This window comes from Sphingomonas sp. Marseille-Q8236, from assembly GCF_965112005.1.
The window spans coordinates 1,885,517-2,105,131 of the sequence record NZ_CBCOPO010000001.1 but is presented as its reverse complement, the minus strand read 5'-3'; the positions used below and the strand labels follow the sequence as shown (position 1 = coordinate 2,105,131).

Below are 219,615 nucleotides of genomic sequence, written 5' to 3'. Positions count from 1 at the left end.
GGGTATCGACCGGCGCCCCTTCCAGATTGGCGGTGATCCGCCCCTGACCGATCCCCTCGGCGACCGACGAACCCTCGGACTTCAGCTCGCCATGGGCATAATAGTCGTACAGCGCCGCGCCATGCGGGTCGCTGAGTGCGATCGTCACCGATTCGTCATGCGCCTTCAGGCCCAGGCCCACGCCGGCAAGGGTGCCACCCGTCCCCGCCGCGCAGGTGAAGCCGTCGATCCGGCCTTCCATCTGGTTCCAGATTTCCTCGGCGGTCCCGACGATATGCGCGCGGCGATTGGCGATATTGTCGAACTGGTTGGCCCAGATCGCATTGTCCGTCTCTTCCGCGATGCGGCGCGAGGTGTGGACGAAGTGACAGGGGCTCGAATAGGGCGCGGCGGGTACCAGCACCAGTTCGGCCCCCAGCGCGCGCAGCGTATCCATCTTCTCGCGGCTCTGCGTCTCAGGCATCACGATGATGGTGCGATAGCCCTTGGCATTGGCGACCAGCGCCAGGCCGATGCCGGTATTGCCCGCCGTCCCCTCGACAATGGTGCCGCCCGGAAGCAACTGCCCCCGTGCCTCGGCATCCTCGACGATGAACAAGGCGGCGCGATCCTTCACGCTGGCGCCCGGATTGGCAAATTCACACTTGCCGTAAATGTCGCAGCCGGTGGCCTCGCTCGGCCCCTTGAGGCGAACGAGGGGGGTGTTGCCGATCAGGGCCAGTGTGTCGGGGTTCACGTGCATATCCGCTAGATGGCCCCTGCCCCGCGACACGGCAAGCAAAGCCTTGCTTGGGGACCCGCAAGCGCGAGGCATATCGAGGGCGAATGTTGGACATTCGGCATGGCGATGCATGTCGTGCTTGACGCCGGGTTGCTGCATTTGCGAAGTAGTTTCCCGCTATGAAAAGCCTCCTCCCCGTCTTCATCGCCGTACCGCTGCTCGCTTTGGCGGCATGCGACTCCAAGCCCAGCCAGCCCGAGGTCGTCGATACCAATCCCGACCCGATGGCCAACATCCTCGCCAACCGCGCGCCGGTGGAACTGCCCCCCGCGATCAAGGCGGACAAGAGCTTCCGCTGCAAGGACAACAGCCTCGTCTTCGTCACCTTCTTCCAGGGCGACAAGCAGGCCAATGTCCGCCTGAAGGAAGGCGAGACGCCGGTGGTGCTGAAGGCACCCGCAGCCGGCGAACCGCTGACCGCCGAGGGCGGCTGGAAGATGACGGGTGACGAAAAGGCGATCACCCTGACCACGCCGAAAAAGGCGGCGCAGACCTGCCACATCTGATCCTGCCGTCGGTCCGCCGACGATAGGGACTTGATCGAAAGCCGGCCGGCGGAGATACCTCCGTCGGCCTTTTTCGTGGGGTGGCGTCAGGGAGGGCGGAGGAATAGTGGCCGCGATCGCGATCTACAGCCTGAAAGGCGGCGTGGGTAAGACCAGCATGGCCGTCAATCTGGCGTGGTGCGCGGCCATGCTCGCGGCACGACGGACCCTGTTATGGGATCTCGACCCGCAGGCCGCCTCCACCTGGCTGCTCGGCGGGGCCGCATCGGGTGACCGGGCCCAAGCGATCTTCAGTCAGGATGTCGCGGTCGATCGCCTGATCCGCCCCACCGCCATCCCCCGACTATCGATGATCGGAGCGGACGATTCGCTGCGTGGGCTGGACCTGCTGTTTCAAAGGATCGACAAGAGGAAGCGGCTCGGCAAGCTGATCGAGCGCCTGGACGGCTTCGACCGCGTGTTGCTCGACTGCCCGCCGGGGTTGACCGAAACCACCGAACAGATGCTGCGCGCGGTCGACCTGATCGTGGTGCCGGTCGTCCCCTCAGCCCTGGCCACCCGCGCGCTGGAAGTGGTGGATGGGCATGTCCGGGGGCGGGTGCCGTTGATGCCGGTTCATGTCATGGCGGATCGTCGCCGCAGGCTGCACGCTGACGCGCTGGCGGCGCATCCCGACTGGCCCGTCATTCCGATGGCCAGCGCGGTCGAGGCGATGGGCCAGCACCGCGCGCCACTGGGCAGCTTCGCCCCGCGCAGCACCGCCGCCAAGGCCTATGCCCAGTTGTGGCAGGCGATCGAACGGCGTCTGGCGACGCTATGAGCCGTCATGAGGGATCCGGCGCGACCGAGCGGCTGACCCCCCATCTGGTGCTGGGTGCCTATGCCGTCGGAGTGTTCCCGATGGCGGACACCCGCGATACCGAGCATGTCTATTGGGTGGAGCCGCGCAAGCGTGCCATCCTGCCGCTCGACGGCTTTCACCTGTCCCGCTCGCTGCGCAAGACGGTGGCGAACGACCGTTTCCGGGTGACGGCCGATACGGCGTTCGAATCGATCATCCGCCTCTGTGCCGAAAGCGTGCCCGACCGGCCCGAGACCTGGATCAACTACGCCATCGAGCGGGTGTTCATCGATCTGTTCGACATGGGCTTCGCGCATTCGATCGAATGCTGGGACGGGGACGAGCTGGTCGGCGGGCTTTACGGCCTGAGCCTGGGGCGCGCCTTTTTCGGGGAGTCGATGGTCAGCCGCCGAACCGATGCCTCCAAGGTCGCGCTGGTCTGGCTGATCGCGCGGCTGCGCGCCGGGGGATACAGCCTGCTCGATTGCCAGTTCCAGACGCCGCATCTGTCGACCATGGGCGCGGTCGAGATCGGGCGCGACGATTATGTCGCGCTATTGTCCGATGCATTGGCCGGGGTCGTCGCGCCGGGGGCGTCCGCATCGGGCGTGTCGGCGCCGGGCGACTTCGCCGCGCTCGACCGCTTGGGGGCCGCGACGGGGGCGGCCGACGAAACGGTATCGGGCCCGGTCTCCGGCCAGGACATCGTGCAGCTCTTGGCCCAGACGTCATAGACCGGGTGCTGGACGACGTTGAGCGCCGGACGTTCCTTGTAGAGCCATCCCGAAAAGACACGCTGCCAACGCTGATTCGCGCCGCGTATGTCGAGCTGGACGAAGGCGCCGGTCAGCTGCTCGGTTTCCCAGGGCGCGGTCTTTTCGCACGCCCGCAGGCGAACGACGACGTCACCAACCCGAAGTGCCTGGCCGGGTTTCAGCGTCAGGTCGCGGGAGACGCCGTTGCGCTTGTTCAGCAGGCCGATCACCGCGACCCGTTGCGCCATCGGCGTGCCGCCGGTCGGAAGCGCCGCCTGACCGGCGTCGACCGATTCGATTCCCGACCCGCCGGGGCGGTCGGGCAGGATCTGGCTGACCGCCGATTCGTCGGCGGAGGGCGCGCCCTTATGGGTCAGCGACTGATAGCCGAACCAGCCCCCGACACCCAGTGCGGCGGCCAGCACAGCGCCGGCCAGCCAGTCAGCCTTCTTCACCCCTCGGGCGTCCAGGCTTCATAGTCGCCGGTCGCGGCGGCGCGCTGGCCGCCCTTTTCCAGCGCCCCGGATGGGCGATAGGCCATGGCGGTGCCGGTCATGTTGGGCATGGCGGGCTTCTGCCACGCGCGACGCGGAGGAAGCGCACGATCGGGCACGTCCTCGACCTGATGATGCAGCCAGCTGAACCATTCCGCGGGGACTCGGCTGGCATCGTTGGGGCCGTTATAGATCACCCAACGGCGCGGACGACCGGCGGTATCGCTGCCGCCCTCATAATAGACATTGCCGTGCGCATCCTCGCCCACCTGCGCCTTGCCGCGCAGACCGAACCAGGTGCCGATGGTGGCGCCGTTCCACCAGGTGAAGGGATTGAGGTTGATGCCCATGACGCGCCGTGTAGCCCGGCTATCGCCGCCCTTCAACCGCGTTCGCACGCCGAGCATCGGATGGACATGCGGCGGGGCGGTTGGAAATGGCCGGGAAGCGCATCACAAGTCCTCCCCGCCGGGGCAGGGCCATCACAGCCATGGTGAAGTAGCGTGCCGCAAGAGCATATTAGCACGAAGCCCCTCCGCCGGGGTTTGCTCCCTCCCCTGGCCTCCACCGCCACCCCGGCGTCGGCCGGGATAGTATCGAGAATCTCGCAATGGTTTTGCAGGAGAGACAATGAAGCGCACCGCGTCAGCGCGGCCAGGAAACCGAATCGCCTTCCGAAATCCCCAGTTCCGCCGCGCGACCACCGACCAGTTCGAGCACCGCCGCCACCGGCTCCCCCGAAGGGATTTTGCCTTCGCTGAACGGCGGGGTATTCTCCGCGATCCGCGCGATCGTCCCGTCGGCGCGGATGAACAGGATGTCGAGCGACGTCGGCGTATTCTTCATCCAGAATTCCGCCACGCGCGGCCCCCCGCCCTCGGGTGGATAGGGCGCGAACAACATACCGCCATCGGGCTTCAGGTCGGTGCGGTACATCAGCCCCTGCGCCTGCTCGGCCGTGGTCCGCGCCGGTTCGACCAGAAAGACGTGCTTGCCCTGCCCGGTGGTCACGGTGACGGGAATGGTCACCACCTTCTGCCCGGCCTGTGTCGAGGAGGCATCGTCCTTGGAGCAGCCGGCCAGCCCGGTCCCCGCCAGCATCAGGGCGAGCGCCGCCGCATGCCCCGTCCACGTCATCCGCTTCACGCCACGCTTCTTTCGGTCACGGCGACCGCCAGCGGCCCCTTCGGCCCCTCGACGATGCGTGCGAGCAGCGGCTGGCCCGGCTGGACATCGATGATGCCGCCGCGCCGTAGCGTTTCCATATGCACGAATATATCCGCCCCGTCGCGCCCCCTCAGCAAAAAGCCATAGCCTTTCAGGCGATTGAACCATTTGACCGCGACAGATTCGGGCTCTCCCGCTCCGGCCACCAGCGCGACGGGGTCGATCCGGTCGGTCGCACGCGGACGCTTGGCAACCTCGGGAACGGCATGGGTGAGGTCGATCGAGACGACCTGGCGCGCCTGATAGCCTCTGCCGCCACGCACCGCCACAAGTTCGACCCGTGCACCTTCGGGCAGGCTCCGGCGGCCATGCGGCTGCAAGACGGTGAAGTGCACCAGCACGTCGCCGTAAAGCGGATCGTCCGCCACGACGAAGCCGAAACCCCGCGTCACGTCGAACCATTTGACGACCCCCGCCAGCCCTACGGCCGTATCCGCCGTCTCGCCGTCGATGCCGCCCCCGTTGATTGGCGTTTCATCCAGCATCATCGCACCCTTGATACTATTGCTAGCATCATTGTTCGCGCCTGCAATGCAATGCTGTCACATTCACTGGTCCGCAGTGGGACGATCGCGGCGCAATAGTCCCGCCGATGCGCGCGATACGATTGGGATGTAAGGACTAATCATCGTCGATCGTCTCGCCTGGGGCGGCGGAAACGATCCGACGGGACAGGGTCGATCCATGGCCGGCGCGCATCATCGCGGCGAACTGCTTCTCCCGGACCGCCCGGTCCGCCTCGCCATCGCCGTAAGGACCGATTCGCTTGCGCCGGGCAAAGGCCAGCGCCGCATCGCGCGCGGCCTCCGCCATTTGCGGCGCGATCGCCTCATGATCCTCCGTCCCGACACGTGCCGCCTGAAGGGCCTGGCGCACCCGCCGCGCCCCCAACCCCCGCCGCGCGAGCGAGGCCGCCTTCGCCTCCGCATAGGCACGATCGTCGATATAGCCGAGCGCGACCATCCGCGCCGCCAGCTCTCGTGGTGCAGGCGATTCCGTGTCCGACCAGCCACGTTCCCGCAGCTTTCGCGTCAGATAATCGACCAGCTTGCCCTCGGTCGTCGCAAATCGCTCGACATAGCGCAGGGCAAGATGCTCCAGGGATCGGGGATCCAGAGGCTTTGGCGGGCGACGTTCGGCGGACACGCCTTGTTTGTGCCACAGTGACACCGGATTTAGAACGCGGGAAGCCGCTATCCGCGGCGGAAAAGATTCATTCGTCCCCGCCGACTGCGGTGCGGGGGCGCAAAAGCATAAGGAACGAAGGCAAGGCCATGACGATCGAGCACCATCAGGACGACGCGCGCGCCATCATCGCGACGCCGACCGAGGATGCGCGCCCCCGCCGCTTCGCCGACTTCGACACGCTGGGCGAGGCGCTGGACTATGCCGCCTCGGGCTCGCGCGGCCTGAATTTCCATGACGCGCGTGGGGTCCTGAACCGCCCCTATCCCTTTGCCGAACTGCGCGAGGACGCGCTGACCTGCGCTCGTCGCCTGATCGCCAGCGGCGTGAAGCCCGAGGATCGGATCGCACTGGTCGCCGAGACGGGGGCGGAGTTCGCCGCTCTCTTCTTCGGCGTGATCTATGCGGGTGCCTGGCCGGTGCCGTTGCCGCTGCCCACCTCGTTCGGCGGGCGCGACAGCTATATCGAGCAGTTGCGCGTCCAGTTGGCGAGCTGTGACCCCAAGATGCTGATCTTCCCGCCCGAACTGGCGCAGATGGGGGGCGCCGCCGCCGAAGCCGCGGGCGTCGAGGGGATCGACTGGGATAGTTTCGCGCAGCGCGAAGCGCCGGAGGCCATGCTTCCGAAGGCCGATCCCGAGGCGATCGCCTATCTGCAATATTCCAGCGGCTCGACCCGTTTCCCGCATGGCGTGGCGATCACCCACCGCGCGCTGCTGAACAATCTGGCCGCGCACAGCCATGGCATGAAAATCCAGGAGAGCGACCGCTGCGTCTCGTGGCTGCCCTGGTATCATGACATGGGCCTGGTCGGCTGCTTCCTGTCGCCGATCGCCAACCAGGTCTCGACCGACTATCTTAAGACCGAGGATTTCGCGCGCCGCCCGCTCGCCTGGCTCGACATGATCAGCCGCAATCCGGGCACGTCGGTCAGCTATTCGCCGACCTTCGGCTATGACATTTGCGCGCGCCGAATCTCGTCGCAGACCAAGGCGTCGGACCGTTTCGACCTGTCGCGCTGGCGGATCGCGGGCAACGGCGCGGACATGATCCGCCCCGACGTCATGCAGTCTTTCGTCGATGCCTTTGCCGATGCGGGGTTCCAGGCGACGGCATTCCTGCCCTCCTACGGCTTGGCCGAGGCGACGCTGGCCGTGTCGATCATGCCGCCGGGTGAGGGCATTCGCGTCGAACTGGTCGAGGAAACCCAGCTTTCGGGCGGCGCGCGTGGCACCGACCGGCCGCAGCGCTTCCGCGCCATCGTCAATTGCGGCAAGCCTGCGCGCGACATGGTGATCGAAATCCGCGAGGAGGACGGCACCCCCCTGCCCGACGGTGCGATCGGCAAGGTGTGGTGCAAGGGGCCGTCGGTAATGGTCGGCTATTTCCGCGATCAGGAGGCGACCGATGCCTGTCTGGTCGATGGCTGGCTCGATACCGGCGACATGGGCTATATGTCCAAGGGCTATATCTACATCGTCGGTCGCGCCAAGGACATGATCATCGTCAACGGCCGCAACCACTGGCCGCAGGACATCGAATGGGCGGTCGAGCAGCTGCCGGGCTTCAAGGCGGGCGACATCGCCGCCTTCGCGATCACCACGCCGGGCGGTGAGGAAACCCCTGCCGTGCTGGTCCAGTGCCGCAGCTCGGATGACGAGGAACGGCTGCGCCTGCGCGACGAGATTCGCGAGCGCGTGCGCGCGGTGACGGGCATGAACTGCGTGATCGAACTGATCCCGCCGCGCACCCTGCCCCGCACCAGCTCGGGCAAGTTGAGCCGCGCCAAGGCGCGCAACCTGTATCTGGCAGGCGAGATCAAGCCGTACGACGTCGCGGCCTGATTTTCCTATCACGAGGTTTCGGAGGGCTCGGTCGAAAGACCGGGCCCTTTTTCTTTGTCCAGCGCTCCTCCGTCCGTTCAGCCTGAGCGAAGTCGAGGGCCAAGGGCCGCACTCTCCAATCCGCCACCCCGACGAAGACCGGGGCCCAGTCGGGGTGAAGGAAGCGTAAGGTGTGGGGCGCGTCTCAATCCTTCAGCGGATCATGGCCCCAATTCATCAGCGAGTAGCGCCAGGGCGAATGCTCGGCATCCTTGTCCGGGCCACCCTGCTTCAGATGCCGGTGCACATAGCCGACGACCTTCTTCATATGGGCATAATCGTCGTCCGTCAGGTCCGCCTTCTTCTTGTGCTTGATCGCGATGATCTTGCGGCCCGACTCATGACCGACGCTTTCGTCCGATCCGCCTTTTTTCTGGCCGACCTCTTTCGATTCGTCGGTGTCCAGAAACTTCTCCAGTTCGGTGGGGGCCATGTTCACGACCTCCTTGAAATCCGCATAAATCTGCTCGTGATCTTCGGCCATGCGCGGCTCCTTTCGGCGGGGTCAACGCCGCCGGCCGCGTATCGGGCTCACAACATTCCTTCATAGCTTTGTGGCGGCACCGGCAGGGTCGCACGCGCGATTCCGCCCATGACCAGCACGACCGCCAGCGCCGCCATCGTGGCGCGCACGATCGGCCGGTCGCCGCGCCATGGCTTGGCAAGGATCATGCCCAGCGCACAGGCCACCACCGCCCAGAGGTGATAGCGGAAGTCCGACGCCACGCTGATGACCAGGAAGCCCCCCCCCAGCCCCGGCGCCGACCCGAACAGCCCCCCCGCCAGCCCATCGCCCCGCGTCACCGCCAACCCGCCCGCCGCGACGATCATCCAGACGATCGGCCACATGATCGGCAGATCGACGAAACTGGATGCCATATGCTGCCACGCCACCGCCACCTTGCCCGGCTGACCCAGATGATAGCCATTGGGCTCGGCGCCCTCGGGCGGAGCGGCATTGGGCCAGCGGGATGGTACCCAAAGCCGCCATGTGGAATTGACGTGCGCCACCCTCTGCGCGGCATAGGCGAGCGGGTGGTGCAGGATCGCCGGGGCCAGCCGCGCATAAAGCCGACCGGGCGGCATGGTGTCGAACCGATTCAACCGATCGCCGCAGCGCGAGGGCTCGCCCAGCGAATCCCAGAAAAAGGCGCGGACGCACTGCTTCGCGCGCATCTCGGCAACCTCCTGCGACGAGAAGCCCAACCGCGGGTCATAGGGCACCCGCACCGCGATGCCCGCAAGGTCGTAAAGCGCCTGCGATCGCGCGACGCCGCTGGGCGCGGCACCGAGAAGCCGGTGGTTGACGAACGGAGACAGCGCCAATGCAGCCAGCGTCAACCCGGTGACGATCGCGATCCGGCTGCCCCAACGCTCCGCGGTTAGCAATGCGACGAGCGGGGCGGCGGCAAAGATCGCATTGGCCCGGACCAGCGTGGCATAGACGAGGAACAGACTGGCGACCGCCCATCCCCAGCGCGGCACCTTACGCCCGCGCAAGCGCCACCAGCCGATCATGCCCGTCGCCGCCAGCAGGGCGCCGGTCATCTGCGCGTCCTTCAGGATGGCGACCTGCCAGCCCAGCCAAGGCGGCACCAGACCGATCGCCAGCACACCCAGCGCCGCGCGCGGTCGCCGGTCGGCGATCGCCGTCGCGATACCCGCCAGCCCCAGCCACCATCCCGCAAGTTGCAGCACCAGCATCGGGGTCGCGCCCCATCCCAGGAACAGCGACCAGAGCCGCGCCATGATCGGGGGATGCCAGTCGTCATAGTCACCGGTCAGCGCCTGCGCATATTGGCCCACGCTGTCATATTCGACATAGCCGGGCGCGAAGACGATCACGCTGAGCCCGAACAGGATCAGGGCGGCGACGATGATGCGCAGGCGATGGGTATGGGCTCGGGTCATGGCTCGCGCGCGGAATGATGGCGAATGCGCGCGATGCGGCCAAAGCCGATCGTTTCGCAAGCGAATTGCGACCGGGCGGCGGGGATTCGCCTTATCGCGTATCCGTTCCTACGATGCCGCAGGGTGCAACAGAGGGGGAATACCATGACGAGCGTACTGCTGATTATCGACATGCAAAGCGAGATGCAGCGACGGATCGACGCGGGTCGTCCGCATGTGAATCCCGATGCGCCCGCCCGGATCGGCGCGCTTGCGGCCGCTTTCCGAAGGTCCGGGCGCCCCGTCATCCATATCCGGCATGGTGACACCGATCCCGCCTCGCCCTTGCATCCGGACAGTCCCGGCTATCCGGTTATGCCCTGCGCCGCCGAAATGCCCGGCGAGCCGGTGTTCGTGAAGACGAGTTCGTCGGCCTTCGCGACGACGAGGCTGGAGCGGCATCTGCGCGACCATGGCGTGTCGCATATCCACATCGTCGGAGCCGTGGCGGGGTTCTGCGTCAACTCGACCGTCCGGGCGGCGTCCGACCTGGGGTTCGCCGTGACGGTGCTACGCGATGCGGTGATCGGTTTCGACCTGCCATCCGCCGGTCTGGACGCCCAGACCATCTTCGACGTGACCATGGGATTGCTGGCGGCAGACTTCGCGGAGGTCGTGGGGAGTGAAGCGGTCTTGGTGGGATTGGGGTGAAGGCCAAAGGGAAACCGCAAAGAAAAAGGGGCCCGCCGCAGCGAGCCCCTTCCCCAAAACCGGATAGGCAAAATCAGATGTGCAGCGCGCGCCCATAGGCGGCCAGCACCGACTCGTGCATCGATTCCGAGATGGTCGGATGCGCGAACACCGTTTCCATCAACTCGGCCTCGGTCGTCTCCAGCTGGCGGGCGACGACATAGCCCTGGATCATCTCGGTCACTTCCGCGCCGACCATGTGCGCGCCCAGCAGCTCGCCGGTCTTGGCGTCGAACACCGTCTTCACGAAACCCTCGGCCTCGCCCAGCGCGATCGCCTTGCCGTTGCCGATGAAGGGGAATTTGCCGACCTTCACTTCGTAACCGGCTTCCTTGGCCTTCGCTTCGGTCAGGCCGACGCTGGCGACCTGCGGACGCGAATAGGTGCAGCCCGGAATATTGCCCTTGTCCATCGCGTGCGGGTGGATGTCCTTGTTGCCCAGCGCCTGGGCGATGGCCTCGGCGGCGATCACGCCCTCATGGCTCGCCTTGTGCGCCAGCCACGGAGCGCCCGTCACGTCGCCGATCGCCCAGATGCCGTCGACATTGGTGCGGCCATAGCCATCGGTCTTGATGTGACCGCGATCGGTGGTGATGCCCAGCTTTTCCAGACCGATATTCTCGGTGTTGGGCACGATGCCGATGGCGACGATCGCATGGCTGAACTCGGCGGTTTCGACCTTGCCGTCCGGGCCCTTGATCGCGGCCTTCACGCCCAACGCGGTCGCCTCCAGCTTCTCAAGGCCGGTCTTGGTCTTGATGGTCATGCCGAACTTGGTCAGCTGCTTGGTCATGAACTCGCTGACTTCGGCGTCCTCGACCGGCATGATCCGGTCGAGCATCTCGACGATGGTCACTTCCGCGCCCATGTCGTTGTAGAAGCTTGCGAACTCGACCCCGATCGCCCCCGATCCGATGACCAGCAGCTTGGTCGGCATGGCGGGCGGAACCATCGCGTGGCGATAGGTCCAGATGCGCTCGCCATCCGCCTTGGCGAAGGGCAGGTCGCGGGCGCGCGCGCCGGTGGCGACGATGATGTGCTTGGCGGTCAGTTCGGTGGTCTTGTCGCCCTGGACGACCGACAGCTTGCCCTTGGCCGTAATCGTGCCGACGCCCTCATGGACGGCGACCTTGTTCTTCTTCATCAGGCCCTTGACGCCGGCATTCAGCTGGCCCGCCACCTTGCGGCTGCGATCGACCACCTTGTCCAGGCTGAACGAGGGCTTTTCGACCGACAGGCCATATTGCGCGGCATGGGTCATATAGTGATAGACCTCGGCCGAGCGCAGCAGCGCCTTGGTCGGGATGCAGCCCCAGTTGAGGCAGATACCGCCCAGCCGCTCGCGCTCGACGATCGCGACCTTCAGGCCAAGCTGGCTCGCGCGGATCGCCGCGACATAGCCGCCGGGGCCGGAGCCGAGAACGATAAGGTCGTAAGTGTCAGCCACTTTGCTCTTCCTTCTGAACGCGCGCCTTGACGGTGCGCGGGGGTTCGCCCCCCGAGAAATTGGGATTTAGTCTTGCGCGGAGGCCAGCGGCGGAACGCTGCGCGGCTTGCGGTCCTTATCGGTCGCGACGAACACGAAACGGGCCTGCGTTACCTTGGTCGCATCCTCGACGTGGCGGGCGCGGCGCCAAGCCTCGACTTCGATCGTCATCGACGTGTTACCGACGCGGACGAGCGTGGCATAGACCGACACCTCGTCGCCGACGAGCACGGGGGCGTGGAACTTCATCCCCTCCGCCGCGATCGTGACCGCCCGGCCGCCCGAATGGCGCGACGCCACCGAACCCGCCGCCAAGTCCATCTGCCCCATCAGCCAGCCGCCGAAAATGTCGCCATAGGGATTGGCGTCGGACGGCATGGCGGTGACGCGGATGGTGGGGTTCAGATCGGGCAGCGTGCTCATTGTTCGGCGTGTCTCCGTGCCATGCGATCCGCGATTCGCGCGCGGTGAAGTGGGCCGACGCCCATCGCCACCGTTGCGATCGCCGCGCCTACCCCGCACCACCATATCTCGGTGCGGGCCAGCGGATAGGCCCAGGCGGCGGCCCAGGTCATGACGAGCGCCGCCACCAGCCCCAGGCCGATATGGAACAGCTCGATCAGAACCCGCATGGCCACCGCCTCCGGTCGATCAGGCCAGCATCGCCAGCGGACGCTCGACCAGCTCCTTGAACACCTTCATCAGCTCGGCACCGTCGGCCCCGTCGATGGCGCGGTGGTCGAAGCTGCCGGTCGCCGACATGACGGTCGCCACGCCGAGTTGGTCGTCGACGATGTAAGGACGCTTCTCGCCCGCGCCGATCGCCAGGATCATGCCCTGCGGCGGGTTGATGACCGCCTCGAACTGCTTGATGCCGAACATGCCCATGTTCGAGATCGAGGCCGTGCCACCCTGGAATTCATGCGGCTGCAGCTTGTTGTCGCGGGCGCGGGTGGCCAGGTCCTTCATCGTGGTCGAGATGGACGACAGCGAACGCGTATCCGCCTCCGACACGATCGGGGTGATCAGGCCGGCCGGGGTCGACACGGCGACGGAGATGTCGGCGCGCTTGAAGCTGATGAGCTGGTCCGGCGTGAACATGACGTTGCACTTCGGCACCGCCATCAGCGCGACGCCCAGCGCCTTGATGAGCATGTCATTGACCGACAGCTTCACGCCGCGCGATTCGAGACCGGCGTTCAGTTCGCCGCGCAGCTTGAGCAGCGCGTCGAGGCGCACGTCGACCGTCAGATAGATGTGCGGCACCTGCTGCTTCGATTCGGTCAGGCGACGCGCGATCGTCTTGCGCATGTTGGACAGCTTCGACGCTTCGTGCGGGATGTCCGGCACCTGCGCGGGCTTGGGTGCAGGCGCAGGCGTCGAGGCGGTTTCCGTTGGGGTCGAGGTCGACGCAGCGGGAGCGGCCGCCTTGGCCTGACCCGGCTGCGCATTCTCGACGTCCGCCTTCACGATGCGGCCGTTGGGGCCCGAGCCGGTCAGCGCGGACAGGTCGAGGCCCTTTTGCGAAGCGATCCGGCGCGCCAGCGGGCTGGCGATCGCGCGGCCATTTCCGGCCTTGCTGCCCGAATCGGCAGGCTTGCCATGATCCTCGGCCTGTTCGACCGTGCGTTCCACCGGCTTGGCTTCGCTGCCGGTCTTGTTGGGATCGGTGGGGTCGGTCGGCATCGGCTTGGCCGGAGCCGGGGTGTCCGACTTGGTGGGGGCCTGAACCGACGAAGCATCCTCGCCCTCTTCGGCCAGGATCGCGATGACGGTGCCGACCTTCACATTGTCGGAACCCTCGGTGACGAGGATCTTGGCGATCACGCCTTCGTCCACGGCCTCGAACTCCATCGTGGCCTTATCGGTTTCAATCTCGGCCATGATATCGCCGGACTTCACCGTATCCCCTTCCTTCACCAGCCATTTGGCCAGCGTGCCTTCCTCCATGGTCGGCGACAGCGCGGGCATCTTGATCTCGATCGACATGGAGGTCCTCTCGGGGCAAACCAATTCCGTAGCGGCCCGTCTCTTGCGCCCGAATTGCGCTCGGTCAAGTCATGGCCTTCGACGAAATTCTATGTAACGGCATCGGTTGGAGACAAATAGGGGGCCGTCATGCGTATCTATCTGGTCGTGATCGACGATAGTCCGGAGTCCAGAATAGCCCTGCGCTTCGCCGCGAGGCGCGCCGTAAAGACCGGCGGTGGCGTGGAAATCCTCACACTTCTGCCCCCGCAGGAGTTCATCGCCTTTGGCGGCGTGCAGGCCACGATCGAGGATGAGGCGCGTCAACAGGCCGAAGCGCTGCTCGCCAGTGCGGCGGGCACCATTTTGGACGAATCGGGTCTGCGACCCTCGATCACCGTGCGCGACGGCGATGGCCCCAAGGTGATCCGCGAGATCATCGCGGCCAATTCCGACATTGCGGCGCTGGTGCTGGGCGCAGCGGCGAGCGGCGCGCCGGGCAAGCTCGTCAGCCATTTTTCCGGTACCGACGCGGGCGCGCTGCCGGTGCCGGTGATGATCATTCCGGGGTCGCTGACGCCCGAGGCGATCGACCGGTTGAGTTGAGAATTATTCCTCCCCTGCAAGGGGAGGGGAACCAGCGAAGCTGGTGGAGGGGTGTCCCCGCTGATTGTGACCCCCCTCCGTCAGTCCTGCGGACTGCCACCTCCCCTTGCAGGGGAGGAATGCGCGCAGTTACTCCGCCGCCTTGGCCATATCCTCGAACTCGGCCGCCGCCAGGAAGCGCTCGGCATCCAGCGCCGCCATGCAGCCGGTGCCCGCCGCCGTCACCGCCTGGCGATAGACCTTGTCCGCCACGTCGCCGCAGGCGAACACGCCAGGCACGCTCGTCCGGGTCGAACCGGTCTCGACCGCGATATAGCCGTCCGAGTCAAGTTCGAGGTGCCCACGGAACAGCTCGGTCGCCGGATGATGGCCGATCGCGACGAAGCCGCCTTCGACGTCCAGGCGGCTATGCTCGCCCGTGACCGTGTCGAGCAGGTCGAGCGCGACGAGGCCCGCATTGCCGCCGCCGTCGACGAACTCGCGGACTTCCTTGTTCCACAGCACCTTGACGTTGGGATGCGCGAACAACCGCTCCTGCAGGATGCGCTCGGCGCGCAGCGAATCGCGGCGGTGGATCAGCGTCACGTCGTCGCTATGGTTGGTCAGGTACAGCGCCTCCTCGACCGCGGTGTTGCCGCCGCCGATCACCGCGACCTTCTTGCCGCGATAGAAGAAGCCGTCGCAGGTCGCGCAGGCCGACACGCCCTTGCCCTTCATCGCGTCCTCGCTGTCGAGGCCCAGCCACTTGGCCTGCGCGCCGGTGGCGATGACCAGCACCTCGCCCTCATAGACATCGCCGCCATCGCCGATCAGGCGGAACGGGCGGCTGGTCAGGTCGACTTGCGTGATCGTGTCCCACATCATCCGCGCGCCGACATGCTCGGCCTGTTTCTGCATCTGCTCCATCAGCCAGGGGCCCTGGATGACGTCGGCGAAACCGGGATAATTCTCGACGTCCGTCGTGGTCGTCAGCTGCCCGCCGGGCTGGATGCCCTGCACCACGATCGGCTGCATCCCCGCGCGCGCGCCATAAATGGCGGCGGACAGCCCGGCGGGGCCGGAACCAAGGATGAGCATACGGGTGCTGTGGGTGGTCATGTCATATTCCTGTGAAGCGCGATTTGGCCCCTAGATAGTCACACGGGCGACAAAAATGAACTCCTTCTCATGCGGCCAATCGGCGCTTGCTTCGTTCGGCGTAATAAGTGGAGATGTGCCCGATGCGCGATGACGACGATGTGAAGATCACCGAATACACCGCCCCTGCCGGCGGCTGGGGCTCGATGAAAGGCATGGCGAAGGTCCTGCCCAAGGAAGGGCTGGGACCGGAGACGCTCGACACGCTGCGCCGTCAGAACAAACCCGGCGGCGTGATGTGCGTCAGTTGCGCCTGGGGCAAGCCGGCCAAGCCGCATATCGCCGAATTCTGCGAGAACGGCGCCAAGGCGACCGCCTGGGAATTGAGTTCGCTGCGCGTCACGCCGGACTTCTTCGCCAAGCACAGCGTCACCGAATTGGAAGCATGGCCCGACCATGACCTCGAACAGGCGGGCCGCCTGACCCACCCGATGCGCTATGACCGCGCGACCGACAAATATGTCGCGGTCAGCTGGGAGGATGCCTTTGCCGCCATCGGGCGCAAGCTGAAGGCCTGCGATCCGACCAAGGTCGTGCTCTATGCCTCGGGCCGCGCCAGCCTCGAAACCTCGTTCATGTATTCGCTGTTCGCGCGGATGTGGGGGCAGCAGAACCTGCCCGACAGCTCGAACATGTGCCACGAGACGACCTCGGTCGGCCTGAAGTCCGCCATCGGCTCGCCCGTCGCGACGATCCAGATGGAGGATTACGACAAATGCGACGCGATCTTTTCCTTCGGGCAGAATGTCGCGACCAACGCGCCGCGCATGCTCCACAATCTTCAGGCCTGCGCCAAGCGGGGGGTGGAAATCGTCACCTTCAATCCGCTGCGCGAACGCGGCTGGGAGCGGTTCGCCTCGCCGCAGAACCCGGTACAGATGCTGACCGGCAGTTCGACCGACATTTCCAGCCAATATCATCAGGTGAAGGCGGGCGGCGACATCGCCGCACTGACCGGCATCTGCAAGCTGGTGATCGAGGAGGATGACCGGGCCATTGCCAAGGGCACCAAGCGCATCCTCGACCATCACTTCATCGAGCAGCACACCACGCGGTTCGAGAATTTCGCGAATTACTGCCGCAACGCCGCCTGGAGCGAGATCATTCGCGATTCGGGCCTGACCCGTGACGCGATCGAACAGGCCGCGCGCGTCTATATGAAGTCCGAACGCGTCATCGCGGTCTATGGCATGGGCATCACCCAGCACCGCTATGGCATCGACGCGCTGCACATGATCGTCAACCTGCTCCTGCTGCGCGGCAATATCGGGCGCGAGGGGGCTGGGCCGGGCCCGGTGCGCGGGCACAGCAATGTGCAGGGCCAGCGCACCGTCGGCATCACCGAAAAGACCGAACTCGCCCCCGTCGAGCGGCTGAAGGAATTGTTCGAGTTCGAGCCGCCGACCGAGAACGGCTGGGACACGGTCGAGGCGTGCCGCCAGATCATCGCCGGAACCGCGGAAGGCTTCGTCCAGCTCGGCGGCAACTTCCTGCGCGCGACACCCGAGCACGCCAAGATGAAGGCGGCGTGGAGCAAGCTGCCCATCACCGTGCATATCGCGACCAAGCTTAACAAGAGCCATCTGGTGCCGGGCGAAGAAAGCTACATCCTACCCTGCATCGGGCGGCTGGAAACCGACATGCAGAAGGGCGGCCGACAGGCGGTCTCGATGGAGGATTCGTTCAGCCATATCTACGGCTCGGTCGGCAAGGCGACGCCCGCCGCCGACACCCTGTTGTCCGAGCCCGCCATCGTCGCCGGGATCGCCAAGGCGGTGCTTGAACCCAACCCGAACGTGCCATGGGACGAATGGGTCGGTGACTATGGCTTGGTCCGGACCGCGATCGAGAATGTCTATCCCGACAAGTTCGCGAACTTCAACGAACGGTTGTTCGAGCCCGGCGGCTTCTGGAAGGGCAATCCTGCCTCGCATCGCAAATGGGAAACCGAAAGCGGCAAGGCCGAATTCAACGTGCCGCGCGCGATGGACGCGTCGGGCATCACCCCCGCCGAGGGACGGATGCGGTTGATCACTCTGCGCTCCAACGACCAATTCAACACGACCATCTATGGCTATGACGATCGCTTCCGGGGGATCAGCGGCACGCGGATGGTGGCGATGATGAACAAGGCCGACATCGCCAAACTCGGTCTGGCGGACGGCCAGACGATCGCGCTGGAAGGCGATGCCGATGACGGCGAGCATCGCGTGGTCGAGGGGCTGCGGGTGGTCGAATACAACATCCCCGAAGGGTGCATCGGCGGATATTATCCCGAGCTCAACTATCTGATCCCGCTGGAGCATCACGCGCTGGAAAGCCATGTGCCCGCCGGCAAGTCGGTGCCCGTGAAGGTCCGCGTTCCGGCATGAGCATATTGGGAGCTGTACTGGCCGGGGGGCGATCGTCGCGCTTCGGATCGAACAAGGCGGTCGCGTTGCTCGGCGACCGTCCCTTGGTGGCGCATGCCCGCGCCACCCTCGTCCCCTATTGCGCGCGGGTCGTGCAGGTGGGTGGCGAAGATGGCGTGCCCGACATGCCCGAGCCGGGCCTGGGACCGCTGGGCGGAATCGCCGGGGCGCTGGACTATGCCGCCGCCAATGGCTTTCGCTGTGTGCTGACCATAGGATGCGACATGCCGCGCCTGCCGGAGGGGTTGATCGAGGCGATCCTGCGGCGCGAGCCCAGCTATTGCCAGGATGCGCCGGTGTTGGGGCTATGGCCCGCCGCACTGGGCGCGCACCTGATGGCGCATCTCTCGCTGGGGCGGGACCGATCGATACGCGGCTGGACCCGCGCGATCGGGGCCATCCCGATCGCCTCGCCCGAGCCGATCGCCAATGTGAACACCCCTGCCGATCTCGCCGCGCTGTGAGCGTCGATGCCGAGCCGACTCGTCCGCTGACGTTGCTGCGCCTGCCGCCGGAGGGTCCGGTCGGGCCGGTCGCGCGCGAGGTCGCGGTCGAATGCCCGGTCGCGATCGAAATTGACGGGTTCGGCTATGCCGTGATGATGATGACGCCCGCGCGGCTGGAGGATTTCGCCACGGGGTTCCTGCTGACCGAAAGGCTGATCGACGCACCGGGCGACATCCTCGCCATCGAACCCTTCGCCGCCGAAGCCGGATGGATCGTCCGCGTCTCGCTCGCCGGTCATCTGCGCGGCCGGATGCAGGACCGGGTGCGCCACCGGACCAGCGATACGAGTTGCGGGCTATGTGGTCTGTCGGGCCTGGAACAGATTGCGCGCCCCGTCACCCGACGCCCCCCTGCCCCCCAGGTCCGTCCTGCCGCGCTGTTCGCCACGCTGGCGGACGTTCGCACGAATCAGCCGCTCAATGCCCTGACGGGTGCAGTACATGCGGCCATGGCTTGCGACTCGGCAGGACGGGTGCTGGCGGCGGCGGAGGATGTCGGGCGGCACAATGCGCTCGACAAGCTGATCGGGCGGCTGGCGGTCGATCCAGAGTCCGGTGCCGACTTCATCCTCGTCACCTCGCGCATCAGCTATGAGATGGTGGACAAGGCGCTGGTGGCGGGGGTCGGCCTGCTGGTCGGCATTTCCGCCCCGACCAGCCTGGCGATCGATCATGCCCGTGCGCATGGCCTGACCCTGATCGCGCTCGCCCGTGCCGATGCGATGCTGATCGCGCACGATCCCCATCATCTGTTCGGCTGAGGCTTATCCGACGACGAGGCGAGCCGTTTCGGGCCAGATCAGCGGATGCTCGGGCACGACCTCGCACCGGTCGTGCAGAATGCGATCGCGCCCCGCCCGTTTGGCGCGATAGGCCAGCTGGTCGGCGCGCGCGATCAGGCCCTCCAGCGTCTCACCCTCGATATAGCGGACCACGCCACCGCTGACGGTCAGCGCGGGCATACCCCGCTCCGCAAAGGGTTCCAGCGCGGCACGAATCGCCCGGCACAACCGGGTGGCGCGGTTGTTGATCGACTCGGGCGTGCTTTCGCCATCGGGGACGAGCAGCGCGAATTCCTCGCCGCCCATGCGGATGGTCAACACGTCGCGCGTCGCCAGCCCCTCCAGCAAACGGGCAAAGGCCACCAGCACCGCATCGCCGGTCGCATGACCATATCGGTCGTTGATGCTCTTGAAGTGATCCAGGTCGAGCACGACCGCATAAAGGCCACGCCCCTGCCGCGCCGCATCGACCAGCAGGCGCGGGCCGATCCGGTAAAGTCCCCGGCGATTGGTCAGCCCGGTCAGCGGATCGGTCTCCGCATCGAGGATCGTGTCCTCCAGCGCCTTCTGAATGACCAACAGCATCAGGAACAGCCCCGCCGCGACCAGAAGGACCCCGGTCGAAACCTGCGACGCCACCGCATAGAAGGTGCTGGCATAGGCCTTGGCCGAAGCCCCCGACCCCAGCAACACGGCCATGAACGGCTTGATCAGGAAATGCCCGCAGATGACGGCGAATATGCCCATCAACATGGTACGGATCGGCCCCTTCTGTCCGATCTCCCGCACGGCCAGCAACACCACGATGGCAGCGGTGGCAAAGGGCAGCTGAAACAGGAATTCATAGGGCATGGTGCCGCGCATACCGCCCAGGATTGCCAGTCTCAGCGCGATCCCCGCAAGCCAGAGGATCAGGGCGAAGCGCCAGCGCAGACGTCGTCCGGCAAAGGCCTGCACCCCCACCGACATCAGGAGGATACCGCCCAGGAATACCGCATAGCCGATCAGGGAAAAGAGCAGGATATGATCGGTGTATCGGATCAACAGTTCGCAGATCGGGGTCAGGAAGCCCAGGAAATAGCTCGCCATGAACCAGGCCGCCGCACGCTGGCGCGAATAGGACACCGCCACCACGCCATAGGTTATGACGAAGAGCGCTGCCATACAGCTATTGGCTATCAGTGCGTAAACTGCAGCGTTCACGGCGTTGAAACCGAAGCCCCCTCTGAAATCCTAAGAAATTTCTATCCTTCAGAAACGAAGGAGCGGTTAAATTACACCGATTTCCTGACGGTAGGTCGCAGCCGATGCGATGCCCATGCTACACCAACCTGGATCAAGATTCCACGCTGCCGTAAGCGGCATGTCGTGAAGACATGAGAATATTGTCATAAATTCGGGATGCACTGCGGCATGTTGGGACCGTATGTCGGTTTGTCGATCAATTCGCCCGATCTGTCGCAGGCGGTGTCTTACCAAAGCGGTGACGCCATTGCGATTCGCGATCTAAACCGCAGCCCATGGCTGCACCAGGAAGAGCCCCGACTAGGTTATCGACGCACGACCCCCCGTCCACGCGACATGATCCAGCCGGCGATCGCAGCCGCTTGGAAAGCATCGATTTCGATTGGGAAATACACCGGGTGGTAGCGAAGGAGGGACTTGAACCCCCGACACGCGGATTATGATTCCGCTGCTCTAACCAGCTGAGCTACTTCGCCATGCTAGGCGTTCCACCCGGTGGAGGCGCGCCTATAGACAGGGGTTTTCGGGGCGTCAAGCGAACAAATGACGCGAGATCATTTCCCATGGGCCGCCCCGATACCACCATGCACCCAGCCCGATCAGTTCGACCGCGCGGGGACGGAAATCGCGCTCCATCTGCTGGAGCAGCAGCTTGGCCGTGACGGGCGTGACCTTGTTCTGGATGGTGACATGCGCGCGCCAGCCGCCTGCGTCCTGCGGCGTCAACAGCCCTGCAAAAGCCTCGACCAACTCGCGACGTATCGCGACCAGCCCCGGCGATTCGATACGGATCGCCACCCCCCGGCCCAGCGACATCAGGCCCCCCGCCCGCGCCTCGGGCGCACGCAACCCGCGTGTCAGCCCGTTCAACCGATGCTTCAACTCCGCCTCGACCGAGGAGGGCAGATGGTGGAACAAGGTGCAATGCGCGTCGAGGACGTTGCGTTCGGGCGGGAAATGCTGGCGGCGCAGCCCGTCGAACCAGCCCTGATCGGCACGCCCGAACAGGGCGGTAACGATGATCGGGGCGGGCTGGCCGCTCAAATCTCCACCTGACTGCCCAGTTCGACCACGCGGTTGGTCGGCAGGCGGAAGAACTCCATCGCACTCTCGGCGTTACGCAGCATCCAGGAGAAAAGCTTTTCGCGCCACACCGACATGCCCGGCCGCTCAGCGGCGAGCAGCGTCTGGCGCGACAGGAAGAAGCTGGTGTCCATCATCTTAAAACTGCCCCCCGCCATCGCGACCCGCTTCAGCGCGGCGGGCACGTCCGCCTCTTCCATGAAGCCGAACCGCAGGACGAGGCGGTGGAAGCCATGCCCCAGATCGTCCAGCTTGGCGCGGTCGTCCTCGGGCCAATAGGGCTGGCTGATGATCTTGACGGTCAGCAGGATGATCCGCTCGTGCAGCACCTTGTTGTGCTTGAGATTATGGAGCAGCGCGTGGGGAACACCCTCCGGCGAGGAGGTCATGAAGATCGCCGTGCCCGGCACCCGGCTCGCCGCGCCCGCCGCCGAGTCGATGAAGATGTGGATCGGCATCGTCCCCTCACGCAGCCGCTGGATCATCAGCTTTCGCCCGGTCGACCAGGTGGTGAGGAAGGTGAAGATGATGAAGCCGACCAGCAGCGGGAACCATCCCCCGGAGGGCACCTTGGTCAGATTGGCCAGGAAATAGGCACCATCGACCAGGAAGAACAGGCCGAGTAGCGGTACGGCCGCGAAGAGCGGCCATTTCCACAGGCGCGTCAGCGCGACACCCAGCAGGCAGGTGTCAATCAGCATCGCCCCCGTCACCGCGATGCCGTAAGCCGAGGTCAGGTTGGACGACGAGCGGAAGAACAGCACCAGCAGGATCACCATCACCATCAGCATCCAGTTGATGAGTGGGATGTAGATCTGACCGGCGGTGGCGGCGGAGGTATGCTCGATCCGAAGCCGGGGCATGAACCCCAGCTGGATCGCCTGTTGCGTGACGGAGAAGGCGCCGGTGATGACCGCTTGGCTGGCGATGACCGCCGCGGCCGTGGCGAGGAGGACGAGGGGCAGCTGCAACCCTTCGGGGGCCAGCATATAGAAGGGGCTTTCCAGCGCGGCGGCGCCTTCGCGGAACAGCAGCGCGCCCTGCCCCATATAGTTGAGCATCAACGCGGGCAGGACGAAGACCAGCCAGGACAGCCCGATCGGCCGCCGCCCGAAATGCCCCATATCGGCATAGAGCGCCTCGGCCCCGGTCACCGCAAGCACCACCGACCCCAGCGCCAGGAACCCGCGCAACGGATCGATGAAGAAGAACTGGATCGCGTAGTGCGGCGACAGGGCCCAGAGCACGCCCGGCGTCTGGATGAAGCTCATCACGCCCAGCACCGCGATCGATGCGAAATAGACCAGCATGACCGGCCCGAAGAACAGGCCCACCCGCTCGGTCCCCGAGCGCTGGATCTTGAACAGGACGATCAGGATGGTGATCGCGATCGGCAGGACGAAGCCGCCAAAGGCCGGAGCCGCGACCGCCAGACCCTCGACCGCGCCCAGCACGGTGACGGCGGGCGTGATCATGCTGTCGCCGTAGAAAAGCGCCGTGGCGAAGACGCCCAGCAGCACGATCCCGCGCGACCAGCGCCGCGTCTTGGTCTGCCCCGACACCAAGGCGAGCAGCGCCAGGCTGCCCCCCTCGCCCTTATTGTCGGCGCGCATGATGATCGCGACATATTTGACCGACACCACGATCATCATCGACCAGAAGATCAGGCTGATGACGCCCAGGATATGCGCGGCATCGAGCGGCAGCGGGTGGTGCGGATTGGCGAAGGTCTCGCGAAAGGCATAGAGCGGGCTGGTGCCGATGTCGCCGAACACGACGCCGATGGCCCCCAGCGCGAGCCGCGCCATGCCCTGCGGATGATGGGTTTGATGCTCGTCCGGCGCGACCATGGGGTTCGCGGTCGTGGCGGTGCCGGTCGGGGCGACGCTCATCGTGCGATCGTACCGACGATGGAGAGGATCATCGGCAACATCGGTGGCAACCCTTCGATCATCGCGCGCCCCTAGCATGCCCCCGAAAGGGCAGCAACGCGGACCCCCGGCGCTTGTTGCATCGACGCATGATTTCGAATGACCAGCGATGCGGCAATGCAACAGTGGATAGGAGGAACGCTGCGATGGAGCAGCAAAGGCTCGGACCATGGGATCGTTCGGCGCCACGTCACATTCCCCATCCGAAACGGTTCACCTCCCGCCCCCGATCGGCTAGGGCAGGACCATGGTTAGTCGTCCCGCCGTTCAGGCCGCTTCGGAAATCCCGCCCCCCATCGTCACCATCGACGATGTACGCATCGCCCATGCGCGGATTTCGGACCGTATCATTCGGACGCCGACCCTGATCAGCCGGACCCTGTCGCAACTGACGGGCGCGACCGTCTATCTCAAGTTCGAAAATCTTCAGTTCACCGCCGCCTATAAGGAACGCGGCGCGCTCAACACGCTGCTGCAACTCTCCGACGAGGCGCGGGCCAAGGGCGTGATCGCCGCCTCGGCAGGCAATCATGCGCAGGGCCTTGCCTATCATGCCAACCGGCTGGGCATCCCCGCCACCATCGTGATGCCGCGCACCACGCCCATCGTGAAGGTCGTTCAGACCGAGGGGCATGGCGCGACCGTGGTGCTGGAGGGCGACACGTTCGATGCCGCCTATGCCCATGCGCGCGAACTGGAGACACAGCGCGGCTTCACCTTCATCCATCCGTTCGACGATGCGCGCGTGATCGCGGGTCAGGGCACCGTCGCGCTGGAAATGCTGGAGGATGCGCCCGACATCGACACGCTGATCGTGCCGATCGGCGGCGGCGGGCTGATCTCGGGCATGGCGACCGTCGCATCCGCCATGCCCCGCCCGGTCGAGGTGGTCGGCGTGCAGGCCGAGCTCTTCCCCTCGATGTACAACAAGCTGAACGGCACCGACCTGCCCTGCGCGGGCGACACGCTGGCCGAGGGCATCGCGGTCAAGGTGCCTGGGGGGCTGACGTCGCAACTGGTCGCGCAGCTGGTTCGCGAGATCGTGCTGGTCGACGAACGCCATCTGGAAGAAGCCGTCAGCGCGCTGTTGCAGATCGAAAAGACCGTGGTCGAGGGTGCGGGCGCGGCGGGTCTGGCCGCGCTTATGTCCCACCCGGAGCGGTTCCGCGGCAAGACGGTCGGCATCGTTTTGTGCGGCGGCAATATCGACACGCGGCTGCTCGCCAATGTGTTGCTCCGCGATCTGGCCCGCTCGGGTCGCCTCGCCCGGCTGCGCATCCGGTTGCAGGACCAGCCGGGCGCGCTGTTCAACGTCGCGCGGATCTTCGACCGCGAGCGGGTGAACATCATCGAGGTCTACCACCAACGCGTCTTCACCACCCTGCCCGCCAAGGGGCTGATCACCGACATCGAGTGCGAGACGCGCGACGCGCTGCACCTGCACCGGCTGATCGAGGCACTGCGCGCCGGGGGCTATGAGACGACTCAGGTCGAACTGGCCTGAGCCATTTAGTTTTTCGCTGAATCGTCCCGTTTCCGAACGATGCTTCCCCATCGCTTCGGACGGGAAGATCGTTAATAAGGAGGGATCGTCCTCCCCTTGAAGGAACTGCCCGGCGGTGACCGCGCCCTTTCGTTTTCCGCGCTTCTTCGTCACCAGCCCGTCTCCCTGCCCCTATCTGCCGGGGCGTGACGAGCGGAAGGTGTTCACCGAACTGAACGGCGAACATGCGGGCGAGTTGAACGAGGCGTTGAGCCGAATCGGCTTCCGCCGGAGCCAGGGGGTCGCCTATCGCCCCTCCTGCGCGGGCTGCACCGCCTGCATCTCGGTGCGGGTCGTCGCCGATGGCTTCCGTCCCAATGCGAGCCAGCGCAAGCTGCTGCGCCGTCATGCCGATCTGGAGGTCACCGCCTGTCAGCCCTGGGCGACCGCCGAGCAGTTCCAGCTGCTGCGCCGCTATCTGGGCGAGCGGCATCCGGGTGGCGGGATGACCGCGATGGACGAAAGCGACTATGCCGACATGGTCGAACTTTCCCCGGTCCAGTCCGTACTGGTCGAATATCGCGAGCCGACGGGACCGGAGGGGCAGCGTGGCCGACTGGTCGGTGCGTGCCTGACCGATCGGCAGGGCGATGGCCTGTCGATGATCTACAGTTTCTTCGAGACGCAGGATGAGAGCCGCCCTGGCTTGGGCAACTTCATCATCATGGACCATATCCTCCGCGCACGCGCGGGCGGCCTGCCTTATGTCTATCTAGGCTATTGGGTGAAGGGTTCGCCGCGCATGGCGTACAAGACCCGGTATCAACCGCTCGAAGCGCTGGGCCCGCGCGGTTGGGCGACGTTCAACGGCGAACAGCCTGCGCCCGCCGCACCGCCGCCCGTCGAGGCATTGGGTTAGGACTGGACGGGATTTCTCCTCGCTCGGAGGCGCGTCTGCATCAGCGCGGATCTGAGCCGATCGTCAATCAAAGGCCGTCGCCCCGGCTAAGGCGATAGGCAATCGACAGACGGATTGATGCCGCCAAGCGGGGCACCCGGGACGGGATGCCCCGATCGCACCAGCCTATTGCGTCTCGCCGGTCGCGGTTACGGCAGCCCAGGGTTCGCCCGCCACCGCCGCCGCGCCGGTGGCGTCGAGCGCCACGGCGACGCGGACATGGCGGTCCTGCGGGCTAAGTCCCGTGCACGGATCGAAGCCGATCCAGCCCAGATCGGGGACATGTGCCTCGGCCCAGCAATGGGGTTTGCCCTGCTCCGCCCCATTCAGGGCGGCATAGCCCGAGACATAGCGTGCCGGGATGTTCAGCGAACGCGCCGCCACGCAGAAGATATGCGCCAGATCGCACGGCGTCGCGCGCTCTTGTGCAAAAGCGTGCGCTAGGTCGGGGTCCGCCGGTTTCGCTTCGAAATCCACGGCGAAACGGTGCCGCAGCGCATGGTTCAGGGAATGGAGCGCGGCAAGCGGCCCCTCCGCCCCTCGCGTCGCTTCCGCCGCGAAACCCGCAATCGCCGGATCGACAGGCGTCGCCTGGGTCGCGCGGAGGAAAAGCGGCGGCGGCAATGTCTCGGCCGCGCCGTGGATCAGGCCATGCGCATCGCTGGTCAGCACCTCGCCCGCGGCGGTGATCGTCACGACCTCGGGCGCGTCCTCGATATACAGCATGGTGACGGCATTGCCGAACCCGTCATGGCTTCGCCGCAACCGTGCGTCGCAATCGACGTCGATCCGCCAATGCGCGACCGTCTGGTCGTCGTGATTTTCGGGGGTGAGGCGCAACATTTGCACCATCGTCCCCAGCGGCGAGCGGGGACGGCACAGGAGCTGATGCTCGACGGCGATGCGCATCAGACGAACTTGAACTGACGGCCGATGGCGGCGTGCAGTTGCGCATTCTCCTGAATAAAGGCTTCCAGATATTGATGGAGCCCCCCGGCGATCACGTCCCCCGATCGCGTCTTGGTCATTCGGTTTGCACGTACCCTGGCCATACGATCCGCTTCCCCATGCTGCCCCGTTCGCCGGGCAAGTTGCCCGAGCACGTCCACCGTTTCCTCGACCGATGCCGCCAGACTGCGCGGCAATTCGCTGCGCGCGATCAGCAGGTCGATCACATTGGCGGGCTTCAGCCCGTCGGAATAGAGCCAGCGATAGGCGGTGACGGCGGACACGGTCTGGAGGATCGTCGTCCACTGGTCGCGATCGACGACGCCGCCGATCCGCTCGCCTGCCGGCAGCAGGATATGGTATTTCACGTCGAGTAGCCGCGCGGTGTTGTCCGCGCGCTCGACCGCCTGACCCAGCCGGATGAACCAGGTCGTCTGGTTGCGCAGCATCCGGTGGACCGCGCCTTCGAAACCGCGCGTCTCGTTCTTCACCGCCTCGACCAGGCTGAGCACGGCGGTCGGGTCCTCGGCCGCCGGTCGTGCCTCGAAATGCAGCCAGGCGCGATTGATCGCGCTCCACGCCTCGCGGGTCAGCGCGGTGCGGACCGCCCGCGCATTCGTCCGCGCCATGTCGACGCAGCGGACGATCGAGCCGGGATGGCAGCTTTCGACCGTCAGGAACCGGGCGACCTCCCGCCGCCGCATCTCGCGCCCGCCCTCGGCAAAGGCGCTCGCGGTATCGGTGACCGCCAGCGCCGATCCCCAGGCCGCTAGTCCCGCAGAACGCGGCGACAGCACGTCGAGGCGGACGGTCGCCTCGACCAGCCGGGCGATAAAGTCCGCCCGTTCGAAATAACGCCCCAGCCAGTAGAGCGAGGATGCGGTCCGCGAAAGCATCAGCGCACCCCCTGGCTTCGAATCTGCGACTGCTGGCCCTGCACCTGTATCCATTTGTCGGGTTCGGGCGCCAACAGGACGAAGCTGTCCTTGGTGCCGCCGCCCTGGCTGGAGTTGACGACCAGCGACCCCTCGCGAAGCGCGACGCGGGTCAGTCCGCCCGGTGTCACCTCCACGCCGTTGCGCCCGGTCAGGACGAAGGGGCGGAAATCGACATGGCGCGGCGCGACGCCGCTTTCGACCAAGGTCGGTACGGTGGAGAGCGCCAGAGTGGGCTGCGCGATATAGCGGTGCGGCTCCGCGATCAGCGCGGCGCGGAAATGCTCGATCTGCACCTTGGTCGCGGTCGGACCGACCAGCATCCCATAGCCGCCCGATCCATCGACCAGCTTGACCACCAGCTCGCTCAGATGGTCGAGGACATAGGCCAGCGCCTCGGGCTCGCGACACCGCCAGGTCTCGACATTCTTCAGCTTGGGCTCGCCGCCTGAATAATAGCGGACGATGTCGGGCATATAGCTGTAGATCGCCTTGTCGTCGGCGATGCCGTTGCCGGGCGCATTGAGGATGGCGACATTGCCCGCCGCATAAGCCGCGATCAGCCCCGGCACGCCCAGCATCGAATCGGGACGGAAGACCAGCGGGTCGAGGAAATCGTCATCGACCCGGCGATAGATGACATCGACCTTCACCCGCCCCGCGATGGTGCGCATCCAGACGATGTCGTCATCGACGATCAGATCGGCCGCCTCGACCAGTTCGATCCCCATCGAATCGGCCAGGAAGCTGTGTTCGTAATAGGCCGAGTTATAATGGCCGGGCGTCAGTACGACACAGGTCGGCTCGGCGACACCGTGCGGGGCGACCGACTTCATCGTGGCGAGCAGCCGGTCGGGATAGCTGTCCACCGCCGCCACCCGGAACTGCCGGAACAGTTCGGGGCAAAGACGCAGCATCGCCTCACGGTTCTCCAGCATATAGCTGACGCCCGAGGGGGTGCGCGCATTATCCTCCAGCACGAAGAAATCGTCCGGTCCGGTTCGCACCAGATCGATGCCGCAAATATGCGCCCAAACCCCGTGCGGCGGTCGCATGCCCGCGATTTCGGGGCGGAATTGCGGATTGCCGAAGATCAGATCGGGCGGAAGCACCCCGTCGCGCAGAATCTTCCGCTCGCCATAAATATCGTCGAGGAACGCGTTGATCGCCTCGACCCGCTGGACCAGCCCCTCGGATAGGCGCGCCCATTCGTCGGGCAGGAACACGCGCGGGACGATGTCGAACGGGATGATCCGCTCGGCCGCGTCGCTTTCGCCATAGACGGCGAAGGTGATGCCCAGTTGCCGGAAAGTCGCCTCGGCCGCCTGTTGCCGGCGGCGAAGTTCACTATCGGGGGTGTGATCGAGCCAGCGCTGAAGTGCATTGAGTTCCGGGCGCGGCGCGACAGCACCGGAAGCCCCCATGATTTCGTCGAACGCGGCGATTGTCCCCATCCGGTCGTTACGCTCCCCCTAGTGATCGGGTTCCATGCTGCACCGCAGGAGGGGGTGCGCAAGGGGAGATTTCCCGCCCCCCCCCCCCGGCACGGCGGAACACTTACGCTCCCAGTTTCTCCAACATGGACGGGGTCAGCACCTGTGGCAGGACCTGGGGCTCTTTCGCACCCGGCGCATAATAGAGGTAGAGCGGCACCCCGGCCCGGTTATGCCGTTCGATAAAGCGTCCCAGAACCGGATCCCCGTCGGTCCAGTCGCCGACCAGCACCGCCACCTTGTTGCGGTCGAACGCCTCGCGCACCGATACCCGCTCGATCGCGGCGGCCTCGTTCACCTTGCAGCTCAGGCACCAATCGGCGGTGAAATAGGCGAAGACGGGGCGGTTCTGGCGACGCAGGCTGTCCAGCTTGGCCTCGGTAAAGCCGGTGTCGGCCGTCGGTTTGGCGATGGCGGCGGCGGGCTTGACCGTCACCACGATCGCCACCGCCAGCACCAGCGCCGCTGCCGCGGGCCAGCCCGCGCGGTCCTTGCCGCCATGCTGGCGCAACCCCGTCCACCAGAAGCCGAGCGAGGCCAGCAACGCGGCGGCGAGGCCCAGCGTCATGCCGGTCACCCCCGCCTCCTGCCCCAATATCCAGGCGAGCGCGAGCGCGGTCAGGAACATCGGCACCGACAGGATATGGCGCAGCCGCGCCATCCACATGCCCGGCTTGGGAAGCCGCCGCCGCAGCGCAGGGACAAAGCCAATCGCGATGAAGGGCAACGCGATTCCGATCCCCAGCCCCGCGAACACCGCCAGCGCGGCCGCGGCGGGCAGGACCAGCGCCGCGCCCAAGGCGCCTGCCATGAACGGCCCCGAACAGGGCGTAGCGACGAACGCCGCCAGTGCCCCGGTGGCGAACGATCCCATCGCCCCCGATCGCCCCGCAAAGGCGGGCGTGGGCAACTCGAACAGTCCCGCCAGATTGAACGCGATCCCCGCGACCAGCAGCAGCAATATGCCGATCACGCGCGGGTCCTGTAGCTGGAAGGCCCAGCCCGCGCTTTGCCCCCCGGCCCGCAGAGCCAGCAGCACCACGCCCAGCCCGACACAGACCAGCACCACGCCCGCCGTATAGGCCAGCGCCTCGGCCCGCGCATGCCGCTCGTCGCCGCCGCCACGCGCCAGGCTCAGCGCCTTGAGGCTCAGGATCGGGAAGACGCAGGGCATGATGTTGAGTAGCAATCCGCCCAGCACGGCACCCAGAAACGCCAGAGCGACCGCGCCGAACCCGTGATCAGCCCCCGCCCCCTCGCCGCTCGAAGCGATCGCACCCGGTTTGGCGGCAAAGGCGAGGCCCTGCCCCTCCCCGATCGACAGCACGCCCGATACCGGTCCGGGGGTCGGCACGGCGGCGGCGGGGATGACGAGGATCAACCGGTCGCCCTTGCGTTCCATCCCTTGCGCCGCGGCATGGTCGATCACACCGCTGCGGTCGGGGAAGAAATAGGCTTGGTTCACTGCGACCGAGGCGGGCAGCGGCACCGCGATCCGCACCGTCTTGCCCTTGATCTCGATCACGCCGTCGCCACCCAGCGGCTTGGGCAGCGCAGCGCGCCAGCGGTCGAACTCGCCACGCATCGCGGGATCGACCGCGCCCTCGCCGATGGTCAGCCGGGTCGACAGCGTCTGGCTTTCGGGGACGCAGATGGTGTCGGTACAGACCAGATAGTCGAGCTTGACCGTCACAGGCAGCGGCGTGCCCTTTGCCAACCCCGCCGGAACCTTCAGGTCCGCCAGCAGCGTGAAGGGCCGCTCATAGACATAGTTCATCAGCCCGGCGATCTTCAGCCGCCCCGGCACCGGGTAGCGCAATTCGCCCGCGGTCGCGCCCTTGGGCAGGGTCCAGTGCGCCTCGGTCGGCAGGCCCGCATCGCCGCCATTCTTCCAATAGCCGTGCCAGCCCTTTTCGGGCGTCGCGACGATGGCCAGGGTGGTCTGCCCCCCCGCCGCCGGGGTCGCGCTTTCGGCGACGAGGCGCATCGGCAGATGGATCGCCCCCGGCGCGGCCGGCGGGCCGCTCTCCGCGATGCCGGGGGTCATCGCCACCGACATGAAGAGAGCCGTCATCAGGATGTAAAACCAACCGCGCATCGACCTTGCCCTAACCCGCTTTCGCGTTCCATAGCGCCCCCGTCCCCGCTTTGCATCAAGGTTGCCCATGACGTCCCTGACTGCCGCGCTTCTCGCCTCCGGGGCCGCCGTAAAATTGGTGGCGATATGGCTGGACCGGGTGGGCCGGGAATGGACCCACGGAGACGGCCGCGACCGGCTGGGGGGGCGTGGTGGGGAGGGCCGCCTGCGGCGTCGCGGGGGGCGAGGCGACGCCGCGGCCGCCCTTCCCCACCACGCCGCCCAAGCTGATCGTGGCGATCTCGGTGGATCAATTCTCGGCCGACCTGTTCCAGCAATATCGCAACCAATTTACCGGCGGCATGGCGCGCCTGCTGACCGGCGCGGTCTTTCCCTCTGGCTATCAGAGCCATGCCGCGACCGAGACCTGCCCCGGCCACTCGACCATCCTGACCGGCTATCGCCCTGCGCATACCGGCATCATCGCCAACAACTGGGTCGACCAGTCGGTCGGGCGTGTGGACAAGATCGTCTATTGCTCGGAGGACGAACGCGTTCCGGGCAACGATCACAACAACTATACCGTGTCGGACATGCACCTGAAGGTGCCGACGCTGGGCGAGCGGATGAAGACCGCCGATCCCCGCGTCCGCACCGTCTCGGTCGCGGGCAAGGACCGTGCGGCCGTGATGATGGGCGGGCACAAGATGGACGAGATCTGGTGGTGGGACGGCAAGACCTATGTCTCCTATGCCGGTCGCGCCGTGCCGCCCGTCGTGGAGCGCACGCGCAAGGCCGTCGCCGACCTGATCGCCCGGCCGCAGGCGGCCCTGCCGCTGCCCGGTTTCTGCAAGTCGCTCGACCGGCCGATCACGGTCGGCGGCCAGACCCTGGGCACCGGCCGGTTCCAGCGCGCGGCGGGCGATATGAAGGCGTTCCGCGTGTCTCCAGCGGCCGACGCGGCGGTGCTGGCGATGGCGGCGGGCTTCGTCCAGGACATGAAGCTGGGCCAGGGGCCGCAGACCGACATGCTGTCGGTCGGCCTGTCGGCGACCGACTATATCGGCCATGCGCTGGGCACCCAGGGGGCCGAGATGTGCATCCAGATGGAGGAACTCGACCGCTCGCTGGCGGGATTCTTCGACGTGCTCGATGCGAGCGGCGTGGATTATGAAGTGATGCTGACCGCCGACCACGGCGCGCACGACATGACCGAGCGGCAGCAGATTCGCGCCATGCCGATGGAAAGCCATGTCGCGCCCGAGGCCAAGACCAAGGCGATGGCCGCCGTCATCGCGCAAGGTCTGGGCCTGTCCAACACCCCGCCGATCATGATGAGCGCGGAGGGCGACATCTATATCAACCGCGACCTGCCACCCGCCACGCGCGCGAAGGTGCTGGCCGAAGCGAAGCGGCGTTACGAAGCGCTGCCGCAGGTCGCCGCCGCGCTGACCCGCGACGAGATCGCCGCGACGCCCTGGCCCACCACCCCGCCGGAGACCTGGACGCTGAAGGAAAAGGCGCGCTCCTCCTACGATCCGACGCGCTCGGGCGATCTGCTGATCCTGCTCAAGCCGCGCGTCACCACGATCGAGGAGCCCACCCCCGGCTATGTCGAGACTCATGGTTCGCCCTGGGACTACGATCGCCGCGTGCCGATCCTGTTCTGGCGCAAGGGGATGAGCGGGTTCGAACAGCCGCTGTCGGTCGAGACGGTCGATATTGCCCCGACACTGGCGGCGACGATCGGACTGCCGATCCCCGGCGTGGACGGGCGTTGCCTGGACCTCGATCCGGGAGCTGCGGATACGTGTAAGAAGTAAGCTTATTCCTCCCCTGCAAGGGGAGGGGGACCGCCGCGAAGCGGTGGTGGAGTGGTGTCCCCACTGGCTGCGACACCCCTCCGTCAGCCCTCCGGGCTGCCCCCCCCTTACAGGGGGGCAATGTCAAGGGCGCTCGACCCGATATTCAATCGGCTTGAAGCTCCCCCCGTTCGACGCGGGTGCGGAACAGGCGGTGAGCCCGATCACCAGATCCATCTGCGCCACGAAGCGGATATGATCGCCCGGCCCACTCAGCGGCGGCAGCACCTCCAGCTTGCCGGTCGCGCCATCGACCGGCACGTTCATGAAACAGTTGAACGCCACCGGAATCCGGTCGGGGGTCACGCCATAGGGTTCCAGCGCGGCGGCTAGATTGCCGAAACAGCCCCGATGGCGCGGCAGGTCGGGATAGAAATGATCGAACGTATCGACCGAACAGGGCGTCAGCAGGAAATCGTGCATCCCGACCGTGTCGGCCACGATCTCCAGCATCACCCGCGAGCGGTTGGAATAGAGCTTGTGCCCGGTGGTCAGCCGGATCGTCTCGGCATAGTCGAGCGTGCGGCCTGACGAGATCACCTCATCCAGATCATCGGCGTTGAAAGCGAGCAGATCGGCGACCTGTCGCCCGCGCGGGTCGATGACGGTCAGGGTGTCGCCCTTGGCCATGCGAAAGGCGTCGCCACTGCGGGGCGGGATCTCGACGGTTTCGGCGCTCATCGATCGGCCGCCGCTTCGGCACCCGTATAGTGGAAGGGGCAGCGCCAGCCCTCCTCCACCGCGCGACCGCTATATTGCCGGGCCTCGCTCATCTCGCCATGGCGTGCCAGCATCGGGTTGCGCGATCCCGCCAGCGCCTCATCGCGGACCATGATCTTCTCGCGCATCCCCTCATATTTGCCTTGGGCGCGCAATATCTCGAACTGGTCGTGCAGGTTAAAGATCATGGCCGGGCGCGGGAAGCGCCGCGCGGGGCGGCTGGCGTTGGGATGCAGCCCGACGACGAAGAACGCCTCGCCGCCGAAGGACAGCGAGAAATGCGGGTCTTCCGGGTCCGCGCTGACCCGTTCGTCCCAGTCCTGCCCCAGCCAGACATCCTTGTCCGACAACGACTGGATCCGCGCCCAGATCGCGCGCTCGAACGCGGCTTCGTCCAGTTGCTCGGGGCCGGCGAACACCACCGCCAGGCTGCGGAATAGCTGCGGCTCGGCACGATAGCGTTCGGCGAAGCGCCGCAGCCGGTCATGGATGCGCAGATCGTCCCAGGCGCTCGCTATGTCGCGCGCGCCCAATATGTCCAGCGTCCCCCGCGCCATCGCCGCCTTGGCGCCGACACAAGGAAAATCCGCCGCCGCGATATGGGCACGAAGCATCGCGGCCGACTCGGGCTCGCTGGGATCGTGCGGGGGGAATAGACTGCTTCCGGTTTTCGACATGGGATGCCCCAACGCGACGGTTAGGGCAGCGTTCCCGAAAAGCCGTTTTATCTCACATAATTAGCATCGATCAATCGGACCGCTGATCGAGATCACAAAGCGGACTGCGACCCCGTCAGTCGAGATTGGGGCGCAGCCAGCGGGTCGCCTGGGCGACATCGACCCCGCGCCGCGTCGCATAGTCCGCCACCTGGTCCTCGCCGATCCGCGCAACGCCAAAATATTCGGCCTGGGCGTGCCCGAAGTAGAAGCCGCTGACCGCCGCCGTCGGCAGCATCGCGAAGCTGTCGGTCAACTCCAGCCCGACCGCGCTTTCCGCCCCCAGCAGGTCGAACAGCGTCCGCTTGATGCTGTGTTCGGGGCAGGCGGGGTAGCCTGGTGCGGGGCGGATGCCGCGATATTGCTCGCGGATCAGCGCCTCGTTGGTCAGTTGCTCGCCCGCCGCATAGCCCCACAGGTCGGTGCGGACATGCGCATGGAGCCGCTCGGCGAACGCCTCGGCCAGACGGTCGGCCAGCGCCTTGAGCAGGATGTCGTTATAATCGTCATGGCCAGCCCGGAAGCGTTCGATATACGCGTCGATGCCATGGATGCCGACCGCGAAGCCGCCCATCCAGTCGCCCGCCGGGTCGATGAAGTCGGCCAGGCACATATTGGCGCGGCCTTCGCGCTTGGCGATCTGCTGACGCAGGAAGGGGATGCAGGTCTCTTCCCCGTCCGCCGTCAGGATCACGTCATCGCCGTCGCGGCGGCACGGCCAGAGCGCCGCCACGCCGCGGGCGGTCAGCCACTTCTCGGCGATGATCGTGTCGAGCATGGCCTGCGCATCGGCATAGAGGCCGCTGGCGCTTTCGCCGACCACTTCGTCGGTCAGGATCGCGGGGAAATTGCCCGCCAGTTCCCAGGCGCGAAAGAAGGGCGTCCAGTCGATATAGTCGCGCAGGTCCGACAGGTCCCAGTCCTGATAGACATGCACGCCCGGCTGCTTTGGGTCGCCCGCCTTGAGCGCCATGTCCGCGACGAAGCCGCGCGCGCGGGCTTCCTCCAGCGGCAACAGGGCATTGGCTCCCTTCCCCTCGCGCGCCTTGCGGACGGCTTCGTAATCGGCGGCGACCTGCGCGACATAAGGATCGCGCTGGGTATCCGACACGAGCGTCGTCGCCACCCCGACCGCGCGGGATGCGTCGAGGACATGGACCACCGGCCCCGAATAGGCAGGCGCGATGCGCAGCGCGGTATGCACCTTGGACGTGGTCGCGCCGCCGATCAGCAGCGGCATGGACATGCCCGCCCGCTGCATTTCCTCGCCCACCGTCACCATCTCGTCGAGCGAGGGGGTGATGAGGCCCGACAGGCCGATCATGTCGGCGTCATTCTCGTTCGCCGCCGCGATGATCTTCGACCAGGGGACCATGACGCCCAGATCGACCACCTCGAACCCGTTGCACTGGAGCACCACGCCGACGATGTTCTTGCCGATATCGTGGACGTCGCCCTTCACGGTCGCGAGCACGATCCGGCCCTTGCCCTTGGCGCCCGGCTCCTTCGCCGCCTCGATGAAGGGCAGCAGGTGCGCGACTGCCTTCTTCATGACGCGGGCGGACTTCACCACCTGGGGCAGGAACATCTTGCCCGAGCCGAACAGGTCGCCGACGACGTTCATGCCGTCCATCAGCGGGCCTTCGATCACCTCGATCGGCCGTGCGAATTGCTGGCGGCATTCCTCGGTATCGTCGACGACATGCGCGTCGATACCCTTGACCAGCGCATATTCCAGCCGCTTGGTCACCGGCAGGCTGCGCCACTCGGCCGCCTGCTTCTCAGCGACCGCATCGGTGCCGCGATAGCGCTCGGCCAATGCGACCAGCCGCTCGCCTGCCTCGGGATCGCGGTTGAGGACGACATCCTCGCACGCCTGGCGAAGCTCGGGGTCGATCGTGTCGTACACGTCGAGCTGGCCCGCATTGACGATCGCCATGTCCATGCCCGCCGGGATGGCGTGGTAGAGGAACACCGAGTGCATCGCGCGGCGCACCGGCTCGTTGCCGCGGAAAGAGAACGACAGGTTGGACAGGCCGCCCGAGATATGGACGTGCGGGCAGCGCGCCTTGATCTCGCGGCACGCCTCGATGAAGTCGACGCCGTAATTGTTATGCTCTTCGATGCCGGTCGCAACCGCGAAGACATTGGGGTCGAAGATGATGTCTTCGGGCGGGAAGCCGATCGACATCAGCAGGTCATAGGCGCGCGCGCAAATCTCAACTTTGCGGTCCTTGGTGTCGGCCTGGCCGACCTCGTCGAACGCCATGACGACCACCGCCGCGCCATAGGCCATGCAGCGGCGGGCATAATGGAGGAACGCCTCCTCGCCTTCCTTCATGCTGATCGAGTTGACGATCGGCTTGCCTGACACGCACTTCAAACCCGCCTCGATCACGCTCCATTTCGAGCTGTCGATCATGATCGGCACGCGCGCGATATCGGGCTCAGCGGCGATCAGCTTGAGGAAGGTGGTCATGGCGTATTCGGCGTCGAGCAGCCCTTCGTCCATGTTGACGTCGACCACCTGCGCGCCATTCTCGACCTGGCTACGCGCTACCTCCACCGCGCGGGTATAGTCGCCCGCCAGAATCATCTTCTTGAACGCCGCCGATCCGGTGACGTTGGTCCGCTCGCCGACATTGACGAAATTGGTGGAGGTGTTGGTCATGGTGTCTTCTCAAATCCTCCCCGCTCGCGGGGAGGATTGTTCAGGCCGCCATGGTGAACGGCTCCAGCCCGGCGAGGCGGGTGACGACCGGCGGGGTCGGGATGGTGCGGGGCTGCATGCCCTTCACCTTGTCGGCGATTGCCTTGATATGCGCAGGGGTCGAGCCGCAGCAGCCGCCCAGCACATTGACCTGCCCCTCGACCGCCCATTCGCCGACCAGACCGGCGGTGGTGACGGGCGCTTCGTCATAGGCACCCAGTTCGTTGGGCAGCCCGGCATTGGGGTAGATCATGATGAGCGTGTCGCAGATTTCCGACAGCGTCTTGACGTGCGGGCGCAGCTGTTCCGCCCCGAACGAGCAGTTCAGCCCGATGGTCAGCGGCCTGGCATGGCGCACCGCGTGCCAGAAGGCCTCGACCGTATGGCCCGACAGGTTGCGGCCCGACAGGTCGGTCAGCGTCATCGACAGCATGATCGGGATGTCGCGGCCCAGCGCCTCGCCCGCCTCGATCGTCGCCATGATTCCGGCCTTGGCGTTGAGCGTGTCGAACACCGTCTCGATCAGGATGAAGTCCGCCCCACCCTCGACCAGCGCATCGATCTGTTCGCGGTACACGTCCTTGAGGTAATCGAAGTCGATCTCGCGGTAACCCGGATCGTTCACGTCCGGCGACAGCGACAGCGTCTTGTTGGTCGGCCCGATCGCGCCCGCGACGAAGCGGGGGCGGCCGTCCTTCGCGGCGAACTCGTCAGCGACGCGGCGGGCGAGCTTCGCGCTCTCGACATTGATCTCCCGCACCAGATGCTCGGCTCCGTAATCGGCCTGGCTGATCCGGTTGGCGGAGAAGGTGTTGGTCTCGGCAATGTCCGCCCCCGCCTCGAAATAGGCGCGGTGGATGGCCTCCGGCACCTCGGGCTTGGTCAGCGCCAGGATGTCGTTATTGCCCTTCTGGTCGTGGGACAGGCCCAGCGTCCCCGCATAGGCCGCCTCGTCCAGCTTCCAGTTCTGGATCTCGGTGCCGAACGCGCCGTCGGTGATCAGGATGCGCTTGGCGGCTTCGGCGAGGAACGTATCGCGGGTCGTCATGATCTACTCCTGCCCCCGACCAGTGCGGGAGCGTATTGGCATTCCTATAGGGGCAGAGAGGTTACGCCGCCGCTACCGTCTCGGCCTTCTTGCCGCGCACGCCCAGCAAATGGCTGATCGCATAGGCCAGTTCGGCGCGGTTGAGCGTGTAGAAGTGGAAGCCCTTCACCCCGCCCGCATAGAGCCGACGGCACATCTCGGCGGCGATGGTCGCGGCGACCAGCTGGCGCGCGCCGGGATGATCGTCCAGCCCCTCGAACAACCGGTCCATCCAGTCCGGGATGCACGCCCCGCACATGGCGGCGAACTTGCGGGTCTGCGCGACGTTGGACACGGGCAGGATGCCCGGCACGATCTCCGCCGTGATCCCCGCAGCGGCGGCGGCATCGCGGAAACGGAAATAGGCTTCGGGCGAGAAGAAGAATTGCGTGATCGCGCGGTTGGCGCCTGCATCGATCTTGCGCTTCAGATTGTCGATGTCCGCCTTCTGGTCAGCCGAGTCCGGATGACATTCCGGATAGGCCGCAACCGAAATCTCGAACGGGTGCAGCTTCTTCAGGCCCGCGACCAGATCGGCGGCATTCTCATAGCCGCCGGGATGGCTGACGAAGCGCGCGCCCTCGGCGGGAGGATCGCCGCGCAGCGCCACGATGTGCCGCACGCCCGCCGCCCAATATTCCTGCGCGACCTGGTCGATCTCTTCTCGGGTCGCCTCGACACAGGTCAGATGCGCGGCGGCGTCCATCGTCGTCTCGCGCTGGATGCGCGCGACGGTGGCATGGGTCCGCTCGCGGGTCGAGCCGCCCGCGCCGTACGTCACCGACACGAAGCGCGGGTCCAGCGGCTCCAGCGTGCGGATCGCGTCCCACAACTGCGCGTCCATCTTCTCCGTCTTGGGCGGAAAGAATTCGAAGCTGACCGCGATATCGCCGCCCACATCGGCGAACAGCGGTTCCTCATGCGCCAGCGCGGCCTCGGCCCGCGTCAGGATCGTGTTCGTCATGCCGCCTTCACCCTATTCGTCTCGACGGGCCGAAGCCCCTTCTTCACACCCAGCCAGAGCTTGACGGTCAGTTCGCCGCCCTCCAGCGTCTCGGTCCGCGCCAGCGTCAGCCCAGCGGGGCCGAACCAGCTTGCCATCTGTTCGTCGGCGAAACCCAGGCGGCTATGCGCCGCCTTCTGCCGCAATTCCTCGCGATCATGCGGCGCGAAGTCGGCGATCAGCAGCCGCCCGCCCGGCCCCAGCACCCGCGCCGCCTCGGCGATCGCCGCGCCCGGCTGCTGCGCGAAGTGCAGCACATGGTGCAGGATCGCGATATCCGCCGCGCCGTCGCCCATGGGCAGCGCATAGAGGTCCGCCTGCCGCAACTCGGTATTGGCGCGGCCGTGCAGCTTGGCGCGGGCCAGCCGCAGCATCTCCGACGAGCGGTCGATGCCCAGCGCGCTATCCGCGCGGTCGCCGAAGAGTTCGAGCATCCGCCCGGTGCCGGTGCCGATGTCGATCAGCGTGCCGAGATCGCCCTCGCCGATCAGGCCCGCCATCGCCTCCTCGATCTCGCTGTCCGCGACATGGAGCGATCGGATCGCATCCCACTCGCCCGCATGATCCTCGAACCAGGCCGCCGCGCTCGCCGCCCGGTCGGCCCGCACCGCCGCCAGCCGCGCGACATCGGCGACCATCCAGGGATCGGGCGCATCCGCCGTCCAGCGATCGAGCGCCGCCATCATCGGCTCCACCGCCTCGCGGTCACCCAGCGCGACGAAGACCCAGCTGCCCTCCTTGCGCCGCTCGGCCAGTTCGGCATCGACCAGGATCTTCACATGGCGGCTGACGCGCGGCTGGCTCTGCCCCAGCACCTGCGCCAGTTCGCCCACCGACAGCTCCATCGACCGCAGCAGCGCAAGGATGCGCAGCCGCGTCGGATCGCTGAGGGCGCGAAAGATTTCGAGCGCATTGGCCATGGATCACGATATAAAGATATCTTTATATGCGGTCAACGGAGCGAACAGATTTCGGCCGACACGGACCCGAAACGGATAATCTGCGTTGGCACGCCGATCATATGTTTGAAACGGGAGTGTTTGCCATGAAGAAGGCCCTGATCCTCGCCCTGACCGGTGCCGCCGCCTTGTCGCTGGCCGCGTGCAGCGAGAATGCCCAGCAGCAGACCGAGCAGGCCGCCGATGCCATCGGCTCGGACGTGAAAGCGACGACGCAGAACGCCTCGGACGATGTCGAGGCGGCGACCGCACGCGCGCTGAACTCGGCCGAGAATGCCATGGACAAGGCGGGCGACAAGCTGGACCGCGCCGGTGACCGTGCCGCAGCCCATGCCGACCGCGCGGGCGAGAATATCGATCGCGGGCTCGACCATGCGGGCGACAAGATCGAGCGCGGCGCCGACAATGCCCGCCAGGCGACCGGCAACGCGCTGGTTCGCGCGGGCGAGGATGTCCGCCGCTAAAGGGCGTTATCCTCAGGGATTGCAGAAGCGGGTCGGCGATCAGTTCGCCGGCCCGTTTTTCTTTAGGCGGTCTGCGTGGCCTTCGACTTTGCTTAGGCTGAACGGCGTGAGGAGTTTGTGACCCCATATTCCAACGTCCGTACAGCCTGAGCGAAGAAGGCTACGCCTCCTAACCGTTTTCAACCGACCGGGCCCTCCCCCCGCCCCGCCTTCCCCTGCGCCCGCCCCTTCTTGGCATCGACCCGCCGGGTCTGGGACGCGCGGGTGGGTTTGGTCGGCCGCCGCTTCTTGGGAACGATGGTCGCCTCGCGGATCAGGTCGATCAACCGTTCACGCACCTCGCGCCGGTTCATCTCCTGCGAGCGGCTGGCATCGGCGCGCAGGGTCAGCACGCCGTCCTTGCTCAGCCGCTGCCCCGCCAGCACAGCCAGCCGCATCTTCACCGCTTCTGGCAAACTCGGCGAGCCGCCCACGTCGAAGCGCAACAGCACCGCACTGTCGGTAGTGTTGACATGCTGCCCGCCCGGCCCGGAGGCGCGGGTGAAGCTCTCGGTGATCTCGCGCTCGTCGATCGCGATGGCGCGGGTGACGGGGATCAGCGCCATCGCCTGCGCCCCTAGTCCCGGAACGCGCCGAAGCGTTCCGGCGTCGGGGCCTCGGCGGTGATCGGGTCCTTGGCGTCTCCGCGCGGCACCGTCAGGCTGGCGGCGTGCAGCAACATGCCACCCGCTTCGCCCGCTCCATAAACGGGGTCGCCGACCACCGGCGCGCCCAGGCCCGTCGCCGCATGGACGCGAATCTGGTGGGTACGGCCGGTTTCCGGGCGGAACTCGACCAGCGTCCGCCCGCCCTCATGGCGCAATGCGCGCCAGCCGGTCCGCGCCGCCTTGCCCATCGGATCGGCGACCATCCGCCAGCCCTCTTCCATCGTGGACACCTTGGCGAGCGGCAGGTCGATCATCCCCTCGCCCTCGACCACGCCGTTCAGAACCGCCAGATAGCGCTTTTCTACCAGCCCGGCCTCGAACGCCTGCTGAAAACGGGCATGCGCCTTGGGGTTGCGCGACAGGAGCAGGCAGCCGCTGGTGTCGCGGTCGAGCCGGTGCACCGCATGCGGCCAGCGCTTGAACCCGAATTTCAGCGATTCCAGATGGTTTTCGAGGCTGATCGACCCGTTACGGGGCCGATCGACGGGCAGGCCCGCCGGTTTGTCGATCACCAGCGCTTCGCCGTCGATGAATAGAACGCGATCTCCGTGCATCGCGCTCCCTTGCCACCGTGCGCGCCGACATGCCAGAGGCGCGCGTGTCATGCCGAGCGCTCTTGCCGTTTTCCTTCGCCTGTTGGCACTGCTGTCGATCGCGGTGACGCCCGTCATGGCGGCGGCGCAGTCCTGCGACGGCGCGCTGCCCCCGCCAGGCCCGGACGGTCGGGTCGCCGGGCATTTTCCCTATGGCGACGGATCGCCTCAGGACATCGTGCCAGCCCCTGCCGGGTTCGGGCTCAAGCCCTATTGCCGCCTGCACCGCGCGATGATCCCCGATCTGCAACGGCTGCTGGACGCGGCGAAGGCCGATCCGGCGGTCGGCGGCACCTTGCACGGCCTGTCCTGCCATCGCGAGGTCGCCCGCCAGCGCAACGTCTTCTGCCGCGACCGGAGCGTGTCCGCCGCAGAGCGCGCCATTTCGGTCGCACCGGCGGGGTATAGCGAACATGCGACCGGCTATGCGGTCGATTTCGCGGTGCGTCCGGCGCGCGGATGCCCGGATGCGGAGGCGTGCATGGCCGCGTCGCCCGCGGCGCGCTGGCTGATCGCCAATGCCCCGCGCTTCGGGTTCGAGATGAGCTTTCCGGCGGGCAACAGGCAGCGGGTAAAGTGGGAGCCCTGGCACTGGCGCTGGGTCGGGACCAGTCCCGCCGAGCCGAGCGCAGCGCAGGCGCGGGCGGTCTTCGCCAGAGCGCGGGCGCAGTTCCCGGCCGATCCGGGCGTGCGCGATCCGTTGAAGGTCGTGGTGACGGCCCAACCGCCGGTTCCGGTGCCCCCGCCAGCGGCCGCGCCTAGCCCAGCGACGAGGAAGGGCAAATCGCGCCGCCAACGGCCCTGAACAACGGCGTGACAGGATCGCGCTCCCCGCTTAGGATCGATCCTCGCAGCACGAGAGGTGACATCGCATGACACGATGCGCGACGTATCTTCTGATTGCGGTTGCTGTTCTAGTCACGCTTCCTACGCCCGTTCTGGCGCAACATTCGGAGACGGCTTCCGACGCAGCCGTCATCAAGACGCTCCCCTCCCTCTCGATCCTCGAATTCAAGCCGGCATTCCGGTATACCGACCCGGACAGGGGCCCCTTTACCGATCGCAACATCTATTTTGGCACCGAACTCCCCGATATCGACGGAGGCCGCGTCATTGATGCCTGGTCACGAAGCCATCTCCCGGCAACGCTGTATCTGACTAACGGCACCTGCCTGCTCTATTCCATCAACCTCGGAAGTTACGGGCCCGTAAGCGGGCGTTTGGAGCCCAGCGCCTGCGCCGATCGCCCCACCAATGATCGCCAGATCCCGTCCCATCCTGTTCCAGCCGGGCTAAAATTCGTCGGTTCGTCCTGGGGCATGAGCGCCTGGGTTAATGAAAAGGACGGTACGACGGTCGTCACCAAACCCTTTGCAAAGACATTCGCACCGCTTTTCACGGCCGATTTTCCGGTGCTGGCGATGATGGCGATAATTGATCCGCATGGCGTGGGGGCGGGCATAACCCTGATCGGTCCACGGAGGGGCAAGCTCGTCGCGGTGACGGTCGACGTGGCGGTGCGGTAAATGCATCGTGGCCGCCATGCCGATCCGGCACTGGCGCGTACCGGTTGGTCGAGGTTGTGGCCCTTGGCCTTCGACCCGGCTCAGGCAGAACGGAGGAAGGATATAAGAACGGGGGCACCCTTCGGCGCCCCCGTCCCTTGCATTACCCGAACAGCTTGGCGGCCGTCTCGGCGATGCGCTTGCCCTGATAGCGCGCACCGTCCAGATCGACCTGGCTCGGCTGGCGGCTGCCGTCGCCGTCCGCCAGGGTCGAGGCGCCGTACGGCGTGCCGCCATGGACTTCCTTGACGCCCATCTGGCCTTGGAACCCATAATCCAGGCCGACGATGGTCATGCCGTGGTGGATCAGGTTGGTCAGGACCGAGAACAGGGTCGTCTCCTGCCCGCCATGCTGGCTGGCGGTCGAGGTGAAGGCACCGCCGACCTTGCCGACCAGACCGCCCTTCATCCACACGCCGCCGGTCGTGTCCCAGAAGGCCGCCATCTGGCTCGCCATCCGGCCATAGCGCGTGGGGGTGCCGACGATGATCGCATCATAGTTGGTCAGCGCGTCGGGCCCCTCGATCTCGGGATGCGCGGTGTCGGTCTTGAAGTGCGCCGCCGCAACCACCTCGGCAGGCGCGGTCTCGGCGACGCGACGGATGTCCACCTCGGCACCCGCCGAACGCGCGCCTTCGGCGATGGCGTCGGCCATCTGCTCGATGTGACCATAGGACGAATAATAGAGAACCAGAACCTTGGCCATGTGATATACTCCCTTGCAGAAACGTCAGTTATTCGGCGTCGACCAGAACGATCTCGGCATCCTCGATCGCCGTGATCGTCACGGTCCGGCCACCGGTGAGCGCCGCACCGTCGCGTGCCGCGAACGGGACACCGTCGATTTCGATCCGTCCGGTCGCGGGGACGAGATAGGCGTGGCGCCCCTCACCCACCGCATGTTCGACACTCTCCCCGGCGCGCAACGTGGCGCCCAGGACACGGGCATCGGCGCGGATGCGTAGCGCGTCGCCATCCTCTTCGAACCCGCTGGCCAGCGTCACGAACTTCCCCGAGCGTTCGCCCTTGGGGAACGGCTTGGCACCCCAGCTTGGCTGACCACCCCGGCTGCGCGGCTCGATCCAGATCTGGAACAGCGTCGTCGGCTCGGATTCGAGATTATATTCGGCGTGGCGCACGCCCGAACCCGCGCTCATCACCTGCACGTCGCCCGCCGCCGTCCGACCGACATTGCCCATCGAATCCTGATGGGTGATCGCGCCGGTGCGGACATAGGTGATGATCTCCATGTCGGCATGGGGATGCGGCGGGAAGCCGGCGTTCGGCCCAATGACATCGTCGTTCCAGACGCGGATCGCGCCCCAGCCCATGCGGGCCGGATCATAATAGTTGGCGAACGAGAAATGATGCCGTGCATCCAGCCAGCCATGATTGGCATGGCCCAGGCTTTCGAAACTGCGGCGGTCGATTCCCCGAACGGGGTGGGTGATGACTTGCGTGCTCATGGGGTAACTCCCTTGGTTGCGCCCAAGATAGTGACGATCATGATCGCGTAAACGGAAACGCTGGAAACCGATCGTTTCCATGTGCATTGTAACGCAGAACCGGCCGTTTGCCGGTCGTACGGGGGTGCCGAACGGTGCTCCAAAGGGGGGTATCAATGCGTCTGCCGGATCTGGAGGCCTGGGCGATCTTCGCCGCCGTCGTCGAGCATCGCTCGTTCAGCGCCGCGGCCGATGCGATCGGGCTGTCCAAGGCCACCGTGTCCAAGGCGATCACCCGATTGGAGGCGCAGCTCAACCAGTCGCTGTTCCACCGCACCTCGCGCCGCCTGGCGCTGACCGAGGCGGGAAAGCCGCTGGCCGATCACGCCGCGCGCATCTTGGCCGAAGCGCGCGCCGCCGAGGAAGCCGCACGCGACGCCGCCAGCGCGCCCGCCGGTCGCATTCGTCTGGCCGCGCCCATGTCGTTCGGCGTGACCAATATCGCGCCGGTGATTGCCGATTTTCTGGTCAGGCATCCGGGGATCGAGATCGAGCTGAGCCTGTCCGACGCGCGGGTCGACATTGTGGCGGAGGGCTATGACATCGCGCTGCGCATCGCCGACCTGCCCGACAGTTCGCTGCGCGCGCGACGGCTGTGCGGCATTTCGACCCATATCATCGCCTCGCCCGGTTATCTGGCGGAGCATGGCACGCCGACCCATCCCAACGAACTGGGCGAGCATCGGCTGCTCAGCTATTCCAACGTCACCGGCCCCTGGCGTTTCCGCCATCCCGGCGGGGCCGAAGTGTCGGTGCGCCCGCAAGGTCCGCTGACGGCCAATAGCGGCGATGCGCTGGTCCCCGCCGTGCTGGCCGGACTGGGGATCGCGCGGCTGCCCGGCTTCATCATCGGGCCCTATCTGACCGGCGGACAGGCGGTGGAGATTTTGCAGGACTGGACCCCGCCACCCATCGGCCTGCACCTGCTGACCCCGCCCAGCCCCTTGCGCCCCGCACGGGTGGAGGCGCTGATCGCATGGCTGGCCGACAAGGTCCGCGATCCCTGCGTCACCGCGCGCCAGCAGGAGGCGGCCCGATGAACCGGCTTCGTCCCGACGAGGGGGACGCGCGGTTCATCCGCCGCGTCGTCCTGATCCTGTTGATCCTGGGCATCACCGCCGCGCTGTTCCGCGCGGGTGATCTGCTGATCCTGGCCTTCGGATCGATCCTGGGGGCCATCGTCATCCATGCGATCGCGGACCTTTATGCCGACCATCTGCCGATCGGGCCCAAACGGTCGCTGACCCTGTCGGTCGCCACGGTGCTGGCGGTGCTGGGGTTCCTCGCCTGGCTGTTCGGTGTCGCCTTTCGCCAGCAACTCAACACGCTGGTCACGCAATTGCCGAACCTGATCGATCAGTTGGCCGCCTGGGCGTCGCAATCACCGGTCGGGGCCAAGGTGGTGGACGCGGTGCGCGCAGCCTATGCCGGCAGTCGGGTGGCGCAGGATATTGGCGGCATCGTGTCGGGCGCGGGCGAATTCGTCCTCAACTGCCTGTTGCTGCTGGTCGGCGCGCTGTTCTTCGCCGCCGATCCCAAAGTCTATGAGCGCGGTTTCCTGCTCCTCATCCCCCGATCGATGCGGCCGGCGGTGGAGGATGCGCTGTTCGACACCGGCTCCACCTTGCGCCTCTGGCTGCGGGCGCAGTTGATCCAGATGACGACGATGGGCGTGCCGGTCGGCGTCGGGCTGGCGATCGCCGGAGTGCCCTCCGCCGCCGCGCTGGGACTGCTGACGGGTTTGAGCGAATTCGTGCCCTATGTCGGGCCGATCGCCGCGATGCTGCCCGCGCTGGGACTGGCGGCGCAGGCGGGCAATGGCGCGATCGTCGGCACCCTCATCACCTTTGCGGTCGTGCGGCTGATCCAGACCAACGCCATCACGCCCTTCGTCACCAGCCGGGTCGTCGCCATCCCTCCCGCCGTCACCCTGTTCGCCATCATCGGGATCGGCACGATCTTTGGTCTTTTCGGCCTGTTCTTTTCGGCGGCCTTATTGATCGTCGCCTTTACTTTGATTCGCAGCCTGTATCTGCGGGAAGTTCTTGGCGAGGACATTCCCCCGGTGAAACATCAGACGCTGCTCGACCCTTTTGCACAAGTAAAACAAGACAATAATAATCCGGGTTAGGACCGAATTAACCTTTTACGTTCACCCCCACGTTGGTTAATGGTAAGGATATCCGGTCGCCGGGGGAAAAGGGGGGCGGCCATTCGCGAATGGGGACTGTCGATGCGCGTACTGCTGATCGAAGACGAACCGACGACCGCCAAGGCGATCGAGCTGATGCTCGGCAGCGAAGGCTTCAATGTCTACACCACTGATCTAGGTGAAGAAGGCCTCGATCTGGGAAAGTTGTACGACTACGACATCATCCTGCTCGACCTGAACCTGCCGGACATGCATGGCTATGACGTGCTGAAGCGGCTGCGCGTCGCGCGGGTCTCCACCCCGGTGCTGATCCTGTCGGGCATCAACGAGATGGACTCCAAGGTGCGCAGCTTCGGCTTCGGCGCCGACGATTACGTCACCAAGCCCTTCCACCGCGAGGAATTGATCGCGCGCATCCACGCCGTGGTCCGCCGGTCCAAGGGCCATTCGCAATCGATCATCCGCACCGGCAAGCTGGCGGTGAACCTGGACGCCAAGACCGTCGAGGTCGAGAATGCCCGCGTCCACCTGACCGGCAAGGAATATGCGATGCTGGAGCTGTTGTCGCTCCGCAAGGGCACGACGCTGACCAAGGAGATGTTCCTGAACCATCTCTATGGCGGGATGGACGAGCCGGAACTGAAGATCATCGACGTCTTCATCTGCAAGCTGCGCAAGAAGCTCAGCCTGGCCTGCGATGGCGAGAATTATATCGAGACGGTGTGGGGCCGCGGCTATGTCCTGCGCGAGCCGGACGAGATGGGCCAGGGCGAACAGGCCGTCGCCTGACGCTTTCGCATCGGGGGTGGAAGGGGCCGGTTCGCGATGCGGACCGGCCCTTTTTCATGGCCAATCCCCTTGCCCTTCGGGCGCGCTCGGGCCGGACGGATTGCACCAAACCGAATAGCCCCTTGGTCCAAGCGCGGCCGAAGGCCACGCCCTCCCTCTCCCGTCAGGCCGCCACGCGCCGCCGAAGCGCCAACACTAACAGAACCAATCCCCCAGCCATCAACGCCAGACTGGCGGGTTCGGGGACCGTTGCAGGGCTTCCGCCGCTGCTCCCGGTCCCGCCCGAACTGCTCGGGGGGGTGGACGTCCCCGGCGTATAGGTGCCGATATAGGTGCCCAGATGAAATTCGCCATTCTGGACCAGGCTGCCGAACACGGCCGACCCCTCGATATAATTGCCGGTCACGGCCGCCGCCTTGGGCGCGAGGACCGATCCCTTCCACGCCGTCGTCAGTTCCAGGCTGGTCGCGTCGGGGAAATTCCAGATGACCTGCTTGCCCAGTCCGCTGGCGTTGCCGAGAAAATTGTCGTCGAGCCGGATCGCGCTGCCGCTGACATTGACGATCACCGTGTCCGCGCCGTTCGCGTTGAAGGCGATTTCGCCGAAGCGGGACAGGTCGGCGGCGGTCAGGTTGAACACCGCGACGCCGTTGGCCCCCTTCACCGCGTCGAACGTCGCCCGATTGCCGCTGATCGCGACCTGCCCGGTGGCGGATAGCGCGGCATAGCCGTTCGACAGGTCGGTCATGCTGCTCGTCAGCAGCGTCTTCTGCTGGTTCAGGCCGGCGACGAAACCAGGATCACTGATCGCCAGGCCCGATTGCACGATATTCTGATTGATATTGGTGTTCGACAGGGTCCCGCCGACCTTCACGTTCTGAACTCCGCCGTTCAGATTGAAGCCGCTCTGGACATTGCCCCCGATCAGCGCACCGGAGCCGTTGTTGAGATTTTTCGTGCCGCCGATCACATTCCCCACCACGGTCAGACCGGGCAAGGCATAGGTGGATGGGGCGGGCGTCGCGATCTGGTAGTTGGACGAATTGCCGCTGAGATTGCCGCCGACAAAGGTGCGCCCTTCCACCTCCGAACTGGACGTCAGATCGCCCAGCACGATGAGGTTCCACTCCTTCAAGGCGTCGATGCCGACGACCGGCGAGGCGATGGCAAGGGACGGCAAGGCGGCTGCCACGAGTCCCGCGAGCAACAGTCGATATTTCATGCTCGCGGGGATAGCAGGAAAATCCTGCCAATTCTTTACGCAGTCGATCCCAATGTGGGACCCGGTCCCGGCCGGGTCAGCGCCGTTCCCACACCTTCTGCCCACCGATCCATGTTTCCTCGACGCGGGTCGCACGCAGTTCGCTGGGGTTGATGTCCAGCGGATTGCGGTCGACGATGATGAAATCGGCCTGCTGCCCCTGTCCCAGACGTCCGAACAGATCCTCGGCGAACCCGGCATAGGCGCCGTCCATGGTGAAGGCGCGCCATGCCGCCTCGCGCCCGATAATCTCCTGCGGCTGCCACCCGCCATAGGGCTGGCCATCCGGACCCTGTCGGGTGATCGCCGCCGTCCAGCCCGCAAAGGGATCGGGACTCTCGACCGGATAGTCCGATCCGAAGGTCAGCGTGGCACCGTTCTTCAGCATCGTGTTCCAGGCATAGGCCCCCGCCAGCCGCGCCGGGCCCAACCGCGCCTCCGCCATCTGGCGGTCGCTGGTTTCGTGCACCGGCTGCATCGAGGCGATGATGCCATGCTTGCCGAAACGCGGCAGATCGACCGGATCGACGATCTGCGCATGTTCGATCCGCCAGCGCCGATCGCCCTTATAGGTTTCGGCCAGTTCGTCGATCGCATCGAGGACCTGCGCATTGGCCCGATCGCCGATCGCATGGACGGCGATCTGATACTTGTCCATCGCCGCGCGGCTCATCAGGTTGCGGATGACGTCGTCGGTCATGAAGCCGAGCCCCGTCTGCCCCGGCGCGTCGGCATAGGGTTGCTTCAACCATGCCCCCCGCGACCCCAACGCGCCATCGCCGTACAGCTTCACCCCGACCAGCCGCAGCCTGTTGTTATACAGCCAGGGCGTCGGTCCCGTGCCGCCGATCCGCACGGTATCGTCGATCCCGCCGCCATAGCTGAGGATGCGCACACGCAAGTTCCCGGCATCGCCCATCCGGCGATAGGTCATCCATTCGTCCAGCGTCGTGCCCATGTCCGCCGTGGCGGTGATGCCGTGGCTGAGCAACGCGTTCTGCGCCTTGAGGAACGCGGCGTTGCGGTCCTTGGCCAGCGGCTGGGGAATGGCCTTCTGGATCAGGGCCATGGCCGCGTCGACGAACACGCCGGAGGGCTGTCCGCCGACCTTCTCGATCCGGCCACCGGCGGGGGAGACGGTCTTCGCGGTGATCCCGGCCGCCTTCATCGCCGCGCTGTTCGCCCAGAGGGCATGGCCATCGGCGCGCTCCATCACCACCGGGCGGTCGGCGGCGACGGCGTCCAGATCGGCAGCGGTCGGGAAGCGGCCCAGACCCCAGCTTTCCTGATTCCAACCGCCACCCAGGATGAACTTGCGGTCCGGATTGGCCGCCACATAGGCCGCGATCCGGCTGCGCGCCTCGTCCAGCGACTTGGTGGTCGACAGGTCGAGTTCGATCAGCCGAAAGCCCAGTCCCATCACATGCCCGTGCGAATCGACAAAGCCGGGCAACATCACCCGCCCCTTCATGTCCGCGCGCCAGTCGAGCTTTTCCGGGCGCTTGTCCTTGGCGGACAGCAGCCGCACGACCTTGCCGTCCGGGGTCAGCAACAGGCCGGTGAAGCGGACGACCTTGCCATCCTTGTCCAGCGTCAGGCCGGTGACATTGTCGACCAGCGCATCGGCAAAGGCCGCCGCGGGGGTCAGCGTCACCGCCAGCGCGGCGGCGAGGAAGGTCCGGAGCGGACGACGGAAACGAGCCTGTTTTGCCATAAGCGTCCGTTCCTAATCGCTGAACGGCCCGGTTGGAAGGTCGCAACCGCGCAGGGTCGGCGTCGGCGCCATGATCCGGTCCGATCGTTTGACAGCGGCGTCGGGCGGGTGACAGTGGGTCGCGGCGCGCGAGAGCGATGAGGACGACGGGCATGGCATGGTATCACCGGGTTGCGGGCGGGATCGCCCATCGCGTCTGGCGGATCACGCGGCCGCGCACCTTCGGCGTCCGGGCCATTCTGCTCGATCAGGCCCACCGCGTCGCGCTGGTCCGCCATACCTATACCGATCATTGGTATCTGCCCGGCGGCGGGGTGAAGAAGGGCGAAAGCACGCTGGCGGCGATCCGACGCGAATTGCGCGAGGAGATCGCGATCGAGAATGTCCGGATCGCCAATGTCCTGGGCGTCTATCACAGCATGCGCGAGGGCAAGGACGACCATGTCGTCATCTATATCGCCCATGCGGTGACCGATGGCGACACTCCGCTGTGCCCCACCGACATGATCGAGATCGAACAGGCGCGATGGTTCGCGCTGGACGACCTGCCGGACAGCCTGTCCCCCGCGACGCGGCGACGGATCGACGAATATCGCTCGGGCGCATCCGTCGCGGAGAGATGGTAGGCGATCCGGTCAGGATCGGCGCACCACCTCGCGGATCACGAAATGCGAGGCGAGCCGTGTCACGCCCGGCAGGCGTGCCAGCGTCTCGCGGTGGATGCGTTCATAGCTGTCGTCGCGGCGGACTTCGACCTGGATCATATAATCCGCCTCACCGCTCATCAGAAAGCATTCGACGATTTCCGGACAGCGCAGAATCTCCCGCTCGAAGGCCGCCATCGTCTCCTGCCGCTGATCCTTGAGCGTGACATTGACCATCACCGTGGACGGCCGCCCCCGCGCCTCATGGCTCAGGATCGCGCGATAGCCGGTGATCACCCCCGCCTCGCGAAGCTGCGCCACGCGGCGATGCGCGGCACTGGCGGACAGCCCGACCTTGTCACCCAGCGCGGCGCTGGTCAGGTCGGAATCGCGGGCCAGCTGGGCCAGGATGCGGCGGTCTATCGCGTCGGACATATCCATCCCGCTATATGGCATTTCTGTGCAAAGCCATCCTGAATTAGACGGTCTGACGGGACCGCTTTGCACACCTCTCCCACCCGATCGGCGCTATTATCGGGACAACGCCTTTTCAGGAGAGTTCGTCATGCGCGTCGGTGTCCCCAAGGAAATCAAGAACCACGAATATCGCGTCGGCCTGACCCCGCCCTCGGTTGCCGAGCTGGTCGCCGCCGGTCATGAGGTCATCGTCGAGACCAAGGCCGGCAGCGGCATCGACTTCGAGGACCAGGACTATATCGACGCGGGCGCGCGCATCGTCGCCACCGCCGCCGAAGTCTTCGACCAGGCCGAGATGATCGTGAAGGTCAAGGAGCCGCAAGCGGTCGAGGTCGCGATGCTGCGCCCGCACCACGTCCTGTTCACCTATCTCCACCTCGCCGCCGACAAGCCGCAGGCGGAGGGCCTGATGCAGTCGGGCGCGACCTGCATCGCGTACGAAACCGTCACCTCGCCCCGTGGCGGCGTGCCGCTCCTGAAGCCGATGTCGGAAGTCGCTGGCCGCATGGCGGTGCAGGTCGGCGCGCATTATCTGGAAAAGCAGCAGGGCGGCCGCGGCATCCTGCTGGGCGGCGTTCCGGGCGTGGCGCCTGCCAAGGTCGCGATCCTGGGCGGCGGCGTATCGGGCGTGAACGCGGCGCAGATGGCGGTCGGCCTCCGCGCCGATGTCACCATCTATGACATCAACAACGACCGTCTGGCCGAACTGGACATGTTCTTCTCCAGCCAGATCAAGACCGCGTACGCCTCCAAGGCGGCGATCGCGGCGGCGGTGAAGAACGCCCACCTCGTCATCGGCGCGGTGCTGGTTCCGGGTGCTGCGGCCCCCAAACTCGTCACTCGCGACATGCTGAAGACGATGAAGCGCGGTTCGGTGATGGTCGACATCGCGATCGACCAGGGCGGCTGCTTCGAGACCAGCCATGCCACCACCCATCAGGACCCGGTGTTCGAGGTCGACGGCGTGATCCATTATTGCGTCGCCAACATGCCGGGCGCCGTTGCCCGCACCTCGACCTTCGCGCTCAACAACGCGACGCTGCCCTTTGCGGTGAAGCTGGCCAATATGGGTGCCGAGGCCGCGATGAAGGCAGACGCGCATCTGGCGGCGGGGCTGAACGTCTCGGGCGGGAAGATCCGTCACGCTGCGGTCGCCGAAGCGCTCGACCTGCCGTTCGAGGCCTGGGCGGGCTAAGCCCCCACCCGTTCGCACCGAGCGAAGTCGAAGTGCACGCCCGGACCGAGGCCGCCAAGGCTGGTCCCATGGCCTTCGACTTCGCTCGGACTGAGCCGCGGCAAGAGCTTGCGGAACGTAAAGCGAACACCGTCGTTGATCGCCGCGAAAGGAATTTCGCGATGACCGACAACCCCAAGACCGAACCCTTCTCCAACGCCGAGAAGGACCCCGATGACTGGACCACCGGCGACGAGCCGATGACCGGCGCGCAGGCCAGCTATCTCAAGACTTTGTCGGAGGAAGCCGGCGAAGCTTTTGACGATACGCTGAGCAAGGCCGATGCCTCCAAGCGGATCGACGCGCTTCAGTCCAAGACCGGCCGGGGCCAGTAAACCCCTATTGCCCCATCATCCGCATCGCCTCGTCGAGCAGCATCACACGCTGTTCGATGGCGGGGCGATAAGAGGCGTCGGCGGGCGTGCGCTGCAACGCACCCCGCCACAGGATGCGGGCTTTGGCGAAGTCCCCGGCCCGCATCCAGGCCAGCCCTTCGAAGAAGAAGGGCACAGGATCGTTCGGCCCCAGCGTCCGGGCCCGACGGAAGGCGAACCGCGCGGCGGGCGACATCTGAAAGCGGTCATGCGCGAACAGCACGTTGCCCAGCTCGGTCCAATAGGGGACGCTGCGCGGGTTCGCTCCGACCGCGCCGAGCATGATCTTCACCGCCGTCCGGTTGTCGCCGGATCGCGCCAGGGCATCGGCGGCGGTGAACATCGCCGCCTCCCCGCCATAACGGCCCATCAACTGTCCCCGCAGATCGATCAGCGTCTCATTGTCCGACTGCCGATCGGAGGGTGGTACCGGCGCGGCGGCAGGCAGCGTCGGCCTCCCTTGCCACGCATAGCCGACCCCGCCCAGCGCCAGCGCGGCCCCCAGCATCGTCCAGAGAGGACGTGGGAAACGGAGCCACAAGGCCAGCGCCATCGCCGCCGCCGCCAGTCCGAGAAGCGTGAGCCAACCCATCAGCCTCTCCTCCGAAAGCTCGACCGCGCGATCCATGCGCCGACGCCCAACAACAGGATCGGCGTCGCCCACAGCAGCGCCGTCGCGCCCGATAGCGGCGGATCATAGCTGACATAATCGCCATAGCGTTCGATCAACCAGTGGCGGATCGCCTCCGGGCTTTCGCCCCGAGCGATCCGCTGGCGGACCAGCGCACGCATATCGGCGGCCATGTCGGCATCGCTATCCGCGATTGACTGTCCCTGACACACGACGCAGCGTAACTCGCCCATCAATTCGCGCGCCTGCGCCTCGGCCCTGGGGTCGGCAAGCTGCGTATTGCCATAATCGGGCGCGGTCGTTCCCGCCGCCAGCGCAAGGGCAAGCCACAGGCTCATCGCGCGGCCGCCACATCGCGGACGATCTCGTCCACCTGATCGGCTCGGATGTCACCGATATATTGCCGGACGATCCGCCCGCGGCCGTCGATCAGGAACGTTTCCGGCACGCCGGAGGAGCCAAGCGACAATTGCACCCGGCTGCGGGAATCGTCGCCGATCACGGCATAAGGATCGCCGTTGCGGCGCAGGAAGTCGGCGATGGCGGTGCTCTTGTCATGAATGGCTATGGCGTCGATCGCCACGCCCCTCGCCTTCAAGGCCATGAGTTGCGGCGCCTCGGCAATGCACGGGATGCACCAGCTGGCGAAGACATTGAGCAGGCGCGGGCGTCCCTTGCCGAAGTCGCCGCTCGCCAGCCCCGGCTTGCCCGGCACCATCGGGTCGAGGCGAAATTCGGGCAACGGCTTGTCGACCAGCGTCGAGCGGACGGTCGTGTCCGATGGCCGCATCAGCCCGCTCGCCACCACGACGAACAGGATCGCGAACGCCGCCAGCGGCACCCAGATCAACCAGCGCTTCATCCCCACAGCGCCTCGCGCCGCCGCTGCTGCCAGCCTTTGAACCAGCGCCCGAACAGCGCCAGCGCCCCGCCCAGCGCGATCAGCGCGCCGCCCAGCCAGATCAGCGTCACGAACGGTTTCCACCACAGCCGCAACTGCCAGCGCCCGGTCGCCGGATCCTGCTGCCCCAATACGGTGTAAAGCTGGCCGTCCCAATGGGTCGCGATCGCGCTCTCGCTGGTCGTGGTGGGCGGATCGGTGAAGAAGCGCTGCTGCGGCCGGAGCATTTCGGCGGAGCCATCGCGCGTCACGGTCAGCCGCGCCTCCAGCGCGGACCAGTTGGGTCCGATATTCGGATAGATGCGGTTCAACTGCACCCGCCACGGCCCGACGATCGTCGCCTGCCCCGGATAGAGCGCGACCAGCCGCTCGGCGGTGAAAGCGGCATCGCACGCCATACCGACCATGCTGACGCCCAGCCCGACATGCGCGACGACCATGCCCCAGATCGGCAAAGGCGTGCGCCGCCAGTTGCGCCGCGTGATAGGCAGCACGCTGGCGACGATCAGCCCGACGCCGAAGGACAAGCCCAGCAACGGCAACGCCCCCATCCCCCCGGTCAGCGTCAGGACCAGCGCGAAGGTCCCCGCCGCCGCGACCAGGGGCCACAGCATGCGGATCAGCACCGCCTCCGCCTGATCCTGCCGCCAGCGCAAGGCAGGCCCGACCGCCATGACAGCGACCAGCGCCAGCGCGATCGGCCCGGCGGCGGCGTGGAAGAAGGGCGGCCCGACCGACAGCCGCACGCCGAACCCGGCCGCGACCAGCGGATAGAGCGTCCCGATCAGCACGATGCCCAGGATCACCGACAAGAGCAGGTTGTTGACGACCAGCCCGCCTTCGCGGCTGACAAAGGCGAAGCTGCGCCCGGCGCGCACCTGCCCGATCCGCGCCCCGAACAGCGTCAGGGCGCCGCCGATATAAAGGCCCAGCAACCCCAGGATGAACGCCCCGCGCCGGGGATCGACGGCAAAGGCATGGACGCTGGTCAGGATGCCCGAGCGCACCAGGAAGGTGCCAATCATCGACATGGAGAAGGCGACCACCGCCAACATCACCGTCCATGCCCGCAACCCGTCGCGCGCCGCCAACACATTGACCGAGTGAAGGAGCGCGGTCGCCGCCAGCCACGGCATCAGCGAGGCGTTCTCGACCGGATCCCAGAACCACCAGCCGCCCCAGCCCAGTTCGTAATAGGCCCAATAGGACCCCGCGGTGATTCCGATGGTCAGGAGAACCCAGGCGCCCAGCACCCAGGGCCGCATGGCGCGGGCAAAGGCGGGGCCGACCTGTCCCGTAACCAGTGCGCCGACCGCAAAGGAAAAGGCCACCGACAGCCCGACATAGCCCGCGTAGAGCGTCGGCGGGTGAAAGGCCAAGCCGGGGTCCTGCAACAGCGGGTTGAGCCCCTGCCCCTCGACCGCCGCCGGGTTCAACCGCGCAAACGGGTTGGAGGCGAACAGCAGGAAGGCATAGAAGCCGAGCGCGATCGCCCCCTGCGCCGCCAGCGTTGCGGCATGGGTCGCCCGGTCGAGCGTACGCTCCTTCCACGCGACAAGCGCCCCGCCCGCCCCCAGGATCGTCACCCAGAGCAGCATCGAGCCTTCGTGATTGCCCCAGGCGCCCGCGAACTTGTAGATCCAGGGCTTGGCCGAATGGCTGTTCTCGGCGACCAGCTTGACCGACAGATCGGTGTTCAGGAACAGCGCGATTAGCGTCGCCATGGCGATGGCGACCAGCGCACCCTGCACGATGGCCACGGGGCCGATCGCCGCCATCGCCTGCTCCCCCGCCGCATCCTTGCGCCGCAGGCCCAGCACGCCCAGCAAGAGTTGCAACCCCGCCAGCATCGCGGCGAACCAGAGCGCGGCAAGGCCCGCTTCGGCGATCACGGCTTCAGGCTCCGGCTCTCGTGCATGTTGCCCGCCATTTCGGGGGGCATATATTTCTCGTCATGCTTGGCGAGGAGGTTGGTGGCGACGAAGCGGCCGTCTGGCTGGAACTGCCCCTCGGCCACCACGCCCGATTTCTCGCGGAACAGGTCCGGGGTGATCCCGGCAAAGGTCACGGGCGTCGTCGCCTTGCCGTCGGTCACGACGAAGCGCACCGTCACGCCATCGGGCGCGCGATGGACCGACCCCGCCTCGACCATCCCGCCCAGCCGCACCGCCTTGCCCAGCGGCAGGCCATGCCTCTTTGCGTCGGAGGGGGTGTAGAAGAACGCGGCCTGGTCCTTCATCGCCGACATGGCGAGCAGGACGGCCGCGACGATCGCGGCCAGCGCCAGCAGCGCCAGCGTGAGACGTTGGGATTTCGGCGTCATTTCTCGGCGCGCTTCATCGCCAGATAGCTGACCAGCGTCAGCGCGCCTGCGCCCCCCAGCATCACCACATAGGCCGCCACCACGAAACTCATCTGGTTCATGCGCGCGCCATCCGCCGCATCCGCGCCTCGGCCTTGGCCTGCGCCAGCAGGGTGCGCATCCGCATCAACACGATGGCCGCGAACAGGAAGGTGAAACCGGCCAGCGCGATGGGCAGCGGCCAGAGCAGCGACGTGTCGATGCTGGAGCCGGTCAGCCCGATCGACTGGCCTTGATGCAGCGTGTTCCACCACACCACCGAATAGCGGATGACCGGCAACAACGCCGTTCCCGCCAACCCGTAGAGCGCCGGTATCCGCCCGTCCCCGCCCCGATCGGCATCGGCGCGCGCCAATGCGATATAGCCCAGATAGACGAACAGCAGCAGCAGCATCGAGGTCAGCCGCCCGTCCCATTGCCACCATGTCCCCCAGGTCGGCCGCCCCCAGATCGAACCCGTCGCCAGGCACAACCCCGCGAACACCGCCCCCGGCCAGGCGATGGCGCGCGCCGCGACCTGCGCCAGCGGATGCCGCCAGACCAGCAGCGACAGGCTGGCCACCGCGATCCCGCTCCATCCGCCCATGCCCAGCCAGGCGGCGGGGACGTGGATATAAAGGATGCGCACCGTCTCTCCCTGGAGGTAATCGGGCGGCGTCCGGGTCAGCCCGGCCCATAGCGCCACCGCGATCAGCACCATGCCCAGCCCCAGAAAAATTCCGGTCAGCGGACGAGCGATCTTCAGAAAACGCGCAGGGTTGGCAAGGGCATGAAGGGTCGGCACGATGGGCGGACTGTAAGCGGCTTTTTCCAACCCGTCATCCGTTTGCGCACAAGATTCTTGAACATGCGCAACCCGGCGCCATGCGGCTGGTTTACCCAATCGACAAAGGCCTTCAAAGCCGCTCCGTCATCCCGGCAAAGGCCGGGGTCTTCCGGGACAGGTCCAATATGCCGGGAAAGGCCGCAGCGTGAGTTGCGGCGGCGAATGACAATCAGGGGGATTTCACGATGACGACCGCCAAGTTCCGGCCCATGCGGCTTTTCTCCACGCGCCTTTCCTTATGCCTGGCCCTTGGCACCGCCCCCGCCGCCGTCCTCGCCCAGACGCTGTCGGAAACGGGATCGACCATCATCGTCACCGGCCGGGGCCTGAGCGACCAGCCCGGCGACCGCGCGCTGGACGTCGTGACGATCGACCGCGACCGGATCACGCAGAACGCCTCGCAGCGACTGGAGAATGTCCTCGCCGATGTCGCCGGGCTCCAGCAGTTCCGGCGTTCCGACAGCCGCTCCGCGCATCCGACTTCGCAGGGTATTACGCTGCGCGGTCTGGGGGGCAATGCGTCGAGCCGGGCGCTATTGGTGCTGGACGGCGTGCCGCAGGCCGATCCGTTCGGTGGCTGGGTGGTGTTTCCCGCCTATGCCACCGGGCGGGTGGGCCGCATCCGGGTGACGCGCGGCGGCGGCTCCGGCTTCTGGGGCCCCGGCGCGCTGGCGGGCACGATCGAGATGGACAGCGCCACGCCCGATCAACTCGCCCCGCTCGATCTGGCGCTGTCCTATGGCAGTCGCGATTCGGTCGATGCGCAGGGTTCCGCTTCGTTGGTCCGCGACGGCGGATTTCTGACCGTTTCCGGCGCCTATGCACGCGGCGATGGCTTCACCCCCATCGTCGAGGGGCAGCGGGGGCCGGTCGACCGTCCCGCGCCCTATGAGCAATATTCGGGCGCGGCGCGCGGGGTTGTCGGGATTACGTCCTCGACCGAGTTGCAGATGACGCTCGCCGCCTTCCACGATGCGCGCGACCGGGGCACCGACTTTACCGACAATCGATCGGACGGCGCGGATGCCAGCGTCCGGTTGGTCGGGCGCGGCGCCTGGGGCTGGTCGGCGCTCGGCTATGTCCAGACGCGGCAATTCGCCTCGCGCTATGCCAGCGTGAATACCGCGCGGACCGCAGCGACGCTGACGCTCGACCAGTATAATGTCCCCGCCACTGGGCTCGGCGCACGGGTGGAGGTTTCGCCCCCGCTGGGCGAGGCCGTAAAATTGCGGCTGGGCGGCGACATTCGCGATACCAGCGGGCGGACGCAGGAGCTTTACACCTATGTCGCGGGCCTCCCCACCCGGCGGCGGGAGGCGGGCGGTGCGACGCGGACCATGGGACTGTTCGCCGATGGCAGCGTCGAGGCGGGCGCGCTGACCCTCACCGCCGCCGCGCGGGTGGACGATTGGCGCATCCGCGACGGGCGGCTGGACGAGAATGCGCTGGCGACCGGCACGGTGCTGACCGACAGCGATTTTCCGGACCGTTCGGGGCGGGAGTTCACCGGGCGGCTGGGCGTGGCGCTGCGGCCGGTTGAGCCCGTGACGCTGCGCGCGGCGGCCTATCGCGGCTGGCGCCTGCCGACGCTCAACGAACTCTACCGGCCGTTCCGGGCGGGTGCCGACGCCACCGCCGCCAATGCCGCGCTGAACCCCGAGCATGTCGAGGGTATCGAGGGCGGGTTCGACCTGACGCCACTGGCGGGCGTGCGCCTGTCGGCAACCTATTTCCTAAACCGGCTGACCGATGCGATCGCCAATGTGACCATGGGGCGTGGGCCGGGGACGTTTTCGGGTGTCGGCTTCGTCGCCGCGAACGGCGTGTACCGGATGCGGCAGAATCTCGACGCGATCCGGTCGGCAGGCTTCGAGCTGGAGGCCAATGCCCAGGCGGGGCCGGTCAGTGCCCGTGCTTCCTGGTCGCATGTCAATGCCAGGGTCGAGGCATCGGGGCTTGCCGCGCCGCTGGATGGCCTGCGTCCGGCACAGACTCCGCGCGACCAGCTCTCGGCGACGCTGGCGGTCGCGCATCGCGGCGCGGCGCTCACCGGGACGGTGCGGCATGTCGGGCGCCAGTTCGAGGACGACCAGAATGTCCGGTCGCTGGCCCCCGCGACGACGCTGGACGCCTATGCGGCGGTACCGGTCACGCGCGGCTGGCTGATCGAGGCGCGGGCGGAAAACCTGGCCGATGCGCGGGTCGAGGCGGCCTATAGCGGCGCGGGGCTGATCGAGCGGGCGACGCCGCGAACCTTGTGGATCGGGGTTCGGACGCGGTTGTAATCCCTTGGCCTTCGACTTCGCTCAGGCTGAACGGAGGGTGGTACTGAACCCCGTTCGCCCTAAGCGAAGTCGAAGGTCCTTCGCCCCTATCCCCGCTTCTTCACCAGCGCCATCCGCAGGCACCGGCACACCACCTCGTCGCGCTGGTTCCACGCCTCGTGCCGGAACGTCACCAGCCCCGCCCCCGGCCGCGACTTGCTCTCCCGAAGCGCCGTGACCTCGCTCGTCGCGCGCAGCGTGTCGCCCAGGAAGACCGGCGCGGGCATGACCAGTTCGTCATAGCCGAGATTGGCGACCAGCGTCCCCAGCGTCGTCTCCCCCACCGACAGCCCGACCATCAGCGAGAAGGTGAAGGTGCCGTTGACGAGGATCTGCCCGAACTCGCTGGCCCGCGCGGCTTCCGCATCGATGTGCAGCGGTTGTGGATTGTGCGTCATGGTCGAGAAGAGCAGGTTGTCCGTCTCGGTCACGGTGCGGCGGATCGGATGGTCGATCCGGTCGCCGATGGTCCAGTCCTCGAAGAAGCGCCCGCTCATACCGCATCCTCCGCGACGATGCGGACCAGCGCAATGCCCTCCGCCACCTGCCCGCCGGTCCGGGCCTTCAGGTCGGTGACGATGCCGTCGAAGGGCGCGGTCAGGACATGCTCCATCTTCATCGCCTCCAGCGTGACGAGCGGCTGGCCCGCCGTCACCTCCTGTCCATCGGTCACGGCGACCGCGATGATCCGGCCGGGCATGGGCGACAGGATCGCGCCATCCCCCGCCCCGCCCGCCGCCAGCCCATCGGCGCGCCAGCGGGTGAAGGACCAGCTTTGCCCGCCCTCCGAGATCAGCACCTGATCGGTCGGCGCCGGGGGCACATCGACCGCCTCGCTGAAATCGACGGTGATCGGCCGCCCGTCGAGCAGGAAGCGCGCGCTTCGCCGGGGCGCGGCATTGAGGCGGAAGCCGGTCAGTTCGTCCTGCCCGATCAGCGCGGCGGCGGCTTCGGCCAGCGCCTCTTCGGACGGCTCGGGCGGCGGCATCAGCGCCTCGCCCTCGCGCGCGATCAGGCCGGTATCGACCCGGCCGCGCGCGAAATCGACATGGTCGAGCGTCTGAACCAGAAAGCCCGCATTGGTGCGCACCGGCCAGATGACCGCCTCGTCCAGCGCATCGGCCAGCGCCTCGCGCGCCTCCTCGCGGGTGTCGCCATGCGCGATAACCTTGGCGATCATCGGGTCGTACCAGGGGGTGATCTCCGCGCCTTCCTCGACGCCGGTATCGATGCGGATCGCCGGGTCGTCGCCCAGGTCGAACACCTCCAGCGTGCCGATCGCGGGCAGGAAGCCCTTGGCCGGGTCCTCGGCATAGAGGCGGGCTTCGATGGCATGACCCTGGATGGACAGGTCGCCTTGCGCCATCGGCAGGGGCTCCCCCGCCGCGACGCGCAGCTGCCATTCGACCAGATCGACGCCGGTGATCGCCTCGGTGACGGGATGCTCGACCTGGAGCCGGGTGTTCATCTCCATGAACCACACCCGGTCGGCGCGCAGCCCTTCGGAGGCGTCCGCGATGAACTCGATCGTGCCCGCCCCCACATAATCCACCGCCTGCGCGGCGCGGACGGCGGCGGCGCAGACCGCTTGCCGGGTGGCGTCGTCCAGGCCGGGCGCGGGGGCTTCCTCGATCACCTTCTGGTGGCGGCGTTGCAGCGAACAGTCGCGCTCGAACAGATGGACGACCTGTCCGTGGCGGTCGCCGAAGACCTGCACCTCGATATGGCGCGGCGAGAGGATATATTTCTCGATCAGCACCCGGTCGTCGCCGAACGACGATGCCGCCTCGCGACGGCAGGAAGCCAGCGCCTCGGCAAAGGCGGCGGGGTCATCGACCCGGCGCATCCCCTTGCCGCCGCCGCCCGCCACCGCCTTGATGAGCACCGGATAGCCGATCGCGTCGGCCTCGGCGGCGAGGCGGTCGGGGTTCTGGTCCTCCCCCAGATAGCCGGGGGTGACCGGCACCCCGGCGGCGATCATCCGCGCCTTGGCGGCGTCCTTCAGGCCCATGGCACGGATGCTGTCGGGATCGGGGCCGACCCAGACCAGGCCCGCGGCGATCACCTTCTCTGCGAACTCGGCATTTTCGGACAGGAAACCGTAACCGGGATGGATCGCCTCCGCCCCAGTGGCGCGCGCGGCGGCGAGGATGCGGTCGGCGTCCAGATAGCTTTCGCGCGCCGGGGCGGGGCCGATGGCGACGGCTTCATCGGCGAGCCGGACGTGGAGCGCCCGCGCATCCGCTTCGGAGTAAACCGCGATGGTGCGCAGACCCATGCCGCGCGCCGTGCGGATGATGCGGCAAGCGATCTCGCCGCGATTGGCGATGAGGAGGCTGTTCATCATCAGGATTCCAGCTTGAACATGATGGCACCCGGGCGTTCGGCGATGGCGTCGAAGATCACGGTCAGGATGCGATCGAAACGCTCACCGATCGCCTTTCGCGCCGCGGCGGCGTTGGTGATAGACAAGCTGATCGGCGGATCGACGACCGCGACCAGCAGGTCGAACAGCGCATCCAGGCTGCCGCCATACCATGTGACGCCCGATGCCTCGCGGATGCGGGCATGGAAATCGGCCTCGTCCACCAGGGTCGCGCCGTCGATGGTCAGGTCCATCGGCATCACATCCGGAACACCCCGAAGCGGGGCGCCTCCGCGATCGGCGCGTTCAGGCACGCCTCCAGCGCCAGTCCCAGCACATCGCGCGTCTGCGCCGGATCGATGATCCCGTCATCCCACAGCCGCGCGGTTGCGTACCAGGGATTGCCTTCGTCCTCGTAACGCTGGCGGATCGGGGCCTTGAACGCCTCCGCCTCGTCCGGCGTCCAGCTGTCGGCATCGCGGTGGACCGTCGCCAGCACGCTCGCCGCCTGTTCGCCGCCCATCACGCTGATCCGCGCATTGGGCCAGGTGAACAGGAAGCGTGGAGAATAGGCCCGCCCGCACATGCCGTAATTCCCCGCGCCGAAACTACCACCGATCAGCACAGTGATCTTGGGCACCTGCGCCGTCGCCACCGCCGTCACCAGCTTGGCGCCATGTTTGGCGATTCCTTCCGCCTCGTAACGGCCCCCGACCATGAAGCCGGAGATATTCTGGAGGAACAGCAAGGGGATACGCCGCTGGCATGCCAGCTCGATGAAATGCGCGCCCTTCTGCGCACTCTCGGAAAAGAGCACGCCGTTATTCGCCAGGATGGCGACCGGCTTGCCATGGATATGCGCGAAGCCGCAGACCAGGCTCGCGCCGTACAGCGCCTTGAATTCGTGGAAGCGCGATCCGTCGACCAGCCGGGCGATGACCTCATGCACGTCATAGGGCGCCCGCACGTCCTGGGGGATCAGGCCGTACAGCTCCTCGGCCGAATAGAGCGGCGCATCCGGCTCGGCGAGGTTGACCTCCGGCAGCGTCGGCGGCGGCAGCGTCGCGACGATGTCACGGACGATCGACAGGGCATGGTCGTCATCCTGCGCGACATGGTCGACCACGCCCGACTTGCGGCCATGGGTGTCCGCGCCGCCCAGTTCCTCGGCCGAGATGACCTCGCCCGTCGCCGCCTTCACCAGCGGCGGCCCGGCCAGGAAGATCGTCCCCTGCCCGCGCACGATCACGGTCTCGTCCGACATGGCGGGGACATAGGCGCCGCCCGCCGTACAGCTGCCCATGACGCAGGCGATCTGAGGGATGCCCGCCGCCGACATCTGCGCCTGGTTGAAGAAAATGCGGCCGAAATGATCGCGGTCGGGAAAGACCTCGGCCTGGTGCGGCAGGTTCGCGCCGCCGCTGTCGACCAGATAGATGCAGGGCAGCCGGTTCTCGAGCGCAATCTCCTGCGCGCGGAGGTGCTTCTTGACCGTCATCGGGTAATAGGTGCCGCCCTTCACCGTCGCGTCATTGGCGACGATCATCACCTGCAGACCATGGACCCGGCCGATCCCGGCAATCACCCCCGCGCCCGGCACGGCATCGTCATATCGGCCATTGGCGGCAAGCTGACCGATTTCCAGGAAAGGCGAGCCCGCATCGAGCAGCTGTTCCACCCGGTCGCGGGGCAAGAGCTTGCCCCGCGCGACATGGCGTTCGCGAGACACCTCGTTCCCACCCAGCCCGGCGCGTGCAACGTCCTTGCGCAAGCGCTCGGCCAGCGCGCGGTTGTGATCGGCATTGGCGCGGAACGCCGCATCGTCCCGTACGAGGCGCGAGGCGATCACCGCACCCATGGTTCGCTCCCCATGCTCATTGCGCCACCTTTTCGAGCTTGCCGATCAGTTCGCGGCCGATCAGCATCCGGCGGATTTCGTTGGTCCCCGCCCCGATGTCGAGCAGCTTGGCATCGCGCGCGAAGCGTTCGACCGGCCAGTCCTTGGTATAGCCCGCCCCGCCCAGCGCCTGGATCGCCTCCATCGCCACCTTCACGGCATTTTCGCTGGCCAGCAGGATCGCGCCCGCCGCGTCGAACCGCGTCGTCCGTCCGGCATCGCAACTCCGCGCCACCGCATAGACATAGGCCCGCGCGGAATTGAGCGCGACATACATGTCGGCGACCTTGGCCTGGATCAGCTGGAACTCGCCGATCGCGCGGCCGAACTGGCGCCGCTCGCGGACATAGGGCACGACCACGTCGAGGCACGCCTGCATGATGCCCAGCTGAATTCCCGCCAGCACCGCGCGTTCATAGTCGAGCCCGCTCATCAGCACGCCGACGCCGCCATTCACCGGCCCCATCACCTGCGCGTCCGACACGAAACAGTCGTTGAAGACCAGCTCGGCGGTCGGGCTGCCCCGCATGCCCATCTTGTCGATCTTCTGCCCGATCGCGAAGCCCGCCATGTCCTTTTCGATCAGGAAGGCGGTGATCCCCCGGCTGCCCTCGCCCGTCTTGGCATAGACGACCAAAGTGTCGGCATAGGGCGCGTTGGTGATCCAGAATTTGGTGCCGTTCAGCACCCAGCCGCCATCGGCCTTCACGGCCCGCAGCTTCATCGAGACGACGTCCGACCCGGCCGACACTTCCGACATGGCCAGGCTGCCGACATTCTCGCCCGAGATCAGGCCGAGCAAGTATTTCGCCTTCTGCTCTGGACTGCCCCAGCGGCGGATCTGGTTGATGCACAGATTGGAATGCGCGCCATAGGACAGTCCGAGCGATGCCGAGGCGCGCGACACTTCCTCGATCGCGACGACATGCTCCAGATAGCCCAGCCCCAGCCCGCCATCGGCTTCGTCGACGGTGATGCCGTGCAGACCCAGCGCACCCATTTCGGGCCAGATGTCGCGCGGGAACCAGTCCTCCGCGTCCATGCGCGCAGCCAGCGGGGCGATCCGGTCGGTGGCGAAACGGCGGGTCGCCTCACGGATCATGTTCGCACTCTCGCCGAGCGCGAAGTCGAAATCGTCGATCATGTCCTCTCCAAAACGGCTCTTTGAGTCCGTTACCCCGTCTTAAACGGAAATTACCCAAACGCGCAATCTTCGTTCCAAGCCGGACGGCACATGAACGAGCGCGCGGATCGAATACGCGATCCAAACATTTGCAAGCTTATGCAAAAGCCGCCATGCATCAGGAACGAGAGGATTTATTGACCTGATGGCCACCCGCCCCGTTGCCACCGATCCAGGCCAGGATATCACCGCCTGCGATCGGGAACCTATCCATATACCCGGGGCGATACAGCCACATGGCCTGTTGCTGGTCGTAGACGCGGCGACGGGCCATATCGTCGCGGGTGCGGGTGCGATCGAGGAGCGGCTTGCCCCCGAATGGCTGGACCGCCCGCTTGCCGAAATCGTGGGCGATCATGTTGCGAATATGGTTGCCGCGATGCCGATCGGGCCTGGCTCCATGGTCGCCGCCGTTCCCGTCGAGGGACTGGGCGAAGCCTTTTCCGTCACCGCCCACCGCGTCGCGGGCGAGCGCGTCCTGATCGAACTGGAACCCGGCATCGTCGATGCGCCATGGGGACGGGGCAGTCCGCTGGCCTGGCTGGACGCGGCAGCCACCAGTTTCGAGCGGACGGGCGACCTGTCGATGCTGTTCGACCGGGCGGCGACGACGTTCCGACAGTTGACCGGGTTCGACCGGGTGATGATCTATCGCTTTCTGGACGAGGATGCCGGTCACGTCGTCGCGGAGGCGCGCGCACCCGAACTCCATTCCTTCCTGCATCATCATTTCCCCGCATCGGACATTCCGAAACAGGCCCGTGCGCTTTACGTCCGCAACCGCACGCGCAGCATTCCCGATGTCGCCTATGTCCCCGCACCGCTCCGCCCCGCCGGGTTCGAGACGCTGGACCTGAGCGATGTCGCCTTGCGCAGCGTGTCGCCCATCCATCTCCGCTATCTGGCGAATATGGGTGTGGTCGCATCGGCGTCGATCTCGATCGTCAAGGATGGGGTGTTGTGGGGGATGATCGCCTGCCACCACCATAGCCCACGACTCCTGTCCGCCGAGTTGCGCGCCGCCGCCGCCGCGCTCGCCAGCGGGCTGGCGCGTCAGATTCGCGGTCGCGAGGAAGCCGAGCTCTATCGCGAGCGGCTTCGCCTGCGCGCGGCGGAGGACGGCATCTTGCCGCGCATCATCGGACTGGGCGACATCGTCCCCGCCATTCGCCGCCTGATGCCCGACATGATGACCATGCTGGGGGCGACCGGCTTCGCGATCGTCGAAAAGGGCAAGGTCCATGACCATGGCATCTGTCCGCCCGCCCTGGCATCGCTGGACATCGCCCAGACGGTGACCGCCCGCACCGGCGGCGAATTGTTCGTCACCCATGAGCTGTCCGAGGTGATGCCCGACACGGCCCCCCTGGCCGCGAAGGCCAGCGGGCTGCTGGCGCTGCCGCTGGTCGATGGCGGAATCACGCTGCTGTGGTTCCGCGCCGAGCAGGTCGAGGAAGTCGAATGGGCGGGCAACCCGCACAAGTCGGTCGCGCTGACCCCGGAAGCCACGCTGACCCCGCGTGCGTCGTTCGAGAGCTGGCGCGAGACGGTGCGCGGCCGTTCGCGGCGCTGGACGATGGAGGAGGTCGAGTCCGCCCATCGCATCCGCCGCGCCCTGCATGAAGCGTCGCAGAACCATCGGCTGCGCGGACTGAACACCGCGTTGCAACGGACGCTGGACGACAAGGACGCACTCCTGGTGCAGAAGGACGTGCTGATGAAGGAGGTGGACCACCGCGTCCAGAACAGCCTTCAGCTCGTATCCTCCTTCCTCGCGCTCCAGGCCAAGGCGGCGGGCGATCCACGCGTGCGCGAGCAGCTGAACGAGGCGCAGGCCCGGCTGTCGGCCGTCGCGCTGGTCCATCGGCGGCTCTACCGCGACGACCAGATCCAGACGGTCGACCTTGCCCGTTATCTGGAAGATCTGGTCGGCGACATGCGGCAATCCATGGGACGCGACTGGTCGGCGATGATGCGCCTGGATTTGACGCCGGTCCTCATGCCGACCGACCGCGCGATCAACCTCGGCCTGGTCACCACCGAGCTGATCATCAACGCCACCAAATATGCCTATGACGGCGCGCCGGGGCCGGTGACGATCACGCTGGAGCAATATGGCCATCGTCTTCGATTGATCGTCGCGGACGAGGGGCGCGGTAAGGGGGATGACGAGGCCGATGACGGGCACGGCTTTGGCAGCCGGATGATGGCCGCGATGATGCAGCGGCTGTCGGGCACGATCGAATATGACGACAACCGACCGGGCCTTCGCGCCATCGTGATCGCCCCGATCGCGGATTGAGGGGCGATCGCGACACGGCGGGTGGCTCAGGACGGGTGGCGGGGGCTAGGCCGCCCGCCCGTATAATGCGAAGACGGTCGTCGCCGCCGCCACGGCACGGTCGATCCACGGATCGCCCATCGCTGCCGCATCCAGCGCATGGCGGAAATCGCGCCATTCCCCCGGGCCGAAAGTCGATTCGAGATAAGCCTTGGGGAGCCCCTCCCCCACTTGCCGGGCCAGCATCGCGCCGCCCAACCGCGACCCTTCGGTGACGTACAGCGCCCCCCACCGCGCCGCCTCGTCCCCCGGCAGATCGATCGTCATGGGCTCGGGCATGTCCCGCCCCAACACCGCAAGGTCGGCCGCCAGCGCGTCCCGACGCGACCGCCATGGGAAGCCGACCTCATGCGCCGCCAGCCAGTCCTCGACCGCCGGAAGCGCGCGGGCGTGGGCGATCAGGAAAGCCGTATAGCTTTCCCGATCGTCCAGCCGATATCGACCATAGGCGGCATCCACCGCCTCATGCGCGGGGCCGGTTCGCTCGCGCAGGACCAGCGACGCGGTGCCGTTCACTTCAGGCAGGCGACGATCCCCGCAATGACCGCCAGCGTCTCTTCCGGATCGCGCACGCGCACCGTGTCGAGGCCCAGTTCCTTGGCGGGATAGTCGTTGCCACCGGGGAAGATCGCGTCGCCGATGAACATCATCGCATCCAGCGCTATGCCGCTGGCGTCATGCAGCTTCTTGAGACCATAGGCCTTGTCGACGCCCTCGCGGGTGATATCGATCGAGGTCGCGCCGCCCATGTTGATCGACAAGCCCGGCAGGCGTTGCTTGAGGTCGGCCTGGATGACCTTGCGCTTCTCGAACTTGGGGTCCCAATGTTCCTTGGCGTCGATCGGCGCCTGCTGGCCGAGCGCCGAGAAGGTGATCTGGCTGCCGCGATCCTCGATCCGCTCGCCCCAGGTCTGCTCGGGCACAAAGCCGGTTGCCTCCAGCGAGGCGTCGAACGCCTCTAGGATCTTGGCCTTGGTCGCATCGTCGAACAGCTCGGCATAGACCGGGGTCCATTGGCCGTCCTGATAGGTATAGAGCTTGGTGCCGGTCGTTGGCATCAGCCACAGCTTGGTGCGGTCGGCGCGCTCGGGCAGGCGGCTCGCCACCTGCTTGTCGAACTGCGGCCAGTCGCCGCCCGAAATCACCGCGACATGCGCGACGTCGAGCAGGTCGGCGAGCGCCTGCCCCATCGGCTCGCCCAAGGGCTGTTTGCTTTCGGCCAGCGTACCGTCGAGGTCGAACGCAACCAGTTGCTTCATGAAGCGACTCCAATTCGGGGAAAGATGATGGTGTCGATGGCATAGGCTACGCCATCCTCGGCATTGGAACGGGTGTGTACCGAAATCTGTTCCCTGACCGCATCCGGCGCATTCGCCATCACGATCGGCAGGCCCGCGCGGGTCAGCATGGGAAGGTCGTTGGCCTGATCGCCCAGCACCGCCACCTCGTCCAGCGACACGCCGAACGCCTTGGCCAGGGTCGCCACGCCGTCGCCCTTATTGGCCTCAAGCGCGGTCACGTCGAGATAATAGGTCTGCGACTGGGCGATGGTCGCCGCCGACCCGTGCGCCGCGTTGGCCTGTTCATGCAGACCGCGCAGCAACTCGGCATCGTCGCTGACCAGGGTGATCTTGTCGACCTTGTCGATCAGCGCGGAAAAGTCCTGCGTGATGACCGGCTCCTGCGACGAAGCCTTGCGCTCGTGATCGACATGGGTCCCCTCACCGCTGCTGGCATACCAGCGATCGTCGGCGAAGACCCAGATGGCGACGGGGTGGTCCGCCGCCATCGCCAGTACGTCCTTTACGACATCAACCGGCACGCGGAACCGAGCATCAATGCCGCCATCGCGGCGGAACACGGTCCCGCCGTTGAACGCGCCGATCGGTGCATCGATCGCCAGTTCGTCGGCCAGCCATCCCAGCCCCGAACGAGGCCGGGCGCTGATGATGGTGAAGCCGACCCCCGCCGCCTCCAGCCGCTTGACGGCGGCGATGGTGGCGGCGCGCAGCTTCTTGTCGGGGTCGACGAGTGTGCCGTCGACGTCCGACACGACCAGCCGGATCGGCAGGCTCATTGCGGGATTTCGGTATGGCCGCCAAAGCCGAAGCGCATCGCCGACAGCACCTTGTCGCCATAGGTGTGATCGACCCGGCTGCGATAGCGCGCGAAGAGCGAGGCGGTCAGGACGTTGGCCGGGACCTTCTCCTCCATCGCCGCGTCAATCGTCCACTGGCCCTCGCCCGAATCGGCGACATGGCCCGAGAACTGCTCGAGCATCTCGTCCTTCGCCAGCGCGATCGCGGTCAGGTCGAGCAGCCAGGATGAGATCACGCTGCCGCGACGCCAGACCTCGGCGATGTCGGTCAGGTTCAGGTCGAACCGCTCGTCCTCGGGCAGCTTGTCGCTGTTCTTCGACTTCAGAATGTCGAAGCCCTCGGCATAGGCCTGCATCAGGCCGTACTCGATACCGTTGTGGATCATCTTGACGAAGTGACCGGCACCGGCGGGACCCGCATGGATATAGCCCTTCTCGGCGCGCTGATCGACCTTCTCGGCGATGCGGCCCGGCGTGCGGACGATATCGCCCAGCCCCGGCGCCAGCGCGTCGAAGATCGGGTCGAGATGGTCGACCGTTTCCTTGTCGCCGCCGATCATCATGCAATAGCCGCGCTCCAGGCCCCAGACGCCGCCCGAGGTGCCGACATCGACATAATGGATACCCTGTTCGGCCAGCATCTTGGCGCGGCGGATATCGTCCTTGTAGAAGCTGTTGCCGCCGTCGATCACGACGTCGCCGTCCTTGGCCAGCTTGGCGATCTCCGCGATCGTGTCCTCGGTCGGGCCGCCTGCGGGCAGCATCACCCACCAGATCGCCTTATCGGCGAGCTTGGTGGCCATGTCCTCCAGCCCCGTGGCCGCCTCGGCGCCGTCCTTGGCGAGCGTCTGCACCGCCTCGTCGCTGCGATCCCAGGCCACAACCTGATGCCCAGCCTGCATCAGGCGACGCGCGATATTGCCACCCATGCGGCCAAGGCCGACCAGACCGATCTTCATGCGGAACTCCATTATGTTTTTGATGTCGTAGAAAGTGAAAGGCCCCCTTCCCGCCTTGGGAAGGGGGCCTGTCGGATCAGGCCGCTTCGGGCTGCTTCTGCCCGATCGCGCCGAGCAGATCGTCAAAGGCCTTGACGAAGGAGGCGACCCCCTCCGCCACCAGCGTGTCGGTCACGCCGTCCAGATCCAGGCCCAGACGCTCGGCCTCTGCCAAGACATGCCTGGCCTCGTCGATATCGGCGGTCAACGTCTCGGCCACTGTGCCATGGTCGCGGAAGGCGTCCATGGTCTTGGGCGGCATGGTGTTGACCGTGTCCGGCCCGATCAGCGTGTCGATATAGAGCGTGTCGGGGAAGGATGGGTCCTTGGTCCCGGTCGACGCCCAGAGCAGCCGCTGCGGCTGTGCGCCCTTGGCGGCCAGTGCCTGCCAGCGGTCGGACTTCAGGAAATTCAGATACCACTGATACGCCATCTTGGCGTTGGCGATCGCGACCTTGCCGCGCACGGCCTTCAGCGCCTCGGCTTCGGCATCACCCGCCGCGACACGGTCATCGATCTTCTTGTCGATCGCCGAATCGATACGGCTGACGAAGAAGCTGGCGACGCTGGCGATCCGGTCGATCGGCTGACCGGCCTTGACCCGCTCTTCCAGCCCGGCCGCATAGGCCTCGGCCACCTTGATATAGGCGGCCTTCGAGAAGAGCAGCGTGACGTTGACGTTGATCCCCTTGGCGATGGTCGCCGAGATCGCCGGTGCGCCCGCGTCGGTGCCGGGGATCTTGATCATCAGGTTGGGGCGGTCGACCGCGTGCCACAGCTTCTCGGCCTCGGCGATGGTCGCATCGGTGTCGTCAGCGATATAGGGCGACACTTCCAGGCTGACATAGCCATCCTTGGCGTCGAGCCGGTCATAGACGGGCTTCAGCGTTTCCGCCGCCGCCTTGATGTCCTGGATCGCCAGATGCTCGTAGCGGTCGATGGTCGCCGCGCCGGGATTTTCCTTGTCGAACGCCGCCAGCGTGCCGTCATAGGCGTCGCCATGCCCCATCGCCTTTTCAAAGATCGACGGGTTGGAGGTGACGCCGGTCAGCCCGTCCTCGGCGACGAGCTTTTCCAAGCCCTTCGCCTCGAGGAACTTGCGATCGACGAAATCGAGCCAGGGGGCGCAGCCCTTGGCGCCCAGTTCCGACAGCTTGCTCATCACTTGGTCTCCAGCATTTCGCGGGCCACCTTCACGACATTGTCGTGGGTGAAGCCATACTTGTCCTGCAACTTGGCGAGCGGCGCCGAAGCGCCGAAGGTCGACATGGTGATCGTGCGGCCCTCGAACCCGACATAGCGGTCCCAGCCGATCGACCCGGCCTGCTCGACCGCCAGACGCTTGGTCACGCCCTTCGGCAGGACGCTTTCCTTATAGGCCGCATCCTGCAGCTCGAAGCGATACCAGCTCGGCAGCGAGACGACGCGCGCCTTGATGCCATCGGCCTTCAGCGTCTCATAGGCGTCCGTCACCAGCGACAGTTCCGACCCCGTTGCGATCAGGATGATGTCGGGTGTGCCGTCGCAATCCGCAAGGACGTAACCGCCCTTCTTCACGCCCGAAGCGGGCGCATATTTGCCGCGATCGAGGGTGGGGAGCGCCTGGCGCGAGAAGATCAGCGCAGTCGGGTGGCTGGCCGACTCGACGGCGCAGCGCCATGCCTCGGCCACTTCGTTCGCATCGCCGGGACGGATGGTGTCCAGACCGGGGATCGCACGCAGCGTCGCCAGATGCTCGATCGGCTGGTGGGTCGGGCCGTCCTCGCCCACGCCGATCGAGTCGTGCGTGAAGACGAACACCGCGCCGAGTTCCATGATCGCGGCGAGGCGGATCGGCGCGCGCATATAGTCGGAGAAGACCAGGAAGGTCGCGCCATAGGAGCGCAGGTGCGACAGCGCCATGCCGTCGACGATCGCGCCCATCGAATGCTCGCGCACGCCGAAGTGGAAATTGCGCCCCTCATAGCTGCCCGGCTGGAACGAACCGCCGTCCTTGATCAGCGTCTTGGTCGAGGGCGCGAGGTCGGCCGAGCCGCCGATCAGCCACGGCACCTTGGCGGCGATGGCGTTCTGCACCTTGCCGCCCGAGTCGCGGCTGGCAATGCCCTTGGCATCCGCCTCGAACACCGGGATGTCGCTGTCCCAGCCCTCGGGGAGCTTGTCGGCGAGCATCGCGTCGAGTTCGGCGGCGAGGTCGGGATATTCGGCGCGGTAGCGATCGGTCATCGCGACCCATTCGTCGCGCAGCGGCTTGCCGCGCGCTTCGATCGCGCCCTGGAAGGCTTCGCGCACGCCGTCGGGGACCAGGAACTTGGCGTCCTCGGGCCAGCCATAGGCCTTCTTGGTCGCGCGGATCGCATCCTCGCCCAGCGGCTCGCCATGCGCCTTCTCGCTGCCCGCCTTGGGGCTGCCATAGCCGATCACCGACTTCACGACGATGAAGGTCGGCTTGTCCTGGGTCGCCTTGAAGGTGTCGAGCGCGGCGGTCAGCGCACCCACGTCATTGGCGTCGTCGACATGGATGACGTTCCAGCCATAGGCCTCGAACCGCTTGCCCACATCCTCGTTGAACGCGATATCGGTGCCGCCCTCGATCGAAATCTGGTTCGAATCGTAGATCCAGCAGAGGTTGGACAGCTTGAGGTGGCCGGCGGTCGAAGCCGCTTCCGAGGCCACGCCCTCCATCATGTCGCCGTCGCCGCACACGACATAGACGTCATGGTCGAAGATCGGGAAACCCTCGCGGTTGAAATGGGCGGCCAGCCAGCGCTCGGCGATCGCCATGCCGACCGAGTTGCCGCAACCGGCGCCCAGCGGACCGGTCGTCGTCTCGACGCCGGTGGTGTGGCGATATTCGGGGTGGCCCGGCGTCTTCGAGTTGAGCTGGCGGAAACCCTTCAGGTCCTCCAGGCTCAGCGCGGGCTTGCCGGACTTGTTGCCGTCCGCGTCGATCTCCACGATCCCCGCCAGGTGGATCAGCGAGTAGAGCAGCATCGAGGCATGGCCGACCGACAGCACGAAGCGGTCGCGATTGGGCCAATCGGCATGCGCGGGGTCGTAGCGCAGAAATTTCGACCAGATGGTGTGACCGACGGGCGCGAGCGCCATGGGGGTGCCGGGGTGGCCCGAATTGGCCTGCTGCACCGCATCCATCGACAGGGTGCGGATGGTGTCGATGGTCAGTCGCTCGATCGACCCGTCTTCATGCAGATGGGTATCGGCCACGGCGTGGGTGGTGGCGTCGGTCATGGAGTCTGGCCTCATCCTTCATTATGCGATCGAACGCGTCCGCGCTCGCTCTGGTTGCCATGCGCGACCGGCCTTAGCGCGGGTTCCGCCCCCGTTCCAGCCGGGTAACGATCCCGCCATCGGCAATATAGGCCGCGTCGATTTCGCGCAGGAACAGACCATGCCCGACAACGCCTGGTATCGCTACCAGAGAATCCGCCAGGGTCTGTAGCGCGGTGTCGTCCCAGCCATGGCCGTCGACGACGATATTGCCATTGTCGGTGCGATAATCGGGTCGTTCGGCTGTCCGGTCGAAGAAATGGGCCAATCGCGCAACGACATAGCTCTTGGCAAAGGGCAGGATTTCGACCGGCAGCGGGGTACCGCCCAACCGTTGCGCCCGCTTCGAACCATCGGCGATCACGATCATCCGGTCGGCGGCGTCCGCCACCACCTTCTCGCGCAGCATCGCGCCGCCTGCTCCCTTGACCGCGTACAGTTCCGCGTCGATCGCATCCGCACCGTCGATCGCCAGATCGATCCGCGCCACCTCGGCGAAATCGCGCACGCGCATCCCCAGCGATTCGGCCAGCTTCGCGCTGGCGTGCGACGTCGCCACCGTCTCGATCCGCAGCCGACGCTTGGCCAGCGCGGCAATGGCATGCGCTGCCGTCGAGCCCGTTCCCAGGCCCACCAGCATATCGTCGCATACCTCCTGCACCGCAGCGACTGCGGCCAGGCGCTTGTCGGCGTCCCGATCGATCATGTCTTTTTGAGAATGCATCAGAACCCCAAAAGCTCCCGCATCGCCGGATTTGTCGCAGCGCGACAAATTGCGACAATTAAGGCATCCGCAAATAGGCCATCATCCCTTGCCTTTTCGACCCCGCCTCGTGCACTTTGCCACGAGACAGCAACATTTGCCCGGATCGCGCATTGACGTGCGAGCCGGGCTCCCGCTCGGCATTTCAGGCAGGTGGACGATTTGAACTTTCCAGGCTTTCGCGGGCGCCGGGCGCTTGCCGGCACGGCCATGGTCTTGGCGCTGGCGAGCGTGTCGGCATGCGGTGGTGGTGACAAGGGCGGCGCGTCTAAGGGGGGCGCTGGCGGGCAGCAGCAGACGCCGACCATCGGCTATGTGACCGTGCAGCCGACCAACGCGCCGATCGTGACCGAACTGGCCGCGCGGACCACCGCCTTCGAAAGCTCCGACGTCCGCCCGCAGGTGACCGGCGTCATCCGCCGCCGCTTCTTTACCGAGGGCTCGCTCGTCAAGCGGGGCCAGCCGCTCTACGAGATCGATCCCCGCCTCTATCGCGCCTCGGTGAACCAGGCCGCGGCGAACCTGCAAAGCGCGCAGGCCAATGCGGAAGCGACGCGGATACAGGCCGAACGCTATCGCCCGCTGGCGCAGATCGAGGCGATCTCGAAGCAGGATTATACCAACGCCCAGGCATCGGCTCGACAGGCGGCGGCGCAGGTGGCGCAGACCCGTGCCGCGCTGGAGACGGCACGCGTCAATTTGCAATTCACCACCGTCCCCGCCCCGATCAGCGGGCGGATCGGACGCTCGCTGTTCACCGTCGGTGCGCTGGTCAGTTCCAACCAGACCGATCCGCTGGCGCAGATTCAGCGTCTGGACCCGATCTTCGTCGATATTCAGCAGTCGGCGTCCGACCTGCTGTCGCTTCGCCGCAGCCTGGCGGCCCGCGACGGCCTGATCCCCGCCAGCGCGCGTGTCTCGCTGCGGCTCGAGGACGGGACCGATTACGGCCAGATCGGCACGGTCGAGTTCGCCGAAGCCGTGGTCGATCCGCAGACCGGCACGGTAACGCTGCGTGCGCGCTTTCCCAATCCGCAAGGCCTGCTGCTGCCCGGCATGTTCGTCCGCGCGCGCTTCGCGCAGGCGATCGACACCGGCGCCTATCTGGTCCCGCAACAGGCGATTGCCCGCGATCCGAAGGGCAATGCGACGCTGTTCATCGTCGGCCCGAACGACAAGGTCCAGCAGAAGACGGTCCGCGCCGAACGCACCCAGGGTGCGTTCTGGGTGGTCACCGATGGGCTGAAGCCCGGCGACAGGATCGTGACCCAGGGCCTTGCCAATCTGCGCGCAGGGCAGAGCGTGAAGGCGGTCCCCGCCGACAGCCCGCAAAAGGTCCAGCCCCCCTCGCCCGAACAGCTGAAGAAGATGCAGGCCGCCAAGGGCAAGGCGGGCTGACCGAACCATGCTCAGCCGCGTCTTCATCGATCGTCCCATCTTCGCCTGGGTTCTTGCCATCATCGTCATGCTGGCAGGCGTCGGCGCGATCATGGGCCTGCCCATCGCGCAATATCCGGACGTCGCCCCGCCCCAGGTGTCGATCCGCGCCACCTTCCCCGGCGCCTCCGCCCAGACGCTGCAGAATTCGGTCACGCAGGTCATCGAACAGCAGCTGACCGGCATTGACGGGCTGCTTTATTTCCAGTCCTCCTCGTCCAGCCGCGGCTCGGTGACGATCACCGCGACCTTCGCCAAGGGCACCGATCCCGACATCGCGCAGGTGCAGGTCCAGAACCAGGTCCAGCAATCGGTCGCGCGCCTACCGCAACAGGTGCAGCAACAGGGCCTGGTCGTCCGCAAGTCGAACCCCGACTTCCTGTTGATCGCGGGCGTGTATGACGAGACGAACCGGATGACGAACCAGGACGTCTCCGATTATCTCGTCTCCAATCTCCAGGATCCGCTCGGCCGTATCCAGGGCGTGGGCGACACCAATGTCTTCGGCTCGCAATATGCGATGCGCATCTGGCTCAACCCGGAGCGGCTGGCCTCCTATCAGCTGATACCCTCGGACATCGTCACTGCGATCCAGAACCAGAATACCGAAGTCGCGGCGGGTGAGGTCGGCGGCACCCCGTCGCCCACCACGCAGATGCTGAACGCCACCGTGACCTCCATGTCGCGGCTCCAGACGCCCGAGCAGTTTCGCGAGATCATCGTCAAGACGCTGAACAACGGCGCAACGGTCAAGCTGTCCGATGTGGCGCGGATCGAATTGGGCGCGGAAAGCTATGCCGCGGTCAGCCGGATCAATCAGCATCCGGGCGCCGGTATCGCCGTGCTGATGGCGCCGGGCGCCGATGCGCTGAAGACCGCCGAGCTGGTCAAGGCGGAGATCACCCGCGTCGCCAAGACCTTTCCGCCGGGCCTGAAGGTCGCCTATGCCAACGACACCACAGCCTTCATCAAGCTGTCGATCGACGAGGTGGTCAAGACGCTGATCGAGGCGATTATCCTCGTCGTCATCGTGATGTTCGTCTTCCTGCAAAGCTGGCGCGCGACGTTGATCCCGACGATCGCGGTGCCGGTGGTGCTGCTGGGTACCTTCGCCATCTTCTATCTGGCGGGATTTTCGATCAACACCCTGACCCTGTTCGGGCTGGTGCTGGCGATCGGCCTGCTGGTCGATGACGCGATCGTGGTCGTGGAGAATGTCGAGCGACTGCTCGAAGAAAATCCCGACATGACCCCGCGCGAGGCGACGATCGAGTCGATGAAGGAGATCACCGTCGCGCTGATCGCCATCGCGCTCGTCCTGTCGGCGGTGTTCCTGCCGATGGCGTTCTTCGGTGGATCGACCGGCGTCATCTATCGCCAGTTCTCGATCACCATCGTCTCGGCGATGATCCTGTCGGTCGCCGTCGCGATCATCCTGTCGCCCGCCCTGACCGCAAGCCTTTTGAAGCAAAAGGCCAAGGAGGGCGAAGAAGGCGCCTGGCTCGACCGCAAGTTCCCGCGCGTGGCGCATGGGCTTCAGCGCGCGAAGGACGGTTTCAACAGCCGCTTCGACTGGACGGTCGAGAAATACACCTCCGCGGTACGCACCGTGGTTGATCGCAAATGGCTGTTCCTGCTGATCTATGTCGGCGTCGTCGCGCTGCTGGCGATCCTGTTCCTGCGTCTGCCCACCGGCTTCCTGCCGACCGAGGATCAGGGGTCGGCGATCATCCAGTTCCGTCTGCCCGCCGGCGCGACCCAGGGCCGTACCATGGAAGTCCAGCGCCGGGTCGAGCAATATTTCGCCCAGAATGAGGGCAAGAACGTCAAGGTGCTCTTCACCGTCGCGGGCGGCGGCGGTGGCGGCACCAGCGGTCAGAATACCGGCCAGGGCTTCATCAACTTCGTCGACTGGGCCGACCGCAAGGGCAAGGAAAACAACGCCGACGCGATTACCGGCCGTGCCTCCGCCGCGTTCCGGGGGCTTCGCGACGCGCAGGTCTTCGCGTTGGTCCCGCCCGCCATTCGCGGCCTCGGCCAGTCGGACGGCTTCACCATGGAGTTGCAGAACATCTCCGGCATGCCGCTGGAAAAGTTCGAGGCGATCCGCGACCAGCTGCTCGCCAAGGCCAATGCCGACCCGATGCTCGCCTCGGTCCGCCTGACCGAGCTGCCCGACATCGCCACGCTGCGCGTCGACCTCGACCAGCAGAAACTGGCGGCGCTGGGGCTGACCCAGCAACAGGTAAACTCGACCCTGTCGACCGCCTGGGGCGGGCAATATGTCAACGACTTCATCGATCGCGGCCGCGTGAAACGCGTCTTCGTCCAGGGCGATGCGCCCTATCGCGGCGAACCCGAGGACCTGAAACAATGGTTCGTGCGCGGGTCGAGCGGGCAAATGGCCCCCTTCTCGTCCTTCTCGACGATCAACTGGGGCGTGGCGCCCACCACCCTGTCGCGGTTCAACGGCATCCCTTCTTACGAATTTCAGGGGTCAGCCGCGCCGGGTTACAGCTCGGGCGACGCGATGCAGCGGATGACCGAACTGGCTTCGCAGATTCCTGGCACCTCGATCGCCTGGGCGGGCCTGTCCTATCAGGAAAGGCTGTCGGGCGGTCAGGCGCCGATCCTCTATGGCCTGTCGATCCTGGTCGTCTTTCTGTGCCTCGCCGCGCTGTATGAAAGCTGGTCGATCCCGTTCGCGGTGCTGCTGGTCATCCCGCTGGGCCTGATCGGTGCGGTCGCCTTCGTGACGCTGCGCGGGCTGACCAACGACGTCTATCTCCAGATCGGTCTGCTGACGACGATGGGGCTAGCGGCGAAGAACGCGATCCTGATGATCGAATTCGCGGAGCAGGCGGAGAAACAGGGCAAGCGCGTCATCGACGCCGCGCTGGAGGCCGCCAAGATCCGTCTGCGTCCGATCCTGATGACCAGCTTCGCCTTCATCTTCGGCGTGTTGCCGCTCGCCATCTCGACGGGTGCGGGCGCGAACAGCCGTATCGCGATCGGCACCGCCGTGATCGGCGGGATGCTGACCGCGACGGTCCTGGCGATCTTCTACATCCCGCTATTCTTCGTGCTGGTGCGCCGTTCGGTGCGCAACGGTCTGGCGCGGCTGCGCGGCAAGCCGATGAGCGAACATGGTGCGGGCCATAAGCCCGTCGAGCAAAAACCGGGCACGGAGCAGGCCTGATGCGTATCCTGTCCCCCTTCCCCGCCATGCTGCTGGCCGCGAGCGCGCTGTCCGCCTGTTCGATGGCTCCCCGATATGAGCGACCCGCGACACCGGTCCCGCCGTCATGGCCGATCGGCGACGCCTATCTTCGCCAGTCGGAAGCGGCGCTGCCCAGCGTCCGCTATAGCGACGTGTTCCGCGACGCCCGGTTGCAGCAGCTGATCGTTCAGGCGCTGGCCAATAACCGCGACCTGCGCGTGGCGGCGGCGAACATTGCCTCGACCCGCGCGCAATATCGCATCCAACGCGGCAGCCTGTTTCCTCAGATCGATGCGACCGGCCGCTACAGCTATACCGACCGGGGATCGGGCGGGGCGGGCAGCCAGGCCATCGGCAATGGCAGCACGGGGACCGGTACCGGCGGCACCGGAACGGGTACGGGGACAGGCACGGGCGGAACAGGCACGGGCGGTACGGGAACCGGCACCGGTGGCGCCGGTGGCACGATCGTTTCCGGCGCGAATGGCAGCGGCAGCGCCTGGTCGGTCAATCTGGGCACCACTGCCTTCGAACTGGATCTGTTCGGCCGCATCCGCTCGCTGACCGGGGCGGCGCTCGACCGTTATTTCGCGACCGAAGCGGCGGCACGTGCGACCCGGCTGACCCTGGTCGGGGATATTGCCGATGCCTGGCTCAACTATGCGGCGGACCAGAGCCTGCTGACCATCGCGCAGCAGACCGCGGCCAATGCGGAACGCAGCGTCACGCTGACCCGTGCGCGGCTGACCGGCGGGATCGCACCGCGCACCGATCTGCGGCAGGCCGAACAGGTGCTCGCGACCGCGCAGGCCGATCTGGCGCAGCAGAAGACCGCCGTTGCGCAAGACGTGAACGCGCTGCAACTCCTAGTCGGCGCGCCGATCGATGCCGCCCTGCTTCCTCGTTCGATCGAGCAAGCGGCGCCGACGATCGCCACCCTGCCCGCCGGGCTCGACTCGGGCATCCTGTTGCGCCGCCCCGATGTGGTGCAGGCAGAGTATCTGCTGCGCGCCACCAATGGACAGATCGGCGCGGCGCGCGCGGCCTTGTTCCCGCGCATCTCGCTGACCGGATTGGTCGGTTTCGCCAGTACGGCACTGACTTCGCTCTTCTCGGGCGGCAGCTTCAACTATTCGGTCGCACCCGCAGTCAGCTATCCGATCTTCCAGGCCGGAGCGGGCGTCGCGAACGTCCAATATACCGAGGCTCAGCGCGATGCGGCGCTGGCGACCTATGAAAAGGCGATCCAGACCGCTTTTCAGGAGACCGCCGATGCTTTGGCGCGGCAAGGCACGATCGCGGATCAGCTTGGCGCCAATCGCCGCTTCCTATCGGCGGCGGCCGATACCTATCGATTGACCGAGGCGAGCTATCGCGGGGGCATCACACCGTTCCTCAACACGCTGGATGCGCAGCGCTCGCTCTACTCGGCGCAGCGGACGGTGATCGCGACCCAGTTGGTCGAAGCCAGCAACCGCGTGTCGCTCTACCGCGTGCTGGGCGGCGATTCACTCCTGGAAGCGACGCCCGACGGCCCGGTGCCGCTGACGCCCGGCGGATAAAGCGTCCCGCCCCGGCGCGAAGGGCCGGGGCGGGACGAAAGCATCAGCCTTGTTCGGGGCCGCGTGCCGCCCCGATGGCATCCCGACCGAACTGGACGATCAACTCGCCGATCTCGCGCGCCTGCGACATGGACCGGTTTCCCTGTTCGCGCAGAAAGTCGGTCTGAATGCGCATCACGTCCGACAGATCCTTGGCGGAGGCGGCGGCGCGCATGGCGGAAAAAGCCTCGCGCGCATTGGTTTCGGCCTGATCGAGCATCTTGAGCGTCACCACCGAACCGCCCTCGGCCATTTTCTGCCCCGATGCCTTCATCGCCTCGCCAGCGCCCTTCAGGCTGTCGGTGAAGCGCTCCGCGCCCATATCGCCACCGATCGCGCCTGCACCGCCACCATTTCCGAAATCGTCGGCCATTTCATACTCTCCTTGCCCATCGTCCGTTTCGATTGAACCCTTGGGCGCGCCGGGAGTTGCACGGCATCCTGCCGTGACGACGCCGAAGCGGCTAGGTTACATCTGCTCGAAGATCGCGCTCAGGCTCGCGAGCCCCTTATCGGTGAGGCGCAGTCGTCCCTCCACAGTCCGAGCGACCCAGTCCCTCGCCATGAGCAGGCGAACCCACCGGGCCCCGACCAATCCGTCGGGGGCAAAGCCCGTCGCCTCCAAAATGGCCGTCTCGCTCTGCGGCACGTCCGCCGCGAATAGGGCCAACAGGATTTCCCAGGCGGGATCACCGAACAGATCGCCATCGGCCCGCGCCATCGCGCGAACGCCGTGCCGGTGGCGCAGGATCATCGCGGCGCATTCGCGCGGCGTGGGCTCGCGCGGAGGACGGGGCACCGGCACGCCACCCGCTTCGCCGGAAATCGCCTGGATACGGGCCTGAACCTCGGTCATGATGACGGTGAACTGGGTGAAGCTGGCACGATCGTCCTCCGGCCAATGGAGAAGGCGCAGATCAGACGTCATTGCGCATCCTCCGCCAGTTCGCCCGCCATGGCAGGCTCCAGTCCGGGTCCTGTCCGTGGATCGCCAGCCGCCGTTGATGCCGCATCACGCCCAGGGCGAGCACCAGGATCATCGGATAGGCCAGCTTGCCCCCCGCCGCCGCATACATCCACGGCACCAGATCGGCGTCGAATCCGCGCACCCCATGGATTCCGATCGCCAGCAGGTGCAGCGCCGCCAACCAGAGCGGCCAGAACCGGTTGGCCAGCAAGGCGACCGTCATCAACCCGCCCATCAACGACAGGTCGATGACCAGTTCGAACGTCTCGATCGAGCGAAAGCTGGTCGAGGGATCGAAGGGAATGAGCCATGTCGCCACCGAGGCGAAGAACAACATGATCGCGGTCCATCTTTCGGGGCGCCCGCCACGGAGCAGCGCGTAAAGACAGACCGCGCCCTGCAGGATATGAAAAATATAAATATGCGTCACGACGCGCACCGCGAACAGGAAGCGGGGGCGGGCACGTCGCCGAAGCGGTCTTCAGGCCGCAACGCGCAGTGGCGTGGGCGCGACCAGCCCGGTCACTTCGGGCGGCTTGGGACGGGTATCGCCATAATCGTCGGCATCGAACCCGATCGTCTTGCCGACCTTCTCCAGCACGCGGTGGCTCTGCACTGCGGCGCCGCGTGCCTGGCCGATCGCCAGCATCGCCTGGCTCAGCAGTTCGAAGGCGTGCTGCCCCACCACCGCCGACAATTTTGCCTCCGCCCGCGCCTGGGGCAAGGCCACCGCCAGTGCGCCTGCGGTCGCAAAGGCCGCATCGAGATCATTTTCCAGCTTCCACAACAGACGGGTCACCTGGACCGCCGCTTCATGCTCTGCCGTCATCGCTCGCCTTCCCCGTTCGTGATGCCCGCGCGCCGCGAAAACAGGGCGCGGTGGACCATGGTCAACCGGCAAGGTGCGACATCCGACCGATCACGCGGGTCATCACGTCCAATCCGGTCGCCAACATGCCGAAGCCGATGGCGAATGCGATGGCGATCGTGGGAACCCATAACAGCCTTTCGGCCATCGTCATGTCGTTGCGGAGCTGACCTCGCCGCCGGATCGGAAGGGGCAAGCGGGACGATGCGTGGACATGGCCGTCCTGCACCGCCCCACCGACCGTACTCCCATCCGGTGAGATCGGAACTGGCACAGGGTTCGGCTCGGAAAACAGCCCCGAAGAATCGGGTATGATTTTATGCGGGGCATCTTCTTCAATGATTACATTGACTTGGTCACCCGCCTCCGCCTCATATTCGGCCAGGGCCAAGGCCGCCTCGCGGCGATTGCGCGCGCCGAGCAGGCGCACCGCCTCCGCCAGATAGCTGTCGACCGTCGATTTTCCCAAGCCCAGTTCGGTGGCGATTTCCTTGGACCCCTTGAGCGCTTTCACGCCACGCAGGCATTCGCGGTGGCGGCGCGTAAGAAGGGCGAAACGTTCGGGGGTCATCTCGTTTTCCGGCCACGCCGGAGGATCCGTCCAGGCATGAATATGCCCTAGCCGGGACTATGGGGCCACGCCAAGCCGTTCCGTCACCGATCCGGCGCGGAAGGAACCATTAAGAAACAAAGTTAATCGTTTACTTCGATTATTGACGCCTATTAGCCGGGTTTACCGGGCAGCTTGATACCCTCGATCGAATCGAGTGCACGAAGCAGGTCGTCGAACGCCGCATCCTCCTCGACCGGGAAGGAACGGCGAAAGCCCGACCCCAGTACGTCGAGGTCTCGCTGGGTCAAAAGACCGACCGCGACGATTGGATCGGGGCGGCGCGGCACTTTTGGCTGGTCGCGCGTCATCGCCGCCATCCGGCCAGGACGGCGCAAAAGGTCTCTTCAATGGCGGCCCCGCGACCGGGCGCGGGCTTGGAAAACAAGGATAATAACAGGCCGCGCATCGTCCGAACTCCATTCACCATGGCTGAACCCGTCATTCGGCGTGCCTGTTCCACGCATTTTCCACGCTTTCGATCGCCGACCGGGACAGCTTGGCCGCGACACCCCTGTTTCGCGTCGCGACACCCTTCCCCTTGGAGCAAGCCATTGCTAAGGCCGCGCGTGTCAACCGGATCTATCCCCGGCGCGCCTGCCCGCGGCTGAAGCTGCCGTGTCCCCCTGGGCGTGCCCGGCTCGACCAAGAAGGGACGCCCATGACTGCGATAGGCCAGGACAGCCTGAAGACCCGCTCGACGCTCGACGTCGATGGTAAGACCTATGATTATTACAGCCTCGCCAAGGCTTCCGAGCAGCTCGGCGATATCAGCCGCCTGCCCTTCTCGATGAAGGTGCTGCTGGAGAATCTCCTGCGCTTCGAGGACGGCAAGACCGTCACGCGTGAGGATATCCAGGCGATCGTCGACTGGCAGAAGACCCAGCGTTCGGACCGCGAGATCCAGTATCGCCCGGCCCGCGTGCTGATGCAGGACTTCACCGGCGTTCCTTGCGTGGTCGACCTCGCCGCGATGCGCGACGCGATCACCAAGCTCGGCGGCGATGCGGCCAAGATCAATCCGCAGGTTCCCGTCCACCTCGTCATCGACCACTCGGTCATGGTCGACGAGTTCGGCACGCCCAAGGCCTTCGAGGATAACGTCGACCTCGAATATCAGCGCAACATGGAACGCTACGAGTTCCTGAAGTGGGGCTCGAAGGCGCTCGACAATTTCTCGGTCGTTCCGCCGGGCACCGGCATCTGCCACCAGGTGAACCTGGAATATATCGGCCAGGCCATCTGGTCCTCGACCGAGACCGGCGAGCATGCGCAGGGTTCGGCGGCGATCGCCTATCCCGACACGCTGGTCGGCACCGACAGCCACACCACGATGATCAACGGCCTGGGCGTGCTCGGCTGGGGCGTCGGCGGGATCGAGGCGGAAGCCGCGATGCTCGGCCAGCCCGTGTCGATGCTGATCCCCGAAGTCGTCGGCTTCAAGCTGACCGGCAAGCTCCAGGAAGGCATCACCGCCACCGACCTGGTGCTGACCATCACCCAGATGCTGCGCGCCAAGGGCGTGGTCGGCCGCTTCGTCGAGTTCTATGGCCCCGGCCTGTCGTCGATGACGCTCGCCGACCGTGCGACGATCGCCAACATGGCGCCCGAATATGGCGCGACCTGCGGCTTCTTCCCGATCGATGACAAGACGCTCGACTATATGCGCCTCACCGCGCGTTCGGACGAGAATGTCGCGCTGGTCGAGGCTTATGCCAAGGCGAACGGCTTCTGGCGTCATGACGATGCCGCCGACCCCGTCTTCACCGACACGCTGGAACTCGACATGTCGACGGTCGTCCCGTCGCTGGCCGGTCCGAAGCGTCCGCAGGACAAGGTCGTCCTCACCGAAGTCGACGACGTGTTCAACGCCGACCTCGCCAAGGTGTACAAGAAGGAAGCGCCCGCGCGCGTCTCGGTCGACGATCGTGGCCATGACATTGGCGACGGCGACGTCGTGATCGCCGCGATCACCAGCTGCACCAATACCTCGAACCCGAGCGTCCTGGTCGCCGCCGGCCTGGTCGCGCGCAAGGCGAACGCGCTGGGCCTGAAGCCCAAGCCCTGGGTCAAGACCTCGCTCGCCCCCGGTTCGCAGGTCGTGACCGATTATCTCGACAAGGCGGGCCTGACCGCCGATCTCGACGCGATCGGCTTCAACCTGGTCGGCTATGGCTGCACCACCTGCATCGGCAATTCGGGTCCGCTCGCCGAGCCGATCTCGAAGGCGATCAATGGGAATGACATCGTCGCCGCCTCGGTCCTGTCGGGCAACCGCAACTTCGAAGGCCGCGTGTCGCCCGACGTGCGCGCCAACTTCCTCGCCTCGCCGCCGCTCGTGGTGGCCTATGCGCTGAAGGGCACCGTCACGCAGGACATGCGCGAAACGCCGATCGGCCAGGGCAAGGACGGCCAGGACGTCTATCTGAAGGACATCTGGCCCTCGAACGACGAAGTGCGCAGCCTGATGGATGCGAACATCGACGACGAGATGTTCCGTTCGCGCTACGGCAACGTCTATGCGGGCGACGCCAAGTGGTCGGCGATCGAAGTGACCGGCTCGGACACCTATGCCTGGCCCGCCGCTTCGACCTATGTCGCCAACCCGCCCTATTTCGAGGGCATGGAGATGACGCCGAAGCCCGTCACCGACATCATCGAGGCAAAGCCGCTCGCCATCCTGGGCGACTCGATCACCACCGACCACATCAGCCCGGCCGGTTCGATCAAGGCGGACAGCCCGGCAGGCACGTTCCTGCAGGAGCATCAGGTCGCCAAGAAGGACTTCAACTCCTATGGCGCGCGTCGCGGCAACCATGACGTGATGATGCGCGGCACCTTCGCCAATATCCGCATCAAGAACGAGATGGTGCCGGGCGTCGAAGGCGGCATGACCCAGTATGACGGCGAAGTGATGCCGATCTATGACGCCGCGATGCGTCACAAGGCCGACGGCACGCCGCTCGTCATCGTCGCGGGCAAGGAATATGGCACCGGCTCGTCGCGCGACTGGGCGGCGAAGGGCACCAACCTGCTCGGCGTGCGCGCGGTCATCACCGAGAGCTTCGAGCGCATCCACCGCTCGAACCTGGTCGGCATGGGCGTCCTGCCGCTTCAGTTCGCCGAGGGCGTGACCCGCGAGACGCTGAAGCTGGACGGCACCGAGACCTTCACCATCCAGAACGTCGCAGGCCTGCGCCCGCGTCAGGATGTCGAAGTGATCCTGGCCCGCAAGGACGGCTCGACCGAGACCTTCCTGACCAAGTGCCGCATCGATACCGTCAACGAGCTGGAATATTTCCTGAACGGCGGCATCCTGCAGTACGTGCTGCGCAACCTGGCTGCGTAAGCGGCCTGGTGGGGCGGGCTGATGGCCCGCCTCCCCGCAAGAATGGGCCCGCCCGGAGCGATCCGGACGGGCCTTTTTTTCCACTTGGAATGGGTAGCGGAGGTGAATCGGCGGGGCGTTCCGAGAGGCACGCGCACCCGCCCCTCCGCCATCACCTCAAGGTGGCTCCTGCCCCAATCTTTCGCGCGGGATGGATGGGGTCAGTCGGCGACCTTTTGCGCCTCGACGATCTGCGCATCGCTGCCGAGCGTGTAGAGATAGGCTTTCCGCTGCTCGGACCCGGCTTGCAGGCGCTTCAGCGTTCGTTCCTGATCCTTGGTCAGCGCAAAGCGGGTATAGCCCGATCGAACCAGACACCCATCCACTTCGTCCTGAAGCTGGGCCTGCAAGGCATCGACATGCTGGTCCGGGCGGTACAGACGCCGGAGAAGGACTTGCCGTTCGCTCCGGTCGAACACCGACTCACCCCCCACCGCGGGCATGTTGTTCTCGCGTTCGAGCACCTCGAAACCGCGGACATATTTGCGCGCCTCGTCATCCCCGGTCACATCACGCCGCGCAGCCTTGAGCATGCAGGCGCGGCTGCCGCTCTCGAACAATTCGCGGGTGGTGCCGGGCTTGCCCCAGCTATAGCTTTGGGGCGATTTCGCCATGGCCGCCTGGGTGGACAGCAATGCGACGGCAAGGCTCAGCGGAACGATAGCGCGCGACATGATCTCTCCCACATCCTGCAACGGCGGGTTTCGCCGGTTGGATGCCATCGTGTCCGCGTTCGGGCGCGGTTCTCTATAAGGATGGCGGCCGGATCATAACCCGGCCACACGCCCGACCTCAATGCGATCGTTGCGACTTGCGCAGCGCGGTTTCCCGCTCCAGCCGTTCGAGCATCGCCTCGATCGATTCCTCCGCACGGTCCGGGCGCGGCAGGGCGGCCCCCTTTTCAGCCGGATCCGGCTCGCGCATCGGCGAGATGGGCATGGGATTTTCGAGACCGATCGGCGTAACGGGGCGGACCGGTTCGCGCGGGACCGACAGGATCGCGTCGGGATCATAGGCAGAGAGCGGCTGATCAAGGTCGGCGGGCAGCGTCCGCTCGATCATTTCCTCCTCGACCGGCGGAGGCGGCGCACCAAGCTCGGCAGCATGCAGCGGTCGACGCGGCGGCGCGTCGGGATGCCGGTCCGAACGGCGGACCGAGGGCACATAATCCTCATCCTCGTCATGCTCGGCCGGGGCCTTGCGCGCCAATAGGCCACCGGGACCCCAGAGCAGATAAGCAACCGCCCAGGTCACCGCCCCCGCGCCGAATCCGGCGACAAGCGCCAGCAGCAACCGCGCCTTGGTCCCCAACGGCGGCTGCGCGGCGGCGACGATGTCCGCCAGACCAAGCTGCGCCACCAGCATCTCCAGCCGCCAGTTCGGCGCGACCAGCACCAGAAAGGCGACCATAACGCCGAACGCCCCACCGGCCAGGGCGGGGGCGAAGCGATGGGGAGAGGGCTCGGCGGTAAAGGTCATAGGCTGCTCGTCGACGCCCCGTGTAATAGCCGGTGGTAAACAGGTTCGTAACGGCGAATATTCGACGCCCAGTCGCGCTCTTTCTCCACGAAAGCCCGGCCCGCCGCACGCCGGGCATCCCAAATCGACCGGTCGGCCAGCAAGCCCGCCAGCGCATCGGCCAGGGCGGCCGGATCGTCGGGCGGGAACAGCGTCCCCGTCACGCCGTCGCGGATCAATTCACGATGGCCGCCGACATCCGATGCCGCCACGAGTCGCCCCTGCGCCATCGCTTCCAGCGGCTTCAAGGGGGTGACGAGATCGGTCAGCCGCATTTTCTTGCGCGGATAGGCCAGGACATCGACCAACCCGTAATAGCGCTCGACCTCCTGATGCGGCACCCGCCCTACGAAACGGATCGCGTCCGCCACCGGCGAACGCCCGGCTTGCGCGCGCAACGCCGCCTCCATCGGGCCGCCGCCGACCAGCAGCAGTCGCGCGCGGGGCCGCGCTGCCACAAGCCGGGGCATGGCGGCGATCAGATCGTCCAACCCCTCATAATCATAGAAGCTGCCGATGAAACCGATCCCCCCGGCCCCCGCCAAATCCCACTCGACCGCCAGCACCTCGTCGCGCGGCGCGGGCTGGCCGAACAGGGTCAGGTCGACGCCATTGGGCGAGACGATGATCTTGTCCGCGCCGATCCCGCGCTCGATCAGGTCACCACGAAGCCCTTCGCAGATCACCGCCACCGCATCGGCGCGCGCACAGGCCCAGCTTTCCAGCGCACGGGTGACACGGTAGCGCGAACTCCCCTCGACGCCGGTGCCGTTGCCGACCGCCGCATCCTCCCAAAAGGCGCGTATCTCATAGACCAGCGGCAAGCCGCGCCGCCGCGCCACCACCCATCCCGCCAGCGCGTCGAGCACGGGGGAATGGGCATGGAGGATATCCGGGCGAAACGCCTTCACCGCCGAGTCGATGGCCCGAACCTGCGCCGCCAGCCCCGCCCCCTCACCGATCACGCTGCGCCGCATCGCGCCGCAGTCTCGAACCGGCGTGCGATAGAAGGTCAGGCCATCGACCGTCTCCAACCCTCCGGTCCCCGCCCCCTGGCGTGGCCCGGTCACGGCGGCGACCGACAGCCCGGCCGCCGCCTGCGCCTTCAGGATCGCGCGGGTGCGAAAGCTGTACCCGCTTTGCAACGGCAGGCCATGATCGAGAATATGCAGGATACGCATGACGATATGCCTGTCATGCCAGCCCTTAACGCCGCGTCAACCGGCGGCTTATAAGCATCGGCGACGCGTAGGGTTTCTAGCCGGGAAGAAGGGCGATGATCGACAGCTTGGCCCTTGTGCTGACCCATAGCCTGATGCTCATCGCCGCATGGCGATTGCTCGGTCGCCGCGATCTGGATCAGGAGGGGGATGCGGGCCCCGCCCCTGGCAAGCGGCGGCGCCCCGATGCGTGACCTGTTCCTGATCGGTTTCCTGTTCGGGCTGTTCGCCATGGGCCTGCGTCGGCCGTTCCTGATGGTGCTGGTCTATGTCTATATCGACATCGTCTCGCCCCAACGGCTGACCTATTACCTGCTGAATGCCGTGCCCATTTCATTGATTGCCGTCGTCGCGGCGCTGGGCGGATGGATATTGACCGACGACAAGCGCGACAGCCGGTTCACCGCGCGACAGGGGGCCATCCTGTTGCTGCTGATCTATTGCGCGATCACCACCTATTTCGGCGCCGATTTCCCGATCGAGGCCGCGGACAAATGGAGCTGGGTGTGGAAGGCGCTGGCCTTTGCGGTGTTCCTGCCGATGACCCTGCGCACCCGTTTGCGGGTCGAGGCCCTGTTGCTGTTCGTGATCCTGTCGCTGTCCTCGATCGTCATCGTCGGGGGGATCAAGACGCTATTTTCCGGGGGCGGTTATGGCGAACTGAACCTGATGGTGAGCAACAATACCGGCTTTTACGAGGGCAGCATCATCTCGGCGGTCGCGGTGGCGACCATCCCGATCATTTTGTGGTTGATGAGGCACGGCACGATCTTCCCGCCCGACCGGCGGGTGCGGCTGTTCGGCGCGGGGCTGATCTTCGCCTGCCTGCTGATCCCCGTCGGCACGTCGGCGCGGACGGGGTTGCTGTGCATCGCGCTGCTCGCGGTGCTGATGCTGCGCGATGTGAAGCGGCGGCTGCTCTATATCGGTGCATTGGCGGCGGCGGGCGTGGCGGTCATGCCGTTGCTTCCCGCCTCCTATACCGAACGGATGAACACCATCCGCACCTATAAAGGGGACGAATCGGCTTCGACCCGGCTGGCGGTGTGGAAATGGACGCTGGACTATGTCGCCTCCAACCCGTTCGGCGGCGGCTTCGAGGCTTATCTTCAGAACAATCTGCGCTACGACCTTACGACGGTCGAAGGGTCGGCGCATGACAGCAAGGTCGAGCAGAAGGTCACCACCGACCATGCCCGCGCCTACCATTCCAGCTATTTCGAGATGCTCGGAGAGCAGGGCTGGCCCGGCCTGTTCCTGTGGCTGGGCATCAACATCGCCGGGCTGTTGCGGATGGAGGCGTTGCGCCGTCGGTATCGCCGGCCGGACGATCCGCTGCTTTGGGGCGGACATCTCGCCGGCGCGCTTCAACATGCGCATCTGATCTATCTGCTGGGCGGGGCGTTCGTCGGAATCGCCTTCAACCCCTTCCTCTATCAGTTGCTGGCGGCACAAATCGGGCTGGACACCTATCTGGCGCGGCGTACCCGCGAGGGGCGGCAGAAGCCACCGACCGGCCGTCTTCCACCGCGTGGCAAGGCTACCATTTCCGCGCCGTCGGCGTGATCCCGGCCCCTAGGATATTGCCCCGGATCGCCAGCGGCTCGCCAGACCAGTTGCCGACGAAGACCGGTTTGAAGTCCGCACCCGGCGCCAGCCGTGCGCGATTATTCTCGACCACCAGACCCGAGGAGTCGTTCTTCGCCCCCTCCGGCGCGACGGTGATCAGCGTCGAGTGATTGTCCTTGTCGCGGCCGAAGACGAACTCGTTGCCCGCGATCCGCCCTTTCGCGCCGTTGGACAGGTCGATCATATAGTTGGTCGCGTGGCCGTGGCTGTCGTCGAAGCTGCTGTCGAGTATCTCGACATAAGGAGCGCGCGTCTTGACGTAATGGCCGCCCTGCCCCCGCTCGAACCTGCAGGCGGTGACGCGCAGCGACTTGTAGCGCCCCATATAGATGCCATGAGCGCCATTGCCGGTCGGATCATGCCCCAGGCCGGAAAAGGTCGAATGGTCGACCGTCACAGTGCCGTTCGGGTCTTCGGCCGACAGGATCCCCGACTGGCTGTCGAGGAACATCGCGTTGGTAACCGAGAGCGGCCCCCTCTCGATACGGATACCCGCGCCGTTGCCGTCGGCCACCTCGATATGGCTGAAGACGATCCCATCCACCGTGGCCCCCCGCCCCCGCAGGACCAGGACCGCCTTCCCCTCACAGGCGACGCGGGTGAAGATCACCTTGCCCGGTTCCGTCGCGACATAGGCGATACGACCGGCCCCCTGCACTGCACATTCGCGGTAAGTGCCCGGCGCGATGCGAATCGTCCCCTCGCCGTCGCCGATCGCCGCCACCGCCTCCTGCAACGTCGCAAAGCCGCGCCCACCGACGGTGAACGGCGCGGAGGCCCCTTGTGCAAGCGCGACGCCGGAGGTCAGACCGATCAGCAGCAGCGGGAGCAGGCGCATCGACATATCCTGAAATAACAAGCGGGCGCCGCATCCTGCCACGCGTGGGGCAGCGATGCGACGCCCGGTAGTGTCCCGCGGCGGGATGCCCGGATCCTGCCCATCCCTGATGGGTGGGATCGGGTTTACGCCTCCTCGGTCTCTTCCTCGTCGGCCAGTTCGTCTTCCAACGCGGTTAGGATCGCCTGGTTGAAGGCGGGGATGTCGTCCGGCTTGCGGCTGGTGATCAGATTACCGTCGACCACGACTTCCTCGTCCACCACGTCCGCGCCCGCGTTGGACAGGTCGGTACGGATCGAGGGGAAGCTGGTCAGGCGACGGCCGTCGATCACGTCCGCCTCGGCCAGCAGCCAGGGGCCATGGCAGATGGCGGCCACGATCTTGTCGTCTTCCATGAACTCGGTGACGATCTCGACCGCGCGCTCGTTCATCCGCAGCTTGTCGGGGTTGCAGGTGCCGCCGGGGATGACCAGCGCATCATAATCATCGGTATCGACCTCATCGACGGTCAGGTCGGGCGTGGCGGTCTCCGCCTTGTTGATGTCCTGTTCCATGCCCTGGATCGGATCGGACTTGAGCGAGGCGAGCGTCACTTTCGCGCCGGCTTCCTCGAGCGCCTGTTTGGGTTTGAACAGCTCGACGGTTTCGAATCCGTCGGCGGCGAGCATCAGGACGCGTGCCTGGGAAAGATCGGCCATGATGGAAAACTCCTGTCTGGGGGAATGCCTTGGGGGATCGGCTCCATCAGAACCCGTGACCGCATCGGCCGTTCCGGAACGAAGCGACCAGCGACGCATTTGCAAAGACGACCCGAGAGAGAGCGATGGCCACCCGATTAGTCTATTGCGATGACAGCAAGCCCGGCATCACCCGGACCAAGGTTCGCGGCAAATGGGCCTATTGGAGCCCGAAGGGCGAACGCATCACCGATCGCGACGAAATCGACCGGCTGAACCGCATCGGCCTGCCCCCCGCCTATCAGGACGCCTGGTTCTGTCCGCGCGTCAACGGCCATATCCAGGCGGTGGGCTGGGACGAGAAAGGCCGCAAGCAATATCGCTACCACCCCGATTTCCGCGAGGCGCAGGAAGCGGCCAAATATGAACGCTGCGCCGCCTTCGGCCATGCCCTCCCCACGCTCCGCAAGCGCGTGGAGGCGGATTTGAAGAAGCGCGGGCTATGCAAGGAACGCGCGGTCGCCGCCGTCATCCGGCTGCTCGACAACGGTCATATCCGCGTCGGCAACGAAGCCTATGCCGCCACCAACAAGAGTTTCGGCGCGACGACGCTGCGCAAGCGCCATGGCCAGGTGAAGGGCACCACGCTGCGGCTGCGCTATCGCGGCAAGTCGGGCAAGATGCGCGACATGACCCTGACCGATCGGTCGCTCGCCAGCTTCGTCAAGCGTTGCCAGGATCTGGACGAACAGCATTTGTTCGCCTGGGTCGATGAAGACGGAGAGGCCAATCCGGTCACCTCGTCGGATGTGAACGCCTATATCCGCGAGGCGACCGGCTGCGACTTCACCGCCAAGCATTTCCGCACCTGGGCCGCCAGCGTCGCCGCGTTCGAGGCACTGGCGCTGGCCGAAGCGGATCTCAGCCTGAAAGCGATGCTGGAGCCGGTGGTCGAAAAGCTCGGCAACACCCCCGCCATCGCGCGCAAATCCTATGTCCACCCCTCGCTGATCGCGCTGGTGAAGGAGGGGCAGGCTGCGTTCCGCCAGTCGCTCCGCCTGCCACGCGCCTGTGCCGGGCTGTCCCGCGTCGAATGCGGGCTGATCGCGTTTCTCGAGGCCGGAACCCCGGCCAGCAAGGCGGCCTGACCGCCCTTCATTTCAGGAGTCCCCATGGCGACGAGCAATACCTCGCCCAAGGCGCCGATCTTCGACGGCTCACGCATACCCGATCAGGTCGAGGGCATTCTCGACGCGACCTATAACTGGGTACAGGATTATTGGCTGAAGGTGCTGATCGCGATCGGCATCGGCGCGGTCATCGTGCTGGCGCTGCTCTGGGTGCGAAAGCTGGGCGACAAATTGTGCAGCCGCCCCGGTTTCGCCGGTGGCTGGGGCGTGATCCTGGGCCATGCGATCGCGCGGACCAACATGTTCTTCATCGTCACCCTGGCCGCGCAACTCGTCGCGGGCTATTCTGGCGCGCCGGGTGAGGTCGCCAAGACGATCAGCTTCCTGTTCACCGTTGCCAGCGTGTTCCAGGCCGCGATCTGGGCGCGCGAACTGATCCTCGGCACGATCGAGCATCGTACCCAGTCCGAACATTATTCGGGCGAGGCGTTGTTGTCGGCGATGGGGTTGATCCGCCTCCTCGTGACGGTGGTGCTGTTCGCCATCGCGCTGGTCGTGGTGCTCGACAATCTGGGCGTCAACGTCACCGGCCTGGTCGCGGGTCTAGGCGTCGGCGGTATCGCCATCGGTCTGGCCGCGCAGGGCATCTTCGGCGACCTGTTCGCCGCGCTCGCCATCATCTTCGACCGTCCGTTCCGGCGCGGCGACAAGATCAGCTATGACAGCACCAATGGCGTGATCGAGTCGATCGGCCTGAAGTCGACCCGCATCCGCGCCTTCACCGGCGAACTGCGCATCATTTCCAACCGCCAACTGCTCGACAAGGAAATCCAGAATACGACCGTGCGCGACCATGTCCGTCTGTCGTTCATGATCGGCGTCGCCTATGAAACCCCGCCCGAGACGCTGGCACGCATCCCGGCCCTCTTGACCGAGATCGTCGAGGGCGAAGGCGGCAAGGTCGCCCGCGCCGGGTTCGAGAATTTCGGCGCGTCGAGTCTGGACTTCGCATTGCAGTTCGACGTGCCCGGTGACGACTGGGCCACCGCGCACGACCTGCGCAACCGGATGCTCGTCACGCTGATGAAGCGGTTCGCGGCAGAGGGGATTTCCATCCCCTATCCCACCCAGACGACCTACACCGCCGCACCGGACGGGACGCTGGTCATGCCCTATCCGCAGGTCCAGCCGGTCGAGGTGCATCACACTGCCGGGGGCTGATCCCCGGTAGGTTTGGGCTCCGCAGGCGCGGCCGGCGCGGGTTCCACCCCATGCTCGGCCTCGGTCGCATAAGCGGGCTCCGCCTCGACGTCCGGCTCGGCATTCTTGCGGCCCAGCAGGCGCTTGCCCCAGCGGACCACGGCCAGCCCGGCCACGACGATCAGCGCGATGAACTTCTTGCCGAAGCCCAGCATGATGGCGAGCAGGCCCAGCTTCTTGGCCGCCGCCACGCCCGCACCCGCCGCGACCAGCCCCGCCAGGCCATATTCGGCGGTCTTGTCGGTCGAGGCGTCATAGTCGGCATAGGTCTCGCCCCGGTCGAAGCTGGCCGCGCGACCGAATTGCGCCGCCGCCGCACGCACCTCGTCCAGATGCGCCATATCGGACACCATGTTGAGGCTCAGTACCCCGTGCCGCCCGAGCAGCCGCACGTCGTAATTGAGCGAATCCGGCCCCTTGCTGTCGTCGAACTTCAGTTGTCGCGCCCAGACCAGCGAATGGTCCTGCGCATTGTAGGAGGGCGGCTGCGCCCAACCGACGACCTGGACCGTCGGAAAGCCCTGCTTCCGGCGCTCCTCGTTCCGTTCCGCCGCGCCCTCGCGCATATCGGCCAAGACCTTGTCGTAATCCTGCTCGTGCGCGTCCTTGTCGCTGACATAGCCGGTGTCCTCATAGGTCACCACCGCGCCCCAGACATTGTCCGACGCCGTGGTCCCGGTCGGCAGGACGAGACCAAGGACATCGCTGACCGCATCGGCCGGATTGCCCCAAATCTGGGTCAGCACCTTCTTCGCGTCTTCGGCGGGCAGGAAATAATAACGGTCGCCCAGATGCAGCGTCGCCTTGGCCGGGCCGACGACGACATCGCCGGTCTGCTTGTGCAGCCCCTGTTCGAAGGCACGGATCTGCGCCTCTGCATTGTGTGCCGCCGGCGTCGGATCGGCGGCCATGGCCCCGCCCGACCAGCACGCGACCGTCAGCATCAGCGCCACCGCAATGGCGCGTGTTCCCCGCAAATTCATCATTCCCCCTCGCCCGCCCTCCCGTGGCGGACGAGGGAAGATAATCGTCAGATCCCGCCTTCGTCCAGCGACAACAGCGTGGCGTTGCCGCCTGCCGAGGTGGTGTCCACCGACACCGCCCGCTCGGCGCAGAAGCGGTAGAGGTAATGCGGCCCGCCCGCCTTGGGCCCGGTGCCCGACAGGCCTTCGCCCCCGAAAGGCTGGCTGCCCACCACCGCACCGATCATCGAGCGGTTGATATAGAGGTTGCCGACCGCCGCCTCGCTCTCGGCGACCTCGCTGGCGCGGGCGATGCGGCTGTGCAGGCCCATGGTCAGGCCGTAACCCTTGGCATTCACCTTCGCGATCGTCTCGGACAGCGTGCCCGCTTCCCAGGTGGCGACGTGCAGGATCGGGCCGAACCATTCCTGGGTCAGGTCTTCCACCCGGTCCAGCCGGATCAGCGTCGGCGGCACGAACAGGCCGTCGGACGGGGCGTCGAGCGTCTTGATCGTGCGCGCCGTCATGGCCGCGCGATAGGCCATCAGCTTGTCATAGGCCGCGCGGTCGATCACCGGCCCGACATCGGTCGCCGGCTGGCCCGTGGGGCCGAGCACCAGCGTCTCCATCGCGCCCTTGAGCATCTCGATGACATTGTCCGCGACATCCGCCTGCACCAGCAGCAGCCGCAGCGCCGAGCAACGCTGCCCCGCCGAGCGGAAGGACGAGGTGATGACGTCCGCCACCACTTGTTCGGGCAGCGCGGTCGAATCGACGATCATCGCGTTGATGCCGCCGGTCTCGGCGATCAGCGGCACGATCGGGCGGTCGTCATCGGCCACCAGGGTCCGTGCGATCCGCTTGGCGGTGGCGGTCGATCCGGTGAAGGCCACGCCCGCGATCCGGTGATCCTCGGTCAGCGCCTGGCCGACCTCCGGCCCGCCGACCGCCAACAGCAGCGCGTCGCGCGGCACGCCCGCCCGGTAGGCCAGCTCGACCGCGGCTTGCGCGATGGCGGGCGTCTGCGGCGCAGGCTTGGCGACGACGGTGTTGCCGGTGACGAGCGCCGCGACCGTCTGGCCGAGGAAGATCGCCAGCGGGAAGTTCCACGGTGCGACCGTCGCCCAGACGCCGCGCCCTTCCAGGTGCAGCGTGTTGCGCTCGCCCGTCGGCCCGGGCAGCTCGACAGACCCCAGCCGCGCCCGCGCCTGCTGCGCATAGTAACGACAGAAATCGGCGGCCTCGCGAACCTCACCGATCGCGTCGGGGATGGTCTTGAACGCCTCCTGCACCAGGATCGCCATCAGCCGCTCGCGGTCCTGCTCCAGCAGGTCGGCCAGCTTTTCCAGCACGTTCGCACGGGTGTCGAGCGGCGTCGCGTTCCAGGCCGGAAACGCCGCATGCGCGCGCGAGACCAGCGCGGCGACATCGGCGGTGGCGGCGACTGGCGCCACGGCAGGCGCATTCACCGCCTTCTCCGTGGCGTCGAGCGTCGCAATGTCGCTCAGGTCAATGCCGGTCGAGTTGCGATGCCCCGGCGCGAACAGGTCGATGGGCAGCGGGATGCTCGGGTGCCGCGCGCCGCCAACCGCGGCGATCTTGGCGACCGGATCGGCGAGTATCTCCGCCTCGGTCAGCCGCGCATCGGCGAGCTGGTGGACGAAGCTGGAGTTCGCGCCATTCTCCAGCAAGCGGCGAACCAGATAGGCCAGCAGGTCGCGATGCCCGCCGACCGGCGCATAGATGCGGCACTTATGGCCATGTTCGCGCACCAGCCGCTCGTACAGACCGTCGCCCATGCCGTGCAGCCGCTGAAACTCGAAGTCGTGGCTGTTGCCCGCCCATTCCAGGATGGTCGCAACGGTCAGCGCATTGTGGCTGGCAAAGGCCGGGCGGATATTCTCCGCCGCCAGCATGTCCTTGGCGACCGCCAGATAGGACACGTCGGTCGCCGCCTTGCGGGTGAACAGCGGATAGTCGTTCAGCCCCTCGACCTGGGTGCGCTTGATCTCGCTGTCCCAATAGGCGCCCTTGACCAGCCGGACGTTCATGACCCGGTCGAGGCCATTGGCCCAGCCGATGACCGCGCGCGCGCGCTTGCCGTAAGCCTGCACCGCCATGCCGAACCCGTCCCACCCCTTCAGCGCGGGAAGCGCCGCGACGCCGCCGATGATGTCGAGGCTCATCTCCAGCCGCTCGGACTCCTCGGCATCGACAGTGAGGGCAATGCCCTTGTCCGCCGCCTGCCGCGCCAGCTGCGCCAGCATGTCGGTCAGCGTGGGCACGCATTCATAAGCGCGCGGCAGTTCGTAGCGGGGATGGAGCGCCGACAGCTTCACCGACACCGAATGCCCCGCCGCCGGGTCGGAGCCGACCGCGTCGATCGCCTTCACATAGGCCTGGAAATAACGCTCGGCATCCTCATGCGTCCGCGCCGCCTCGCCCAGCATGTCGAAGCTGGCGGTGAAGCCCTTGTTCTCAGGCTTCTTCATGCGGCGCATCGCCTCTTCGATGGTGCGGCCCATCACGAAGATCTCGCCCATCATCCGCATCGCGGCGCCGACCGCCTGGCGCACGAAGGGCTCACCCGCGCGCGACAACAGCCGCTTGAGCGGCCCCGCCTCGCCCTCACCGACCAGCGCGCGGCCGACGACCAGGCCCCAGGTGGCCGAGTTGACCAGCTTCGACGCCGACCGCCCGGTATGCGCGCGCCAGTCGGCTTCGCCCAGCTTGTCGGCAATCAGCAGGTCGGCGGTCTCGGGATCGGGGACGCGCAGGAACGCCTCGGCGAGACTCAGCAGCGCCACGCCCTCCGACGAGTTGAGGCGATATTCCTGGAGGAACTGGTTCACCCAGCCGCGATTCTGCGCGGCACGCAGGTCGGCGAGCAGGCCCGAGGCATGGCCCATGATCCGCTCGCGCATCTCCGGCGTCGCGGCGGCGCGGTCGAGCAGCGGCTTCAGGACATCGGGCTCGGGCGCGCGGTACAGCGATTTCATGGTCTTGCGCGCGTCGGCGGTAACGGCAGAGGTCATAGGTCTTCAGGTCCGGTCGAGCGACTCGGCGCGCGGTAAGGCACTGGCGGGTCGCATGGCTATGCTGTGATGGACCAGCGCTTAGCGGGAAATATGGGGATTGGGTATGGTTTGATACGAGATGAGGCGCGCTTCACGACTGCCATCAGAATTGAAATTTTGACGTCGTTGGCGTATATGCCTCGCAGGCGAGGACATCCGCCTTTCTGTAGAGCCCCGGCTGTTGCAGCGGCCGGGGCTCAAATGCCTTTGGGGCCCAGGTTGCAGCCCGAGCCCCGCCGGGCACCTTACCTGTTGCGAACGTCGATAATCTTCACGACTAAGGTCGCGAAGGCGATGACGACGCCCAGGATCAGGCACAGATCGGCTACGGACATCCGTGGTCCTTTCTGTGAGTGACGGCGGAATTGCCGTCGAGCGATCGCTAACTCGAACGGCCATACAAGATCATGTCTAATCGGCGTTCGATTACATGAGATCTTATTCGCAACCATCCCCGCCCCCGCATCGTTCTCCCGCGAAACCCCTGAAAGGAGAGCCACGATGGCCGACGACAGCCCCCAGGAAATCGCCGCCAAGTTCCTCGACAAGCTGAAGGACAGCCCGTTCGTCATGATCGGCCTGAACGACGGCCAGCATTCCGAACCGATGACGGCGCAGATCGATGACGATCAGCCTAACACGCTGTTCTTCTTCGCCGGCCGCGACAACCGCATCGCGGGTGGTGGTCAGGCGATGGCGCAGTTCGTCGGCAAGGGACATGACTTCTTCGCCTGCCTGGCGGGCCATGTCTCGAAGGACAACGACCCGCAGCAGATCGACAAGCTGTGGAGCAACCAGGTCGAGGCGTGGTTCCCGCAAGGCAAGTCGGACCCGAACCTGACGCTGCTGCGCTTCGACATCAATTCGGCCGAATTGTGGGAAACCGACATCTCGCTGTCGGGCCGGGTGAAGATGCTGTTCGGCGGCACGATCCGTTCGGACGAATCTTCCAGCCACGCGGTGGTCGGTTCGGTCGCGTAATTCGCGATCGCCGGATTGCGAAACGCCCGGAGGCTATGGCTTCCGGGCGTTTTTCTATTTCGCTGTCCCGTTCAGCCTGAGCGAAGTCGAAGGCCACGGGATAGCCTCAGCCAAAAGCGTGTGGCGAGCCGTTTCCCTTGGCCTTCGACTTCGCTCAGGCTGAACGGAGGATAGAACATTGAGTCAGGCGTGGAGATTCAGCCCCTCACCCGTTGGCCTTGATCCATTCCTCGACCACCGGCGCGATGCGGTTGCGCCATTTGGAGCCGTTGAAGATACCGTAATGGCCGACATTCTCGGCCATATGATAGCGCTTCTTGTCATCCGAGAGATGGGTCGCCAGCGTCAACGCCGCGCGCGTCTGGCCCAGGCCGGAAATATCGTCGCGCTCGCCCTCGATCGCCAGGATGCCGATATCGGTGATCGCGCCCGGATCGACGCGCTTGCCATGGTGCAGCATCTCGCCCTTGGGCAGCGCGTGCCGCTGGAACACCAGTTCGACGGTCTGAAGATAGAATTCCGACGTCATGTCGCACACCGCGCGATATTCGTCGTAGAAGCGCTTAGTCGCCTCGGCGCTCTCGTCATCGCCCTGGACCAGATGCTTGAACATCTCCCAGTGCGAGATCATGTGGTTGCCCAGGTTCATCGACATGAACCCGGCCAGCTGTAGGAAGCCCGGATAGACCCGCCGCCCCGCGCCCGGATAGGTCATCGGCACAGTCGCGATCGCATTCTGCTCGAACCAGGCGTGGGGACGCTCGGTCGCAAGCAGGTTGACCGCGGTCGGCGCCTCGCGCGTGTCGACCGGCCCCCCCATCAGGGTCAGCGTGCGCGGGGTACAGGGATGCTTGTCGGCGCTCATCACGCAGGCCGCGACGTAACAGGGCACCGAAGGCTGGCACACCGCCAGCATATGCGTGCCGCCATGCTCGGTGTTGGGGCCGATCTCGGCCAGGAAGTCGATGATATAGTCGACATAATCGTCGAAATCGAACCGCCCCTCGGACAAGGGCACCAGCTTCGCATCGCGCCAGTCGGTGATATAGACTTCGCAGGTCGGCAGCATCCGCTGGACGGTGCCGCGCAGCAGCGTGGCATAATGGCCCGACATCGGGGCCACGATCAGCAGCTTGGGGCTGTCCTCGACGCCTTCGCGGCGAAAGCGCTTGAGCTGGCCGAAGGGCTTGCGTGCCACGATCTCCTCATGGACCACGACCTCGCGCCCGTCGATCTCGGTCTTGGTCAAACCGAAAGCGGGCTTGCCACGCGGGGCGGAGGCATGGGCGAAAACCTCCAACGCCGATCCCATGATCGCGCCGCCGCCAAAATAGGCGAAGGGGTTGGCCGGGTTCTGAAGCAACCCCGCCCCGAAATTGGCCAGCGCGCTTGCCCCCGCCAGCATCGAGCGTTGCATTTCATAGGCGTCGTACAGCATCGTCGCGTCCCTCGTGCTCCACGGACGGGAGCCATGATCGCATCCCGTTTATCACGAAACCCTTTGCGCAAGATGACCATAATATGGCCATCCCGTCATATTGCCCGTGATCGTCTTCACCAACATAACGCATGAATGCGCATGAACGATGCGTCACCCCGTCCCGTCGCCGTTGAGCCCATGCTCTCACGCTGCTAGGTCGGCGCGATCATGGCCAGACCCGCCGCTTCCCCCGAGCCCGTCATTCCGCCCAGCCGCCGGTTGAGCAATCTCAAGATGGTATGGCGGTTTACCCTGCGATACCCAGGCCATATCGCGGCGGCCGCGCTGTCGCTGCTGGTGGCGGCGCTGACGACGCTGTTCATCCCGCGCACCTTTCAGAAGGTGATCGACCACGGCTTTGGCCGGGCCTCCGACGCGGCCAGCATCGCGCCCTATTTTCAGGGGATGCTGGCGGCCGTGCTGGTGCTGGCGATCGCGACGGCGTTCCGATTCTATTTCGTGTCGTGGTTGGGCGAACGGACCGTGGCCGATATCCGAGTCGCGGTGCAGGCCAATCTGCTTCGCCTCGCGCCCCGCTATTACGAGGAAAACCGCCCCTCGGAGATTGCGAGCCGGTTGACCGCCGACACCGCGATCATCGAGCAGGTGGTGGGATCGACCGTCTCGATCGCGCTGCGCAACACGGTGATCGGGATCGGCGGCACCATCTATCTCTTCGCCCTGTCACCCAAGCTGACCCTGTCGCTGCTGGTCGGCATTCCGTTGATCGTCCTGCCGATCATGCTGCTGGGCAAGAAAGTGCGAAGCCATTCGCGCGATAGCCAGGACCGGCTTGCCGATATCGGCGCGATCGCTGTCGAAACCCTGGGCGCGATGAAGATCGTGCAGGCGTTCGGCCAGGAACGTCGCGAAGCCGAACGGTTCGAGCAGGCGGTGGGCAACGGCTTCGCCACCTCCCGGCGTCGATTCCTGCTGCGGGCGATCATGACCGCGATGGCGATCGGCCTGCTCTTCAGCGGCTTTACCCTTTTGCTGTGGGAAGCGGTGGCGGACGTGGCCAGCGGGCGGCTGTCGGGCGGGTCGCTGACCGCCTTCGTCGTGACGGGGATGCTGGTCGCGGGCTCGTTCCAGGCGCTGACCGAGGTCTGGGGTGACATCTTACGCGCGTCGGGCGCGGCGCAGCGTCTGTCCGAACTGCTGGCCGAACAGCCCGAGATCGCGCCGCCCCCCGCCCCGGCCGTGCTGCCAGTGGTACCGATGGGCGCGCTGCGGTTCGAGGATGTCGTCTTCCACTATCCGACCCGGCCCGAAGCCGCGGCACTGGACGGCTTTTCGCTCGACATCCGGCCCGGCGAGACGGTGGCGGTGGTCGGCCCTTCGGGGGCGGGCAAGTCGACGCTGTTCCAGCTGGCGGAACGCTTCTATGACCCGCAGGCGGGACGGATTTCGCTCGACGGCGTGGACCTGCGCGATGCCGATCCGGCGGCGATCCGGGCGCGGATCGCGATGGTGCCGCAGGAGACGGTGATCTTCGGCGCCTCGGCGCGCGACAATCTGCGCTATGGCCGGTGGGAGGCGAGCGACGACGAACTCTGGGCGGCCGCCGAGGCTGCCAATGCCGCCGATTTCCTGCGCGCGCTGCCCCAGGGGCTAGACACGTTTCTCGGCGAAGGTGGCGCACGGCTGTCGGGTGGCCAGCGACAGCGGATCACCATCGCGCGTGCGCTGCTCCGCGATGCCCCGATCCTGTTGCTGGACGAGGCGACGAGCGCGCTGGATGCCGAGAGCGAACAACTGGTGCAGCAGGCGCTCGAACGGCTGATGGCGCACCGGACCACCCTGGTCATCGCACACCGCCTGGCCACCGTGCGGGCGGCGGAGCGCATCGTGGTGATGGATGGCGGACAGATCGTCGAGCAGGGACGTCATGCGGCGCTGATCGCGGCGGGCGGACTTTATGCGCGATTGGCGAGCCTGCAATTCCAAGAGTGATGGAGCCGGTTTAGTACCAGTTTTCCCGCGCCCCTCTTGATCTGTCGAGGGGACGCGGATGGGTCCGTCGGGCTTTTGGCATCGGGTGAAGCATCGCCTTCGACTTCGCTCGGGCTGAACGGAGCAGGAGGCGCGTGTTCTGCATGGCCCTAGATCGGCCTCGCCGTCTTCGTTGACGCGGTGCATAAGGAGAAGGGCGGGGCCGCTTTTCTCCTTATGCCAAACCTGCTTGCGACCGACGGTACACTCCCCTAGGCTCCGACAATACCATTGTAGTACCGGGAGTCAGGAAGATGCAGCGATCCACTCAATGGAAGGCCGGCCTTGCCGCGGCCATCGCGTTGACCAGCGCCTCGCCTTCCGCGATCGCACGGACGACGACGCTGCCCGCCATCTTCCCCGCCCCCGCTGCAATCAGCTTGAGCGACGGCGCGATCACCTTGGGCCGCTCGGCCCTGTTGATCGCCGCGCCGGGCACCGAGCCCGCGACGGTCGCTCTGGTCCGCTCGATCCTTGCCGACGCGGGCGTCACCGAGATCGTCTCCGCCAGCCGCCTGCCCGCCACGTTCGACCGACCGACCATCGTGATCGGCCCCGACACGGCTGCCATCGTCCGCGACGCTCTGGCGCGCAGCAAGGCGGGCACAGACGATCAGGCGGAGGGCTATAGCCTCGCCACGCTCGCCTCGGGCGATGGCGGCCTTATCACCTTGGCGGGTCACGACGCCGATGGCCTGTTCCATGCGGCACAGACGCTGCGCCAATTGGTCGAGCGGCCGCAAATTCCCGCGCTCGTCATCCGCGACCATCCCGCCATGCCGATCCGCGGTACGATCGAGGGTTTCTACGGCAAGCCCTGGTCGATGACCGACCGGACCAAACATCTGGATTTCCTGGGCCGGATGAAGGCCAACACCTATGTCTACAGCCCCAAGGACGATCCCTTTGCGCGGGATAAATGGCGGGAGGCCTATCCCGCCGAAACGCTGAACGCGTTGGGCACGCTCGCCGCGCGCGCCAAGGCCAATCATGTGAATTTCGTCTACGCCATTTCGCCGGGGCCCAGCATCTGTTTCTCCAATCCGGCGGACGAACAGGCGCTGTTGCGCAAATTCGCCGCGCTGCGCGGGATCGGCGTGCACAGCTTCTATGTCGCTTTGGACGACATCGAATATCAAAAGTGGAATTGCGACGCGGACAAGGCCGCCTTCGGCCCTTCGGGCGCAGAGGCGGCAGGCGTCGCGCAGTCGAAGCTGCTGAACGCGGTCCAGGCCGATCTGCTCAAGCAGGATCCGGCCTCACGCCCGCTGATCATGGTGCCGACCGAATATTATGACGCGAAGGAAAGCCCCTATAAGGCGGCTCTCCGCGCGCATCTGGACCCGCGTATCGTCGTGCAATGGACCGGCACCGATGTCGTGCCGCCCGCCAGTTCCATCCCCGATGCCAAGGCCGCGACCAAGGCGTTTGGGCGCAAGACGCTGCTTTGGGACAATTATCCGGTCAACGACTATGCAAGTTCCGCCGGGCGGCTGCTCCTGGCCCCCTATGCCAAGCGCGAGGCGGGGCTGTCGACCGAACTGACCGGCATCCTGTCCAACCCGATGAACCAGGAGGCCCCCAGCCGGGTCGCGGTGACCGGCGTGCTGGCCTTTGGCTGGAACGACAAGGGCTATGACGCCGATCGGACATGGCATTATGCCGCGCGCGATCTGGCGGGGGGCGACGCTCGGGCGACGGCGGCGCTGCTGGAGTTGTTCGATACCCAGCATCTCGCCCCGACCTTCGGCAGCCAGCCCTGGCAGGAGCAGGCGCCCAAGCTGAAGGCTCTGCTCGACCATGTCCGCGAGGCGCTGGCGAATGGCGACGAGGCGGAGCGGCGCGCCGCGCTTGCCGAATTGCACGCTAAGGCCGACGCGCTGAACGACGCCCCCGACACGATCCGCGCGGGCGTCGCCGATCCGGCCTTTGCCGAGCAGGCGGCTCCCTGGCTCGACGCGATGCAGCTTTGGGGCCGCGCGTTGCAGCAGAGTGCGGCCGGACTGGATGCCGCCGACCGGGGCAATCCGGCCGCAAGCCGCTATTTTGCCGATGCCAAGCGGATCGCCGCGCAGGCCGCCGCCGTTCAGAGCATTCCGGGCGCGGTGCGGTTCGACGGACCGATCAAGATCGCCGACGGCGTGCTCGACCGGTTCATCGTGGACGCACCGAGCCTGATCGCGGTTACGGCGAAACCGTAACCGTCCGGCTGGCGCGGCGGCCATCGGGGGTGCGGGTACGGAGATCGACCGCCCCCGGCACCGCCACCGGCCCATCATAGCGCCGCCATGCGGTGGTGCCGCCCATGCGATACTCGATCGGGGTGCCGGGAAACTCGGCATTGGCCTCCAGCCTGCCGCCGACGATCCGCGCACCCGGCGGGGCGAGGCGATAGGTCACGCCCGCCCGGTCGAGCATCCGCATCTGCACGCCCATCCGCCCCGCGAAATCCTGCCATCCGGTCAACAGCTTGTCCCGGTCCACGCGCGCATCGCCGGGCGTATAGCCCGCCCCCGCGACATTGGCGGGCTCCCAGTCCGGCTTGCTCCAGGCGCGTTCCGCCAACGCCAGCAGGCGGGGGAACAGCATATAGTCGACCTGGCTGTCGCGACGGACCGTCTCGCTCCACAATTGCGCCTGAATCCCCGCAATCGCACGGCCGGGCTGTAGCGGGGTCGTGTCGGCGATGGCCTTGGGCTGGGCCAGTATATTGGGAATCAGCGCGGCATTGGCCGCCAGATTGCCCGGCATGAAGCCGAACACCTGGAAGCTGTCCACCCCGCGCGAGGCCCAGTCATAGCCGGTCTCGTTCGGATCGGCGGCATAAGGCATGTCGAAATAGCCCAGATCGGGGATCGACAGCACCGTCTTCCACCCACGATTGGCCTGGCCATGCGCCTCGGCCACGCCGCCGGCGTGCAGGTTGCTCCAGATATTGGTCTGGACGCTGGCGGGCATCTTTCCAGGGTCGGTATGGCCCAGGCCGTCGCTCCACCCAGCGACCGCAATGCCGCGCTTGGCCAGATCGGCGGCGACCCGCTCGATGAAGCGCGCGCCGAGTTGCTGAGGCTGGAGCCCGTCGCGCGCCATGACGACCTTGCAGGCGGGCGACTCCTTCCACGCCCCCGCCGTCTCGTCCGCGCCGATATGATAGGTGGTCAGCGGCACCCCCGCCGCCCTGTGCAGGCCGGCAATGGCGTCGATCACCGTGTCGATGAAGCGATAGGTGCTGTCGATACAGACGTTCAGCGTGTTGTCGTCATAATGCTGCACGCTGGAATAGCGGGTGGCGTCGCCCGGCTCGACCAGACGATAGCGTTCCGCCCCGGCGCGGTCGCCCTTCGCCATCAGCCGCCGATAGCGCACTTCCATCGACCGGATCGCCGCGCGCGAATGGCCCGGCATGTCGAAGGAAGGGATGACGTCGATCTGCCGCGCCTTGGCCGCGCGAAGAATGTCGGAATAGTCGGCGGCGGTCAGATAGCCATTGGTCGGCGCGTCGTGCGCCGGATCGGCCCCAAGCTGGGGTTGCAGGCAGGTCTTCTCCGTAATGTCGTCGCAGCGATAGGCCCCCACCTCGGTCAGTTCGGGTAGCGCGGCGATCTGCAACCGCCACCCCTCGTCATCGCCCAGATGCAGGTGCAGCGTATTGAGCTTGTACGCGGCCATCTGCTCGATCAGCTTCAGGATTTCGGCCTTGCTGTGGAAGTTGCGCGCCAGATCAATGTGAAGCCCGCGAAAGCCGTATCGCGGTGCGTCCTCGACGATCAGCGGGCGAAGCGTCGTCCCCTCCGCCGCCATCTGCTGCGCCAGCGAACGCAAGCCATAGGACGCCCCCGCCGCGTCCGCCGCCGCGATGTCGATCCGCCCATCGCCGATTTTCAGGCGATAGCCCTCGGGTGCGATCCCGGTCTGCTTGCGGATGGTCAGCGGCACCGTGCCCACCGGCAGTCCGGCCACCGCAGGCGCGATGGCGGCGCGGTCGATCCCGCTGGTCGTGATGCGCAGCCCCTTGGACAGATCGACCGGCGCGCCGCCCGGTCGGGTGGCCGATAGCGGCTTTGGCAGGATCGCCACATCGACCGGGGTCGCGCTGCCCCGCTCGGCATAAAGGGCGAAGGCGCGCTCGGGCGTGCGCCAGACGGTCTGGTCGTCGGGCGCGCTTCGGGCCAGCGCGGCTTCGTCGGTCATCGGCGCGACGAAATCCAGGGTCTCGAGCCCCGTCTCGGCGTCGGTGCCGGTCCGGGTGGCCGCGATCACACGCGGAGCAAGACCGGGCACGGCCAGCGTGGCGTTGGGCATCATGTGATTGCGGGAAAAAAACGCCCCCAAGCCCGTCAGCTTCACATGATAGATTTGTCCCGGCATCAGGCGGCGACCGGGCTTGAGCGTCAGGACGTTCAGATCGCCGTTGATCGTCCGGTTGTCGAAGGCATCGCTGTCGATCTTCAGCACCGGATTGACCAGGCTATAGCGAATTTCGACCGGCAGGTTGGGCGCGTCGGCGGGCACGGCGATCGCGATGTCCGCCTCGAAACAGCGCGGAATGCCGGTCGGGCAGGATGCCGGGCGGTTGGTCAGGATGGTGTAGCGATAGCCCAATGTGGCCGCGAGCCGGTCCAGATCGGCCTGCGATCCTGCCGCCGGAACCGCCGCCAGGATCGCGGCCGAAGCCCATAAAATCATCATCCTGCACCCGTCCCGCTACGCATAATGGTCCTATATTGGACCATGATAAGGTCGGTCGCGCAAGCCGAAGACGTTCCATCTCTCCGCAAGGGACGGAATGGACGAGCGGGGGTGACGTCGCCCTTGCCACCCCCTATCTCGGGCACATGAAGAAACCCCAACCGGGTCTGCCGACCCGTGAGCAAATCCTCTCCTTCATCGAACAGTCGGACCAGCCGGCGGGCAAGCGAGAGATCGCGCGCGCCTTCGGTCTGTCGGCGCAGGAGAAGATCGGGTTGAAGGCGCTGCTCAAGGACATGGCCGACGAAGGGCTGATCGACAGCGCTCCCGGCCGCGCCTTCCACAAGATGGGCGGCTTGCCCAAGGTGACGGTGCTGCGCGTCGTCGATGTCGATGACGGCGGCAATGTGTGGGGCCAACCGGAACGCTGGGAAGCGGACGGCGTGCCCATCCCCCGGTTGCGCATTCGCGAACGCAAGCGTGGGCAACTCGGCATCGGCCAGCGGGTGCTGGCGCGCACCGAGGAAGCAGGCGGCGGCTGGATCGCGCATGTCATGAAGACGATCGCGCCTGCCTCCGAACAGGTGCTGGGCGTGCTGCGCGAGGAGGCCGGGCGCTTCTGGTTGACCTCCGTCGACAAGAAGGACCGGCGTGAGATGATGGTGTCGGACACCGGCGGCGCGGAAGCGGGCGACCTGGTGCTGGCCGAGAAGGCGGGCCGCCCGCCGCGCATCACCGCAAAGGTGGTCGAGCGGCTGGGCGATCCCTTCGCCCCGCGCAGCTTCTCTCTGATCGCGATCCACAAGTTCGAGATTCCCGACCGCTTCCAGCCCGAAACGCTGGAGGAGGCCGAGCGGGTCGCGCGCCAGCCGCTGGGCGACGACCGCGAGGACCTGCGCGACCTGCCCATCGTCGCGATCGACCCGGTCGATGCGCGCGACCATGACGATGCGGTCTGGGCCGCGCCCGACGACGATCCCGCCAATCCCGAGGGCTGGCGCGCCATCGTCGCGATCGCGGATGTCAGCTTCTATGTCCGCCCCGGATCGGCGATCGACAAGGATGCGCGGCGGCGGGGCAATTCGGTCTATTTCCCCGACCGGGTCGTGCCGATGCTGCCCGAAATCCTGTCGGCCGATGTCTGTTCGCTAAAGGAAGGCGAGGACCGCGCCGCGCTCGCCTGTCACTTGCAGGTGACGAAGGACGGCAAGCTCAAGGGCTTCCGCTTCACCCGCGCGGTCGTCCGGCTGGCGGCGAACATCGCTTATGAGGACGCGCAGGCCGCGATCGACGGCGAACTGTCGCATCCACTGACCGAGACGGCGCTGCGGCCGCTCTGGGACTGCTGGGCCGCGCTGGCGAAGGCGCGAGATGCGCGCGAGCCGCTCGACCTCGACCTGCCCGAGCGGCGGGTGGTGCTCGACCAGAATGGCCGCATCCTGTCGGTCGCACCACGCGCGCGGCTGGATGCGCACCGGCTGATCGAGGATTACATGATCGGCGCCAACGTCGCCGCCGCCAAGGCACTGGAGGCGAAGAAGGCACCCGTGATGTATCGAGTCCATGAGGTGCCCAGCCGCACCAAGCTGGTCGCGCTGAAGGAGTATCTCGAAACCTTCGACATCCCCTTCGCCATGGGACAGGTGATCCGCCCGGCGACCTTCAACCGCATCATCGACAAGATCGGCGACGCGGACTTCAAGCCGCAGGTGATGGAGCAGATTCTGCGTTCGCAGACCCAGGCCTATTATGCCCCGGTCAATCAGGGGCATTTCGGGCTGTCGCTGGGGTCCTATGCGCATTTCACCTCACCGATCCGGCGCTATGCCGATCTGGTCGTCCACCGCGCGCTGGTCGGCGCGTACAAGCTGGGCGATGGCGGGTTGCTGCCCGAGGGCGAGGAAATGGAGCGGCTGGGCACGTCGATCAGTCAATATGAGCGCCGCGCGATGGAGGCGGAGCGCGAGACGATCGACCGCTATGTCGCGGCCTATCTGTCCGAGCATGTCGGCCAGGTGGTCGAGACGCGGATCACCGGCGTTACCAATTTCGGCTTCTTCGCGACGGTCGACGGCGTGGGCGGGGACGGGCTGATGCCGATCCGCGATCTGGGCGGCGACTATTTCCATTATGACGAGAGTTCGCAGCAACTGCTTGGCGAGAAGAGCCGCGAAATCTACAAGCTGGGCCAGCGTCTGCCGCTGCGCCTGGCCGAGGCGAACCCGGTGTCGGGCGCGCTGCGCTTCGAGCTACCCGACGGCAAGGGCGCCCCCCCCGAACCGCGTCGGGTGCTGAAACGACGCGGGCGGCCCGCGAACATCCGCCACAACGGCAAGCGGCGCTAATATATTCCCCCCTGGAAGGGGAGGTGGCAGGGCGAAGCCCTGACGGAGGGGTGTACCGCTCTCGATAGGGCGACACCCCTCCACTATGCGTCGCATGGTCCCCCTCCCCTTGCAGGGGAGGAAAACGGGGGATCGCTCCCCGCCCCCATGCGTAACCTCCCCCAAAGGAGACACACGCATGGGCAATATGGTGGGCGGCGTCTGGCACGCCGACGGGCTGTTCAAGTCGGACGAGAAAGGCAGCTTCAAGCGCCCCGATTCCGGCTTCCGCGACTGGGTGACAGCGGACGGCGGCCCCGGCCCCGACGGCCAGCCCGGCCACCGGGCCGAGCCGGGGCGCTATCACCTCTATGTCTCTTACGCCTGTCCCTGGGCGCACCGGACGCTGATCCTGCGGGCGCTCAAGGGACTGGAGTCGATGATCGACCTGTCGGTGGTCGACCCGCTGATGCGCGAGAATGGCTGGACCTTCGCGACGACACGGGGCGGGACCGGCGACACGCTGCACGGCGCGGACTATCTTTGGCAACCCTATGCCCGCGCGCGAGAGGGTTACACCGGCAAGGTGACGGTGCCCGTCTTGTGGGACAAGGACCGCGACACGATCGTCAGCAACGAGTCTGCCGAGATCATCCGGATGTTCAACAGCGCCTTCGACGGGCTCGGCGCGCTGGAGGGGGATTATTACCCCGCCGAATGGCGCGACGAGATCGATTCGATCAACGCAGACGTCTATGACGGGGTGAACAACGGCGTCTACAAGTGCGGCTTCGCCAAAAGCCAAGAGGCGTATGACGAGGCCGTCGCCCCGCTATTCGCCGAACTCGACAGGCTGGAGGAGCGACTCACGGGTCGCGAATGGCTGGTCGGCGATCGGATGACCGAGGCGGATATTCGGCTGTTCACCACGCTCGTCCGCTTCGACGCGGTCTATCATGGGCATTTCAAATGCAATGTCCGCCGGGTGCAGGATTATCCGGCGCTGGAAGGGCTGCTGGAACGCATGCTGGCCATCCCCGCGATCGCCGACACCGTGCATCTCGATCACATCAAGACACATTATTATGCCAGCCATCTGGAGCTGAACCCGACTGGCATCATTCCCGCCGGGCCGGACCTGCCTTGGGCGGGGTTGGTCCACGGATAAACCCCGCCCCGGCGGAGGCCGGGGCCCAGATGCAACGCATTCGATGCAATGTGACGGCAGGGCGTGGGAGGCCAATGGGTCAGCGCCTCCGCAATCCTAGTGGAGCTGGACCCCGGCCTCCGCCGGGGTGGTTACGGTTTTGGAGCGAGCTTTTAGTAAGCCCGCCCGATCAGCACCCGCTCTACGCCCGCGCGGCCGGTGAAGATGCAGGGGCCGTCATCGCATCCGGTCTGGCCCATCGGCGCGTTGCGGATGGTCAGCTTCAAGCCCTTCAGCTTCTCGACCACCTGCTCCAGTTCCTCACCGGTCGGCTTGGCCCAGCGGACATCGACCCAACCGGGGTTCTTCTGCCCTTCGGCGAAATGCGCCTCGACGCCCGCCCAATCGTCCACGGGGACGATCTGCGTCTTCAGCCGCTCGGCCGACTGGCGATGGAGTTCGCCCTGAATGTCGGCGAGCAGCGCCTCGATCCCCGACACGAAGTCGCCCCGCGGCTGCACGACCGAGTCGAGCTTGCCGTCCTCGCGGTACAGCCGGTCGCGGCGGATCACCGAGACGTTACCGCCCGCCATGTCACGCCCACCGACCTCGATGATGACCGGTGCGCCCTTCTTGACCCAGCCCCAGCGCTTGTTGGCGGCCTTTTGCGCGCGCGCATCGACCATCGCGCGGATCGGCTCGCCCAACGCGGACTGGCCCACCAGTTCCTTTTGCAGGTCGCGACAATAGCTCAGCAGCGCCTCGTCCTCGGGCTGGTCGCGCACCATCGGCACGATCACCACCTGCCACGGGGCGACCTTGGGCGGTACGCGCATCCCGTCATCGTCGCCGTGGACCATGATCATGCCGCCGATCATCCGGGTCGACACGCCCCAGCTGGTCGTCTGGGCAAAGTCCAGCCCGCCTTCGGCATTCTGGAAACGGATATTCTGCGCCTTGGCGAAATTGTCGCCCAGGAAATGGCTGGTCCCCGCCTGAAGCGCCTTGCCGTCCTGCATCATCGCCTCGATCGAATAGGTTTCGACCGCACCGGGGAAACGCTCATTCTCGGGCTTCTCGCCCGCGATGACGTGCATGGCGAGGCAGTCCTCGGCGAAGCTGCGATAGACTTCCAGCATCTGGATCGTCTCGGCGCGCGCCTCATCGACCGTGGCATGGGCGGTATGCCCCTCCTGCCACAGGAACTCGGCGGTGCGCAGGAACATGCGGGTGCGCATTTCCCAGCGGACGACATTGGCCCACTGGTTGATCAGCACCGGCAGGTCGCGCCACGACTGAACCCAGCGGGCAAAGGCGGTGCCGATCACCGTCTCCGACGTCGGCCGGACGACAAGCGGCTCTTCCAGCTTCGCCTCGGGATCGGGGACCAGCCCGCCCTTGCCGTCCGCGATCAGCCGGTGATGCGTGACGACCGCCATTTCCTTGGCGAAGCCGTCGACATGCTCGGCTTCCTTCTCGAAATAGCTGAGCGGGATGAAGAGCGGGAAATAGCAATTCTCATGCCCCGTCGCCTTGATGCGATCATCGAGCAGCCGCTGGATCCGCTCCCAGATGCCATAGCCCCAGGGGCGGATGACCATGCAGCCCCGGACGCCCGATTCCTCGGCCAGATCGCCCTCGGCGATGACGGACTGATACCAGGCGGAGAAATCCGCGTCGCGGGTGACGGACAGAGCATGCTTCATGCCCGCCCGATAGCGGCAAAGACCCGGTTTCGCCAAGAGGGCGGGCGCATGCGGCCTTTCGTCACGGCACCGCACGAGCTAGGAGCCCCCCAATGTCCGATGACCGCGTGCTCAAAGGCATCGGCCTGCGCCTGATCGCCATCTTCTTCCTGTCGACCATGTCGGCGCTCGTGAAGCTGGCCGAGTCGCGTGGGGCGACCTTGTCCGAAACCATGTTCTTCCGACAGCTTTGCGCGCTGCCGGTCGTTCTCGCCTTCGTCATGGCGGGGCCGGGGCTGGCGTCGCTGCGCACCACCCGGTTGAAGGGGCATGCCAAGCGGGCGATGGTCGGGCTGGTCGGCATGGTCTTCACCTTCGGCGCGGTCATGCTGCTGCCGCTGGCCGAGGCGACGACTTTCCAGTTCACCGTGCCGATCTTCGCCACCTTGCTCGGCGCGCTGGTGCTGGGGGAGAAGACCGGAATCCAACGCTGGAGTGCGGTTCTGGTCGGCTTTATCGGCGTGCTGATCGTGGTACGGCCGGGCGCCAACGACATGTCGCTGTTCGGAGCATTTGTCGGGCTGATGGCGGCGATGTTCGTGGCGATCGTCGCGATCGTGCTGCGTCAGTTGCGCGACGAACCCGCGACCACGACCGTCTTCTACTTCACCATCCTGACCCTGCCTTTCATCGCCCTGCCCTATGCCTTCCACCTGAAGATGCATGATCCGCTGACCTGGGTGGTGCTCGTCTCGATCGGGCTGGCGGGCGGCATGGGGCAGCTGGCGCTGACCGGCGCATCGCGGCTGGCCCCCGTCGCCGCCGTCGTGCCGATGGACTATTCAGGCCTGATCTGGGCGACCGTCTATGGTTGGCTGATCTTCGGGGCCTTGCCCACGGCCGGAACCTGGCTGGGTGCCCCGGTCATCATCGCCAGCGGACTGTTCATCGTCTGGCGCGAGCAGCGGCTGGGCAAGCAGCAGACGATCTCCGCCGCCGCGGAGGATTGACGTTATTCCTCCCCTGCAAGGGGAGGAATTGTTCACCGCACCTCCCACCGCGTCGGCGCATCCTTCTGCCAACCCGCACGGTGGAGCAGCGGGGTATCGTCGTCCCACTCGGCATGGCCGAGGCAGAGATAGGCGGTGAAGCTCCAGTCCTCAGGCACCTCGAAGATCCGCTCCATGGCGGCGGGGTCGAGGATCGAGACCATTCCCATGCCCAGATTGGCCGCCCGCGCCGCCAGCCAGAGCGTGTGGATCGCCATCGCGGTCGACTGGCGCAGCGTCTCGGGCATGGTGCGGCGGCCCAGGCCGTGCCCCTCCGCCGGATCGACATGGGTGAAGACCGCCAGCTGGACCGGCGCGGCGTCCAGGCCCGCCAGTTTCAGTGCGCGATACGCCGCGGCCTGTTCGTCGGCATAATCGGCCGCCGCCTCTTCGTCGCAGCGTCGGAAATCGGCGCGGACGGCGGCGCGCAATGCGGGGTCCTCGACGCGGATCACACGCCAGGGCCGGGCATTGCCGACCGAGGGGGCCAGCGCCATCGTCTCGGCCAGCTGCGCCAGCACCGCCTCGTCGATCGGATCGGTGCGAAAATGGCGGACGTCGCGGCGCCAGCGCAGGATCGTCTCCAGCGTCGTCGCGTCGCTTGTGTCAAAGCGCATGCTCGTCCCTTTTCCGCCCCGGAGCATCCTGCCCCGCTTGCGCGTTGCAGCACCAGGCTTCAATCGATTTATCTGTCATGAAGAAGGAGACCAAACGGCTGTGAGCGAACGGAAATTGATGCTGCTCGGCTGGATCGCGACCGCCACGGCGGTGGCCATGTACCTGTCCTATATCGACCAGATCCAGCTCAACCTGGCGGGCCAGAAGGGTTCGGTGATTCAGCCGCTGGCGACGATGGTGAATTGCGCGCTCTGGGTCGCGTACGGGTTTCTGCGCGAGAAGCGGGATTGGCCGATCGTCTTCGCCAATGCGCCCGGCGTGATCCTAGGCGGGATTTGCCTGTTCACGGCGTTTTGATCAGACAACTACCCTCACCCTTCCCACCCGCTATCGCGGGCGGGCCCAGTGCCGGGTGAACAGCGCCCCGCGCTGTTCAGTCCATGCCGGGGGCATGGACGACCCGTCACTCCTCTCCCATGGGGAGAGGGAGGGAGGCGCGAAGCGCCGGAAGGGTGAGGGCAGCTATGCGATCAGGCCGCCTTGTCCTTCCACACCAGCACGGGCTTGCGCGCGGCGAGCGTCTCGTCGAGGCGTGCGCGCGGCGCGAAGTGCGGCGCGGTCTTGAGCGACGGATCGCCCGCCTTGGCCCGCTCCGCCACCGACGCCAGCGCGCCGATGAACTGATCCAGCGCGGCCTTCGACTCGGTTTCGGTCGGCTCGACCAGCATCGCGCCGTGGACGACCAGCGGGAAATACATGGTCATCGGGTGGAAACCCTCGTCGATCAGCGCCTTGGCGACGTCGATCGTCGAGAAGCCCTCGGCCAGCCCCTCGTCCGAGAAGATGGCTTCGTGCATGCACGGGCCGCTCTTGGCGAAGGGGGCGTCGAGCGTGGTCTCCAGCGAGCGCAGGACATAGTTGGCGTTGAGCACCGCATCCTCGGCGACCTGGCGCAGCCCGTCCGCGCCGTGGCTGAGGATATAGGTCAGCGCGCGGGTAAACATGCCCATCTGGCCGTGGAAGGCGACCATGCGGCCGAAGCTGTCCGCATGATGGTCCTCGGCATTCTCTTCCTCGACCAGGCGGAAGCCCTCGCCCGTCTTCTCGACGAACGGCAGCGGCGCGAACGGCGTCAGCGCCTCCGAGAACACCACCGGCCCCGAACCCGGCCCGCCGCCGCCATGCGGGGTCGAGAAGGTCTTATGCAGGTTGATGTGCATCGCATCGACGCCCAGGTCGCCCGGACGCACGCGCCCGACGATGGCGTTGAAGTTCGCGCCGTCGCAATAGACATAGCCGCCCGCCGCATGGACCGCGTCGGAAATGTCCTTCAGGTCCCGCTCGAACAGGCCGCAGGTGTTCGGGTTGGTGATCATCACGCCCGCCACGTCCGGTCCCAGCCGCGCCTTCAGCGCCGCCGTGTCGACACGCCCGTCCGCGGTCGCGGGGATGTCCTCGACCGAGAAGCCCGCAAAGGCCGCCGTCGCCGGGTTGGTGCCGTGCGCCGATTCGGGGACCAGGATCACCTTGCGATGGCCCTCGCCGCGCTTCTCCAGCGCCGCCTTGATCGCGAGGATACCGCACAGCTCGCCATGCGCGCCCGCCTTGGGGCTCATCGCGACCGAGGTCATGCCGGTCAGCGTGACCAGCCAGTGCGCCAGCTGGTGAATGACCTCCAGCGCGCCCTGCACCGTATCGACGGGTGCCAGCGGATGAACGTCGCTGAAGCCCGGCAGGCGGGCCATCTTCTCGTTCAGGCGCGGATTGTGCTTCATCGTGCACGAACCCAGCGGGAACAGGCCGAGGTCGATCGCGTAATTCTGGCGCGACAGACGGGTGTAATGGCGGACCGTCTCCGGCTCCGACAGGCCCGGCAGGCCGATCGGGGCCTTGCGGGACAGGTCGCCCAGACGCGAACCTGCGACATCGCCCTCGGCGAAATCGACGCCGGTGGTCTTGTCATCGCCGATCTCGAAGATCAGCTTTTCTTCCAGCATCAGCGCGCGGTTGCCGGTGAAGGTCGCCTGCACTTCGCCGTCCTTGGCCTCGGGGCTCGTAGGCTTCCAGCCGCTCTGGTTGATCGTCATGCCAGCACCTCCTCAAGCGCTTGGGCAAGCGTCTCGATATCCTCCGCCGTCACCGTTTCGGTGACTGCCACCACCAGTCCGTTCGCGAGTGCATCCTCGCCCGGATAGAGCCGGCCGAGCGATACGCCCGCCAGCACGCCGCGCTCGGCGAGCGTCCGCACGACCGGACGCGCCTCGCGGCCCAGGTCGATCGTGAACTCGTTGAAGAACACGTCGTTGACCAGCTTGACGCCGGGCACCTTCGCCAAACGATCCGCCGCGCGGCAGGCATTGGCATGGTTGATCCCCGCCATGCGGCGCAGACCCGCCTCGCCCAGCAGCGTCATGTGGATCGAGAAGGCGAGCGCACACAGACCCGAATTGGTGCAGATGTTCGACGTCGCCTTTTCGCGGCGGATATGCTGCTCGCGGGTCGACAGCGTCAGCACGAAGCCGCGCTTGCCGTCCGCGTCCACCGTCTCGCCACAGAAGCGGCCCGGCATCTGGCGGATATACTTATCCTTGCAGCCCATCAGGCCCACGTAAGGCCCACCGAACTGAAGGCCGACGCCCAGCGACTGGCCCTCGCCGACGACGATGTCGGCGTCCATCTCGCCCGGACTGCGGATCGCGCCCAGCGCGACTGGCTCGGTCACGACGGCGATCAGCAGCGCCTTCTTGGCGTGGCAGGCCTCGGCCAGCGGGGTCAGGTCGGCGATGCGGCCGAGAATGTCCGGATACTGGACGACGACACACGAGGTGTCACCGTCGATCGCCGCGATCATCTGGTCGATATCGGTCTCGGCGGTCAGGACGGGCGTGCCGGTCTCCAGCGTGTCGCCGGTATACTTCGCCATGGTCTTGGCGACCGAGACATAATGCGGGTGCAGGCCCGAGGACAGGATCGCCTTCGACTTCTTGGTGATGCGCCGCGCCATGCCGATCGCTTCCCAGCATGCGGTCGAGCCGTCATACATGGAGGCGTTGGCGACATCGGTGCCGAGCAGGCGCGCGACCTGCGTCTGGAACTCGAACAGCATCTGCAACGTGCCCTGCGCGATTTCCGGCTGATAGGGCGTGTAGGCGGTCAGGAACTCGCCGCGCTGGATCAGGTGATCGACGCTGGCGGGGACATGATGGCGATACGCGCCGCAGCCCAGGAAGAAGGGCACGTCGCCCGCCACGATATTCTTGCGCGCGAGCGCGGTCATGTGCCGCTCGACCGCCAGTTCGGAGGCGTGGTTGGGCAGCCCTTCGATGGGGCCGGACAGGCGGGCGGATTCGGGCACGTCGACGAACAGGTCGTCGACCGATCCCGCGCCGATGACCGAGAGCATCTCGGCCCGGTCGGAAGAGGTAAGGGGCAGGTAGCGCATGCGTTCCATTTCTCCGCCCCTCACCCCGAAAACCTCGCGGATCGAGGGGTCATCGCCCTTCCCTTCTTCTCCCCTCCCGCAGGCGGGAGGAGTCGGGGGAGGGCAGTCGGCTTCAACAAGCCTGATGATCGGGGGAGAGCGAGTTCCCTCCCCCAGCCCCTCCCGCCTGCGGAAGGGGAGTAAGAAGGTTAGAGCTTCGCGACGAACGCGGCGTAGGCGGTTTCGTCCATCAGGCCGTCCAGCTCCGACACGTCCGACAGGGTGATCTTGAAGAACCAGCCCTCGCCTTCCGGATCGGTGTTGACCAGCGCAGGCTCGTCGGCCAGCTGGGCATTGCCCTCTATCACGGTGCCGGAGACGGGCGCATAGACGTCCGAGGCGGCCTTGACCGACTCGACCACGGCGGCCTCGTCGCCCTTGGACAGCTCGCGGCCTTCCTCGGGGACGTCGACGAACACGATGTCGCCCAGCGCACCCTGCGCATAATCGGAGATGCCGACCGTGCCGACATCACCGTCGACGTCGATCCACTCATGATCTTCGGTGAAATAGCGGCTCATGGTCACTTGGCTCCTGAACGAACGTAACGATGGGGGACGAACGGCATGGCCGTGACGGTGGCGTCATGGGTCTTGCCGCGCTGAAGAAGTTTGACGGTGGTGCCGGGGGCAGCCAGCTCGGTCGGCACATAGGCCATGGCGATCGGCGCACCCATCGAGGGGGCAAAGCCGCCGCTGGTCACGCGGCCGATGACCGAGCCGTCCTCGGCGACCACCGACGCGCCTTCGCGCACCGGCTGGCGACCCGCGACGGTCAGGCCGACACGCTTGACGGCGGGGCCGTTCTCGCGCTCGGCGAGGATACGCCCGGCCCCAAGGAAATCGGCCGCCTCGCGGCGCTTCTTGGCGAGCGCGAAGCCCAGATCGGCCATCACCGGCGTCGTCTCGGGGTCGAGGTCATGGCCGTAGAGCGGCAGACCCGCCTCCAGACGCAGCGAGTCGCGCGCGCCCAGACCGATCGGCTTCACTTCCGCCTGCTCGCACAGCAGATCGGCGAATGCGGCGGCGTGCTCGGCGGGGATCGAAATCTCGTAACCGTCCTCGCCGGTATAGCCCGAGCGGCTGATCCACAGCGGCACGTCGTTCCACAGGAAGTCGGCGGCGGTCATGAACACCAGCGCCTCGACGCCCGGCACGATCCGCGACAGCGCATCGACCGCCTTGGGCCCCTGGAGCGCCAGCAGCGCCTGCTCGTCGAGCAGGTTCAGCGTCGCATCGTCGGGAATGAAGTCGAGCAGATAGGCGATGTCGTCATACTTCGTCGCGCCGTTGACGACCATGTAGAGTTCGTCCGCGCCATCGAGGGTGCGCTTGGTCACCATCAAGTCGTCGAGAATGCCGCCATCTTCGTTCAGCAGCAGCGAATAGCGATTCTTACGATCGCCAAGGCCGGTGATGTCGCCCGGCAGGACTTTTTCGAGCGCGGTGATGACCGGGGCCAGGCCATTCTCGCCGGTGAAGACCACCTGCCCCATATGGCTGACGTCGAACAGGCCGGCCGACTCGCGGGTCCACAGATGCTCGGCCATGATGCCTTCATACTGGACGGGCATCTCGTATCCGGCGAACGGGACCATCCGGCCGCCGCGCGCACGGTGCCAGGCGTCCAGCGGCAGCGTCTGGATGATCTCCTGACCCTCGGGGGCGTCTTCTACATTCAGGTCGGTTGCGTCGCTCACGGGGCCGGTCTCCGTCAAAAGGGTGTCGGCTAGGGACGCGTGTGTCCTTATCCGATCCGATCCCCCTCTGTCACGGAACCTGAGAGCTTTCGCCGGAATTTCCGGCTTACCCCTTCGGTGGCGCCACGACCGGGGTCGAGGCGCGCTTTCCAGAGTGTCGATGGCGATCGCGCGGTCCCATTTGCCTGAGAGATTCCGGGGTGGTTGCTCCTTCGGCGGCCGGGTCTTGCCATCTGAAAGATGCACCCGGCGCTCTCCCGCGCGCGCCTATGTCGGACATGTCCGACATCGACGCCGCGCCCTCTGCCGGGCGCGTGGGTTCAAGTCAATTGGCGACAGCAAGGAGCATGCGCAAATATTGGGGATGGCGTCGCCAATATTCTTTCCCTGAGAGAAGAGTCGACAGGCCGCAGGCAAGACGCAGGGGGCTTCCACGCACGGTAACCCGCGTGGCAAGCCCCCCCGCCAGGAAGGACCGGATCAGCGCGTCGCGTTGTACCGCAGTTGCGCGTCGGTCAGCTGGAACCCGACCAGCGCCTCGAAGCTGGCGCTCGCCACCGCCTGGCGGACGTCGGGCTGGGTCAGCGGATCGACCGCCGCATCCTCGTCCCCGGCCTTGCGGCGGCGGGTCAGCTTTTCGCGAACCTCGTCGGGCAGCGTCGCCGCCGAACGCGCGACGGTGGCCGAGGCCTCGCCCGCCACCTGTCCGCGCGCCTGGCCCGCGTCGAAATGGACGTTGACGCGGCTGACCCGCTTGGCGACGACGTTCGTCCCGCCGCGGACGATCGCGATATAATAGGGCAAGGTTACGTCGCGCGCCGCGCTCGTGTCGGTGCGCCGCGCTTCGACATTGAAGGTGACGGTGGTCACGATGTCGGTTCCCGCATCGGCGCAATTGCCGCGGACATTGGTCATGCTGGCGACCAGATCGATCGACTTTTCGTCGGTCGCGCCCGGCGTCTTGAACAGCGTGACGTCGCCCGTCCCCGCCGCGACGCCCACCACCGGGCAGGCCGATCGGACGGCGGTGATGCCGCCCGAGGCATCGATCTCTCCGGTACGGGCGCAGCCCCCCAAGACGAGCGCAAGGGCGACGGAAACGAGGAGCGGTGCTTTCACAGGTCGAAACGCCTATTCTATATGCCGAAGCATGATGCCGGTTTGGCCGCCAGCATAGGAACCGGGTTGGACGCGCGCAAGCAATGGCGTAGAGCCGTGCCCATGACCGATGCCCCCAAGCCGCCGCTCGACCTGTTGATCGCCGCCCCGCGCGGATTCTGCGCCGGGGTGGACCGCGCGATCCGCATCGTCGAGCTCGCGCTCGAAAAGCATGGCGCGCCGGTCTATGTCCGGCACGAGATCGTCCACAACAAGTTCGTCGTCGACAGCCTGAAGGCCAAGGGCGCGATCTTCGTCGAGGAACTGGACGAGGTGCCGCCGCACGCGCATGTCGTCTTCTCCGCGCATGGCGTCCCCAAATCCGTGCCCGCCGATGCGGAGAATCGCGGCCTGGACTATCTCGACGCGACCTGCCCGCTGGTGTCCAAGGTCCATCGGCAGGCCGAACGGCTGGTGGAGATGGGGCGCCATATCGTCTTCATCGGCCATGCCGGGCACCCGGAAGTCATCGGCACCTTCGGCCAGGTGCCGCAAGGGTCGATGTCGCTGGTCGAGACGGTCGCCGATGTCGAAGCCTTCGCCCCTGCCGATCCCGACAATCTGGCCTTCCTGACCCAGACCACCCTTTCGGTCGACGACACTGCCGCGACGATCGAGGCGTTGCAGCGCCGCTTCCCGTCGATCCAGGGACCGCGCGGCGAGGATATCTGCTACGCGACCTCGAACCGCCAGGTCGCGGTCAAGGCGATCGCCGCCGAGTGCGACGCGGTGCTGGTGATCGGCGCGCCCAATTCGTCCAACTCGTTGCGACTGGTCGAGGTCGCCGAGCGGGCGGGCAAGCGCGCGCAACTGATCCAGCGTGCCGCCGATCTCGACTGGGCGTTCCTGGATGGGGTCAAGACGTTGGGCCTGACCGCTGGAGCCTCCGCGCCCGAGCTGCTGGTGCGCGAGCTGGTCGATCGCCTCTCCGAACGCTTCACCGTGTCGGAGCGTGAGGAAGAAACGACGCGCGAGACGATCGCGTTCAAGCTGCCCCGCGGGCTGGAAGCGGCCGCCTGATCCATGGCCGTCTATACGCAGGTTTCGGCGGAGGCGCTGTCGGCGTTTCTGGGGCGCTATGACGCTGGCGAACTGATCTCGGCCAAGGGCATCGCCGAAGGGGTCGAGAACAGCAATTATCTGGTCGACACTACGACCGCGCGGTTCATCCTGACGCTGTACGAAAAGCGGGTGGCGGCGGGGGACCTGCCTTTCTTCCTCGCGCTGCTCGACCATCTGGCGGCCAAGGGCCTGCCCGTGCCGCCCGCGATCAAGGACCGCGATGGCGTCGAGATCCAGGAGCTGGCAGGCCGCCCCGCCTGCCTGATCCAGTTTCTGTCCGGCGTGTCGCTGTCGCATCCCAGCCCGGCGCAGGCGCTGGCGGCGGCGGATGCGATGGGCGCGATGCACCGCGCGGCGGCGGACTTCCCGCTGAATCGCCCCAATTCGATGGGCCATGCCAGCTGGCGCCCCTTGTTCGCGCAATGCGGGCGCGATCTCGATCGGATTCAGCCAGGGCTGCACGACGCGATGGGTGAAGCGCTCGATGCGGTGCTCGACGGTTGGGACGCGCAAAGCCTCGACACCTGCGTCATCCATGCTGACCTGTTTCCCGACAATGTGCTGGTGCTGGGCGATCAGGTGACGGGGCTGATCGACTTCTATTTCGCCTGCACCGATTTCCGCGTCTACGACCTTGCCGTCATGCATTCCGCCTGGAGCTTCGATGCGACCGGCGAGACCTATGCACCCGAGATCGGCGCGGCGCTGGTCGAAGGATATGAGCGCCACTTCCCGCTGTCCGACACCGAGCGCGCGGCATTCGCGAAGCTGGCGATGGGCGCGTGCCTCCGCTTCGCGCTGTCGCGCGCCTGGGACTGGCTCAACACCCCCGCCGACGCGCTGGTGACGCGCAAGGACCCCCTGGCCTATTGGCGGCGCTATATCGCCTATCGCGACGGAAAGGCCGGACTGTGACTCCTGTCGAGATCGCCACCGATGGCGCATGCAAGGGCAATCCCGGCCCCGGCGGCTGGGGCGCGCTGATCCGGTCGGGCGCGCATGAGAAGGAATTGTCCGGCGGCGAGGCGCTGACCACCAACAACCGCATGGAATTGATGGCCGCGATCGAGGCGCTGAACGCGCTCAAGCGTCCTTGCGCGGTGACGCTGTCAACGGACAGCCGCTATGTGATGGACGGCCTGACTAAGTGGATCCATGGCTGGAAGCGCAATGGCTGGCGCACGGCGGACAAGAAGCCGGTCAAGAATGCCGAACTCTGGCAGGCTCTCGTCGCGGCCGCGGAGCGCCACCAGATCGAATGGAAATGGGTGAAGGGCCATGCCGGCCACCCGGACAATGAACGCGCCGACAAGCTGGCCAGCGATGCGGCGGAGACGTTTCGGAAATAGCTGCTGAAAAATGCATAAGTTGTCCATAGACCCCCCAATACTTGTCCATGAACCGGCCATAACTTGTCCACGGAATCAGCCAAGCTACTGAAAATGCGTGGTTCTCCATGGACAAGTTCGGTGCGCACGTACTGCACAATCCGAAGTTTCATGTGCGCATAAGCATTTTCAACGGTAGCTGGCTGCGTCGCAACCCATCCGGGAACAAATCCATGGACTTCTACCCACGGGCCATGCCTGTCAGCATTCAACCGGCGGTCGGCTTCTTCCGCGAGATCGTGGACGGTGAAATCACGACGTCGTGGTCCGATCTGACCAGTGCCCTCCTCGAGGATGCGGAAGCGGAAGCGGAATATGGGCCGCGTGATCCTCGCTGGTTCTTCACCGGCATCCAGTTCTGGGATGAAGGCTACCCGGCCACCAATTATCCAGGGGGTAGGCCCTTCCATGTCGGCATCAGCCTGACCCGCGAAGCAGCCGCCAATCCCAGGCTGGCCTACTATCAGCTCGCACACGAAATCATTCACGTCCTGGGTCCATCCGAGACGTTCGCGCCGGCCAACGTGCTGGAGGAAGGCATGGCCTACCGCTTCCAAGACGGGGTCAATGTCGCACGAGGCTTGGGCATGACTAACCCCATCGCCTCCTACGTCGACGCCCGCGCCGCGCTGGACGCCATGCTCGCCATCGAGCCGAACGCGGTGCGCATTATCCGTGCCGTCCATCCCGATGTCCGCGACGTCACCGCAACGGAGCTGGTGCAGCTGATACCTGGATTACCCGCAAACAACGCAAACAGTTTGTGCGGCCCTTTCATCCGCGGTGAATGATCAACACTACGCCGAGTGGCTACGGCCAACATCATCAGGCCTTGTCCGCAAATACGACGTTTCGAAGTTGGAAACCGAATCACCTCTAACGTCGATACGTGCCAGTCGATTCGCATCCTGAAAGTCCTACACGCAGGCTGATCTTCCCTGGCACGGCTTCGCGTTTACCATCTTTGTTCGCGTACATGACTTGTTCCACGCGACCGCCGCCCCTAGCTTCCAATCGTTTTGGACTAGGAACGGTCTAATAGATGGTTGATTGGGCGCCCGGCTTCGACATCTCCGACACTCCGATAAGGAGGGTCGTCGGCCGTTCCGCATCCGTCACCAACGGCTGGCATCGAACCGCAAAGAATCCAAAGGAATTCTGCGCAGCCGAGTCCACCGGTGAACTCGAGTTCCTCATGCTCGCCGAGATGGATCCCGGCGTGACCGCGATCCGCCCCCAGCCGACGACCGTCACTTTCCTGCATAAGAACAAGGTCGCCCATCACGTGCCGGACTTCGCCGTCATGGAGCGCGGCGAAGGCGTGATCTACGAAGCCAAGAGCCAGCGCCAATACGAGCGCCCCGATGTTCTCGAACGCCTGGCGGACGCCGCCGCCGCCGTCGAAGCCAAGGGGTGGCCCTATTTCGTCGTGCTCAAGCAAGACATCACGGCCGATCGACGGTATCACAACGTGCAGGCGGTGTGGCGTCGCTACCGGCGCAATTTCACCGAAGTCCAAAAGCTCGCCGTGCAAGGCGCCGTTCTCCACGGTGAACGCATCATCGCCGATGTCGTCGCCGCACTTTCCGGGGCCGCCGCCCCGACGGTCGAGACCATCCTCTCGCTCGCCGCCAACGGTCACGTCTACATCGACTTCGACGCGCCCGTCGGCATCGGCAGCACGATCCGCCATCCCGATCCAGCGGCCCTGCCGGATCCTCTCATCCCCCGCCGGAAACCGGCCGACGATCTTCGACGGATGGCCGGGGCATGAGTTACATCAACATCGTCGACGGCGCCTTCATCGACTATCGCAACGGTCGCTGGAACTACGAGCGGCGCCAGGACCATCTGCTCGAGTGGCGGCAGGTCCGCACCTTCGAGCATCTGCTGCTCTCCGACCGAGAGATGCAGAAGCTGATCCGCACGGGCGAACTTCGACTGTACAACGGCGACGGCAAGCCGCCAGCCGAGGGTCAGGAATCGCGGATCCACGGACAGCGGCAGCCTAGCGACGTCGATTGGGAGGAGGCCGGTCGACGACTCATCTACGTCCAGGCCATCCACGACGCCAATCTGTTTAGGCCCGGCACCGCGGTCTCGGACTGGAACCGCGAGATCGAGCACGTCTTCGCCACACACGGGAGCGGATGGGTCGAGCTACGGGGCGAATGCAAGGGAGGTCCCGCTCGTCGCCCCAACTACAGAAGCGTACGACGCTGGGTGGCGGATGGCGGACGCAAACCGACCCAGCGCAAGCTGCTGCCCAAGAACCGGTTCAAGGGAAACTATTGCGACCGGCTGCCCAACGCGCTGCGCAAGTTCATCCACGACAGGGTTGAGAAGCACTATCTGCGGCGCCCCGCCATCACGCTGGACATGCTGAAGACCATCATCCACGTCGAATTGAAGACGTTCAACGAGAAGCGTGTCGCCGCTGGAGAAAGCGTGCTCGATCCGCCCGGCGACACCGCCATCCAGTCATCGATCGACAGCGTTCCGAAGGATGAGGTGCTTCGACGCCGGTACGGCGACATGGCCGCATTCCTCGGGTACGGGTCGGCCGAGGCGCAGGAGGATCCCGAGGCGCCGCTCGACCGGGTGGAGCTCGACGCCACGCCGTGCGACCTGTTCGTCGTCGATCCCGACACCGGCCTGCCGATCGGACGCCCGACGCTGGTCGTGGCGATCGACCGCTGCACGCGCATGATGCTCGGCTGGTTCGTCACCTTCGAGAAGCCGAGCGTCCTGGCGCTGATGCAGTGTCTGCGCCACGCGATCCTGTCGAAGGACTATCTCGACGAGATGCGCGAAAAGCATGGCTGGGCGATCGAGAACGAATGCGAGGCCTTCGGCGTACCCCGGGTCCTTCGCGTGGACAGGGGGCGCGAGAACATCGCCGAGCACCTGGCCCGTTTCGCCGTGCGCGCCGGCATCAGCCGCGTCGAGATCACGGCTGGCAAGAAGCCCTGGCTCAAGGGGGCGGTCGAGCGCGTCATCAAGACGATCTCCGAACGCGTCTTCCATCCGACCCAGGGCACCACGTTCCACAACGTGCTCATGCGCATGGGGTACAACCCGCAGACGGATGCCGTCTGCACCCCCGCCGACCTGGACTACGCGCTGCACAAGTTCTTCATCGACGTATATCCGTTCGAGCAGCGTCGAAGCCTGAACAACCGGCAGGCCATCGCGGTCTGGCGCGACAAGACCCGCACCTTTCCCGTCGAGAGCATCGGCTCCATCGAGCAGGTCGCGCATCTCTTCGGCCGCACCGAGTTCGCCAAGCCTGGCCGGCACGGCATCCATTACGAGAACATGCAGTACTTCTCGTCCGAACTGCTCGCCCTGCTGACGAACGCGCAGTTCAAACATGCGCTCGCGGATCAGGGCGGCAAGATCGAATTCCATGTCGATCCCGGCGACCTAAGCCAGATACACGTCCGCCTTCCCCATCTCGGCGGCCAGACCCTCAACGTGCCCGTAGCGCCCAAGTGGACGCGCTATGCGACCGGCTTGTCCATATGGCACCACCGGCGCATCCGGGAATACGCATCCGAGGAGGCCCGAGGAGACGCCGAAGCCCTCCTGCAGGCCAAGTACGATCTCATGAAGATCACGAAGGGCACGGGCCTCGCCAAACGCGGTGGTCTTCGAGCGCGCGGCATGTCGGCCCGGATGGAGGGTCTCATGCGCAGTTCCCGTGCGGGCACCGACGCGAGGACGACTTCCGACGTAATCGCGGACACGCCCGTGTCGACATTCACCACCGCGACGACGATCCCACCGAATGAAGTTTCCCATCCGTCAGCCGCGAACGATCCGATCGTGACGACCAGCGTCCCGCCTGCGTCCGACGACAGCATGCCGCCTTCCGTCGCCGAGACGGACATCGCCATCAACGAGGGGCAGGCGGTGCGCCGTCATGCCCGGAAGGGATATCGTCCGTGATCACGACCGCGACCGCTGAACTGACTTGCCAGCACGAAGATGCCGAGAGCATTCCCTGGTCGCAAGCCCCGGCGTCCGCACGCTTGGAGCAGCTGGGCCGCATCTTCGTGGACCGCGACGTCACGCAGATCGTGTTCGACGTCATCGAGGCGGCGCGCGCCGACCGCCAGATCTACCCCGAAGCCAAGAACGTGGTGATCGTGGGGGAGACGGGGGTTGGAAAATCCGAGATCGCGAAGCGCTATCTCGCCGCCAATCTCGAGCGCGTGGATCCCGAAACCGGCAACATCGTGCGCCCGGTCCTGTACGTCGACGTGCGGGACTCCTCGACGCCGCGGACCCTGGCGCGGGCGATGCTGCGAAGGCTGATGCGTCGCAGCGGTCTGGACAACGACGCCGACTGGGTGGATTCGCCGGACGAGGCGGCGATCGCCGCCAAGCAGGTCGAGGACGAGGACAAGCGTCAGTTCGTCGAGGGTGCCGCGGCCGAACTCACCTATCAGCTCAAGAAGCAGATGGTCGGGCAGAAGGTGGAGGTCGTCATACTGGACGAATTCCACAACACGCTGAAGGACGACGGCGAGGGCACGCTCAACCGCGTCGCCAACTGGACCCGGGACTTCGCGAAGACGAAGGAACGCACCGCCCGGGCGCCCGACGGCACGGTGGCGGAGAACATCGTCATCGTCATGATGGGAACCCACAAGGTCCGCAGCATCGTCGATCCGACCCGGCATCCCGAACTGTGCAGCATCTCGCCGTACCGCGTCGAAATACCGCGCTATCGATACCGCACGATCGACGAGAAGAAGGATTTCCGCCAGTTCCTCGATGATCTCGACACCGTGCTGCCGTTCGATGCCGACAGCAATCTCGGCTCGGCCGTGCTCGCCGACAAGATCCACATCGCCACGTTCGGGCTGCTGCGTCAGGTCGGCCAGATCATCGGCAAGGCCGGCGAACTGGCGATCGCCGACGGATCCGACCACATCCACGAGCACCATCTGCACCGCGCGGTGGTGCTGCTCCCCGGGGTGCTTGAAGCCGCCATGCTCAGCGAGGAGAGCACGAAGGCCGAGAAGGCCCTGGCCACGAACCCGTTCACGCCGCCACTGCTGCCCGACAAGCCGGTCGAGCGCCGGCGTTCGACCTATCGGCCGTCATGAAGCCGACCGCCCTTCCTCTGGTCATCCGCCCGCTCGTGGGCGAGTCCGGTCTGAGCTTCGCATCCCGCCTTGCCGACGCGAACGGAATCGCGCTCGTCACGCTTCTGCGCGACGTGGCCAAAGGCCGGCCGCACGATGCCTGGTCCGACGAGCAATGGGAGCGACTGGCGCTGCGTTCCCTTCTTCCGCTCGAAGCCATGGAGCCGATGCGTGCGCGGCCCGCGGGCGTGCCGAGCGCTCCGGCGACCGTCAGGTTTCTCGAAAAGGCGGTGAACCCACAGTACTTGGTCAAGAGCCGGCTGCGTATCTGTCCGACATGCATCGGTGAAAGGCGCATGCTGAAGGAGGCCTGGCGTCTGGTCCACCACGTCGCATGCTCCGATCACGGCGTGCTGCTGATCGACACCTGCGAATGCGGAAGGACGATCGATACCGCCTCGCGGCATCTCGACCCGTTCCACTGCCTGTGCGGGAAGCCGTTCGCGGACAACGCCGTGACACCCGCATCGGAGCTCGCCGTGAAGGGCGCGCAATGGATGATCCAGGCATTCGGCGCCGGAACGCTGGCCATCCAGCCTCGCCTCTGGCTCGTCAAAGGCGGCCGTCTGGGATTGCCCTTCTCAGTCATGGAGCCTCACGACATCATGGGCGTCATCGACATCATCGGACAGGCGGCGATCACCCCAGCCGAAGATGACGATCGGGTCACGCCGCAGAAGCGGTGGAGCAAGGGCAACCTGAACGGTCGGCGCGATCTGCCGACCTGCGTGCGGCAGGTGGAAGCGGCCATGGAGGTCCTTCACGACTGGCCGCATGCCTATCGTCGGCTGCTTGCCGACGTCGCCGGTCGAAACACCGATGCCGGGCAGCGTCGTCCCCGGGATCTGTTCGCCACGCGCATCGGGCAGTTGATGCTGACGCCCTACCGCGGTCTGGACGGCCAGCCCATCGGCGCGCTGCAGGACGAGGTCGACGCGTTCCTAGAAAGGCGGGGCTACAAGCTGCGGCAGAAGATCCCCACCCGTTCCAGCGCCACGGCCCGGTCCATCCGTGCGACCATGCCCCGTTCCCGCGTGGCACGATCGCTCGGCCTGAAGGACAACAACGCGATCCTGGCCCGGGTGTACGCCGAGACGCTCGCCGCGTTCGATGAGCGCGACGATCTGCCCGATGACGCGATGAAGCTCGGTGCGCTGGTCGTCGACGAGATCCGGCGGCGGCTCGCCACGGCACAGGAGCACATGTCGCCAAGCGCCATGTCCGAGTACCTGAACCACCCCGACATCGCCACATACTCCAACCTCTGGCTCAACGCCGGCCTCATCACCCCCATCGAGCCCGACCGGTCGGTGTCGTCGTTGGTCAAGGGACACGCCTTCCTCAGGTCGGATGTGGTTCGGCTGCGATCGCGCATCGCCGATGCGGCCACGATGGTGAGCGAGGCAGACATTCCCGATGGCTTCGAGCCCTATTCCGCAGCATCCAGAGCCGGGGTCGACGCGGCGTACACGGGATCGCATCTGCTGCTCGACATCCTGTCGGGCGTCGTGCCCAGCGTGCGTACGGTAACCGAACCCCGGCTCACCGACCTCTACCTCCATACCATCATCGCACGTCGGCGGGCTCTCGCCGCCAGAGTGTCCAGGATGATCGACCGCGACCAATACGCCGGCACGTCATACGTCGAGTACGTCCTGGCGATGCTGTGGCCTGCCCGGACCGAGAAGCTGACGATCGACTTCAACCGGCGATTGCGGACCGACAAGGCGATTCGCATCGAGACGAAGACCAACACGACCGAAGGGCGCAGTCGGCCGATGTACTGGTACTCGCTGGTCGATCACATGCTGCGGTCGTTCGATCTCGAGGGTCCGTCGATCTCGGCCGACGTCGACGATCAGCTGCGAGCCGAGGGCGAACGCCGGCGTCAGAAAGATGCCAAGGGGGAGGAAGCCTCTTCCAGCGGCTGAGCCGGGCGGCGGACCCGATCATGGAAGGGGAAAACGGCATGGTCACGCTCCGCAAGCTCATCGATCCCGAGGATCTCGACCGCATCGTGGACAGCGCGGCAGCGGGCGACGTGGTATCGTTCGGCATATCCGAGCTTAGGCAGCGCTGGATGCACGATCTCGAGTGTGACATCTTCCGAAGCAGCGTCGCGCGTCGTCTCGAGGACGTGCTGACGGGCGACGACCGCGGCCACGAGGACGACCTGGCGAGGCTGCTGGAGCATCGGGACTGCCCGCGCGTCGACGTGACGACGGCCCGCCTGATCGAAGCGACGGGACTGCGCGTCGGTGCCGCGCTGGCCATCGCCGTCCTGCGTCTTGGCGACGTCGGCTTCATCGATGCGGCTGGCGAGACGGCGGTGAGGGTGTCCGCCAATCACCCAGCCGGTCATGCATGGTGCCGCACCTTCGTCATGCTCGGGCAGGACGTGAAGTGGCATGCCGGCGCGATGCTGCGGATGCCGCTCGACATGCCCGACAGCGTAATGACCGCCGCCATCGGCCAGCCGCTGCGCACAATCGTGAGCCACCCCATCCTCGATCTCCACCCGCATCGGATCCGTGGCATCGTGGCGGACGCCGGGGGCCGGCGGATCATTCGTTTGACGACGAACCTGGGCGAATTCGCGTCGTTGTCGCCCGATGACATGCTAACTTACGGCCCCCCAGCATCGGGGAAGACCACTTAAGGAACGGCACGCGGCAGGAATAAGCCGCGCCCGGCACTTCGCGTCGGCGATCACATTCCGAGCACCGAGGGGTGCCGCGACCATCAATGATTCCCACATCGACCATCGAGGGTCGGACGATCGCGTCCGGTCGCGATCGGTCGCATCCACCGAAGGAGAGGACCATGAGCACCATCAAGGATGCCCTGCTCGATGCCGAGGACGCGCTTGCCGACGGCGAGCCGAGCGCCGGTCTGCTCGAGCGGGCGGCCGACATGGTCCGTCGCCAGCGCGCCGCGATCCATACGGCGTACGACGATCTGCGCGCCGACGACATGCGGATCCAGCACCGCACGCTGCGCTCCGTCCTCATGCGGTTGCACGGCGTCGCAGACGGCGAAGCGGCGTTCAACGCCCGCCTGAAGCACATCCTGGCGCTCGGCCTCGTCGAGGATCAGCGCGGCGAAGGCGAGCGTCGCCGCACCTACGGACTCATCGACGTCCTGGAGATCGCGCTCTGCCTGCAGCTGCAGCGATCCTACGTCCCGCCGGCGACGGCGGTCCGGTTCGTCGTCGACAATCGCGTGCATCTCGACAAGTTCTGGTCCGAAGGCCCCAAGGGTCGCGCGCCTCGTCTGTACGTCGAGGTCGACGCCTTCGCCGCGATCGGCACGGCAGGGCGGACGGCCGGACGCGGCTCTCGCGGCAACGAGGTGGGCACGATCAGCCTCAGCCGCATGTCGCATCTGGGCGTCGAGGCGGTCCCGCCGTCCTCGCTGATGATCGACACCGCCGATCTGCAGCGACGCGTGCACGACCAGCTCGTGCGTGAGGGCGCACGGGAGGCGGCAGGGTCATGACCAGATGGAAGCGCATCGCCGATATGGACGAGGACGCGCTGACCGAGGCGATCCAGACCATTGCCGACGAGCTCGCGCGGCGCGACCTTGGAGACGGCCGTCTCGCCAAGGTGAGTCATCTCGGCCCCGACAACGACGACCATACCACGCGGATCAGCCTGCATCCGCTGGAGGGCGACATCTCCATCATGTACCGAGGTGCCGCCGCCGACGTGAGAGATCCCCTGCGCGCCATCCGCCGTTTGCACGCCGCCCACCTCGGGTTCGAGGCCATCGTGGCGCGGGCAACCTTTTGGCTGAAGGAGATGGAGCGTCTCGGTCTCGATCCCCAATATCCTCCCGCCTGGGCGGTCTGGGTCCCACCCGGCATCGAGACGCTGATGACGCAAGAGGAACGCGATGCGTTCGCCGCCTGGCGGGCGGGTGCGGACGGCAGGATGCTATGGGAAAAGCGTCAGATCGAGTTCAACGGCCACGGCGGCGAGTTCGCGTTCGGCTCCAGGTACTACGGCGGAGTGGAGGTGTCCTGCGGCCAGGTGCAGATCGACGTCGATCGCCTCCCCGCCACGGTGCGCGAAGCGGCACGCGGGAACCCACCATCCTGGCTGATGGGCGAGGCACCGCACGGCGTGCCGATCGACACGCGCTACCGGATCCATTCAATCGTCAACATCAGCGACACCGTCAGCCAGATCGCCTTTAACACGCCGCGCTGGGAGCGGATTGCGCTCGTGCCGGACGGCGTGGACTTCGTGCTGCCCGGTCCCGCGACGGTGGGTCGCGTTCCCGATTCGACCGATGCCGGCTGGGGGCACGATTGATCCGCGGGACGGCCCCAACACGGCATCGTGGATCAACCATCCCACTACCTCATCCCGGCAGGAGCGTTGCATGCCCAAAATCTCGCACTCGCCTTCACGGCGGGGTGATCCTCCTCGACTGAACCCGAACATGGCCGCCTACATCCGCTCGTCCGACAAGGACGAGGAGCTGCCGACGCGCATCAGGAAGCATCTGGGCCTGGATCTGCGCGGCGACCATCTGACAAAGGGATTCGACACGATCTTCCGGGGGTTCTTCGCCGAGCACGACGGCATCATGCTCGGCGTGTCCCGCGACGTGTACGATCCCATCCACGACTGGGAGTTCAATCTGCACCGCTACTTCGAGAAGATCGTCCTTGGCGAGGTTGAGGTGCCCCCTGCGGATGGGCCGAGGATGATCGATCTGGCCGGCGACGTCCTTCGTTGCGACGGCTTCTGTGTGAACGGCGTCGTCGCCCTCGGGCTGACGCTGGGCCGCGTCGCGCTGGACGTGGGCGAGCGACGTCACGTCATGAAGCTCCACAGGCCGGGAATGTTCACACCCAACCAATGGGAACCGCTGCAGCTCGACCTGGGCGGCGGCGTCGGCGTGGGTCCGACCGGGATCGTGATACGGAAGGTCCTGTCCGAAACGGTGGTGGCGGCGATGCCCGGACGGAGAGCCGACGTGATCATCGAACATCCGGCACTGCATCGCTACGAAATAAAATCCATCTCGACGCGCAAGAAGGGCCATACCGTCACCGTGGCGAAGGTGCCGGATATGGCGCCTCTCCTCGACGATTTGGGCACGGGACGCCGTAAATGATCATTCAGGAGAACAGCATGGAATCGATCCCGTACCCGCTGGTCGATCAGGCATGGGACGCATATCGCAACGATCCCGCAGAAGGCGCCCGGCTCGCGCGACTGGCGCTGGACGCGGATCCTACGCAGGTCGACGCCTTCGTGATCCTCGCCCTGTGCTCACCCTGCGGTCCGGAACGCATCGCACTGCTGCGGGAGGGCGCCAGGCTCGGCGAAGCCGCGCACGTCGCCGAACTGGCGGAACCCGACGACCACAGCTTCTGGGGCGATGTGTTCACGCGCCCGTACATGCGATCCGTCCACAACCTGGCCCTCGAGCTGTGGCGAACGGAAACGAAGGACAACCAATTCGAAGCCGTCCGCCTGGCGAAGCATCTCGTCGCGATCAACCCGTCGGATAATCAGGGCATCCGCTTCCTGCTCATGCACTGGCTGCCGACGCTCGACCGGTGGACCGCCCTGGAGGGGCTGCTGCGTCAGATCGGCGACGATGGACGCACCGAAACCGCCTATACTCGTGCGTTGGCCGCCTATCGACTCCACTGGTCCGACGCCGACGATCTCTTGGATGTCGCCGTCAGGATCAACGGTCACGTCCCCGCCATGATCAAGGGCCGTCGCCCGGCTATGCCCAAAGGCGAACACGTCGCGTATCGCAGCCGGGAAGAGGCAGCCGCGTACGCCCATCACATGCACGACGTCTGGGCGTCGGTCCCTGGTGCGAGAGGGTGGGTCGTACGTGGCATCGACTGAATTGGCGTGGACAAGTTATGGCATGCCTGGCATTTGCATCATGGACAGGTTTTGGCCCCTGCGACGCGAGGTTGGCGAACGCCTGCATCGATGTTCGTGCGAGGAGGAAATGCGGTCGGTGGTGGACAGGTTATGCGGCGGCGCGCAATAGCCCGGCCGTCGCTCGCTTCGATAGCGCGCGGGGACCGGCTTGGGCGCAAAATTGATCGATGTTATGAACCGTGCATGATCCGCGTGGCCGCCAATGTTCAACAACAACGCCGTCATCTCAACGGCGGTGTATGTGCGCGCGCTCGGCTCATGGGATAGCGAAAGGCCATATCCCTTCGCTTGACGCTGAACACCCCGCCCAATCGGCGGGGTTTTTTATGCCGGTTGGGCCTATTCAAAAGGACAACAGGGCTATGTACTTCCGGGACGAAGCCGCGATCGACCGCATCGCGTCAGGCCTGATCGATCGCACCTTGGCGAAGAGCGAGTGGACACATGCGGGTCATTTCGCCGCAGCCCTTTGGCTCTGTCGCCATCGACGCGACCTGATAGAAGCGGACGAAATTCGCTTGCTGATTTCCCGATACAACGATGCCACGAAGACCGCGAACACCGACACGAGCGGTTATCATCACACGATCACCTTGGCATCGATGCGCGGTGCGGCTCACTGCCTTGCCAAGCACCCCGAACACACGCCTCTCCACATCGTGCATTCGGCGCTGATGGCGTCCCACCTTGGCGATTCGAAATGGCTTCTCGAACATTGGAGCCGCGACGTGTTGTTTGGCGTGCCTGCGCGCCGGGCATGGGTCGAACCCGATCTCGCTTCGCTGCCCTTCTAAAATCGCTATTGCTTCCCCCCGATCGGGATGGTGACGCCGTTTCCGATCGGGGACCTGCGATCAGACAAGTGTGCCGACCTCCGCTGCCCGGTGACGGATCGATGGGACGGCCATGGTCAGAACCGCGCCGCCGCATAGCGCGCGGCATCGACACCAGCGGGCACCGGCCCCTCCCCCAGCAGCAATGCCGCCGCCAGTGCCGAGGCGGCGGGCGCGGTCTGGATTCCGAAACCGCCCTGCCCCGCACACCAGAAGAAGCCCGGAATGCGCGCATCGAATCCATATACCGGGGCGCGGTCCGGCGCGAAGCTGCGCAAGCCCGCCCAGCGGCGCTCGACCGCCTCGACGCGCCAGTCGACCACCCGCTCCAGCCGGTCGATCGCGACCGCCACATCCCATTCCTCGGGCGCGATATCGCAAGCGATGCTCGGCGTCTCATCATGCGGGCTGAGCCACAGCCGGCCCCCAGGCTCGGGCTTGAAATAGAAACCGCCCGATATGTCGATGACATGGGGCAGCCCTTCCGGAGCGGGGGGATCGATACGGAGTTGCACCATGGTCCGGCGATAGGGAGTGATGCCGACCGGCGCGGCGCCCGCCATCCGTGCCACTTCGTCGGCCCAGGCTCCGGCGGCATCGACCAACAACGTCGCCCGGACGGGCCCCGCCCGCGTCTCCAGTCGCCATGCCCCTTCGCGCCGTTCGGCGGACAACAACGCGGCGTCGGTCATCAGCACCGCCCCCGCCGCGCGTGCGACCGCCAGATAATCGGCATGCAGCGCGGCGACATCGATATAGGCGCAGCTCGGCTCCCATATCCCCTGCACCCATTGGGGGCGAAGACCGGGGACAAAGGGGGCGGGATCGGCCCGCGACAAATCCACCCCCGTGCCAGCGAAATCGGCAAGAAACCGCTCGATCCGCGTACCGTCCTCGACGCGCCCGACATGCAGCGAACCCAGCGGGTTCAGATACCCGCCGTCGTGCAGATATGGGCCGGAGGCGGTGGTCAGCGGCTGAACCGCCGGGCCGCCATAGGTTTCCGACCAGAAGGCCGCCGAACGCCCCGTCGCGTGACGGCCGGGCATATCCTCCGCCTCGATCAGGACGACCCGCGCGCGCGTACCGATCGCGGCGGCCAGGCTTGCGCCCGCCATGCCTGCGCCGACGATCGCGATGTCATAGGTCATGCGGCAACCTTGCCCAGAAACCGATCGATCGCCGCCAGCGCGCGCAGCCGCACCGGGTCCGCCTCGCGCAGCAATTCATGCGCGGCGTCCGGTCCGAAACGCTCGGCTTGCGCGCCGATCCGCGCGGCGACCTGCTCCGCCACGCGCGGGTCCACCAGGCGGTCGGCCTCGGCGATCAGCATCAGCGTCGGGAGCGTGACGGCATCCAACCGGCGATCGCGGAGCAGCGACCGTGTCGACCGCGACGCCGCCGCTAGCCACCCCCAGCTCGGCGGCCCCAGCGCCAGTTCGGGCGACTGGGCATACCAATAGGCTTCGTCCTCGAACCGCCCGACATCATGGGTCAGGTTGCGCTGGCGGGTGTGGTGCCCCGCCCCTTTCTCGACGCGCCAGATTGCCCGCTCGGCCCGGCCCAGCAGGGTCATTAGGCGGATGATGCCGCCGCCGACCAGTGCCCCGGTCGGCAGGCGCAGCTCCAGCATCGGCGCGACCAGGATCAGGGCTTGGGGGTCCACCGCCCCCTCCACCACACTTCGTAACGCAAGATGCCCGCCCATCGAATGGCCAAGCAGGACATGCGGAAGAGCCGAATCATCCTCCGCCCGCCAAGTCCGCCAGAAGACGCGAAGGTCCTCGACCAGCACCGCAAAATCGCCGCCATGCCCGATATGCCGATCGGCGAGCATTCGCCCCGATCCGCCCTGTCCGCGCCAGTCGAAGGCGGTCACGCTCCACCCGCTCGCGACCAGATGCGCGAAGACCTCCAGATATTTCTCGACCATATCGGCCCGGCCAGTCTGGAACAGCAGTCGCCCGACGGGCCGCTCGGCCGCCCAATCGAAGCGGCGATGATCCCATCCGTCCGGCGCATGCCAGCGCGTCACCCGCGCGGCGGCGGGAAAGGTTCGGCGGAGGGAAAGGCTGTCGGTCATCCGATCCCCGGTTACGGTTTGGAAAGCCCTCCCGTCTAGGGCGTTATGCCATGGAATGGACCATTGTCCGCATCGCCCTGATCGTGGCGCTGATGCTGTTGCTGCTCTCCGCCGGCATCGAGGATGCGCGCACCCGCGAGATCGCGGATCGCAAGAACATCGCCATCGCGCTGCTCGCCCCGCTCTGGTGGTGGGCGAGCGGCATGGCGGTCTGGCCCGACATGCTGTGGCAACTGGGCGTCGCGATCGGCGTGTTCCTGCTGTTTGCGCAGGCATTTCGCATCGGGATGATGGGTGGCGGCGATGTCAAGATGATCGCGGCGATCGCGCTGTGGCTGCCCCTGCCCTCGCTGGTCCGCATGATGCTGATCATGTCGATCGCGGGCGGGGCGATCACTTTGCTCATGTTGGTGGACCATCGCCTACGCCGTGCCGGGGGGCCGGAGGAGGCACGCGCGATCGAGGTGCCGTATGGCGTCGCCATCGCGATCGCCGCGCTGATGATCCTGCGGGAACCGATATTTAACCCATTCCCTCATACTTAACGCCGCATATAGGCTGAGCAACGGGCTCGGCGCCGAGGCCGAAGAAGACAGGATGGACAGTCGCAAAGTCTTACTGCTGGTGGGGGCCCTGCTGATCGCAGGCGTGACCGCCTTATTCGCGCGGACGATCACGTCCGGTAGCAGCGCGCCGCCCGCCGAGGCCGCCGCCGTCGTCGTCGCCCCGCCCGTGCCGCAGAACGAGGTCCTGGTCGCCACCCGCACCCTGCCGGTCGGCACGATCATCGATCCGACCGCGCTGAAGTTCCAGCCCTGGCCCAAGGACATGCTGGCCGGTGCCTATTATGTGAAGGGCCAGGCCGATCTGGCGAAGCTGCAGGGCACGGTGCTACGCTATGCGATCACCGCCGGGCAGCCGCTGACCCAGGGGGCGGTGGTGCGTCCGGGTGACCGTGGCTTCCTAGCCGCCGCGCTGACGCCCGGCATGCGCGCCGTGACGGTGCCCGTCTCCGCCCAGACCGCCGTCGCGGGATTCGTATTTCCCGGCGACCGGATCGACGTCGTCCTGACCCAGGACGTGGCCGGCGGCGGCGATGGCCCGCCGCTGAAGGTGTCGGAAACCATCCTGCGCAACGTCCGCGTGCTGGCGACCGACCAGCGCACTGATTCGCAGGTCGGCGATGACGGCAAGACACCGGTCCACACCTTCACCACCGTCACCGTAGAGGCGACGCCGAAGATCGCCGAGCAATTGGCCGTGGCGCAGACGCTCGGCACCCTTTCCCTGTCGCTGCGTGCACTGGCGGACCGCCCCGACGAGATGGCGGGTGCCATCACCCAGCCACAGGTCGACCGTGCCTCCTATGTCACCGGCGGCGACATATCGCGCTATCAACGGCGGACTGTGCCCGGTCGTCAGTCGAACGGTGGCCCGGATCAGGGGACCACGGCACCGGGCGGCATGGCGCCGAACGTCGCGGCCGCCGGCGTCGGTCAGGTCGCCATGGCGCAAGGACCCGTCGTGCGGGTCTCGCGCGGCAGTTCCACCAGCGTCGCACCCATTGCGGGGAAGAATTGACGATGTCGATGCGATCCACATTCTCGGGCGCGGCGCGGGGGTCGGCCGTCGCGCTGATGCTCGCCCCGTTGCTCCTCGCGCCAGCCCCGGCGAAAGCGGCCGCCGAACCCGGTGATTCGACCGTCGCGCACGACGGATCGGGCGCGTTGGAGATCAATACCGGCCGCGCGCGCCTGATCACCCTGCCCCGTCCGATGACCGATCTGTTCGTCGCCGACGACAGCATCGCAGACGTTCAGGTGCGTTCACCGACCCAGCTCTATATCTTTGGCAAGAAGCCGGGCGAGACGAGCATCTCGGCCACGGGGCGTGGCGGCGCGGTCGTCTATGCGACCACGGTTCGGGTCGGCAACAATCTCGATTCGATCGGCCGGATGCTGCGCCTGGCCATGCCGGAGGCGACGATCACCGCGACGCCGATGAACGGGCTGATCCTGCTGACCGGCACCGTCGCGGCCCCCGACGACGCGGCCGAAGCCGAACGGCTCGTCCAGGCCTATGTCGGCAAGGATACCCGGATCATCAGCCGGCTGAAGACCGCGACGCCGTTGCAGGTGAACCTCCAGGTCCGCATTGCCGAGGTGAACCGCAATTTCGTCAAGTCGATCGGCGTCAACCTGCTGAACCGGGACAGCAATGGCAGCGGCTTCGTGTTCGGGCTCGCCACGGGGCGCCCGGGGGCGGGAACGATCACCGACATCACCAATTCCGCCGGGCAGCCGGCGACGCAATATACGTTCAATCGCGGCAGCGGCTCGGGCTCGGTACTCGGCCTGGGGGGTCGGGTACTGGGGATGGACCTGCTCGGCGCGATCGATCTGGGCGAGACGCTGGGTCAGGTGTCGACGCTCGCCAATCCCAACCTCACCGCCCTGTCGGGGGAAACCGCGACCTTCCTGGCGGGCGGCGAAATCCCGATCCCGCTGGCGACCGGGCTGGGCGCGGTATCGGTCGAATATAAGCAATATGGCGTCAGCCTGTCCTATACGCCGACCGTGCTGGCCGATGGCCGCATCTCGCTGCGCGTCCGGCCCGAAGTGTCGCAGATTTCTTCGGTCGGCGCGGTGACGGTCGGCGGGACCTCGATCCCGGCGCTGACCACGCGGCGCGCCGAAACCACGCTGGAACTGGGTTCGGGCCAGAGCATGATGATCGGCGGGCTGCTGTCCAACTCGCGCGACAACTCGATCGAGAAGACGCCGTGGCTGGGCGACCTGCCGCTGATCGGCTCGCTGTTCCGGTCCAACGCGTTCAAGCGGAGCGAGACCGAGCTGGTGATCATCATCACCCCCTATCTGGTCAAGCCGGTCAACTCTCCGTCGGACATCGCGCTGCCCAATGACGGACAGCGCGCGCCCAATGATGCCGAACGCATCCTGCTGGGCCAGATGGGCGCCACCACGAATCAGCCGCGTCCGGTTCCGACCATGGCCGCCCCCCTGCAGGGCCGCCCGAGCGCAGGAGCCGCCGCAGCCGTGCCGGTCGCTCCGCCGAAACCCGCATCCCCCTCCGCTGTCCGCAAGGGCGCACCCACTCCCGGCTTCTCCGAATGACCGCTCGTCCAAGGATGTCTCGCCCCATGCGTCGCTCCTCGCCAATCCTGATGCCGCTGGGCCTGATGCTGTTGACTGGCGGGTGCATGGGCACCGGCCAGCCCCAGATCGAAAGCCGCCACCAGCCCGTCGTGTCGCAGACCAGCTATGCGCTGGACCTCGCCACATCCGGCGGGCGGCTGGCGGCGGACGAGGATCGGCGGCTGGATGGCTGGGCGCATAATCTGCGGCTGGGCTATGGCGACCGCGTAACGCTCGAGGATCCGGCGGGCGAGGCCCCCGGCGCCTATCGCGAAGTGGCGGACGTCATCGGCCATTATGGCCTGTTGATCGCGCAGCCCTCCGGCATCGCGCGCAGCCCGGTGGCGCCTGCGACCATCCGCGTCGTCGTGACGCGGGCCCAGGCGTCGGTGCCCGGATGCCCCGATGCAAGCAGCGATGCCGCCCCCGCCGACTGGTCCGGGCAGACCGCGTCCAATCATGGCTGTGCGATCAATCGCAATCTGGCGGCGATGGTCGCCAACCCCAATGATCTGGTCCGCGGGGTCGAAGGTCCGGCCACGACCGATCCGGCAATGGGCAGCCGCGCGGTCAACGCTCTGCGCGCCGCCCCACCGACTGGCAATGGCGGTACCTCGCTGCGCAGCGCCAATTCCTCGGGCGGCGGTGGCATGGCTTCGGGCGGCGGGGTGTCGCAATGAACGCCCCCTGGACCCCGCATGTCATGACCCAGCGCGATCCGATCCAGGCCTATGTCTGCGACGACTGGACCGCCGAGGCGGTCCGGCCGATCCTCATCGAACAGGGATGGTCGCCCGACAAGGTGTTGAAGGGCGGACTTCGCGGCGCGATCCAGGCCCTGTCGGTCAGCACCAGCCCGCAAATCCTGCTGGTCGATCTCAGCGACACGCCCGATCCCACCAACGAGATCAACAATCTGGCGGAGGTGTGCGAGCCGGGCACGATCGTGATCGCGGTCGGCCAGGTCAACGACGTTCGCCTCTACCGCATGCTGATGGCCAGCGGGCTTCACGATTATCTGCTCAAGCCGATCAACGCCGACATGCTGCGCGACGCCATCGGCCAGGCCAGGACGATCCTTCACGCCCCGCGCGCGATGGATACGGCCCCCGAAAAGGCACCGTGCAACGTCGCGGTGGTGGGCGTTCGCGGCGGCGTGGGGACATCGACGATCGCGACCTCGCTGGGGTGGCTGATGGCGGAGCGGTTAGATCGGACGACCGCCATTCTCGACCTCGACGTGCATTTCGGCACCGCCGCACTCGCGCTCGATCTGGAGCCGGGACGCGGGCTGGTCGATGCGATCGACAATCCGGGGCGGATCGACGGGCTGTTCCTGGAACGCGCGATGGTCAAGGCGACGTCGAAGCTCGCCATCCTGTCCGCCGAGGCCCCGATCAGCGCGCCGATCGTCAATGACGGTCTCGCCTTTGCGCAATTGCAGGACGAGATGCGGATCAATTTCGAGACGACGATCGTCGATCTGCCCCGCAACCTGCTGATCCAGCAACCCATGCTGGTCACGAGCGCGCAGACCCTGGTGCTGGTGACCGAATTCACCCTGGCCGCCGCGCGCGACACGATCCGCATCCTCTCCTGGCTCAAGACCCATGCGCCGCAGACCCATGTGCTGACCGTCGCCAACCGGGTCATGCCCACCGGCCAGACCGAGATCGCGCAGAGCGATTTCGAAGGGTCGATCGAACGCCCGCTCGACGTGCTGATCCCCTATGACCAGAAGCTGGTGGTGCAGGCCGCCAAGGTCGGCAAGCCGATCGCCGAAATGGGCCGCAATTCGCGCACCATCGCGCCGCTGGTCGAACTGGCGCAGCGCATCTGCGCATCCTCCGAAGGACCGGACCCGTCGGCGTCCGGCAAGCGCGGCCTGCTTGATCGGTTCGACCTGAAGTCGCTGCTCGCCAAGCGGACGCGGACGAACTGACGCCATGAGCATGACGGCGACCCTGATCCTGGCCGTTGGCGTCTTCCTGACGCTGCTCCTGGCGATGGCGGCTTTCTCCACCCCTGGGACGTCACGTGGACAGTCGCGGCGGCTTGCGGGATTGCGGGACCGGGTTGCGCTGGATCTCAACCAGCCGGTTCAGGCCACCGCCGCCGCCTCGTTGCGCGGCATCGCGCTGGCGGGGGACACGCGGATGGACAAGGCGTTCGGTCGCCTGCTGCCTAACCCCGCACAATTGGGCCAAAGGCTGGACCGGACCGGCCGCGACTGGACCGTCGGGCAATATGGCATGGCCAGCGCGGGGCTTGCGCTCGGCATCATGATCCTTCTCATGATGCTGGGCCTGTCGCTGTTCCTTGCGCTGCTGGCCGGATTGGTGCTCGGGCTTTGGCTGCCCCATATGGTGGTCGGTCGGCTGATCACGCGCCGAGTCGGCAAGTTCATCACCCGCTTTCCCGATGCCATCGAATTGCTCGTACGTGGCCTGCGCTCGGGTCTGCCCATCGCCGAGACCATGACGGTCGTCGCGCATGAGATACCCGGCCCGGTGGGCGAGGAATTCCGCGCCGTCGCCGACCGGATGCGCATCGGCCGGACGATGGACGCCGCGCTTCAGGAAACCGCCGACCGGCTGGACATTCCCGAGTTCCAGTTTTTCGTCATCGCCATCGCCATTCAGCGCGAGACCGGTGGCAATCTGGCCGAAACCTTGTCCAACTTGGCCGAAGTGCTGCGCAAGCGGGCGCAGATGAAGCTGAAGATCAAGGCGATGTCGTCCGAGCCCAAGGCGTCGGCCTATATCATCGGCTCGCTGCCCTTTTTCGTGTTCGGGATCATCTGGACGATCAACCAGTCTTATATGGCGCGCTTCTTCACCGATCCGCGACTGATGCTGATCGGTGTGCTGGGTTTCGTCTGGCTGGGGCTGGGCGCCTTCATCATGTCCCGCATGATCAGTTTCGAGATTTGAATGACCGCTTCCGCCAATAGCATCCTGGGATTGGAACCCTCGGCCGCCGCCACCCTGTTATGGGGCGTATGCATCTTCGCCCTGCTCGTCGTCGCCTATCTGCTGATCGGCACGCGCGATCCGATGACGCGGCGGGTGCGGGTGCTCAACGAACGGCGCGAACAGCTCAAGGCCGGGATCGCTGCGCCCGCCAAGCGCCGATCGCAATGGGTCGACCGCGCCGACATTCTGGAACGGATGCGCCTGATCCTCAGCGCGCTGAAGATGCTGCAGGACGAACAGGTCAAGGCGGTCCAGTTGCGTCTGCTCCAGGCGGGCCTGCGGTCGAAGGAACTGGCGGTGGCGGTGATCTTCGGCCGGCTGGCGCTGCCCATCCTGCTGGGCGGCAGCATGGCCTTGTGGGTCTATGGCACCGACAGCTTTTCGGATTGGAGCGGCCTGAGCTGCTATATGCTGGTCGCTGGGACACTGGTCCTGTCCTACAAGGCGCCCGACCTCGCGCTCAAGAACCGGATCGACAAGCGCACCGCCGCGATTCGCAAGGGACTGCCCGACGCACTCGACCTGATGGTGATCTGTGCCGAGGCCGGGTTGACCGTCGACGCCGCCTTTGCCCGCGTCGCCCGCGAATTGCGCCGCGCCTATCCCGAACTGGGCGACGAGTTCCAGCTGACTTCTGTCGAACTGAGCTTTCTGACCGATCGGCGGCAGGCGCTGGAAAACCTGTCGATGCGGGTCAATCTCGACGCATTGCGCAGCGTCGTCACGACCATGATCCAGACTGAGAAATACGGCACCCCGCTCGCCAGCGCGCTGCGCGTCCTGTCGGCGGAGTTCCGCAACGAACGGATGATGCGCGCCGAGGAAAAGGCCGCGCGTCTGCCCGCCATCATGACGGTGCCGTTGATCCTCTTCATCCTGCCGACCCTGTTCGTCGTGATCCTGGGCCCCGCTGCCTGTTCGATCAAGGATACGCTCCTGTCGGGGCAATGACGCCCCCGACCTTGCGCTGCCGGTCCCTGCGCAACCAGCCGCCGCGCAACCAGCATCGCCTCCAGTCGTTGACCGGTCGTAACAGACAGGGATCGATGCGATGTTGTTCACTTCGACCACGCAATTCGCCGTGCTGGGGCTGGTCCTCATCGCCGGATGGCTTTTCGGGCTGGCGAGCCATCCCGGCGGGCGCAAATGGCGGACGCGCTACGCCACGGAGCGTGACGCCCATGCGGCGCAGGTGAAGGATACCGAAACCAAGCTGTCCGCCGCCCAGACCCGGATCGCGGAACTGGAGCGCGAGAATCACCGGCTCGCCAGCGCGCAGCCGGTGGCGGCGGCTCCGGTCGCCACCGCTCCGGTGGTGGATCGGGCAGCACCCGGTTCGAACTATCGCCCGGTGGCGGCAACCGCGACGCGCCCGGCCTATCCGGCTGGCGAGCGGCGCGGCTGGTTCGACTTCGGGAACCGGGTGACGACCCACGGATGAGCCCGCCACGTCGTCTCAAAGCAAGCTGGGGCGGAGCGTAAGAAGGTCGGAACCGCCGTCTGGCAAGCGGTTCCGACCTACTCTCTTACTTTGCCTTCAGCGCCGCCTGCGCCGCCGCCAATCGTGCGATCGGCACGCGGTACGGGCTGGCCGAGACATAATCCAACCCGACCTGCTCGCAAAAGGCGATCGATGCCGGGTCGCCGCCATGCTCGCCGCAGATGCCCAGCTTGATGCCGGGGCGCGTCGCCCGGCCCCGCTCGGCGGCGAGGCTGACCAGTTCGCCGACGCCCTCGACATCCAGGCTGACGAACGGGTCCTTGGCGTAGATGCCCTTCTCGACATAAGCGCTCAGAAAGCGCGCGGCGTCGTCGCGGCTGACCCCCAAAGTCGTCTGGGTCAGGTCGTTGGTGCCGAAGGAGAAGAACTCGCCCACCTCGGCGATCTCGCCCGCCTTCAGCGCGGCGCGCGGCAGTTCGATCATGGTGCCGACCAGATACTCGACCGTCTTGCCCCGCTCGGCAAAGACCGCCTGTGCCGCCTTGTCGACGACCGCCTTCATCAGTTCCAGCTCGCGCCGCGTGGCGACCAGCGGGATCATGACCTCGGGGATGGGGGCCTCACCGGACTTCTCCGCGACGTCCAGCGCCGCCTCGAAGATGGCCCGCGCCTGGATCTCGTAGATCTCCGGATAGGTCACGCCCAGGCGGCAGCCGCGATGGCCGAGCATCGGGTTGAACTCATGCAGTTCGCTCGCCCGGCGCTTCAGCGTGTCCACATCCACGCCCGCCGCGGTCGCAACCTCGGCGAATTCGGCCTCCTGCTGCGGCAGGAATTCGTGCAGCGGCGGGTCGAGCAGGCGCACCGTCACCGGCAGGCCCGCCATCACCTCGAAGATCGCGGTGAAGTCGGCGCGCTGTTCGGGCAGCAGCTTGTCGAGCGCGACGCGGCGGCCCTTTTCGTCCGAGGCCAGGATCATCTGGCGCACCGCCGTGATCCGCGCGGCGTCGAAGAACATATGCTCGGTGCGGCACAAGCCGACGCCCTCCGCGCCGAAATCGCGCGCGGTCTGGCAGTCGAGCGGGGTTTCCGCATTGGCGCGGACCTTCAGGCGGCGAACCTGATCAGCCCATTCCATCAACGTGCCGAAATCGCCCGCCAGCTCGGGCTGGACGGTCGCCACCGCGCCAACCATCACCTCGCCGGTCGAACCGTCGAGCGTCAGGATGTCGCCCTCGCGCACCTCGCGGCTGCCGACGCGCAGCAGCTTGGCCTTGTTGTCGATCGACAGGCTGCCCGCACCCGAGACGCAGGGCCGCCCCATGCCACGCGCCACGACCGCCGCATGGCTGGTCATGCCGCCGCGTGCGGTCAGGATGCCCTTGGCCGCATGCATGCCGTGAATGTCTTCCGGCGAGGTTTCGACGCGGACCAGGATCACCGCCTCGCCCGCCGCCGCCGCGCGCTCGGCGGCATCGGCGTCGAACACCACCTTGCCCGAGGCCGCGCCCGGTGACGCAGGCAGGCCCTTGGTCAGCACGTCGCGCCGGGCATTGGGGTCGAGCGTCGGGTGGAGCAGCTGGTCGAGCGCCGCCGGATCGACCCGCGCGATCGCTTCCTCGCGGGTGATGAGGCCCTCATTCGCCATATCGACCGCGAGCTTCAGCGCGGCCTTGGCGGTACGCTTGCCCGAGCGGGTCTGGAGCATCCAGAGCTTGGCCTGTTCGACCGTGAACTCGATGTCCTGCATGTCGCGGTAATGGTTTTCCAGCCGGTCGAAGACGGCGGCCAGCTCGGCATAGACCTCGGGCATCGCCTCTTCCATCGAGGCGGGCTTGGCCTTCGCCTCCTCGCGTGCGGCCTTGGTCAGATACTGCGGCGTGCGGATGCCCGCGACCACATCCTCGCCCTGCGCGTTGATCAGGAACTCGCCATAATAAGCGCGGTCGCCCTTGGACGGATCGCGCGTGAAGGCCACGCCCGTCGCCGAGGTGTCGCCCATATTGCCGAAGACCATCGCCTGGACGTTGACGGCGGTGCCCCAGTCGGCGGGAATGTCGTTCAGGCGGCGATAGACCTTGGCGCGTTCCGACTGCCACGACCCGAACACCGCGCCGACCGCGCCCCAGAGCTGGTCCTGCACGTCCTGCGGGAAGGGCTTGCCCCATTGCTCCTCGACCAAGCCCTTATAGGTCGTGACCAGCGCCTTCCAGTCGGCGGCCGACATCTCGGTATCGAGGGTGAAGCCGTTATCCTCCTTGGCGATCTCCAGCGCTTCCTCGAACGCGCCGTGATCCAACTCCAGGACGACATCGGCATACATCTGGATGAAGCGGCGATAGCTGTCCCAGGCAAAACGCTCGTCGCCCGCCTTCTTGGCCAGCCCCTCGACCGTCTCGTCGTTGAGGCCGAGGTTCAACACCGTGTCCATCATGCCCGGCATCGACACGCGCGCGCCCGAGCGGACCGAGACGAGCAGCGGGTTTTCGGGGTCGCCGAAGCGCTTTTCGGTCACCGCCTCGATATGGGCGATGCCGTCCGCCACCTCGTCGCGCAGTTCCTGCGGAAACTGCTCGCCATCCTCATAATAGCGGGTGCACATCGCGGTGGAGATGGTGAAGCCCGGCGGCACCGGCAGCCCGATCGAGGCCATCTCGGCCAGGTTCGCGCCCTTGCCGCCAAGCAGGTTCTTGTCCCCCTTACCGCCGTCCGAAACGCCGCCGCCGAAACGGTACACATAGGTCATCGGTTCGATCCTTTACTGGTCGTATCGTCCGACGCCCTGGGGACACAGGCGTCGGCTTTAATAAGGCGATATTGCCGAAGGGGAAGACAGGAACGTATCGCCCCGTCTCCCGATCCGGCTCAGCTCATCCCTCGATCCTCGAGAAGTCCGCCACCGTGTGGACGGCCGCCCGAACGCGGGCGAGCAGCGCGAGGCGCGCAGCACGCTTGGCCGGGTCGGAGTCGTTGACGGTGACATCGTCGAAGAACCGGTCGATCGGCGCGCGAAGCGAGGCGAGCGCGGCCATGGCGGCCTCGAAATCCTCGGCCTGCACCGCGTCCGCCGCCTTGGGCTCGGCAGCGTCGAGCGCGGCGATCAGATCGGCCTCGGCGGGTTCGGGCGTGTAGGTCGGCGCGGTCCAGCCCTGGTCGCCCTCGACGCCTTCCTTCTTCAGAATGTTCGCGGCGCGCTTGTACCCGGCGAGCAGATTGGTGCCGTCGTCGGTGGTGACGAAGGCCTGCAGTGCACGAACGCGGGCGAGCAAGCGGACGAGATCTCGCTCTCCTCCGAACTCGCTTTCGCTACCAGGCAGAACCACCGCATCGATCACATCGTGCCGAACGCCGTTACTGCGCTGCTGAACCTTCAGGCGTTCAATAATGAAATCGTGGAAGTAACCACCTGCGACGACCGTGCCGATGTCGACATTTGAATGGCCCACGGCTTGATAAAACAAATCGTGGTCAGAACAGCGCAGCGAATTATCGAGTATGAGCCCTATCACACCGAGGGCGGCGCGACGCAAAGCAAAGGGGTCCTTAGACCCTGTCGGCCGCTCATCGATCCCAAAGAACGATACAAGTGTATCGAGTTTGTCTGCTAGGCTGACGGCCACCGTCACCGGCGCGGTAGGGACATCATCGCCCTGCCCGACCGGCTTGTAGTGATCGCGAACCGCCTCGGCCACCGCCGGGTCTTCACCCTGAGCAGCGGCGTAATAGCCACCCATGAGGCCCTGCAATTCGGGGAACTCGCCTACCATGCCGGTGACGAGATCGGCCTTGGCCAGTTCCGCCGCGCGACGCGCCAGCGCCGGATCGCAATTCGGGACAATGCCCTCGTTCGCCAGCCATTCGGCCAGCTTGGCCACCCGCTCAACCTTGTCGGCGACGGTGCCGAGCTTTTCGTGGAAGACGATCTTTTCCAGCTTGGGCCGCAGATCGTCGAGCTTGGTCTTCAGGTCCGTCTCGTAGAAGAAGCGCGCGTCGGACAGGCGGGCGGCGAGCACCTTGCCATTGCCCTCGACGATCTTCGCACCGCCGTCGCTCGCCTCAATATTGGCGGTGCAGACGAAGGCATTCGCCAGCTTGCCGTCGCTAGAGCGGCAGACGAAATATTTCTGGTTCACCCGCGCGGTCAGCTGGATGACTTCGGGCGGCACGTCGAGATAGGCTTCGTCGAAGCGGCCGAGCAGCGGCACCGGCCATTCGGTCAGCCCGGCATTCTCGGCGACCAGCCCTTCATCCTCGACCAGTTCCAGCCCGGCCTCGGCGGCCAGCGCCGACGCACGCTCTCGGATGATCGCGGCACGCTCGTCCTGATCGACCAGCACCTTGGCGCCGCGCAGCTGCTCGACATAGGTGTCCGCGCCGGTCAGCACGATCTCGGCGGGCGCGTGGAAGCGGTGACCGCGCGTGACATTGCCGCTGGCGATCCCGGCAATCTCGAACGGCACAACGTCACCGCCGAACAGCGCGACGATGGCGTGAAGCGGGCGGACCCAGCGCATCGACTCGGTCGAGGCGGACTCCGCGCCCCAGCGCATCGACTTCGGCCAGGGGAAGGCGCGGACGATCGCGGGGATCGCCTCGGCCAGTACGTCTGCGGTCGCGCGGCCGGGCTTTTCGGTGATCGCGAAGAGCACGCCGTCACGCTCGGTCAGTTGCTCGCGCGTCAGTCCGGTCTTGCGGAGAAAGCCCTCCAGCGCCTGAGGCGGGGCCGACGCACGCGGGCCCTTCACTTCCTCGGACACCGCCTCGGTCGCGGACGGAAGACCCTTGGCGATCAGCGCCAGGCGGCGCGGGCCCGCATAGGTGACGATCTCACCCGCCGACAGACCGGCCTTGGCGAGTTCGGCAGCGAACAGCTTGGCGAGGTTCTCGCGCGCGCCCGCCTGCATTCGGGCGGGGATTTCTTCGGAGCGGAGTTCGAGCAGAAAATCGGTCATCACGCGGCCCAGCCGTTCTTGTCCATCCAGGCGCCGCACGCGCCCTTCGCCAGATCGCGGACGCGGCCCATATAGGCCTGGCGCTCCGCCACCGAGATCACGCCGCGCGCCTGCAGCAGGTTGAAGGTGTGGCTGGCCTTGATCGCCTGTTCATAGGCGGGGATGGGCAGCTTGGCCTCCAGACAGCGTTCGCACTCGGCCGCCGCCTTCTTGAAGGCGTCGAACAGCGTCTCGGTGTCGGCCACCTCGAAATTCCAGGTCGACATCTGCTTCTCGTTTTCGAGAAACACGTCGCCGTAGCTCACGCCCGCATCGTTGAAGCGCAGGTCGTAGACGTTGTCGACGTCCTGAATGTACATGGCCAGACGCTCGAGCCCATAGGTCAGCTCGCCCGCGACCGGCTTCATGTCGTAACCGCCCATCTGCTGGAAATAGGTGAACTGGGTCACCTCCATCCCGTCGCACCAGACTTCCCAGCCCAGGCCCCAGGCGCCCAGGGTCGGGCTTTCCCAGTCATCCTCAACGAAGCGGATGTCGTGCTTGGCCATGTCCACGCCGATCGCGGCGAGGCTGCCCAGATACAGGTCCTGCAGGTCGGCGGGCGAGGGCTTCAGGATCACCTGATACTGATAATAATGCTGGAGCCGGTTCGGGTTCTCGCCATAGCGGCCATCGGTCGGACGGCGGCAGGGCTGGACGAAGGCGGCGTTCCACGAATCCGGACCCAGCGCGCGCAGCGTGGTCGCGGGGTGAAAGGTGCCCGCCCCCATCTCCATGTCATAGGGTTGCAAGATCACGCATCCGCGCTCGCTCCAATAGTCATGGAGGGTGAGGATCATGCGCTGGAAGGAAAGTGGTCCTTCCGGGGGTCCGTTCCGGGTCAGCATAACGCGGCAGGCTTTGGCTCATGCCCCCTTCGCGGTCAAGGCGAGCCACGGCGCCCGCGATGCCGCCAGTCAGCCAAGCATGATATTTTGTCAGGTCTTGTTGACATAGTCACAACTCGCTGTCACTTTGTCATGGTCACCTGACATTACGTCATGCACGGGTGACAAAGGGAGGTTGCCATGCAAGAGGAGGTGGACATGAAAAATCGCCTCAAGGTGCTGCGCGCCGAACGCAACTGGAGCCAGGCGGAACTCGCCGGGCGGCTGGACGTGTCGCGGCAGGCCGTCAACGCCATCGAGACGGGGAAATACGACCCCTCGCTGCCGCTCGCCTTTCGCATCGGTCGCCTGTTCGACATGCCCATCGAGGAGATTTTCGATGACGAGCATCATGGTGAGTGAGGGTACCGGATGGGGCGAGAGCCGCGAGGCCGCGCGTACGACGCGCCGGAAGCGACGGCGAATGCTGTTGGTCGCCGTGGCGATCCTGCTCGTGGTCGGCCTGCCGTTTCTGGAAGGGTTTATCGACGGGTTGTTCCATCTTCCCCGCGTATCCGCGCCACGGCCCCTGGCCCAGATCACAGGGGCCGTCATCCTGATCCTCGGGGGCATCGTGACGTGGCGCAACTGGCGCGAAACCGACGAAATGCAACGGCGGCTGGCAATCGAGACATGGGCCGTGATCGGATTGGCTAACTTCGTCCTGCACCCGGTGCTGACGATCATCGGCGCGCAGATGCATCAGGCGGATTTCGAAAACTCCAGTTGGGGCATCGCGATCCTGATCGGCCTGGCCTTCTATTTCGTCCGGCGGGTGCGGTCATGAGCCGCCGTCTGACCCGCGCAGTCATTGGGAGCGGCATCGCGCTGTCGCTGCTCGGCTGGGGGGCCGGACAGGTGGGCGAGGTCACGCTCGACACGCTTCGTCCCAACATCCGCGCCGCTACCACCGCCGCCCATAGCGCGCGGATGCCCGCTTTTTCCGTCCATCTTTCTATCGAGGTGCGGCCATGACCGATCTATTCCAACGTGACAGCCGTGGTCCCAGCGAGCGCGCCAATCACCGTCTGGTCGCCATCTCGGGCGCCGTCGGCGGCGTCATGGGCCTGTCCATGGCTCTCGTGGCGATCCTTTCCGCCCCGGCGGGAATGAAGCCCAGCACATTGAACATGTGGACGTCGCCATTGCCGCTCTGGTTCGCGATCCTCATGGCACTGATATGGGGCGTCGTGGTGCCGATCATTTCCTGGCGCTGGCACCGGGTGGTCGATGAGCATGAGAGCCGCGCCTATCGCGACGGCGCGCTGGCGGCCTTCTATGTCGTCGGCCTGGGCGCCCCTGTCTGGTGGTTCCTGTGGCGCGGCGGCGTGCTGCCGCCCCTTCAGGTCGAGTGGGTCTACGGTGCCCTGATGGCCACCTGCGGCATCGTATGGATGTGGCGCAAATACGTCTGATCTTCCGACCCCTTCTCCCATCCGGCCCCTTCCCTTTCCGAAAGCCCGATCCCATGAAGACGATCATGAAAGCCGCCCTCACCTCGCTCGCGCTGATGCTGGCGCTACCCGCCTGCGCGCAGAGCAAGCCCACCCAGGCCCCCAACGACGCCGATCCCGCGCTCTGGGTGGTCAAGGATGCCGACACCACCATCTATCTGTTCGGCACCATCCATGTGCTGAAGCCCGGCCTGAGCTGGTTCGACGAGGCGGTGAAGACCGCCTTCGACAAGTCCGATCAGCTGATGCTGGAGATGGTGCAGCCCGACCCGGCAACGATGCAGCAGATCGTCCTCAAGAACGGCATCGTCGCCACCGGCCCGACCCTGACCGAGCAGTTGCCCGCCGACAAGCGCGGCGCCTATCTGAAGGCGATGACCGATGCGGGCCTGCCGCCCCAGGCGTTCGACCGGATGAAGCCGTGGCTGGCGGGCGTCACCCTGTCGCTCGCGCCGATCCAGAAGCTGGGCTATGATCCCAAGAACGGGCCGGAAGCGGTGCTGGCCGATGCGGCCAAAGCGGCGAACAAGCCGGTTGCGGGACTGGAGACCGCCGAGCAGCAGATCGGCTTTTTCAACGGCCTGTCGCAAAAGGCACAGATCGAGTTCCTGACCTCGACGGTCGAAGATCTGCCCAAGGCGGGTGAGGAAATGGCCGAGATGGTCGACGAATGGGCCAAGGGCGATCCTGATGCGCTGGCGCGTACCATGAACGAAAGCCTGAAGGACTCGCCCGAGGTCGCCAAGACGCTGCTGACCGACCGCAACGCGCGCTGGGCGACGTGGATCAAGGAGCGGATGGCCAAGCCCGGCACCATCTTCATCGCGGTCGGCGCGGGCCATCTGGCCGGCAATGACAGCGTCCAGGCGCAGCTCGCCAAGCAGGGGATCAAGGCGCAGCGCATCGCCTATTGATCCTCTTCATCCCGCGCCGCTTTTCGTTGGGGAGCGGCGCGGATAGCCTCTATTCCTCCGCCGTCAGATCGTCGACCGATGGTTCATAGCCCAGTATGTCGCCCGGCTCACATTCCAGATAGCGGCAGATGGCGGCCAGCGTCGAAAAGCGCACACCCTTTACCTTGCCCGATTTCAGCAACGATAGGTTCGACTCGGTAATTCCGATCGCCTCGGCCAGTTCCTTCGACTTCACCTTGCGCCGCACCAGCATCAGGTCGAGATTGACGGTCACGGGCATCAGACGATCTCAGCCAGATCGCCCCGCGCGCGCAACCCCGCCGCCAACGCCCAAGTCGCCGCCCAAGCCGCCCCGGCGAACAGCAGATGGTTGATCGTCTCGGTAAATTCGATCGAGTAGGAAAACGCGTCGATACTGGTCAGAGCCCCCACATAAACGGCATCCCGCAGCAACTGTGCCGCAGGTTCGGCAATCGCCATGACGACTCCGGCCGCCGTTGCCCTCTGCAACCAGCAAATCCCGTTCCAGTCGCGATGCTCCTCGCGATTGCCGAATCGCCACAACGCCATACCCACTGAGAAGAATAATAGAGCGAAAGGCAAGGCATCGAGCATCTGGATGCCGAACAATCGCCACCACCAGAAGGGGTCCGCCATGGCGGCAGCCATCCGCTCTTCGGCTTCGGGTAAATCCGCCACGATATGCCGCAATTCCGGCGACAACTGGTCGAGAGGCGCGGGTTTCGGGCGGCATCCATCATCGCAATCCAGTGAGAAGGCCAGCCATTGCGGCCCCACCAGCATCGCGGGAAGCGTCGCCGCTCCCAGCCCGGCGACGAAGAAACACAGCGCCGCAAACACCCGCACGGCCCGAGCACGGCTTCGGCTCATGAAATATCTGTCCGACATCACATTCTTTCTGTTTTACAGAAACAGATAATTATCATAAATCAACATGCATAGGGAATCGATGGGGAGCCCTATAACTGATCGAAGGACGTTCTAGATGCGCATCCTGCATGCCGCCGCGCTGTTGATCTGTCTGCCTACCGCCGCCTTCGCGCAGGAAAAACTAGCCTTTACCGGTCTCCATGCTGGGCCGGAGGCTGGGGTTGTCATTCACGGTTTGACCCTGGGCGATGACGATAACGCCATCACCTATAAGACAACGGGGCTTGCCGGGGGCGGTTTTGCAGGGTGGATGCTCCCTGCGAGCAACCGCCTGCGGCTGGGCGGCGAAGTTGCGGTCCATGGCGGTGGCGGAACCGCACGCAGCCAGCAGGTCTTTGCCTATGCCGAACAAAAGGCGACATGGGGGTATAGCCTGACTGCGCGTGCAGGCTATGTCCTGAGCCAGGGCACCATGATTTTCGCCGAGGCTGGCTATGGCGGCTATCGGTTCGACGGCCGGACGTCGTCGAACCTCATCGCCGATGGCTCGCTGAACGAGACGAACGGGCTGGTTGCCGGCATAGGCATCGAGCAGCGACTCAATCGCACGCTCTCCGTCCGCCTGCGGGGGCAGGTGAGCGAGTCGCATGGGCGGATCATGCTGGGCCTGCCCATCCGCTTCTGACAGCAGGTCGGCGGCGAACTTGCCTTTTGGCCGCATCCCGGCTATGCGCCGCCGCTTCCGGTCATGGTCATCCCTGGAGGCGTGGTCGGAAGCCTATATCCATTTTGTTTCGGAGTTACTGGAATGAGCGACACCCTTACGCTCGCCGCCGAGACGCGCGATCAGGTTGGCAAGGGAGCCTCCCGTTCGCTGCGTCGTGAAGGCCGCGTCCCCGCCGTGATCTATGGTCAGAACAAGGCCGCCGCGTCGATCCATCTCGAAGAGAAGGCCCTCGTCAAGGCGCTGATGACCGGCCATTTCTTCACCTCGGTCATCATGGTGGACGGCCAGCGCACGCTGGCGAAGGACGTCGCGTTCCATCCGGTTTCGGACCGCCCGCTGCACGTCGACTTCCTGCGCATCGGTGAGCATGAAACCGTCACCGTCGCCGTTCCGGTCGTCTTCACCGACGAAGAAGAGAGCCGTGGCATCAAGCAGGGCGGTGTCCTGAACATCACCCGTCACGAGATCGAGATCGTCGTCGACGCCGCCGACATCCCCGCCGAGATTACCATCTCGCTCAAGGGTCTGGAAGTCGGCGACTCGATCCACATCTCGGATGTGAAGCTGCCCAAGGGCGCGACTCCGGCGATCGACGACCGCGACTTCGCGATCGCGACCATCGTTCCGCCGACGGTCCCGACCGCAGCGGACGACGCCGATGCGGCCGCCGAAGGTTCGGAACAGGCCTGATCCGGCCTCGCTTTCCCCTTTGGGCAAGCGAACGAAAATCAGGGCAGGTGGCGGTGACGCCCCTGCCCTTTTTCGTGTCTGTCGCAATTCCTCACCGCTCGGCTCGAACGAGAGGGTCGCGGGCTGGCGATGGTGAGCACCCCTTCACTTCCCTTTCCCATGTTCGATGGGGAGCATGAGAAAAGGACCGCCGGACCCGAAGGTCCGACGGCCCCGCTCATCCCCGCTCGGGGAATAGGTCGAAACGGAGGGGAGGTTCCGATCTGGCTTCAGCCCTGACCCTGGCTCAGAAAGCCGGTCAGTTCGGTCTTGGACACGGTCTTGCTCTTGTCCGTATCGGCCTGGGCAAAGGCGGTGCCGACCCACTTCTTGGTAGCGGGGGCATCGGCCTTGGTCGACGGATCGGTCTGCGACTTCAGCGCGACCATCCATTGGGCGAACTCTGCCTTGCTCAACTGGCCGTTCCCATCCTTGTCATAGGTCGGGAACTGGGTGTCCACGACCTGCGCGATCTGACTGCCGGTCGCTTGGACCTGCCCCTGTGCCGGAGTCGCCGCAGCCGGATCGGTAACAGGTTGCGTGGCCTGTGCCGGGTCCGTCGTGGTTGCGGTCGCATCCTGTGCGGGTGCCGGTGAGGTTTGACCTGGCGCCGTCATGGTCTGCGCAAGCACCGGAGCGGACGCCATCATCGCGGCGCCAAGAATAGCATATTTCATCATCTCGTCTCTCCCTTACTCTGGTCGATCGATGATTACGAAGATCGGAAAAGCATCTTCGTCGTTAGAGATACGTTCCCAATCTGCATTTTGCCATATGGGAATGACGTCATCGGATTTGAAGGCTCGGCTCGTCCCTGCTAACGGCACGGCACACCGTGATTCCAAGAGGGAGTGCACGGTAAGCCGTGCCGTTTCCACGACCTGAGGTACCCCGATGATTCCGCGCTATTCCCGTGCCCCCATGACCCGGATCTGGGATCCGCAGACCCGTTTCCGCATCTGGTTCGAGATCGAGGCACATGCCACCGACGCGCTGGCCGAACTGGGCGTGGTGCCCAAGGAAGCCGCCGCACGCATCTGGGAAGCCGACAAGGCGGCGGGCGATTTCGACATCGACCGGATCGATTCGATCGAGGCGGAGACCAAGCACGACGTCATCGCCTTCCTCACCCATGTCGCCGAGCGGACCGGGCCGGAGGCACGCTTCCTGCACCAGGGCATGACCTCGTCCGACGTGCTGGACACCTGCCTGGCGGTGCAACTGGCGCGCGCCTCCGATATCCTGATCGAAGACCTCGACGCGCTGCTCGCGGTCATCGAGCGTCGCGCTTACGAGCATAAGCTGACCCCGACCATCGGCCGGAGCCATGGCATCCATGCCGAGCCGGTCACCTTCGGCCTGAAGCTGGCCCAGGCCTATGCCGAGTTCGACCGCAACCGTGCCCGCCTGGTCGCGGCGCGCGCCGACATCGCCACCTGCGCGATTTCGGGCGCGGTCGGCACCTTCGCGAACATCGACCCGAGCGTCGAAGCGCATGTCGCCGAGAAGATGGGCCTGACCGTCGAGCCCGTCTCGACCCAGGTCATTCCGCGCGATCGCCACGCGATGTTCTTCGCGACGCTGGGCGTCATCGCCAGCTCGATCGAGCGGCTGGCCACCGAAATCCGTCACCTCCAGCGCACCGAGGTTCTGGAAGCCGAGGAATATTTCTCGCCCGGCCAGAAGGGCTCGTCGGCGATGCCGCACAAGCGCAACCCGGTGCTGACCGAGAATTTGACCGGCCTGGCCCGCATGGTGCGCGGCTATGTCACCCCGGCGCTGGAGAATGTCGCGTTGTGGCATGAGCGCGACATCAGCCATAGCTCGGTCGAGCGTTATATCGGCCCCGACGCGACCATCACCCTCGACTTCGCGCTCGCCCGCCTGACCGGCGTGATCGACAAGCTGGTCGTCTATCCGGCGCGGATGGAGAAGAACCTCAACAAGATGGGCGGCCTGGTCCATTCGCAGCGCGTGCTGCTGGCGCTGACCCAGGCGGGGGTGAGCCGCGAGGATAGCTATCGCCTCGTCCAGCGCAACGCGATGAAGGTGTGGGAGTCCGACGGCGAATTGTCGCTGATGGAGCTGCTCAAGGCCGATGCGGACGTCACGGCGGCGCTGTCGCTCGAGGAGATCGAGGCGCGCTTCGACCTCGATTATCACTACAAGAATGTCGACACGATTTTCGCGCGCGTGTTCGGCGAGGCGTAACGGCTTTGGGGGGGGAGGGCGCCATGCCCTCCCCCCTTCGTCATCGCAGAAAGACCCCCGCCCAGGCTGGGGCAACGTTCAGGAGCTTAGGCGACCCAACCCGCCAGCCAGTCGGCCAGCGCCTGCGGCGTCATCGAGCGCGCATCCGCCAGGGCCGTCTCGCGACCCGCATTGACCAGCTTGTTGGTCTTCGGGTCCACGATCAGCACGGCGGGCACTCCCGCCAGCCGCCCCTTGATCCCGTAGGACGCGGGAATATCCATATTCTGGTCGAACCGACCGACATCGACCGTCACCACCTCGAAATGCTTAGCAACGAAGGCGCGGAGTTGCGGCAACTCCATCGTGCCCGCCAGCAAGCGGCAGTCGAGGCACCAGTTCCCACCCAGATCGATCAACACCCGCTTATGCGCCTTGACCGCCCGTGCCCGCGCCGCGGCGATCTCCGCCTTGGCATCGTCGGCATGGTAAGGCAGCGGGAGGGGCTTGGGCAGCGCTTCGAAGCTGGCGACGCCTACGCGGGGAGCGGTTACCGGCGCGGCGGCGGGGAGAGTGGAGGACGCGGCGATCAGGGACAGAGCCAGAAACCTGGGGATCATGCTAGGGTCTTCCTTTTATCAGATATGGCAATGAACCGGGGAAAACCACATTTGGCAAGCAAGCGATCCTGTGGCCCATGCCAAGTTGGCCCATCTTGCCACTCCTGACTACAAATGTAATCAAAGGGTAGAGGATCATGGGGAGATGGTGGCGATGCGGATAATGTTCGTCGCGGCATTGGGGTGTATGATGCTGCTACCCGTCCAGCTTCACGCTCAGGCAGGCGGGGCGAATGACAATCCGGAGATGCGCGCGATGTTCGAGGCTGATCAGACGATCCGAGCCTCGATCAATCCCGCCAAACCGATCGATGTGGCGCTGGTTCGCCGTATGATCGCCGAAGATGCCGCGCGTCGAGCCAAGTCCCAGACGATGCTGCGCGAAGGCCGTTTGAACACCGCCGACGATTATTATCGCGCGGCCTTCATCTTACAGCATGGATCGCAGGCTTCCGACTATCTGCTCGCCCATTCACTTGCCATGGCCGCCGTGGCGCGCGGCAAAGCGGAGGCGAACTGGATCGCCGCGGCAACGCTCGACCGCTATCTGATGAAGATCGGCCAATCGCAAATCTACGGCACGCAATATGGCCGATCGAAGGAAAATGGTGTGTCCATGGACCCATATGATCGCGAAATGGTGCCCGACAGCCTGCGCGCTGCGCTAGGCGTTCCGGTTCAGGCGGAGCAGATGAAAAAGCTCGATTCGATGAAGGCGACCGCCCCCAAACCGTGACCCGCATGCCGGTGTTCGACGCATCCCGCCTGAACGACCCCGGCTTGGCCGCCTGACCAAGTCTTAATTCCCCCATCCTCGGGGATTGGCGTGCGACCGCCCATGAGGCAACTGGGCCGAGGTGATCGTCACCCGGCCCGCGCATCACCCAATTTCATGACAACCGCAAAAAGAGCGCCTTATTCCCCCGCAAAGACGCTCTTCAACTTGGCGAAGAACCCCTGACTTTCGGGACATTCGTCGCCTGTCTCGGTCTCGCGGAAGAGTTCGAGCAGTTCGCGCTGGCGGGTCGACAGCCGCGTCGGCGTCTCGACTTCGATCTGGATGACCAGATCGCCGGTGCCGCGTCCCTGCAACACGGGCATGCCCGCACCCCGCTGGCGGAGTTGCTTGCCCGACTGGATGCCCGCCGGAATCTTGATCTCGTGCGTACGCCCGTCCAGGCCGGGGATCGATAGCGATCCACCCAGCGCCGCCGTCGTGAAGCTGATCGGCGCGCGCGCGAACAGGGTCGTGCCCTCGCGCTCGAAGATGGCGTGGCGCTTCACATGCAGGAAGATGTAGAGGTCGCCTGCGGGAGCTCCCCGCGCGCCCGCCTCGCCTTCGCCGGTCAGGCGGATGCGGGTGCCTTCGTCGACGCCCGCCGGGATGTTAACGGCCAGCGTCTTGGTCTTCTCGACCCGGCCCTCGCCGCGGCAGTCGGGGCACGGATCGGCGATGATCTGCCCTGCGCCCTGGCAGACCGGGCAGGTCCGCTCGACCACGAAAAAGCCCTGCTGCGCACGCACCTTGCCATGGCCGCCGCACTGCTGGCAGGTCTTGGCGCTGGTCCCCGCCTTCGCGCCGGTGCCGTCGCAGGTATCGCACGCCGCCGAGACATCGACGGTGATCTCGGTCGACTTGCCATGGAACGCCTCTTCGAGCGTGATTTCCATGTCGTAGCGAAGGTCCGCACCGCGCCTGGGGCTCTGTCGCCCGCCGCCGCGTCCGCCGCCCATGAACTCGCCGAAGACGCTTTCGAAAATGTCGGAGAAGGCACCGAAATCCTGTGCACCGCCGCCGCCACCCATACCCTGCTGGAACGCGGCATGGCCATAGCGGTCATAGGCCGCTCGCTTCTGGGGGTCCTTCAGGCAGTCATAGGCTTCGCTGATCGCCTTGAACTTGGCCTCGGAGTCCTTGCAGCCCGCATTGCGGTCCGGATGGTACTGCATCGCCAGCTTGCGGTAGCGCGACTTGATCGTCGCATCGTCGGCCGTGCGCTCGCATTCGAGCAGTTCATAATAGTCGATCGTCGTGCTCATGCCCGGTCTCGCCCCGTCCGCCTGTGCGTGGCCCGCCGACCGACCGTGCCGTCAGGCCGGAGCGGACGCCCAAGCGCTTCGCCATTTCATGCCCCGAAAGGCGGTATTCTCAACAGCAACCGAAGGCCCGGCCCGCCGACAGGCGGACCGGGCCGACAGCCTTACTTGGTCTCGTCGACTTCCGAGAATTCGGCGTCGACCACATCGTCCTGCTTGGCCGCACCGGCATCGGCGGAGGGCGAAGCCTCGGCCTGCTGCTGCTTCTCGTAGATCGCCTGGCCCAGCTTCATCGCGACCTGAGCGAGGGCCTGCGCCTTCTCGTTCATGGTGTCGGGGTTGCCACCCTCGACCGCCGTCTTGGTCTCGGCGATGGCCGCCTCGATTTCCGACTTCAGCGACGCGTCGACCTTGTCGCCATTGTCGGCCAGCTGACGCTCGGTGGTGTGGATGAGCGACTCGGCGTTGTTCTTGGCCTCGGCCTCGGCACGACGCTTCTTGTCCTCTTCCGCGAACTTCTCCGCGTCACGGACCATCTGGTCGATGTCGTTGTCCGACAGACCGCCCGACGCCTGGATGCGGATCTGCTGCTCCTTGCCGGTGCCCTTGTCCTTGGCCGAGACATTGACGATGCCGTTGGCGTCGATGTCGAACGTGACCTCGATCTGCGGCACGCCGCGCGGTGCGGGCGGGATGCCGACCAGGTCGAACTGACCCAACAGCTTGTTGTCCTGCGCCATCTCGCGCTCGCCCTGGAAGACCCGGATCGTCACCGCATTCTGGTTGTCGTCGGCGGTCGAATAGACCTGGCTCTTCTTGGTCGGGATCGTCGTGTTGCGGTCGATCATCTTGGTCATGATGCCGCCCAGCGTCTCGATACCCAGCGACAGCGGGGTCACGTCGAGCAGCAGCACGTCCTTGACGTCGCCCTGCAGCACGCCCGCCTGGATCGCCGCGCCCATGGCGACGACTTCGTCGGGGTTCACGCCGGTGTGCGGGTCCTTGCCGAAGAAGTTCTTCACGACCTCACGGACGCGCGGCATGCGGGTCATGCCGCCCACCAGCACGACGTCGGCGATCTCGTCGGCCTTCATGCCCGCATCGGCTAGCGCCTTCTTGCAGGGCTCCAGCGTGCGCTGGATCAGGTCCTCGACCAGACGCTCCAGGTCGGCGCGGGTGATCGTCTTGACCAGATGCTTCGGGCCGTTCTGATCGGCGGTGATGAAGGGCAGGTTGACCTCGGTCGACTGGGCCGAGGACAGCTCGATCTTCGCCTTTTCGGCCGCTTCCTTCAGACGCTGGAGCGCCAGCTTGTCCTTGGTGAGGTCGATGCCCTCTTCCTTCTGGAAGCCCGACGCCAGGAAGTCGACGATCTTGTTGTCGAAGTCCTCGCCGCCCAGGAAGGTGTCGCCATTGGTCGCCTTCACCTCGAACACGCCGTCGCCGATCTCAAGGATCGAGATGTCGAAGGTGCCGCCGCCAAGGTCATAGACCGCGATTGTCTTGCCGTCCTGCTTCTCCAGGCCATAGGCCAGCGCCGCCGCGGTCGGCTCGTTGATGATGCGCAGCACTTCGAGGCCCGCGATCTGGCCGGCGTCCTTGGTCGCCTGGCGCTGCGCGTCGTTGAAGTAAGCGGGAACCGTGATGACCGCCTGGGTCACCGTCTCGCCCAGATAGGATTCGGCGGTTTCCTTCATCTTCTGGAGCGTGAAGGCGCTGATCTGCGACGGGCTGTAATCCTTGCCGCCCGCATTGACCCATGCGTCGCCGTTCGGACCGCGCGCGATCGCGTAGGGAACCAGCTCGGTGTCCTTGCGGGTGACGGGATCGTCATAGCGGCGGCCGATCAGGCGCTTCACCGCGAAGATGGTGTTGTCGGGATTGGTCACCGCCTGACGCTTGGCCGGCTGGCCGATCAGGCGCTCGCCATCCTTGGCGAAGGCGACGATCGACGGCGTGGTACGCGCGCCTTCCGCATTCTCGATCACCTTGGGCTTGCCGCCCTCCATGACAGCGACGCAGCTGTTGGTGGTGCCGAGGTCGATGCCGATCACTTTTGCCATAAGTCTCTAAATGCCCCTCAAGAACATAGTCTGGAAGTCAAATGCCGGGGTTCGCCGGTCCCGAAAGCGGCGACCGAAAACCCCGTTCACGAGGCGGATATAGGTGGGCGTTCCGTTGCCGCAAGATTGGATGGAACCTAGGGTCGTGTCAGGATTTGCCGAAACGGGAGGGTTTGCCATGCGTCGCGCCATTTTTCTGGGCCTTTTCGCCGTTGCGGCGACGGCGCTGCCGGGTTGCAGCCAGAAGCCGGAGCTTTATGCCGAGGAAGGCTGGGTCCGCCTTGCCGCCGTGCCCGGACGCCCGGCGGCGGCCTATTTCATTGTTCATGGCGGGCCCAAACCCGTCGACCTCATCTCGGTCAGCAGCGATGTCGCCATCACGTCCGAGATGCACGAAGGCGGAATGGCGATGAAGAAGGTCGACACGGTGCCGATCCCGGCGGGCAGCACCATCGCCTTTCAGCCCGGCGGGCGGCATGTGATGCTGTACGACATGAATCCTGGCGTGAAACCGGGACGCATTCTGTCGTTGCTCCTCACCTTCTCGGACGGGACCCGGCTGCGCCAGGGCGCGCGGGTGATCGGCGCGGCCGATCCGGCTCCGCAAGGGTCGTGACGAAACGCCCCCTCACCCCCGCCGAGGAAGCCCTGGCCCGCAACGTCTTCGGCGATGCGATCGATTATGCGCGGGTGCGGCTGTCGCCGACCAAATGGGCGTTCTTCCAGCCGCGCAATACGGTGATGGCTCCGACCGGCTGCATCCATTTCCATCCGAAGGGCGGGCTGTGGCGCGAGGATTTCGGCACCTGTCCGCTCCATGAACAGGGGCTGTTCGTGCATGAGATGGTGCATATCTGGCAGCATCAGCGCGGCATCTTCCTGCCGCTCAAGCGCCACCCCTTCTGCCGCTACGACTATGCACTAAAGCCGGGACAGGCCTTTGCCCGCTATGGGATCGAGCAGCAGGCGGAGATCGTACGCCATGCCTTTTTGCTGAAACGCGGGGCCGTGGTGGCCGGCGCTCCGCCACTGGCGCAATATGCCACGCTGATCCCGTTTCGGGGTAAGTAGCGCGCATTGGTCAGCCGGAGCGGCGGATGCGCTCCCCCCCCAACGGAAAAGGGCGGACCAACCGGCCCGCCCCCTTCTTCATTCCATCGCAAAAGGCTTAGTCGGGCTTCTTGGCCACGCCAACCAGAGCCGGGCGCAGCAGACGGTCCTTAATCATATAGCCCGCCTGCATTTCCTGCACGATCGTCCCCGGCTCCTGATCGGAGGGGAGTTCGAGCATCGCCTGATGCTTGTTGGGGTCCAGCGCCTGGCCCATCGCCTCGATCTTGGTGATGCCGTGACGGCCCAGCACGCTTTCCATCTCGCGGCCCGTGGCGTCGAGGCCGGTCACCAGCCCCTTCCACTTGTCGTCCTGGCGCAGTTCGGCGGGGATGGTTGCCAGTGCCCGCTGAAGATTGTCGGCCACCGACAGAATATCGCGCGCGAAGGAAGTCGCGGCATAATTCCGCGCGTCGGCCGATTCCTTTTCGGCGCGACGGCGGACATTCTGAATCTCCGCCTGGGCATAAAGATATTGCTGCTTGGCATCGGCAAGCTGGTTTTCCAGCTCGGCCAGACGGTCCTGCCCCGCCACTTCGGGCGCCGCCTCGGCCGTTTCCTCGCGAAGATCGGTCTGGGGTTCGTTCGTCGTATTGTCGCTCATCATAATCCCTGTTCAGCCCATCATCCGGGCAAGCGTTGCCGCCGTGAAATCCACCATGGGCACGACGCGGGCATAGTTCAACCGGGTGGGGCCGATTACGCCGACCACACCAACCACTTGGCCGTCCAGTCCACGAAACGGCCGGGCGATCACCGACGATCCGGACAATGCGAACAACTTGTTTTCCGCGCCGATGAAAATCCGGGTCGAATCCCCCGCCCGCGCCGAATCGAGCAGGCTGGCAATCTCCTGCTTGCCCTCCAGATCGTCGAGCAGGTCGCGGACCCGCTCCAGATCGGCGGCAGCGGCGGCATCGATCAGCCGTCCCTGCCCCCGCACGATCAGGATCGGGCGGCGATCGCCGTCCTCGCTCCACACCGCCAGCCCTTGTTCGACCAGCGCGCGCGCCGCACCGTCCAGCGCCGCGCGCCCCGCCGCCAGTTCGCGCTCCAGCCGCTCGCGCGCCTGGCCCAGCGTCAGCCCGGCCAGCGTGGCGGACAGGTAATTGCCCGCCTCGATCAACGCCGAGGGCGTCATGCCCGGCGGTAGCTCCAGCACCCGATTCTCGACCGCGCCGTCCTCGGCGACCAGCACCGCCAGCGCCTGGGTCGGCGACAGCGGCACGAAACCGATCGAGCGCAGCTTCATCTCGCGCTTTGGCACCATCACCAGCCCCGCACAGGCCGACAGGCCCGACAGCACCGCCGTCGTCGCCGCCAGCGCCTCCTCGACCGGACCCGAGCGCGCGGCGCGTGCCTCGATCGCGGCGCGCTCCTCGATACTCGGCTCCATCGCGTGCATCATGCCGTCGACGAACAGGCGCAGTCCGATATCGGTCGGCATCCGCCCCGCGCTAGTATGCGGCGCGGCGAGCAGCCCGCGCTCCTCCAGTTCCTGGAGCACGTTGCGGATCGAGGCGGGCGACAGGTTGATCCCCGACAGCGCGATGGTCTTCGACCCCACCGGCTGGCCGCTGGTGAGATAGCTGTCGACCACCACGCGAAAAATGTCGCGCGCCCGGTCGGTCAGCTCGGTGATCGGTGGGGTGACCATGCCGGAAATGTAGGCATTCCCCGCCCGCCGCTCAACCGCGATCGGGAGACCTTCCTTCTTCTCCGCGCCCTCTGCGCCTCTGCGCGCAAAAAAAGAGATTGTTCACGCGAAGCCGCGAAGGTGCAAAGATTGCCAGCCCCCTCTTCGCGCCTTCGCGCCTTCGCGTGAACCATTTTGTCGCGCAGAGGCGCAGAGGACGCAGAGAGAAGAGGAGTGTCTGCCGATCAACACCTTGGTCTCTGGCGCAAGTCGCGGGGGCCGGTTAGGGCTGGGGTCAAGGAACAAGGAGAAGACTATGCGCCCGTCCGGCCGGATGCCCGACCAGATGCGTCCCATCACGATCGAGCCGAATTTCACCCGCCACGCCGAAGGATCGGTGCTGATCGGGTTCGGCGATACCAAGGTGCTCGTCACCGCCAGCGTCGAGGAGCGCGTGCCGCCCTTCCTGCGCGGCAAGGGCGAAGGCTGGGTCACGGCCGAGTACGGGATGCTTCCCCGCGCCACCCATACGCGCGGCAGCCGCGAGGCGGCCAAGGGCAAGCAGTCCGGCCGCACCCAGGAAATCCAGCGGCTGATCGGCCGATCTTTGCGCGCGGTCTGCGACCTGAAGGCGCTGGGCGAGCGGCAGATCACCATCGACTGCGACGTGATCCAGGCCGATGGCGGCACCCGCACCGCCGCCATTTCGGGCGCGTGGGTTGCGCTGCGCATGGCGGTCAACAAGCTGATGGCCGAGGGCAAGCTGACCAGCGATCCGATCCGCAACAAGGTCGCCGCCGTGTCGTGCGGCATCCATAAGGGCACGCCGGTCCTCGACCTCGACTATATCGAGGATTCGAACGCCGATGCCGATGCGAATTTCGTGCTGATCGAAAACGGCCATATCGCCGAGGTCCAGGCGACCGCCGAGCACGCCACCTATGACGAGGAAGCGCTGCTGCGTCTGCTCCGTCTGGCGCGCATGGGCTGCGCCGAGATCTTCGCGGCGCAGGACCGGGCGATCCGCGCATGAGCGGCGAAGGCAATGGCCGTCAGGCGATCCGCAAGCTCGAACCCGGCAAGCTGGTCCTCGCCAGCCATAACAAGGGCAAGATCGTAGAATTCCGCGAATTGCTCGCGCCGTACGGCGTCGAGGTGATCGCGGCGGGCGACCTCGACCTGCCCGAGCCCGAGGAAACCGGCACCACCTTCGTCGCCAATGCCGAATTGAAGGCGCTGGCGGCGGCGGACCTGTCGGGGCTTCCCGCCCTGTCGGACGACAGCGGCCTGTGCGTCGAGGCGCTGGGCGGCGATCCGGGGCTGTTCTCGGCGCGCTGGGCGGGGCCGGAGAAGGACTTCGCCATGGCGATGCGCGCGGTCGAGGATCGACTGAACGAGGAACCGGACATGAGCCGGACCGCGCATTTCGTCTGCGCGCTGGCGGTCGGCTGGCCCGACGGGCATGTCGAGTGGTTCGAGGGCCGCGTCGACGGCACGATCGTCTGGCCACCCCGTGGGGACCAGGGCCATGGCTATGACCCGATCTTCCAGCCGATCGGCTATACCGAGACGTTCGCCGAGATGGACCAGAACGAAAAGAACCGCATCAGCCACCGCGCCGACGCGTTCGGCCAGTTGGTGAAGGCGGTGTTCTGACCCTTCTATCCCTCCCCTGAAAAGGGGAGGTGGCAGGCCGCAGGCCTGACGGAGGGGTGTCGCGCTATCGAGAGGGTGGCACCCCTCCACCATGCCGCGCATGGTCCCCCTCCCCTTGCAGGGGAGGAAATTTGTTATCCCTTGGCTAGCCGCTTCTGGTTCGCCGTCACCGCCTTGTGAACCGGCGTCATCGCCTGCAGCGGCATCGACGCGCCGATCAGCATCGCGCGGGCCATCGATTCCCACGCGTCGAGCATCCCGCCGCGCGGATCGTGCCGCGACAGCCGGGACAGGGCCGCCTGATCACGGTTCCAGGACTTTGCCGACTGATCGAAGGCCTTCACCTTCTCGCTGACCATCAACGTCATCTCGGTCACCGAGGACGTACCGGTCGCCATCGCGCCCATGCGGGTGGCGATCACGCTCTGCGCGCTTACCATCGCCTCGCCCGCCATCACGGCGAACCGTGCGGGCGCGGTCCAGAAGGCCATCCACGCCATAGGATCATAGGGATTCGCCATCGCGTCTTACCTTCCCGTCACTCTGTCCGACCGGGTCAGAATGCCCGCTCGCCGACGACGTTGCCCGTCGGGCTATAGCGGCAAACGAGGAAGTCGTCGCGTGTGTTGCTAGCCATCGCGCATCCGACTGCCGTGGATCGTGCCCAGACGATCTGAGTATAATGCGCAACATCGCCAAATCGGCCAGTGCGGCTGGCTTGCGGAATGGGCAGGTTCACGAAGTCGCGCTTCTCGGCGACCCAATGCCCCATCATCTCGTCATAGCTGTACGCGCCGCGCGTGCCGGTCCACAGATTTTCCCCTTGCCGGGTCGGCCCCTGCGGTTGTTCGGCATGCTGGAAGCGCCTCGTCCGCGCCATCTCCTGCGCATAGGACAGCGCGCTCGCCGCCAGACCGTCGTCCCAGGTCAACGGCGGCAAGCCGATCTCGGCCCGTGCCGCGCGATGCCCTTGCACCATGGCTTGACGCAACAATCCGGCGCCACGCGCGGCGGGCGTGTCAGATGCGCGCTCCTCGACCACCCGTGCGGGCGGCCGTTCGCTGGAGCCGCCCTGTGCCGAGACCATGGGACCGCATCCCGCCAGCAGTGCGGCAAGGACGGGCAGCGATAAGAGATGGCGAAGTGCGACCATCGCCGCCATATCGGCACGCATCATGTCCTCCGCAATATCGCCGCCATCGCCGACGCCCGCCCCGCTCGCGCTCTATGTCCACTGGCCGTTCTGCGTCTCCAAATGCCCCTATTGCGACTTCAACAGCCATGTGCGCGAATCGGTCGACCAGGCGGCCTGGCAACAGGCGCTGCTCGCCGATCTGGCGTATGAGGCGGCGGCGTTGCCGGGGCGGCGACTGACCTCGATCTTCTTCGGTGGCGGCACGCCTTCGCTGATGCCGCCCGCGACGGTCGCCGCGATCCTCGACGCGGCCGAGCGGCATTGGGGCTTTGCCGACGGGATCGAGATCACGCTCGAGGCCAATCCCTCCTCGGTCGAGGCGGCGCGCTTTGCCGACCTTGCCGCCGCCGGGGTCAATCGCGCCTCGCTGGGCGTGCAGGCGCTGGACGATGAGGCGCTGCACTTCCTCGGCCGCGCGCATGGGGTGGACGAGGCGCTGCGCGCCCTACAGACCGCACAGGGCCTGTTCGGCCGGGTCAGCTTCGACCTGATCTATGCCCGCCCCGGACAGCCACTTCCCAACTGGGAAGCCGAACTGAACCGCGCGATCGGTTACGGCACCGAGCATCTGTCGCTCTATCAACTGACGATCGAGCCCGGCACGCGCTTCCATACCGAGGCGGCGGCCGGACGGCTGGTCATTCCGGACGGCGACGCGGCCGCCGACCTGTTCGAGACGACCCGTGCCATCACCGCCTCGGCCGGGCTTCCGGCCTATGAGACCTCCAACCACGCCCGGATCGGCGCGGAGAGCCGCCATAACCTCACCTATTGGCGCTATGGCGATTATGCCGGGATCGGCCCCGGCGCGCATGGCCGCCGTCAGGGGGTGGCCACGGTCCGCCGCAAGAAGCCCGAAAACTGGATGGCGGCGGTGGAGCGCAACGGCCACGGCATCGAGGCCGAGGAAACCCTCCCCTCCGTCACCCGCGCGACCGAGGCTTTGGTCATGGGCCTGCGCCTGACCGAGGGGGTGGACCTGTCCCGCGTGACCGCGCTGGCCGGGGGACGCGATATGGTGAACCAGGCCGCCCTTGCCACACTTTCGAGACAGGGCCTGATCCGCGTCGAGGGCGATCGATTGATCGTCACCGAGGAAGGTGCATTGCTGCTGGATGCAATCCTGCGCGAAGTGGTGATGACCGAGGACCAGATCCCCGCATAGGCCGTCGCTATTCGCTACCGGGAGCGGTCTGGCGCACCGCCTCGCGCAGCCATTCCAGATAAGGGGGCGATGCCTCGACGATCGGCACGGCGACGATCTCGGGCACGTCATAGCTGTGCAGCGCTGCGATCGCCTCGCACAGAGCGGGAAAGCATGTCAGCATCGTCTTGATGTGCAGCATGACCTCGGGATCATGCTGCACTGCGTCGTTCCAGCGGTACCAGCTTTCGATCGGCATCGTCTGAACACAGGCCGCCAGCCGCCGTTCGACCAGCGCCTCCGCTATGGCGGCAGCCTCGTCGCGAGAGGCCGCCGCACACATGACGACGATCGCCTCGTCGCTCAATCCGAGAAACCGGTCGGCGCGGGGGATACGGTGACGGCGGTACCGTCGCGAATCTCCTGCACTTCCAGCCCGCGCTCCGCCACGCCGTCACGGCCGAAGCGGAAGGCCCCGTCGATCCCCGCGAAACCATCGTCCGCGCGCAGCCGCGCCTCGGGGAAGGCCGCGTTCATCTTCCAGTCGCGCGCGATGCGGACGGTCAGCAACACCGCGTCATAACCCAGGCTGGACAGGCGATAGGGCGCCGCGCGGAAGCGCGCGCGGTATTTGGTCGCATATTGGCGGTAGAGAGCGTTCGACACGCTGGCGAACCAGGCCCCGTTGAGCGAGGTGCGCGTGGCGATGCCCGATTCGGAATTCCACAATTCGGTGCCCAGCAGCCGCGTCGTCGCGCCCGATCCGCGCTTCAGGACCGGTGCCGCCGCCGCCGCAGCCGCGCCGCCATCGGCGATCAGCACCGCGTCATAGGGGGCCTTGGCGCTCAGTCGCTGCGCCGCTCCGGCGATGCCGCCCGCGACCCGGCCATAGGGCTGGAGCGAGACGACCTGCCCCCCCGCCCCTTCGACCGCACGAAGGAAAGCGGTAGACGCACGCTCGCCATAGAGACCGTTGGGGACCAGACCGGCAAAGGTCGTCACCCCGCGCCCACGCGCATAGCCGACGACGCGTTCGATCGACTGGGCCGGGGTATAGCCCATCAGATAGGTGCCGTTCCCCGCCACGCCCGTGTCGTTGGAAAAGCTGATCACCGGCACCTTCGCCGCGCGGGCGATCGGTGCGACGGCGCGAACATCCTCCGACAATAACGGCCCCAGGATCAGCTGAGCGCCTTCGGCGATCGCCTTTTGCGCCGCCGCCGCCGCGCCCGGCGTGGTGTCGTAATTGGTGATTCGGATCGTGTCCGCCTGCGCATCGAGCAGCGCCATCATCGTCGCATTGGCGATCGACTGCCCCACGCCGGCGTTACTGCCCGACAGCGGCACCAGCAACGCGATGCGATGGCGCGCCGCGTCGTGGGGCAGACCCGGCTCGACTTCGGTCGAGGGGCGCGGGCTGGTGGGCGCGGGCCGCGCCGGTGCCTGTTCGACCGGCCCACGCGGCACGATCGTCTGACACGCCGCCAGGACCAGCGTCATGGCCAGCGCCACCGCCCGGCCCAGCCGCCCTACCCCGATATTGGGGGCTTTCCGAATGACGGCCCCCGGTTGTGCGAACAGCCCTGCCTCTGTCATGACGATCCCCGTGACCCAATCCGAACATACTCTCGAACCCGGGCTGTACATCGTCGCGACCCCGATCGGCAATCTCGGCGATCTGTCTCCGCGTGCCGCCAACATATTGGCATTGGCCGATGTCATCGCCGTGGAGGACAGCCGCGTGACCGCCGGACTGCTCCGGCATATCGGCGTGAAACGGCCCATGCAGCCCTATCACGACCATAATGCCGAACATGTCCGCCCCGGCCTGATCGCGAAAATGGCGACGCAGGCGGTGGCGCTGGTGTCCGATGCCGGGACGCCGCTGATTTCCGATCCGGGCTATAAGCTGGTCCGCGATGCGCGGGCGGCGGGCCATGCGGTGGTGACGATCCCCGGCCCGTGCGCCGCGATCGCTGCGCTGACGCTGGCGGGGCTGCCGACCGACCGCTTCCTGTTCCTGGGCTTCCTGCCGCCGAAAGAAAAGGCGCGCGCCGATGCCATTGCGGAAATCGCGGCGATCCGCGCCACGCTCGTCCTCTACGAATCGGGTCCGCGCCTCGCCGCGACGCTGAGCGCGCTGGCACAAGGCTTGGGCGACCGGGAGGCGGCGGTGACGCGCGAGATCACCAAGAAGTTCGAGGAAGCGGTGACCGGCACCCTCTCCACCCTCGCCGCCCGCTATGCCGAGGGGGGACCCAAAGGCGAGATCGCGATCGTCGTGGCCCCGCCCGGCGAAGCGCCGCCCGCCACCGAACAGGATGCCGATACCGCACTGGCCGAGGCGCTGACCCGCCTGCCGGTGGGACGCGCCGCCAGCGAGGTGGCCAAGGCGCTGGGGCTGGATCGCAAGGCGCTCTACACCCGCGCGCTGGCGATGAAGGGAATGGTTTCAGGGGATTAGCAGGTCGCGTTAGCGATTCGGCAAGGGTCGGGAGCGCAAGGACGGTCGGGGGGCCTGGACCATGTACACTATCGATTTCCGTCACGAACTGAACCTGCTCGACATTCGCTGGACGGGCCTGTTCACGCCCGACATTGCGCGCCGCTATTCCCGCGAACTGGTGGATGCCTTTCTACGGAGCGGTTTCCGCCCCGGCTATCGCCTGCGGATCGACATGAGCGCGATCACCGTCCAGCCGCGCGAGGCGGTGATGACGGTTCATGAGGAACTGCGCGACTTCCCCCGCGCCAGCCGCATCGCGATGGTCACGGGCAGCGCGATCGGGCGGCAGCAGATCCGCCGGTTGATGAGCCAACCTTATATGCGGGTCTTCGCCAATTCGGAGGAAAGCCTGGCCTGGCTGACCGCACCGGAGGATGTGCTCGCCTGACCTGTCGCGATGGGCTATTCCCCGGCCCCATGTCGCTGGTCCCCTCCCGCCCCCGTCGCGACCGTCGCGCCGCCGAAGAAGCGGGCCGGCGTGGCGAGCGCCTTGCCGCATGGTGGCTCCGTCTGAAAGGGTGGAGCATCCTCGACCGCCGCGTCCGCACGCCCGCGGGCGAGGTCGACCTGATCGCCCGGCGCGGGTCGCTGGTCGCCTTCGTCGAGGTGAAGACGCGCAAGACCGCCGCCGAACTCGACTTCGCGATCGACGCGCGGCGGCTGGCGCGGGTGGCGGCGGCGGCGGAAATCCTGATGCCGAGCTATGCCGGGCCGGGCGACGATATCCGAGTCGACGTGATCCTGCTCGCCCCCGGCACCCGGCCGCGTCACATCGAAAATGCCTGGTGTGGGTGACAGGCGGGCGGTCAGCGATTACGTCCCGGTCGCAATAGCCGCCCAAGGAAGGAAAGCCCCATGTCCCAGTCGCTGACCGTCGCCGTCCAGATGGACCCGATGGACCAGATCAACATCGCGGGCGATTCCAGCTTCGCGCTGATGCTGTCGGCCCAGGCCCGCGGCCACCGGCTCTTCCATTATGACGCAGGCGACCTCAACTGGTCCGATGGGCGGCTCTGGACCAGGGCGCACCCCGTCACGGTGCAGCGGGTCGCGGGCGACCATTACCGCTTTGGCGAGCCGGTCAAGCTGGACCTGGGCGAAGAGGCCGATGTCGTGCTGATGCGGCAGGACCCGCCCTTCGATCTGGGCTATATCACCGCCACCCATCTTCTGGAGCGGATCGGCGAGAAGACGCTGGTCGTCAACAATCCGCGCAGCGTGCGCAACGCGCCGGAAAAGGTCTTCGTCCTCGATTATCCGCAATTCATGCCGCCGACGCTGGTCACCCGTTCGCTCGACGAGGCACGCGCATTCCTGGCGCAGCATGGCGAGATCGTCGTCAAGCCACTGCACGGCAATGGCGGCAAGGCGATCTTCAAGGTCGGGCGCGATGGCGCGAACCTGTCGGCGCTGATCGAGGTGTTCAACACCGCCTATCGCGAGCCGCACATGGTGCAAGCCTTCCTTCCGGCCGTAGCCAAGGGCGACAAGCGGATCGTCCTGATCGACGGCGAGGTCGCGGGTGCGATCAACCGCCTGCCGGGCGAGGGCGAGATCCGCTCCAACCTGGCGGTCGGCGGATCGGCGGAGAAGACCGAACTGACGGCCCGCGAACGCGAGATCTGCGACGTGCTGGGGCCCGAACTCAAGCGGCGCGGGCTGCTGTTCGTCGGGATCGACGTGATCGGCGGCGAGTGGCTGACCGAGATCAACGTCACCTCGCCCACCGGCATCGTCGCGATCGAGAAATTCGACGGCACCGATGTCGCCGCGATGATCTGGAACGCGATCGAGGCCAGAGTCGCCGCCAAGGGGTGATCCCATTCCTCTCCGCCAGGAAGAGGAAGAACCGACACACGGAACCCTTGCCCCTCCCCATGCTTTCCTGCTCCGAGCAACACAGGGGATGAGCATGGGTGCAACGACGTTGGGAGCGCTGGTCGGCTCCGCGATTGATGGGATGTCCGGCGACGATGGCGTCGCAGATGGCGCGATCATCGGAGCGGTCACCGCCAATGTCCTGAAGGTCGTGCTGCCGATCGCCATCACCTATGCGGTGGGCTGGGCCGTGCTTCGCGGCGCGGGCGAGCTCAAGGATCGGGTTTTCGGAGAAGTGCAATGATCGGACGTATCATCGGCGCGCTGGTTGGGCGCGAAGTCAGCCGTCGTGATGGCAATAGCGGCCTGAAGGGCGCGGCGCTGGGTGCGCTGGCGGTGGGCGGCATGCGGCGTCTGGGTCCGCTGGGCCTGGTCCTTGGCGGCGGCTATGCGGCCAAGAAGGCTTATGACCGTCACAAGGCGAGCAAGGTGACGGGCAACCGCTACTGATCGCACCTTTGGACGGCATCGCATACCGCAGCGCGTCAAGCATGTCTTGACGCGCCGCGACTGCGTGCGTCAAAGGCGGACATGCCCAACTCCCCCGCCAACCCCGACGATCCCCACAAGCTGAAGCGCCGCGGCATGTTGTTCGTGCTGTCCTCGCCCTCGGGTGCGGGCAAATCGACGATCGCGCGCAAGCTGCTGGCGGACGACGACGGTCTCCAGATGTCGGTTTCCGCGACGACGCGCGGCGCGCGGCCGGGCGAGGTCGATGGCAAGGACTATCACTTCGTCGATCTCGAGGAATTTCGCCGCATGGTGGCGAACGACGAATTCCTGGAATGGGCGCATGTCTTCAACAATCGCTACGGCACGCCGCGCGCGCAGGTCGAGGCGATGCTGGCGGCGGGCAAGGATGTGCTGTTCGATATCGACTGGCAGGGCGCACAGCAGCTGTTCCAGATCGCGGGCGGCGATGTGGTGCGCGTGTTCATCTTCCCCCCGTCGATGGAAGAACTGCGCCAGCGGCTGGAGCGCCGCGCGACCGATTCGGTCGAGGTGATCGACGCCCGCATGGCCCGCGCCGCGAACGAGGTCAGCCACTGGGACGGTTACGACTATGTCCTGGTGAACGACGATGTGGAGCAGTGTTTCCAGGGGGTGAAGACCATCCTGCAGGCCGAACGCCTGAAGCGCTCGCGCCAGACCGGGCTGATCGGGTTCATCCGGAAACTGACGACGAAGTAACGGCGGCAAGGCGTTCGGGCGGGACGCCGACGGGTCGCGTGCGCTTGGATCGCGCGCCGCAAATCACCCCAGCGCCGTCAGGAACCGCACCGCCGCATCATATTCCCGCCGCTTCGCCTCACGCGCTTCGAGGGCGAGATAGTCCTCGCCCCATTGTTCGGCCTGAAAATCCTCGTCGACATGCGCCGCGATCCAAATGGCGTCGGCATCCGCCGCACCTTCCAGCAGCGCGAGCGCCAGGATCAGCGAGCCGGTGATCGTCACCACCGGCGACAGGGCCGCCAGACGAAACGGCTCCAGCGCCGCCACCGCCTGCCCCAGCCGCGCCACCGTCGCGTCAGGCTGGGGCTGGTGCATGATCCCCGTCACCAGCGTGAAGTGCACGTCGTAACGATCACGCGCCCAATCGAGCAGCGGGTTCCACACCACGTCCTGCCGCGCCACCAGCTCGGGCGGCGAATCGGCGCGGTAATAGAGCAGATCGCTTTCGGCATAGCGCGCCAGCCCCATGGCGAAGGGCTGCGGGTCGGCGGCGATCCGGTCGATCGCGGCATTGGCCAGCCCGGTCAGCGGCATCGCGCGCGGATCGACCGTCTCCCCGACCAAGCGCCATTCCTCGGCCACCGCCTCGGCCAAGGCGGGCGTCGGCAGCGCCAGCGGGGTGCGCCCCGGCGTGCGCACCGGGCGATCGTCCAGCCGCACGACACGGTCCGCATCGACGGCGACATCCTGCCAGAAACGCTTCATTCCCCGCCACTCCGCCAGCGATGCGCCAGTCCGGCGGGCACGATCGCGATCATCGCCAGCGCCGCCACGACGATCGCCGCCCCCAGCGCCTTGTGCGGCCAGGCCACCCCGCGCGAAGCCAGCACCACGCCGAACACGGCCCCCGCTACGCCGATCAGCCGGACCAGCACGATGACGAACCAGCGCCGCCGCGCGCGTGCGACATCCTCGGTCATGGCCGCGCCAGCAGGGCTGGCAGGTCCGCGACCTGCTCGGCGACGACCTGCGCGCCCGCCTTCACCAGTTCGTGCACGTCATGATATCCCCAGGCGACACCGACCGCATAGGCGCCCGCCGCCTTGCCCATCGCCATGTCGAAACTCGTATCGCCGATCATCGCCACGTCCTGCGCCGCGACGCCCGTCTCCGCCATCGCGGCCAGCACCATCGAAGGGTCCGGCTTGGATGGGTGGCGGTCGGCGGTCTGGAGCGTGACGAAATGATCGGTCAGCCCATGTTCGGCCAGCACCCGCGCCAGCCCGCGATCGGACTTGCCCGTCGCCACGCCCATCAACCAACCCTGTTCGGCGAGATGATCGAGCAAGGCGGGAATCCCCTCGAACAGGGGTTCAGGCTCCATCGCGCCTGCGGTGCGCAGCCGGAAGAAAGCGACCTTATAGTCGGCGGCAAGCCGGTGATGCGCCTCGTCCGACTGGTCGGGCGCCAGCACGCGCATCGCCTCGACCAAGCTCAGGCCGACGATCCGGCGGATCGCGGGCGCCGGGGGTGGGGTCAGGCCGGACAGGGCAAAGGCCTCGACCGCCGCGAGGCAGATATTGGCCTGGCTATCGACAAGGGTGCCGTCGCAATCGAACAGGGCAAGGCGCGGTGGCGTCATCCCCGCTCTCCTATCCGCACATCCCGCACGGGGGAAGCATGACGTTTCTCATGAACGACAGCTAACAAGCGCATTCAGCATCGGAACATCGCGAATCGGGCAGAAGAGGATCAACGACGACGGGACCGTCCCGCCGCCGCCGGTTTGAAGATCAAGGGAGATGAAGATGTTCAAGAAGCTCTCGCTCGCTGCCGCCGCCCTTGCTGTCGGCGCGACGGCCATGGTTCCCACCGCCGCTTCGGCGCAGCGCTATTACGACCGCTATGATCGCGGTGCCTATGGCGACGCCTATGCCGATGGTTACAATCGCGGGCCCCGCTACGACCGTGGCTATTATGACCGTCGCGGCTATGATCGCGGCTATTACAATCGCGGTCCGCAGCGGTGCAATAATGGCACCACGGGCACCATTGTCGGTGCGATCGCGGGTGGCCTGCTGGGCCGCACGATCGACACGCGGGGTGATCGCACCCTCGGCACGATCCTGGGCGGCGGCGCCGGTGCGCTGGCCGGTCATGCGATCGAAAAGTCGAACAACCCCGGCTATTGCCGCTAAGCTTCGGGCGAGAGGGGACCTCCCCTCCCCGATCGACACGAACCCCGTCGGCCCTGCGGCCGGCGGGGTTCGTCATGTTGTGGGTGATGCATCCTCCACCAATGCACGACTTGGCTTTCAACCGAGTCCCGCATAACCACTATCCTTGCATAACAAGGTGTAATGCGTTATAGAATGCCTCCATGGATATGGCAGGATGGCAATCGCAGTTACGCAAGGGAGCGGCCGAACTCGTGCTGCTATCCGTGCTCGCGCGGGGTGAGGCTTACGGGGTGGAAATCCTGGCCCGCATCCGCGAGGGCGGCGATCTGGTCAGCGAGGGGACGCTATACCCGTTGCTCAGCCGGCTGGAGAAATCGGGCCGCATCGCCTCTCGCTGGGAATTGCCGGTCGAGGGCGGCAATCCGCGCAAATATTACCACCTGACCAAAGAGGGCGCCGCTCTGGCCACCGCGATGCGCGCCGCCTGGATCGAGTTTCGCACCACCATCACGACCCTAGTGGAGCATCAGCCATGACCGACTCTGCCCGCATCATCGCCGATTATGTACGCCGTCTCCGCTGGTCGTTGCAGGCGATCCCCGCTGAGGATCGCGCCGGTATTGTGCGAGAGATAGAAAGCCACCTGACCGACAGCCTCGCCGCCGGACCCGACCGGCTCGACGCCAGCCTGTCAGCGCTCGGATCGCCGCATGCGCCGGCGGCGCGGTTCGTTCAGGAATATCGGCTGGCGGGCGCATTGGGCGAGGATCGGTCAGCCCCCTTGCTCCGCGCGATGATGATCCGCTCGGGGCGGAGCGCGGCAGCTTTCGGATCGGTCCTGGTCGCGATGCTGTTTTATCTGATCGCCCTGAGCCTCGTCGGCATGGCCGCGCTCAAGCCGCTCTTTCCCGGCCATGTCGGTCTATGGTCGCTGCCCCAGGGGCCGGCATTCGGCATTCTCGCCGATCCACCCGCCGCGCCGGAGCAGATGGGGCTGTGGATCCTGCCGGTCGCGACCGCCGGGGCGCTGGCCTGCTATGTGCTGGCGACACTGGTGCTGCGCAGCACGGGGCGGCATCTACTGCGCCATGGTTCGGTGATGTGACGGTACCAGGCGGCTGACGAAGCGGCTCCGCCGCGTGAGGTCTGGCTCGCGGTGCCCCCTCCCTGCATTGGGGAGGGGAACCCGATATCAACGAGCGCCCCGGCCGCGCCGCTCGCCGCGCCGTTCCTTGCGATACTGCTTGGCGTGCGCCTTGGCCCGCTGCTTGAGCACGTCCTTGGGCGGCGGACCGCGATCCTCGTCCTGGGGCAGGACATCGCCACGAATCTCGTCGAAGCCGAGCTGATTCATGCTCTCGGCGAAGTGGCTGGGCAGTTCGGCGGTCTGGTCGATGCGGCCGCCATCGGGATGATCGACACGGATCCGGCGCGCATGGAGGTGCATCTTACGGCTGATCCCGCCGGTCAGGAACGCCGCCGCGCCGCCATATTTGCCGTCGCCGACGATGGGATGACCGATCGCCGCCATGTGCACGCGAAGCTGATGGGTGCGGCCGGTGAACGGCTGCAACTCGACCCAGCAGCAGCGATTGCCCGCCCGCTCGATCACCCGGTAGCGCGAGCGCGCGGCCTGGCCGTTTTCCTCATCGACATGCATCTTCTCGCCGCCGGTGCCCGGCTGCTTGGCGATGGGCAGTTCGATCGTGCCGTCCTCGATCGAGGGAACGCCGACAACCAGCGCCCAATAGATCTTCTTGGCGGTGCGTCCCGAAAAAGCCTTGGCAAAAAACGCCGCCGCACGCGCATTGCGCGCGACCAGCAGCGCGCCGGACGTATCCTTGTCGAGCCGGTGGACGAGCTTGGGCCGCCCCTCCGCCTCGAACTGCAACGCGTCGAGCAGACCGTCGACATGGGTGGTCGTCTTGGTCCCCCCTTGAGTCGCCAGACCAGGCGGCTTGTTGAGGACCAGCGCGTCGCGATCCTTGTGGATCACCATCTCGCGCGCAAACGCCTCTTCATCTTCGGACAGGATGTTGCGCGGCCGCATCGTCGGCTTGCTGTTCTCAACCAGGGCGGGCTCGGCGGGGGGAACGCGCAGCACCTGGCCCGCTATGATGCGGTCGCCCGGAGTCGCGCGCGCGCCGTCGACGCGCAACTGCCCGGTGCGGGCCCATTTGGCGACGGTCGTGAAGCTGGTTTCGGGCAGGTGCCGCTTGAACCAGCGATCCAGCCGGATACCGTCATCGTCATAGCCGACCGTGAATTGGCGGACAGAGTCCGTCATGCGAAAATCCTCGTCAACGAAAGTCCGGCCCACAAAGCGGCCAGCGAACCCAATACAGACAGCGCGACGTAAGCGAGCGCCACCGCCCCCTGCCCCCGCTCGATCAGCGTGATGGTGTCCAGCGAGAAGGCGGAGAAGGTCGTATAGCCCCCCAGCACCCCGACGCCGATGAACAGCCGCCACCCCTCATGCCCACCGATCCGCGCCAGCGTGCCCGCAAGCACGCCCATGGCGAGACAGCCGAGCCAGTTGACCGCCAGCGTGCCGAACGGAAAGCCGGAGCCGAGTGCCTCGGTCAGCACACGCCCCGTCAGATACCGTCCCCCCGAGCCCAGCGCGCCGCCCAGCATCACGAGTAGAAGCGGTGACATAATCCTGTCCCCCTAGCGCAACCCGGCGTTCCGCGCAAAGGAACAAGCATGGCGGCGGCTTGGCCTATCCGGCCTTGACCACCAGATCGATATCGCTCCCACCTCCGGCACGCGCGGTGGCATAGATCATATAGGCTGCGGCCCCCCGCGTCCCGCCCAGCACATGCTGCGCGCCGTCCATCTTGTGCTCGGCGGAATAGCCCGCCGCGGCGGCGCGGGTATAATAATAATCGATGACCTTGGCGGCGGGTGCCGATGTCCGCATGCTGACGATGCGCAGCGCGCAACCGCCTGCGTCATTGCCAGCCGCCTCCGCCACCTGGCTCGCCGGATAGACGGCGAGTGCGGCGGGCAACCGCCCCGCCCACGCCGCCGAATAGCGCAGGCCCGACAGGCAGGCCGCGTTGCCCGGCTGCTGTCCTGCCTTCGCCGCCAGCGTGAATGCCCCGGCGGAGGCCCGGCATTCAGGGCAATCCCGCGCGGCGAGCGGCGCCGATTTCAGCGTCTTCGGATCGACCGGATCGGCCGCCAGCGGCAGGGACGGCACCATGTCGCTGGCGGGCTGGTTGGGGGGACGCACCGCATTGGCGTTGGAGCTTTGGGTCAAGCCGGGATCGACCATGATCTGTCCGGCCAAGGCCTCGCGCAGTTGCGGATCGCGCGTCGGGCTGCCGTCGTTCATCGTGGACAGTTCCTTGTCGAGCGCATTGAGTTGCGCATCATCGTCCTGTCCGCGCCCGCAGGCGGCCAGCATGAGGCACGCCAGGGGGAGGAGATTTCGTCGCGACATGAACATCATGCGGCATTCCTAGCATGAGGAAGCCTCATGATCCTTAACGACATGCTCCTCCCCTTCGGCGATCGTCCCGGTGCGGGATCGTCGGCAGGCCGCTTGTGCATCGGCAGGGGCAGGGCCATGTTCGGCCTATGCTGAACCTGTTCTCGATCCTCATCGGCTTTGTCGCGCTTCTGCTCGGCATCGTGCCGTTCCTGCCCTTCTTCGCCTGGGGCTATTGGTTCGTCATCCCGATCGCGATCGTCGGCGCGGCGGTGGGTGCGCTGTCGTCGCGCAACAGCGGGCGCAATCTCAACCTGATCCTCATCCTAATCTTCGGCTTGCGCCTGATGCTGGGCGGCGGCCTGATCTGAACGACGAACGGCCCGGCGAGTCTCCCCGCCGGGCCGTCCCAATCCTCCGGCCTACCGGATCAGCGGCAGCGGACCTGACCGCGATCGATCTGCTGCCCCAGCAGCGCACCGCCGCCCGCGCCGATCACCGTGCCCAGCAGGCGCGAACCGCCGCCCGCGATGATGTTGCCCAGCGTGCCGCCGGCCAGGCCGCCGATCACCAGACCGGTGGTGCCGTCGTTGCGGCGGCAATAATAACGCCCGTTCATGCCGCGATAGATGCGGTCGTTCCGCCCCAGCGAGCGGGTCTGGTAATAGCGGCCATCGCGATAATAGCGCTCGGGATAATAACCGCGCTGACCCGGCTCGAACCGGTTATAGTCGTAATTGCGCCAGCGGACGTTTCGCATGTCCCGGCGATAGTCCTTGCGGGCGTCGCGAACGTCTTCGCGATATTCCCGGCGCGCCTCGCGAACATCGCGGCGCGAATCGGCATCGCGAACGTCACGGCGATAGTCGCGACGGGCATCGCGGATATCCTCGCGATATTCCTGACGCGCCTCCCAGCCATTGCGCTGCGCCGCGGCGGGCATGGCGGCAAAGGCGGTGGCGGCGATCGTGGCCGACAACAGAGCGATACGCATTACTATACTCCCGATTGTGATGATGGCTGAACGATCGTCTTGGCCGCGCTGTTGCGTGAACCGAAAACTACTTTCCGTTCACCGACGGGACAGAATAAGTCATTGCTATCCAAACGAAAAAGGCGCCACCCGAAGATGACGCCTTTTGGGTATAGCGCCGGGCGGACCGGGCCGCCCGTGCCTTAGCGGCAGCGACGGTTGCTCGTGCTGCGCTCCACCTCACGGCCCGCCAGCGCACCGACGGCAGCACCGCCCAGCGTGCCCAGCGTACGGTCGCCGCGCGTATCGATCGTGCGGCCCAGCAGCGCACCCGCGACACCGCCGACCACCAGACCGGTCGTGCCGTCGGGCTTGCGGCAACGGACACGGCCGCGATCGTCGCGCCATTCGCGATACTTGTAGCGGCGCTGCGCATCGGCGGCGGTGACGGGAACCAGCAGCGAGGGGACGACCATCGCGGTGCATCCCAAAGCGAGCATTAATTTCCGCATGACATTGTTCCTTTCGAAATGATCTGATGCCGTAACGTCCATATTCTACTGTCCGTTGCATGAACGCGAGATAACGCCACGTTCATCTGCGGGACGGCCTTTCCGGCGCGGGCCCGGCGCTCTAGGGTCGATGGTGATGTTGCCCGAACCGACCGCCATGCTGCCCGCCGCGATGCCGTGGCTCGACCTTGCCGGGCTGGCGGTGTTCGCCGTCTCGGGCGCGTTGGTCGCGGCCAAGCATCGCCAGACGATGGTGACGCTCGTGTTCTTCGCGCTCATCACCGGGGTCGGCGGCGGGACGGTGCGCGACTTGCTGATCGATGCGCCGGTGTTCTGGGTGCATGACGCGCGCGTGCCGGCGGTTTGCCTGGCCGCCGCCGTCGCGGTCTGGGCGACGCCCGAGCGCTGGTGGCGCGGCAGTGCGCTCGACTGGTTCGACGCGGTGGGGCTGGCCGCCTATGCCGTGTATGGCGCGGCCAAGGCCAGCGGCTATGGCATCCCGCCTATCGCCGCCGCGATGCTCGGCGTGGTGTCGGCCTGTGTCGGCGGCATCATCCGCGACGTGATCGCGGGCGAGCCGTCGATCCTGATGCGGCCCGAACTCTACGTCACCGCCGCCGCGCTCGCCTCGACCAGCTATGTCATCCTGACACAACTGGACGTGCCCATGGCGGGACCGATCGCCGCGCTGGCGGGCTTCGTGCTGCGCGGGGCGGCGATTCGCTACAGGCTTGCCCTGCCCGCCTATCCGGCTGAGGAGTGGACGGATCGGGGATAATCCCTTGGGCTTCGACTTCGCTCAGCCTGAACGGGCTGGGTTATGGGTTTCCAACATCCGTTCAGCCTGAGCGAAGTCGAAGGCCACGACTCACCGACCCAGCATCAACTCCGGCCGCACCACCCGGTCGAACGTCGCTTCGTCGACCAGCCCCAGTTCCAGCCCGGCCTCCTTCAGCGTCTGCCCCTTGTGATGCGCATGCTTGGCGATCTTGGCAGCATTGTCATAGCCGATCTCCGGGGCCAGCGCGGTCACCAGCATCAGCGAACGGTCGAGCAATTCGGTGATCCGGTCGCGATTGACCGTCATGCCCTCGACCGTCCGCTCGGCGAAGCTTTCCATGCCGACCGACAGCAAATGGATCGAGCGCAGCACATTCGCACCGATCAACGGCTTGAACACATTGAGTTCGAGATGCCCCTGTAGCCCGCCGACCGTGACGGCGGCATTGTTGCCGATCACCTGTGCCGCGACCATGGTCAGCATCTCGTTCTGGGTCGGGTTGACCTTGCCCGGCATGATCGAGCTGCCCGGTTCGTTGGCCGGAAGCTCAAGCTCGCCCAGCCCCGAGCGCGGGCCCGAACCCAGCAGGCGGATGTCATTGGCAATCTTGGTCAGCGCCACGGCGAGGACATTCAAGGTGCCGTGCAGGTCGACCAGCCCGTCATTGCTCGCCAGCGCTTCGAACTTGTTGGGCGCGGTGACGAAGTCGAGCCCGGTCGCCTCGGCGATCTCGGCGGCGATCGCCTCGGCAAAGCCATGGGGGGCGTTCAGCCCCGTGCCGACCGCCGTACCGCCCTGCGCCAGCGGCAGGATATTGCGGTGGAGCGTCCCCTCGATCCGATCGCGGGCATTGGCGAGTTGCTGGACATAGCCGGAGAATTCCTGGCCCAGCGTCAGCGGGGTCGCGTCCTGCAAATGGGTGCGGCCAATCTTGACGATCGAGTCCCATTCCTTCGCCTTGGCATCCAGCGCAGCGTGCAGCCGGTCGAGCGCGGGATAAAGCTGCCGCGTCACGGCCAGCGCGGCGGCGACGTGCAGCGCGGTCGGGAAGGTGTCGTTGGACGACTGGCCGCGATTCACATCGTCATTGGGATGCACGGGTGATTTGCCGCCGCGCGTGCCGGTCAGGATTTCATTGGCGCGGCCCGCAATCACCTCATTGGCGTTCATGTTGGACTGGGTACCCGAGCCGGTCTGCCAGATGACCAAAGGGAACTGGTCGTCATGCCGTCCGTCGATGACCTCCTGCGCCGCTGATTCGATGGCATCGGCCTTTTCCGCCGTCAGCCCGTGCCCGCGATTGATTCGCGCGGCGGCCTTTTTGACGATGGCCAGCGCATGGACGATGCCGATCGGCATTTGCTCGCGCACGCCAAACGGGAAGTTCTCGAGACTCCGCTCGGTCTGCGCGCCCCAATAGGCGTGGGCGGGAACTTTGATCGGGCCGATCGAATCGGTCTCGGTGCGGGTAGCGGTGGGGGTCTGGGTCATGGACTAGGGACTCACCGGATAGGGAATGGGTTCCCGGTGAATATCAAGCCCTCTCCCCTCCGGGGAGAGGGTTGGGTGAGGGGTTGGGGCTTGGCGAGACGACGGAGTGCAGGCCCGGCTCCAGCCCCTCACCCCGGCCCTCTCCCCGAGGGGGAGAGGGAGAAGGGTCTTGCCCTCCTCCGCTTCCGTTTTACTTCTTCCGCTTGAAGTCCACCGCGACGACGTTGCTGCCGTCCTCGACCGGCTTGGCGACCGGCTCGTCATTCTCGGCCGAATCATGCGGATCGGGATCGCCCTGGGGGTCGTCGGCGACATGGAAGCCCAGCTCGAACTGCACTTCCGGGTCATGGAAGCGGGTGATCGCCGAATAGGGAATCACCAGCTTCGACGGCACCTGGTTGAAGCTGAGGCCGACCGAGAAGCGATTCTCGTCCACCGTCAGGTCCCAGAAGCGATTCTGGAGGACGATGGTCATTTCGTCCGGGAATCGCTCGACCAGCCGCTGCGGGATGTCGACACCCGGCGCCTGGGTCTTGAAAGTGATGTAGAAATGGTGGGTGCCGGGCAGATGCCCCGTCTCCGCCACCGGGCCGAGTACACGCCCCACCACGGCGCGCAGGGCCTCCTGCACGATGTCGTCATAGGGGATGAGGCTGTCGGGCAATCCTTCGGTCATGTCCCTTGGACTAGCGGCCTTTGATCGCGGGTCAAGATTGCATGGGACGGATAGGTGTTTAAGGGAGGGGCCATGCGCACCGCCTCCGTCCACCGCGCCACCGCGGAAACCGTCATCGACGTCACCGTCAATCTCGACGGCACCGGCGTCTATCAGAACGCCACCGGCATCGGGTTTCTCGACCATATGCTCGACCAGCTGTCGCGGCATTCGCTGATCGACCTGTCGGTCAAGGTCGAGGGCGACCTGCATATCGACGGGCATCACACGACCGAGGACAGCGCGCTGGCGATCGGACAGGCCTTTGCCAAGGCGCTGGGCGACAAGCGCGGCATCTATCGGTACGGCGAGGCGCTGTCGCCGATGGACGAGGTGCTGACCCGCACCGCGCTCGACATTTCGGGCCGCCCCTGGCTGGTGTGGAAGGTGCCGTTCACCAACCCGATGCTGGGCACGCTCCAGACCGAGATGATCGAGCACTGGTTCCACAGCTTCGCGCAGGAGGCGGGCATCACGCTCCACGTCGAGCTGCTGCACGGCCACAACAACCATCACATCGCCGAGAGCGTCTTCAAGGGCCTGGCCCGTGCGCTGCGGATGGCAGTCGAGATCGACCCGCGCAAGGCCGACGCCATCCCCTCGACCAAGGGCATGTTGTGACGCTGGCGCTGATCGACATCGAGTCGGGCAATCTCCACTCGGTCGACAATGCCCTGCGCGCGGCGGGGGCGAGCGATGTCGTCATCACCGCCGACCCGGATGTGATCGCCAAGGCTGACCGGATCGTGTTGCCGGGCGTCGGCGCGTTCGGGGCGTGCGCGGCGAATCTGCGCGCCGTCGACGGGCTGGAAGAGGCGCTGCGCGAGGCCGCCCTCAACCGTGCCCGCCCGTTCCTGGGCATTTGCGTGGGCATGCAGCTGCTCGCCGACACGGGCGAGGAGATGGGCGAGCATCGCGGGCTTGGCTGGATTCCCGGCCGGGTCGCGCGACTCACCCCCTCCGACCCGGCGGCGAAGGTCCCGCATATGGGCTGGAACGATGTCCGCCCGACGCGCGACCACCCGCTGATCGTGCCGGGCGAGGCCTATTTCCTCCACAGTTTTGCCTTTACCGGCGAGCATGTGCTGGCGACCACCGACCATGACGGCCCCGTCGCCGCCGCGATCGGCCGCGACACGGTGGTCGGCGTCCAGTTCCATCCCGAGAAGAGCCAGCGTTACGGCCTCTCGCTTCTCACCCGTTTCCTGGAGTGGCATCCTTGAGCCTGATCGTTTTCCCCGCCATCGATCTGAAGGGCGGCCAGGTCGTCCGTCTGGCCGAGGGCGACATGGACCGCGCGACCGTCTATGGCGACGATCCCACCCATCAAGCGATGCTGTTCGCCGAGGCGGGCGCGCAGCATCTGCACGTCGTCGACCTGGACGGCGCGTTCGCGGGCGAGTCGGTCAATGGCGAGGCGGTGCAGGCGATCGTCAAAGCCTTTCCCGGGCACGTCCAGTTGGGCGGCGGCATCCGTAACCCCGCGAATGTCGAGCGCTGGTTCGACCTAGGCGTCTCGCGCGTGGTGATCGGCACCGCAGCGCTCGACAATCCCGATTTCGTGCGCGACATGGCGAAAGCCTATCCCGGCGGGATCGTCGTCGCGGTCGATGCCAAGGACGGCATGGTCGCGACTCGCGGCTGGGCGGACGTGTCGGACGTGTCGGTCGAGGATCTGGCGCGGCGGTTCGAGGATGCGGGCGTCGCCGCGCTGCTCTTTACCGACGTGGGCCGCGACGGATTGCTCAAGGGCTGCAATGTACCCGCGACCGTCGACCTCGCCCGCGCGGTGCGGATTCCGGTGATCGCCAGCGGCGGTGTCGCGGGGATCGGCGACATTCACATGCTGGCGCTTCATCATCAGGACGGGGTCGAGGGCGTGATCACCGGCCGCGCGCTCTATGACGGGCGGCTCGACCTGGCGGCGGCGCTGTCGGTGGCGGCCGCCGCATGACCGTCCGGGCGCGCGTCATCCCCTGCCTCGACGTCGCTAATGGGCGCGTGGTCAAGGGCGTCAACTTCGTCGACCTGATCGATGCGGGCGATCCCGTCGAGCAGGCACGCGCCTATGACGCGGCCGGGGCGGACGAGCTGTGCTTCCTCGACATCACCGCCAGCCACGAGGCGCGCGGGACCATCCTGGACGTGGTGCGGCGGACGGCGGCGGTGTGCTTCATGCCGTTGACCGTCGGCGGCGGCGTTCGCACGGCAGAGGATGCGCGGGCGCTGCTGCTGGCAGGCGCAGACAAGGTGGCCGTCAATTCCGCCGCGGTCAGCCGCCCGGAAGTCGTCTCCGACATCGCCGAGCGATTCGGCAGCCAGTGCTGCGTCGCCAGCGTCGATGCGCGGCGGACGGCGGATGGCTGGGAGGTGTTCACCCATGGCGGGCGGCGCGCGACCGGCATCGATGCGGTGGAGCACGCGCTGCGGCTGGCGGAACTGGGCGCAGGCGAGTTGCTGGTCACCTCGATGGACCGAGACGGGACGCGAGGTGGCTACGACCTCGACCTGATCCGCACCATCGCCGACCGGACCAGCGTGCCGGTCGTGGCGTCGGGCGGCGTCGGCGGGCTGGACGATCTGGTCGCGGGCGTGCGCGACGGCCATGCCTCGGCAGTGCTGGCGGCGTCGATCTTCCACTTCGGCGATGCCTCGATCGCGGATGCCCACCGGGCGCTGGCGGCAGCGGGGGTGCCGGTTCGGGCGCATTGAGGTTCGCGCGACGACGCGGAGGGTTTGGTTTCCGGGCGGTCGGCTTGGCGCCCCTTCGACCGATCCCATCTCCCGTTCGTGCTGAGCGAAGTCGAAGCGCACGCCCTGCCCTTTACCGCGTCGGATTCCTGTGGCCTTCGACTTCGCTCAGGCTGAACGGAGGTGGGGTTGTGGCGCCATCGCTTTCGATCGGGAGACCTTCCAGCATTCGAACCGCGGGCCAGCGCCCGCCCCAAATCGAAATCCTCCGCGCCTCCGCGCCTCCGCGCGAACCAAAAAACCTTCGCGGCTTCGCGTGGAAATCTCCCCCCGATGACCGCCGCCGAGCAGGCTGCTAAACATCCCCCATGCCACTCGTCATCATGACCTCGGCCAATGGCCATAGCGGCGTCGTCCGCCCGCGCAGCCATCCCGAGTTGTCGGACATCGCGCTGTTCGTCTTCGCGATCAGCGCGATCTGGTTTTTGCGGCGTGCGCTGCGTCGCCGGAACCGCAAGGATTGACGCCGCCCGCCGCCTGCGCCACCCACCGCCCATGGACATGCTCGACCGCCTCGAAGCCACGATCCGCGCGCGCCGGGACGAAGGCGACGCCGCCACCTCCTATGCCGCCAGCCTGTTCGCCAAGGGCCGCCCGAAGATCGCGCAGAAACTTGGGGAGGAAGCGGTGGAAACCGTCATCGCCGCCATGGCACAGCCCGACAAGCTCGTGTCCGAAGCCGCTGACCTGATGTTCCACCTGATCGTTCTGCTGACCGAGGCAGGCCATTCGCTGGACGATGTCCGTGCCGAGCTGGCGCGCCGGGAAGGCGTGTCGGGGCATGACGAAAAGGCCGCCCGCCTTCCTTGATGGGCCTCGCTGATCCCACGGAGAGTTTCGATGCCGATCGACGCCACCCTTCCCTATGACGACCAGAATATCTTCGCGAAGATCCTGCGCGACGAAATTCCTTCGCGCCGGGTCTATGAAGACGAGTGGGCGGTTGCTTTTCACGACATCGCGCCGCACGCCCCGACCCATATCCTGGTGATCCCACGCGGCCCCTATGTGTCGTGGGACGATTTCTCGGACCGTGCGAGCGAGGCGGAGATTGCGGGCTTTGTCCGCGCGGTGGGCCATGTCGCGCGCGAAGCGGGCGCGGTCGAACCCGGCTATCGCCTGCTCGCCAATATCGGCACCGATGCGGGGCAGGAAGTGGCGCACCTACATGTGCATATCCTGGCGGGCAGGCCGTTGGGCCCGATGCTCGCGCGCTGATAGCCGGGCCCGGTTCCGGCGGAAGGCTTCTCCCTTCGGCGCATTCCACGCGTCTTTGGGATTGCACGTAATAAAATTGCAGCTAACCTTCCTAATCATTCACCGAACGCCGGGCGTGTCCCATGTCGGGGCCGCCCTTCCCTTGGGGGGATTGGACATTCATGATTTTCGGGCGCGTTAAGCCTCTGGACGCCATATTGGCGACCGCCGAGAAGAAGGGGCTGCAACGATCGCTAGGCGCGTTCCAGCTTACCATGCTGGGTATCGGCGCCGTTATCGGCACGGGCATCTTCGTTCTCACCTCCGAAGCCGCGCAAAAGGCGGGGCCGGGGATGATGCTGTCGTTCGTGCTGGCGGGTTTCGTCTGCGCGGTGGCGGCGCTCTGCTATTCCGAGCTGGCCTCGATGGTCCCGGTCGCGGGGTCGGCCTATACCTATACCTATGCGGTCATGGGCGAATTGCTCGCCTGGATGGTCGGTTGGGCGTTGATCCTCGAATATGCGGTCGGCGCGTCGGCCGTTGCGGTCGGCTGGTCGGGCTATGTCGTCGGGCAGCTGCGCAACCTGCTGGGCATCGACATACCGATGGAGTGGGTCAACGGCCCCTCCTCGGGCGGTTATATCAACCTCCCCGCCGTCATCATCTCGCTGCTGGTCACCTGGCTGCTCGTCATCGGCACGACCGAGAGCGCGCGCGTCAACGCGATCCTCGTCGCGATCAAGGTCGCCGCGCTGACCCTGTTCATCGCATTGTCGGTGCCGGTCATGAACGGTGCGCATTTCGAACCCTTCATGCCCACGGGTCTGACCGGCGTGGCGGGGGCGGCCGCGTCGATCTTCTTCGCCTATGTCGGCTTCGACGCGGTGTCGACCGCCGCCGAGGAAACCAAGAATCCGCAGCGCAACGTCCCGATCGGCCTGATCGCGTCGCTGCTGTTCTGTACCGTCTTCTATCTGCTGGTCTCCGCCGGCGCGATCGGCTCGCCTTTGGGTGCGCAGCCGGTGCGCGATGCGGCGGGCACGGTGCTGTCGCCGGGCACGTCCGAACTGGCCGCGCAGTGCAAGGCGATCGTCGCGAGCGGCGTGGCCGAGCCGCTGTCCTGCTCGCGCGAGGCGCTGGCGCATGTCCTGCGTACCATCGGGTGGGAAAAGATCGGCAACCTGATCGGTCTCGCCGCCACGCTGGCGCTGCCCTCGGTCGTTCTCATGATGATGTTCGGCCAGACCCGCGTGTTCTTCACCATGGCGCGCGACGGCCTGCTGCCCGAAAAGCTGGCCTCGGTGCATCCGCGCTATCGCACGCCGCACGTCGTGACGATCGTGACGGGCATCGCCGCGACCCTGGCCTCGGCCTTCCTGCCGGTCGGCAAGCTGGCGGACTATTCCAATTCGGGCACGCTGTTCGCCTTCTTCATGGTGGCGCTGTCGGTGATGGTGCTGCGCAAGACCGATCCGACCCGCAAGCGGCCGTTCCGCACGCCCGCCGTGTTCATCGTCGCGCCCGCCGCGATGATCGGTTGCGCGTATCTGTACTTCTCGCTGCCGCTGGTCGCCATCCTGGTCCTGCCGGGTTGGGGCGCGGTGGGTCTGGCGATCTACTTCCTCTACAGCCGCAAGCGCAGCCATGTCGGGCGCGGCATCGTGGATGTGGTCGAGGATCCGGCGATGCAGCCGGAAATCGCCCGGCCGATCAATCGCTGATCGGCTGACGCGAGACACGAAAAAGGCCCGGAGGAGCGATCCTCCGGGCCTTTTCATTTGGCCTTTGCCATCGAGCCTTACAGGCTGGCGGCCAGTGCCTTCAGGTCGACCTGCGGACGCGCGCCGAAATGGCTGATGATCTCGGCGGCACAGGCCGCACCCAGCGTCAGCGAAGCCTTCAGGTCCTGACCATGCGTCTGACCATAGAGGAAGCCCGAGGCGAAAAGATCGCCCGCGCCGGTCGTGTCGACCACCTTGTCGACCGGATGGGCGGGCACCGTCACCCGCTCATCCCCACGCACCGCCAGTGCGCCCTTCTCGGCGAGCGTGACGACCAGCGTCCCGACCTTGTCCTTCAACGCGGCGATCGCCGCCTCGACATCCGCCGTCTCGGTCAGCGCGACGATTTCGGTTTCGTTGGCGAAGATCACGTCGATCAGGCCACCGTCGATCAGCGCATGGAAATCGGCGCGGTGACGGTCGATCACGAATTCGGCCGAGGCTGTGAAGGCGATCTTGCGCCCCGCCTCACGCGCCACATCGATCGCGGCGCGCATCGCGGCACGCGGCTCTTCGGGATCCCAAAGATAGCCTTCGATATAGAGATAGGCGGCATCGGCGATCAGCGTGCGGTCGAGCGCATCGGCGGGCAGATAATGCGACGCACCCAGGAAGGTGTTCATCGTCCGCTGCCCGTCGGGGCTGACGAAGATCATGCAGCGGCCCGTCGTCGGCTGCCCGGCGCGTTCCGGCGTGTCGTAGCGGACGCCCGCCGCGCGGATGTCGTGCGCGAAGACCTCGCCCAGCTGGTCGTCGGCGACCTGGCCGATGAACGCGGTCTTGCCGCCAAGCGCCGCGATCCCCGCCAGCGTGTTCGCCGCCGAACCGCCCGAAATCTCACGACCCGGACCCATTTTGGCATAAAGCGCATCGGCCTCTTCGGGCGAGAAGACGAGCTGCATCGCGCCCTTGGTCATGCCGTTCTCGGCAATGAAATCATCCTCGGCCGAAGCGAGAATGTCGACGATGGCATTGCCGATCGCCACCACGTCATAAGTGGGGTTGGTCAAGAAACAGACTCCGGGAAATCAGATGGATGCCGCCGCCCTAGTCAGCGGGCCATGGCGACGCAAGAGAGGCCCCACCCCCTTCTACCGCATTGACTTGCAGGGCTGCGTCACGCCATCCCCGGTCCATGATCCGTGCCTTTTTCCTGTCGCTGGCCCAGTTGGGCGATCCGGCGGTCCGCCGGGTGCTGATCCGGTCGCTGGCGGTCACCTTCGCGCTGTTCGCGGCGGCGGGCGTGGCGCTGTGGTGGGGCGTCCGCGCGGCCCTGACCGGATGGCTGGGCGCGCAGGCCGGCGGCTGGTCGGCGGCGCTCACCCTGGTGATCGAAATGCTGGCGCTCTGGCTCGCCTTTCGCGCGGTCGCAATCGGGGTGGTCGGTATCTTCGCCGACGACATCGTCGCGGCGGTGGAGGCCAGGCATTACCCACAGGCGCTGGCCGGCGCACGGCCCATGCCGCTGACGCGGGGCGTGGCGATGGGGCTGGGATCGGCGCTTCGCGTGATCGCGATCAACCTGTTGCTCCTGCCGGTCTACATCGTCCTGCTGGCGACCGGCGTGGGTACCGCTGTGGCCTTTCTGCTCGTCAATGCCTGGCTGCTGTCGCGCGACCTGGGGGACATGGTCGCGGCGCGGCACATGGACGGCCCCGCCATGCGTCGCTGGCGCAAGGCGACCGGACCCGCCCGCTTCCTGTTGGGGCTTGCCGCCGCCGCCCTGTTCGTGGTTCCGGGACTGAACCTGCTGGCCCCCGTCCTCGGGGCGAGCATGGCGACCCATTTCTTCCATATGAGACGACAGGCATGACCCGCCATTTCGCGTTGCCGCTGCTGAGCCTGATCCTGTTGGCGGGCTGTACCGTCTCCCAAAACGCGGCACCGGTCCGTGGCGGCGGCATGGCCCCGGTCGCGGTGCCCTATACCAGTGTCGGGCTCGAGCGTGTGATCGGGCAGGACGCCGCCGGGCTGGTCAAGCTGTTCGGCAATGCCGATGCCGATGTCCGCGAGGGCGCCGCACGCAAATTGCAGTTTCAGGGGAGCTTCTGCGTCCTCGACGCCTATCTCTATCCGAAGGACGGGGCCGAGCCGCGGGTCACCTATCTGGACGCGCGCGAGCCCGATGGCAGTTCGATCGACCGTGCCAGCTGCGTCGCGGCGCTGACCCGGCGCGACGGCGGGCGCTGATACGGCCCCGGCATCGCCATTTACCCTGCTGCGCGGCAACCATGTCGCCATTTATTACAACTGATATAGTTAACGAAAATTCGTCATTTGAAATTGTTCCAAGCAATTGCGGAAATTTGATGCACTGCGGGAACAAATTTACAGATCGACGCGTATGCGCTATCGGGACGTAGAACACCACCGCGTCTTGGCGGTAGTTCGCCATGGGAGATTACGTATGATGAAGTTCCTGTCTGCTGTTGCCGCCACCGCTCTGGTCGCTGCTCCGGTCGCTGCTGCTCCGACGAACCCGGCTGCCAGCCTGTCGGTTTCGAAGTCGGTCCGCGCGTCGGCTCCGACCGCCAAGAGCAACAAGCTGGCCGGCGGCGGCATCCTGGCCGCGATCATCGCCGCTGGCGTCGTTGCCATCGGTGTCGTCGCGATCGTCAAGGACGACGACGCGGACAGCAACTGATTTTCGCGGGCGGGGGAAACTCCGCCCCGATGATTGCCGCATGACGAACCATGTGGGGGAAGGGAGCCGATTTCGGCTCCCTTTTCTTTTGCACGACGCCTTATCAGGCGCCCCATTCCGGACCGTCGGGATCGGGATAGAAACCGTCGTCCGACGCCGGGGCTTCCGGCGCTGGCCGCTCGCGCTCGGGCGGCAGGACGGGTGCGCCACCGCCGAAGCGGATGCGAATATAAGCGACCGAGCCCTTCAGCCCCTGATAGATCGCCGCCACCTCTTCGCCGCGCCGTATCCGCGCACCGACCAGGGGGGCGCGCTCGGCCGACAGATACCCCAATTGCACGTCGCGCTGGCTGAAGACCGCCACCGCATGGGGATCGTGCCGGTTGCGCGGTTCGGGCCGCAGGGTCACCGGCTCGCCGATCGCGGAGGCCATCGCCTCGAAACGCCGATTGCTTCGTGCCTTGTCCTCATTGGGAAAGTCGATCCCGACCACTGCCAGCGTCATTTCATCCATGCATCCTAGCTGGTGAGCCCATGCCCGTCCGTCCAGAGCCCTAACATTCCGGTGCGATCCGGCTATGGTGCAATCATCCTGTCCCATTCGGAGTGCCCATGTCCGTTGCCGCCCTGGCGATGCTGCTCGCCGCCCAATCCCCCGCCAACCCGCCCGTCGTCGCGCCCATACTTGCCAGCGCCGATGCGCGCGATGTGCACAGCTTCGCCCGGCCGCTAGAGGCGCGGGTCACCCATATCTCGCTCGACCTCTATGCCGATTTCGACACGCATGTGGTGCGCGGGATCGCGACCCTGTCGGTCGATGCCAAGGCCGATGCCAAGCAACTGGTGGTCGATGACAACGGCCTGCGGATCGTCGCCGTCACCGATGCACAGAACCGCCCCCTGCCCTACACCATCGGCCAGGGGGATGCGGTGCATGGTGCGCCGCTGACCATCACGCTGAACGGCCAGCGAACCGTGCGGATCGCCTATGCCTCCGCGCCGGGGGCCAAGGCGCTGCAATGGCTGTCGCCCGAACAGACGGCAGGCAAGAAGCATCCCTATCTGTTCAGCCAGGGCGAGGCGATCCTCAACCGCAGTTGGATCCCGACACAGGATTCGCCCGGCATCCGCCAGACCTGGGACGCCACCGTCAACGCGCCGTGTGACCTGACCGTGGTAATGAGTGGCGCACGTGTCGCCAAGTCGCCCTGCGAGAATGGCCGCCACACCGCCAGCTATCGCATGGACAAGCCGGTCGCCCCCTATCTGATCGCATTGGCGATCGGGGACCTGCAGTTCCGCCCGCTGAGCCGCAACACCGGCATCTGGACCGAGCCCGCGATGCTCGACAAATCGGCATGGGAATTTGCCGGGCTCGACAAATTCGTGACCGCTGCCGAGGGGCTGTACGGCCCCTATCGCTGGGGTCGGTACGACGTACTGGTCCTGCCGCCCAGCTTTCCGTTCGGCGGGATGGAAAACCCGATGCTGACCTTTGCCACGCCGACCGTGCTGGCGGGCGACCGCAGCCTGGTCAGCCTGATCGCGCACGAACTGGCGCATAGCTGGTCGGGCAATCTGGTCACCAACGCGACCTGGGATGATTTCTGGCTGAACGAAGGCTTCACCAGCTATTTCGAGAACCGGATCATGGAGTCGATGTACGGCAAGCGCCGTGCCGACATGGAGGCCGACCTGGCATGGACCGACATGCAGAATGCGGTGAAGGAAGCGGGTGGGGCCCAGTCCGCCGACACCAAGCTGCATCTCGACCTAGATGCGAAACGCGATCCCGACGACGGCATGACCCAGATCGCCTATGACAAGGGTGCGACCTTCCTACGTACGATCGAGTCCGTCGTCGGTCGGGCACGCTGGGATGCGTATCTGCGCCGCTATTTCGACCGCCATGCCTTCCAGCCGCAGACGAGCGCAGGTTTCCTCGCCGACCTGAAGGCGAATTTGCTCAAGCCCGACGAGGCAGACAAGATCGGCGTCGACCAATGGGTCTATCAGCCGGGCATTCCCGCCAACGCCGTCCACATCCGCTCCGACGCCTTCCCCGCGATCGATGCGGCGGCCAAGGCGTTCGCGGCGGGCGGCCCGGTGTCGGCCGTCCCTGGCAAGGTCACGACGCAGGAATATGTCCGCTTCCTCGACCAACTGCCGCGTCAGCTTTCCGCCGAACGGCTGGCCGCGCTCGACGGGCGGTTTCACTGGAACGACACAGGCAATAGCGAAATCCGTTTCGCCTGGCTTCGCCTCGCGCTCGCCAACCGCTACCCGCCAGCCGAAGCGTCGGCCGAGCAGTTCCTGACTTCGCAGGGGCGCCGGAAATTCGTCGCGCCCTTGTTCCAGCAGCTTCAGGGGCAAGACGAATGGGGCAAGGCGCTGGCCAAGCGAATCTATGACAAAGCGCGTCCCGGTTATCATTCGGTAACCCAGGTGACGGTTGATCGTCTGCTTGGTCGATAGGACGAGCCTGATCGGCGGCGAAACGAGGAACCAATTAATCGTTTCGCCGCCGCGTTTTCAGGTCACCGCCGCCGAAACACCGTTCACCGGATATGGTTCCGGCAGTGCTTTTCAACGCGTTTAGCCCCGGTTAATCGACACTCACACCGACATTCCGACCGGGGGGTCCAGTGAAGTTCAAGGCATTTGCAGTGCGATTCGCGCTGATGGCATCGTGCGGCCTGATGATGGCCACCCCTGCTGCCGCGCAGTTCTGGCAGTGTGCACCCTATGCCCGCGAAATCTCGGGTATCGATCTTCACGGCAACGCCAACACCTGGTGGGGTCAGGCCGAAGGCCGCTATCAGCGCGGCCACACGCCGCAAGAGGGTTCGGTCCTAGCCTTCGACGCCACCCGCCGCATGCGCGTCGGCCATGTCGCGATGGTCAGCAAGGTCGTCAGCGACCGCGAAGTCCTGCTCACCCATGCCAATTGGTCGCGCCGCGGTGGTATCGAACGCGACGTCCGCGCGGTCGATGTCTCGCCCAACAACGACTGGTCGATGGTCAAGGTGTGGTACGGCCCCAATGGCGATCTCGGCACATCTGCCTATCCGACCAAGGGCTTCATCTATTCGGGCCACAAGAGCAACGTTGCCGAACTGCCCGCCACCCAGATCGCCTCGCGCACCGATGGCCGCGTCGCCGGCATCCTGACCTTCGCGGCGCCGATCCAGTAATTTTCGGATTTTGCCCGGCTCGGCGTAAACCGCCGTGGTGGAACACCCCACCTCTCCCGCGCGCAGCCCAACCTCCAAGACCCCGTTTCGCCCGAACATCGTCGAAGGCCAAGGAAAACCCTCACCGGCGTGAGGGATCAGCCATCACCCTGCCCGGAACGTCATCGCCACGCCGTTCATGCAATAGCGCTTGCCCGTCGGCTTGGGCCCGTCATCGAAGACATGGCCGAGATGCCCGCCACAGCGGCTGCAATGGACCTCGACCCGCTCCATCATCAGCGACCGATCGCTCCGCGTCGCCACCGCCCGCGGCAACGGCGCCCAGAAGCTCGGCCAGCCGGTACCGCTTTCGAACTTGGTCTTGGACGAGAATAGCGGCTGCGCGCATCCCTTGCATGCGAACACGCCGTTGCGATGCTCACCGTTGAGCGGGCTGGAATAAGGGCGCTCGGTGCCTTCCTGGCGTAAGACATTATAGGCCGCGGGGCCCAGCTTCTGCCGCCACGCCGCATCGCTCATCGCGACGGGAAAGCGCTCCGCCGCCGTCGCCTCGCGCCCGCAGGCGGACAGCCCCACGCCCAATGCGCCCAGCCCGACAAGCGACAGAAAAGCGCGGCGATCAGAAGACGATGCGATCATGGATCCAAGATAGGAATGCCGTGCGCAGGGGGAAAGGATGGACGCAAAATGATCCGACCGGGTCGCGCCCTTCCCCCCTAGCGGCGGCGCCCTCCCCAAGACGAGTCACGGGGAGGATCAGGGATCACGCCCCCTTGCGCCGCCAGAAGGGCCGCGTGCTGCCTGACTGCAGGACGCCCCGCCGGAACAGCCGTGCGCCCATCGTCACGAAGATCGCCACCCACAACGCCTGCCACGCCAGCGCCACCGCATGCGGCCAGAGCGAGTCGCTGGCCGCCGCCATCCCCGCCATGGCGAAGGGCGAGGATAGCGGAAACACCTCGGCGATCACTGCCAGCCAGCTATCCGGCTTGGACAGGCCGCTCAGCGTCAGGGTGAACATGCCCACCTGGACGATAGTGATGGGCAGCGACAGCATCTGGATTTCCCGCATGGTCGAGGCCTGCGCCCCGATCGTCAGGAACACCGAGCCGAGCAGCAGATAGGCCATGGTGAAATAGGTGACGAACAGGAGAGTAAACATCGGCAGGCCGACCGCCGGGGACAGTTCCCCCACCATGCCGCTGAAGGCCGGGGGCAGCACACTGGTCACCTGCCCCAGCACCGTGCCCCAGAAGCCGATGAACAACACCGCCACCCCGAACATGCCCAGCAGCTTGCCCAGGAACACCGCCTCCAGAGGAACGGCAGCGGCCAGCACCTCGATCACCTTGTTCGACCGTTCCTCGGCCATGGTGCCGACGACCTGTCCCGCCAGGAACAGGGTCAGGAAGAAGACGCCGAACACGGCGAGGAACGCCGTCTGGTTCTGCCCGCCCAGCGTCGCCCGCTGACGGGTGAAGGCGATCTTGGTCGGCTCGACCTTGGGCAGGTTGCCGCCGAGCCGCTCAGCCGAGAGCGCGCCGCTCGCCAGCACCGCCAGATAATCCGCCGCCCGTGCGCCACGCGCGCCATAGAGGATCGTCGGCCGGTCGAGCGGGCCGTAAAGCACCGCCGTCGCGTCAAACTCCTGGGCCTCGAACGCCTTGCGCGCCTGCGCGGCGGGATCGCCCGAGGGGCTGAGCGTCGCCAGCGCCGGCGGCTCCTCGTCGCGGCGGAAGATGGTGCGCGACCGGCGATCCGCCTCGACAAAGGCGCCCGCCACCGCGTCGGGGATGATCGCAACGATGCGGACGCGGTCGGCACCATGATCCGCCGCCTGCGCCGCGCCCATCGCGCCGATGGTGCTGAACGCCACCATGATCAGCGGGGCGAAGAGGAACAGCAGGAAAATAGGGGTGAAGACGGTCGCGATGAAGTCACGACGCGCGATCGTCATGGTCTGGCGGATCAGTCGACGCGTCGGGCTCATGCCGCCTTCTCCTCTACCGGCTCGCCGACGATGCGGACAAAGGCCTCATGCAGGCTGGGGCGTTCGATCGACAGGTTCATGATGCCCGCCCCCGCCGCGAGCAGCCCCCCAGGATCGGCTCGATCCCCTCTTCGGGCAGGATGAAGCGCCAATCCCCTCCCTCCCGTACCGCGTCGCCGGGCAACAGGGCGGGCGAAACCCGCTCAGGGTCGCGGGGGCGGTAGCGGACATGCGAGCGCAGCGTGCCGCGCGCATCGTCCACCGTCCCTTCGAAACGGCGCTGTCCCCCTGCGATAATGGCAAGGCGATCGCACAGTCGCTCGGCATGGGCCATGACATGGGTGGAGAACAGGATGGTCGCCCCCCGATCCCGCTCGCCCAGGATCAACGCCTCCAGCCGCTCCTGATTGACCGGGTCGAGCCCCGAAAAAGGCTCGTCCAGCACCAGCAGCCTGGGCCGGTGGACGACCGAGCCGAGCAACTGGACCAACTGCGCCATGCCCTTGGACAGCTTGCGGATCTTGGTGTCGGCGGCATGGCCCAGCCCGGCCTGGTCGAGCAGTTCGACCGCCCGCGTCCGCCCGGTCGCCCAGTCGAGCCCGCGCAATGCCCCCATGAAGGCGATCACCTCGCGCGCCTTCATCGCGGGATAAAGCCCGCGCTCTTCGGGCAGATAGCCGACTAGATCGCTGGCCTCGCGGGGGTGACGATGGCCCAGTAGCGTGCGCTGGCCCTCATCGGGTTCGATAATGCCGAGCAGCATTCGCAGCGTCGTCGTCTTACCCGCACCATTGGGACCCAGAACGCCGTAAACCGCACCGGTTGGAACCGCGATGTCGACGCCATCGACCACACGCCTGTCGCCAAATCGCTTGGCGAGGCCCGAGGCGGTGACCGCCCACTGATTATCCACGCAACTGTTCCTCCCAGAGTGGCTGTGGTAGCGGGCTGATGTGGCGCAAGACAAGCTCGAAACCCGGATCAAGGCGAAGGCGGCCGAACTGGGCTTTGCCGCGATCGGTATCACCCATGCGGATGCCGCACCCAGGACGGTCGAGCGGCTTCACCAATGGCTGGCCGAGGGGCGCCACGGGTCGATGATCTGGATGGCCGACCGCGCGCACCAGCGGCAAAGCCCCGCCAGCCTGTGGCCGGACGTGAAGAGCGTCATCTCGCTGGGGGTCAGCTATGCCCCGGCCCAGGATCCGATGCGGCTGGCCGATCACGGACGGATCGGGCGCATCTCGGTCTATGCGCAAGGGGCCGATTATCACGACGTGGTGAAACGCCAGTTGAAGGCGCTGGGCCGTTGGCTGGCGCAGGAGGCCGGGTGCGACCTGAAGGTCTTCGTCGACACCGCGCCGGTAATGGAAAAGCCGCTGGCCGAAGCCGCCGGGCTCGGCTGGCAGGGCAAGCACACCAATCTGGTCAGCCGCGAGCATGGAAGCTGGCTGTTCCTGGGCGCGATCTATACGACGCTGGCGCTGGAGCCCGACGCGGTGGCGCGCGACACGTGCGGACGGTGCGACGCGTGCCAGCGCGCCTGCCCGACCGACGCGTTTCCGGCACCCTATCAACTCGATGCGCGGCGGTGCATCTCCTACCTCACCATCGAACATGCCGGACCGATCCCGGAGGAATTCCGCGCCGCGATCGGCAACCGCATCTATGGCTGCGACGATTGTCTGGCGGTGTGTCCGTGGAACAAGTTCGCCGCGGCGGCGCAGGCCAATATGGCGTTCCACCCGCGCGCCGAACTGACCGCGCCGGAACTCGGGGACTTGTTGTCGCTGGACGATGCCGCGTTCCGGCAGGTGTTTTCCGGTTCGCCGATCAAGCGGATCGGCCGCAACCGGATGGTCCGCAATGCGGCGATCGCAGCGGGGAATAGCGGGGCGATGGAACTGGCGCCGGTGCTGGAGAGGTTGCGGGACGATCCCGATCCCGTCGTGGCGGAAGCGGCGGGCTGGGCCTTGCGACGGATCCAGGGGCACACCGGCTGACCCCGTCATTCCTGGGCGAGTTGGCCCCTTATCCACCAAAGGCCCCAGCCTTCGCTGGGGTCACGGCTCGGGAACCGCTCAATCCACCCAATCGAGCCCGATGTCCCGGTAGACGCCGCGATCCTCGTCCCAGCCGGGCTTGACCTTCACATGTAGATAGAGATGCACCTTGTGCCCTAGGATGCGCGCCAGTTCCTCGCGCGCCTTGGCACCGATCTCCTTGATCCGCACCCCGTTCTTGCCCAGCACGATGGCGCGCTGGGTGGGGCGTTCGACCAGGATCTGCTGGTGAATCTCGACCGATCCGTCCTCGCGTTCCTTATACGCCTCGGTCTCGACCGCGCTGGCATAGGGGAGTTCGGCGTGAAGTTGCAGATAGAGCTGCTCGCGCGTCACCTCGGCCGCCAGCGCGCGTTCGGTCGCGTCGGACACCTGATCCTCGGGATAGTGCCATGGCCCCTCGGGCATCAGCCGGGCGAAATGCGCCTTGAGTTCGGGCAGGCCATCGCCGGTCTGTGCGGAGACGAACCAGATTTCGTCGAACTTCACGACCTCGTTCAGCTTTTCGGCATGGCCCAGCAGCCGCGCCTTGTCGGCGATGTCGACCTTGTTGAGGATCAGATGCTTGGGCTCGGGCCGATGGGCGATCGCCTGAGCGATGGCGGTGACCTTCGGCCCTACTCCGCCCTTGCCGTCGACCACCAGCGCCAGGATGTCCGCACCCTCCGCGCCTTCCCAGGCGGCGGCGACCATCGCGCGGTCGAGCCGACGCTTGGGCTCGAAGATGCCGGGGGTGTCGACCAGCAGGATCTGCGCCTCCCCCTCGATCGCGACGCCCAGCAGCTTGGCGCGGGTCGTCTGCGCCTTGGGGCTGACGATGGCGACCTTCTGGCCGACCAGCGCGTTGACGAGAGTGGATTTGCCGGCATTGGGCGCGCCGACGACGGCGACAAGGCCGCAACGTTGTTCAGTCATCCCCCAGCGGTACAGGCGAAGCGCCCTGTCCGGCAAGGGAAAGCCCGCATGGAAGGAATGTAATACCCCCATCACGCGGCGGCCACGGTGCCAGCCCTAGGTTCGACGGCGGTATCAAGCAGGAGAGTTGGTATGAAATCCCTGATCATCGCCCTGTCCGCCGCCGCGCTGCTCACCGTCGCGGGACCGGCATCGGCCAAGGGTTGCCTGAAGGGGGCCGCGGTCGGCGCGGTCGGCGGCCATTTCGTCGGCAAGGGCCATGCCGTGCTGGGCGCGGCGGCGGGCTGCGCGATCGGCCATCACCGTGCAAAGGTCCAGGCCAGGAAGGAAGCGGCGGCGGCCAGGACGCGCTGATCGAAGGAGCGACCGGCCCGAACGGCAAGACTTCCCTCGGCCTTCGGCTTCGCTCAGGCTAGGCGAAGTCGAAGGCCAAGCCCCCGCCTGGCTACCCCTTCAACTTCGCCAGAAGGGCCTTCGCGGCCGCCGTCTCGGCCTCCTGTTTATTGGCCCCCGTCGCGCTCGCCTCGCCCGACCGGTTGATCCGCACCGTCACGGTGAAGCGCGGCGCGTGATGCGGGCCCGATCGGTCGGTGACCACATATTCGGGCGCCTTGCGGTTGTGCGCGGCAGCCCATTCTTGAAGCGCCGATTTGGGATGCTGCGGCGCTTTTCCCTGCGAATGCACCCGGTCGCCCCAGGCCTTGCGTACGAAGGCGCGCGCCGCCTCCAGTCCCGCCTCGCGATACCAGGCGCCGATCAGCGCCTCCATCACGTCGCCCAGCACATTGTCGCTGTCCGACGCGCCATCGTCGCGCGCCTGCTTGCCCAGCCGGAGATGATCGCGCACCCCCAGGTCACGCGCGACATCGGCACAGACCGCACCCGTCACCAGGGTGTTCAGTCGCCGCGAAAGCTGCCCCTCCGGCTCTTCGGGGAACTGCTCCCACAGCCATTCGGCCATGACGAGACCCAGCACCCGGTCGCCCAGAAATTCCAGCCGCTCGTAATTCTCCGCCGCCTGGCTGCCATGGGTCAGCGCGCGCTGAAAGGGGGCGGTATCGGCGGGTGCGCGGCCGAATATCCCGGCCAGCCAATCCTCAACCCCGCTCAAAATCCTTCTCCGATCCGGTTCCACCGTGCCGCCGTCACCCAGGTCCACGGCTTGATCCATTCCGCCGATCCGTCGGTCGAGAAGAAGGTCACCGCCGCGCGCCCCTCCAGCCGGTTCATCGGGATATAGCCCATGCCCATGGGGGGAGCGAAGCGGCTGTCCGCCGAGTCGTCCCGGTTGTCGCCCATCAGGAACACGTTGCCGGCGGGCACGGTATAGACGACCGTATCATCGCGATCGGGAAAGTCGCCCTGGTCGAGCACGTCATAGCTCTTGCCGTTGGGAAGCGTCTCGCGGAACCGCGCATAGCGGCACACCGCCTTTCCCTGCACGGTGTCGAGATGCGCCGGGCCGCATTGGTCCGGCCCGAAATTGGGGGTCAGCGGCAGGACGAAGTCGGCCACGCGCTGCTTGGGAACCGGGCGACCGTTCAGGATGACCTGGCCGTTCGTCACCTGGATCGTATCGCCGGGCAGGCCGATCACCCGCTTGATGACGTCATGATCGTCGGGCCCCGGCGAGCGGAACACCACCACATCGCCCCGCGCGGGATCGCGGCCCAGAATACGACCAGGCAACAGCGGCACGCCAAAGGGCAGCGACCAGCGCGAATAGCCGTAATCCCACTTGGTGACGAACAGATAGTCGCCGATCAACAGACGCGGCAGCATCGATTCCGATGGAATGACGAACGACGTCACGATGAAGCTGCGTAGGATGAAGACGAACAGCGCCAGCTTCAGGAAGAAGCGCAGCGTTTCCTTCGTCTCCGATTTCCGGGATGTGTCGGCCATGTCTGGCGGGTTCGCGCAACGGGCCCGCGTCGTCAAGCCGCTTCCCCCTTTCCACCTCCTAGACAGCGCGATAGGGGAACCGCCCCTCCCCTCATCGGTACATTCCTTCACGCATGACCGATTTCATCCTCAACCTGATCGCCTGGGGCGGCTATTTCGGCATCTTCCTGTTGATGGCGCTGGAAAATATCGTGCCGCCCATCCCGTCCGAGGTCATCATGGGCCTGGGCGGCATGGCGGTGGCGCGCGGCCAGATGGAGATGATCCCGCTGATCCTCTGGGGTACGGCGGGGACGACGGCGGGCAATTATGCCTGGTATGCGGTCGGCCGCTATATCGGTTACGAGCGATTCCGCCCGTTGATCGACCGGCATGGCCGGTGGCTGACCATGGAATGGCGCGATGTCGAGCGGCTGCATCTGTTCTTCGTGCGGCATGGCGGATGGGTGGTGTTCGTCTTCCGCTTCATGCCCGCCTTTCGCACGATGATCTCGCTGCCCGCGGGGATCACGCGGATGCCGCTGGGCAGGTTCCTGCTTTGGACCTTTGCGGGCAGCACGATCTGGAATGCCATCCTCGCTTATGCTGGGCTGTGGCTGGGCGCGAATTTCGAGGCGATCAATCGCTATGTCGGCCCGGCGGCCATTGCGATGACGGTGGCGATCGTCATCGGCTATCTCTGGCGGGTCGCGACCTGGAAGCCTTCCGGCCGGCCCTGACGGTCAAGCCCGTGGATGGGCGGTCCGGTAAACGTCCAGCAGATGCGCGGCATCGACCGCCGTGTAGATTTGGGTCGAGCTCAGGCTGGCATGACCGAGCAGTTCCTGAAGCTGCCGCAGATCGGCCCCGCGCCCCAGCAGATGCGTCGCGAAACTGTGCCGCAACGCGTGCGGCGTGGTACGCGCACCCAATCCGAGCCGGTCGCGCGCCGCCTGTACCGATCGGCGGATGATGGCGGGAGACAGCGGACCGCCCTTTGCCCCACGAAACAGGGGCTCCTCCGGTTCGAGCACGAACGGCACCTGCGCCGCATAACGATCGATCGCTTCACGCAATTCGGGCAGCAGCGGCACGATCCGCGTCTTGCCGCGCTTTCCGGTCACGCGGATCGTCTCGCCCAGCGGCAGGATGGCGGCGGGCAACGCCATGGCCTCCCCGATACGCAGCCCCGCGCCATAGAGCAGCAGCAGCACCGCCCAGTCGCGGGCGGCGATCCATGGCTCGGCGGCGTTGTCCGCCACGTCCTGGCTCAGGGCCATGATGTCGGCGGGTGCCTGCGGGCGGGGAATGCTCCGCTTGCGACGTGGGCCTTTCAGCGCGGGTGGCTCGACACCCGCCCAGTGGAGATAGGTCCGCACCGCCGACAATTCCCGCGCGGTCGAGGCGGCGGTCAACCCCTCCCCCCGGCGCGCAGCGAGATAGGCGCGCATATCGGCGGCGGTGATCGCGGCCAGCGCCTTCGTATCGACCGCCTGCCCCCAATGCCCGCTCAGAAAGGCCATGAATCGCTGCGCCGTCGTGACATACGCGCGCACCGTATGGTCGGACCGTCGCAGGTCCACGGTCAGATGGCGAAAATAATCGGCGATCGAGGCGGTCATGTCCCCGGTTCGATGACAGGCAAGGGCCCGGCGTCAACACCAAATCAATAAGGATTTCGGTGAAGCGGCCGTCATAAAGTCCATGATCGCGTCCATTTCCCCCACCGCCCCGATCCGCTTCGCCGCCCCGTCGAACATGCAGGGTAGCACGCCGACCGCCTCGATCTTCGACAAGCCGAGGACCCCGACGACCATCGCCATTTCGCGCGAGGCGGTGAAGGCGTTGGAGCAGGGCTATGTCGCGCCCGTCCAAGACCCGCTGACCTATGACAATCAGGTCAAGGCCCTGCTCGCCGCGCGACAGGACGTGGTCGCACGCGGCGGGGGCATCGAGCTTGGCGATACCGGCAATCCGCTGATCACCAATCCCTATACCTCCCCCTATGCCGCGGATGTCGCGCCGCTTTACGGAATGCTGAAGGGCGGATCGGATGCCGCCCAGACGCTGACCGCCGCGCTGACCAGCGTCCTTCCGCAGGCGGGCCAGCGCAGCGACACCACCTATGCGGCCGAATTCGCCCTGAAGCATATGAAGATGACTGCGATCGCCGACCATCTGATCGCCCCCGAGCATAAGGAGGAAGCCACCGCGATCCTCGGCCGGGTATTCGACATGCTGGCCGACGCCACCCCGATTCGGGCGGACCTTGCCGCATCCACCCTCTCTATCGCCCGCAGCGGCGAGGATGCGGACAAACGCGCCTCGCAGATCGTCGCGCTGGTGAACAAGGCTCTGGACGCCGGTCCTCAGAATCCGCTGACCGACCGGCAACGCTACGAACTGACCGAGATGACGGCATCGTGGCAGGACTTCCAACAGTTGCTGCCCCGTGACGCCGGCGTTCACGTCACGGCATAGACCCGTATAACGAAAAAAGGGCCGCTCCCGATAGGAAGCGGCCCCTTTGCCATCGCGTCATGCGGTCGGTCAGCGATCGAGGATCGCGTCGATTTCCGCCCCGACATCGTCCATCGCGGCCATGCCGTCGACCCGCGTCACGATGCCGCGCGCTTCATAGATCGGCAGGATTGGCGCGGTCTTGGCGCGATACTCGGCCATGCGGGTGCGCACCGTCTCGGCATTGTCATCGGGACGCCGCTTGAACTCGGTCGAGCCGCAGACATCGCAGACGCCCTCGACCTCGGTCGGCTTGAAGCTGTCATGATAGCCAGCCCCGCACGACGCGCAGGTGAAACGGCCGGTGATCCGCTCGACCAGCGCATCCTCGTCAACGGCCAGTTCGATCACATGATCCAGCGTCTTGCCACGTTCCGCCAGCAGCACGTCCAGCGCCTCGGCCTGCGCTCCGGTCCGGGGATAGCCGTCGAAGATCGCGCCGCTTTCCGCCTCGGCCCCATCCAGCCGCTCGCCGATCAACGCCGAGACGATCGCGTCCGACACCAGCTCGCCCGCATCCATCACCGCCTTGGCCTGGAGCCCGACGGGGGTGCCCGCCTTGACCGCCGCGCGCAGCATGTCGCCGGTCGACAATTGCACCATGCCGCGATTGGCCACCAGCCGCTGTGCCTGGGTCCCCTTGCCCGCGCCCGGCGGACCCAGCAGGATGATGTTCACGCCCACGTCACTCTCCCCTGTTTTCCCTGCATCCCACCGGCGCCGATTAGCGCAGGCGGCCGCCCTTCAGCTTCGCCTTCTTGATCAGATCGCCATATTGATGCGCGAGCAAGTGGCTTTGAATCTGCGTCACCGTGTCCATCGTCACGTTGACGACGATCAGCAGGCTGGTGCCGCCCAGATAGAAGGGGATCTGGAGCGCCGAAACGAGATATTCGGGCAGCAGGCAGATGATGGTCAGATAGGCCGCGCCGATCACCGTGATGCGGGTCAGCACATAATCGAGATAGGTCTCGGTGTTCTTGCCCGGACGGATGCCGGGAATGAAGCCGCCATAGCGCTTCAGATTGTCCGCCGTCTCCTCGGGGTTGAAGACGACCGCGGTGTAGAAGAACGAGAAGAAGATGATGCCCGCACCGTAGAGCAGCATATAGACCGGCGAACCGTGCTGTAGATACTGGTTGAGGCTGATGATAAAGTCGCCCCAGCGGCTCTCGCCCGCGACGCGCTGGCCCGCGAACTGCGAAATGGTCAGCGGCATCAGCAGCAGCGACGAGGCGAAGATCGGAGGGATCACGCCCGCGGTGTTGATCTTCAGCGGCAGGTGGCTGCGATCGGCCTGCATGCCCCGCTGGGTCGCGCGCTTCGGGTACTGGATCAGGATGCGGCGCTGGGCGCGCTCCATGAAGCAGATGAACAGGACGAGGACGACGACCGCGACGATGATGCCGATCAGGCGGACCGGATCGATGCTGCCGGTACGGCCGCCTTCGAGCAGGTTGACCAACGTCGTCGGCAGATGCGCGACGATGCCCGCCATGATGATCAGCGACACGCCGTTGCCGATACCGCGGCTGGTGATCTGCTCACCCAGCCACATCAGGAACATGGTACCGCCGATCAGCGAGATGACCGCCGCGATGCGGAAGGTCATGCCCGGCTCGATCACCGCCTGGATGCCCTGGCTGGCGCCCAGCGTCTCGAGGCCGACGGCGATGAAATAGCCCTGGATCGCGGTCAGCAGCACCGTGCCGTAGCGCGTATACTGGTTCAGCTTCTTGCGGCCGCTCTCGCCTTCCTTCTTGATGGCGGCAAGCTGCGGGCTCAGCGAGGTCGCGAGCTGCACAACGATCGACGCCGTGATGTACGGCATCACGCCCAGCGCGATCAGCGACATGCGGCTGAGCGAACCGCCCGAGAAGGTGTTGAAGAAATCGAGCACGCCGCCCGTGGTCTTCTGGCTCAGCAGGCCCAGCGCGGTCGGGTCGACGCCCGGCAACGGGACATAGCTGAGCAGGCGGAAGACGATCAGCGCGCCGATCGTGAACCACAGCCGCTTCTTGAGGTCGGTGGCCTTGGCGAATTTCGCCAGGCTTATGCTTTGCGCCATCTGGTCGGCTGCGGATGCCATAGCTGTTGCGTTATCCTGGAAACGAAAAACGGCGGGATGCGTTTTGAACCGCCCCGCCGCTCATATAGGCGCGAAGACGCGCTTGTCTAACCCGGACGAAAAATCCGCCGCTGCCGGTGTGGCTTTTCGGCCAGCCGACAGCGACGGACCTATCCGATTCAGGCCTTGGCGGCGAGCTTCGCGGCGCGGGTCTGACCCTTCTTCGCAGCGGCCTTCTCGGCGGCCGGCACGATGTGCGGCACGTCGACCGAACCACCGGCCTTTTCGACGGCTTCACGTGCCGAGGCCGACACGCCCTGCACAACGAACGACAGCTTGGCGGTCAGTTCGCCCTTGCCGAGCAGACGGACGCCGTCCTTGCCGCCACGGGCCAGGCCAGCGGCCTTCAGCGCGGCGTGATCGATCGTGCCGTCGGTGGCCAGCTTGCCCGAGTCGACCGCCTTCTGGATCGCGCCCAGGTTCACCTCGGCATAATCCTTGGCGAAGATGTTGTTGAAGCCGCGCTTCGGCAGACGCATGTGGAGCGGCATCTGACCGCCCTCGAAGCCCGCGATGGACACGCCCTCACGGCTCTTCTGGCCCTTGACGCCGCGACCGCCGGTCTTGCCCTTGCCCGAACCGATACCGCGACCGACGCGGATCTTGGACTTGCGGGCACCCTGGTTGTCGTAAAGTTCGTTCAGCTTCATGATATGCACTCGCTTTCGCTTGCTACGCGCGTGATGGAAAGCGTGGCCCGTAGTGCGTCAGGCCGTGTTTGTCACCCCCGAATCCGCAGGGGCACGCCCCGGCGATCGCGCATGGCGCCCCAACCATCGGCTCGACCAGCGTATCAGCGGAACCTCGACGATCCGATGCACCATTACCCCGGTCACGACCGATCCCAGTACCAATAGCCCGCCCTGCACCACCGCGATTGGCGGCAGACGCCGCACCAGGGGATCGAGCAGGGGTAACACTGCGGTATGCGCCAGATAGATGGAATAGGACGCGTCACCCACGAGAAGCGGCAGCGTCCATCGGCGAAAGCCGATCACCGGTTCCAACTGGACCAGCCCCAGGATGATGAGAGTCGCGGGGATGCCCCAATAAACGGCGCGCCATGGCGTATAATGAAGGTCGGCCGGGCCCATGCCGATCGCGATCACCGCAATCCCGATCGTCAGCATCGACAGCCAGGCTGGCCAGCGCCGCCCCTCGACCAAGCGCCGCGCGATCCACAGGCCCGCGACGAATTCCAGACACAAGGGGTTCAAGAGGCTCGACAAGGGGACGTCGGCCACCGAAACCCGATTATGAACAAGGCCCCCGATCGACACCGTGACGACCATGTAGAGCGTCACCCCGATCGCGAACCGCCGGGACGGTAGAAGGCCGAGCATCACGGCGGCGACGAGATAGAAATACATCTCGAAATTCAGCGTCCATCCTGCCCCAATCAGGGGATAGACGCTACGCAACGGCAGGAAGAGATAGGAGCCGAGGATATAGAGGGGATCGTTCGCCATTCCCGTCGGGTCGTGGCCCGTTGCGAGAATGAGACCCAGTTTGGCCGTCAGGAACAGCCAGTATAACGGCACGATCCGCGCAAGGCGCCGCACCAGAAACGCCCGCCAGGGCCGTCCTTGTGCCGTCCAATAAATGACGAACCCGCTGATGACGAAGAAGATATCGACACCGACACCGCCACGGTCGAGAATCCCGCCCAGGTGCCGGGCACTGAGCGTCAGCGAACTGTGGAACAGCACGACCAATAGAGCGGCGACGCCCCGCGCAACCTGCATGCCATAGAAGATGCCGGGATGAGCCGCCCCTGCCCCGGCCCGTTGACCTTCTGTCACTGTCGATCCCTCGCCGTTCCAAGTCATGCAGGGCGGCCAGCGGGACGTCAACGATCCGACCACGACATGAAAAAGGCGCGCTTCCCATTCCGGGAAACGCGCCTCTTTCGGCTCAGTCAGATGGGAAGGGCTTAGCCCTCGACCACCTGAACCATGTGCTGCACCTTGCGGATCATGCCGCGGACTTCAGGGCTGTCCTGAAGCTCGGAGACCTTGTGCATCTTGTTGAGGCCCAGGCCGACCAGGGTCGCGCGCTGGTCCTTGGTGCGGCGGATCGGCGAACCGGTCTGCTTGATCTTGATGGTAGCCATGGTCGCTTACTCCACGACGGCCGCGGCTTCCGCCTCGGCAGTCTGCTGGGTGGCACCGTGACCGCGACCCAGCAGGTCGGCGATCTTCTTGCCACGACGCTGCGCCACCGCCTTCGGCGAAGTCTGGTCGCCCAGCGCTTCGAAGGTGGCACGGATCATGTTGTACGGGTTCGACGTACCGACCGACTTCGTCACCACGTCGGCAACGCCGAGCGATTCGAAGATGGCGCGCATCGGACCACCGGCGATGATGCCGGTACCCTGCGGGGCCGAACGCACCGTCACGCGGCCCGCACCGAAATGGCCGTTGCCATCATGATGCAGCGTGCGACCGTCCTTCAGCGGAACGCGGACCATCGCCTTCTTGGCGGCAGCCGTCGCCTTCGAGATGGCTTCCGGCACTTCGCGCGCCTTGCCATGACCGAAGCCCGCACGTCCCTTGCCGTCGCCGACCACGACGAGCGCGGCGAAGCCGAAGCGCTTACCGCCCTTCACGGTCTTCGAGACGCGGTTGATGTGGACGAGCTTTTCGATCAGCTCTTCGCCCTGTTCCTCGGCGCCACCGCGACGGTCGTCGCGACGACCACGGTTGCCGTCACGGCCGCCACGGCCGCGATCGCCGCCCGGACCACGGCCACGGCCGCCCCGGGGACCGCGACCCTGGGTCGCGTCCTGCGCGGCGCCTTCGGCACCGGCAACGGCCACGTTGTTCTCGTCAGCCATATTAGAACTCCAATCCCGCTTCGCGTGCCGCCTCGGCCAGCGCCTTGACGCGGCCGTGGAACAGGAAGCCGCCACGGTCGAAAACGACCTGCGTGACGCCGGCGGCCTTGGCCTTCTCGGCCACGCGCTTGCCGACTTCGCTCGCCGCTGCAACGTTCGCGCCCGACTGGCCGCGTGCGTCCTTTTCCAGCGTCGAGGCCGAAGCCACGGTACGACCCGCCTCGTCGTCGATCACCTGGGCATAGATATGCTTGCCCGAGCGATGCACCGACAGGCGCGGACGGGTGCCCGCACGCGCACGCAGCGCGGTACGGTTGCGCCGACGGCGCTTCTCGAAAAGAGAGAGACCCTTGGTCATTACTTCTTCTTCCCTTCCTTGCGGAAGATGAACTCGCCGTCGTACTTGATGCCCTTGCCCTTATACGGCTCGGGCTTGCGCCAGCGGCGGATCTCGGCGGCCAGCTGGCCGACCTTCTGCTTGTCCGCACCGCTGATTTCGACGGTGGTGGCGTCCGGCGTCTTCACCTCGAGGCCTTCCGGCACGTCGATGTTGACGTCGTGGCTGTAGCCGAGCTGCAGCTTCAGGGTCTTGCCCTGCGCGGCGGCGCGGTAGCCGACGCCGGTGATGACCAGCTTCTTCGAGAAGCCAGCGGTCACGCCGGTGACGAGGTTCTGTACCATGGTGCGCTGCATGCCCCAGAACGCGCGAGCGCGCTTCGTGGCGTTGGCAGGCTGCACCGCGATGGCGTCCGCCTGGACGTCATAGCTGATCTCGTCGGCGAGCGGCATGGAGAGGGTACCCTTGGGACCCTTCACGCTCAGCACCTTGTCGGCGATGGTCGCGGTGACGCCGGCCGGAACCGGGACCGCCTTCTTACCGATGCGGCTCATCAGAACACCTCCGCCAGGACTTCGCCACCGACATTCTGCTCGCGCGCTTCGGCGTCCGACAGAACGCCACGCGGCGTCGACACGATGGTGATGCCCAGGCCGTTGCGAACGCGCGGGAGCTCCTGCGCGCCCGAATAGATACGGCGGCCGGGCTTGGACACGCGCGCGACATGCTTGATCGCGGGCTGGCCTTCGAAATACTTCAGCTCGATGCGGATGCCGGCCGCGGGACCCATCTGCTCTTCGCTATAGCCACGGATATAGCCCTCGCGCTGGAGCACGTCGAGCACGCGGGCGCGCAGCTTCGACGCAGGCGTCAGGACGGAGTCCTTGCGCGCGCGCTGGCCGTTGCGGATGCGGGTGAGCAAGTCACCCAGGGGATCGGTCACTGCCATCTCAAATGGTCCTTACCAGCTCGACTTGGTGACGCCGGGGATCTGGCCCTTGTTGGCCAGTTCACGCAGCATGACGCGAGCGAGACGGAACTTGCGGTAATACGCACGCGGACGACCGGTGATCTCGCAGCGATTGCGGATACGGGTCGGGTTGCCGTTACGGGGGATCTCGGCCATCTTCAGGCGCGCGATCAGACGCTCGGTCTCATCGAGGCTCTGGTCGTTCGCGATCGCCTTGAGCTTCGCGTACTTGCCCGCATACTTCTTGACGAGAGCGCGACGCTTCTCGTTCTTATTGATTGAACTCAGTTTCGCCATGGACTTAAGCTCTTTCTGTAAGGACCCCCTCCCCGGCGTGGAGAGGGGGCAGTCCGGTTACGCTGCCTTCTTCTCGTCGGCAGCGTCTTCCTTGGGGAACGGGAAGCCGAACAGACGGAGCAGCTCGCGCGCTTCGTCGTCGGTCTTCGCCGAGGTGGTCACGATCACATCCATGCCGCGCACCTTGTCGATGCGGTCATAGTTGATTTCGGGGAAGATGATCTGTTCCTTGATGCCGCAGGCATAGTTGCCCCGACCGTCGAAGGACTTCGGATTCAGGCCGCGGAAGTCGCGAACGCGCGGCAGCGCGATCGTGATGAAGCGGTCCAGGAATTCGTACATGCGCTCGCGACGCAGCGTGACCTTCACACCGATCGGCATGCCTTCACGCAGCTTGAACTGCGCGATCGACTTCTTCGCCTTGGTGATGACGGGCTTCTGACCCGCGATCAGCTCCATCTCGGAAGCGGCCTGGTCGACGCGCTTCTTGTCCTGCGTCGCTTCGCCCACGCCCATGTTGAGCACGATCTTTTCGATCCGAGGGATCTCGTTGACGTTCTTGTAACCGAACTTGTCGGTCATCGCCTTGACGATGCTATCATCATAGATAGCCTTCATGCGGGGCTTGTAATCAGCCATCGATCTTCTCCCCGGTCTTGACGGCGACACGGACCTTCTTGCCATCCTGCGTCTCGAAACGGACGCGGGTCGGCTTGCCATCGGCGGTCACGTGCGCGACCTTCGAGATGTGCAGCGGTGCAGCGATGCGCTCCAGGCCACCCTGCGGGTTCGTCTGGGTCGGCTTGCGGTGACGGGTGGCGATGTTGACGCCGTCCACGACGACCTTGCCGTCCTTCGGCATCGCCAGCGACACGGTGCCGGTCTTGCCCTTGTCCTTGCCGGACAGGACGATGACCTTGTCACCCTTCTTGATGCGTGCAGCGGCCATTACAAAACCTCCGGCGCCAGCGAGATGATCTTCATGTGCTTCTTACCGCGAAGCTCACGCACGACCGGGCCAAAGATACGGGTGCCGATCGGCTCCTCGTTCTTGTTGACCAGAACGGCGGCGTTACCGTCGAAACGGATCACCGAACCGTCGGCGCGACGGATGTCCTTGGCGGTACGCACGATCACCGCGCGGTGAACGTCGCCCTTCTTCACGCGGCCACGCGGCTGCGCTTCCTTGACGCTGACGACGATGATGTCGCCGACCGATGCGGTACGGCGCTTCGAGCCGCCCAGCACCTTGATGCACTGCACCCGCTTCGCGCCGCTGTTGTCCGCGACGTCGAGATTGGACTGCATCTGGATCATGGATCCGCTTCCTTCTCTCTACCTGGGGTGGATACCGACCCGACCCCGCCTTAAAAAACGACCCCCGGCGCGGGCTACCGCACCAGGGGGAGAGGCCCCTTAGCCACTCCTGGCCTGAAAGGCAAGCGAGTCGCTTCGCCTCCTTGACCAATCCGCTCATCGCCCCGAAGGGCGGCCTTCATTCCGAACCCCGCCCCTCCCTGACGGAGAAGCGAGGCACGAAATCAAAGACGTTAGCCTTCCGCCGAAGCCCGCTCGGGCGTCGAGTGGGTGTTGACCCGCTCGATCACCTTCCAGGTCTTCAGCTTCGAGATCGGCGCGGTCTCTTCGATCCGCACCGTCTCACCGGCCTTGAACTCATTGCTCTCGTCGTGAGCATGATACTTCTTCGACCGACGGATGATCTTGCCGTAGAGGGGGTGCTTAACCTTCCGCTCCACATTGACGACGACCGTCTTGTCGGTCTTGTCCGAGACAATCACCCCGGTCAGCACGCGCTTCGGCATGTGTCTCGGTCCTTACTTGGCAGCCGCAGCGGTGCGCTGCGCCTGGATGGTCTTGATCCGCGCGATGTCGCGACGGACTTCCTTGACCCGGCTGGGCTTTTCGAGCTGGCTCGTGGCCGCCTGGAAGCGCAGGTTGAACTGCTCGCGCTTCAGGTTGCCCAGCGCCTCGACGAGCTGGTCGTCGCTCTGGCCGGTATATTCAGTCTTGGCCATTACTCGCCTCCGAGGTGCGAGGTGTCGCCCAGGCGGGCAACGACCTTGGTCTTGATGGGCAGCTTCATCGCAGCGCGCTCGAATGCCTCGGCGGCCAGCGGGCCGTCGACACCGTCGAGTTCGAACAGGATGCGACCCGGCTTCACGCGGGCGGCCCAGAATTCCGGCGAACCCTTACCCGAGCCCATGCGGACTTCGGCAGGCTTCGACGAGACGGGGACGTCCGGGAAGATGCGGATCCAGAGACGACCCTGGCGCTTGATGTGACGCGTGATCGCGCGGCGAGCCGCCTCGATCTGGCGAGCGGTGATGCGCTCCGGCTCCATGGCCTTCAGGCCATAGGAACCGAAGTTCAGGCTCGTGCCGCCCTTCGCATCGCCGTGGATGCGGCCCTTGAAGGCCTTGCGGAACTTGGTGCGCTTTGGTTGCAGCATGTTCTTTGATCCTTAGCGGCGATGATCGTCGCGCGCCGGGCGCACGCCGGAGGTCTGAGCCTCCATCATCAGCCGGTCCTGCGCCATGGGGTCATGGCCCAGGATCTCGCCCTTGAAGATCCACACCTTCACGCCGCACACGCCATAAGCGGTGTGCGCCTGCGCTTCAGCATAGTCGACGTTCGCACGCAGCGTGTGCAGCGGAACGCGGCCTTCACGATACCATTCGGTCCGCGCGATTTCCGCGCCGCCCAGACGGCCGCCGCAAGTGATACGGATGCCTTCGGCGCCCAGACGGAGCGCCGACTGCACCGCACGCTTCATGGCGCGGCGGAACGCGATACGACGCTCGAGCTGGTCGGCGACGCCCTGTGCGACGAGCTTGGCGTCGATCTCGGGCTTGCGGATCTCGACGATGTTCAGCGACACGTCGGACGAGGTCATCGAACCCAGCTTCTTGCGAAGCTTTTCGATGTCGGCGCCCTTCTTGCCGATGATCACGCCCGGACGCGCCGCGAAGATCGAGATGCGGCACAGCTTGGCCGGACGCTCGATGACGACCTTCGAGATCGCGGCCTGGGGCAGCGTCTTCATGATGTACTGGCGGATCTTCAGATCCTCCAGCAGCAGACGGCCATAGTCATGGCCTTCGGCGAACCAGCGGCTGTCCCAGGTACGGTTGATCTGGAGACGCAGGCCGATCGGATTGCTCTTCTGACCCATTATGCTTCTTCCTGCTCGCGGACGACGATGCGGAGCCGCGAAAACGGCTTCAGGATGCGCGTCGACTTGCCGCGACCGCGCGTCGCGAAACGCTTCATGGTGATCGACTTGCCGACCGACGCCTCGGCGACGACGAGCGCGTCGACGTCGAGGTTGTGGTTGTTCTCGGCATTGGCGATCGCGGAGGCGAGCACCTTGCGCGCGTCGACAGCCATCGCCTTCGTCGAGAAGGCCAGGATGTTCATCGCGTCGCCGGCCTTCTTGCCGCGGATCAGGCCTGCGACCAGGTTCAGCTTCTGCGCCGAACCACGGATCTGCGTGCCGACCGACAGCGCTTCCTTGTCACCGACCTTGCGGGGGGATGCTGGCTTCGACATCAGCGCTTACCCTTCTTGTCGGCAGCGTGGCCGGGGAAATAGCGCGTGGGCGCGAATTCACCGAGCTTCATGCCGACCATGTCCTCGTTCACCGAGACGGGAACGAACTTGCGACCATTGTAGACGTTGAAGGTCAGGCCGACGAACGACGGCAGGATGGTCGAGCGACGCGACCAGGTCTTGATCGGACCTGCGCGGTTGCCAGCATCCTGAGCCACTTCGGCCTTCTTCAGGAGATGGAGGTCCACGAAAGGACCCTTCCAAACGGAACGAGCCATTGCGTGTTAGCCCTTCTTCTTGGCGTGACGGCTACGGATGATCATCTTGTCCGTCGCCTTGTTGTGACGAGTGCGCGCACCCTTGGTCGGCTTGCCCCACGGGGTGACCGGATGACGGCCGCCCGAGGTCCGGCCTTCACCACCGCCGTGCGGGTGGTCGACCGGGTTCTTCGCAACACCGCGGGTCAGCGGGCGATGGCCCTTCCAACGGTTGCGACCAGCCTTCGCCAGGTTGGTATTGCCGTTGTCGGGGTTCGACACCGCGCCGACGGTCGCCATGCAGTTGGCATGGATGTAGCGCTGCTCACCCGAGTTCAGGCGAACGATGACCATGCCCTTGTCGCGGCCCACGACCTGCACATAGGTGCCGGCCGAACGTGCGATCTGACCGCCCTTGCCGGGCTTCATCTCGACGTTGTGGACGATGGTGCCGACCGGCATCTGGCCCAGTTCCATCGCGTTGCCCGGCTTCACGTCGGTCTTCTTGCCGGCGATGACCTTGTCACCAACGGCCAGACGCTGCGGCGCGATGATATAGGCAACGTTGTCCTTGCCCTCGGCATCGGCGCCGTAGTTGATCAGCGCGATGAAGGCGGTGCGGTTGGGATCATATTCGATCCGCTCCACGGTGCCCTCGACGTCCCACTGACGACGCTTGAAGTCGATGAAGCGGTAACGCTGCTTGTGGCCGCCCGCGATACCGCGGCTGGTCACATGGCCCTTGTTGTTGCGGCCGCCGGTCTTGCGCTTGCCTTCGGTGAGCGCCTTCACAGGCGCGCCCTTCCACAGCGCCGAGCGGTCGACGAGGATCAGGCCGCGGCGGGCCGGGCTCGTCGGATTATAATGCTTGAGTGCCATCGGCTCAGATCCCCGTCGTCACGTCAATGGACTGACCGTCCTTGAGGGTGACGATCGCCTTCTTCATGTCCGAGCGCTGGTACGGAGCGCCCTTCCACTTCTTGGTCTTGCCCTTCTGGACGATGGTGTTCACGCCGGTGACGGTCACGTCGAACAGCGCTTCCACCGCCGCCTTGATCTCGGGCTTGGAAGCACCGGGGGCGACCTTGAACACCACGGCGTTGTGCTCGCTCAGGAGCGTCGCCTTCTCGGTGATGTGCGGCGCAACGATCACGTCGTAATGACGCGGATCGACCGCCTTCTGCTGCTTAGCCATGGAAACGGGCCTCCAGCTTTTCGACAGCCGAGCGCGTCAGCACCAGGGTGTCATGCTTCAGAATGTCGTAGACATTGGCACCGGCCGCCGGAAGGATGTTGATTTCCTTCAGGTTGCCCGCGGCCAGCGCGAACGACGTTTCGACGGCGTCGCCATCGATGACCAGCGCGGTCTTGCCGAAGCCCAGCTTCGCCAGATCGCCCTTCAGCGTCTTCGTCTTGTTACCTTCGACGGACAGATCGTTCATCACGATCAACGAACCCGCCTTGGCGTGGCTCGACAGCGCCATCTTCAGGCCCAGAGCGCGAACCTTCTTGTTCAGACCCGGGTTGAAGTCGCGGACGCGGGCGCCGTGCGCCTTACCACCGCCGATGAAGACGGGGGCCCGACGATCGCCGTGACGAGCGACACCGCCGCCCTTCTGGCGACCGAGCTTCTTGCCCGAGCGGGCGACATCGGCGCGCTCACGGGTGCCGCGCGCAGTGGCGCGACGCTTTTCCAGCTGCCAGGTCACAACGCGGTGCAGGATGTCGGCGCGCGGATCGAGGCCGAAGACCTCGTCGTTGAGCTCGATGTCCGCGGCGTCGGTGCCGGCGAAGGA

The 219,615-nt window shown here is 66.0% G+C and carries 232 protein-coding genes, 1 tRNA gene, 2 pseudogenes and 1 riboswitch (2 of these 236 only partly in view); of the genes and pseudogenes, 103 read left to right on the top strand and 132 right to left on the bottom strand.

Going from position 1 to position 219,615, the window contains the following annotated elements:
* On the bottom strand, positions 1-742 hold the 5' portion of the coding sequence (locus ACWPWT_RS10105; RefSeq protein ID WP_454279530.1) for a cysteine synthase A. It extends 224 nt beyond the left edge of the window; 742 of the gene's 966 nt are visible here — the first part of the coding sequence; it begins with the start codon at positions 740-742; the stop codon falls past the left edge of the window.
* Positions 743-900: 158 nt separating this feature from the next.
* Here ACWPWT_RS10105 and ACWPWT_RS10100 point away from each other — a divergent pair, with 158 nt between their 5' ends.
* The 3 genes from ACWPWT_RS10100 (at position 901) to aat (ending at position 2,862) form a co-directional block, all read left to right on the top strand.
* Positions 901-1,287 carry a hypothetical protein gene (locus ACWPWT_RS10100; RefSeq protein WP_261269077.1) on the top strand — a complete coding sequence of 129 codons (387 nt, stop codon included), beginning with the start codon at positions 901-903 and terminating at the stop codon, positions 1,285-1,287.
* Positions 1,288-1,393: 106 nt separating this feature from the next.
* Positions 1,394-2,107 (top strand): ParA family protein, encoded by a 714-nt coding sequence (locus ACWPWT_RS10095; protein ID WP_454279529.1) that lies wholly within the window; start codon positions 1,394-1,396, stop codon positions 2,105-2,107.
* Complete coding sequence (gene aat, locus ACWPWT_RS10090) at positions 2,104-2,862, top strand: leucyl/phenylalanyl-tRNA--protein transferase (protein WP_454279528.1); 759 nt, start codon at positions 2,104-2,106, stop codon at positions 2,860-2,862. Before ACWPWT_RS10095 ends, aat begins: the two co-directional genes overlap by 4 nt.
* Before the next feature lie 35 nt (positions 2,863-2,897).
* Here the strand turns inward: aat and ACWPWT_RS10085 are convergent.
* The 5 genes and pseudogenes from ACWPWT_RS10085 to ACWPWT_RS10065 form a co-directional block, all read right to left on the bottom strand.
* Positions 2,898-3,131: pseudogene (locus tag ACWPWT_RS10085) on the bottom strand (DUF2155 domain-containing protein); the annotation flags it as partial.
* A gap of 203 nt (positions 3,132-3,334) precedes the next feature.
* Positions 3,335-3,727, bottom strand: a complete 393-nt coding sequence (locus tag ACWPWT_RS10080) for an NADH:ubiquinone oxidoreductase subunit NDUFA12 (protein ID WP_261269080.1) — start codon at positions 3,725-3,727, stop codon at positions 3,335-3,337.
* 295 nt (positions 3,728-4,022) lie between these two features.
* Positions 4,023-4,514, bottom strand: coding sequence for a DUF192 domain-containing protein (locus ACWPWT_RS10075; protein WP_454279915.1), 492 nt, complete (start codon positions 4,512-4,514; stop codon positions 4,023-4,025).
* 5 nt (positions 4,515-4,519) lie between these two features.
* Complete coding sequence (locus tag ACWPWT_RS10070; protein WP_454279914.1) at positions 4,520-5,089, bottom strand: cold-shock protein; 570 nt, start codon at positions 5,087-5,089, stop codon at positions 4,520-4,522.
* Positions 5,090-5,225: 136 nt separating this feature from the next.
* The gene (locus tag ACWPWT_RS10065) at positions 5,226-5,750 is read right to left on the bottom strand and encodes a regulatory protein RecX (RefSeq protein WP_454279527.1); all 525 of its coding nucleotides are present in this window, start codon (positions 5,748-5,750) and stop codon (positions 5,226-5,228) included.
* Between the two features lie 128 nt (positions 5,751-5,878).
* Here ACWPWT_RS10065 and ACWPWT_RS10060 point away from each other — a divergent pair, with 128 nt between their 5' ends.
* Positions 5,879-7,633: a fatty acyl-AMP ligase gene (locus ACWPWT_RS10060; protein WP_454279526.1), complete on the top strand. Its 1,755-nt coding sequence runs from the start codon at positions 5,879-5,881 to the stop codon at positions 7,631-7,633.
* A 184-nt stretch (positions 7,634-7,817) separates the two neighbouring features.
* Here the strand turns inward: ACWPWT_RS10060 and ACWPWT_RS10055 are convergent, their stop codons facing one another.
* Positions 7,818-8,156, bottom strand: a complete 339-nt coding sequence (locus ACWPWT_RS10055) for a DUF3140 domain-containing protein (RefSeq protein WP_454279525.1) — start codon at positions 8,154-8,156, stop codon at positions 7,818-7,820.
* Between the two features lie 47 nt (positions 8,157-8,203).
* Positions 8,204-9,583, bottom strand: coding sequence for a hypothetical protein (locus ACWPWT_RS10050; protein ID WP_454279524.1), 1,380 nt, complete (start codon positions 9,581-9,583; stop codon positions 8,204-8,206).
* Between the two features lie 144 nt (positions 9,584-9,727).
* Between ACWPWT_RS10050 and ACWPWT_RS10045 the strand changes: the two genes are divergently transcribed.
* Positions 9,728-10,273: a cysteine hydrolase family protein gene (locus ACWPWT_RS10045; RefSeq protein ID WP_454279523.1), complete on the top strand. Its 546-nt coding sequence runs from the start codon at positions 9,728-9,730 to the stop codon at positions 10,271-10,273.
* 73 nt (positions 10,274-10,346) lie between these two features.
* Here ACWPWT_RS10045 and lpdA read toward each other — a convergent pair whose 3' ends face one another.
* The 4 genes from lpdA to ACWPWT_RS10025 form a co-directional block, all read right to left on the bottom strand.
* The gene (lpdA, locus tag ACWPWT_RS10040; RefSeq protein WP_454279522.1) at positions 10,347-11,759 is read right to left on the bottom strand and encodes a dihydrolipoyl dehydrogenase; all 1,413 of its coding nucleotides are present in this window, start codon (positions 11,757-11,759) and stop codon (positions 10,347-10,349) included.
* Positions 11,760-11,825: 66 nt separating this feature from the next.
* Positions 11,826-12,221 (bottom strand): acyl-CoA thioesterase, encoded by a 396-nt coding sequence (locus ACWPWT_RS10035; protein WP_261269088.1) that lies wholly within the window; start codon positions 12,219-12,221, stop codon positions 11,826-11,828.
* A complete protein-coding gene (locus tag ACWPWT_RS10030; protein ID WP_261269089.1) occupies positions 12,218-12,430 on the bottom strand; it encodes a hypothetical protein in 213 nt (70 codons plus the stop codon). Before ACWPWT_RS10030 ends, ACWPWT_RS10035 begins: the two co-directional genes overlap by 4 nt.
* A 19-nt stretch (positions 12,431-12,449) precedes the next feature.
* A complete protein-coding gene (locus ACWPWT_RS10025) occupies positions 12,450-13,787 on the bottom strand; it encodes a pyruvate dehydrogenase complex dihydrolipoamide acetyltransferase (protein ID WP_454279521.1) in 1,338 nt (445 codons plus the stop codon).
* Positions 13,788-13,916: 129 nt separating this feature from the next.
* Between ACWPWT_RS10025 and ACWPWT_RS10020 the strand changes: the two genes are divergently transcribed.
* Entirely contained in the window at positions 13,917-14,372 is a 456-nt protein-coding gene (locus tag ACWPWT_RS10020; RefSeq protein ID WP_261269091.1) for a universal stress protein, read from the top strand.
* Positions 14,373-14,501: 129 nt separating this feature from the next.
* Here the strand turns inward: ACWPWT_RS10020 and trxB are convergent, their stop codons facing one another.
* Positions 14,502-15,470, bottom strand: coding sequence for a thioredoxin-disulfide reductase (trxB, locus tag ACWPWT_RS10015; RefSeq protein WP_261269092.1), 969 nt, complete (start codon positions 15,468-15,470; stop codon positions 14,502-14,504).
* A gap of 122 nt (positions 15,471-15,592) precedes the next feature.
* Between trxB and ACWPWT_RS10010 the strand changes: the two genes are divergently transcribed.
* From ACWPWT_RS10010 to fdhD, 3 genes are read left to right on the top strand one after another with little or no spacing between them, the layout of a single operon-like run.
* A complete protein-coding gene (locus tag ACWPWT_RS10010; RefSeq protein WP_454279520.1) occupies positions 15,593-17,881 on the top strand; it encodes an FdhF/YdeP family oxidoreductase in 2,289 nt (762 codons plus the stop codon).
* Positions 17,878-18,384: a molybdenum cofactor guanylyltransferase gene (gene mobA, locus ACWPWT_RS10005; RefSeq protein ID WP_454279519.1), complete on the top strand. Its 507-nt coding sequence runs from the start codon at positions 17,878-17,880 to the stop codon at positions 18,382-18,384. Before ACWPWT_RS10010 ends, mobA begins: the two co-directional genes overlap by 4 nt.
* Positions 18,381-19,187, top strand: coding sequence for a formate dehydrogenase accessory sulfurtransferase FdhD (gene fdhD, locus ACWPWT_RS10000; RefSeq protein ID WP_454279518.1), 807 nt, complete (start codon positions 18,381-18,383; stop codon positions 19,185-19,187). The genes mobA and fdhD overlap by 4 nt, the downstream gene beginning before the upstream one ends.
* 3 nt (positions 19,188-19,190) lie before the next feature.
* Here the strand turns inward: fdhD and ACWPWT_RS09995 are convergent, their stop codons facing one another.
* The 4 genes from ACWPWT_RS09995 to ACWPWT_RS09980 all read right to left on the bottom strand — a co-directional run bounded on the left by ACWPWT_RS09995 (position 19,191) and on the right by ACWPWT_RS09980 (position 23,386).
* The gene (locus ACWPWT_RS09995) at positions 19,191-20,372 is read right to left on the bottom strand and encodes a diguanylate cyclase domain-containing protein (protein WP_454279517.1); all 1,182 of its coding nucleotides are present in this window, start codon (positions 20,370-20,372) and stop codon (positions 19,191-19,193) included.
* A gap of 480 nt (positions 20,373-20,852) precedes the next feature.
* A tRNA-Met gene (locus ACWPWT_RS09990) sits at positions 20,853-20,929 on the bottom strand.
* Between the two features lie 55 nt (positions 20,930-20,984).
* On the bottom strand, positions 20,985-21,497 hold the full coding sequence (locus tag ACWPWT_RS09985) for a 2'-5' RNA ligase family protein (RefSeq protein ID WP_454279516.1): 513 nt from the start codon (positions 21,495-21,497) through the stop codon (positions 20,985-20,987).
* A complete protein-coding gene (locus ACWPWT_RS09980; protein ID WP_261269353.1) occupies positions 21,494-23,386 on the bottom strand; it encodes a potassium transporter Kup in 1,893 nt (630 codons plus the stop codon). Before ACWPWT_RS09980 ends, ACWPWT_RS09985 begins: the two co-directional genes overlap by 4 nt.
* A gap of 328 nt (positions 23,387-23,714) precedes the next feature.
* Between ACWPWT_RS09980 and ACWPWT_RS09975 the strand changes: the two genes are divergently transcribed.
* Complete coding sequence (locus tag ACWPWT_RS09975; protein WP_261269098.1) at positions 23,715-24,971, top strand: threonine ammonia-lyase; 1,257 nt, start codon at positions 23,715-23,717, stop codon at positions 24,969-24,971.
* A gap of 115 nt (positions 24,972-25,086) precedes the next feature.
* Positions 25,087-25,869: an arginyltransferase gene (locus tag ACWPWT_RS09970; protein WP_454279515.1), complete on the top strand. Its 783-nt coding sequence runs from the start codon at positions 25,087-25,089 to the stop codon at positions 25,867-25,869.
* Positions 25,870-26,034: 165 nt separating this feature from the next.
* Here ACWPWT_RS09970 and ACWPWT_RS09965 read toward each other — a convergent pair whose 3' ends face one another.
* From ACWPWT_RS09965 to ACWPWT_RS09950, 4 genes are all read right to left on the bottom strand, one after another.
* Positions 26,035-26,817, bottom strand: a complete 783-nt coding sequence (locus ACWPWT_RS09965; protein WP_454279514.1) for a transglutaminase family protein — start codon at positions 26,815-26,817, stop codon at positions 26,035-26,037.
* Positions 26,817-27,752, bottom strand: coding sequence for an alpha-E domain-containing protein (locus ACWPWT_RS09960; RefSeq protein WP_454279513.1), 936 nt, complete (start codon positions 27,750-27,752; stop codon positions 26,817-26,819). Before ACWPWT_RS09960 ends, ACWPWT_RS09965 begins: the two co-directional genes overlap by 1 nt.
* Positions 27,752-29,245 carry a circularly permuted type 2 ATP-grasp protein gene (locus ACWPWT_RS09955; protein WP_454279512.1) on the bottom strand — a complete coding sequence of 498 codons (1,494 nt, stop codon included), beginning with the start codon at positions 29,243-29,245 and terminating at the stop codon, positions 27,752-27,754. The genes ACWPWT_RS09960 and ACWPWT_RS09955 overlap by 1 nt, the downstream gene beginning before the upstream one ends.
* A gap of 103 nt (positions 29,246-29,348) precedes the next feature.
* The gene (locus ACWPWT_RS09950) at positions 29,349-31,382 is read right to left on the bottom strand and encodes a protein-disulfide reductase DsbD family protein (protein WP_454279511.1); all 2,034 of its coding nucleotides are present in this window, start codon (positions 31,380-31,382) and stop codon (positions 29,349-29,351) included.
* 191 nt (positions 31,383-31,573) lie between these two features.
* Between ACWPWT_RS09950 and ACWPWT_RS09945 the strand changes: the two genes are divergently transcribed.
* Positions 31,574-33,184: an alkaline phosphatase family protein gene (locus ACWPWT_RS09945; protein WP_454279510.1), complete on the top strand. Its 1,611-nt coding sequence runs from the start codon at positions 31,574-31,576 to the stop codon at positions 33,182-33,184.
* Between the two features lie 123 nt (positions 33,185-33,307).
* On the opposite strand, the gene ACWPWT_RS09940 is transcribed toward ACWPWT_RS09945, so the two are convergent.
* The 6 genes from ACWPWT_RS09940 to ACWPWT_RS09915 all read right to left on the bottom strand — a co-directional run bounded on the left by ACWPWT_RS09940 (position 33,308) and on the right by ACWPWT_RS09915 (position 40,379).
* Entirely contained in the window at positions 33,308-33,904 is a 597-nt protein-coding gene (locus tag ACWPWT_RS09940) for a DUF1989 domain-containing protein (RefSeq protein ID WP_454279509.1), read from the bottom strand.
* Positions 33,901-34,620 (bottom strand): guanitoxin biosynthesis heme-dependent pre-guanitoxin N-hydroxylase GntA, encoded by a 720-nt coding sequence (gene gntA / locus ACWPWT_RS09935; RefSeq protein ID WP_261269106.1) that lies wholly within the window; start codon positions 34,618-34,620, stop codon positions 33,901-33,903. Before gntA ends, ACWPWT_RS09940 begins: the two co-directional genes overlap by 4 nt.
* A gap of 115 nt (positions 34,621-34,735) precedes the next feature.
* A complete protein-coding gene (metH, locus tag ACWPWT_RS09930; protein ID WP_454279508.1) occupies positions 34,736-37,330 on the bottom strand; it encodes a methionine synthase in 2,595 nt (864 codons plus the stop codon).
* 40 nt (positions 37,331-37,370) lie between these two features.
* Positions 37,371-38,417: a homocysteine S-methyltransferase family protein gene (locus ACWPWT_RS09925; RefSeq protein ID WP_454279507.1), complete on the bottom strand. Its 1,047-nt coding sequence runs from the start codon at positions 38,415-38,417 to the stop codon at positions 37,371-37,373.
* 61 nt (positions 38,418-38,478) lie between these two features.
* A complete protein-coding gene (gene metF, locus ACWPWT_RS09920; protein ID WP_261269109.1) occupies positions 38,479-39,420 on the bottom strand; it encodes a methylenetetrahydrofolate reductase in 942 nt (313 codons plus the stop codon).
* Entirely contained in the window at positions 39,417-40,379 is a 963-nt protein-coding gene (locus ACWPWT_RS09915; protein ID WP_454279506.1) for an ArsR/SmtB family transcription factor, read from the bottom strand. Before ACWPWT_RS09915 ends, metF begins: the two co-directional genes overlap by 4 nt.
* Positions 40,380-40,504: 125 nt before the next feature.
* Here ACWPWT_RS09915 and ACWPWT_RS09910 point away from each other — a divergent pair, with 125 nt between their 5' ends.
* On the top strand, positions 40,505-40,882 hold the full coding sequence (locus ACWPWT_RS09910; protein ID WP_454279505.1) for a hypothetical protein: 378 nt from the start codon (positions 40,505-40,507) through the stop codon (positions 40,880-40,882).
* Positions 40,883-41,061: 179 nt separating this feature from the next.
* On the opposite strand, the gene arfB is transcribed toward ACWPWT_RS09910, so the two are convergent.
* Together arfB and ACWPWT_RS09900 are read right to left on the bottom strand one after the other, a co-directional pair.
* Positions 41,062-41,487 carry an alternative ribosome rescue aminoacyl-tRNA hydrolase ArfB gene (gene arfB, locus ACWPWT_RS09905; RefSeq protein ID WP_454279504.1) on the bottom strand — a complete coding sequence of 142 codons (426 nt, stop codon included), beginning with the start codon at positions 41,485-41,487 and terminating at the stop codon, positions 41,062-41,064.
* 11 nt (positions 41,488-41,498) lie between these two features.
* Positions 41,499-42,143 (bottom strand): RluA family pseudouridine synthase, encoded by a 645-nt coding sequence (locus ACWPWT_RS09900; protein WP_454279503.1) that lies wholly within the window; start codon positions 42,141-42,143, stop codon positions 41,499-41,501.
* A gap of 49 nt (positions 42,144-42,192) precedes the next feature.
* Here ACWPWT_RS09900 and ACWPWT_RS09895 point away from each other — a divergent pair, with 49 nt between their 5' ends.
* Positions 42,193-42,987, top strand: coding sequence for a M15 family metallopeptidase (locus tag ACWPWT_RS09895; RefSeq protein ID WP_454279502.1), 795 nt, complete (start codon positions 42,193-42,195; stop codon positions 42,985-42,987).
* A gap of 67 nt (positions 42,988-43,054) precedes the next feature.
* Positions 43,055-43,708, top strand: coding sequence for a hypothetical protein (locus tag ACWPWT_RS09890; RefSeq protein ID WP_454279501.1), 654 nt, complete (start codon positions 43,055-43,057; stop codon positions 43,706-43,708).
* 142 nt (positions 43,709-43,850) lie between these two features.
* Here the strand turns inward: ACWPWT_RS09890 and wrbA are convergent, their stop codons facing one another.
* Together wrbA and ACWPWT_RS09880 are read right to left on the bottom strand one after the other, a co-directional pair.
* Positions 43,851-44,453, bottom strand: coding sequence for an NAD(P)H:quinone oxidoreductase (gene wrbA / locus ACWPWT_RS09885; RefSeq protein ID WP_261269116.1), 603 nt, complete (start codon positions 44,451-44,453; stop codon positions 43,851-43,853).
* Positions 44,454-44,481: 28 nt separating this feature from the next.
* Positions 44,482-45,213 (bottom strand): pirin family protein, encoded by a 732-nt coding sequence (locus ACWPWT_RS09880; protein ID WP_261269117.1) that lies wholly within the window; start codon positions 45,211-45,213, stop codon positions 44,482-44,484.
* 155 nt (positions 45,214-45,368) lie between these two features.
* Between ACWPWT_RS09880 and ACWPWT_RS09875 the strand changes: the two genes are divergently transcribed.
* From ACWPWT_RS09875 to ctrA, 3 genes are all read left to right on the top strand, one after another.
* Positions 45,369-46,292 carry a LysR family transcriptional regulator gene (locus tag ACWPWT_RS09875; RefSeq protein WP_454279500.1) on the top strand — a complete coding sequence of 308 codons (924 nt, stop codon included), beginning with the start codon at positions 45,369-45,371 and terminating at the stop codon, positions 46,290-46,292.
* Complete coding sequence (locus ACWPWT_RS09870) at positions 46,289-47,383, top strand: AI-2E family transporter (protein WP_454279499.1); 1,095 nt, start codon at positions 46,289-46,291, stop codon at positions 47,381-47,383. The genes ACWPWT_RS09875 and ACWPWT_RS09870 overlap by 4 nt, the downstream gene beginning before the upstream one ends.
* A gap of 102 nt (positions 47,384-47,485) precedes the next feature.
* Positions 47,486-48,193 (top strand): response regulator transcription factor CtrA, encoded by a 708-nt coding sequence (gene ctrA, locus ACWPWT_RS09865; RefSeq protein ID WP_261269120.1) that lies wholly within the window; start codon positions 47,486-47,488, stop codon positions 48,191-48,193.
* A gap of 163 nt (positions 48,194-48,356) precedes the next feature.
* Here the strand turns inward: ctrA and ACWPWT_RS09860 are convergent, their stop codons facing one another.
* Both ACWPWT_RS09860 and ACWPWT_RS09855 read right to left on the bottom strand, forming a co-directional pair.
* Positions 48,357-49,415, bottom strand: coding sequence for a choice-of-anchor A family protein (locus tag ACWPWT_RS09860; protein WP_454279498.1), 1,059 nt, complete (start codon positions 49,413-49,415; stop codon positions 48,357-48,359).
* 76 nt (positions 49,416-49,491) lie between these two features.
* Positions 49,492-51,168 (bottom strand): amidohydrolase, encoded by a 1,677-nt coding sequence (locus ACWPWT_RS09855; RefSeq protein ID WP_454279497.1) that lies wholly within the window; start codon positions 51,166-51,168, stop codon positions 49,492-49,494.
* A 152-nt stretch (positions 51,169-51,320) separates the two neighbouring features.
* Between ACWPWT_RS09855 and ACWPWT_RS09850 the strand changes: the two genes are divergently transcribed.
* Positions 51,321-51,794: an NUDIX domain-containing protein gene (locus tag ACWPWT_RS09850; protein ID WP_454279496.1), complete on the top strand. Its 474-nt coding sequence runs from the start codon at positions 51,321-51,323 to the stop codon at positions 51,792-51,794.
* Positions 51,795-51,803: 9 nt separating this feature from the next.
* On the opposite strand, the gene ACWPWT_RS09845 is transcribed toward ACWPWT_RS09850, so the two are convergent.
* Positions 51,804-52,247 (bottom strand): Lrp/AsnC family transcriptional regulator, encoded by a 444-nt coding sequence (locus ACWPWT_RS09845; protein ID WP_261269124.1) that lies wholly within the window; start codon positions 52,245-52,247, stop codon positions 51,804-51,806.
* A 130-nt stretch (positions 52,248-52,377) separates the two neighbouring features.
* Here ACWPWT_RS09845 and ald point away from each other — a divergent pair, with 130 nt between their 5' ends.
* On the top strand, positions 52,378-53,484 hold the full coding sequence (gene ald, locus ACWPWT_RS09840; protein WP_261269125.1) for an alanine dehydrogenase: 1,107 nt from the start codon (positions 52,378-52,380) through the stop codon (positions 53,482-53,484).
* A 161-nt stretch (positions 53,485-53,645) separates the two neighbouring features.
* Positions 53,646-53,858, top strand: coding sequence for a DUF3072 domain-containing protein (locus tag ACWPWT_RS09835; RefSeq protein WP_261269126.1), 213 nt, complete (start codon positions 53,646-53,648; stop codon positions 53,856-53,858).
* A gap of 4 nt (positions 53,859-53,862) precedes the next feature.
* Here ACWPWT_RS09835 and ACWPWT_RS09830 read toward each other — a convergent pair whose 3' ends face one another.
* From ACWPWT_RS09830 to ccmC, 6 genes are all read right to left on the bottom strand, one after another.
* The gene (locus ACWPWT_RS09830) at positions 53,863-54,489 is read right to left on the bottom strand and encodes a tetratricopeptide repeat protein (protein WP_454279495.1); all 627 of its coding nucleotides are present in this window, start codon (positions 54,487-54,489) and stop codon (positions 53,863-53,865) included.
* Positions 54,489-54,866 (bottom strand): cytochrome c-type biogenesis protein, encoded by a 378-nt coding sequence (locus tag ACWPWT_RS09825; RefSeq protein ID WP_261269128.1) that lies wholly within the window; start codon positions 54,864-54,866, stop codon positions 54,489-54,491. Before ACWPWT_RS09825 ends, ACWPWT_RS09830 begins: the two co-directional genes overlap by 1 nt.
* The gene (locus ACWPWT_RS09820) at positions 54,863-55,390 is read right to left on the bottom strand and encodes a redoxin family protein (protein ID WP_454279494.1); all 528 of its coding nucleotides are present in this window, start codon (positions 55,388-55,390) and stop codon (positions 54,863-54,865) included. Before ACWPWT_RS09820 ends, ACWPWT_RS09825 begins: the two co-directional genes overlap by 4 nt.
* Positions 55,387-57,321: a heme lyase CcmF/NrfE family subunit gene (locus tag ACWPWT_RS09815; protein WP_454279493.1), complete on the bottom strand. Its 1,935-nt coding sequence runs from the start codon at positions 57,319-57,321 to the stop codon at positions 55,387-55,389. The genes ACWPWT_RS09820 and ACWPWT_RS09815 overlap by 4 nt, the downstream gene beginning before the upstream one ends.
* Positions 57,318-57,752: a cytochrome c maturation protein CcmE gene (ccmE, locus tag ACWPWT_RS09810; RefSeq protein WP_454279492.1), complete on the bottom strand. Its 435-nt coding sequence runs from the start codon at positions 57,750-57,752 to the stop codon at positions 57,318-57,320. The genes ACWPWT_RS09815 and ccmE overlap by 4 nt, the downstream gene beginning before the upstream one ends.
* Before the next feature lie 97 nt (positions 57,753-57,849).
* Positions 57,850-58,575, bottom strand: coding sequence for a heme ABC transporter permease CcmC (gene ccmC / locus ACWPWT_RS09805; RefSeq protein ID WP_261269132.1), 726 nt, complete (start codon positions 58,573-58,575; stop codon positions 57,850-57,852).
* Positions 58,576-58,802: 227 nt separating this feature from the next.
* Between ccmC and ACWPWT_RS09800 the strand changes: the two genes are divergently transcribed.
* Positions 58,803-60,902 carry a TonB-dependent receptor gene (locus ACWPWT_RS09800; protein ID WP_454279491.1) on the top strand — a complete coding sequence of 700 codons (2,100 nt, stop codon included), beginning with the start codon at positions 58,803-58,805 and terminating at the stop codon, positions 60,900-60,902.
* 86 nt (positions 60,903-60,988) lie between these two features.
* On the opposite strand, the gene ACWPWT_RS09795 is transcribed toward ACWPWT_RS09800, so the two are convergent.
* From ACWPWT_RS09795 to ACWPWT_RS09775, 5 genes are read right to left on the bottom strand one after another with little or no spacing between them, the layout of a single operon-like run.
* Entirely contained in the window at positions 60,989-61,438 is a 450-nt protein-coding gene (locus ACWPWT_RS09795) for a MaoC family dehydratase (RefSeq protein ID WP_454279490.1), read from the bottom strand.
* Positions 61,435-63,288: an acetyl/propionyl/methylcrotonyl-CoA carboxylase subunit alpha gene (locus tag ACWPWT_RS09790; protein WP_454279489.1), complete on the bottom strand. Its 1,854-nt coding sequence runs from the start codon at positions 63,286-63,288 to the stop codon at positions 61,435-61,437. The genes ACWPWT_RS09795 and ACWPWT_RS09790 overlap by 4 nt, the downstream gene beginning before the upstream one ends.
* Positions 63,288-63,560: a barstar family protein gene (locus ACWPWT_RS09785; protein WP_454279488.1), complete on the bottom strand. Its 273-nt coding sequence runs from the start codon at positions 63,558-63,560 to the stop codon at positions 63,288-63,290. The genes ACWPWT_RS09790 and ACWPWT_RS09785 overlap by 1 nt, the downstream gene beginning before the upstream one ends.
* A gap of 5 nt (positions 63,561-63,565) precedes the next feature.
* On the bottom strand, positions 63,566-65,164 hold the full coding sequence (locus tag ACWPWT_RS09780) for a carboxyl transferase domain-containing protein (protein ID WP_454279487.1): 1,599 nt from the start codon (positions 65,162-65,164) through the stop codon (positions 63,566-63,568).
* Between the two features lie 16 nt (positions 65,165-65,180).
* Positions 65,181-66,347, bottom strand: a complete 1,167-nt coding sequence (locus tag ACWPWT_RS09775) for an acyl-CoA dehydrogenase family protein (RefSeq protein ID WP_454279486.1) — start codon at positions 66,345-66,347, stop codon at positions 65,181-65,183.
* A 184-nt stretch (positions 66,348-66,531) separates the two neighbouring features.
* Here ACWPWT_RS09775 and ACWPWT_RS09770 point away from each other — a divergent pair, with 184 nt between their 5' ends.
* Complete coding sequence (locus tag ACWPWT_RS09770; protein WP_454279485.1) at positions 66,532-68,688, top strand: histidine kinase dimerization/phosphoacceptor domain -containing protein; 2,157 nt, start codon at positions 66,532-66,534, stop codon at positions 68,686-68,688.
* A 45-nt stretch (positions 68,689-68,733) separates the two neighbouring features.
* On the opposite strand, the gene ACWPWT_RS09765 is transcribed toward ACWPWT_RS09770, so the two are convergent.
* The 7 genes from ACWPWT_RS09765 to rpiA form a co-directional block, all read right to left on the bottom strand.
* A complete protein-coding gene (locus tag ACWPWT_RS09765) occupies positions 68,734-69,243 on the bottom strand; it encodes a biliverdin-producing heme oxygenase (protein ID WP_454279484.1) in 510 nt (169 codons plus the stop codon).
* Entirely contained in the window at positions 69,240-69,986 is a 747-nt protein-coding gene (locus ACWPWT_RS09760) for an HAD-IIB family hydrolase (RefSeq protein ID WP_454279483.1), read from the bottom strand. The genes ACWPWT_RS09765 and ACWPWT_RS09760 overlap by 4 nt, the downstream gene beginning before the upstream one ends.
* Positions 69,983-70,804, bottom strand: coding sequence for a Cof-type HAD-IIB family hydrolase (locus tag ACWPWT_RS09755; RefSeq protein ID WP_454279482.1), 822 nt, complete (start codon positions 70,802-70,804; stop codon positions 69,983-69,985). The genes ACWPWT_RS09760 and ACWPWT_RS09755 overlap by 4 nt, the downstream gene beginning before the upstream one ends.
* On the bottom strand, positions 70,801-71,784 hold the full coding sequence (gnd, locus tag ACWPWT_RS09750) for a phosphogluconate dehydrogenase (NAD(+)-dependent, decarboxylating) (protein ID WP_454279481.1): 984 nt from the start codon (positions 71,782-71,784) through the stop codon (positions 70,801-70,803). Before gnd ends, ACWPWT_RS09755 begins: the two co-directional genes overlap by 4 nt.
* A 76-nt stretch (positions 71,785-71,860) precedes the next feature.
* Positions 71,861-72,985: a transaldolase gene (gene tal / locus ACWPWT_RS09745; RefSeq protein WP_454279480.1), complete on the bottom strand. Its 1,125-nt coding sequence runs from the start codon at positions 72,983-72,985 to the stop codon at positions 71,861-71,863.
* Complete coding sequence (tkt, locus tag ACWPWT_RS09740) at positions 72,985-75,072, bottom strand: transketolase (protein ID WP_454279479.1); 2,088 nt, start codon at positions 75,070-75,072, stop codon at positions 72,985-72,987. The genes tal and tkt overlap by 1 nt, the downstream gene beginning before the upstream one ends.
* 73 nt (positions 75,073-75,145) lie before the next feature.
* The gene (gene rpiA, locus ACWPWT_RS09735; RefSeq protein ID WP_454279478.1) at positions 75,146-75,835 is read right to left on the bottom strand and encodes a ribose-5-phosphate isomerase RpiA; all 690 of its coding nucleotides are present in this window, start codon (positions 75,833-75,835) and stop codon (positions 75,146-75,148) included.
* Between the two features lie 249 nt (positions 75,836-76,084).
* On the opposite strand from rpiA, the gene ACWPWT_RS09730 reads away from it, so the two are divergent.
* From ACWPWT_RS09730 to ACWPWT_RS09720, 3 genes are read left to right on the top strand one after another with little or no spacing between them, the layout of a single operon-like run.
* Entirely contained in the window at positions 76,085-77,272 is a 1,188-nt protein-coding gene (locus ACWPWT_RS09730) for an efflux RND transporter periplasmic adaptor subunit (protein WP_454279913.1), read from the top strand.
* Between the two features lie 7 nt (positions 77,273-77,279).
* On the top strand, positions 77,280-80,510 hold the full coding sequence (locus ACWPWT_RS09725) for an efflux RND transporter permease subunit (protein WP_454279477.1): 3,231 nt from the start codon (positions 77,280-77,282) through the stop codon (positions 80,508-80,510).
* The gene (locus ACWPWT_RS09720; protein ID WP_454279476.1) at positions 80,510-82,093 is read left to right on the top strand and encodes an efflux transporter outer membrane subunit; all 1,584 of its coding nucleotides are present in this window, start codon (positions 80,510-80,512) and stop codon (positions 82,091-82,093) included. Before ACWPWT_RS09725 ends, ACWPWT_RS09720 begins: the two co-directional genes overlap by 1 nt.
* 43 nt (positions 82,094-82,136) lie before the next feature.
* Here ACWPWT_RS09720 and ACWPWT_RS09715 read toward each other — a convergent pair whose 3' ends face one another.
* The 6 genes from ACWPWT_RS09715 to ACWPWT_RS09690 form a co-directional block, all read right to left on the bottom strand.
* Entirely contained in the window at positions 82,137-82,505 is a 369-nt protein-coding gene (locus ACWPWT_RS09715) for a phasin family protein (RefSeq protein WP_314732874.1), read from the bottom strand.
* A gap of 96 nt (positions 82,506-82,601) precedes the next feature.
* On the bottom strand, positions 82,602-83,060 hold the full coding sequence (locus ACWPWT_RS09710; RefSeq protein WP_454279475.1) for a hypothetical protein: 459 nt from the start codon (positions 83,058-83,060) through the stop codon (positions 82,602-82,604).
* Positions 83,050-83,529, bottom strand: a complete 480-nt coding sequence (locus tag ACWPWT_RS09705; protein ID WP_454279474.1) for a hypothetical protein — start codon at positions 83,527-83,529, stop codon at positions 83,050-83,052. Before ACWPWT_RS09705 ends, ACWPWT_RS09710 begins: the two co-directional genes overlap by 11 nt.
* Positions 83,530-83,580: 51 nt before the next feature.
* The gene (locus ACWPWT_RS09700; RefSeq protein WP_261269152.1) at positions 83,581-83,928 is read right to left on the bottom strand and encodes a hypothetical protein; all 348 of its coding nucleotides are present in this window, start codon (positions 83,926-83,928) and stop codon (positions 83,581-83,583) included.
* 61 nt (positions 83,929-83,989) lie between these two features.
* Entirely contained in the window at positions 83,990-84,538 is a 549-nt protein-coding gene (locus tag ACWPWT_RS09695; protein WP_454279473.1) for a helix-turn-helix domain-containing protein, read from the bottom strand.
* Between the two features lie 152 nt (positions 84,539-84,690).
* Positions 84,691-84,915: a hypothetical protein gene (locus ACWPWT_RS09690; protein WP_454279472.1), complete on the bottom strand. Its 225-nt coding sequence runs from the start codon at positions 84,913-84,915 to the stop codon at positions 84,691-84,693.
* Between the two features lie 323 nt (positions 84,916-85,238).
* On the opposite strand from ACWPWT_RS09690, the gene acnA reads away from it, so the two are divergent.
* Positions 85,239-87,926, top strand: a complete 2,688-nt coding sequence (gene acnA, locus ACWPWT_RS09685; RefSeq protein ID WP_454279471.1) for an aconitate hydratase AcnA — start codon at positions 85,239-85,241, stop codon at positions 87,924-87,926.
* 200 nt (positions 87,927-88,126) lie between these two features.
* Here the strand turns inward: acnA and ACWPWT_RS09680 are convergent, their stop codons facing one another.
* The 3 genes from ACWPWT_RS09680 to ACWPWT_RS09670 all read right to left on the bottom strand — a co-directional run bounded on the left by ACWPWT_RS09680 (position 88,127) and on the right by ACWPWT_RS09670 (position 90,664).
* Positions 88,127-88,639, bottom strand: a complete 513-nt coding sequence (locus tag ACWPWT_RS09680; protein WP_261269155.1) for a hypothetical protein — start codon at positions 88,637-88,639, stop codon at positions 88,127-88,129.
* Between the two features lie 118 nt (positions 88,640-88,757).
* Positions 88,758-89,444: a hypothetical protein gene (locus tag ACWPWT_RS09675; RefSeq protein ID WP_261269156.1), complete on the bottom strand. Its 687-nt coding sequence runs from the start codon at positions 89,442-89,444 to the stop codon at positions 88,758-88,760.
* Positions 89,441-90,664, bottom strand: coding sequence for a TIGR04063 family PEP-CTERM/XrtA system glycosyltransferase (locus ACWPWT_RS09670; RefSeq protein WP_454279470.1), 1,224 nt, complete (start codon positions 90,662-90,664; stop codon positions 89,441-89,443). The genes ACWPWT_RS09675 and ACWPWT_RS09670 overlap by 4 nt, the downstream gene beginning before the upstream one ends.
* 95 nt (positions 90,665-90,759) lie before the next feature.
* Here ACWPWT_RS09670 and ACWPWT_RS09665 point away from each other — a divergent pair, with 95 nt between their 5' ends.
* Together ACWPWT_RS09665 and ACWPWT_RS09660 are read left to right on the top strand one after the other, a co-directional pair.
* On the top strand, positions 90,760-90,897 hold the full coding sequence (locus ACWPWT_RS09665; protein WP_261269158.1) for a hypothetical protein: 138 nt from the start codon (positions 90,760-90,762) through the stop codon (positions 90,895-90,897).
* Entirely contained in the window at positions 90,890-92,269 is a 1,380-nt protein-coding gene (locus ACWPWT_RS09660) for a putative O-glycosylation ligase, exosortase A system-associated (RefSeq protein ID WP_454279469.1), read from the top strand. The genes ACWPWT_RS09665 and ACWPWT_RS09660 overlap by 8 nt, the downstream gene beginning before the upstream one ends.
* Here the strand turns inward: ACWPWT_RS09660 and ACWPWT_RS09655 are convergent.
* On the bottom strand, positions 92,244-93,170 hold the full coding sequence (locus ACWPWT_RS09655) for a right-handed parallel beta-helix repeat-containing protein (protein ID WP_454279468.1): 927 nt from the start codon (positions 93,168-93,170) through the stop codon (positions 92,244-92,246). The two genes, ACWPWT_RS09660 and ACWPWT_RS09655, sit on opposite strands and share 26 nt — an antisense overlap.
* Before the next feature lie 125 nt (positions 93,171-93,295).
* The gene (locus tag ACWPWT_RS09650) at positions 93,296-93,868 is read right to left on the bottom strand and encodes a type 1 glutamine amidotransferase domain-containing protein (RefSeq protein WP_454279467.1); all 573 of its coding nucleotides are present in this window, start codon (positions 93,866-93,868) and stop codon (positions 93,296-93,298) included.
* A 125-nt stretch (positions 93,869-93,993) separates the two neighbouring features.
* On the opposite strand from ACWPWT_RS09650, the gene ACWPWT_RS09645 reads away from it, so the two are divergent.
* Both ACWPWT_RS09645 and ACWPWT_RS09640 read left to right on the top strand, forming a co-directional pair.
* Positions 93,994-94,995 (top strand): DNA topoisomerase IB, encoded by a 1,002-nt coding sequence (locus tag ACWPWT_RS09645; RefSeq protein WP_454279466.1) that lies wholly within the window; start codon positions 93,994-93,996, stop codon positions 94,993-94,995.
* A 24-nt stretch (positions 94,996-95,019) separates the two neighbouring features.
* Positions 95,020-96,198: a mechanosensitive ion channel family protein gene (locus ACWPWT_RS09640; protein WP_454279465.1), complete on the top strand. Its 1,179-nt coding sequence runs from the start codon at positions 95,020-95,022 to the stop codon at positions 96,196-96,198.
* On the opposite strand, the gene ACWPWT_RS09635 is transcribed toward ACWPWT_RS09640, so the two are convergent.
* The gene (locus ACWPWT_RS09635; protein WP_454279464.1) at positions 96,180-97,220 is read right to left on the bottom strand and encodes a DUF2167 domain-containing protein; all 1,041 of its coding nucleotides are present in this window, start codon (positions 97,218-97,220) and stop codon (positions 96,180-96,182) included. The genes ACWPWT_RS09640 and ACWPWT_RS09635 overlap by 19 nt on opposite strands.
* A gap of 47 nt (positions 97,221-97,267) precedes the next feature.
* Positions 97,268-100,198, bottom strand: a complete 2,931-nt coding sequence (locus ACWPWT_RS09630) for an L-glutamate gamma-semialdehyde dehydrogenase (RefSeq protein WP_454279912.1) — start codon at positions 100,196-100,198, stop codon at positions 97,268-97,270.
* A 579-nt stretch (positions 100,199-100,777) separates the two neighbouring features.
* On the opposite strand from ACWPWT_RS09630, the gene ACWPWT_RS09625 reads away from it, so the two are divergent.
* Positions 100,778-101,257 (top strand): pyridoxamine 5'-phosphate oxidase family protein, encoded by a 480-nt coding sequence (locus tag ACWPWT_RS09625; RefSeq protein WP_454279463.1) that lies wholly within the window; start codon positions 100,778-100,780, stop codon positions 101,255-101,257.
* Positions 101,258-101,462: 205 nt separating this feature from the next.
* Here ACWPWT_RS09625 and ACWPWT_RS09620 read toward each other — a convergent pair whose 3' ends face one another.
* Positions 101,463-102,695: a polyhydroxyalkanoate depolymerase gene (locus ACWPWT_RS09620; RefSeq protein ID WP_454279462.1), complete on the bottom strand. Its 1,233-nt coding sequence runs from the start codon at positions 102,693-102,695 to the stop codon at positions 101,463-101,465.
* Positions 102,696-102,905: 210 nt separating this feature from the next.
* Here ACWPWT_RS09620 and ACWPWT_RS09615 point away from each other — a divergent pair, with 210 nt between their 5' ends.
* Positions 102,906-104,690, top strand: coding sequence for an ABC transporter transmembrane domain-containing protein (locus ACWPWT_RS09615; protein WP_454279461.1), 1,785 nt, complete (start codon positions 102,906-102,908; stop codon positions 104,688-104,690).
* A gap of 293 nt (positions 104,691-104,983) precedes the next feature.
* On the top strand, positions 104,984-106,930 hold the full coding sequence (locus tag ACWPWT_RS09610) for a beta-N-acetylhexosaminidase family protein (RefSeq protein ID WP_454279460.1): 1,947 nt from the start codon (positions 104,984-104,986) through the stop codon (positions 106,928-106,930).
* On the opposite strand, the gene ACWPWT_RS09605 is transcribed toward ACWPWT_RS09610, so the two are convergent.
* The gene (locus ACWPWT_RS09605; RefSeq protein WP_454279459.1) at positions 106,914-109,418 is read right to left on the bottom strand and encodes a family 20 glycosylhydrolase; all 2,505 of its coding nucleotides are present in this window, start codon (positions 109,416-109,418) and stop codon (positions 106,914-106,916) included. The genes ACWPWT_RS09610 and ACWPWT_RS09605 overlap by 17 nt on opposite strands.
* A 146-nt stretch (positions 109,419-109,564) precedes the next feature.
* Between ACWPWT_RS09605 and rnr the strand changes: the two genes are divergently transcribed.
* Both rnr and ACWPWT_RS09595 read left to right on the top strand, forming a co-directional pair.
* Positions 109,565-111,763, top strand: coding sequence for a ribonuclease R (gene rnr, locus ACWPWT_RS09600; RefSeq protein ID WP_454279458.1), 2,199 nt, complete (start codon positions 109,565-109,567; stop codon positions 111,761-111,763).
* A gap of 178 nt (positions 111,764-111,941) precedes the next feature.
* The gene (locus tag ACWPWT_RS09595; RefSeq protein WP_454279457.1) at positions 111,942-112,910 is read left to right on the top strand and encodes a glutathione S-transferase family protein; all 969 of its coding nucleotides are present in this window, start codon (positions 111,942-111,944) and stop codon (positions 112,908-112,910) included.
* 152 nt (positions 112,911-113,062) lie between these two features.
* On the opposite strand, the gene proS is transcribed toward ACWPWT_RS09595, so the two are convergent.
* The gene (proS, locus tag ACWPWT_RS09590) at positions 113,063-114,595 is read right to left on the bottom strand and encodes a proline--tRNA ligase (protein WP_454279456.1); all 1,533 of its coding nucleotides are present in this window, start codon (positions 114,593-114,595) and stop codon (positions 113,063-113,065) included.
* Positions 114,596-114,687: 92 nt separating this feature from the next.
* Between proS and ACWPWT_RS09585 the strand changes: the two genes are divergently transcribed.
* Positions 114,688-115,584 (top strand): DMT family transporter, encoded by an 897-nt coding sequence (locus ACWPWT_RS09585; RefSeq protein WP_454279455.1) that lies wholly within the window; start codon positions 114,688-114,690, stop codon positions 115,582-115,584.
* A 32-nt stretch (positions 115,585-115,616) separates the two neighbouring features.
* On the opposite strand, the gene bluB is transcribed toward ACWPWT_RS09585, so the two are convergent.
* Positions 115,617-116,240, bottom strand: coding sequence for a 5,6-dimethylbenzimidazole synthase (gene bluB / locus ACWPWT_RS09580; RefSeq protein ID WP_454279454.1), 624 nt, complete (start codon positions 116,238-116,240; stop codon positions 115,617-115,619).
* Positions 116,241-116,340: 100 nt separating this feature from the next.
* Between bluB and ACWPWT_RS09575 the strand changes: the two genes are divergently transcribed.
* Positions 116,341-116,598, top strand: coding sequence for a SemiSWEET family transporter (locus ACWPWT_RS09575; protein ID WP_056434416.1), 258 nt, complete (start codon positions 116,341-116,343; stop codon positions 116,596-116,598).
* Between the two features lie 173 nt (positions 116,599-116,771).
* Here ACWPWT_RS09575 and gcvPB read toward each other — a convergent pair whose 3' ends face one another.
* The 5 genes from gcvPB to ACWPWT_RS09550 form a co-directional block, all read right to left on the bottom strand.
* Positions 116,772-118,328 (bottom strand): aminomethyl-transferring glycine dehydrogenase subunit GcvPB, encoded by a 1,557-nt coding sequence (gene gcvPB, locus ACWPWT_RS09570; protein ID WP_454279453.1) that lies wholly within the window; start codon positions 118,326-118,328, stop codon positions 116,772-116,774.
* Positions 118,325-119,683, bottom strand: a complete 1,359-nt coding sequence (gcvPA, locus tag ACWPWT_RS09565; RefSeq protein ID WP_454279452.1) for an aminomethyl-transferring glycine dehydrogenase subunit GcvPA — start codon at positions 119,681-119,683, stop codon at positions 118,325-118,327. The genes gcvPB and gcvPA overlap by 4 nt, the downstream gene beginning before the upstream one ends.
* A gap of 188 nt (positions 119,684-119,871) precedes the next feature.
* On the bottom strand, positions 119,872-120,243 hold the full coding sequence (gcvH, locus tag ACWPWT_RS09560; protein WP_454279451.1) for a glycine cleavage system protein GcvH: 372 nt from the start codon (positions 120,241-120,243) through the stop codon (positions 119,872-119,874).
* Positions 120,244-120,245: 2 nt separating this feature from the next.
* Positions 120,246-121,421 carry a glycine cleavage system aminomethyltransferase GcvT gene (gene gcvT / locus ACWPWT_RS09555; protein ID WP_454279450.1) on the bottom strand — a complete coding sequence of 392 codons (1,176 nt, stop codon included), beginning with the start codon at positions 121,419-121,421 and terminating at the stop codon, positions 120,246-120,248.
* A 162-nt stretch (positions 121,422-121,583) separates the two neighbouring features.
* A riboswitch (glycine riboswitch) is annotated at positions 121,584-121,691 on the bottom strand.
* A 210-nt stretch (positions 121,692-121,901) separates the two neighbouring features.
* Positions 121,902-122,540, bottom strand: coding sequence for a hypothetical protein (locus ACWPWT_RS09550; protein WP_261269178.1), 639 nt, complete (start codon positions 122,538-122,540; stop codon positions 121,902-121,904).
* Between the two features lie 102 nt (positions 122,541-122,642).
* Between ACWPWT_RS09550 and ispH the strand changes: the two genes are divergently transcribed.
* The 14 genes from ispH (at position 122,643) to ACWPWT_RS09480 (ending at position 136,903) form a co-directional block, all read left to right on the top strand.
* Positions 122,643-123,599, top strand: coding sequence for a 4-hydroxy-3-methylbut-2-enyl diphosphate reductase (gene ispH, locus ACWPWT_RS09545; RefSeq protein ID WP_454279449.1), 957 nt, complete (start codon positions 122,643-122,645; stop codon positions 123,597-123,599).
* Between the two features lie 3 nt (positions 123,600-123,602).
* Positions 123,603-124,556: a homoserine kinase gene (gene thrB, locus ACWPWT_RS09540; protein WP_454279448.1), complete on the top strand. Its 954-nt coding sequence runs from the start codon at positions 123,603-123,605 to the stop codon at positions 124,554-124,556.
* The gene (rnhA, locus tag ACWPWT_RS09535) at positions 124,553-124,990 is read left to right on the top strand and encodes a ribonuclease HI (RefSeq protein WP_261269181.1); all 438 of its coding nucleotides are present in this window, start codon (positions 124,553-124,555) and stop codon (positions 124,988-124,990) included. Before thrB ends, rnhA begins: the two co-directional genes overlap by 4 nt.
* A 107-nt stretch (positions 124,991-125,097) precedes the next feature.
* On the top strand, positions 125,098-125,820 hold the full coding sequence (locus ACWPWT_RS09530; RefSeq protein WP_454279447.1) for a hypothetical protein: 723 nt from the start codon (positions 125,098-125,100) through the stop codon (positions 125,818-125,820).
* A gap of 251 nt (positions 125,821-126,071) precedes the next feature.
* The gene (locus tag ACWPWT_RS09525) at positions 126,072-126,803 is read left to right on the top strand and encodes a TnsA endonuclease N-terminal domain-containing protein (RefSeq protein ID WP_454279446.1); all 732 of its coding nucleotides are present in this window, start codon (positions 126,072-126,074) and stop codon (positions 126,801-126,803) included.
* Entirely contained in the window at positions 126,800-128,980 is a 2,181-nt protein-coding gene (locus ACWPWT_RS09520) for a hypothetical protein (RefSeq protein ID WP_454279445.1), read from the top strand. The genes ACWPWT_RS09525 and ACWPWT_RS09520 overlap by 4 nt, the downstream gene beginning before the upstream one ends.
* Positions 128,977-130,146 carry an AAA family ATPase gene (locus ACWPWT_RS09515; RefSeq protein WP_454279444.1) on the top strand — a complete coding sequence of 390 codons (1,170 nt, stop codon included), beginning with the start codon at positions 128,977-128,979 and terminating at the stop codon, positions 130,144-130,146. The genes ACWPWT_RS09520 and ACWPWT_RS09515 overlap by 4 nt, the downstream gene beginning before the upstream one ends.
* Entirely contained in the window at positions 130,143-132,116 is a 1,974-nt protein-coding gene (locus ACWPWT_RS09510; RefSeq protein WP_454279443.1) for a TniQ family protein, read from the top strand. Before ACWPWT_RS09515 ends, ACWPWT_RS09510 begins: the two co-directional genes overlap by 4 nt.
* A 38-nt stretch (positions 132,117-132,154) precedes the next feature.
* Complete coding sequence (locus tag ACWPWT_RS09505) at positions 132,155-132,844, top strand: hypothetical protein (protein ID WP_454279442.1); 690 nt, start codon at positions 132,155-132,157, stop codon at positions 132,842-132,844.
* A gap of 164 nt (positions 132,845-133,008) precedes the next feature.
* Positions 133,009-133,683 carry a hypothetical protein gene (locus ACWPWT_RS09500; RefSeq protein ID WP_454279441.1) on the top strand — a complete coding sequence of 225 codons (675 nt, stop codon included), beginning with the start codon at positions 133,009-133,011 and terminating at the stop codon, positions 133,681-133,683.
* On the top strand, positions 133,680-134,504 hold the full coding sequence (locus ACWPWT_RS09495) for a hypothetical protein (protein ID WP_454279440.1): 825 nt from the start codon (positions 133,680-133,682) through the stop codon (positions 134,502-134,504). The genes ACWPWT_RS09500 and ACWPWT_RS09495 overlap by 4 nt, the downstream gene beginning before the upstream one ends.
* Positions 134,505-134,634: 130 nt before the next feature.
* Positions 134,635-135,315, top strand: a complete 681-nt coding sequence (locus tag ACWPWT_RS09490) for a hypothetical protein (RefSeq protein WP_454279439.1) — start codon at positions 134,635-134,637, stop codon at positions 135,313-135,315.
* The gene (locus tag ACWPWT_RS09485; RefSeq protein ID WP_454279438.1) at positions 135,312-136,067 is read left to right on the top strand and encodes a hypothetical protein; all 756 of its coding nucleotides are present in this window, start codon (positions 135,312-135,314) and stop codon (positions 136,065-136,067) included. Before ACWPWT_RS09490 ends, ACWPWT_RS09485 begins: the two co-directional genes overlap by 4 nt.
* Positions 136,068-136,471: 404 nt before the next feature.
* Positions 136,472-136,903 (top strand): hypothetical protein, encoded by a 432-nt coding sequence (locus tag ACWPWT_RS09480; RefSeq protein WP_454279437.1) that lies wholly within the window; start codon positions 136,472-136,474, stop codon positions 136,901-136,903.
* 116 nt (positions 136,904-137,019) lie between these two features.
* Here the strand turns inward: ACWPWT_RS09480 and ACWPWT_RS09475 are convergent, their stop codons facing one another.
* Positions 137,020-138,093, bottom strand: a complete 1,074-nt coding sequence (locus ACWPWT_RS09475) for an NAD(P)/FAD-dependent oxidoreductase (RefSeq protein WP_454279436.1) — start codon at positions 138,091-138,093, stop codon at positions 137,020-137,022.
* A complete protein-coding gene (locus ACWPWT_RS09470; RefSeq protein ID WP_454279435.1) occupies positions 138,090-139,025 on the bottom strand; it encodes an alpha/beta fold hydrolase in 936 nt (311 codons plus the stop codon). Before ACWPWT_RS09470 ends, ACWPWT_RS09475 begins: the two co-directional genes overlap by 4 nt.
* Positions 139,026-139,075: 50 nt before the next feature.
* Between ACWPWT_RS09470 and ACWPWT_RS09465 the strand changes: the two genes are divergently transcribed.
* From ACWPWT_RS09465 to ACWPWT_RS09430, 8 genes are all read left to right on the top strand, one after another.
* Positions 139,076-139,570 carry an A24 family peptidase gene (locus ACWPWT_RS09465; RefSeq protein WP_454279434.1) on the top strand — a complete coding sequence of 165 codons (495 nt, stop codon included), beginning with the start codon at positions 139,076-139,078 and terminating at the stop codon, positions 139,568-139,570.
* 52 nt (positions 139,571-139,622) lie between these two features.
* Complete coding sequence (gene cpaB / locus ACWPWT_RS09460) at positions 139,623-140,606, top strand: Flp pilus assembly protein CpaB (RefSeq protein WP_454279433.1); 984 nt, start codon at positions 139,623-139,625, stop codon at positions 140,604-140,606.
* Positions 140,607-140,614: 8 nt separating this feature from the next.
* Entirely contained in the window at positions 140,615-142,159 is a 1,545-nt protein-coding gene (locus ACWPWT_RS09455) for a type II and III secretion system protein family protein (protein ID WP_454279911.1), read from the top strand.
* A gap of 26 nt (positions 142,160-142,185) precedes the next feature.
* Positions 142,186-142,860: a CpaD family pilus assembly protein gene (locus ACWPWT_RS09450; protein ID WP_454279432.1), complete on the top strand. Its 675-nt coding sequence runs from the start codon at positions 142,186-142,188 to the stop codon at positions 142,858-142,860.
* Positions 142,857-144,122 (top strand): AAA family ATPase, encoded by a 1,266-nt coding sequence (locus tag ACWPWT_RS09445; RefSeq protein ID WP_454279431.1) that lies wholly within the window; start codon positions 142,857-142,859, stop codon positions 144,120-144,122. Before ACWPWT_RS09450 ends, ACWPWT_RS09445 begins: the two co-directional genes overlap by 4 nt.
* 4 nt (positions 144,123-144,126) lie before the next feature.
* Complete coding sequence (locus tag ACWPWT_RS09440; RefSeq protein ID WP_454279430.1) at positions 144,127-145,113, top strand: type II secretion system F family protein; 987 nt, start codon at positions 144,127-144,129, stop codon at positions 145,111-145,113.
* The gene (locus tag ACWPWT_RS09435; protein WP_454279429.1) at positions 145,114-146,106 is read left to right on the top strand and encodes a type II secretion system F family protein; all 993 of its coding nucleotides are present in this window, start codon (positions 145,114-145,116) and stop codon (positions 146,104-146,106) included.
* A gap of 100 nt (positions 146,107-146,206) precedes the next feature.
* Positions 146,207-146,596: a hypothetical protein gene (locus ACWPWT_RS09430; RefSeq protein WP_454279428.1), complete on the top strand. Its 390-nt coding sequence runs from the start codon at positions 146,207-146,209 to the stop codon at positions 146,594-146,596.
* Positions 146,597-146,681: 85 nt separating this feature from the next.
* On the opposite strand, the gene ppdK is transcribed toward ACWPWT_RS09430, so the two are convergent.
* From ppdK to ACWPWT_RS09415, 3 genes are all read right to left on the bottom strand, one after another.
* Entirely contained in the window at positions 146,682-149,342 is a 2,661-nt protein-coding gene (gene ppdK, locus ACWPWT_RS09425; RefSeq protein WP_454279427.1) for a pyruvate, phosphate dikinase, read from the bottom strand.
* A 124-nt stretch (positions 149,343-149,466) separates the two neighbouring features.
* Entirely contained in the window at positions 149,467-151,548 is a 2,082-nt protein-coding gene (gene glyS / locus ACWPWT_RS09420) for a glycine--tRNA ligase subunit beta (protein ID WP_454279426.1), read from the bottom strand.
* Complete coding sequence (locus ACWPWT_RS09415; protein WP_309699026.1) at positions 151,548-152,387, bottom strand: glycine--tRNA ligase subunit alpha; 840 nt, start codon at positions 152,385-152,387, stop codon at positions 151,548-151,550. Before ACWPWT_RS09415 ends, glyS begins: the two co-directional genes overlap by 1 nt.
* 246 nt (positions 152,388-152,633) lie before the next feature.
* On the opposite strand from ACWPWT_RS09415, the gene ACWPWT_RS09410 reads away from it, so the two are divergent.
* Genes ACWPWT_RS09410 through ACWPWT_RS09390 form a run of 5 tightly spaced genes read left to right on the top strand, consistent with a single transcriptional unit; the run spans position 152,634 to position 154,842 of the window.
* Complete coding sequence (locus tag ACWPWT_RS09410) at positions 152,634-152,837, top strand: helix-turn-helix transcriptional regulator (RefSeq protein ID WP_261269196.1); 204 nt, start codon at positions 152,634-152,636, stop codon at positions 152,835-152,837.
* Positions 152,815-153,261, top strand: a complete 447-nt coding sequence (locus tag ACWPWT_RS09405; protein WP_454279425.1) for a hypothetical protein — start codon at positions 152,815-152,817, stop codon at positions 153,259-153,261. Before ACWPWT_RS09410 ends, ACWPWT_RS09405 begins: the two co-directional genes overlap by 23 nt.
* The gene (locus ACWPWT_RS09400) at positions 153,258-153,449 is read left to right on the top strand and encodes a hypothetical protein (RefSeq protein WP_454279424.1); all 192 of its coding nucleotides are present in this window, start codon (positions 153,258-153,260) and stop codon (positions 153,447-153,449) included. Before ACWPWT_RS09405 ends, ACWPWT_RS09400 begins: the two co-directional genes overlap by 4 nt.
* A complete protein-coding gene (locus ACWPWT_RS09395) occupies positions 153,446-153,889 on the top strand; it encodes a hypothetical protein (RefSeq protein WP_454279423.1) in 444 nt (147 codons plus the stop codon). The genes ACWPWT_RS09400 and ACWPWT_RS09395 overlap by 4 nt, the downstream gene beginning before the upstream one ends.
* Positions 153,890-153,942: 53 nt before the next feature.
* Positions 153,943-154,842: a TraB/GumN family protein gene (locus tag ACWPWT_RS09390; RefSeq protein WP_454279422.1), complete on the top strand. Its 900-nt coding sequence runs from the start codon at positions 153,943-153,945 to the stop codon at positions 154,840-154,842.
* A 49-nt stretch (positions 154,843-154,891) separates the two neighbouring features.
* Here the strand turns inward: ACWPWT_RS09390 and ACWPWT_RS09385 are convergent, their stop codons facing one another.
* Together ACWPWT_RS09385 and ACWPWT_RS09380 are read right to left on the bottom strand one after the other, a co-directional pair.
* Positions 154,892-155,122 carry a helix-turn-helix domain-containing protein gene (locus tag ACWPWT_RS09385; RefSeq protein WP_454279421.1) on the bottom strand — a complete coding sequence of 77 codons (231 nt, stop codon included), beginning with the start codon at positions 155,120-155,122 and terminating at the stop codon, positions 154,892-154,894.
* Complete coding sequence (locus ACWPWT_RS09380; protein ID WP_454279420.1) at positions 155,122-155,733, bottom strand: hypothetical protein; 612 nt, start codon at positions 155,731-155,733, stop codon at positions 155,122-155,124. The genes ACWPWT_RS09385 and ACWPWT_RS09380 overlap by 1 nt, the downstream gene beginning before the upstream one ends.
* A 115-nt stretch (positions 155,734-155,848) precedes the next feature.
* Between ACWPWT_RS09380 and ACWPWT_RS09375 the strand changes: the two genes are divergently transcribed.
* Both ACWPWT_RS09375 and ACWPWT_RS09370 read left to right on the top strand, forming a co-directional pair.
* Positions 155,849-156,418 carry an outer membrane protein gene (locus tag ACWPWT_RS09375; RefSeq protein ID WP_454279419.1) on the top strand — a complete coding sequence of 190 codons (570 nt, stop codon included), beginning with the start codon at positions 155,849-155,851 and terminating at the stop codon, positions 156,416-156,418.
* Positions 156,419-156,541: 123 nt separating this feature from the next.
* Positions 156,542-157,150 carry a 50S ribosomal protein L25/general stress protein Ctc gene (locus ACWPWT_RS09370; protein ID WP_454279418.1) on the top strand — a complete coding sequence of 203 codons (609 nt, stop codon included), beginning with the start codon at positions 156,542-156,544 and terminating at the stop codon, positions 157,148-157,150.
* A 269-nt stretch (positions 157,151-157,419) separates the two neighbouring features.
* Here ACWPWT_RS09370 and ACWPWT_RS09365 read toward each other — a convergent pair whose 3' ends face one another.
* Entirely contained in the window at positions 157,420-157,869 is a 450-nt protein-coding gene (locus tag ACWPWT_RS09365) for an EF-hand domain-containing protein (protein WP_454279417.1), read from the bottom strand.
* A 214-nt stretch (positions 157,870-158,083) separates the two neighbouring features.
* Here ACWPWT_RS09365 and purB point away from each other — a divergent pair, with 214 nt between their 5' ends.
* Positions 158,084-159,400, top strand: a complete 1,317-nt coding sequence (gene purB / locus ACWPWT_RS09360) for an adenylosuccinate lyase (protein ID WP_454279416.1) — start codon at positions 158,084-158,086, stop codon at positions 159,398-159,400.
* 86 nt (positions 159,401-159,486) lie between these two features.
* Here the strand turns inward: purB and ACWPWT_RS09355 are convergent, their stop codons facing one another.
* Positions 159,487-159,999 carry a thioredoxin family protein gene (locus tag ACWPWT_RS09355; protein WP_454279415.1) on the bottom strand — a complete coding sequence of 171 codons (513 nt, stop codon included), beginning with the start codon at positions 159,997-159,999 and terminating at the stop codon, positions 159,487-159,489.
* Positions 160,000-160,153: 154 nt separating this feature from the next.
* Between ACWPWT_RS09355 and ACWPWT_RS09350 the strand changes: the two genes are divergently transcribed.
* Positions 160,154-160,735 carry a hypothetical protein gene (locus ACWPWT_RS09350; protein ID WP_454279414.1) on the top strand — a complete coding sequence of 194 codons (582 nt, stop codon included), beginning with the start codon at positions 160,154-160,156 and terminating at the stop codon, positions 160,733-160,735.
* 179 nt (positions 160,736-160,914) lie between these two features.
* Here the strand turns inward: ACWPWT_RS09350 and dnaJ are convergent, their stop codons facing one another.
* The gene (dnaJ, locus tag ACWPWT_RS09345) at positions 160,915-162,039 is read right to left on the bottom strand and encodes a molecular chaperone DnaJ (RefSeq protein WP_454279413.1); all 1,125 of its coding nucleotides are present in this window, start codon (positions 162,037-162,039) and stop codon (positions 160,915-160,917) included.
* A gap of 161 nt (positions 162,040-162,200) precedes the next feature.
* Positions 162,201-164,099 carry a molecular chaperone DnaK gene (gene dnaK / locus ACWPWT_RS09340; protein ID WP_454279412.1) on the bottom strand — a complete coding sequence of 633 codons (1,899 nt, stop codon included), beginning with the start codon at positions 164,097-164,099 and terminating at the stop codon, positions 162,201-162,203.
* Positions 164,100-164,277: 178 nt separating this feature from the next.
* Between dnaK and ACWPWT_RS09335 the strand changes: the two genes are divergently transcribed.
* Together ACWPWT_RS09335 and ACWPWT_RS09330 are read left to right on the top strand one after the other, a co-directional pair.
* Positions 164,278-164,715: a copper chaperone PCu(A)C gene (locus ACWPWT_RS09335; RefSeq protein WP_261269209.1), complete on the top strand. Its 438-nt coding sequence runs from the start codon at positions 164,278-164,280 to the stop codon at positions 164,713-164,715.
* Positions 164,712-165,170: a vgr related protein gene (locus ACWPWT_RS09330; RefSeq protein WP_454279411.1), complete on the top strand. Its 459-nt coding sequence runs from the start codon at positions 164,712-164,714 to the stop codon at positions 165,168-165,170. Before ACWPWT_RS09335 ends, ACWPWT_RS09330 begins: the two co-directional genes overlap by 4 nt.
* Before the next feature lie 97 nt (positions 165,171-165,267).
* Here the strand turns inward: ACWPWT_RS09330 and grpE are convergent, their stop codons facing one another.
* Both grpE and hrcA read right to left on the bottom strand, forming a co-directional pair.
* On the bottom strand, positions 165,268-165,813 hold the full coding sequence (grpE, locus tag ACWPWT_RS09325; RefSeq protein ID WP_261269211.1) for a nucleotide exchange factor GrpE: 546 nt from the start codon (positions 165,811-165,813) through the stop codon (positions 165,268-165,270).
* 12 nt (positions 165,814-165,825) lie between these two features.
* Positions 165,826-166,866: a heat-inducible transcriptional repressor HrcA gene (hrcA, locus tag ACWPWT_RS09320; RefSeq protein WP_261269212.1), complete on the bottom strand. Its 1,041-nt coding sequence runs from the start codon at positions 166,864-166,866 to the stop codon at positions 165,826-165,828.
* A gap of 295 nt (positions 166,867-167,161) precedes the next feature.
* Here hrcA and rph point away from each other — a divergent pair, with 295 nt between their 5' ends.
* Both rph and rdgB read left to right on the top strand, forming a co-directional pair.
* A complete protein-coding gene (gene rph, locus ACWPWT_RS09315; RefSeq protein WP_454279410.1) occupies positions 167,162-167,878 on the top strand; it encodes a ribonuclease PH in 717 nt (238 codons plus the stop codon).
* Positions 167,875-168,501, top strand: coding sequence for an RdgB/HAM1 family non-canonical purine NTP pyrophosphatase (gene rdgB, locus ACWPWT_RS09310; RefSeq protein ID WP_454279409.1), 627 nt, complete (start codon positions 167,875-167,877; stop codon positions 168,499-168,501). The genes rph and rdgB overlap by 4 nt, the downstream gene beginning before the upstream one ends.
* Positions 168,502-168,635: 134 nt before the next feature.
* Here rdgB and ACWPWT_RS09305 read toward each other — a convergent pair whose 3' ends face one another.
* A complete protein-coding gene (locus tag ACWPWT_RS09305; protein ID WP_454279408.1) occupies positions 168,636-169,022 on the bottom strand; it encodes a hypothetical protein in 387 nt (128 codons plus the stop codon).
* Positions 169,023-169,057: 35 nt separating this feature from the next.
* The gene (locus ACWPWT_RS09300) at positions 169,058-169,678 is read right to left on the bottom strand and encodes a CAP domain-containing protein (protein WP_454279407.1); all 621 of its coding nucleotides are present in this window, start codon (positions 169,676-169,678) and stop codon (positions 169,058-169,060) included.
* Here ACWPWT_RS09300 and hemW point away from each other — a divergent pair.
* On the top strand, positions 169,677-170,861 hold the full coding sequence (gene hemW, locus ACWPWT_RS09295) for a radical SAM family heme chaperone HemW (RefSeq protein ID WP_454279406.1): 1,185 nt from the start codon (positions 169,677-169,679) through the stop codon (positions 170,859-170,861). The two genes, ACWPWT_RS09300 and hemW, sit on opposite strands and share 2 nt — an antisense overlap.
* A gap of 7 nt (positions 170,862-170,868) precedes the next feature.
* Here the strand turns inward: hemW and cutA are convergent, their stop codons facing one another.
* Positions 170,869-171,207 (bottom strand): divalent-cation tolerance protein CutA, encoded by a 339-nt coding sequence (gene cutA / locus ACWPWT_RS09290; protein ID WP_454279405.1) that lies wholly within the window; start codon positions 171,205-171,207, stop codon positions 170,869-170,871.
* Positions 171,204-172,436, bottom strand: coding sequence for a penicillin-binding protein activator (locus ACWPWT_RS09285; RefSeq protein ID WP_454279404.1), 1,233 nt, complete (start codon positions 172,434-172,436; stop codon positions 171,204-171,206). The genes cutA and ACWPWT_RS09285 overlap by 4 nt, the downstream gene beginning before the upstream one ends.
* Here ACWPWT_RS09285 and rsmI point away from each other — a divergent pair.
* The 7 genes from rsmI to gmk all read left to right on the top strand — a co-directional run bounded on the left by rsmI (position 172,435) and on the right by gmk (position 176,415).
* Positions 172,435-173,304 carry a 16S rRNA (cytidine(1402)-2'-O)-methyltransferase gene (rsmI, locus tag ACWPWT_RS09280; protein ID WP_261269218.1) on the top strand — a complete coding sequence of 290 codons (870 nt, stop codon included), beginning with the start codon at positions 172,435-172,437 and terminating at the stop codon, positions 173,302-173,304. The genes ACWPWT_RS09285 and rsmI overlap by 2 nt on opposite strands.
* 61 nt (positions 173,305-173,365) lie before the next feature.
* Positions 173,366-173,734: an STAS/SEC14 domain-containing protein gene (locus ACWPWT_RS09275; RefSeq protein ID WP_454279403.1), complete on the top strand. Its 369-nt coding sequence runs from the start codon at positions 173,366-173,368 to the stop codon at positions 173,732-173,734.
* Between the two features lie 29 nt (positions 173,735-173,763).
* Positions 173,764-174,141: a YraN family protein gene (locus ACWPWT_RS09270; protein ID WP_261269220.1), complete on the top strand. Its 378-nt coding sequence runs from the start codon at positions 173,764-173,766 to the stop codon at positions 174,139-174,141.
* Positions 174,142-174,201: 60 nt separating this feature from the next.
* Complete coding sequence (gene gshB / locus ACWPWT_RS09265; protein WP_261269221.1) at positions 174,202-175,164, top strand: glutathione synthase; 963 nt, start codon at positions 174,202-174,204, stop codon at positions 175,162-175,164.
* A 94-nt stretch (positions 175,165-175,258) separates the two neighbouring features.
* Positions 175,259-175,468 (top strand): hypothetical protein, encoded by a 210-nt coding sequence (locus ACWPWT_RS09260; RefSeq protein ID WP_261269222.1) that lies wholly within the window; start codon positions 175,259-175,261, stop codon positions 175,466-175,468.
* The gene (locus ACWPWT_RS09255) at positions 175,465-175,674 is read left to right on the top strand and encodes a hypothetical protein (RefSeq protein ID WP_261269223.1); all 210 of its coding nucleotides are present in this window, start codon (positions 175,465-175,467) and stop codon (positions 175,672-175,674) included. The genes ACWPWT_RS09260 and ACWPWT_RS09255 overlap by 4 nt, the downstream gene beginning before the upstream one ends.
* Before the next feature lie 81 nt (positions 175,675-175,755).
* Positions 175,756-176,415, top strand: coding sequence for a guanylate kinase (gmk, locus tag ACWPWT_RS09250; protein ID WP_454279402.1), 660 nt, complete (start codon positions 175,756-175,758; stop codon positions 176,413-176,415).
* 63 nt (positions 176,416-176,478) lie between these two features.
* On the opposite strand, the gene ACWPWT_RS09245 is transcribed toward gmk, so the two are convergent.
* From ACWPWT_RS09245 to ACWPWT_RS09235, 3 genes are read right to left on the bottom strand one after another with little or no spacing between them, the layout of a single operon-like run.
* Positions 176,479-177,162, bottom strand: coding sequence for an ATP12 family chaperone protein (locus tag ACWPWT_RS09245; protein WP_454279401.1), 684 nt, complete (start codon positions 177,160-177,162; stop codon positions 176,479-176,481).
* Entirely contained in the window at positions 177,159-177,377 is a 219-nt protein-coding gene (locus tag ACWPWT_RS09240; protein WP_261269226.1) for a hypothetical protein, read from the bottom strand. The genes ACWPWT_RS09245 and ACWPWT_RS09240 overlap by 4 nt, the downstream gene beginning before the upstream one ends.
* Entirely contained in the window at positions 177,374-178,039 is a 666-nt protein-coding gene (locus tag ACWPWT_RS09235) for an HAD-IA family hydrolase (protein WP_454279400.1), read from the bottom strand. The genes ACWPWT_RS09240 and ACWPWT_RS09235 overlap by 4 nt, the downstream gene beginning before the upstream one ends.
* Positions 178,040-178,205: 166 nt before the next feature.
* Here ACWPWT_RS09235 and ACWPWT_RS09230 point away from each other — a divergent pair, with 166 nt between their 5' ends.
* From ACWPWT_RS09230 to ACWPWT_RS09220, 3 genes are all read left to right on the top strand, one after another.
* The gene (locus ACWPWT_RS09230) at positions 178,206-178,595 is read left to right on the top strand and encodes a glycine zipper 2TM domain-containing protein (protein ID WP_261269228.1); all 390 of its coding nucleotides are present in this window, start codon (positions 178,206-178,208) and stop codon (positions 178,593-178,595) included.
* Between the two features lie 182 nt (positions 178,596-178,777).
* On the top strand, positions 178,778-179,113 hold the full coding sequence (locus tag ACWPWT_RS09225; protein ID WP_454279399.1) for a PadR family transcriptional regulator: 336 nt from the start codon (positions 178,778-178,780) through the stop codon (positions 179,111-179,113).
* Positions 179,110-179,682, top strand: a complete 573-nt coding sequence (locus tag ACWPWT_RS09220) for an HAAS signaling domain-containing protein (RefSeq protein WP_454279398.1) — start codon at positions 179,110-179,112, stop codon at positions 179,680-179,682. The genes ACWPWT_RS09225 and ACWPWT_RS09220 overlap by 4 nt, the downstream gene beginning before the upstream one ends.
* A gap of 87 nt (positions 179,683-179,769) precedes the next feature.
* On the opposite strand, the gene ACWPWT_RS09215 is transcribed toward ACWPWT_RS09220, so the two are convergent.
* The 3 genes from ACWPWT_RS09215 to ACWPWT_RS09205 all read right to left on the bottom strand — a co-directional run bounded on the left by ACWPWT_RS09215 (position 179,770) and on the right by ACWPWT_RS09205 (position 182,034).
* Positions 179,770-180,864, bottom strand: coding sequence for an RluA family pseudouridine synthase (locus ACWPWT_RS09215; protein WP_261269231.1), 1,095 nt, complete (start codon positions 180,862-180,864; stop codon positions 179,770-179,772).
* Positions 180,861-181,235, bottom strand: a complete 375-nt coding sequence (crcB, locus tag ACWPWT_RS09210) for a fluoride efflux transporter CrcB (RefSeq protein WP_454279397.1) — start codon at positions 181,233-181,235, stop codon at positions 180,861-180,863. The genes ACWPWT_RS09215 and crcB overlap by 4 nt, the downstream gene beginning before the upstream one ends.
* 64 nt (positions 181,236-181,299) lie before the next feature.
* Positions 181,300-182,034, bottom strand: a complete 735-nt coding sequence (locus tag ACWPWT_RS09205) for a hypothetical protein (protein WP_454279396.1) — start codon at positions 182,032-182,034, stop codon at positions 181,300-181,302.
* Positions 182,035-182,162: 128 nt separating this feature from the next.
* On the opposite strand from ACWPWT_RS09205, the gene ACWPWT_RS09200 reads away from it, so the two are divergent.
* Complete coding sequence (locus ACWPWT_RS09200) at positions 182,163-182,384, top strand: hypothetical protein (RefSeq protein ID WP_261269234.1); 222 nt, start codon at positions 182,163-182,165, stop codon at positions 182,382-182,384.
* A gap of 59 nt (positions 182,385-182,443) precedes the next feature.
* Here ACWPWT_RS09200 and ACWPWT_RS09195 read toward each other — a convergent pair whose 3' ends face one another.
* Complete coding sequence (locus tag ACWPWT_RS09195) at positions 182,444-183,007, bottom strand: glycine zipper 2TM domain-containing protein (protein ID WP_261269235.1); 564 nt, start codon at positions 183,005-183,007, stop codon at positions 182,444-182,446.
* A gap of 182 nt (positions 183,008-183,189) precedes the next feature.
* On the bottom strand, positions 183,190-183,498 hold the full coding sequence (locus tag ACWPWT_RS09190) for a glycine zipper 2TM domain-containing protein (protein ID WP_261269236.1): 309 nt from the start codon (positions 183,496-183,498) through the stop codon (positions 183,190-183,192).
* Positions 183,499-183,634: 136 nt separating this feature from the next.
* On the opposite strand from ACWPWT_RS09190, the gene ACWPWT_RS09185 reads away from it, so the two are divergent.
* The gene (locus ACWPWT_RS09185) at positions 183,635-184,276 is read left to right on the top strand and encodes a trimeric intracellular cation channel family protein (RefSeq protein WP_454279395.1); all 642 of its coding nucleotides are present in this window, start codon (positions 183,635-183,637) and stop codon (positions 184,274-184,276) included.
* 90 nt (positions 184,277-184,366) lie between these two features.
* Here ACWPWT_RS09185 and fumC read toward each other — a convergent pair whose 3' ends face one another.
* Entirely contained in the window at positions 184,367-185,770 is a 1,404-nt protein-coding gene (gene fumC, locus ACWPWT_RS09180; protein WP_454279394.1) for a class II fumarate hydratase, read from the bottom strand.
* Positions 185,771-185,960: 190 nt separating this feature from the next.
* Positions 185,961-186,446 (bottom strand): SspB family protein, encoded by a 486-nt coding sequence (locus ACWPWT_RS09175; RefSeq protein WP_261269238.1) that lies wholly within the window; start codon positions 186,444-186,446, stop codon positions 185,961-185,963.
* 72 nt (positions 186,447-186,518) lie between these two features.
* Here ACWPWT_RS09175 and hisB point away from each other — a divergent pair, with 72 nt between their 5' ends.
* The 8 genes from hisB (at position 186,519) to ACWPWT_RS09135 (ending at position 192,154) form a co-directional block, all read left to right on the top strand.
* On the top strand, positions 186,519-187,106 hold the full coding sequence (gene hisB / locus ACWPWT_RS09170) for an imidazoleglycerol-phosphate dehydratase HisB (RefSeq protein ID WP_309692922.1): 588 nt from the start codon (positions 186,519-186,521) through the stop codon (positions 187,104-187,106).
* Complete coding sequence (gene hisH / locus ACWPWT_RS09165) at positions 187,103-187,708, top strand: imidazole glycerol phosphate synthase subunit HisH (protein ID WP_454279393.1); 606 nt, start codon at positions 187,103-187,105, stop codon at positions 187,706-187,708. The genes hisB and hisH overlap by 4 nt, the downstream gene beginning before the upstream one ends.
* A complete protein-coding gene (gene hisA / locus ACWPWT_RS09160) occupies positions 187,705-188,439 on the top strand; it encodes a 1-(5-phosphoribosyl)-5-[(5-phosphoribosylamino)methylideneamino]imidazole-4-carboxamide isomerase (RefSeq protein ID WP_454279392.1) in 735 nt (244 codons plus the stop codon). Before hisH ends, hisA begins: the two co-directional genes overlap by 4 nt.
* Positions 188,436-189,197 carry an imidazole glycerol phosphate synthase subunit HisF gene (gene hisF, locus ACWPWT_RS09155; protein ID WP_175313885.1) on the top strand — a complete coding sequence of 254 codons (762 nt, stop codon included), beginning with the start codon at positions 188,436-188,438 and terminating at the stop codon, positions 189,195-189,197. Before hisA ends, hisF begins: the two co-directional genes overlap by 4 nt.
* A 347-nt stretch (positions 189,198-189,544) precedes the next feature.
* Positions 189,545-189,700, top strand: a complete 156-nt coding sequence (locus ACWPWT_RS09150; protein ID WP_454279391.1) for a hypothetical protein — start codon at positions 189,545-189,547, stop codon at positions 189,698-189,700.
* Positions 189,701-189,731: 31 nt separating this feature from the next.
* Positions 189,732-190,046, top strand: coding sequence for a phosphoribosyl-ATP diphosphatase (locus ACWPWT_RS09145; RefSeq protein WP_454279390.1), 315 nt, complete (start codon positions 189,732-189,734; stop codon positions 190,044-190,046).
* A 30-nt stretch (positions 190,047-190,076) separates the two neighbouring features.
* Entirely contained in the window at positions 190,077-190,454 is a 378-nt protein-coding gene (locus ACWPWT_RS09140; protein WP_454279389.1) for a histidine triad nucleotide-binding protein, read from the top strand.
* A gap of 161 nt (positions 190,455-190,615) precedes the next feature.
* Entirely contained in the window at positions 190,616-192,154 is a 1,539-nt protein-coding gene (locus ACWPWT_RS09135) for an amino acid permease (RefSeq protein WP_261269245.1), read from the top strand.
* Between the two features lie 77 nt (positions 192,155-192,231).
* On the opposite strand, the gene ACWPWT_RS09130 is transcribed toward ACWPWT_RS09135, so the two are convergent.
* Positions 192,232-193,224, bottom strand: a complete 993-nt coding sequence (locus tag ACWPWT_RS09130; RefSeq protein ID WP_261269246.1) for an adenosine kinase — start codon at positions 193,222-193,224, stop codon at positions 192,232-192,234.
* Between the two features lie 125 nt (positions 193,225-193,349).
* Here ACWPWT_RS09130 and ACWPWT_RS09125 point away from each other — a divergent pair, with 125 nt between their 5' ends.
* The 3 genes from ACWPWT_RS09125 (at position 193,350) to ACWPWT_RS09115 (ending at position 194,858) form a co-directional block, all read left to right on the top strand.
* Positions 193,350-194,027, top strand: a complete 678-nt coding sequence (locus tag ACWPWT_RS09125; RefSeq protein WP_261269247.1) for an EI24 domain-containing protein — start codon at positions 193,350-193,352, stop codon at positions 194,025-194,027.
* Entirely contained in the window at positions 194,024-194,404 is a 381-nt protein-coding gene (locus ACWPWT_RS09120) for a hypothetical protein (protein WP_261269248.1), read from the top strand. The genes ACWPWT_RS09125 and ACWPWT_RS09120 overlap by 4 nt, the downstream gene beginning before the upstream one ends.
* A 217-nt stretch (positions 194,405-194,621) precedes the next feature.
* Positions 194,622-194,858 (top strand): hypothetical protein, encoded by a 237-nt coding sequence (locus ACWPWT_RS09115; RefSeq protein WP_261269249.1) that lies wholly within the window; start codon positions 194,622-194,624, stop codon positions 194,856-194,858.
* Positions 194,859-194,961: 103 nt separating this feature from the next.
* Here ACWPWT_RS09115 and ACWPWT_RS09110 read toward each other — a convergent pair whose 3' ends face one another.
* Positions 194,962-195,363, bottom strand: coding sequence for an HIRAN domain-containing protein (locus ACWPWT_RS09110; RefSeq protein ID WP_454279388.1), 402 nt, complete (start codon positions 195,361-195,363; stop codon positions 194,962-194,964).
* 107 nt (positions 195,364-195,470) lie between these two features.
* Here ACWPWT_RS09110 and ACWPWT_RS09105 point away from each other — a divergent pair, with 107 nt between their 5' ends.
* Both ACWPWT_RS09105 and ACWPWT_RS09100 read left to right on the top strand, forming a co-directional pair.
* On the top strand, positions 195,471-197,333 hold the full coding sequence (locus ACWPWT_RS09105; RefSeq protein WP_454279387.1) for a M1 family metallopeptidase: 1,863 nt from the start codon (positions 195,471-195,473) through the stop codon (positions 197,331-197,333).
* Between the two features lie 206 nt (positions 197,334-197,539).
* Positions 197,540-198,052: a CHAP domain-containing protein gene (locus ACWPWT_RS09100; RefSeq protein WP_454279910.1), complete on the top strand. Its 513-nt coding sequence runs from the start codon at positions 197,540-197,542 to the stop codon at positions 198,050-198,052.
* A gap of 144 nt (positions 198,053-198,196) precedes the next feature.
* Here ACWPWT_RS09100 and msrB read toward each other — a convergent pair whose 3' ends face one another.
* From msrB to ACWPWT_RS09085, 3 genes and pseudogenes are all read right to left on the bottom strand, one after another.
* Positions 198,197-198,691: a peptide-methionine (R)-S-oxide reductase MsrB gene (gene msrB / locus ACWPWT_RS09095; RefSeq protein WP_261269252.1), complete on the bottom strand. Its 495-nt coding sequence runs from the start codon at positions 198,689-198,691 to the stop codon at positions 198,197-198,199.
* 124 nt (positions 198,692-198,815) lie between these two features.
* Positions 198,816-200,042 carry an ABC transporter permease gene (locus ACWPWT_RS09090; RefSeq protein ID WP_261269253.1) on the bottom strand — a complete coding sequence of 409 codons (1,227 nt, stop codon included), beginning with the start codon at positions 200,040-200,042 and terminating at the stop codon, positions 198,816-198,818.
* Positions 200,039-200,955 (bottom strand): annotated as a pseudogene (locus tag ACWPWT_RS09085) (ABC transporter ATP-binding protein). Before ACWPWT_RS09085 ends, ACWPWT_RS09090 begins: the two are co-directional and overlap by 4 nt.
* Positions 200,956-200,995: 40 nt before the next feature.
* Between ACWPWT_RS09085 and queG the strand changes: the two are divergent.
* Positions 200,996-202,045 (top strand): tRNA epoxyqueuosine(34) reductase QueG, encoded by a 1,050-nt coding sequence (gene queG, locus ACWPWT_RS09080; RefSeq protein WP_454279386.1) that lies wholly within the window; start codon positions 200,996-200,998, stop codon positions 202,043-202,045.
* Between the two features lie 78 nt (positions 202,046-202,123).
* On the opposite strand, the gene era is transcribed toward queG, so the two are convergent.
* A complete protein-coding gene (gene era, locus ACWPWT_RS09075; protein ID WP_454279385.1) occupies positions 202,124-203,020 on the bottom strand; it encodes a GTPase Era in 897 nt (298 codons plus the stop codon).
* A gap of 132 nt (positions 203,021-203,152) precedes the next feature.
* Here era and ACWPWT_RS09070 point away from each other — a divergent pair, with 132 nt between their 5' ends.
* Positions 203,153-203,374 (top strand): hypothetical protein, encoded by a 222-nt coding sequence (locus ACWPWT_RS09070; RefSeq protein ID WP_454279384.1) that lies wholly within the window; start codon positions 203,153-203,155, stop codon positions 203,372-203,374.
* Positions 203,375-203,465: 91 nt separating this feature from the next.
* On the opposite strand, the gene rnc is transcribed toward ACWPWT_RS09070, so the two are convergent.
* Together rnc and lepB are read right to left on the bottom strand one after the other, a co-directional pair.
* Positions 203,466-204,191 carry a ribonuclease III gene (gene rnc / locus ACWPWT_RS09065; protein ID WP_454279383.1) on the bottom strand — a complete coding sequence of 242 codons (726 nt, stop codon included), beginning with the start codon at positions 204,189-204,191 and terminating at the stop codon, positions 203,466-203,468.
* Positions 204,128-204,925, bottom strand: coding sequence for a signal peptidase I (gene lepB / locus ACWPWT_RS09060; protein WP_454279382.1), 798 nt, complete (start codon positions 204,923-204,925; stop codon positions 204,128-204,130). The genes rnc and lepB overlap by 64 nt, the downstream gene beginning before the upstream one ends.
* A 113-nt stretch (positions 204,926-205,038) precedes the next feature.
* On the opposite strand from lepB, the gene ACWPWT_RS09055 reads away from it, so the two are divergent.
* Positions 205,039-205,644, top strand: a complete 606-nt coding sequence (locus ACWPWT_RS09055; protein ID WP_454279381.1) for a DedA family protein — start codon at positions 205,039-205,041, stop codon at positions 205,642-205,644.
* A 3-nt stretch (positions 205,645-205,647) separates the two neighbouring features.
* On the opposite strand, the gene ACWPWT_RS09050 is transcribed toward ACWPWT_RS09055, so the two are convergent.
* Complete coding sequence (locus tag ACWPWT_RS09050; protein ID WP_454279380.1) at positions 205,648-206,526, bottom strand: tyrosine recombinase XerC; 879 nt, start codon at positions 206,524-206,526, stop codon at positions 205,648-205,650.
* Positions 206,527-206,608: 82 nt separating this feature from the next.
* Between ACWPWT_RS09050 and ACWPWT_RS09045 the strand changes: the two genes are divergently transcribed.
* A complete protein-coding gene (locus ACWPWT_RS09045; RefSeq protein WP_454279379.1) occupies positions 206,609-207,385 on the top strand; it encodes a hypothetical protein in 777 nt (258 codons plus the stop codon).
* A 69-nt stretch (positions 207,386-207,454) separates the two neighbouring features.
* On the opposite strand, the gene ACWPWT_RS09040 is transcribed toward ACWPWT_RS09045, so the two are convergent.
* From ACWPWT_RS09040 to rplD, 22 genes are all read right to left on the bottom strand, one after another.
* Complete coding sequence (locus tag ACWPWT_RS09040; protein WP_454279909.1) at positions 207,455-208,102, bottom strand: adenylate kinase; 648 nt, start codon at positions 208,100-208,102, stop codon at positions 207,455-207,457.
* Positions 208,103-208,148: 46 nt separating this feature from the next.
* Complete coding sequence (gene secY / locus ACWPWT_RS09035) at positions 208,149-209,513, bottom strand: preprotein translocase subunit SecY (RefSeq protein ID WP_454279378.1); 1,365 nt, start codon at positions 209,511-209,513, stop codon at positions 208,149-208,151.
* A 158-nt stretch (positions 209,514-209,671) separates the two neighbouring features.
* Entirely contained in the window at positions 209,672-210,202 is a 531-nt protein-coding gene (rplO, locus tag ACWPWT_RS09030; RefSeq protein ID WP_261269262.1) for a 50S ribosomal protein L15, read from the bottom strand.
* Between the two features lie 57 nt (positions 210,203-210,259).
* Positions 210,260-211,354, bottom strand: coding sequence for an acyltransferase family protein (locus ACWPWT_RS09025; protein WP_454279377.1), 1,095 nt, complete (start codon positions 211,352-211,354; stop codon positions 210,260-210,262).
* Between the two features lie 131 nt (positions 211,355-211,485).
* The gene (gene rpmD, locus ACWPWT_RS09020) at positions 211,486-211,665 is read right to left on the bottom strand and encodes a 50S ribosomal protein L30 (protein ID WP_261269264.1); all 180 of its coding nucleotides are present in this window, start codon (positions 211,663-211,665) and stop codon (positions 211,486-211,488) included.
* 6 nt (positions 211,666-211,671) lie between these two features.
* The gene (gene rpsE, locus ACWPWT_RS09015; RefSeq protein ID WP_007406126.1) at positions 211,672-212,388 is read right to left on the bottom strand and encodes a 30S ribosomal protein S5; all 717 of its coding nucleotides are present in this window, start codon (positions 212,386-212,388) and stop codon (positions 211,672-211,674) included.
* Between the two features lies 1 nt (position 212,389).
* Positions 212,390-212,746 carry a 50S ribosomal protein L18 gene (gene rplR / locus ACWPWT_RS09010; protein WP_007406066.1) on the bottom strand — a complete coding sequence of 119 codons (357 nt, stop codon included), beginning with the start codon at positions 212,744-212,746 and terminating at the stop codon, positions 212,390-212,392.
* The gene (gene rplF, locus ACWPWT_RS09005; protein ID WP_261269265.1) at positions 212,746-213,279 is read right to left on the bottom strand and encodes a 50S ribosomal protein L6; all 534 of its coding nucleotides are present in this window, start codon (positions 213,277-213,279) and stop codon (positions 212,746-212,748) included. Before rplF ends, rplR begins: the two co-directional genes overlap by 1 nt.
* Complete coding sequence (rpsH, locus tag ACWPWT_RS09000; protein WP_037569377.1) at positions 213,279-213,674, bottom strand: 30S ribosomal protein S8; 396 nt, start codon at positions 213,672-213,674, stop codon at positions 213,279-213,281. Before rpsH ends, rplF begins: the two co-directional genes overlap by 1 nt.
* Before the next feature lie 12 nt (positions 213,675-213,686).
* Entirely contained in the window at positions 213,687-213,992 is a 306-nt protein-coding gene (gene rpsN / locus ACWPWT_RS08995; protein ID WP_042491166.1) for a 30S ribosomal protein S14, read from the bottom strand.
* Positions 213,993-214,049: 57 nt separating this feature from the next.
* On the bottom strand, positions 214,050-214,631 hold the full coding sequence (gene rplE / locus ACWPWT_RS08990; protein WP_042491169.1) for a 50S ribosomal protein L5: 582 nt from the start codon (positions 214,629-214,631) through the stop codon (positions 214,050-214,052).
* Positions 214,624-214,941 carry a 50S ribosomal protein L24 gene (gene rplX, locus ACWPWT_RS08985; RefSeq protein WP_454279376.1) on the bottom strand — a complete coding sequence of 106 codons (318 nt, stop codon included), beginning with the start codon at positions 214,939-214,941 and terminating at the stop codon, positions 214,624-214,626. The genes rplE and rplX overlap by 8 nt, the downstream gene beginning before the upstream one ends.
* On the bottom strand, positions 214,941-215,309 hold the full coding sequence (gene rplN, locus ACWPWT_RS08980) for a 50S ribosomal protein L14 (RefSeq protein ID WP_007406105.1): 369 nt from the start codon (positions 215,307-215,309) through the stop codon (positions 214,941-214,943). The genes rplX and rplN overlap by 1 nt, the downstream gene beginning before the upstream one ends.
* A gap of 233 nt (positions 215,310-215,542) precedes the next feature.
* A complete protein-coding gene (rpsQ, locus tag ACWPWT_RS08975) occupies positions 215,543-215,815 on the bottom strand; it encodes a 30S ribosomal protein S17 (RefSeq protein WP_183950452.1) in 273 nt (90 codons plus the stop codon).
* A 12-nt stretch (positions 215,816-215,827) separates the two neighbouring features.
* Positions 215,828-216,028 carry a 50S ribosomal protein L29 gene (gene rpmC, locus ACWPWT_RS08970; RefSeq protein ID WP_007406063.1) on the bottom strand — a complete coding sequence of 67 codons (201 nt, stop codon included), beginning with the start codon at positions 216,026-216,028 and terminating at the stop codon, positions 215,828-215,830.
* A complete protein-coding gene (rplP, locus tag ACWPWT_RS08965; RefSeq protein ID WP_007406071.1) occupies positions 216,028-216,462 on the bottom strand; it encodes a 50S ribosomal protein L16 in 435 nt (144 codons plus the stop codon). Before rplP ends, rpmC begins: the two co-directional genes overlap by 1 nt.
* Before the next feature lie 12 nt (positions 216,463-216,474).
* A complete protein-coding gene (gene rpsC / locus ACWPWT_RS08960) occupies positions 216,475-217,185 on the bottom strand; it encodes a 30S ribosomal protein S3 (RefSeq protein ID WP_007406047.1) in 711 nt (236 codons plus the stop codon).
* A complete protein-coding gene (gene rplV / locus ACWPWT_RS08955) occupies positions 217,185-217,562 on the bottom strand; it encodes a 50S ribosomal protein L22 (protein ID WP_175313828.1) in 378 nt (125 codons plus the stop codon). The genes rpsC and rplV overlap by 1 nt, the downstream gene beginning before the upstream one ends.
* Positions 217,562-217,840: a 30S ribosomal protein S19 gene (gene rpsS, locus ACWPWT_RS08950; protein WP_037569384.1), complete on the bottom strand. Its 279-nt coding sequence runs from the start codon at positions 217,838-217,840 to the stop codon at positions 217,562-217,564. Before rpsS ends, rplV begins: the two co-directional genes overlap by 1 nt.
* Positions 217,841-217,846: 6 nt before the next feature.
* Positions 217,847-218,698 carry a 50S ribosomal protein L2 gene (rplB, locus tag ACWPWT_RS08945; protein ID WP_261269267.1) on the bottom strand — a complete coding sequence of 284 codons (852 nt, stop codon included), beginning with the start codon at positions 218,696-218,698 and terminating at the stop codon, positions 217,847-217,849.
* 4 nt (positions 218,699-218,702) lie between these two features.
* A complete protein-coding gene (locus tag ACWPWT_RS08940) occupies positions 218,703-219,014 on the bottom strand; it encodes a 50S ribosomal protein L23 (RefSeq protein WP_261269268.1) in 312 nt (103 codons plus the stop codon).
* Positions 219,007-219,615, bottom strand: the 3' portion of a protein-coding gene (rplD, locus tag ACWPWT_RS08935; protein ID WP_261269269.1) for a 50S ribosomal protein L4. 18 nt of this gene lie beyond the right edge of the window; 609 of the gene's 627 nt are visible here — the last part of the coding sequence; the start codon falls outside the window, past its right edge; it ends in the stop codon at positions 219,007-219,009. Before rplD ends, ACWPWT_RS08940 begins: the two co-directional genes overlap by 8 nt.

What these genes read in the sequence shown, in the direction of transcription:
- ACWPWT_RS10100 (WP_261269077.1), top strand. Translation starts at nt 901, where the DNA reads ATGAAAAGCCTCCTCCCCGTCTTCATCGCCGTACCGCTGCTCGCTTTG.
- aat (WP_454279528.1), top strand. Translation starts at nt 2,104, where the DNA reads ATGAGCCGTCATGAGGGATCCGGCGCGACCGAGCGGCTGACCCCCCAT.
- ACWPWT_RS10080 (WP_261269080.1), bottom strand. Translation starts at nt 3,727, where the DNA reads ATGGGCATCAACCTCAATCCCTTCACCTGGTGGAACGGCGCCACCATC.
- ACWPWT_RS10075 (WP_454279915.1), bottom strand. Translation starts at nt 4,514, where the DNA reads ATGACGTGGACGGGGCATGCGGCGGCGCTCGCCCTGATGCTGGCGGGG.
- ACWPWT_RS10070 (WP_454279914.1), bottom strand. Translation starts at nt 5,089, where the DNA reads ATGCTGGATGAAACGCCAATCAACGGGGGCGGCATCGACGGCGAGACG.
- ACWPWT_RS10060 (WP_454279526.1), top strand. Translation starts at nt 5,879, where the DNA reads ATGACGATCGAGCACCATCAGGACGACGCGCGCGCCATCATCGCGACG.
- ACWPWT_RS10055 (WP_454279525.1), bottom strand. Translation starts at nt 8,156, where the DNA reads ATGGCCGAAGATCACGAGCAGATTTATGCGGATTTCAAGGAGGTCGTG.
- ACWPWT_RS10050 (WP_454279524.1), bottom strand. Translation starts at nt 9,583, where the DNA reads ATGACCCGAGCCCATACCCATCGCCTGCGCATCATCGTCGCCGCCCTG.
- ACWPWT_RS10045 (WP_454279523.1), top strand. Translation starts at nt 9,728, where the DNA reads ATGACGAGCGTACTGCTGATTATCGACATGCAAAGCGAGATGCAGCGA.
- ACWPWT_RS10035 (WP_261269088.1), bottom strand. Translation starts at nt 12,221, where the DNA reads ATGAGCACGCTGCCCGATCTGAACCCCACCATCCGCGTCACCGCCATG.
- ACWPWT_RS10030 (WP_261269089.1), bottom strand. Translation starts at nt 12,430, where the DNA reads ATGCGGGTTCTGATCGAGCTGTTCCATATCGGCCTGGGGCTGGTGGCG.
- ACWPWT_RS10025 (WP_454279521.1), bottom strand. Translation starts at nt 13,787, where the DNA reads ATGTCGATCGAGATCAAGATGCCCGCGCTGTCGCCGACCATGGAGGAA.
- ACWPWT_RS10020 (WP_261269091.1), top strand. Translation starts at nt 13,917, where the DNA reads ATGCGTATCTATCTGGTCGTGATCGACGATAGTCCGGAGTCCAGAATA.
- trxB (WP_261269092.1), bottom strand. Translation starts at nt 15,470, where the DNA reads ATGACCACCCACAGCACCCGTATGCTCATCCTTGGTTCCGGCCCCGCC.
- ACWPWT_RS10010 (WP_454279520.1), top strand. Translation starts at nt 15,593, where the DNA reads ATGCGCGATGACGACGATGTGAAGATCACCGAATACACCGCCCCTGCC.
- mobA (WP_454279519.1), top strand. Translation starts at nt 17,878, where the DNA reads ATGAGCATATTGGGAGCTGTACTGGCCGGGGGGCGATCGTCGCGCTTC.
- ACWPWT_RS09995 (WP_454279517.1), bottom strand. Translation starts at nt 20,372, where the DNA reads ATGGCAGCGCTCTTCGTCATAACCTATGGCGTGGTGGCGGTGTCCTAT.
- ACWPWT_RS09980 (WP_261269353.1), bottom strand. Translation starts at nt 23,386, where the DNA reads ATGGTCGCGCCGGACGAGCATCAAACCCATCATCCGCAGGGCATGGCG.
- ACWPWT_RS09975 (WP_261269098.1), top strand. Translation starts at nt 23,715, where the DNA reads ATGGTTAGTCGTCCCGCCGTTCAGGCCGCTTCGGAAATCCCGCCCCCC.
- ACWPWT_RS09965 (WP_454279514.1), bottom strand. Translation starts at nt 26,817, where the DNA reads ATGCGCATCGCCGTCGAGCATCAGCTCCTGTGCCGTCCCCGCTCGCCG.
- ACWPWT_RS09960 (WP_454279513.1), bottom strand. Translation starts at nt 27,752, where the DNA reads ATGCTTTCGCGGACCGCATCCTCGCTCTACTGGCTGGGGCGTTATTTC.
- ACWPWT_RS09955 (WP_454279512.1), bottom strand. Translation starts at nt 29,245, where the DNA reads ATGGGGACAATCGCCGCGTTCGACGAAATCATGGGGGCTTCCGGTGCT.
- ACWPWT_RS09950 (WP_454279511.1), bottom strand. Translation starts at nt 31,382, where the DNA reads ATGCGCGGTTGGTTTTACATCCTGATGACGGCTCTCTTCATGTCGGTG.
- ACWPWT_RS09940 (WP_454279509.1), bottom strand. Translation starts at nt 33,904, where the DNA reads ATGAGCGCCGAAACCGTCGAGATCCCGCCCCGCAGTGGCGACGCCTTT.
- gntA (WP_261269106.1), bottom strand. Translation starts at nt 34,620, where the DNA reads ATGTCGAAAACCGGAAGCAGTCTATTCCCCCCGCACGATCCCAGCGAG.
- metH (WP_454279508.1), bottom strand. Translation starts at nt 37,330, where the DNA reads ATGACCAACACCTCCACCAATTTCGTCAATGTCGGCGAGCGGACCAAC.
- ACWPWT_RS09925 (WP_454279507.1), bottom strand. Translation starts at nt 38,417, where the DNA reads ATGACGACCCGCGATACGTTCCTCGCCGAAGCCGCCAAGCGCATCCTG.
- metF (WP_261269109.1), bottom strand. Translation starts at nt 39,420, where the DNA reads ATGACGAACACGATCCTGACGCGGGCCGAGGCCGCGCTGGCGCATGAG.
- ACWPWT_RS09915 (WP_454279506.1), bottom strand. Translation starts at nt 40,379, where the DNA reads ATGGCCAATGCGCTCGAAATCTTTCGCGCCCTCAGCGATCCGACGCGG.
- ACWPWT_RS09910 (WP_454279505.1), top strand. Translation starts at nt 40,505, where the DNA reads ATGAAGAAGGCCCTGATCCTCGCCCTGACCGGTGCCGCCGCCTTGTCG.
- arfB (WP_454279504.1), bottom strand. Translation starts at nt 41,487, where the DNA reads ATGGCGCTGATCCCCGTCACCCGCGCCATCGCGATCGACGAGCGCGAG.
- ACWPWT_RS09900 (WP_454279503.1), bottom strand. Translation starts at nt 42,143, where the DNA reads ATGCACGGAGATCGCGTTCTATTCATCGACGGCGAAGCGCTGGTGATC.
- ACWPWT_RS09895 (WP_454279502.1), top strand. Translation starts at nt 42,193, where the DNA reads ATGCCGAGCGCTCTTGCCGTTTTCCTTCGCCTGTTGGCACTGCTGTCG.
- ACWPWT_RS09890 (WP_454279501.1), top strand. Translation starts at nt 43,055, where the DNA reads ATGACACGATGCGCGACGTATCTTCTGATTGCGGTTGCTGTTCTAGTC.
- wrbA (WP_261269116.1), bottom strand. Translation starts at nt 44,453, where the DNA reads ATGGCCAAGGTTCTGGTTCTCTATTATTCGTCCTATGGTCACATCGAG.
- ACWPWT_RS09880 (WP_261269117.1), bottom strand. Translation starts at nt 45,213, where the DNA reads ATGAGCACGCAAGTCATCACCCACCCCGTTCGGGGAATCGACCGCCGC.
- ACWPWT_RS09875 (WP_454279500.1), top strand. Translation starts at nt 45,369, where the DNA reads ATGCGTCTGCCGGATCTGGAGGCCTGGGCGATCTTCGCCGCCGTCGTC.
- ACWPWT_RS09870 (WP_454279499.1), top strand. Translation starts at nt 46,289, where the DNA reads ATGAACCGGCTTCGTCCCGACGAGGGGGACGCGCGGTTCATCCGCCGC.
- ctrA (WP_261269120.1), top strand. Translation starts at nt 47,486, where the DNA reads ATGCGCGTACTGCTGATCGAAGACGAACCGACGACCGCCAAGGCGATC.
- ACWPWT_RS09860 (WP_454279498.1), bottom strand. Translation starts at nt 49,415, where the DNA reads ATGAAATATCGACTGTTGCTCGCGGGACTCGTGGCAGCCGCCTTGCCG.
- ACWPWT_RS09855 (WP_454279497.1), bottom strand. Translation starts at nt 51,168, where the DNA reads ATGGCAAAACAGGCTCGTTTCCGTCGTCCGCTCCGGACCTTCCTCGCC.
- ACWPWT_RS09850 (WP_454279496.1), top strand. Translation starts at nt 51,321, where the DNA reads ATGGCATGGTATCACCGGGTTGCGGGCGGGATCGCCCATCGCGTCTGG.
- ACWPWT_RS09845 (WP_261269124.1), bottom strand. Translation starts at nt 52,247, where the DNA reads ATGTCCGACGCGATAGACCGCCGCATCCTGGCCCAGCTGGCCCGCGAT.
- ald (WP_261269125.1), top strand. Translation starts at nt 52,378, where the DNA reads ATGCGCGTCGGTGTCCCCAAGGAAATCAAGAACCACGAATATCGCGTC.
- ACWPWT_RS09835 (WP_261269126.1), top strand. Translation starts at nt 53,646, where the DNA reads ATGACCGACAACCCCAAGACCGAACCCTTCTCCAACGCCGAGAAGGAC.
- ACWPWT_RS09830 (WP_454279495.1), bottom strand. Translation starts at nt 54,489, where the DNA reads ATGGGTTGGCTCACGCTTCTCGGACTGGCGGCGGCGGCGATGGCGCTG.
- ACWPWT_RS09825 (WP_261269128.1), bottom strand. Translation starts at nt 54,866, where the DNA reads ATGAGCCTGTGGCTTGCCCTTGCGCTGGCGGCGGGAACGACCGCGCCC.
- ACWPWT_RS09820 (WP_454279494.1), bottom strand. Translation starts at nt 55,390, where the DNA reads ATGAAGCGCTGGTTGATCTGGGTGCCGCTGGCGGCGTTCGCGATCCTG.
- ccmE (WP_454279492.1), bottom strand. Translation starts at nt 57,752, where the DNA reads ATGACGCCGAAATCCCAACGTCTCACGCTGGCGCTGCTGGCGCTGGCC.
- ACWPWT_RS09800 (WP_454279491.1), top strand. Translation starts at nt 58,803, where the DNA reads ATGACGACCGCCAAGTTCCGGCCCATGCGGCTTTTCTCCACGCGCCTT.
- ACWPWT_RS09795 (WP_454279490.1), bottom strand. Translation starts at nt 61,438, where the DNA reads ATGAGCGGGCGCTTCTTCGAGGACTGGACCATCGGCGACCGGATCGAC.
- ACWPWT_RS09790 (WP_454279489.1), bottom strand. Translation starts at nt 63,288, where the DNA reads ATGATGAACAGCCTCCTCATCGCCAATCGCGGCGAGATCGCTTGCCGC.
- ACWPWT_RS09785 (WP_454279488.1), bottom strand. Translation starts at nt 63,560, where the DNA reads ATGGACCTGACCATCGACGGCGCGACCCTGGTGGACGAGGCCGATTTC.
- ACWPWT_RS09780 (WP_454279487.1), bottom strand. Translation starts at nt 65,164, where the DNA reads ATGGGTGCGGTGATCGCCTCGCGCCTCGTACGGGACGATGCGGCGTTC.
- ACWPWT_RS09775 (WP_454279486.1), bottom strand. Translation starts at nt 66,347, where the DNA reads ATGATCGACGATTTCGACTTCGCGCTCGGCGAGAGTGCGAACATGATC.
- ACWPWT_RS09770 (WP_454279485.1), top strand. Translation starts at nt 66,532, where the DNA reads ATGGCCACCCGCCCCGTTGCCACCGATCCAGGCCAGGATATCACCGCC.
- ACWPWT_RS09760 (WP_454279483.1), bottom strand. Translation starts at nt 69,986, where the DNA reads ATGAAGCAACTGGTTGCGTTCGACCTCGACGGTACGCTGGCCGAAAGC.
- ACWPWT_RS09755 (WP_454279482.1), bottom strand. Translation starts at nt 70,804, where the DNA reads ATGAGCCTGCCGATCCGGCTGGTCGTGTCGGACGTCGACGGCACACTC.
- gnd (WP_454279481.1), bottom strand. Translation starts at nt 71,784, where the DNA reads ATGAAGATCGGTCTGGTCGGCCTTGGCCGCATGGGTGGCAATATCGCG.
- tal (WP_454279480.1), bottom strand. Translation starts at nt 72,985, where the DNA reads ATGAGCAAGCTGTCGGAACTGGGCGCCAAGGGCTGCGCCCCCTGGCTC.
- tkt (WP_454279479.1), bottom strand. Translation starts at nt 75,072, where the DNA reads ATGACCGACGCCACCACCCACGCCGTGGCCGATACCCATCTGCATGAA.
- rpiA (WP_454279478.1), bottom strand. Translation starts at nt 75,835, where the DNA reads ATGCATTCTCAAAAAGACATGATCGATCGGGACGCCGACAAGCGCCTG.
- ACWPWT_RS09730 (WP_454279913.1), top strand. Translation starts at nt 76,085, where the DNA reads ATGGTCTTGGCGCTGGCGAGCGTGTCGGCATGCGGTGGTGGTGACAAG.
- ACWPWT_RS09725 (WP_454279477.1), top strand. Translation starts at nt 77,280, where the DNA reads ATGCTCAGCCGCGTCTTCATCGATCGTCCCATCTTCGCCTGGGTTCTT.
- ACWPWT_RS09720 (WP_454279476.1), top strand. Translation starts at nt 80,510, where the DNA reads ATGCGTATCCTGTCCCCCTTCCCCGCCATGCTGCTGGCCGCGAGCGCG.
- ACWPWT_RS09715 (WP_314732874.1), bottom strand. Translation starts at nt 82,505, where the DNA reads ATGGCCGACGATTTCGGAAATGGTGGCGGTGCAGGCGCGATCGGTGGC.
- ACWPWT_RS09710 (WP_454279475.1), bottom strand. Translation starts at nt 83,060, where the DNA reads ATGACGTCTGATCTGCGCCTTCTCCATTGGCCGGAGGACGATCGTGCC.
- ACWPWT_RS09700 (WP_261269152.1), bottom strand. Translation starts at nt 83,928, where the DNA reads ATGACGGCAGAGCATGAAGCGGCGGTCCAGGTGACCCGTCTGTTGTGG.
- ACWPWT_RS09695 (WP_454279473.1), bottom strand. Translation starts at nt 84,538, where the DNA reads ATGACCCCCGAACGTTTCGCCCTTCTTACGCGCCGCCACCGCGAATGC.
- acnA (WP_454279471.1), top strand. Translation starts at nt 85,239, where the DNA reads ATGACTGCGATAGGCCAGGACAGCCTGAAGACCCGCTCGACGCTCGAC.
- ACWPWT_RS09680 (WP_261269155.1), bottom strand. Translation starts at nt 88,639, where the DNA reads ATGTCGCGCGCTATCGTTCCGCTGAGCCTTGCCGTCGCATTGCTGTCC.
- ACWPWT_RS09675 (WP_261269156.1), bottom strand. Translation starts at nt 89,444, where the DNA reads ATGACCTTTACCGCCGAGCCCTCTCCCCATCGCTTCGCCCCCGCCCTG.
- ACWPWT_RS09670 (WP_454279470.1), bottom strand. Translation starts at nt 90,664, where the DNA reads ATGCGTATCCTGCATATTCTCGATCATGGCCTGCCGTTGCAAAGCGGG.
- ACWPWT_RS09665 (WP_261269158.1), top strand. Translation starts at nt 90,760, where the DNA reads ATGATCGACAGCTTGGCCCTTGTGCTGACCCATAGCCTGATGCTCATC.
- ACWPWT_RS09660 (WP_454279469.1), top strand. Translation starts at nt 90,890, where the DNA reads ATGCGTGACCTGTTCCTGATCGGTTTCCTGTTCGGGCTGTTCGCCATG.
- ACWPWT_RS09655 (WP_454279468.1), bottom strand. Translation starts at nt 93,170, where the DNA reads ATGCGCCTGCTCCCGCTGCTGCTGATCGGTCTGACCTCCGGCGTCGCG.
- ACWPWT_RS09650 (WP_454279467.1), bottom strand. Translation starts at nt 93,868, where the DNA reads ATGGCCGATCTTTCCCAGGCACGCGTCCTGATGCTCGCCGCCGACGGA.
- ACWPWT_RS09645 (WP_454279466.1), top strand. Translation starts at nt 93,994, where the DNA reads ATGGCCACCCGATTAGTCTATTGCGATGACAGCAAGCCCGGCATCACC.
- ACWPWT_RS09640 (WP_454279465.1), top strand. Translation starts at nt 95,020, where the DNA reads ATGGCGACGAGCAATACCTCGCCCAAGGCGCCGATCTTCGACGGCTCA.
- ACWPWT_RS09635 (WP_454279464.1), bottom strand. Translation starts at nt 97,220, where the DNA reads ATGAATTTGCGGGGAACACGCGCCATTGCGGTGGCGCTGATGCTGACG.
- ACWPWT_RS09630 (WP_454279912.1), bottom strand. Translation starts at nt 100,198, where the DNA reads ATGAAATCGCTGTACCGCGCGCCCGAGCCCGATGTCCTGAAGCCGCTG.
- ACWPWT_RS09625 (WP_454279463.1), top strand. Translation starts at nt 100,778, where the DNA reads ATGGCCGACGACAGCCCCCAGGAAATCGCCGCCAAGTTCCTCGACAAG.
- ACWPWT_RS09620 (WP_454279462.1), bottom strand. Translation starts at nt 102,695, where the DNA reads ATGCTGTACGACGCCTATGAAATGCAACGCTCGATGCTGGCGGGGGCA.
- ACWPWT_RS09615 (WP_454279461.1), top strand. Translation starts at nt 102,906, where the DNA reads ATGGCCAGACCCGCCGCTTCCCCCGAGCCCGTCATTCCGCCCAGCCGC.
- ACWPWT_RS09610 (WP_454279460.1), top strand. Translation starts at nt 104,984, where the DNA reads ATGCAGCGATCCACTCAATGGAAGGCCGGCCTTGCCGCGGCCATCGCG.
- ACWPWT_RS09605 (WP_454279459.1), bottom strand. Translation starts at nt 109,418, where the DNA reads ATGATGATTTTATGGGCTTCGGCCGCGATCCTGGCGGCGGTTCCGGCG.
- rnr (WP_454279458.1), top strand. Translation starts at nt 109,565, where the DNA reads ATGAAGAAACCCCAACCGGGTCTGCCGACCCGTGAGCAAATCCTCTCC.
- ACWPWT_RS09595 (WP_454279457.1), top strand. Translation starts at nt 111,942, where the DNA reads ATGGGCAATATGGTGGGCGGCGTCTGGCACGCCGACGGGCTGTTCAAG.
- proS (WP_454279456.1), bottom strand. Translation starts at nt 114,595, where the DNA reads ATGAAGCATGCTCTGTCCGTCACCCGCGACGCGGATTTCTCCGCCTGG.
- ACWPWT_RS09585 (WP_454279455.1), top strand. Translation starts at nt 114,688, where the DNA reads ATGTCCGATGACCGCGTGCTCAAAGGCATCGGCCTGCGCCTGATCGCC.
- bluB (WP_454279454.1), bottom strand. Translation starts at nt 116,240, where the DNA reads ATGCGCTTTGACACAAGCGACGCGACGACGCTGGAGACGATCCTGCGC.
- gcvPB (WP_454279453.1), bottom strand. Translation starts at nt 118,328, where the DNA reads ATGACGATCAACCAGAGCGGCTGGAAGCCTACGAGCCCCGAGGCCAAG.
- gcvPA (WP_454279452.1), bottom strand. Translation starts at nt 119,683, where the DNA reads ATGCGCTACCTGCCCCTTACCTCTTCCGACCGGGCCGAGATGCTCTCG.
- gcvH (WP_454279451.1), bottom strand. Translation starts at nt 120,243, where the DNA reads ATGAGCCGCTATTTCACCGAAGATCATGAGTGGATCGACGTCGACGGT.
- ispH (WP_454279449.1), top strand. Translation starts at nt 122,643, where the DNA reads ATGACCGATGCCCCCAAGCCGCCGCTCGACCTGTTGATCGCCGCCCCG.
- thrB (WP_454279448.1), top strand. Translation starts at nt 123,603, where the DNA reads ATGGCCGTCTATACGCAGGTTTCGGCGGAGGCGCTGTCGGCGTTTCTG.
- ACWPWT_RS09530 (WP_454279447.1), top strand. Translation starts at nt 125,098, where the DNA reads ATGGACAAGTTCGGTGCGCACGTACTGCACAATCCGAAGTTTCATGTG.
- ACWPWT_RS09525 (WP_454279446.1), top strand. Translation starts at nt 126,072, where the DNA reads ATGGTTGATTGGGCGCCCGGCTTCGACATCTCCGACACTCCGATAAGG.
- ACWPWT_RS09520 (WP_454279445.1), top strand. Translation starts at nt 126,800, where the DNA reads ATGAGTTACATCAACATCGTCGACGGCGCCTTCATCGACTATCGCAAC.
- ACWPWT_RS09510 (WP_454279443.1), top strand. Translation starts at nt 130,143, where the DNA reads ATGAAGCCGACCGCCCTTCCTCTGGTCATCCGCCCGCTCGTGGGCGAG.
- ACWPWT_RS09505 (WP_454279442.1), top strand. Translation starts at nt 132,155, where the DNA reads ATGGTCACGCTCCGCAAGCTCATCGATCCCGAGGATCTCGACCGCATC.
- ACWPWT_RS09500 (WP_454279441.1), top strand. Translation starts at nt 133,009, where the DNA reads ATGAGCACCATCAAGGATGCCCTGCTCGATGCCGAGGACGCGCTTGCC.
- ACWPWT_RS09495 (WP_454279440.1), top strand. Translation starts at nt 133,680, where the DNA reads ATGACCAGATGGAAGCGCATCGCCGATATGGACGAGGACGCGCTGACC.
- ACWPWT_RS09490 (WP_454279439.1), top strand. Translation starts at nt 134,635, where the DNA reads ATGGCCGCCTACATCCGCTCGTCCGACAAGGACGAGGAGCTGCCGACG.
- ACWPWT_RS09485 (WP_454279438.1), top strand. Translation starts at nt 135,312, where the DNA reads ATGATCATTCAGGAGAACAGCATGGAATCGATCCCGTACCCGCTGGTC.
- ACWPWT_RS09480 (WP_454279437.1), top strand. Translation starts at nt 136,472, where the DNA reads ATGTACTTCCGGGACGAAGCCGCGATCGACCGCATCGCGTCAGGCCTG.
- ACWPWT_RS09475 (WP_454279436.1), bottom strand. Translation starts at nt 138,093, where the DNA reads ATGACCTATGACATCGCGATCGTCGGCGCAGGCATGGCGGGCGCAAGC.
- ACWPWT_RS09470 (WP_454279435.1), bottom strand. Translation starts at nt 139,025, where the DNA reads ATGACCGACAGCCTTTCCCTCCGCCGAACCTTTCCCGCCGCCGCGCGG.
- ACWPWT_RS09465 (WP_454279434.1), top strand. Translation starts at nt 139,076, where the DNA reads ATGGAATGGACCATTGTCCGCATCGCCCTGATCGTGGCGCTGATGCTG.
- cpaB (WP_454279433.1), top strand. Translation starts at nt 139,623, where the DNA reads ATGGACAGTCGCAAAGTCTTACTGCTGGTGGGGGCCCTGCTGATCGCA.
- ACWPWT_RS09455 (WP_454279911.1), top strand. Translation starts at nt 140,615, where the DNA reads ATGCGATCCACATTCTCGGGCGCGGCGCGGGGGTCGGCCGTCGCGCTG.
- ACWPWT_RS09450 (WP_454279432.1), top strand. Translation starts at nt 142,186, where the DNA reads ATGCGTCGCTCCTCGCCAATCCTGATGCCGCTGGGCCTGATGCTGTTG.
- ACWPWT_RS09445 (WP_454279431.1), top strand. Translation starts at nt 142,857, where the DNA reads ATGAACGCCCCCTGGACCCCGCATGTCATGACCCAGCGCGATCCGATC.
- ACWPWT_RS09440 (WP_454279430.1), top strand. Translation starts at nt 144,127, where the DNA reads ATGAGCATGACGGCGACCCTGATCCTGGCCGTTGGCGTCTTCCTGACG.
- ACWPWT_RS09435 (WP_454279429.1), top strand. Translation starts at nt 145,114, where the DNA reads ATGACCGCTTCCGCCAATAGCATCCTGGGATTGGAACCCTCGGCCGCC.
- ACWPWT_RS09430 (WP_454279428.1), top strand. Translation starts at nt 146,207, where the DNA reads ATGTTGTTCACTTCGACCACGCAATTCGCCGTGCTGGGGCTGGTCCTC.
- ppdK (WP_454279427.1), bottom strand. Translation starts at nt 149,342, where the DNA reads ATGACCTATGTGTACCGTTTCGGCGGCGGCGTTTCGGACGGCGGTAAG.
- glyS (WP_454279426.1), bottom strand. Translation starts at nt 151,548, where the DNA reads ATGACCGATTTTCTGCTCGAACTCCGCTCCGAAGAAATCCCCGCCCGA.
- ACWPWT_RS09415 (WP_309699026.1), bottom strand. Translation starts at nt 152,387, where the DNA reads ATGATCCTCACCCTCCATGACTATTGGAGCGAGCGCGGATGCGTGATC.
- ACWPWT_RS09410 (WP_261269196.1), top strand. Translation starts at nt 152,634, where the DNA reads ATGAAAAATCGCCTCAAGGTGCTGCGCGCCGAACGCAACTGGAGCCAG.
- ACWPWT_RS09405 (WP_454279425.1), top strand. Translation starts at nt 152,815, where the DNA reads ATGACGAGCATCATGGTGAGTGAGGGTACCGGATGGGGCGAGAGCCGC.
- ACWPWT_RS09400 (WP_454279424.1), top strand. Translation starts at nt 153,258, where the DNA reads ATGAGCCGCCGTCTGACCCGCGCAGTCATTGGGAGCGGCATCGCGCTG.
- ACWPWT_RS09395 (WP_454279423.1), top strand. Translation starts at nt 153,446, where the DNA reads ATGACCGATCTATTCCAACGTGACAGCCGTGGTCCCAGCGAGCGCGCC.
- ACWPWT_RS09390 (WP_454279422.1), top strand. Translation starts at nt 153,943, where the DNA reads ATGAAGACGATCATGAAAGCCGCCCTCACCTCGCTCGCGCTGATGCTG.
- ACWPWT_RS09385 (WP_454279421.1), bottom strand. Translation starts at nt 155,122, where the DNA reads ATGCCCGTGACCGTCAATCTCGACCTGATGCTGGTGCGGCGCAAGGTG.
- ACWPWT_RS09380 (WP_454279420.1), bottom strand. Translation starts at nt 155,733, where the DNA reads ATGAGCCGAAGCCGTGCTCGGGCCGTGCGGGTGTTTGCGGCGCTGTGT.
- ACWPWT_RS09375 (WP_454279419.1), top strand. Translation starts at nt 155,849, where the DNA reads ATGCGCATCCTGCATGCCGCCGCGCTGTTGATCTGTCTGCCTACCGCC.
- ACWPWT_RS09370 (WP_454279418.1), top strand. Translation starts at nt 156,542, where the DNA reads ATGAGCGACACCCTTACGCTCGCCGCCGAGACGCGCGATCAGGTTGGC.
- ACWPWT_RS09365 (WP_454279417.1), bottom strand. Translation starts at nt 157,869, where the DNA reads ATGATGAAATATGCTATTCTTGGCGCCGCGATGATGGCGTCCGCTCCG.
- purB (WP_454279416.1), top strand. Translation starts at nt 158,084, where the DNA reads ATGATTCCGCGCTATTCCCGTGCCCCCATGACCCGGATCTGGGATCCG.
- ACWPWT_RS09355 (WP_454279415.1), bottom strand. Translation starts at nt 159,999, where the DNA reads ATGATCCCCAGGTTTCTGGCTCTGTCCCTGATCGCCGCGTCCTCCACT.
- ACWPWT_RS09350 (WP_454279414.1), top strand. Translation starts at nt 160,154, where the DNA reads ATGCGGATAATGTTCGTCGCGGCATTGGGGTGTATGATGCTGCTACCC.
- dnaJ (WP_454279413.1), bottom strand. Translation starts at nt 162,039, where the DNA reads ATGAGCACGACGATCGACTATTATGAACTGCTCGAATGCGAGCGCACG.
- dnaK (WP_454279412.1), bottom strand. Translation starts at nt 164,099, where the DNA reads ATGGCAAAAGTGATCGGCATCGACCTCGGCACCACCAACAGCTGCGTC.
- ACWPWT_RS09335 (WP_261269209.1), top strand. Translation starts at nt 164,278, where the DNA reads ATGCGTCGCGCCATTTTTCTGGGCCTTTTCGCCGTTGCGGCGACGGCG.
- grpE (WP_261269211.1), bottom strand. Translation starts at nt 165,813, where the DNA reads ATGAGCGACAATACGACGAACGAACCCCAGACCGATCTTCGCGAGGAA.
- hrcA (WP_261269212.1), bottom strand. Translation starts at nt 166,866, where the DNA reads ATGGTCACCCCACCGATCACCGAGCTGACCGACCGGGCGCGCGACATT.
- rph (WP_454279410.1), top strand. Translation starts at nt 167,162, where the DNA reads ATGCGCCCGTCCGGCCGGATGCCCGACCAGATGCGTCCCATCACGATC.
- rdgB (WP_454279409.1), top strand. Translation starts at nt 167,875, where the DNA reads ATGAGCGGCGAAGGCAATGGCCGTCAGGCGATCCGCAAGCTCGAACCC.
- ACWPWT_RS09305 (WP_454279408.1), bottom strand. Translation starts at nt 169,022, where the DNA reads ATGGCGAATCCCTATGATCCTATGGCGTGGATGGCCTTCTGGACCGCG.
- hemW (WP_454279406.1), top strand. Translation starts at nt 169,677, where the DNA reads ATGTCCTCCGCAATATCGCCGCCATCGCCGACGCCCGCCCCGCTCGCG.
- ACWPWT_RS09300 (WP_454279407.1), bottom strand. Translation starts at nt 169,678, where the DNA reads ATGATGCGTGCCGATATGGCGGCGATGGTCGCACTTCGCCATCTCTTA.
- rsmI (WP_261269218.1), top strand. Translation starts at nt 172,435, where the DNA reads ATGACGATCCCCGTGACCCAATCCGAACATACTCTCGAACCCGGGCTG.
- ACWPWT_RS09285 (WP_454279404.1), bottom strand. Translation starts at nt 172,436, where the DNA reads ATGACAGAGGCAGGGCTGTTCGCACAACCGGGGGCCGTCATTCGGAAA.
- ACWPWT_RS09275 (WP_454279403.1), top strand. Translation starts at nt 173,366, where the DNA reads ATGTACACTATCGATTTCCGTCACGAACTGAACCTGCTCGACATTCGC.
- ACWPWT_RS09270 (WP_261269220.1), top strand. Translation starts at nt 173,764, where the DNA reads ATGTCGCTGGTCCCCTCCCGCCCCCGTCGCGACCGTCGCGCCGCCGAA.
- gshB (WP_261269221.1), top strand. Translation starts at nt 174,202, where the DNA reads ATGTCCCAGTCGCTGACCGTCGCCGTCCAGATGGACCCGATGGACCAG.
- ACWPWT_RS09260 (WP_261269222.1), top strand. Translation starts at nt 175,259, where the DNA reads ATGGGTGCAACGACGTTGGGAGCGCTGGTCGGCTCCGCGATTGATGGG.
- ACWPWT_RS09255 (WP_261269223.1), top strand. Translation starts at nt 175,465, where the DNA reads ATGATCGGACGTATCATCGGCGCGCTGGTTGGGCGCGAAGTCAGCCGT.
- gmk (WP_454279402.1), top strand. Translation starts at nt 175,756, where the DNA reads ATGCCCAACTCCCCCGCCAACCCCGACGATCCCCACAAGCTGAAGCGC.
- ACWPWT_RS09245 (WP_454279401.1), bottom strand. Translation starts at nt 177,162, where the DNA reads ATGAAGCGTTTCTGGCAGGATGTCGCCGTCGATGCGGACCGTGTCGTG.
- ACWPWT_RS09240 (WP_261269226.1), bottom strand. Translation starts at nt 177,377, where the DNA reads ATGACCGAGGATGTCGCACGCGCGCGGCGGCGCTGGTTCGTCATCGTG.
- ACWPWT_RS09235 (WP_454279400.1), bottom strand. Translation starts at nt 178,039, where the DNA reads ATGACGCCACCGCGCCTTGCCCTGTTCGATTGCGACGGCACCCTTGTC.
- ACWPWT_RS09230 (WP_261269228.1), top strand. Translation starts at nt 178,206, where the DNA reads ATGTTCAAGAAGCTCTCGCTCGCTGCCGCCGCCCTTGCTGTCGGCGCG.
- ACWPWT_RS09225 (WP_454279399.1), top strand. Translation starts at nt 178,778, where the DNA reads ATGGATATGGCAGGATGGCAATCGCAGTTACGCAAGGGAGCGGCCGAA.
- ACWPWT_RS09220 (WP_454279398.1), top strand. Translation starts at nt 179,110, where the DNA reads ATGACCGACTCTGCCCGCATCATCGCCGATTATGTACGCCGTCTCCGC.
- ACWPWT_RS09215 (WP_261269231.1), bottom strand. Translation starts at nt 180,864, where the DNA reads ATGACGGACTCTGTCCGCCAATTCACGGTCGGCTATGACGATGACGGT.
- crcB (WP_454279397.1), bottom strand. Translation starts at nt 181,235, where the DNA reads ATGTCACCGCTTCTACTCGTGATGCTGGGCGGCGCGCTGGGCTCGGGG.
- ACWPWT_RS09205 (WP_454279396.1), bottom strand. Translation starts at nt 182,034, where the DNA reads ATGATGTTCATGTCGCGACGAAATCTCCTCCCCCTGGCGTGCCTCATG.
- ACWPWT_RS09200 (WP_261269234.1), top strand. Translation starts at nt 182,163, where the DNA reads ATGCTGAACCTGTTCTCGATCCTCATCGGCTTTGTCGCGCTTCTGCTC.
- ACWPWT_RS09195 (WP_261269235.1), bottom strand. Translation starts at nt 183,007, where the DNA reads ATGCGTATCGCTCTGTTGTCGGCCACGATCGCCGCCACCGCCTTTGCC.
- ACWPWT_RS09190 (WP_261269236.1), bottom strand. Translation starts at nt 183,498, where the DNA reads ATGCGGAAATTAATGCTCGCTTTGGGATGCACCGCGATGGTCGTCCCC.
- ACWPWT_RS09185 (WP_454279395.1), top strand. Translation starts at nt 183,635, where the DNA reads ATGTTGCCCGAACCGACCGCCATGCTGCCCGCCGCGATGCCGTGGCTC.
- fumC (WP_454279394.1), bottom strand. Translation starts at nt 185,770, where the DNA reads ATGACCCAGACCCCCACCGCTACCCGCACCGAGACCGATTCGATCGGC.
- ACWPWT_RS09175 (WP_261269238.1), bottom strand. Translation starts at nt 186,446, where the DNA reads ATGACCGAAGGATTGCCCGACAGCCTCATCCCCTATGACGACATCGTG.
- hisB (WP_309692922.1), top strand. Translation starts at nt 186,519, where the DNA reads ATGCGCACCGCCTCCGTCCACCGCGCCACCGCGGAAACCGTCATCGAC.
- hisF (WP_175313885.1), top strand. Translation starts at nt 188,436, where the DNA reads ATGACCGTCCGGGCGCGCGTCATCCCCTGCCTCGACGTCGCTAATGGG.
- ACWPWT_RS09150 (WP_454279391.1), top strand. Translation starts at nt 189,545, where the DNA reads ATGCCACTCGTCATCATGACCTCGGCCAATGGCCATAGCGGCGTCGTC.
- ACWPWT_RS09145 (WP_454279390.1), top strand. Translation starts at nt 189,732, where the DNA reads ATGGACATGCTCGACCGCCTCGAAGCCACGATCCGCGCGCGCCGGGAC.
- ACWPWT_RS09140 (WP_454279389.1), top strand. Translation starts at nt 190,077, where the DNA reads ATGCCGATCGACGCCACCCTTCCCTATGACGACCAGAATATCTTCGCG.
- ACWPWT_RS09135 (WP_261269245.1), top strand. Translation starts at nt 190,616, where the DNA reads ATGATTTTCGGGCGCGTTAAGCCTCTGGACGCCATATTGGCGACCGCC.
- ACWPWT_RS09125 (WP_261269247.1), top strand. Translation starts at nt 193,350, where the DNA reads ATGATCCGTGCCTTTTTCCTGTCGCTGGCCCAGTTGGGCGATCCGGCG.
- ACWPWT_RS09120 (WP_261269248.1), top strand. Translation starts at nt 194,024, where the DNA reads ATGACCCGCCATTTCGCGTTGCCGCTGCTGAGCCTGATCCTGTTGGCG.
- ACWPWT_RS09115 (WP_261269249.1), top strand. Translation starts at nt 194,622, where the DNA reads ATGATGAAGTTCCTGTCTGCTGTTGCCGCCACCGCTCTGGTCGCTGCT.
- ACWPWT_RS09110 (WP_454279388.1), bottom strand. Translation starts at nt 195,363, where the DNA reads ATGACGCTGGCAGTGGTCGGGATCGACTTTCCCAATGAGGACAAGGCA.
- ACWPWT_RS09105 (WP_454279387.1), top strand. Translation starts at nt 195,471, where the DNA reads ATGTCCGTTGCCGCCCTGGCGATGCTGCTCGCCGCCCAATCCCCCGCC.
- ACWPWT_RS09100 (WP_454279910.1), top strand. Translation starts at nt 197,540, where the DNA reads ATGGCATCGTGCGGCCTGATGATGGCCACCCCTGCTGCCGCGCAGTTC.
- msrB (WP_261269252.1), bottom strand. Translation starts at nt 198,691, where the DNA reads ATGATCGCATCGTCTTCTGATCGCCGCGCTTTTCTGTCGCTTGTCGGG.
- ACWPWT_RS09090 (WP_261269253.1), bottom strand. Translation starts at nt 200,042, where the DNA reads ATGAGCCCGACGCGTCGACTGATCCGCCAGACCATGACGATCGCGCGT.
- era (WP_454279385.1), bottom strand. Translation starts at nt 203,020, where the DNA reads ATGACTGAACAACGTTGCGGCCTTGTCGCCGTCGTCGGCGCGCCCAAT.
- ACWPWT_RS09070 (WP_454279384.1), top strand. Translation starts at nt 203,153, where the DNA reads ATGAAATCCCTGATCATCGCCCTGTCCGCCGCCGCGCTGCTCACCGTC.
- rnc (WP_454279383.1), bottom strand. Translation starts at nt 204,191, where the DNA reads ATGGATCAAGCCGTGGACCTGGGTGACGGCGGCACGGTGGAACCGGAT.
- lepB (WP_454279382.1), bottom strand. Translation starts at nt 204,925, where the DNA reads ATGGCCGACACATCCCGGAAATCGGAGACGAAGGAAACGCTGCGCTTC.
- ACWPWT_RS09055 (WP_454279381.1), top strand. Translation starts at nt 205,039, where the DNA reads ATGACCGATTTCATCCTCAACCTGATCGCCTGGGGCGGCTATTTCGGC.
- ACWPWT_RS09050 (WP_454279380.1), bottom strand. Translation starts at nt 206,526, where the DNA reads ATGACCGCCTCGATCGCCGATTATTTTCGCCATCTGACCGTGGACCTG.
- ACWPWT_RS09045 (WP_454279379.1), top strand. Translation starts at nt 206,609, where the DNA reads ATGATCGCGTCCATTTCCCCCACCGCCCCGATCCGCTTCGCCGCCCCG.
- secY (WP_454279378.1), bottom strand. Translation starts at nt 209,513, where the DNA reads ATGGCATCCGCAGCCGACCAGATGGCGCAAAGCATAAGCCTGGCGAAA.
- rplO (WP_261269262.1), bottom strand. Translation starts at nt 210,202, where the DNA reads ATGAAGCTGAACGAACTTTACGACAACCAGGGTGCCCGCAAGTCCAAG.
- rpmD (WP_261269264.1), bottom strand. Translation starts at nt 211,665, where the DNA reads ATGGCTACCATCAAGATCAAGCAGACCGGTTCGCCGATCCGCCGCACC.
- rpsE (WP_007406126.1), bottom strand. Translation starts at nt 212,388, where the DNA reads ATGGCTGACGAGAACAACGTGGCCGTTGCCGGTGCCGAAGGCGCCGCG.
- rplR (WP_007406066.1), bottom strand. Translation starts at nt 212,746, where the DNA reads ATGACCAAGGGTCTCTCTCTTTTCGAGAAGCGCCGTCGGCGCAACCGT.
- rplF (WP_261269265.1), bottom strand. Translation starts at nt 213,279, where the DNA reads ATGAGCCGCATCGGTAAGAAGGCGGTCCCGGTTCCGGCCGGCGTCACC.
- rpsH (WP_037569377.1), bottom strand. Translation starts at nt 213,674, where the DNA reads ATGGCAGTGACCGATCCCCTGGGTGACTTGCTCACCCGCATCCGCAAC.
- rpsN (WP_042491166.1), bottom strand. Translation starts at nt 213,992, where the DNA reads ATGGCGAAACTGAGTTCAATCAATAAGAACGAGAAGCGTCGCGCTCTC.
- rplE (WP_042491169.1), bottom strand. Translation starts at nt 214,631, where the DNA reads ATGGCTGATTACAAGCCCCGCATGAAGGCTATCTATGATGATAGCATC.
- rplX (WP_454279376.1), bottom strand. Translation starts at nt 214,941, where the DNA reads ATGGCCGCTGCACGCATCAAGAAGGGTGACAAGGTCATCGTCCTGTCC.
- rplN (WP_007406105.1), bottom strand. Translation starts at nt 215,309, where the DNA reads ATGATCCAGATGCAGTCCAATCTCGACGTCGCGGACAACAGCGGCGCG.
- rpsQ (WP_183950452.1), bottom strand. Translation starts at nt 215,815, where the DNA reads ATGCCGAAGCGCGTGCTGACCGGGGTGATTGTCTCGGACAAGACCGAC.
- rpmC (WP_007406063.1), bottom strand. Translation starts at nt 216,028, where the DNA reads ATGGCCAAGACTGAATATACCGGCCAGAGCGACGACCAGCTCGTCGAG.
- rplP (WP_007406071.1), bottom strand. Translation starts at nt 216,462, where the DNA reads ATGCTGCAACCAAAGCGCACCAAGTTCCGCAAGGCCTTCAAGGGCCGC.
- rpsC (WP_007406047.1), bottom strand. Translation starts at nt 217,185, where the DNA reads ATGGGTCAGAAGAGCAATCCGATCGGCCTGCGTCTCCAGATCAACCGT.
- rplV (WP_175313828.1), bottom strand. Translation starts at nt 217,562, where the DNA reads ATGTCGAAGCCAGCATCCCCCCGCAAGGTCGGTGACAAGGAAGCGCTG.
- rpsS (WP_037569384.1), bottom strand. Translation starts at nt 217,840, where the DNA reads ATGGCTCGTTCCGTTTGGAAGGGTCCTTTCGTGGACCTCCATCTCCTG.
- rplB (WP_261269267.1), bottom strand. Translation starts at nt 218,698, where the DNA reads ATGGCACTCAAGCATTATAATCCGACGAGCCCGGCCCGCCGCGGCCTG.
- ACWPWT_RS08940 (WP_261269268.1), bottom strand. Translation starts at nt 219,014, where the DNA reads ATGGCTAAGCAGCAGAAGGCGGTCGATCCGCGTCATTACGACGTGATC.